Source organism: gamma proteobacterium symbiont of Scutellera amethystina, assembly GCF_059730845.1.
Map to the genome: position 1 here is coordinate 1,027,500 of NZ_AP035935.1, position 230,686 is coordinate 1,258,185.

General features: G+C 57.8%; 205 protein-coding genes, 7 tRNA genes, 3 rRNA genes, 1 other RNA gene, 1 pseudogene and 1 other annotated feature (2 of these 218 only partly in view). Of the genes and pseudogenes, 130 read left to right on the plus strand and 87 right to left on the minus strand.

Annotated elements, in window-relative coordinates:
- Positions 1-15: the final stretch of a murein hydrolase activator NlpD gene (gene nlpD / locus AC6I79_RS04610; protein ID WP_058771487.1), read on the plus strand. The gene continues 1,107 nt to the left of window position 1, outside the view; the window shows 15 of its 1,122 coding nt (coding positions 1,108-1,122); its start codon lies beyond the left edge, outside the window; it ends in the stop codon at positions 13-15.
- A 51-nt stretch (positions 16-66) separates the two neighbouring features.
- Positions 67-1,059 (plus strand): RNA polymerase sigma factor RpoS, encoded by a 993-nt coding sequence (gene rpoS, locus AC6I79_RS04615; RefSeq protein ID WP_021507339.1) that lies wholly within the window; start codon positions 67-69, stop codon positions 1,057-1,059.
- Positions 1,060-1,149: 90 nt separating this feature from the next.
- On the opposite strand, the gene mutS is transcribed toward rpoS, so the two are convergent.
- Positions 1,150-3,693 (minus strand): DNA mismatch repair protein MutS, encoded by a 2,544-nt coding sequence (gene mutS / locus AC6I79_RS04620; RefSeq protein WP_159377983.1) that lies wholly within the window; start codon positions 3,691-3,693, stop codon positions 1,150-1,152.
- A 471-nt stretch (positions 3,694-4,164) separates the two neighbouring features.
- On the opposite strand from mutS, the gene mltB reads away from it, so the two are divergent.
- From mltB to luxS, 17 genes are all read left to right on the plus strand, one after another.
- Positions 4,165-5,247 carry a lytic murein transglycosylase B gene (gene mltB / locus AC6I79_RS04625; protein ID WP_031279678.1) on the plus strand — a complete coding sequence of 361 codons (1,083 nt, stop codon included), beginning with the start codon at positions 4,165-4,167 and terminating at the stop codon, positions 5,245-5,247.
- Between the two features lie 86 nt (positions 5,248-5,333).
- Positions 5,334-5,669, plus strand: coding sequence for a zinc ribbon domain-containing protein YjdM (locus AC6I79_RS04630; protein WP_021507336.1), 336 nt, complete (start codon positions 5,334-5,336; stop codon positions 5,667-5,669).
- A 213-nt stretch (positions 5,670-5,882) separates the two neighbouring features.
- On the plus strand, positions 5,883-6,659 hold the full coding sequence (tam, locus tag AC6I79_RS04635) for a trans-aconitate 2-methyltransferase (protein WP_021507335.1): 777 nt from the start codon (positions 5,883-5,885) through the stop codon (positions 6,657-6,659).
- Between the two features lie 102 nt (positions 6,660-6,761).
- Complete coding sequence (gene pncC, locus AC6I79_RS04640; protein ID WP_010616727.1) at positions 6,762-7,256, plus strand: nicotinamide-nucleotide amidase; 495 nt, start codon at positions 6,762-6,764, stop codon at positions 7,254-7,256.
- A gap of 93 nt (positions 7,257-7,349) precedes the next feature.
- On the plus strand, positions 7,350-8,420 hold the full coding sequence (gene recA, locus AC6I79_RS04645; protein WP_021507334.1) for a recombinase RecA: 1,071 nt from the start codon (positions 7,350-7,352) through the stop codon (positions 8,418-8,420).
- A gap of 107 nt (positions 8,421-8,527) precedes the next feature.
- Complete coding sequence (locus AC6I79_RS04650) at positions 8,528-9,043, plus strand: regulatory protein RecX (protein WP_031279677.1); 516 nt, start codon at positions 8,528-8,530, stop codon at positions 9,041-9,043.
- 135 nt (positions 9,044-9,178) lie between these two features.
- Positions 9,179-11,806 (plus strand): alanine--tRNA ligase, encoded by a 2,628-nt coding sequence (gene alaS / locus AC6I79_RS04655; protein WP_498027597.1) that lies wholly within the window; start codon positions 9,179-9,181, stop codon positions 11,804-11,806.
- 249 nt (positions 11,807-12,055) lie between these two features.
- Positions 12,056-12,241, plus strand: coding sequence for a carbon storage regulator CsrA (gene csrA / locus AC6I79_RS04660; protein WP_021314278.1), 186 nt, complete (start codon positions 12,056-12,058; stop codon positions 12,239-12,241).
- 307 nt (positions 12,242-12,548) lie between these two features.
- Positions 12,549-12,641: transfer RNA gene (locus AC6I79_RS04665), tRNA-Ser, on the plus strand.
- Positions 12,642-12,650: 9 nt separating this feature from the next.
- Positions 12,651-12,727: transfer RNA gene (locus AC6I79_RS04670), tRNA-Arg, on the plus strand.
- A 233-nt stretch (positions 12,728-12,960) separates the two neighbouring features.
- A tRNA-Arg gene (locus AC6I79_RS04675) sits at positions 12,961-13,037 on the plus strand.
- Positions 13,038-13,229: 192 nt separating this feature from the next.
- Positions 13,230-13,306 (plus strand) — tRNA-Arg (locus AC6I79_RS04680).
- Between the two features lie 189 nt (positions 13,307-13,495).
- A tRNA-Arg gene (locus tag AC6I79_RS04685) sits at positions 13,496-13,572 on the plus strand.
- Between the two features lie 403 nt (positions 13,573-13,975).
- Complete coding sequence (gene yqaB, locus AC6I79_RS04690) at positions 13,976-14,542, plus strand: fructose-1-phosphate/6-phosphogluconate phosphatase (RefSeq protein WP_021507331.1); 567 nt, start codon at positions 13,976-13,978, stop codon at positions 14,540-14,542.
- Positions 14,539-14,967, plus strand: coding sequence for a YqaA family protein (locus AC6I79_RS04695; RefSeq protein ID WP_021507330.1), 429 nt, complete (start codon positions 14,539-14,541; stop codon positions 14,965-14,967). The genes yqaB and AC6I79_RS04695 overlap by 4 nt, the downstream gene beginning before the upstream one ends.
- A gap of 31 nt (positions 14,968-14,998) precedes the next feature.
- On the plus strand, positions 14,999-16,603 hold the full coding sequence (gene gshA, locus AC6I79_RS04700) for a glutamate--cysteine ligase (RefSeq protein ID WP_021507329.1): 1,605 nt from the start codon (positions 14,999-15,001) through the stop codon (positions 16,601-16,603).
- Between the two features lie 150 nt (positions 16,604-16,753).
- Positions 16,754-17,269 (plus strand): S-ribosylhomocysteine lyase, encoded by a 516-nt coding sequence (luxS, locus tag AC6I79_RS04705; RefSeq protein WP_010617126.1) that lies wholly within the window; start codon positions 16,754-16,756, stop codon positions 17,267-17,269.
- Positions 17,270-17,326: 57 nt separating this feature from the next.
- Here the strand turns inward: luxS and AC6I79_RS04710 are convergent, their stop codons facing one another.
- Complete coding sequence (locus AC6I79_RS04710; protein WP_021507328.1) at positions 17,327-18,613, minus strand: HlyC/CorC family transporter; 1,287 nt, start codon at positions 18,611-18,613, stop codon at positions 17,327-17,329.
- 13 nt (positions 18,614-18,626) lie between these two features.
- Positions 18,627-19,421 carry a cytochrome C assembly family protein gene (locus AC6I79_RS04715; protein ID WP_010617128.1) on the minus strand — a complete coding sequence of 265 codons (795 nt, stop codon included), beginning with the start codon at positions 19,419-19,421 and terminating at the stop codon, positions 18,627-18,629.
- A 166-nt stretch (positions 19,422-19,587) separates the two neighbouring features.
- On the opposite strand from AC6I79_RS04715, the gene ffh reads away from it, so the two are divergent.
- The 5 genes from ffh to rplS all read left to right on the plus strand — a co-directional run bounded on the left by ffh (position 19,588) and on the right by rplS (position 23,100).
- On the plus strand, positions 19,588-20,949 hold the full coding sequence (ffh, locus tag AC6I79_RS04720; RefSeq protein WP_021507327.1) for a signal recognition particle protein: 1,362 nt from the start codon (positions 19,588-19,590) through the stop codon (positions 20,947-20,949).
- Positions 20,950-21,091: 142 nt separating this feature from the next.
- The gene (gene rpsP, locus AC6I79_RS04725) at positions 21,092-21,340 is read left to right on the plus strand and encodes a 30S ribosomal protein S16 (protein ID WP_007893313.1); all 249 of its coding nucleotides are present in this window, start codon (positions 21,092-21,094) and stop codon (positions 21,338-21,340) included.
- Positions 21,341-21,358: 18 nt separating this feature from the next.
- Complete coding sequence (gene rimM / locus AC6I79_RS04730) at positions 21,359-21,907, plus strand: ribosome maturation factor RimM (protein ID WP_021507326.1); 549 nt, start codon at positions 21,359-21,361, stop codon at positions 21,905-21,907.
- A gap of 35 nt (positions 21,908-21,942) precedes the next feature.
- Positions 21,943-22,707, plus strand: coding sequence for a tRNA (guanosine(37)-N1)-methyltransferase TrmD (gene trmD, locus AC6I79_RS04735; RefSeq protein WP_021507325.1), 765 nt, complete (start codon positions 21,943-21,945; stop codon positions 22,705-22,707).
- 42 nt (positions 22,708-22,749) lie between these two features.
- Positions 22,750-23,100: a 50S ribosomal protein L19 gene (rplS, locus tag AC6I79_RS04740; protein ID WP_021507324.1), complete on the plus strand. Its 351-nt coding sequence runs from the start codon at positions 22,750-22,752 to the stop codon at positions 23,098-23,100.
- Between the two features lie 57 nt (positions 23,101-23,157).
- Here the strand turns inward: rplS and AC6I79_RS04745 are convergent, their stop codons facing one another.
- Positions 23,158-23,679: a GNAT family N-acetyltransferase gene (locus AC6I79_RS04745; protein ID WP_021507323.1), complete on the minus strand. Its 522-nt coding sequence runs from the start codon at positions 23,677-23,679 to the stop codon at positions 23,158-23,160.
- A gap of 303 nt (positions 23,680-23,982) precedes the next feature.
- Between AC6I79_RS04745 and AC6I79_RS04750 the strand changes: the two genes are divergently transcribed.
- On the plus strand, positions 23,983-25,062 hold the full coding sequence (locus tag AC6I79_RS04750; protein ID WP_021507322.1) for a 3-deoxy-7-phosphoheptulonate synthase: 1,080 nt from the start codon (positions 23,983-23,985) through the stop codon (positions 25,060-25,062).
- Between the two features lie 6 nt (positions 25,063-25,068).
- Positions 25,069-26,190, plus strand: coding sequence for a bifunctional chorismate mutase/prephenate dehydrogenase (gene tyrA, locus AC6I79_RS04755; protein WP_021507321.1), 1,122 nt, complete (start codon positions 25,069-25,071; stop codon positions 26,188-26,190).
- 33 nt (positions 26,191-26,223) lie between these two features.
- Here the strand turns inward: tyrA and pheA are convergent, their stop codons facing one another.
- The 3 genes from pheA to raiA form a co-directional block, all read right to left on the minus strand.
- Positions 26,224-27,387, minus strand: a complete 1,164-nt coding sequence (gene pheA / locus AC6I79_RS04760; protein WP_021507320.1) for a bifunctional chorismate mutase/prephenate dehydratase — start codon at positions 27,385-27,387, stop codon at positions 26,224-26,226.
- A gap of 22 nt (positions 27,388-27,409) precedes the next feature.
- Positions 27,410-27,534 (minus strand) — a sequence feature (Phe leader region).
- Complete coding sequence (pheL, locus tag AC6I79_RS04765) at positions 27,486-27,533, minus strand: pheA operon leader peptide PheL (protein WP_121497579.1); 48 nt, start codon at positions 27,531-27,533, stop codon at positions 27,486-27,488. It overlaps the preceding feature by 48 nt.
- Before the next feature lie 97 nt (positions 27,535-27,631).
- Positions 27,632-27,958, minus strand: a complete 327-nt coding sequence (gene raiA, locus AC6I79_RS04770; protein ID WP_021507319.1) for a ribosome-associated translation inhibitor RaiA — start codon at positions 27,956-27,958, stop codon at positions 27,632-27,634.
- Positions 27,959-28,022: 64 nt separating this feature from the next.
- Between raiA and AC6I79_RS04775 the strand changes: the two genes are divergently transcribed.
- Positions 28,023-28,214: a hypothetical protein gene (locus AC6I79_RS04775; RefSeq protein ID WP_021507318.1), complete on the plus strand. Its 192-nt coding sequence runs from the start codon at positions 28,023-28,025 to the stop codon at positions 28,212-28,214.
- Positions 28,215-28,225: 11 nt separating this feature from the next.
- Here the strand turns inward: AC6I79_RS04775 and bamD are convergent, their stop codons facing one another.
- Complete coding sequence (bamD, locus tag AC6I79_RS04780) at positions 28,226-28,966, minus strand: outer membrane protein assembly factor BamD (RefSeq protein WP_058759616.1); 741 nt, start codon at positions 28,964-28,966, stop codon at positions 28,226-28,228.
- A 129-nt stretch (positions 28,967-29,095) separates the two neighbouring features.
- On the opposite strand from bamD, the gene rluD reads away from it, so the two are divergent.
- From rluD to AC6I79_RS04825, 9 genes are all read left to right on the plus strand, one after another.
- Positions 29,096-30,076: a 23S rRNA pseudouridine(1911/1915/1917) synthase RluD gene (gene rluD, locus AC6I79_RS04785; protein ID WP_021507316.1), complete on the plus strand. Its 981-nt coding sequence runs from the start codon at positions 29,096-29,098 to the stop codon at positions 30,074-30,076.
- Positions 30,073-30,801, plus strand: a complete 729-nt coding sequence (yfiH, locus tag AC6I79_RS04790) for a purine nucleoside phosphorylase YfiH (RefSeq protein WP_021507315.1) — start codon at positions 30,073-30,075, stop codon at positions 30,799-30,801. The genes rluD and yfiH overlap by 4 nt, the downstream gene beginning before the upstream one ends.
- A 125-nt stretch (positions 30,802-30,926) precedes the next feature.
- Positions 30,927-33,500 carry an ATP-dependent chaperone ClpB gene (clpB, locus tag AC6I79_RS04795; RefSeq protein ID WP_021507314.1) on the plus strand — a complete coding sequence of 858 codons (2,574 nt, stop codon included), beginning with the start codon at positions 30,927-30,929 and terminating at the stop codon, positions 33,498-33,500.
- A 474-nt stretch (positions 33,501-33,974) separates the two neighbouring features.
- Positions 33,975-35,516, plus strand: a 16S ribosomal RNA gene (locus tag AC6I79_RS04800).
- 74 nt (positions 35,517-35,590) lie between these two features.
- Positions 35,591-35,667 (plus strand) — tRNA-Ile (locus AC6I79_RS04805).
- Positions 35,668-35,816: 149 nt separating this feature from the next.
- Positions 35,817-35,892, plus strand: a tRNA-Ala gene (locus tag AC6I79_RS04810).
- A gap of 198 nt (positions 35,893-36,090) precedes the next feature.
- Positions 36,091-38,994, plus strand: a 23S ribosomal RNA gene (locus AC6I79_RS04815).
- Positions 38,995-39,193: 199 nt separating this feature from the next.
- Positions 39,194-39,309, plus strand: a 5S ribosomal RNA gene (gene rrf, locus AC6I79_RS04820).
- Together the 16S, 23S and 5S rRNA genes with 2 tRNA genes alongside form the textbook arrangement of a ribosomal RNA operon.
- A 211-nt stretch (positions 39,310-39,520) precedes the next feature.
- Complete coding sequence (locus AC6I79_RS04825; protein ID WP_211725403.1) at positions 39,521-40,822, plus strand: MFS family transporter; 1,302 nt, start codon at positions 39,521-39,523, stop codon at positions 40,820-40,822.
- Here the strand turns inward: AC6I79_RS04825 and AC6I79_RS04830 are convergent, their stop codons facing one another.
- From AC6I79_RS04830 to trxC, 5 genes are all read right to left on the minus strand, one after another.
- Positions 40,823-41,143 carry a YfiM family lipoprotein gene (locus AC6I79_RS04830; RefSeq protein WP_211725402.1) on the minus strand — a complete coding sequence of 107 codons (321 nt, stop codon included), beginning with the start codon at positions 41,141-41,143 and terminating at the stop codon, positions 40,823-40,825.
- A 3-nt stretch (positions 41,144-41,146) separates the two neighbouring features.
- A complete protein-coding gene (pssA, locus tag AC6I79_RS04835; protein WP_176428114.1) occupies positions 41,147-42,505 on the minus strand; it encodes a CDP-diacylglycerol--serine O-phosphatidyltransferase in 1,359 nt (452 codons plus the stop codon).
- An 83-nt stretch (positions 42,506-42,588) separates the two neighbouring features.
- On the minus strand, positions 42,589-45,276 hold the full coding sequence (locus tag AC6I79_RS04840) for a bifunctional acetate--CoA ligase family protein/GNAT family N-acetyltransferase (protein ID WP_394521733.1): 2,688 nt from the start codon (positions 45,274-45,276) through the stop codon (positions 42,589-42,591).
- Between the two features lie 86 nt (positions 45,277-45,362).
- Positions 45,363-46,055 carry a tRNA-uridine aminocarboxypropyltransferase gene (locus AC6I79_RS04845; RefSeq protein ID WP_394521455.1) on the minus strand — a complete coding sequence of 231 codons (693 nt, stop codon included), beginning with the start codon at positions 46,053-46,055 and terminating at the stop codon, positions 45,363-45,365.
- 76 nt (positions 46,056-46,131) lie between these two features.
- A complete protein-coding gene (gene trxC / locus AC6I79_RS04850; RefSeq protein ID WP_021313847.1) occupies positions 46,132-46,551 on the minus strand; it encodes a thioredoxin TrxC in 420 nt (139 codons plus the stop codon).
- A 156-nt stretch (positions 46,552-46,707) separates the two neighbouring features.
- Between trxC and AC6I79_RS04855 the strand changes: the two genes are divergently transcribed.
- The gene (locus AC6I79_RS04855; RefSeq protein ID WP_021506463.1) at positions 46,708-47,850 is read left to right on the plus strand and encodes a tRNA/rRNA methyltransferase; all 1,143 of its coding nucleotides are present in this window, start codon (positions 46,708-46,710) and stop codon (positions 47,848-47,850) included.
- Positions 47,851-47,892: 42 nt separating this feature from the next.
- Here the strand turns inward: AC6I79_RS04855 and emrB are convergent, their stop codons facing one another.
- The 11 genes from emrB to AC6I79_RS04910 all read right to left on the minus strand — a co-directional run bounded on the left by emrB (position 47,893) and on the right by AC6I79_RS04910 (position 60,441).
- Complete coding sequence (gene emrB, locus AC6I79_RS04860; protein ID WP_021506464.1) at positions 47,893-49,428, minus strand: multidrug efflux MFS transporter permease subunit EmrB; 1,536 nt, start codon at positions 49,426-49,428, stop codon at positions 47,893-47,895.
- A gap of 17 nt (positions 49,429-49,445) precedes the next feature.
- Positions 49,446-50,618, minus strand: coding sequence for a multidrug efflux MFS transporter periplasmic adaptor subunit EmrA (gene emrA, locus AC6I79_RS04865; protein WP_058770894.1), 1,173 nt, complete (start codon positions 50,616-50,618; stop codon positions 49,446-49,448).
- 149 nt (positions 50,619-50,767) lie between these two features.
- Positions 50,768-51,298, minus strand: coding sequence for a transcriptional repressor MprA (gene mprA / locus AC6I79_RS04870; protein ID WP_021506466.1), 531 nt, complete (start codon positions 51,296-51,298; stop codon positions 50,768-50,770).
- 713 nt (positions 51,299-52,011) lie between these two features.
- Entirely contained in the window at positions 52,012-53,007 is a 996-nt protein-coding gene (proX, locus tag AC6I79_RS04875) for a glycine betaine/L-proline ABC transporter substrate-binding protein ProX (protein ID WP_021506467.1), read from the minus strand.
- A 63-nt stretch (positions 53,008-53,070) separates the two neighbouring features.
- Positions 53,071-54,249, minus strand: a complete 1,179-nt coding sequence (gene proW, locus AC6I79_RS04880; protein ID WP_498027598.1) for a glycine betaine/L-proline ABC transporter permease ProW — start codon at positions 54,247-54,249, stop codon at positions 53,071-53,073.
- A complete protein-coding gene (proV, locus tag AC6I79_RS04885; protein WP_021506469.1) occupies positions 54,246-55,442 on the minus strand; it encodes a glycine betaine/L-proline ABC transporter ATP-binding protein ProV in 1,197 nt (398 codons plus the stop codon). The genes proW and proV overlap by 4 nt, the downstream gene beginning before the upstream one ends.
- A 601-nt stretch (positions 55,443-56,043) precedes the next feature.
- Complete coding sequence (gene nrdF, locus AC6I79_RS04890; RefSeq protein WP_498027599.1) at positions 56,044-57,003, minus strand: class 1b ribonucleoside-diphosphate reductase subunit beta; 960 nt, start codon at positions 57,001-57,003, stop codon at positions 56,044-56,046.
- Between the two features lie 8 nt (positions 57,004-57,011).
- On the minus strand, positions 57,012-59,150 hold the full coding sequence (gene nrdE / locus AC6I79_RS04895) for a class 1b ribonucleoside-diphosphate reductase subunit alpha (protein ID WP_021506471.1): 2,139 nt from the start codon (positions 59,148-59,150) through the stop codon (positions 57,012-57,014).
- Entirely contained in the window at positions 59,129-59,533 is a 405-nt protein-coding gene (nrdI, locus tag AC6I79_RS04900; RefSeq protein ID WP_021506472.1) for a class Ib ribonucleoside-diphosphate reductase assembly flavoprotein NrdI, read from the minus strand. The genes nrdE and nrdI overlap by 22 nt, the downstream gene beginning before the upstream one ends.
- Positions 59,534-59,537: 4 nt before the next feature.
- The gene (gene nrdH / locus AC6I79_RS04905) at positions 59,538-59,780 is read right to left on the minus strand and encodes a glutaredoxin-like protein NrdH (RefSeq protein WP_021506473.1); all 243 of its coding nucleotides are present in this window, start codon (positions 59,778-59,780) and stop codon (positions 59,538-59,540) included.
- A gap of 343 nt (positions 59,781-60,123) precedes the next feature.
- Positions 60,124-60,441 carry a DUF883 family protein gene (locus tag AC6I79_RS04910; RefSeq protein WP_021506474.1) on the minus strand — a complete coding sequence of 106 codons (318 nt, stop codon included), beginning with the start codon at positions 60,439-60,441 and terminating at the stop codon, positions 60,124-60,126.
- A 149-nt stretch (positions 60,442-60,590) separates the two neighbouring features.
- Here AC6I79_RS04910 and AC6I79_RS04915 point away from each other — a divergent pair, with 149 nt between their 5' ends.
- The 4 genes from AC6I79_RS04915 (at position 60,591) to AC6I79_RS04930 (ending at position 63,922) form a co-directional block, all read left to right on the plus strand.
- Positions 60,591-60,929: a DUF2002 family protein gene (locus tag AC6I79_RS04915; RefSeq protein WP_021506475.1), complete on the plus strand. Its 339-nt coding sequence runs from the start codon at positions 60,591-60,593 to the stop codon at positions 60,927-60,929.
- Between the two features lie 133 nt (positions 60,930-61,062).
- Positions 61,063-62,478 (plus strand): S-methylmethionine permease, encoded by a 1,416-nt coding sequence (gene mmuP / locus AC6I79_RS04920; protein WP_058776476.1) that lies wholly within the window; start codon positions 61,063-61,065, stop codon positions 62,476-62,478.
- Positions 62,468-63,400, plus strand: a complete 933-nt coding sequence (mmuM, locus tag AC6I79_RS04925) for a homocysteine S-methyltransferase (protein WP_104188767.1) — start codon at positions 62,468-62,470, stop codon at positions 63,398-63,400. The genes mmuP and mmuM overlap by 11 nt, the downstream gene beginning before the upstream one ends.
- A gap of 99 nt (positions 63,401-63,499) precedes the next feature.
- A complete protein-coding gene (locus AC6I79_RS04930) occupies positions 63,500-63,922 on the plus strand; it encodes a hypothetical protein (RefSeq protein WP_498027600.1) in 423 nt (140 codons plus the stop codon).
- Between the two features lie 87 nt (positions 63,923-64,009).
- On the opposite strand, the gene speG is transcribed toward AC6I79_RS04930, so the two are convergent.
- The 6 genes from speG to AC6I79_RS04960 form a co-directional block, all read right to left on the minus strand.
- Complete coding sequence (gene speG, locus AC6I79_RS04935) at positions 64,010-64,555, minus strand: spermidine N1-acetyltransferase (RefSeq protein WP_021506478.1); 546 nt, start codon at positions 64,553-64,555, stop codon at positions 64,010-64,012.
- An 84-nt stretch (positions 64,556-64,639) separates the two neighbouring features.
- Positions 64,640-65,305: an ABC transporter ATP-binding protein gene (locus tag AC6I79_RS04940; RefSeq protein WP_498027601.1), complete on the minus strand. Its 666-nt coding sequence runs from the start codon at positions 65,303-65,305 to the stop codon at positions 64,640-64,642.
- A complete protein-coding gene (locus tag AC6I79_RS04945; RefSeq protein WP_264442134.1) occupies positions 65,298-66,131 on the minus strand; it encodes an ABC transporter ATP-binding protein in 834 nt (277 codons plus the stop codon). The genes AC6I79_RS04940 and AC6I79_RS04945 overlap by 8 nt, the downstream gene beginning before the upstream one ends.
- Positions 66,121-66,978 carry an ABC transporter permease gene (locus tag AC6I79_RS04950; RefSeq protein WP_031279350.1) on the minus strand — a complete coding sequence of 286 codons (858 nt, stop codon included), beginning with the start codon at positions 66,976-66,978 and terminating at the stop codon, positions 66,121-66,123. Before AC6I79_RS04950 ends, AC6I79_RS04945 begins: the two co-directional genes overlap by 11 nt.
- On the minus strand, positions 66,975-68,027 hold the full coding sequence (locus AC6I79_RS04955) for an ABC transporter permease (RefSeq protein ID WP_058758250.1): 1,053 nt from the start codon (positions 68,025-68,027) through the stop codon (positions 66,975-66,977). The genes AC6I79_RS04950 and AC6I79_RS04955 overlap by 4 nt, the downstream gene beginning before the upstream one ends.
- Positions 68,027-69,595 (minus strand): ABC transporter substrate-binding protein, encoded by a 1,569-nt coding sequence (locus tag AC6I79_RS04960; RefSeq protein ID WP_278426630.1) that lies wholly within the window; start codon positions 69,593-69,595, stop codon positions 68,027-68,029. The genes AC6I79_RS04955 and AC6I79_RS04960 overlap by 1 nt, the downstream gene beginning before the upstream one ends.
- 750 nt (positions 69,596-70,345) lie before the next feature.
- On the opposite strand from AC6I79_RS04960, the gene mgtA reads away from it, so the two are divergent.
- Complete coding sequence (mgtA, locus tag AC6I79_RS04965) at positions 70,346-73,069, plus strand: magnesium-translocating P-type ATPase (protein WP_498027602.1); 2,724 nt, start codon at positions 70,346-70,348, stop codon at positions 73,067-73,069.
- 159 nt (positions 73,070-73,228) lie between these two features.
- On the plus strand, positions 73,229-73,906 hold the full coding sequence (locus AC6I79_RS04970) for an SDR family oxidoreductase (protein ID WP_058776469.1): 678 nt from the start codon (positions 73,229-73,231) through the stop codon (positions 73,904-73,906).
- Between the two features lie 37 nt (positions 73,907-73,943).
- Here the strand turns inward: AC6I79_RS04970 and AC6I79_RS04975 are convergent, their stop codons facing one another.
- From AC6I79_RS04975 to AC6I79_RS04990, 4 genes are all read right to left on the minus strand, one after another.
- A complete protein-coding gene (locus AC6I79_RS04975) occupies positions 73,944-74,600 on the minus strand; it encodes an epoxyqueuosine reductase QueH (RefSeq protein ID WP_031279356.1) in 657 nt (218 codons plus the stop codon).
- 210 nt (positions 74,601-74,810) lie between these two features.
- Positions 74,811-74,996: a YegP family protein gene (locus AC6I79_RS04980; protein WP_498027603.1), complete on the minus strand. Its 186-nt coding sequence runs from the start codon at positions 74,994-74,996 to the stop codon at positions 74,811-74,813.
- Positions 74,997-75,186: 190 nt separating this feature from the next.
- On the minus strand, positions 75,187-75,540 hold the full coding sequence (locus AC6I79_RS04985) for a KPN_00521 family repetitive protein (RefSeq protein WP_159378635.1): 354 nt from the start codon (positions 75,538-75,540) through the stop codon (positions 75,187-75,189).
- Positions 75,541-75,823: 283 nt separating this feature from the next.
- Positions 75,824-76,735, minus strand: a complete 912-nt coding sequence (locus tag AC6I79_RS04990; protein ID WP_498027732.1) for an AraC family transcriptional regulator — start codon at positions 76,733-76,735, stop codon at positions 75,824-75,826.
- A 230-nt stretch (positions 76,736-76,965) separates the two neighbouring features.
- Here AC6I79_RS04990 and AC6I79_RS04995 point away from each other — a divergent pair, with 230 nt between their 5' ends.
- Complete coding sequence (locus AC6I79_RS04995) at positions 76,966-77,721, plus strand: SDR family NAD(P)-dependent oxidoreductase (protein ID WP_159378634.1); 756 nt, start codon at positions 76,966-76,968, stop codon at positions 77,719-77,721.
- A gap of 960 nt (positions 77,722-78,681) precedes the next feature.
- Here the strand turns inward: AC6I79_RS04995 and AC6I79_RS05000 are convergent.
- The 4 genes and pseudogenes from AC6I79_RS05000 to smpB all read right to left on the minus strand — a co-directional run bounded on the left by AC6I79_RS05000 (position 78,682) and on the right by smpB (position 82,759).
- Positions 78,682-80,475 carry a GmrSD restriction endonuclease domain-containing protein gene (locus AC6I79_RS05000; protein WP_159378633.1) on the minus strand — a complete coding sequence of 598 codons (1,794 nt, stop codon included), beginning with the start codon at positions 80,473-80,475 and terminating at the stop codon, positions 78,682-78,684.
- A gap of 2 nt (positions 80,476-80,477) precedes the next feature.
- A pseudogene (locus AC6I79_RS05005) lies at positions 80,478-81,674 on the minus strand (integrase domain-containing protein).
- A 194-nt stretch (positions 81,675-81,868) separates the two neighbouring features.
- Positions 81,869-82,233, minus strand: a transfer-messenger RNA (tmRNA) gene (gene ssrA / locus AC6I79_RS05010).
- A 43-nt stretch (positions 82,234-82,276) separates the two neighbouring features.
- Positions 82,277-82,759, minus strand: coding sequence for an SsrA-binding protein SmpB (smpB, locus tag AC6I79_RS05015; RefSeq protein ID WP_021506506.1), 483 nt, complete (start codon positions 82,757-82,759; stop codon positions 82,277-82,279).
- 159 nt (positions 82,760-82,918) lie between these two features.
- Here smpB and AC6I79_RS05020 point away from each other — a divergent pair, with 159 nt between their 5' ends.
- Positions 82,919-83,353 carry a type II toxin-antitoxin system RatA family toxin gene (locus AC6I79_RS05020; RefSeq protein WP_021506507.1) on the plus strand — a complete coding sequence of 145 codons (435 nt, stop codon included), beginning with the start codon at positions 82,919-82,921 and terminating at the stop codon, positions 83,351-83,353.
- Positions 83,346-83,636, plus strand: a complete 291-nt coding sequence (locus tag AC6I79_RS05025; protein ID WP_021506508.1) for an RnfH family protein — start codon at positions 83,346-83,348, stop codon at positions 83,634-83,636. Before AC6I79_RS05020 ends, AC6I79_RS05025 begins: the two co-directional genes overlap by 8 nt.
- A gap of 50 nt (positions 83,637-83,686) precedes the next feature.
- Here the strand turns inward: AC6I79_RS05025 and bamE are convergent, their stop codons facing one another.
- The 3 genes from bamE to nadK form a co-directional block, all read right to left on the minus strand.
- Positions 83,687-84,034, minus strand: coding sequence for an outer membrane protein assembly factor BamE (bamE, locus tag AC6I79_RS05030; protein ID WP_021506509.1), 348 nt, complete (start codon positions 84,032-84,034; stop codon positions 83,687-83,689).
- 184 nt (positions 84,035-84,218) lie between these two features.
- A complete protein-coding gene (gene recN / locus AC6I79_RS05035; RefSeq protein ID WP_058775634.1) occupies positions 84,219-85,880 on the minus strand; it encodes a DNA repair protein RecN in 1,662 nt (553 codons plus the stop codon).
- 85 nt (positions 85,881-85,965) lie between these two features.
- Positions 85,966-86,844: an NAD(+) kinase gene (nadK, locus tag AC6I79_RS05040; protein ID WP_498027604.1), complete on the minus strand. Its 879-nt coding sequence runs from the start codon at positions 86,842-86,844 to the stop codon at positions 85,966-85,968.
- Between the two features lie 122 nt (positions 86,845-86,966).
- On the opposite strand from nadK, the gene grpE reads away from it, so the two are divergent.
- Entirely contained in the window at positions 86,967-87,545 is a 579-nt protein-coding gene (gene grpE / locus AC6I79_RS05045; protein WP_031279366.1) for a nucleotide exchange factor GrpE, read from the plus strand.
- A 45-nt stretch (positions 87,546-87,590) separates the two neighbouring features.
- Here the strand turns inward: grpE and ung are convergent, their stop codons facing one another.
- Positions 87,591-88,268 carry a uracil-DNA glycosylase gene (gene ung, locus AC6I79_RS05050; protein WP_058781713.1) on the minus strand — a complete coding sequence of 226 codons (678 nt, stop codon included), beginning with the start codon at positions 88,266-88,268 and terminating at the stop codon, positions 87,591-87,593.
- A gap of 263 nt (positions 88,269-88,531) precedes the next feature.
- Here ung and grcA point away from each other — a divergent pair, with 263 nt between their 5' ends.
- A complete protein-coding gene (gene grcA, locus AC6I79_RS05055) occupies positions 88,532-88,915 on the plus strand; it encodes an autonomous glycyl radical cofactor GrcA (RefSeq protein ID WP_021506514.1) in 384 nt (127 codons plus the stop codon).
- A 186-nt stretch (positions 88,916-89,101) separates the two neighbouring features.
- Here the strand turns inward: grcA and srmB are convergent, their stop codons facing one another.
- Positions 89,102-90,430, minus strand: a complete 1,329-nt coding sequence (gene srmB / locus AC6I79_RS05060) for an ATP-dependent RNA helicase SrmB (protein WP_021506515.1) — start codon at positions 90,428-90,430, stop codon at positions 89,102-89,104.
- Between the two features lie 137 nt (positions 90,431-90,567).
- Here srmB and trmN point away from each other — a divergent pair, with 137 nt between their 5' ends.
- Positions 90,568-91,317: a tRNA(1)(Val) (adenine(37)-N(6))-methyltransferase TrmN gene (gene trmN, locus AC6I79_RS05065; RefSeq protein WP_159378630.1), complete on the plus strand. Its 750-nt coding sequence runs from the start codon at positions 90,568-90,570 to the stop codon at positions 91,315-91,317.
- On the opposite strand, the gene nadB is transcribed toward trmN, so the two are convergent.
- Complete coding sequence (gene nadB, locus AC6I79_RS05070) at positions 91,314-92,921, minus strand: L-aspartate oxidase (protein ID WP_498027733.1); 1,608 nt, start codon at positions 92,919-92,921, stop codon at positions 91,314-91,316. The genes trmN and nadB overlap by 4 nt on opposite strands.
- A 442-nt stretch (positions 92,922-93,363) precedes the next feature.
- On the opposite strand from nadB, the gene rpoE reads away from it, so the two are divergent.
- The 11 genes from rpoE (at position 93,364) to acpS (ending at position 102,705) form a co-directional block, all read left to right on the plus strand.
- Positions 93,364-93,942, plus strand: a complete 579-nt coding sequence (gene rpoE, locus AC6I79_RS05075; protein WP_010617748.1) for an RNA polymerase sigma factor RpoE — start codon at positions 93,364-93,366, stop codon at positions 93,940-93,942.
- Positions 93,943-93,969: 27 nt separating this feature from the next.
- Positions 93,970-94,626 carry an anti-sigma-E factor RseA gene (gene rseA / locus AC6I79_RS05080; protein ID WP_021506518.1) on the plus strand — a complete coding sequence of 219 codons (657 nt, stop codon included), beginning with the start codon at positions 93,970-93,972 and terminating at the stop codon, positions 94,624-94,626.
- On the plus strand, positions 94,626-95,582 hold the full coding sequence (gene rseB / locus AC6I79_RS05085) for a sigma-E factor regulatory protein RseB (protein ID WP_031279374.1): 957 nt from the start codon (positions 94,626-94,628) through the stop codon (positions 95,580-95,582). Before rseA ends, rseB begins: the two co-directional genes overlap by 1 nt.
- Positions 95,579-96,043, plus strand: a complete 465-nt coding sequence (gene rseC, locus AC6I79_RS05090) for a SoxR-reducing system protein RseC (protein ID WP_021506520.1) — start codon at positions 95,579-95,581, stop codon at positions 96,041-96,043. The genes rseB and rseC overlap by 4 nt, the downstream gene beginning before the upstream one ends.
- 218 nt (positions 96,044-96,261) lie before the next feature.
- Entirely contained in the window at positions 96,262-98,061 is a 1,800-nt protein-coding gene (gene lepA / locus AC6I79_RS05095; protein ID WP_058758277.1) for a translation elongation factor 4, read from the plus strand.
- A gap of 9 nt (positions 98,062-98,070) precedes the next feature.
- The gene (lepB, locus tag AC6I79_RS05100) at positions 98,071-99,042 is read left to right on the plus strand and encodes a signal peptidase I (protein WP_021506522.1); all 972 of its coding nucleotides are present in this window, start codon (positions 98,071-98,073) and stop codon (positions 99,040-99,042) included.
- 118 nt (positions 99,043-99,160) lie between these two features.
- The gene (gene rnc, locus AC6I79_RS05105) at positions 99,161-99,841 is read left to right on the plus strand and encodes a ribonuclease III (protein ID WP_021506523.1); all 681 of its coding nucleotides are present in this window, start codon (positions 99,161-99,163) and stop codon (positions 99,839-99,841) included.
- Positions 99,842-99,889: 48 nt separating this feature from the next.
- Entirely contained in the window at positions 99,890-100,792 is a 903-nt protein-coding gene (era, locus tag AC6I79_RS05110; protein ID WP_058758278.1) for a GTPase Era, read from the plus strand.
- Between the two features lie 3 nt (positions 100,793-100,795).
- Positions 100,796-101,533, plus strand: a complete 738-nt coding sequence (gene recO / locus AC6I79_RS05115) for a DNA repair protein RecO (RefSeq protein WP_058775641.1) — start codon at positions 100,796-100,798, stop codon at positions 101,531-101,533.
- Positions 101,534-101,593: 60 nt separating this feature from the next.
- Entirely contained in the window at positions 101,594-102,325 is a 732-nt protein-coding gene (gene pdxJ / locus AC6I79_RS05120; protein WP_021506526.1) for a pyridoxine 5'-phosphate synthase, read from the plus strand.
- On the plus strand, positions 102,325-102,705 hold the full coding sequence (gene acpS, locus AC6I79_RS05125) for a holo-ACP synthase (protein ID WP_010617758.1): 381 nt from the start codon (positions 102,325-102,327) through the stop codon (positions 102,703-102,705). Before pdxJ ends, acpS begins: the two co-directional genes overlap by 1 nt.
- On the opposite strand, the gene AC6I79_RS05130 is transcribed toward acpS, so the two are convergent.
- From AC6I79_RS05130 to AC6I79_RS05150, 5 genes are all read right to left on the minus strand, one after another.
- Complete coding sequence (locus tag AC6I79_RS05130; protein ID WP_010617759.1) at positions 102,702-102,950, minus strand: YfhL family 4Fe-4S dicluster ferredoxin; 249 nt, start codon at positions 102,948-102,950, stop codon at positions 102,702-102,704. The two genes, acpS and AC6I79_RS05130, sit on opposite strands and share 4 nt — an antisense overlap.
- Before the next feature lie 296 nt (positions 102,951-103,246).
- Positions 103,247-104,668, minus strand: a complete 1,422-nt coding sequence (locus tag AC6I79_RS05135) for a glucosyltransferase domain-containing protein (protein WP_282954688.1) — start codon at positions 104,666-104,668, stop codon at positions 103,247-103,249.
- A complete protein-coding gene (locus AC6I79_RS05140) occupies positions 104,665-105,576 on the minus strand; it encodes a glycosyltransferase family 2 protein (RefSeq protein WP_021506529.1) in 912 nt (303 codons plus the stop codon). The genes AC6I79_RS05135 and AC6I79_RS05140 overlap by 4 nt, the downstream gene beginning before the upstream one ends.
- Entirely contained in the window at positions 105,573-105,935 is a 363-nt protein-coding gene (locus AC6I79_RS05145) for a GtrA family protein (RefSeq protein ID WP_031279382.1), read from the minus strand. The genes AC6I79_RS05140 and AC6I79_RS05145 overlap by 4 nt, the downstream gene beginning before the upstream one ends.
- A gap of 182 nt (positions 105,936-106,117) precedes the next feature.
- On the minus strand, positions 106,118-106,957 hold the full coding sequence (locus AC6I79_RS05150) for a MurR/RpiR family transcriptional regulator (protein WP_021506531.1): 840 nt from the start codon (positions 106,955-106,957) through the stop codon (positions 106,118-106,120).
- A gap of 216 nt (positions 106,958-107,173) precedes the next feature.
- Between AC6I79_RS05150 and yfhb the strand changes: the two genes are divergently transcribed.
- The gene (yfhb, locus tag AC6I79_RS05155) at positions 107,174-107,812 is read left to right on the plus strand and encodes a phosphatidylglycerophosphatase C (protein ID WP_010618503.1); all 639 of its coding nucleotides are present in this window, start codon (positions 107,174-107,176) and stop codon (positions 107,810-107,812) included.
- A 57-nt stretch (positions 107,813-107,869) separates the two neighbouring features.
- Complete coding sequence (gene tadA / locus AC6I79_RS05160; RefSeq protein ID WP_071813580.1) at positions 107,870-108,364, plus strand: tRNA adenosine(34) deaminase TadA; 495 nt, start codon at positions 107,870-107,872, stop codon at positions 108,362-108,364.
- Here the strand turns inward: tadA and mltF are convergent.
- Complete coding sequence (gene mltF / locus AC6I79_RS05165) at positions 108,361-109,818, minus strand: membrane-bound lytic murein transglycosylase MltF (protein WP_021506534.1); 1,458 nt, start codon at positions 109,816-109,818, stop codon at positions 108,361-108,363. The two genes, tadA and mltF, sit on opposite strands and share 4 nt — an antisense overlap.
- A 270-nt stretch (positions 109,819-110,088) precedes the next feature.
- Here mltF and purL point away from each other — a divergent pair, with 270 nt between their 5' ends.
- From purL to glnB, 5 genes are all read left to right on the plus strand, one after another.
- Complete coding sequence (gene purL, locus AC6I79_RS05170) at positions 110,089-113,979, plus strand: phosphoribosylformylglycinamidine synthase (protein WP_058775645.1); 3,891 nt, start codon at positions 110,089-110,091, stop codon at positions 113,977-113,979.
- A gap of 643 nt (positions 113,980-114,622) precedes the next feature.
- Complete coding sequence (locus tag AC6I79_RS05175; RefSeq protein ID WP_125309208.1) at positions 114,623-116,050, plus strand: sensor histidine kinase; 1,428 nt, start codon at positions 114,623-114,625, stop codon at positions 116,048-116,050.
- Positions 116,051-116,053: 3 nt separating this feature from the next.
- Positions 116,054-116,725, plus strand: a complete 672-nt coding sequence (gene qseG, locus AC6I79_RS05180; protein ID WP_021506537.1) for a two-component system QseEF-associated lipoprotein QseG — start codon at positions 116,054-116,056, stop codon at positions 116,723-116,725.
- A 2-nt stretch (positions 116,726-116,727) separates the two neighbouring features.
- Positions 116,728-118,059: a two-component system response regulator GlrR gene (glrR, locus tag AC6I79_RS05185; RefSeq protein WP_125309206.1), complete on the plus strand. Its 1,332-nt coding sequence runs from the start codon at positions 116,728-116,730 to the stop codon at positions 118,057-118,059.
- Between the two features lie 77 nt (positions 118,060-118,136).
- Complete coding sequence (gene glnB / locus AC6I79_RS05190) at positions 118,137-118,475, plus strand: nitrogen regulatory protein P-II (protein WP_007886217.1); 339 nt, start codon at positions 118,137-118,139, stop codon at positions 118,473-118,475.
- A 51-nt stretch (positions 118,476-118,526) separates the two neighbouring features.
- Here glnB and hmpA read toward each other — a convergent pair whose 3' ends face one another.
- The gene (gene hmpA, locus AC6I79_RS05195) at positions 118,527-119,711 is read right to left on the minus strand and encodes an NO-inducible flavohemoprotein (RefSeq protein ID WP_125309204.1); all 1,185 of its coding nucleotides are present in this window, start codon (positions 119,709-119,711) and stop codon (positions 118,527-118,529) included.
- A gap of 337 nt (positions 119,712-120,048) precedes the next feature.
- Here hmpA and glyA point away from each other — a divergent pair, with 337 nt between their 5' ends.
- The gene (gene glyA, locus AC6I79_RS05200; protein ID WP_021506540.1) at positions 120,049-121,302 is read left to right on the plus strand and encodes a serine hydroxymethyltransferase; all 1,254 of its coding nucleotides are present in this window, start codon (positions 120,049-120,051) and stop codon (positions 121,300-121,302) included.
- 124 nt (positions 121,303-121,426) lie between these two features.
- Positions 121,427-122,563 (plus strand): 3-phenylpropionate MFS transporter, encoded by a 1,137-nt coding sequence (locus tag AC6I79_RS05205; protein WP_159378625.1) that lies wholly within the window; start codon positions 121,427-121,429, stop codon positions 122,561-122,563.
- Here the strand turns inward: AC6I79_RS05205 and csiE are convergent.
- Positions 122,560-123,828, minus strand: coding sequence for a stationary phase inducible protein CsiE (csiE, locus tag AC6I79_RS05210; RefSeq protein ID WP_058770857.1), 1,269 nt, complete (start codon positions 123,826-123,828; stop codon positions 122,560-122,562). The two genes, AC6I79_RS05205 and csiE, sit on opposite strands and share 4 nt — an antisense overlap.
- A 158-nt stretch (positions 123,829-123,986) precedes the next feature.
- Here csiE and AC6I79_RS05215 point away from each other — a divergent pair, with 158 nt between their 5' ends.
- The 3 genes from AC6I79_RS05215 to AC6I79_RS05225 all read left to right on the plus strand — a co-directional run bounded on the left by AC6I79_RS05215 (position 123,987) and on the right by AC6I79_RS05225 (position 126,795).
- Positions 123,987-124,613: a DUF1007 family protein gene (locus AC6I79_RS05215; RefSeq protein WP_058758288.1), complete on the plus strand. Its 627-nt coding sequence runs from the start codon at positions 123,987-123,989 to the stop codon at positions 124,611-124,613.
- Positions 124,604-125,581 carry a nickel/cobalt transporter gene (locus AC6I79_RS05220; RefSeq protein ID WP_159378624.1) on the plus strand — a complete coding sequence of 326 codons (978 nt, stop codon included), beginning with the start codon at positions 124,604-124,606 and terminating at the stop codon, positions 125,579-125,581. Before AC6I79_RS05215 ends, AC6I79_RS05220 begins: the two co-directional genes overlap by 10 nt.
- Before the next feature lie 200 nt (positions 125,582-125,781).
- A complete protein-coding gene (locus AC6I79_RS05225; protein ID WP_059009926.1) occupies positions 125,782-126,795 on the plus strand; it encodes a hypothetical protein in 1,014 nt (337 codons plus the stop codon).
- A gap of 35 nt (positions 126,796-126,830) precedes the next feature.
- On the opposite strand, the gene suhB is transcribed toward AC6I79_RS05225, so the two are convergent.
- Entirely contained in the window at positions 126,831-127,634 is an 804-nt protein-coding gene (gene suhB / locus AC6I79_RS05230; RefSeq protein ID WP_058758291.1) for an inositol-1-monophosphatase, read from the minus strand.
- Positions 127,635-127,756: 122 nt separating this feature from the next.
- Between suhB and trmJ the strand changes: the two genes are divergently transcribed.
- The 5 genes from trmJ to sseB all read left to right on the plus strand — a co-directional run bounded on the left by trmJ (position 127,757) and on the right by sseB (position 132,556).
- Positions 127,757-128,500, plus strand: coding sequence for a tRNA (cytosine(32)/uridine(32)-2'-O)-methyltransferase TrmJ (trmJ, locus tag AC6I79_RS05235; protein ID WP_031279390.1), 744 nt, complete (start codon positions 127,757-127,759; stop codon positions 128,498-128,500).
- A gap of 135 nt (positions 128,501-128,635) precedes the next feature.
- A complete protein-coding gene (iscR, locus tag AC6I79_RS05240) occupies positions 128,636-129,133 on the plus strand; it encodes a Fe-S cluster assembly transcriptional regulator IscR (protein ID WP_031279392.1) in 498 nt (165 codons plus the stop codon).
- Positions 129,134-129,222: 89 nt separating this feature from the next.
- On the plus strand, positions 129,223-130,392 hold the full coding sequence (locus AC6I79_RS05245) for an IscS subfamily cysteine desulfurase (RefSeq protein WP_498027605.1): 1,170 nt from the start codon (positions 129,223-129,225) through the stop codon (positions 130,390-130,392).
- Between the two features lie 57 nt (positions 130,393-130,449).
- Positions 130,450-131,736: an aminopeptidase PepB gene (gene pepB, locus AC6I79_RS05250; RefSeq protein ID WP_058758293.1), complete on the plus strand. Its 1,287-nt coding sequence runs from the start codon at positions 130,450-130,452 to the stop codon at positions 131,734-131,736.
- A gap of 52 nt (positions 131,737-131,788) precedes the next feature.
- Entirely contained in the window at positions 131,789-132,556 is a 768-nt protein-coding gene (gene sseB / locus AC6I79_RS05255) for an enhanced serine sensitivity protein SseB (RefSeq protein ID WP_058758294.1), read from the plus strand.
- A 193-nt stretch (positions 132,557-132,749) separates the two neighbouring features.
- On the opposite strand, the gene sseA is transcribed toward sseB, so the two are convergent.
- Complete coding sequence (gene sseA / locus AC6I79_RS05260) at positions 132,750-133,589, minus strand: 3-mercaptopyruvate sulfurtransferase (RefSeq protein WP_238561648.1); 840 nt, start codon at positions 133,587-133,589, stop codon at positions 132,750-132,752.
- Between the two features lie 146 nt (positions 133,590-133,735).
- Between sseA and AC6I79_RS05265 the strand changes: the two genes are divergently transcribed.
- From AC6I79_RS05265 to AC6I79_RS05325, 13 genes are all read left to right on the plus strand, one after another.
- Positions 133,736-138,616 carry an alpha-2-macroglobulin family protein gene (locus AC6I79_RS05265; RefSeq protein WP_498027606.1) on the plus strand — a complete coding sequence of 1,627 codons (4,881 nt, stop codon included), beginning with the start codon at positions 133,736-133,738 and terminating at the stop codon, positions 138,614-138,616.
- A gap of 6 nt (positions 138,617-138,622) precedes the next feature.
- On the plus strand, positions 138,623-140,941 hold the full coding sequence (gene pbpC, locus AC6I79_RS05270) for a peptidoglycan glycosyltransferase PbpC (protein ID WP_498027607.1): 2,319 nt from the start codon (positions 138,623-138,625) through the stop codon (positions 140,939-140,941).
- 169 nt (positions 140,942-141,110) lie between these two features.
- Positions 141,111-141,542 carry a nucleoside-diphosphate kinase gene (gene ndk / locus AC6I79_RS05275; RefSeq protein ID WP_021506555.1) on the plus strand — a complete coding sequence of 144 codons (432 nt, stop codon included), beginning with the start codon at positions 141,111-141,113 and terminating at the stop codon, positions 141,540-141,542.
- Between the two features lie 187 nt (positions 141,543-141,729).
- Entirely contained in the window at positions 141,730-142,899 is a 1,170-nt protein-coding gene (gene rlmN, locus AC6I79_RS05280) for a dual-specificity RNA methyltransferase RlmN (protein WP_325971206.1), read from the plus strand.
- A 75-nt stretch (positions 142,900-142,974) separates the two neighbouring features.
- The gene (gene pilW / locus AC6I79_RS05285) at positions 142,975-143,709 is read left to right on the plus strand and encodes a type IV pilus biogenesis/stability protein PilW (RefSeq protein ID WP_159378620.1); all 735 of its coding nucleotides are present in this window, start codon (positions 142,975-142,977) and stop codon (positions 143,707-143,709) included.
- Positions 143,699-144,721: a cytoskeleton protein RodZ gene (gene rodZ, locus AC6I79_RS05290; protein WP_150058768.1), complete on the plus strand. Its 1,023-nt coding sequence runs from the start codon at positions 143,699-143,701 to the stop codon at positions 144,719-144,721. The genes pilW and rodZ overlap by 11 nt, the downstream gene beginning before the upstream one ends.
- Positions 144,722-144,759: 38 nt before the next feature.
- On the plus strand, positions 144,760-145,881 hold the full coding sequence (gene ispG / locus AC6I79_RS05295; RefSeq protein WP_021506559.1) for a flavodoxin-dependent (E)-4-hydroxy-3-methylbut-2-enyl-diphosphate synthase: 1,122 nt from the start codon (positions 144,760-144,762) through the stop codon (positions 145,879-145,881).
- 105 nt (positions 145,882-145,986) lie between these two features.
- Entirely contained in the window at positions 145,987-147,261 is a 1,275-nt protein-coding gene (gene hisS / locus AC6I79_RS05300) for a histidine--tRNA ligase (RefSeq protein WP_058770848.1), read from the plus strand.
- Positions 147,262-147,300: 39 nt separating this feature from the next.
- The gene (locus tag AC6I79_RS05305; RefSeq protein ID WP_021506561.1) at positions 147,301-147,918 is read left to right on the plus strand and encodes a YfgM family protein; all 618 of its coding nucleotides are present in this window, start codon (positions 147,301-147,303) and stop codon (positions 147,916-147,918) included.
- Between the two features lie 19 nt (positions 147,919-147,937).
- Positions 147,938-149,119 carry an outer membrane protein assembly factor BamB gene (gene bamB, locus AC6I79_RS05310; protein ID WP_021506562.1) on the plus strand — a complete coding sequence of 394 codons (1,182 nt, stop codon included), beginning with the start codon at positions 147,938-147,940 and terminating at the stop codon, positions 149,117-149,119.
- A 176-nt stretch (positions 149,120-149,295) separates the two neighbouring features.
- The gene (der, locus tag AC6I79_RS05315; RefSeq protein ID WP_498027608.1) at positions 149,296-150,786 is read left to right on the plus strand and encodes a ribosome biogenesis GTPase Der; all 1,491 of its coding nucleotides are present in this window, start codon (positions 149,296-149,298) and stop codon (positions 150,784-150,786) included.
- An 84-nt stretch (positions 150,787-150,870) separates the two neighbouring features.
- Positions 150,871-151,098 (plus strand): zinc ribbon domain-containing protein, encoded by a 228-nt coding sequence (locus tag AC6I79_RS05320; protein ID WP_132464726.1) that lies wholly within the window; start codon positions 150,871-150,873, stop codon positions 151,096-151,098.
- Between the two features lie 329 nt (positions 151,099-151,427).
- Entirely contained in the window at positions 151,428-153,866 is a 2,439-nt protein-coding gene (locus tag AC6I79_RS05325) for a glucose/quinate/shikimate family membrane-bound PQQ-dependent dehydrogenase (protein WP_498027609.1), read from the plus strand.
- An 86-nt stretch (positions 153,867-153,952) separates the two neighbouring features.
- On the opposite strand, the gene AC6I79_RS05330 is transcribed toward AC6I79_RS05325, so the two are convergent.
- The 4 genes from AC6I79_RS05330 to xseA all read right to left on the minus strand — a co-directional run bounded on the left by AC6I79_RS05330 (position 153,953) and on the right by xseA (position 157,070).
- Complete coding sequence (locus AC6I79_RS05330; protein WP_071813581.1) at positions 153,953-154,135, minus strand: con-10 family general stress protein; 183 nt, start codon at positions 154,133-154,135, stop codon at positions 153,953-153,955.
- 102 nt (positions 154,136-154,237) lie between these two features.
- Positions 154,238-154,567: a protealysin inhibitor emfourin gene (locus AC6I79_RS05335; protein WP_021314501.1), complete on the minus strand. Its 330-nt coding sequence runs from the start codon at positions 154,565-154,567 to the stop codon at positions 154,238-154,240.
- Complete coding sequence (locus tag AC6I79_RS05340) at positions 154,564-155,577, minus strand: M4 family metallopeptidase (RefSeq protein WP_021506566.1); 1,014 nt, start codon at positions 155,575-155,577, stop codon at positions 154,564-154,566. Before AC6I79_RS05340 ends, AC6I79_RS05335 begins: the two co-directional genes overlap by 4 nt.
- 125 nt (positions 155,578-155,702) lie before the next feature.
- On the minus strand, positions 155,703-157,070 hold the full coding sequence (gene xseA, locus AC6I79_RS05345) for an exodeoxyribonuclease VII large subunit (protein WP_058781809.1): 1,368 nt from the start codon (positions 157,068-157,070) through the stop codon (positions 155,703-155,705).
- Positions 157,071-157,238: 168 nt separating this feature from the next.
- Here xseA and guaB point away from each other — a divergent pair, with 168 nt between their 5' ends.
- Positions 157,239-158,705 (plus strand): IMP dehydrogenase, encoded by a 1,467-nt coding sequence (gene guaB, locus AC6I79_RS05350; RefSeq protein ID WP_021506568.1) that lies wholly within the window; start codon positions 157,239-157,241, stop codon positions 158,703-158,705.
- 72 nt (positions 158,706-158,777) lie between these two features.
- Positions 158,778-160,358, plus strand: a complete 1,581-nt coding sequence (gene guaA, locus AC6I79_RS05355; protein ID WP_021506569.1) for a glutamine-hydrolyzing GMP synthase — start codon at positions 158,778-158,780, stop codon at positions 160,356-160,358.
- Positions 160,359-160,471: 113 nt separating this feature from the next.
- On the opposite strand, the gene AC6I79_RS05360 is transcribed toward guaA, so the two are convergent.
- Positions 160,472-161,383 carry a LysR family transcriptional regulator gene (locus AC6I79_RS05360; RefSeq protein WP_336697876.1) on the minus strand — a complete coding sequence of 304 codons (912 nt, stop codon included), beginning with the start codon at positions 161,381-161,383 and terminating at the stop codon, positions 160,472-160,474.
- A gap of 95 nt (positions 161,384-161,478) precedes the next feature.
- On the opposite strand from AC6I79_RS05360, the gene AC6I79_RS05365 reads away from it, so the two are divergent.
- The 3 genes from AC6I79_RS05365 (at position 161,479) to AC6I79_RS05375 (ending at position 163,357) form a co-directional block, all read left to right on the plus strand.
- On the plus strand, positions 161,479-161,922 hold the full coding sequence (locus AC6I79_RS05365) for an ester cyclase (protein WP_336697877.1): 444 nt from the start codon (positions 161,479-161,481) through the stop codon (positions 161,920-161,922).
- Positions 161,923-161,942: 20 nt separating this feature from the next.
- The gene (locus tag AC6I79_RS05370) at positions 161,943-162,863 is read left to right on the plus strand and encodes an NADP-dependent oxidoreductase (RefSeq protein WP_336697879.1); all 921 of its coding nucleotides are present in this window, start codon (positions 161,943-161,945) and stop codon (positions 162,861-162,863) included.
- 125 nt (positions 162,864-162,988) lie between these two features.
- Positions 162,989-163,357: a hypothetical protein gene (locus tag AC6I79_RS05375; protein ID WP_141496592.1), complete on the plus strand. Its 369-nt coding sequence runs from the start codon at positions 162,989-162,991 to the stop codon at positions 163,355-163,357.
- Between the two features lie 6 nt (positions 163,358-163,363).
- On the opposite strand, the gene AC6I79_RS05380 is transcribed toward AC6I79_RS05375, so the two are convergent.
- Positions 163,364-164,272 (minus strand): LysR family transcriptional regulator, encoded by a 909-nt coding sequence (locus AC6I79_RS05380; RefSeq protein ID WP_104094087.1) that lies wholly within the window; start codon positions 164,270-164,272, stop codon positions 163,364-163,366.
- 139 nt (positions 164,273-164,411) lie between these two features.
- Between AC6I79_RS05380 and AC6I79_RS05385 the strand changes: the two genes are divergently transcribed.
- The 4 genes from AC6I79_RS05385 to AC6I79_RS05400 all read left to right on the plus strand — a co-directional run bounded on the left by AC6I79_RS05385 (position 164,412) and on the right by AC6I79_RS05400 (position 168,644).
- Positions 164,412-165,728, plus strand: coding sequence for an amidohydrolase family protein (locus AC6I79_RS05385; RefSeq protein ID WP_477529497.1), 1,317 nt, complete (start codon positions 164,412-164,414; stop codon positions 165,726-165,728).
- A gap of 53 nt (positions 165,729-165,781) precedes the next feature.
- Positions 165,782-166,969, plus strand: a complete 1,188-nt coding sequence (locus AC6I79_RS05390; RefSeq protein ID WP_249219516.1) for an arabinose transporter — start codon at positions 165,782-165,784, stop codon at positions 166,967-166,969.
- A 10-nt stretch (positions 166,970-166,979) separates the two neighbouring features.
- Complete coding sequence (locus AC6I79_RS05395) at positions 166,980-167,744, plus strand: SDR family oxidoreductase (protein WP_498008070.1); 765 nt, start codon at positions 166,980-166,982, stop codon at positions 167,742-167,744.
- Between the two features lie 123 nt (positions 167,745-167,867).
- Positions 167,868-168,644, plus strand: coding sequence for a DUF3750 domain-containing protein (locus AC6I79_RS05400; protein ID WP_021506578.1), 777 nt, complete (start codon positions 167,868-167,870; stop codon positions 168,642-168,644).
- A gap of 54 nt (positions 168,645-168,698) precedes the next feature.
- Here the strand turns inward: AC6I79_RS05400 and AC6I79_RS05405 are convergent, their stop codons facing one another.
- From AC6I79_RS05405 to ppk1, 6 genes are all read right to left on the minus strand, one after another.
- Complete coding sequence (locus tag AC6I79_RS05405; protein ID WP_010617609.1) at positions 168,699-168,878, minus strand: GDFGVC terminal motif YodC-like protein; 180 nt, start codon at positions 168,876-168,878, stop codon at positions 168,699-168,701.
- A 47-nt stretch (positions 168,879-168,925) separates the two neighbouring features.
- Entirely contained in the window at positions 168,926-170,362 is a 1,437-nt protein-coding gene (gene mgtE, locus AC6I79_RS05410) for a magnesium transporter (protein ID WP_021506579.1), read from the minus strand.
- Positions 170,363-170,486: 124 nt separating this feature from the next.
- Entirely contained in the window at positions 170,487-170,672 is a 186-nt protein-coding gene (locus tag AC6I79_RS05415; RefSeq protein ID WP_022548292.1) for a YfgG family protein, read from the minus strand.
- A gap of 584 nt (positions 170,673-171,256) precedes the next feature.
- Positions 171,257-171,856, minus strand: coding sequence for a tellurite resistance methyltransferase TehB (gene tehB, locus AC6I79_RS05420; RefSeq protein ID WP_159378615.1), 600 nt, complete (start codon positions 171,854-171,856; stop codon positions 171,257-171,259).
- 27 nt (positions 171,857-171,883) lie between these two features.
- The gene (gene ppx, locus AC6I79_RS05425) at positions 171,884-173,407 is read right to left on the minus strand and encodes an exopolyphosphatase (RefSeq protein ID WP_021506582.1); all 1,524 of its coding nucleotides are present in this window, start codon (positions 173,405-173,407) and stop codon (positions 171,884-171,886) included.
- A gap of 5 nt (positions 173,408-173,412) precedes the next feature.
- Positions 173,413-175,473, minus strand: coding sequence for a polyphosphate kinase 1 (gene ppk1, locus AC6I79_RS05430; RefSeq protein WP_021506583.1), 2,061 nt, complete (start codon positions 175,471-175,473; stop codon positions 173,413-173,415).
- 183 nt (positions 175,474-175,656) lie between these two features.
- Here ppk1 and AC6I79_RS05435 point away from each other — a divergent pair, with 183 nt between their 5' ends.
- Genes AC6I79_RS05435 through pstB form a run of 3 tightly spaced genes read left to right on the plus strand, consistent with a single transcriptional unit; the run spans position 175,657 to position 180,125 of the window.
- On the plus strand, positions 175,657-177,750 hold the full coding sequence (locus tag AC6I79_RS05435; RefSeq protein ID WP_498027610.1) for an ABC transporter permease subunit: 2,094 nt from the start codon (positions 175,657-175,659) through the stop codon (positions 177,748-177,750).
- Complete coding sequence (gene pstA / locus AC6I79_RS05440) at positions 177,747-179,345, plus strand: phosphate ABC transporter permease PstA (RefSeq protein WP_059011377.1); 1,599 nt, start codon at positions 177,747-177,749, stop codon at positions 179,343-179,345. The genes AC6I79_RS05435 and pstA overlap by 4 nt, the downstream gene beginning before the upstream one ends.
- Positions 179,346-179,357: 12 nt before the next feature.
- Positions 179,358-180,125, plus strand: coding sequence for a phosphate ABC transporter ATP-binding protein PstB (pstB, locus tag AC6I79_RS05445; protein WP_021506586.1), 768 nt, complete (start codon positions 179,358-179,360; stop codon positions 180,123-180,125).
- Positions 180,126-180,259: 134 nt separating this feature from the next.
- Here pstB and purN read toward each other — a convergent pair whose 3' ends face one another.
- Complete coding sequence (gene purN, locus AC6I79_RS05450) at positions 180,260-180,898, minus strand: phosphoribosylglycinamide formyltransferase (RefSeq protein ID WP_021506587.1); 639 nt, start codon at positions 180,896-180,898, stop codon at positions 180,260-180,262.
- Entirely contained in the window at positions 180,895-181,935 is a 1,041-nt protein-coding gene (purM, locus tag AC6I79_RS05455) for a phosphoribosylformylglycinamidine cyclo-ligase (protein WP_275028242.1), read from the minus strand. Before purM ends, purN begins: the two co-directional genes overlap by 4 nt.
- 240 nt (positions 181,936-182,175) lie before the next feature.
- Between purM and upp the strand changes: the two genes are divergently transcribed.
- From upp to hda, 3 genes are all read left to right on the plus strand, one after another.
- Positions 182,176-182,802, plus strand: a complete 627-nt coding sequence (gene upp / locus AC6I79_RS05460; protein ID WP_010617600.1) for a uracil phosphoribosyltransferase — start codon at positions 182,176-182,178, stop codon at positions 182,800-182,802.
- Positions 182,803-183,020: 218 nt separating this feature from the next.
- Positions 183,021-184,304, plus strand: a complete 1,284-nt coding sequence (gene uraA / locus AC6I79_RS05465; RefSeq protein WP_031279414.1) for a uracil permease — start codon at positions 183,021-183,023, stop codon at positions 184,302-184,304.
- A gap of 92 nt (positions 184,305-184,396) precedes the next feature.
- Entirely contained in the window at positions 184,397-185,098 is a 702-nt protein-coding gene (gene hda, locus AC6I79_RS05470) for a DnaA inactivator Hda (RefSeq protein WP_031279417.1), read from the plus strand.
- On the opposite strand, the gene arsC is transcribed toward hda, so the two are convergent.
- Together arsC and bepA are read right to left on the minus strand one after the other, a co-directional pair.
- Positions 185,095-185,442, minus strand: coding sequence for an arsenate reductase (glutaredoxin) (gene arsC, locus AC6I79_RS05475; protein WP_278708716.1), 348 nt, complete (start codon positions 185,440-185,442; stop codon positions 185,095-185,097). The two genes, hda and arsC, sit on opposite strands and share 4 nt — an antisense overlap.
- Before the next feature lie 148 nt (positions 185,443-185,590).
- On the minus strand, positions 185,591-187,054 hold the full coding sequence (gene bepA, locus AC6I79_RS05480) for a beta-barrel assembly-enhancing protease (protein WP_498027611.1): 1,464 nt from the start codon (positions 187,052-187,054) through the stop codon (positions 185,591-185,593).
- A gap of 697 nt (positions 187,055-187,751) precedes the next feature.
- Between bepA and AC6I79_RS05485 the strand changes: the two genes are divergently transcribed.
- The 9 genes from AC6I79_RS05485 (at position 187,752) to AC6I79_RS05525 (ending at position 196,403) form a co-directional block, all read left to right on the plus strand.
- Positions 187,752-188,357 (plus strand): DsrE family protein, encoded by a 606-nt coding sequence (locus tag AC6I79_RS05485; protein WP_058770833.1) that lies wholly within the window; start codon positions 187,752-187,754, stop codon positions 188,355-188,357.
- A 27-nt stretch (positions 188,358-188,384) separates the two neighbouring features.
- The gene (locus tag AC6I79_RS05490; protein ID WP_021506594.1) at positions 188,385-188,993 is read left to right on the plus strand and encodes a DsrE family protein; all 609 of its coding nucleotides are present in this window, start codon (positions 188,385-188,387) and stop codon (positions 188,991-188,993) included.
- Positions 188,994-189,117: 124 nt separating this feature from the next.
- The gene (locus AC6I79_RS05495; protein ID WP_498027612.1) at positions 189,118-190,140 is read left to right on the plus strand and encodes a substrate-binding domain-containing protein; all 1,023 of its coding nucleotides are present in this window, start codon (positions 189,118-189,120) and stop codon (positions 190,138-190,140) included.
- Positions 190,141-190,150: 10 nt separating this feature from the next.
- Complete coding sequence (locus AC6I79_RS05500) at positions 190,151-191,149, plus strand: ABC transporter substrate-binding protein (RefSeq protein ID WP_238562008.1); 999 nt, start codon at positions 190,151-190,153, stop codon at positions 191,147-191,149.
- Positions 191,149-192,006: an ABC transporter permease gene (locus tag AC6I79_RS05505; RefSeq protein WP_021506597.1), complete on the plus strand. Its 858-nt coding sequence runs from the start codon at positions 191,149-191,151 to the stop codon at positions 192,004-192,006. Before AC6I79_RS05500 ends, AC6I79_RS05505 begins: the two co-directional genes overlap by 1 nt.
- Positions 192,003-192,815, plus strand: a complete 813-nt coding sequence (locus AC6I79_RS05510) for an ABC transporter permease (protein WP_498027613.1) — start codon at positions 192,003-192,005, stop codon at positions 192,813-192,815. Before AC6I79_RS05505 ends, AC6I79_RS05510 begins: the two co-directional genes overlap by 4 nt.
- Complete coding sequence (locus tag AC6I79_RS05515) at positions 192,812-193,798, plus strand: ABC transporter ATP-binding protein (RefSeq protein WP_238561664.1); 987 nt, start codon at positions 192,812-192,814, stop codon at positions 193,796-193,798. The genes AC6I79_RS05510 and AC6I79_RS05515 overlap by 4 nt, the downstream gene beginning before the upstream one ends.
- Positions 193,799-193,822: 24 nt before the next feature.
- Positions 193,823-194,641, plus strand: a complete 819-nt coding sequence (locus AC6I79_RS05520; RefSeq protein WP_211075318.1) for a phosphodiesterase — start codon at positions 193,823-193,825, stop codon at positions 194,639-194,641.
- Positions 194,642-194,807: 166 nt separating this feature from the next.
- Positions 194,808-196,403, plus strand: coding sequence for a sensor domain-containing diguanylate cyclase (locus AC6I79_RS05525; RefSeq protein ID WP_021506601.1), 1,596 nt, complete (start codon positions 194,808-194,810; stop codon positions 196,401-196,403).
- Between the two features lie 57 nt (positions 196,404-196,460).
- Here the strand turns inward: AC6I79_RS05525 and bcp are convergent, their stop codons facing one another.
- Both bcp and AC6I79_RS05535 read right to left on the minus strand, forming a co-directional pair.
- Positions 196,461-196,928 (minus strand): thioredoxin-dependent thiol peroxidase, encoded by a 468-nt coding sequence (gene bcp, locus AC6I79_RS05530; RefSeq protein ID WP_021506602.1) that lies wholly within the window; start codon positions 196,926-196,928, stop codon positions 196,461-196,463.
- Between the two features lie 142 nt (positions 196,929-197,070).
- Entirely contained in the window at positions 197,071-197,637 is a 567-nt protein-coding gene (locus AC6I79_RS05535) for a glycine cleavage system transcriptional repressor (RefSeq protein WP_498027614.1), read from the minus strand.
- A gap of 143 nt (positions 197,638-197,780) precedes the next feature.
- On the opposite strand from AC6I79_RS05535, the gene dapA reads away from it, so the two are divergent.
- The 6 genes from dapA (at position 197,781) to ypfH (ending at position 204,378) form a co-directional block, all read left to right on the plus strand.
- Complete coding sequence (dapA, locus tag AC6I79_RS05540) at positions 197,781-198,659, plus strand: 4-hydroxy-tetrahydrodipicolinate synthase (RefSeq protein ID WP_059011706.1); 879 nt, start codon at positions 197,781-197,783, stop codon at positions 198,657-198,659.
- Between the two features lie 14 nt (positions 198,660-198,673).
- On the plus strand, positions 198,674-199,705 hold the full coding sequence (bamC, locus tag AC6I79_RS05545; RefSeq protein WP_059011704.1) for an outer membrane protein assembly factor BamC: 1,032 nt from the start codon (positions 198,674-198,676) through the stop codon (positions 199,703-199,705).
- Between the two features lie 144 nt (positions 199,706-199,849).
- On the plus strand, positions 199,850-200,563 hold the full coding sequence (purC, locus tag AC6I79_RS05550; protein WP_031279423.1) for a phosphoribosylaminoimidazolesuccinocarboxamide synthase: 714 nt from the start codon (positions 199,850-199,852) through the stop codon (positions 200,561-200,563).
- A 206-nt stretch (positions 200,564-200,769) separates the two neighbouring features.
- Complete coding sequence (gene ypfJ / locus AC6I79_RS05555; protein WP_498027615.1) at positions 200,770-201,633, plus strand: KPN_02809 family neutral zinc metallopeptidase; 864 nt, start codon at positions 200,770-200,772, stop codon at positions 201,631-201,633.
- The gene (locus AC6I79_RS05560) at positions 201,633-203,609 is read left to right on the plus strand and encodes a tRNA(Met) cytidine acetyltransferase TmcA (protein ID WP_498027616.1); all 1,977 of its coding nucleotides are present in this window, start codon (positions 201,633-201,635) and stop codon (positions 203,607-203,609) included. Before ypfJ ends, AC6I79_RS05560 begins: the two co-directional genes overlap by 1 nt.
- 73 nt (positions 203,610-203,682) lie before the next feature.
- Entirely contained in the window at positions 203,683-204,378 is a 696-nt protein-coding gene (gene ypfH, locus AC6I79_RS05565) for an esterase (protein WP_021508041.1), read from the plus strand.
- Positions 204,379-204,445: 67 nt separating this feature from the next.
- Here ypfH and AC6I79_RS05570 read toward each other — a convergent pair whose 3' ends face one another.
- The 3 genes from AC6I79_RS05570 to AC6I79_RS05580 are packed head-to-tail and all read right to left on the minus strand — an operon-like array spanning position 204,446 to position 206,155.
- Positions 204,446-204,634, minus strand: coding sequence for a YpfN family protein (locus AC6I79_RS05570; RefSeq protein ID WP_021508042.1), 189 nt, complete (start codon positions 204,632-204,634; stop codon positions 204,446-204,448).
- 23 nt (positions 204,635-204,657) lie between these two features.
- Positions 204,658-205,785 (minus strand): succinyl-diaminopimelate desuccinylase, encoded by a 1,128-nt coding sequence (gene dapE / locus AC6I79_RS05575; RefSeq protein WP_010617581.1) that lies wholly within the window; start codon positions 205,783-205,785, stop codon positions 204,658-204,660.
- Between the two features lies 1 nt (position 205,786).
- A complete protein-coding gene (locus AC6I79_RS05580) occupies positions 205,787-206,155 on the minus strand; it encodes an ArsC family reductase (protein WP_021508043.1) in 369 nt (122 codons plus the stop codon).
- A gap of 394 nt (positions 206,156-206,549) precedes the next feature.
- Between AC6I79_RS05580 and ypfM the strand changes: the two genes are divergently transcribed.
- Positions 206,550-206,609: a protein YpfM gene (ypfM, locus tag AC6I79_RS05585; protein WP_104085366.1), complete on the plus strand. Its 60-nt coding sequence runs from the start codon at positions 206,550-206,552 to the stop codon at positions 206,607-206,609.
- Between the two features lie 108 nt (positions 206,610-206,717).
- Here the strand turns inward: ypfM and acrD are convergent, their stop codons facing one another.
- From acrD to narQ, 3 genes are all read right to left on the minus strand, one after another.
- A complete protein-coding gene (gene acrD, locus AC6I79_RS05590; RefSeq protein ID WP_498027617.1) occupies positions 206,718-209,834 on the minus strand; it encodes a multidrug efflux RND transporter permease AcrD in 3,117 nt (1,038 codons plus the stop codon).
- Positions 209,835-210,029: 195 nt separating this feature from the next.
- Positions 210,030-210,662 carry a response regulator gene (locus AC6I79_RS05595; RefSeq protein ID WP_031279800.1) on the minus strand — a complete coding sequence of 211 codons (633 nt, stop codon included), beginning with the start codon at positions 210,660-210,662 and terminating at the stop codon, positions 210,030-210,032.
- Positions 210,663-210,703: 41 nt separating this feature from the next.
- Positions 210,704-212,392, minus strand: coding sequence for a nitrate/nitrite two-component system sensor histidine kinase NarQ (gene narQ, locus AC6I79_RS05600; RefSeq protein ID WP_058758332.1), 1,689 nt, complete (start codon positions 212,390-212,392; stop codon positions 210,704-210,706).
- A gap of 239 nt (positions 212,393-212,631) precedes the next feature.
- Here narQ and AC6I79_RS05605 point away from each other — a divergent pair, with 239 nt between their 5' ends.
- The 8 genes from AC6I79_RS05605 to nudK all read left to right on the plus strand — a co-directional run bounded on the left by AC6I79_RS05605 (position 212,632) and on the right by nudK (position 220,904).
- Entirely contained in the window at positions 212,632-212,904 is a 273-nt protein-coding gene (locus AC6I79_RS05605) for a YdgH/BhsA/McbA family protein (protein WP_058770823.1), read from the plus strand.
- Between the two features lie 290 nt (positions 212,905-213,194).
- Positions 213,195-214,697, plus strand: a complete 1,503-nt coding sequence (ansP, locus tag AC6I79_RS05610) for an L-asparagine permease (protein WP_498027618.1) — start codon at positions 213,195-213,197, stop codon at positions 214,695-214,697.
- Between the two features lie 163 nt (positions 214,698-214,860).
- The gene (napF, locus tag AC6I79_RS05615) at positions 214,861-215,331 is read left to right on the plus strand and encodes a ferredoxin-type protein NapF (protein WP_282954667.1); all 471 of its coding nucleotides are present in this window, start codon (positions 214,861-214,863) and stop codon (positions 215,329-215,331) included.
- Positions 215,321-215,599: a chaperone NapD gene (locus tag AC6I79_RS05620; protein WP_021508051.1), complete on the plus strand. Its 279-nt coding sequence runs from the start codon at positions 215,321-215,323 to the stop codon at positions 215,597-215,599. The genes napF and AC6I79_RS05620 overlap by 11 nt, the downstream gene beginning before the upstream one ends.
- Positions 215,596-218,082: a nitrate reductase catalytic subunit NapA gene (napA, locus tag AC6I79_RS05625; RefSeq protein ID WP_498027619.1), complete on the plus strand. Its 2,487-nt coding sequence runs from the start codon at positions 215,596-215,598 to the stop codon at positions 218,080-218,082. The genes AC6I79_RS05620 and napA overlap by 4 nt, the downstream gene beginning before the upstream one ends.
- An 11-nt stretch (positions 218,083-218,093) precedes the next feature.
- Positions 218,094-218,525, plus strand: a complete 432-nt coding sequence (gene napB / locus AC6I79_RS05630; protein ID WP_260640729.1) for a nitrate reductase cytochrome c-type subunit — start codon at positions 218,094-218,096, stop codon at positions 218,523-218,525.
- Between the two features lie 7 nt (positions 218,526-218,532).
- Positions 218,533-219,117 (plus strand): cytochrome c-type protein NapC, encoded by a 585-nt coding sequence (napC, locus tag AC6I79_RS05635; protein WP_058758337.1) that lies wholly within the window; start codon positions 218,533-218,535, stop codon positions 219,115-219,117.
- A gap of 1,208 nt (positions 219,118-220,325) precedes the next feature.
- Positions 220,326-220,904, plus strand: coding sequence for a GDP-mannose pyrophosphatase NudK (gene nudK / locus AC6I79_RS05640; RefSeq protein WP_021508055.1), 579 nt, complete (start codon positions 220,326-220,328; stop codon positions 220,902-220,904).
- Positions 220,905-220,975: 71 nt separating this feature from the next.
- On the opposite strand, the gene rbsK is transcribed toward nudK, so the two are convergent.
- Genes rbsK through AC6I79_RS05680 form a run of 8 tightly spaced genes read right to left on the minus strand, consistent with a single transcriptional unit; the run spans position 220,976 to position 228,914 of the window.
- The gene (gene rbsK / locus AC6I79_RS05645; RefSeq protein ID WP_278708110.1) at positions 220,976-221,950 is read right to left on the minus strand and encodes a ribokinase; all 975 of its coding nucleotides are present in this window, start codon (positions 221,948-221,950) and stop codon (positions 220,976-220,978) included.
- A complete protein-coding gene (gene alsK / locus AC6I79_RS05650; protein ID WP_498027620.1) occupies positions 221,947-222,843 on the minus strand; it encodes an allose kinase in 897 nt (298 codons plus the stop codon). The genes rbsK and alsK overlap by 4 nt, the downstream gene beginning before the upstream one ends.
- Positions 222,840-223,532, minus strand: coding sequence for a D-allulose 6-phosphate 3-epimerase (gene alsE / locus AC6I79_RS05655; RefSeq protein ID WP_481658063.1), 693 nt, complete (start codon positions 223,530-223,532; stop codon positions 222,840-222,842). The genes alsK and alsE overlap by 4 nt, the downstream gene beginning before the upstream one ends.
- Positions 223,532-224,581: an ABC transporter permease gene (locus tag AC6I79_RS05660; protein WP_021508059.1), complete on the minus strand. Its 1,050-nt coding sequence runs from the start codon at positions 224,579-224,581 to the stop codon at positions 223,532-223,534. Before AC6I79_RS05660 ends, alsE begins: the two co-directional genes overlap by 1 nt.
- 17 nt (positions 224,582-224,598) lie before the next feature.
- Positions 224,599-225,588 (minus strand): ABC transporter permease, encoded by a 990-nt coding sequence (locus AC6I79_RS05665; RefSeq protein ID WP_021508060.1) that lies wholly within the window; start codon positions 225,586-225,588, stop codon positions 224,599-224,601.
- Complete coding sequence (locus tag AC6I79_RS05670; protein ID WP_498027621.1) at positions 225,581-227,086, minus strand: sugar ABC transporter ATP-binding protein; 1,506 nt, start codon at positions 227,084-227,086, stop codon at positions 225,581-225,583. Before AC6I79_RS05670 ends, AC6I79_RS05665 begins: the two co-directional genes overlap by 8 nt.
- Before the next feature lies 1 nt (position 227,087).
- Complete coding sequence (locus tag AC6I79_RS05675; protein WP_058758342.1) at positions 227,088-228,071, minus strand: substrate-binding domain-containing protein; 984 nt, start codon at positions 228,069-228,071, stop codon at positions 227,088-227,090.
- 12 nt (positions 228,072-228,083) lie between these two features.
- Positions 228,084-228,914 (minus strand): DeoR/GlpR family DNA-binding transcription regulator, encoded by an 831-nt coding sequence (locus AC6I79_RS05680; RefSeq protein ID WP_021508063.1) that lies wholly within the window; start codon positions 228,912-228,914, stop codon positions 228,084-228,086.
- Positions 228,915-229,406: 492 nt separating this feature from the next.
- On the opposite strand from AC6I79_RS05680, the gene AC6I79_RS05685 reads away from it, so the two are divergent.
- On the plus strand, positions 229,407-230,456 hold the full coding sequence (locus AC6I79_RS05685; protein WP_031279805.1) for a DUF1176 domain-containing protein: 1,050 nt from the start codon (positions 229,407-229,409) through the stop codon (positions 230,454-230,456).
- 192 nt (positions 230,457-230,648) lie between these two features.
- Here AC6I79_RS05685 and ampH read toward each other — a convergent pair whose 3' ends face one another.
- On the minus strand, positions 230,649-230,686 hold the final stretch of the coding sequence (gene ampH, locus AC6I79_RS05690; RefSeq protein WP_031279806.1) for a D-alanyl-D-alanine-carboxypeptidase/endopeptidase AmpH. 1,132 nt of this gene lie beyond the right edge of the window; only the last 38 of its 1,170 coding nucleotides appear in the window; the start codon falls outside the window, past its right edge — the gene reads right to left on this strand; its stop codon occupies positions 230,649-230,651.

The following is a 230,686-nucleotide window of genomic DNA, read 5'->3' on the forward strand; positions in this document are numbered from 1 at the left end:
TTACCGCAGCGATAATCCGGCAGAACCTTAGGTGTTCTGCCCTTGGATCACGGGTAGGAGCCGCTTATGAGCCAGAATACGCTGAAAGTTAATGAGTTACACGATGATGCGGAATTCGAGGAGAACGGAGCTGAGGTTTTTGATGAGAAGGCTCTCGTTGAGAACGAACCTGGTGATAATGAAGTAGCTGAAGAAGAGTTGCTGTCACAGGGTGCGACGCAACGCGTTCTGGATGCGACGCAGCTTTACCTCGGCGAGATTGGTTATTCACCACTGTTAACGGCGGAAGAAGAGGTGTTCTTCGCCCGTCGCGCATTACGCGGTGACATTCCTTCTCGTCGTCGCATGATCGAAAGTAACTTACGCCTGGTGGTAAAGATTGCCCGTCGTTATAGCAATCGTGGTCTGGCGCTGCTGGATCTGATTGAAGAGGGTAATCTCGGCCTGATTCGCGCCGTAGAGAAGTTTGACCCGGAACGCGGGTTCCGCTTCTCAACTTATGCCACCTGGTGGATTCGTCAGACCATTGAACGGGCTATCATGAACCAAACCCGTACCATTCGTCTGCCGATTCACATTGTTAAAGAGCTGAACGTTTACCTGCGTACCGCGCGTGAACTGTCGCACAAGCTGGACCATGAGCCGAGTGCGGAAGAGATCGCCGAGCAGCTGGACAAGCCAGTTGATGACGTAAGCCGTATGTTGCGTCTCAACGAGCGCATTACGTCGGTTGATACGCCGTTAGGCGGTGATTCCGAGAAAGCGCTGCTGGATATCCTGGCCGATGAGAAAGACAACGGTCCGGAAGACACCACGCAGGACGATGATATGAAACAGAGCATCGTTAAGTGGTTGTTTGAACTCAATGCCAAGCAGCGTGAAGTGCTGGCGCGTCGTTTCGGCCTGTTAGGCTATGAAGCGGCAACGCTGGAAGATGTGGGCCGCGAAATCGGTTTGACCCGTGAGCGTGTCCGTCAGATTCAGGTTGAAGGTCTGCGTCGTCTGCGCGAAATTCTGCAGACGCAGGGTCTGAATATCGAAGCACTGTTCCGCGAATAAGCCGTAGCTGGCAATAAAAACGGTGACCATAAGGTCACCGTTTTTTTATGCCTGTCATTCAGGCCGGCGCGCCGTGCACGCGCCGGCAGGTTACATCAGGGTTTTCAGACGGTAAATCCACTCCAGCGCCTGTTTGGGCGTCAGGCTGTCCGGGTCGAGCGCTTCCAGCGCTTCCACTGCCGGCGAAGTTTCAGCCACCAGCAGCGGCAGCTGTGAGCCCTCCACCGTTGAGCCGGCAGAACTGCCCGACAGCGCTTCCAGCTCTTTTAGCTTGTGGCGCGCACGCTTTATCACCTCTTTCGGCACACCGGCCAGCGCCGCCACGGCCAGGCCGTAGCTCTTGCTCGCGGCGCCATCCTGCACGCTGTGCATAAAGGCAATGGTGTCACCGTGTTCTACCGCATCAAGATGCACATTCACCACGCCTTCCATTTTCTCCGGCAGGGTCGTGAGCTCGAAGTAGTGGGTGGCAAACAGCGTCATGGCTTTGATGCGATTCGCCAGGCTTTCGGCACAGGCCCAGGCGAGCGACAGGCCATCATAAGTGGACGTCCCGCGGCCGATTTCGTCCATCAGCACCAGGCTGTTTTCGGTGGCGTTATGCAGAATGTTGGCGGTCTCGGTCATCTCGACCATAAAGGTAGAGCGACCGGAGGCGAGATCGTCGGCGGCACCGACACGGGTAAAGATGCGATCGATAGGGCCGATCACTGTCTCTTCCGCTGGCACATAGCTGCCGATCCAGGCCATCAGTGCAATCAGGGCCGTCTGCCGCATATAAGTACTCTTACCGCCCATGTTGGGGCCGGTAATGATCAGCATGCGACGCTGCATCGAAAGCGACAGCGGGTTGGCAATGAACGGCTCTTTCAGCACCTGTTCCACCACCGGATGGCGACCGGCGGTGATGCGAATCCCGGCTTTCTCCTGCAGCACCGGGCGGCAATAGTTGAGCGTCCAGGCGCGTTCGGCCAGGTTGGCCAGTACGTCCAGTTCTGCCAGCGCCGCGGCGCTCTGCTGCAGCGCTTCGAGGTGCGGCAGCAGGCGATCGAACAGCTCGTCATACAGGCTCTTTTCCAGCGCCAGCGCTTTGCCTTTCGACGTGAGAACCTTGTCTTCGTACTCTTTCAGTTCGGGAATGATATAGCGCTCAGCATTTTTCAGCGTCTGGCGGCGGACGTAATGGATAGGCACCAGATGGCTCTGTCCGCGGCTGACCTGAATGTAATAGCCGTGCACAGCGTTGAAGCCAACCTTCAGCGTATCCAGCCCCAGTTTTTCGCGCTCGCGAATCTCCAGGCGGTCAAGATAGTCGCTGGCGCCGTCGGCCAGCGCGCGCCACTCGTCCAGCTCGGCGTTATAGCCGGGCGCGATAACACCACCGTCGCGCACCAGCACTGGCGGCGATTCGATAATGGCGCTTTCCAGCAGTTCGCGCAGTTCGCTGAAATCCCCCATCCGGTCGCGCAGCACATTCAGATGAGGCGCGGCCACGCCCGCTAACTGGGTATTGAGTTCTGGCAATTGCTGGAAGGCATGACGCATGCGCGCCAGATCGCGCGGACGCGCGGTGCGCAGCGCCAGACGTGCCAGAATACGCTCCAGATCGCCCACCTGGCGCAGCACCGGTTGCAGTTCTTCGCTCAGCGACTGCAGTTCGGCAATTGATTCCTGGCGGCGCGTGATGGTGGCCACGTCGCGCAGCGGCATATGCAGCCAGCGCTTCAGCATGCGGCTGCCCATCGGCGTGACGGTTTTATCCAGCACCGCCGCGAGCGTATTTTCGCTGCCGCCCGCCAGATTCTGGGTGATTTCCAGATTGCGCCGGGTAGCCGCATCCATGATGACGCTGTCCTGCTGGCGCTCCATACTCAGCGAGCGGATGTGCGGCAGCGAGGTGCGCTGCGTATCTTTGACATACTGCAGCAGACAGCCCGCCGCGCGCAGCGCCAGATGCGCCTGCTCGACGCCAAAGCCGCTGAGATCGCGCGTGCCAAACTGCAGGTTTAACTGCTGACGTGCGGTGTCGATTTCGAATTCCCACAGCGGACGCCGCCGCAGCCCGCGGCGCTGATCGATCAGCGTCATGGCCTGCAAATCCTCCGGATAGAGCAACTCTGCCGGATTGGTACGCTGCAGTTCGGCCGCCATGGTCTCGATATCGCCCGGCTCGCTGAGGCGGAAACGCCCGGAGCTGATATCCAGCGTGGCGTAGCCAAAACCGCGCTGGCTCTGGAAGATGGCTGCCAGCAGGTTATCCTGGCGCTCCTGCAGTAACGCTTCATCACTGATGGTGCCGGGCGTTACTATGCGCACCACTTTACGCTCAACCGGCCCTTTGCTGAGTGCCGGATCGCCAATCTGCTCGCAGATCGCCACCGATTCGCCCAGCTGAACCAGCTTCGCCAGGTAGCCTTCAACGGCATGATAGGGCACGCCGGCCATCGGGATCGGTTCCCCGGCGGACGCACCGCGTTTGGTCAGCGAGATCTCCAGCAGCTGCGATGCGCGTCTGGCATCGTCGTAGAACAGCTCATAGAAATCGCCCATGCGATAAAACAGCAGGATGTCAGGATGATCGGCCTTCAGGCGCAGGTATTGCTGCATCATGGGGGTGTGGCCACTGAAGTCCATTTGCTCTGCTCCTTTCATCTCATTCTCACTCAGGATTCACTCTTTTGATTTCCGCTGGCTGGACAGGGGCAGCCGGGGATGGATGGTTATCACACTGGCGGATAACGAAAGGGCAGATGTTAGCATTTTTGCGCAGCCCGCTTCATCCGCCAGCCGATGTTTCTGGCTGGCGACCATATCAAATTGCGACAGGCGGTAAAAAGCAAATTTTACGCGGCGGGGAAAACTGTGGAGCCAGCACGCAAATTCGGCGCTTAGCGCGGCCGGGCACTGCCGCTGCCGCGCTACAGGTGAGTGTCAGTTCGGTCAGTGCACCCCTTACCTCTGCGGCGTTTTCATTACCTGAGCAGAGATATGGCTGGTCATAACTGCAGAATCACAACGGGCGTAAATTTACGACATTGCTCTGTAAGTCGCTTCGTTGAACGATTACCATGAGCATTCGTGTTTCATCTGGCTTATGGATATCCGATGCGTTTTAAGGTTGCTCTTCTTCCGCTTATTTGTTTGCTTGCTGCCTGCAGCAGTAAGCCTGCCCCCCAGCAGCAATCCGCCGTTGTGCCTGCACCGAAAGGGGGGTTTTTACTGGAACCTTCTCACGCCATTCAGCCGATGTTTGGCGACTTTGCCGGTAATCCGGCGGCAGAACAATTTATCGATCAGATGGTGGCGAAGCACGGTTTCAACCGCGACCAGCTGCATGCGGTCATTGGCCAGGCGAAGCGACTGGATTACGTGCTGCGCCTGATGGATCAGCAGGCGCCGAGCTATACGCCGCCGAGCGGGCCGAACGGCGCGTGGATTCGCTATCGCAATAAATTCATCACCCCGGATAACGTGCAGAACGGCGTCGCCTTCTGGAATCAATATCAGGATGCGCTGCAGCGCGCCCAGCAGGTGTATGGCGTACCGCCGGAGATCATCGTCGGGATTATCGGGGTGGAAACACGCTGGGGTCGGGTGATGGGCAAAACCCGTCTGCTGGATGCGCTGGCGACGCTCTCGTTTAGCTATCCGCGCCGTGCCGCTTACTTCAGCAGCGAGCTGGAAACCTTCCTGCTGATGGCGCGCACCGAGCAGGACGATCCGCTGGATCTGCGCGGCTCTTTCGCCGGTGCCATGGGCTACGGCCAGTTTATGCCGTCCTCCTATAAGCAGTATGCGGTCGATTTTAACGGCGACGGCCATATCAATCTGTGGGATCCGGTGGATGCCATCGGCAGCGTTGCCAACTACTTTAAAGCGCACGGCTGGCGTTCCGGTGAAAACGTCGCCGTGCCCGCCAGCGGTCAGGCACCGGCGCTGGAGAACGGTTTCAAAACCTCTTATTCAGTGAATACGCTGGCGGCCAGCGGTCTGGCACCGCAGGGTTCGCTGGACGGCAACAGCCAGGTCAGCCTGCTGCGGCTGGATCTCGGCACCAGCTATCAATACTGGTACGGTCTGCCTAATTTCTACGTGATTACGCGCTACAACCACAGCACGCACTATGCCATGGCGGTGTGGCAGCTGGGGCAGGCGGTCGCCCAGGCGCGTCAGGGCAACATGCTTTAATCCTGTCCTTATAAAGTATGAGGGTATAAGATGGCGCCCGTTTTGCGGTGCCTTCTTCATCGCATACCGACCACTGAGGAATATGTATGACGACTTTACCTGCCTGCCCGGCCTGCCAGGCAGATTACACCTGGCAGGAGGGTGAAAACCTGAACTGCCCCTCCTGCGGCCATATCTGGTCCGCCAGCGCGGATGACAGCAGCGAAGGGCTGGTAGTGCGCGATGCCAACGGTAACCTGCTGGCAGATGGCGATAGCGTAACCGTAGTGAAAGATCTCAAGGTGAAAGGCAGCTCTTCCACCCTGAAAATCGGCACTAAAGTGAAAAGCATCCGTCTGGTTGAAGGTGACCACAATATCGATTGCAAAATCGACGGCTTCGGTCCGATGAAACTCAAATCTGAGTTTGTGAAAAAGAACTAATTGCAGGACGGCCATGCGCCGTCCTGTTGTTTTCCCCCTCAGGTTGGGCTGGTAACCACAGCTTCGCCAGCGCGCGATATCGCCATGTCCTAGCCTGCTGTCTCTGATTCCGCTGCGCCACTCACACTTTTCCGGCAACCGCACTTTTCTCTTCGCGCCTCGCGCAGCAAAACAGGTAGTGTGTGACTCTTCCACACAGACAGGAGCGTTGCTATGCAAGACTGGAATCCCCAGCTGTATCGTCAGTTTGAATCTGAGCGTACGCGTCCGGCACAGGAGTTGCTGGCGCGTATTCCCGTCAACGAGGTGCGCTTTGCTACGGACCTGGGATGTGGCCCGGGCAACAGCACGGAACTGCTGGCGCACGCCTGGCCGCAGGCACACATCACCGGTATCGACAGCTCTGAGGCGATGCTGGAACAGGCGCGGCAACGCCTGCCGGACTGTGACTTTCGTCAGGCCGATATCCGCAGCTGGCAGCCTGAGCAGCCGCAACAGGTCATTTATGCCAACGCGTCGCTGCAATGGCTGACCGACCACGAAACCTTGTTGCCGCATCTGGTAAACCAGCTGGCACCGGGCGGTGCACTGGGGGTGCAAATGCCGGATAACCTGCAGGAGCCGTCGCATCGTCTGATGCGTGAGGTGGCCGCCAGCTCACGCTGGCAGGCGCATATTTCGCCTCAGGCGGCAGAGCGCAAACGCCTGCTGAGCAGCGATCGCTACTATGATTTATTAAGCGATGCAGGCTGTCAGGTCGATATCTGGCGCACCACTTACTATCATCCGATGGCTGATGCGCAGGCGATTATCAGCTGGTTGCGTGCCACCGGGCTGCGTCCGTTCCTTGCCGCGCTGGATGAGGCGCAGCAGGCGGACTTTTTAGACGACTATCATCAGGCGCTGCTGCCCGCTTACCCGACGCGCAGTAATGGACAGGTTTTGCTGGCCTTTCCGCGTTTATTTATGGTGGCGGTGAAAATGCGCTGAGCTCACCGGAACGCAGCGCGCAAAATGCGACGGCGGCGGTTGAAAAGGGCTTGTCGCCGCACCATTTACTGCTAACGTGAAGCGCCACAACAGGAGAAGGCGATGAACGACGAACAACTTCAGCAGCTCAGCCGCCGTATTGGCGAACAGCTCAGGCATCGTCAGGCGACGGTGACGGCGGCGGAGTCCTGTACCGGCGGCTGGATTGCCAAGGTATTTACCGACATTAGCGGCAGTTCGGCGTGGTTTGAGCGCGGCTTTGTTACCTACAGCAATGAGGCCAAGCAGCAGATGGTTGGCGTGCAGGCGGCGACGCTGGCGCAGCACGGTGCCGTCAGTGAGCAAACGGTACGCGAAATGGTGACCGGCGCCTGTGCCGCGGCCGGCGCTGGCTACGGTATTGCGGTGAGCGGCATCGCCGGACCGGATGGCGGCACGGCAGAAAAGCCGGTCGGTACCGTCTGGTTTGCGCTGGCGGGTCCGGAGGGCCGCGTGCTGGCACAGCGCCAGCAGTTTACCGGCGATCGCGATGCTGTCCGGCGTCAGTCAGTCAGCTGGGCGCTGCAGGCGCTGCTGGATGAATTTCTGACAAATTAAACTTGATACTGTATGACTATACAGTATAATTAGCGGCAACAGAACGAGCAGGCATACACGGTGCCCGCTCACCCGGCATGATTAGGAGTGGAAATGGCGATTGACGAGAACAAACAGAAGGCTTTAGCTGCCGCGCTGGGCCAGATTGAGAAACAATTTGGTAAAGGCTCCATCATGCGCCTGGGTGAAGACCGCTCGATGGATGTTGAAACCATCTCTACCGGCTCCCTGTCGCTGGACATCGCGCTGGGCGCGGGTGGCCTGCCAATGGGCCGTATCGTTGAGATTTACGGACCTGAGTCCTCCGGTAAAACCACGCTGACCCTGCAGGTCATTGCTGCTGCGCAGCGTAAAGGCAAAACCTGTGCCTTTATCGATGCCGAGCACGCGCTGGATCCGGTATACGCCAAGAAACTGGGCGTCGACATTGATAACCTGCTGTGTTCGCAGCCGGATACCGGTGAGCAGGCGCTGGAGATCTGTGATGCGCTGGCCCGTTCGGGTGCGGTAGACGTGATCATCGTTGACTCCGTGGCGGCGCTGACGCCGAAAGCGGAAATCGAAGGTGAAATCGGTGATTCGCACATGGGTCTGGCTGCGCGTATGATGAGCCAGGCGATGCGTAAACTGGCGGGTAACCTTAAGCAGTCCAACACGCTGCTGATCTTCATCAACCAGATTCGTATGAAGATTGGTGTGATGTTCGGTAACCCGGAAACTACCACCGGTGGTAACGCCCTGAAGTTCTACGCCTCCGTGCGTCTGGATATCCGCCGTATCGGCGCCATTAAAGAGGGCGACGAAGTGGTGGGGAGCGAAACCCGCGTTAAAGTGGTGAAGAACAAAGTGGCAGCACCGTTTAAGCAGGCTGAGTTCCAGATCATGTACGGTGAAGGCATCAACACCTTCGGCGAGCTGGTTGACCTCGGCGTGAAGCACAAACTGGTGGAAAAAGCCGGTGCGTGGTACAGCTACAACGGCGATAAAATCGGCCAGGGTAAAGCGAACGCTACCAACTTCCTCAAAGAGAATCCGGCGATTGCCAATGAGCTCGACGTTAAGCTGCGTGACATGCTGCTGACCGGTGCGACGGCGGAAGCGGCGACAGCGGATAGCGCGGCTGATAAATACGAAGAAGCCAGCGAAACCAACGAAGATTTCTAACCATACCCACGGGAGCAGCAATGCTCCCGTTTTGCTTTTTCCCGCCCGTGCTTTTCCTCTCTGCCTTCTTGCTTTACCCTGCGCAACAGTCACAACAAGGTAATCCTATGTCATCGACCTCATCACAGGCTCCGGAGCCAACCTTTTCCCGGGTACTCGATCGTGCCATGCGTATTTTGTCGCAGCGCGACCATAGCCGCGACGAGCTGAAACGCAAACTGCAGCTGAACAATCAGCGTGCGGCCTGGCTGCAGCAACAGGAGAGCCAGCCGATACCGGAAGCGCTGCTGGAGAAAGTGCTCGACTGGTGTCAGGAGAATGGCTGGCTCAACGACCAGCGTTTTACCGAACGCTTTATTCAGAGTCGCGCGCGCAAAGGCTATGGTCCACAGCGGGTGCGCATGGAGCTGCAGCAAAAAGGCATCGACCGCGGTGAGATCAACCAGGCGCTGTTCGATAGCGAGGTTGACTGGAGCCAGTGCGCGGCCGAGGTCGCTAAACGTAAATTCGGCGAACCGCTGCCGCAAAGCTGGGCGGAAAAAAGCAAAGTCCAGCGCTTTCTGATGTCGAAAGGCTTTATGATGGAAGACATTCAGGCGATTTTCAGAAATATTGACGACTGAAAGGCGATGGGATTTTACTTCCCATTGAAGAAAATTTATCTTATTCCCACTTTTTGTTCCTCAGTCAGTGGCGGGCCGGGCGCATGCGGTTTGCCAGCGAAAGGGAACGTTCGTTAGCGTGATTCCAGGAATTTTATGAGCAAGAGCACTGCTGAGATCCGTCAAGCGTTTCTCGACTTTTTTCATAGCAAGGGACATCAGGTTGTAGCCAGCAGCTCCCTCGTACCAAACAACGATCCGACGTTGCTGTTTACTAACGCCGGCATGGTGCAATTTAAAGACGTTTTCCTAGGTCAGGACAAGCGCGATTATTCGCGTGCCACCACGTCGCAGCGCTGCGTGCGTGCCGGCGGTAAGCACAATGACCTGGAAAACGTCGGCTACACCGCGCGTCACCACACCTTCTTTGAAATGCTGGGCAACTTCAGCTTTGGCGACTACTTCAAGAAAGAAGCCATTGCCTACGCCTGGGAACTGCTGACGGGCGAGCAGTGGTTTAAGCTGCCGAAAGAGCGTCTGTGGGTAACCGTATACGAAACCGATGACGAAGCCTTTGAAATCTGGGCCAATGATATCGGCGTACCGAGCGAACGTATTATCCGCATTGGCGATAATAAAGGCGGTGCTTACGCCTCTGACAACTTCTGGCAGATGGGTGACACCGGCCCTTGCGGTCCGTGCACCGAAATCTTCTACGATCACGGCGACCACATCTGGGGCGGCCCTCCGGGCAGTCCGGAAGAGGATGGCGATCGCTATATCGAAATCTGGAACATCGTGTTCATGCAGTTCAACCGTCAGGCCGACGGCACCATGCAGCCACTGCCGAAACCGTCGGTGGATACCGGTATGGGCCTTGAGCGTATCGCCGCGGTACTGCAGCATGTGAACTCCAACTATGAAATCGATCTGTTCGCGAAGTTGATTAACGCGGTGGCGCAGGTAACCGGCGCCACCGATCTGAACAACAAATCACTGCGCGTGATCGCCGACCACATCCGTTCATGCGCCTTCCTGATTGCCGATGGTGTCATCCCGTCGAATGAAAACCGTGGCTATGTGCTGCGTCGCATCATTCGTCGCGCGGTGCGTCATGGCAACATGCTGGGCGCGAAAGAAGCCTTCTTCTACAAACTGGTGGCTCCGCTGATCGAGGTGATGGGCGCAGCAGGTGAGGACCTCAAACGTCAGCAGAAGCACGTTGAGAACGCCCTGAAAAATGAAGAAGAGCAGTTTGCTAAAACGCTGGAGCGTGGCCTGGCACTGCTGGACGACGAGCTGGCGAAGCTAAAAGGCGACACCCTCGACGGCGAAACGGTTTTCCGTCTGTATGACACCTTCGGCTTCCCGGCGGACCTGACTGCTGACGTATGCCGTGAGCGCAATCTGAAGATTGACGAAGCGGGCTTTGAAGCGGCGATGGAGCAGCAGCGTCAGCGTGCGCGTGAAGCCAGCGGCTTCGGTACCGATTACAACACGGTTATCCGCTTTGATACGCCGACTCAATTCAAAGGTTACGACCACCTCTCGCTCGAGGCGACGGTGCAGGCGCTGTTTGTGGACGGCCAGCAGGTTGAGCAGGTGGCTGCAGGGCAGGATGCGGTGGTGATTCTGGATCAGACCCCGTTCTACGGTGAGTCTGGCGGCCAGGTGGGCGATACCGGCACCCTGACCGGGCAAAATGCTGAATTTAGCGTGCAGGATACGCAAAAATATGGCAAAGCCTTTGGTCATATCGGTAAGCTACGCCAGGGTCAGCTGCGGGTGGGCGATCGCCTGCAGGCGCAGGTCGATGAAGTGCGTCGTTCGCGCATCATCCTTAACCACTCCGCGACGCATCTGATGCACGAAGCGTTGCGCGAAGTGCTGGGCGATCACGTTGGCCAGAAAGGCTCGCTTAACAACGACAAGTACCTGCGTTTTGACTTCTCACACGGCGAAGCCATGAAGCCGCAGCAGATTCGTGCGGTTGAGGATATCGTTAACGCCCAGATTCGCCGCAACCTGCCTATCACCACTAACGTGATGGACCTGGAAGAGGCGAAAGCGCTGGGCGCCACCGCGCTGTTCGGTGAAAAGTACGATCAGCGTGTGCGCGTGGTCAGCATGGGCGAGTACTCCATTGAGCTGTGTGGCGGTACGCACGCGGCCCGTACCGGTGACATCGGCCTGTTCCGCATTCAGGGCGAAGCCGGCACGGCGGCGGGTATTCGCCGTATCGAAGCGGTGACCGGTGAAGCCGCGATTGCACAACTGCATGCGCAGAGCGATCAGCTAACCGACATTGCTCAGGTGGTGAAAGCCAACCACAGTAATCTGAACGAGAAAGTGCGCGGACTGGTAGAAAACGTGCGTGCGCTGGAGAAAGAGCTGCAACAGCTACGCGATCAGCAAGCGGCGCAGGAAAGCGCTTCACTGAGTAGCAAAGCGGTTGAGGTGAAGGGCGCGAAACTGCTGGTAAGCGAACTCAGCAATGTCGAGCCAAAAATGCTGCGCACGATGGTGGACGATCTGAAAAATCAGCTTGGTTCTGCTGTCATCGTACTGGCAACCGTTGCAGAAGGTAAGGTGTCGCTGATTGCTGGCGTCACCAAAGATCTGACCGATCGGGTGAAGGCCGGTGAGCTGATTGGCGAACTGGCTGCGCAGGTCGGCGGTAAAGGCGGCGGGCGTCCGGACCTGGCGCAGGCTGGCGGAACCGACGCCCAGGCACTTTCTGGCGCGCTGGCTGGCGTGCCGGAGTGGGTGAGTAACCGGCTGTAACGAAATAAAATTAAGCATCGTGAAGAGCGCCAGGAACATCTGTTTCGGCGCTTTTTAACGCGGTGTGCACCAGGTAATGACAAAGTCCGGTTGATGTAGTGTATTTCGGCTAAACTAACTATCAGCAGAATGTATTGGCATGGCAGAACACAATGGTGTATTTGTCATAGGCATTGTTCAGCGTTATATGATGGATATGGCCGGGAGACCGAACAGGCCCGACTCTTTTAATCTTTCAAGGAGCAAAGAATGCTTATTCTAACTCGTCGAGTTGGTGAAACCCTCATGATTGGTGATGAGGTAACTGTAACGGTGCTGGGTGTTAAGGGTAACCAGGTCCGCATAGGCGTAAACGCGCCAAAAGAAGTGTCGGTTCACCGTGAAGAAATCTATCAGCGCATCCAGGCTGAAAAAACACAGAGTACACCTCAATAACGTATTCAGTGCCTCGCTGTGTGGCGAGGCGCTACCGCTTCTCTTCCTCCCGTCGTTATTTTTATCCGTTCACGCTCTGCTGTTTTTTCCGCGAATTATGTCGGCTGCCGCACGCTTTTACTGTTGATAAATCACTCTTTTTGTCGGCAAAATATGCGGATTGCACGTCATTTGCGCAATCAAACCTGAATCGGTAAAAAGTCGGGAAAAATTGTTTGACTTATAAGTCCGGGAAAGTAATATGTGCGCCACGCAGTGCCGATGAGCGGAAACAAAGTTCAAAAGCACGGTTCGCAAGAACGCGTAAGGTGAGGTGGCCGAGAGGCTGAAGGCGCTCCCCTGCTAAGGGAGTATGCGGTCAAAAGCTGCATCCGGGGTTCGAATCCCCGCCTCACCGCCATTTTCCGATGCATCCATAGCTCAGCTGGATAGAGTACTCGGCTACGAACCGAGCGGTCGGAGGTTCGAATCCTCCTGGATGCACCATCTTTTTCAGGATGGAAAGTGCCTCAGTGTGTCATGAAGCGATAAGCTTTCAGGGCGTACTAAGGAGGATAACGTTGCTTCAGCAACGGCCCGCAGGGTGAGGCGCAAGCCGAATAATCCTCCTGGATGCACCATTTTCGGATATGGTATTTACTTCAGAGTAGTAAGAGTGAACGAGTAGTTCCTTTCATGGTGAGTTGTTAGCACCCTGCGTTGTACAAGAATCATTTAATGCATCCATAGCTCAGCTGGATAGAGTACTCGGCTACGAACCGAGCGGTCGGAGGTTCGAATCCTCCTGGATGCACCATCTTCTCCGAGATGGAAAGTGCCTCAGTGTGTCATGATGCGATAATCGTTCAGGACGTGCTAAGGAGGATAACGTTGCTTTAGCAACGGCCCGTAGGGTGAGGCGCAAGCCGAATAATCCTCCTGGATGCACCATTCTTTGTATCATTCCCAGGTTGATTTCAGTCAGTCCATCGTAAGAAAATCTCTCAATGCATCCATAGCTCAGCTGGATAGAGTACTCGGCTACGAACCGAGCGGTCGGAGGTTCGAATCCTCCTGGATGCACCATCTTCTCCGAGATGGAAAGTGCCTCAGTGTGTCATGATGCGATAATCGTTCAGGACGTGCTAAGGAGGATAACGTTGCTTCAGCAACGGCCCGAAGGGTGAGGCGCCAGCCGAATAATCCTCCTGGATGCACCATTCTCTATGTTATTCTCAAGTCTATTCAGTATGTTCATCGAAAGAAAATCTCATTGCATCCATAGCTCAGCTGGATAGAGTACTCGGCTACGAACCGAGCGGTCGGAGGTTCGAATCCTCCTGGATGCACCATCTTCTGCAAGATGGAAAGTGCCTCAGTGTGTCATGATGCGATAATCGTTCAGGACGTACTAAGGAGGATAACGTTGCTTCAGCAACGGCCCGCAGGGTGAGGCGCCAGCCGAATCATCCTCCTGGATGCACCATCAAATAAAAAGCAAACTGCCCTTGTGCGCTGTTCCGCTTCATTCTGACCCGATTCAACATCCGCATTCCGAAAGATTTTCTCACGCGCCGTCTCCATCAAAAAATCACTGCATTTACCGCCATTTATCGCCGGTCGCGCGCTCTGACCTTATTCTGAAAACGAAAATTGCTAATGCTTTCAAAGCATTTGCGGTTAAGCCTGCCTGGCGACAACCTGAGCGCATTACGCTAAAGTAATGGCTCATTTTGTGGTGTTAATGGAGTCACAATGTACGACCACTATGACGCCCTGATTTTCGATATGGACGGCACCATTCTTGATACCGAGCCGACACATCGAAAAGCCTGGCAGCAGGTGCTGAGCCGCTATGGTTTCACCATGGACGAAGCAAAGATGGTGGCATTCAACGGGGCACCCACCTGGCAACTGGCCCGCTACATTCTGGAACAGAATCAGGCGCAGCACGATCCGCATCAGCTGGCGGCAGAGAAAACGGCGGCATTGAAAGCGATACTGCTCGAAGACATACGTCCGCTGCCGCTGATGCAGGTGGTCAAAGCCTATCACGGTCGCCGTCCGATGGCGGTTGGCACCGGCAGCGAACACAGCTTAGCCAAAGCGCTGCTGGAAGCGCTCAACGTTTATCATCTGTTTGATGCGGTAGTCGGGGCGGACGATGTCCAGCGTCATAAGCCGCAGCCTGATACCTTCTTACGCTGTGCAGAGCTGATGGGCGTTGCGCCTGCGCGCTGCGTGGTATTCGAGGATGCTGACTTTGGCGTGCAGGCAGCTAAAGCGGCGGGCATGGATGTGGTTGATGTCCGTTTACTGTGAATGAATTTCTGACGTATGGATCGTTATTCGGCAGTAGCTTTCTGAGTGCAACGCTGCTTCCGGGCAGCTCAGAAGCGGTGCTGATTGCGTTATTGATCGCCCAGAAAGGGTCGGTCTATGGATTGTTACTGGCTGCATCAGTGGGAAACACGCTGGGCGGCCTGACCAACATTCTTCTTGGTCGCCTGATGCCAGCAACAGGGCAGGGGCGATGGCACGACACAGCAATGACGTGGCTACAACGATGGGGACCCGCAGCGCTGCTGTTTAGCTGGCTGCCAGTGGTGGGCGATTTACTCTGCGTGCTCGCAGGGTGGTTGCGCTTCTCCTGGCTGCCCTGCGTGCTGTTTCTCGCCCTGGGTAAAACGCTGCGTTATATCGTTATCGCGACCGCCACTTTACAAGGTATGCAATGGTGGCATTGATTCGCACAGATTCGAGGCTACGGTTAACATTATGCTGAACAAAAATAAATTATTCACACAGCGGGAGGTTAATGTGATCCCGGACGTATCAAAAGCGCTCTCCTGGCTGGAAGCGCATCCCGACGCGTTAAAGGGTATCGGCCGTGGCATTGAGCGTGAAACACTCCGCGTCCAGCCGAATGGTCATCTGGCTACCACTGGCCACCCTGAATCGCTGGGTTCAGCGCTGAAGCACGACTGGATTACCACCGATTTTGCTGAAACGCTGCTGGAGTTCATCACCCCGGTGGATCAGAACATCGATCGCTCCCTGGCGTTTCTGCGCGACATCCACCGTCACGTGGCGCGCGAGCTGGGCGACGAGCGCATGTGGCCGTTCAGTATGCCGGGCTATGTTGAAGATGTGGACAACATTGAGCTGGCGCAGTACGGCAGCTCCAATATCGGCAAAATGAAAACCCTGTATCGTCAGGGGCTGAAAAACCGCTACAGCGCGCTGATGCAGATTATTTCTGGCGTGCACTATAACTTCTCGCTGCCACTGTCGTTCTGGCAGGAGTGGGCGGATGTCAAAGACGCGGAGAGCGGCAAAGAGACCATCTCGGCGGGCTATCTGCGCCTGATTCGCAACTACTATCGCTACGGCTGGGTGATTCCTTATCTGTTTGGCGCTTCGCCAGCCATCTGCTCTTCCTTCCTGCAGGGACGGGAAAGTAAGCTGCCGTTCGAAACCAACGGCGAAGGAACATTGTGGCTGCCGTATGCCACTTCGCTGCGCCTGAGTGATTTGGGCTACACCAATAAATCACAAAGCGGGCTGGGTATTACTTTCAACTCGCTGGAAGGGTATGTCGCTGCGCTGAAAGCGGCGATCAAAACGCCGTCTGCCGAATATGCGGCGATGGGCACCAAAGACGCGGAAGGCAACTGGCTGCAGCTCAATACCAACGTGCTGCAAATCGAGAACGAACTGTACGCACCGATTCGTCCGAAACGCGTGACCCGCTCGGGTGAGGCGCCGTCCGATGCGCTGCTGCGCGGCGGCATTGAGTACATTGAAGTGCGTTCGCTGGACATCAACCCGTTCTCTGCCATCGGTGTGGATGCCGATCAGGCGCGCTTCCTCGATCTGTTCCTGATTTGGTGTACGCTGGCCGATGCGCCGGAGATGAGCGCAGATGAGCTGCTGTGCAGCCGGAAAAACTGGAACCGCGTGGTGCTGGAAGGGCGCAAGCCAGGTCAGGTGATCGGCGTGGGCTGCAGTGATACGGAACATCTGCTGGTTGATGTCGGTAAAGCGCTGTTTGCCGATCTGCGCCGGGTGGCTGAAGTGCTGGATAGCAACGACGGCAGCACGCAATATCAACAGGTTTGCGATCAACTGGTAGCGTCGTTTGACGATCCTGAGCTAACCTATTCGGCGCGCATTCTGCAAGCCATTAAAGAGCAGGGTTTGACCGGAGCCGGCGTAGCGCTGGCCGAGCAGTATCGTCATCTGCTGTGCGAAGAGCCGCTGGAAATTCTCACCGAAGCCGATTTTAGCCGTCAGGCGCAGGAGTCGGTGCTGAAACAGCAGCAGCTGGAGCAGAGTGATACACTGGATTTTGCCAGCTATCTGGCAGGTCGCGAAGGCTAGAAAAGAAAATGGCCACATCACTGTGGCCTAAATTAACATCTCTGTTGTCAGGGATGATGATAACAAATGCGCGTCTTTCATATATTCAGACGTTGGGCGAACAGAAAAGTTTCATCGTTTTAAAAAAAATCTCAAAACAGGAGGTGACGTATGCCACTACTGGATAGTTTTACTGTTGATCACACCATCATGGGCGCGCCAGCGGTACGCGTGGCGAAGACCATGAACACTCCGCATGGCGATACCATCACCGTTTTCGATCTGCGTTTCTGCCGTCCGAACATCGACATCCTGACCGAACGCGGCATCCACACGCTGGAGCACCTGTTCGCGGGCTTCATGCGTAACCACCTCAACGGTGACGGCGTGGAAATCGTCGATATCTCACCGATGGGCTGCCGCACCGGCTTCTACATGAGCCTGATTGGTACGCCAGACGAGCAGCGCGTGGCAAAAGCGTGGAAAGGCGCGATGGAAGATGTGCTGAAGGTAAAAGATCAGAACCAGATTCCGGAACTGAACGAATACCAGTGCGGCAGCTACAAGCTGCACTCGCTGGACGAAGCGCAGCAGATTGCGCGCAACGTGCTGGCGCACGACATTGGCGTTAACCGCAATGAAGATCTGAAGCTGCCGGCAGAAAAGCTGAAAGAGCTGCAACTCTAGTTGCCGCTTCTGCCATAAAAAACGCCGCGATTATCGCGGCGTTTTGTTTTTGTCGTCTCAGGAACCGATGGACGCTTTCAGCGGCTGATGCGGCGTAATGCGCACCTGCTTCACCATGTTGTCCTGCACATCAAGAATATCAATGTCGTAATGGCCAACCTGTACTTGCGTGTCCATCTGCGGGATCTCTTCCAGCGCTTCCAGCAGCATACCGTTGATGGTGCGCGCTTCCTCTTCCGGCAGCGTCCAGTTGAACGCCTTATTGATTTCCCGCACGTTGGCGCTGCCTTCAATCAGCACCGAACCGTCGTTTTGCGGCATCACTTCTTCGGCCAGTGACGGTGACATAGAGGTGGTGAAGTCGCCGACGATCTCTTCCAGAATATCTTCGATGGTAACCAGTCCTTTGATGTCGCCGTACTCATCGATCACCAGCCCTACTTTCTTCTTATTGCGCTGGAATTTTACCAGCTGCACGTTAAGAGGCGTACCTTCCGGCACGTAGTAGATTTCATCGGCAGCGCGCAGCAGTCGCTCTTTATTGAACTCTTTTTTCTCGGCCATCATGCGCCACGCTTCGCGCACGCGCAGCATGCCGACGCTATCGTCCAGTGAGTCGCGGAACAGCACAATACGGCCATGCGGTGAGTTGCTTAGCTGACGCTCGATCGACTTCCACTCATCGTTGATATTGATGCCGACGATCTCATTGCGCGGCACCATGATGTCGTCAACGTTGACCTTCTCAAGGTCCAGTACCGACAGCAGCATGTCCTGGTTGCGGCGCGACATCAGCGAGCGGGATTCATACACGATGGTGCGCAGCTCTTCTTTGCTGAGGGCGGAGTTAATCGACCCTTCGGTCTTAATGCCCACCATGCGCATCAGAATGCGGGTAATGGTATTGAGCAGCCACACCAGCGGCAGCATCACGTACTGCAGCGGCGCCAGCAGAAAACTGCTGGGATACGCGACTTTTTCCGGATAAAGCGCCGCGACGGTTTTAGGCAGCACTTCGGCAAACACCAGCACCACGAAGGTCAGCACGCCAGTGGCGATGGCTACGCCGGCATCGCCGTACAGGCGCATACCGACAATGGTGCCGAGCGCCGAGGCGAGGATATTCACGAGGTTGTTGCCAATCAGCACCAGACTGATTAGCCGGTCGGGGCGACGCAGCAGTTTCTCAACGCGACGCGCGCTGCGGTTGCCGCTTTTGGCTTTGTGGCGCAGTTTGTAGCGGTTGAGCGTCATCATGCCGGTCTCTGAACCCGAGAAGTAGGCTGAGACCAGCACCATAATGATCAGCGTGATAATGAGCGTGGTGGTTGAAACATGTTCCAACGCAAAAATTCCTTTAGTGAGAGGTGAGCAGGTGCTGCAGAACGCGGCTGCCGAAATAGGCCATGGTCAGCAGCAGCGCACCGCCGCAGTTGAACCACACCACACGGCGACCGCGCCAGCCTTCATGATAGTGGCCCCACAGCAGCACGATGTAGACAAACCAGGCGATAATCGACAGCACCGCTTTATCAATGTTTTCCGGGCTGAACAGGTTATTCATAAAGAACAGGCCGGTGCACAACACCAGCGTCAGCAATACCACGCCAATCTGCGTGATGTGGAACATCTTACGCTCGATGCTGAGCAGCGGCGGCATATCCTGGGTGAACGTCAGCTTTTTGTTCTTTAACTGATAGTCGATCCACGCCAGCTGCAGCGCATACAGCGCCGCGATGATCAGCGTGGCATAGGCAAACAGCGACAGACCGATGTGCACCATCATGCCAGGCGTGGTCTCAAGATGGGTGATAAAGGCGTTTGGCACAAAGGTGGCGAAGGCCAGATTGATCAGCGCAAAACTGTAAACAATCGGCAGCAGCAGCCAGCCGCGATTGCGCGACGCAACGATAGTCATGATGGCACAGATCAGCAAACTGACCAGCGAACCAATATTCAGCAGGCTAAGGTTTTGTCCATTATCGACGGCAAATATGCGTTGCTGCAGCGCTACCGCATGGGCAATCAGCGCCACGCAGGCGGATAACACGGCAAAACGCCGCCAGCCGCTGTTGCGTTTCAGCAGGCTCGGAATGATCAATGCAAGACTGAGAGAGTAGGCGAACAGCGCCACGATCGCGAAAACGAACATAGATCCTTTCAGGTGTCGGTCAGATAAGGAAAAAAGCAGTATAGCGCCAGCGGCAGCAGGCTCCAAACGATCTCACGGTCAATTGCAGAGATCGGCCTGGCTTCGTGTTATAATCCGCCGCATTGTGTCGCCCTGGCGGCCTCGCTACGCTATTAAGTGAGAGAGCATGTTTGATAATTTAACCGATCGTTTGTCGCAAACCCTGCGCAATATCAGTGGCCGCGGAAGGCTGACCGAAGACAACATCAAAGATACGCTGCGCGAAGTGCGTATGGCGCTGCTGGAGGCCGACGTTGCGCTGCCGGTAGTGCGCGATTTCATTAACCGCGTGAAAGAAGCCGCGGTGGGGCAGGATGTAAACAAAAGCCTGACGCCGGGTCAGGAGTTTATCAAAATCGTGCGCAACGAACTGGTTGCGGCGATGGGGGCCGAAAATAACGCGCTGAACCTTAATGCTCAGCCGCCGGCCGTGGTGCTGATGGCGGGCCTGCAGGGTGCCGGTAAAACCACCAGCGTCGGTAAGCTTGGTAAATTCCTGCGCGAAAAGCATAAGAAAAAGGTGCTGGTGGTGTCTGCGGACGTCTACCGCCCGGCGGCGATCAAACAGCTGGAAACCCTGGCGCAGCAGGTTGGCGTGGATTTCTGTCCGTCCGACCTCAGCCAGAAGCCGGTGGATATCGTTAACAATGCGCTGAAAGAAGCCCGTCTGCAGTTCTACGATGTGCTGCTGGTGGATACCGCCGGTCGTCTGCACGTTGACGAAGCGATGATGGATGAGATCAAACAGGTGCACGCCGCGATCAATCCGGTTGAAACGCTGTTTGTCGTCGATGCCATGACCGGCCAGGATGCCGCCAATACCGCGAAAGCGTTCAACGAAGCGCTGCCGCTCACCGGTGTGATCCTGACCAAAGTTGACGGCGATGCGCGCGGCGGTGCGGCGCTGTCGATTCGTCACATCACTGGCAAGCCAATCAAATTCATGGGGATGGGCGAGAAGACCGATGCGCTGGAAGCGTTCTATCCGGACCGTATTGCATCGCGCATTCTCGGCATGGGCGACGTGCTGTCGCTGATTGAAGATATCGAGAGCAAAGTTGACCGCGAGCAGGCGGAAAAGCTGGCGAAGAAGCTGAAAACCGGCGACGGTTTCGATCTCAACGACTTCCTGGAGCAGCTTAAGCAGATGCGCAACATGGGCGGCATGGCCAGCCTGATGGGCAAACTGCCGGGCATGGGCCAGCTGCCGGATAACGTTAAATCGCAGATGGATGACAAAGTGCTGGTGCGCATGGAAGCCATCATCAATTCGATGACGCGCAAAGAGCGTGAGAAGCCAGAGATCATCAAAGGTTCGCGCAAGCGCCGTATCGCTACCGGTTCCGGTATGCAGGTGCAGGACGTCAACCGGCTGCTGAAGCAGTTTGATGATATGCAGCGCATGATGAAGAAAATGAAGAAGGGCGGCATGGCCAAAATGATGCGTGGCATGAAAGGCATGATGCCGCCAGGATTCCCCGGCCGCTAAGGCGACACAGCCCGAACCAGAAAAGTGAGACACTCAGGTTGCTTTTTGCGCCAAAATGAGTAAAATTTTCGGGCTTTTTATATTGCACCCGGGCCCCGTTCCTCGATGGGGCCCGGTTGTTTTATTAACTAAAGAGGATGTTATGGTAACCATTCGTTTGGCACGTCACGGCGCTAAAAAGCGTCCGTTCTATCAGGTCGTCGTCACTGACAGCCGCAATGCTCGCAACGGTCGTTTCATCGAGCGCGTAGGTTTCTTCAACCCGATCGCTTCTGGTCAGGCTGAAGGTCTGCGTCTGGATCTGGACCGTATTGAGCACTGGGTTGGCCAGGGCGCAACGCTTTCTGATCGCGTTAACGCGCTGATCAAAGAAGCAAAAAAAGCAGCTTAATCTGTCACGGTGGTGAGCATGAGCAGTAAACCTGCCGCACAGCCTCCCGTTAACCCAATCATTCTGGGCAAAATGGGTGCCGCTTACGGAATTCGGGGTTGGCTCAAAGTGTTTTCCTCCACTGAAGACGCTGAAAGCATCTTCGACTATCAACCCTGGTTTATCCAGCGCGCCGGTCAATGGCAGCAGGTAGAGCTTGAGGGTTGGAAGCACCACAATCAGGACCTGATCATCAAAGTCAAAGGCATTGACGATCGGGACGCTGCAGCACAGTTGACCAATTGCGAAATTACGGTTGACTCCACGCAGCTGCCGGCGCTGGAAGAGGGCGATTACTACTGGAAAGACCTGATGGGTTGCAAAGTGGTAAACCTCGACGGCTACGAGATGGGCAAAGTCATTGATTTGATGGAGACCGGCTCAAACGACGTTCTCGTCGTAAAGGCAAACCTGAAAGATGCATTCGGTGTACAGGAGCGGTTAATACCGTTTCTTGATGAACAGGTTATCAAGAAAGTCGATCTCGCTACTGGCACCATTGAAGTAGACTGGGATCCTGGTTTTTGATCTCCGGACAATCCGGTAACGTAACGGCGAACGCGATGTGGATTGGTGTTATTAGCCTGTTTCCTGAGATGTTTCGCGCTATTACCGAGTACGGGGTAACTGGCCGGGCAGTAAAGAATGGCCTGCTCAACATAGAGAGCTGGAGTCCACGTGACTTCACGCATGACCGGCACCGTACCGTGGACGATCGTCCTTACGGCGGCGGACCGGGTATGTTGATGATGGTGCAACCCTTACGGGATGCTATCCACGCAGCGAAAGCGGCGGCGGGAGAAGGCGCTAAGGTGATTTATCTTTCACCTCAGGGTCGCAAACTTGACCAGCAAGGCGTTTGCGAACTGGCGACCAGCCAGAAGTTAATTCTGGTTTGCGGTCGTTATGAAGGGATAGATGAGCGTGTGATTCACACTGAGATTGATGAAGAATGGTCAATCGGTGATTACGTGCTCAGTGGCGGTGAGCTGCCAGCGATGACGTTAATTGACTCGGTCGCCCGGTTTATTCCTGGCGTGCTGGGGAAACAGGCGTCAGCCGATGAGGATTCGTTCTCGGAAGGTCTGCTGGATTGCCCGCACTATACCCGACCTGAAGTGTTAGAAGGGATGGAGGTTCCGCCAGTTCTGCTGTCGGGCAACCATGCCGATATTCGCCGCTGGCGCCTGAAACAGTCGCTGGGCCGTACCTGGCTAAGAAGACCTGAACTTCTGGAAAACCTGGCTCTGACTGAAGAGCAAGCAAGGTTGCTAAGTGAGTTCCAGCGGGAACATCAGCAGCAACAAAACGATGAGGTGGAAGAGTAATCTTCCCTGACTATCAGTTTACCCAGGATAAGAGATTTAATTATGAGCAACATTATCAAGCAACTTGAACAAGAGCAGATGAAACAGGACGTACCTTCCTTCCGTCCGGGTGATTCCGTGGAAGTGAAAGTATGGGTCGTTGAAGGTTCTAAGAAACGTCTGCAGGCATTCGAGGGCGTGGTTATCGCTATTCGTAACCGCGGTCTGCACTCTGCATTCACTGTTCGCAAGATTTCTAACGGCGAAGGCGTTGAGCGTGTCTTCCAGACTCACTCTCCGGTAATTGACAGCATTACTGTCAAACGTCGTGGTGCTGTGCGTAAAGCCAAACTGTACTACCTGCGTGAGCGTACCGGTAAGTCAGCTCGTATCAAAGAGCGTCTTGGCGCGTAAGCGACATCCCAAAGTTAATAGCAAACAAGGGGTTGGCCATAAGGCCAGCCCCTTTTTTTATGGGCGTCTGAGGTGATAGATCGCCGTGTTGACCGGCCCGCTCTCCAGCACAATCAACCCGTAGCGGTAATCCACAAACGAGAAGCCGCTGCGCAGGGCCACGGCGCGGCTGGCGTGATTCTCTTCTGCAGCAAGAATCTCCAGCACAGTTATGTGTGGCTGGGCGAACGCCAGATTCACCAGCTGTGCCACTGCCCGGCGGGCAACGCCCTGTTGCTGCGCCTCGCTGCGAACCCAGTAGCCCAGCGCACTGAACTCACCGGGCTGACGCGCATAACGTAAGCCAGCACCGCCCAGCAACCGATCGTTGCCATCAACAATCGCGAACTCTTCAGCTTCACCCTTTTGACGCTGCAGATGGGTGAAGTTGATCCAGCTCACGGCTTCATCAACGCTGTAATCCGCATGTGCCCATACCATCCACGGCAGCAGGCTGTTCAGAGACTGATTAACGGCATGCGTAAACGCTTCGGCATCCTGCAGAATAAAAGGACGCAGCGCGACTTCAGGGATGGACATAAAGCGATCCTGAATTAATCAAATGGATAACAGCATGTTAGCGATATCGTAAGGAAAAAACATCTGGCCTGGTCAGATGGGTGTAATTATAACTTTACATTTTTGTTTGATGGAACTTACAGGCTTTAAGGTTGTTAACTTAATGATTTATATATTTTAATTAACTTTTATTTTGTAGTTTAAAAGAGAGTGGTAATAAAAGTGTACATGCATGGATTGCATGATTTACATGCTGTGGTAAAGTAAGCGTCATCCTCAGTGAGGATCGTAAAACCGCATAACGAGTGAAAAAGGATCGCCATCATGCAAAAAGACGCGCTGAACAATGTGCATATCGCCGACGAACAGATTTTAATCACGCCACAGGAACTGAAAGCGAAGTTCCCGCTGACTGCGGCGCAGGAAGCGCAAATTGCCGCTTCCCGCCAGACCATCGCGGATATCATCGCGGGTCGCGATCCGCGTCTGCTGGTGGTGTGCGGTCCCTGCTCGATTCACGATACCGAAGCCGCACTGGATTACGCTCGTCAGTTACAAACACTCTCAGCACAGTTGAAGGATCAGCTGTATATCGTTATGCGCGTCTATTTTGAAAAACCCCGTACCACCGTCGGCTGGAAAGGGTTAATCAACGATCCTTACATGAACAACTCGTTTGATATGGAAGCCGGCCTGCACATTGCGCGTCAGCTGCTGGTCAATCTTGTGGAGATGGGCCTGCCGCTGGCCACCGAAGCACTCGACCCCAATAGCCCGCAATACCTCGGCGATCTGTTTAGCTGGTCGGCGATTGGGGCGCGTACCACAGAATCGCAGACGCACCGTGAAATGGCGTCTGGCCTGTCGATGCCGGTAGGCTTTAAAAACGGCACCGATGGCAGCCTCGGCACCGCAATCAACGCCATGCGCGCCGCTGCGATGCCGCACCGCTTCGTCGGCATTAACCAGGCCGGTCAGGTGTGCCTGCTGCAAACTCAGGGCAACCCGGATGGTCACGTGATTCTGCGCGGTGGCAAAGCGCCAAACTACGGCCCGGAAGATGTCGCGCAGTGTGAAAAAGAGATGCTGAAAGCGGGACTGCGTCCGGCCTTAATGATAGATTGCAGCCATGGCAATTCTAACAAAGACTATCGCCGTCAGCCTGGCGTAGCCGAATCGGCTATCGCGCAGATTAAAGATGGAAACCGCTCCATCATTGGCCTGATGCTGGAAAGTAATATTCACGAAGGCAACCAGTCTTCTGAGCAACCGCGTAGCGAGATGAAGTACGGGGTTTCCGTCACTGATGCCTGCATCAACTGGGAAACCACTGAAACTTTGCTGCGTGAAATCCATCGGGATCTGCAGGGAGTGCTGTCGGCGCGTCTGTCACACGAGGTGTAATGAGTCATGGTGGCTGAACTGACCGCGCTGCGCGATCAAATTGATGAAGTAGATAAAGCCCTGCTGGGGCTGCTGGCGAAACGACTGGCGCTGGTGGCCGAAGTCGGCGAAGTCAAAAGCCGCTACGGTTTACCGATTTATGTGCCTGAGCGCGAGGCCAGTATGCTGGCGTCGCGTCGTCAGGAAGCGGAAGCGCTCGGCGTGTCGCCGGACCTGATCGAAGATGTACTGCGTCGTCTGATGCGTGAATCCTATGCGCATGAAAATGACAAAGGCTTCAAAACGCTGTGTCCTGAACTGCGTCCGGTGGTGATTGTCGGCGGCGGCGGTCAGATGGGACGTCTGTTCGAGAAGATGCTGACGCTCTCCGGCTATCAGGTGCGTATTCTTGATAAAGATGACTGGCCGCGCGCGGATGAACTGCTGCACGATGCGGGCATGGTGATCATCAGCGTGCCGATCCACCTGACCGAACAGATCATTGCCGATCTGCCAGCGCTGCCTGATGACTGCATTCTGGTGGATCTGGCGTCGGTGAAGAACCGTCCGCTGCAGGCGATGCTGGCGGCGCACAGCGGCCCGGTACTGGGACTGCATCCGATGTTCGGTCCGGACAGCGGCAGCCTGGCGAAGCAGGTGGTGGTATGGTGCGATGGCCGTCAGCCGGAAGCCTATCAGTGGTTCCTGGAACAGATTCAGGTGTGGGGCGCGCGCTTACACCGCATCAGTGCGGTTGAGCACGATCAGAACATGGCGTTCATTCAGGCGCTGCGCCACTTCGCCACGTTTGCTTACGGTTTGCATCTGGCGGAAGAGAACGTCAATCTGGATCAACTGCTGGCGCTGTCCTCGCCTATCTATCGCCTCGAACTGGCGATGGTAGGACGGCTGTTTGCGCAGGACCCGCAGCTGTACGCCGACATTATCATGTCGTCGGAAAGTAATCTGGCGCTGATTAAACGCTACTATCAGCGTTTTGGTGAAGCCATCACGCTGCTGGAGCAGGGCGATAAACAGGCGTTCATCAACAGCTTTGAGCGTGTGGAACACTGGTTTGGTGACTACGCGAAACGCTTCCTTGTCGAGAGCCGCAGCATGCTGCGCTCCGCCAACGACAGTCGCCAGTAATGATTAAGGCATCCGCGAGGATGCCTTTTTGTTTTACAGACGCGGTTCTACCGGTACCACGTTCTCACCGGGATAGCAGCCCAGCACCTTCAGTGAACGCGTGAGCGCACGCAGTTCTTCCAGCGCCTGCTGCATATTCTCCGACTGCAGATTGCCCTGCACATCAATGTAAAACATCTCTTCCCACGGGTTACCGTTGATTGGCCGGTTTTCCAGCTTGCTCATGATCAGATTGTGATTACGCAACACCAGCAGTGCTTCAACCAGCGCGCCGGCCTGCTGGCCCGTCGCCATAATCAGCGTGGTTTTGGCCGGCACCTGGCTGGAGACTTCAATCGGTTTACGCGCGAGCACAATGAAGCGGGTATGGTTCTGCTGCTGATTCGCCAGGTTGCGCTCCAGCACCTGCAGACCATACAGCTCACCGCCGGCTTCGCTGCCCAGCGCGGCCACGTGCGGCGAGTTCATCGCGGCTACTTTTTCCATCGCCGCCGCCGTACTTTCGGTGTATTCGATTTTCCACTGCGGGAAGCGGTTGATGAACTGGCTGCACTGCTGGAACGGCTGCGGATGGCTATACACGGTTTCAATCTGCTGCAAATCGGTATTACCGCTAACCAGCACGCAGTGTTCGATAGGAATCGTCAGCTCGCCGACGATCGACAGCGACGTTTGCTGCAGCAAATCATATACGTCATTGATCGAGCCGGAACTGGTGTTTTCAATCGGCATCACCGCGTAATCCGCCTGACCGCTTTCAACCTGCTGAATGATGTCGTGGAATTTCAGACACCCCATTTCCACCATCGAATCGAAGTGGCGCGTGGCGTATTTACGGGCGGCAAGGTGCGAATAGGAGCCTTTTGGGCCGAGGAAGGCGATGCGCGGCGCGTGCGCATGTGGATGATTCAGGTTTTTCTGCAGCAGCGCCTGCTGGGTCAGCACCGAATCCTCAATCACTAACTGGAACAGGCGCGTGATGTAGTGCGCATCCAGCTGATGTTTTTTACCCAGCGCGATGAGATTTTCCAGCAGGGCGCGTTCGCGCTCGACGTCACGAATCGGGCGATGGGTGGCCAGCTTGGCCTGCGCTACCTCAACGGCCAGCGCGCGCCGTTCAGCCAGCAGCGTTAACAGCCTGGCATCGACAGCGCTGATCTTATCGCGTAACGCCAGCAGCGGATTCTCGGGATTCATAGGGCTCACCTGTAAAATGTCCAATAAAAAAGCCTCCCGGTTGGGAGGCTTTGTTGTTCGTCTTCGCATTCATTTTCACACGACGAATCGCCTCCCAATCAGGGGAAGGTAAAAAAGAATGCGAAGAAGAACGGCAGTAGTTTCATGATCAATTCCGGCAATAAAGTGAACTGAGAGTAACCGCACAGCTTAAAAGCTGTCAATAAAAAACGCGCCCGCAGGCGCGTTGCTGAAAAGCGATAAATTACCCGGCAGGGGTGAAATCTTTAACACTGCTGGTGGCGCGCCGTGCTTCAGGCTTGTGCTGTGCTTTATTTAGCTGGCGCTCCAGCTTGGCGATCAAGTCATTGATGGCCGTATACATATCATCGTGTTTCGCGCTGGCGACCAGCGTGCCGTTTGGCGTGTTAATGGTGGCATCGGCCACAAATTCTTTCGGCTCTTTCGATAACACAATGTGCGGATTTATCAGGTGGGTTTGCCATTTTTCCAGCTTGGCGAGACGGTCTTCGACATGGTTGCGGATTGCCGCAGTGATTTCCATTTGTTTGCTGGTAATGTTCAGAATCATAGTTAAACCTCTCTGTCATTTCCGTCTGGGTAGGACCAGCATACCGCGCAAATCAGGAAAATGTGTGATCTGGATCACATTGGAATGTCACTTTTTGTCAATGCCAGCGAATTGTGAGAAAGGCCGGGAAAAGGGCGAAAAAAGCTTGATGCACAGCGGGGACAGGGGCAAGATTGATGAGTTAACCGTAGCGGAAAAACCCGTTGCAGACGGTTTTCTGACCAAAAAAAAGCAGCCACAGCGGCTGCTTTTTTAATGGCACGAAAATCAGGACGCGCTATTCGCCGCAATGATTTTCGCGACTTTGTCGGCTTCCGTCGTCAGCTGCAGCTGGCGATAGGCATTTTCCATCAACGGCAGCGCGTCACGCGTGGCCTGGGTGTCCGGATAATCGCGCATCATACCTTCAACCCGATTAACAACGGCGACATAGGCACCGCGCTTGGTATAGAATTGCGCCACGGAGAGCTCATACTTCGCCAGGCGATCTTTCAGGAACGTCAGACGTTTCTGCGCATCTGCCGCGTACTGGCTGTTCGGATAGCCGCGCAGTAGCTGAGAGAAGTCACGGAATGCATCACGCGCATGGGTAGGATCGCGGTCGGAACGATCGATCCCGAAGAAGCCCTGCAGCGCGGAATCATCCAGTGCCATGTCCGTCAGGCCCTTCATATAGATCACGTAATCAATGTTAGGGTGCGTCGGGTTCAGGCGCATAAAGCGGGAAATGGCGGCTTGCGCCAGTGGCAGATCGGCATTTTTGTAGTACGCGTAGATCAAATCCAGCTGCACTTGCTGCGAGTAAGGACCAAACGGATAACGGTTATCCAGCGCTTCCAGTTGCTTAATCGCCGCTTTAAAGTTACCGTCCTGCAGCTTTTGCTGCGCTGTGGCGTAAATTTCAGACGGCGGGCTGTCCGGGACCGGGTCCGATGAGCCGGAACAGCCCACCAGTGCCAGGCTCAGGCTCAGTGTGGCAGCAGCCACCAGATGTTTCATACGCGTCATGACGAAATGATTATCCTCAAAGTGTTATGGCGGAAGCTGTCCGTATAGCTCCCGGTAATGACCAGTACGATAGCACATTATATTAAACGGCATCGCCGTGAAAACCCAACGTTAACGAAGAAGCTGTATATGGCACAACAAGTTCAACTCACCGCAACGGTGTCCGAAGCACAGCTTGGACAACGCTTAGATCAGACTTTGGCGGAATTGTTCCCTGATTATTCACGTTCCCGCATAAAAGAGTGGATCCTTGAGCGTCGGGTCAGCGTCAACGGCACCATCATCGATAAACCGAAAGAGAAAGTACTCGGCGGTGAGCGGGTGGCGATTGATGCCGAGATCGAAGAGGAGCAGCGCTGGGAAGCGCAAAATATTCCGCTGGATATTGTTTATGAAGATGACCACATCCTGGTGATCAACAAACCGCGCGACTTAGTGGTCCACCCTGGCGCCGGTAATCCGGACGGCACGGTACTGAATGCGCTGCTTTATCACTATCCGGCGATTGCCGACGTGCCGCGCGCCGGCATCGTGCACCGTCTGGATAAAGACACCACCGGACTAATGGTGGTGGCCAAAACGGTACCGGCGCAGACGCATCTGGTTGAAACGCTGCAGCTGCGTGAAATCACCCGTGAATATGAAGCGGTGGCGATTGGCACCATGACCGCCGGCGGTACGGTGAATGAGCCGATGGCGCGTCACTCTACCAAGCGTACCCACATGGCGGTGCATCCGATGGGTAAACCGGCCACCACGCACTATCGCATCATGGAGCATTTCCGCGCCCATACGCGCTTACGCCTGCGCCTGGAAACCGGCCGTACTCACCAGATTCGCGTGCACATGGCGCACATTAATCATCCGCTGGTGGGCGATCCGCTGTACGGTGGTCGTCCGCGTCCGCCAAAGGGCGCTTCTGAGGCTTTTATCAGTACGCTGCGCGGTTTTGACCGCCAGGCGCTGCACGCCACTATGCTGCGTCTTTATCATCCGATCACCGGGATTGAGATGGAGTGGCACGCGCCATTGCCGCAGGACATGGTTGATCTGATTGAGGCACTGAAAGCCGATACCGACGAGTTCCGCGATCAGCTGGACTGGCTATGAGTGACTGGATCGTGCCGCAGTGGCCAGCGCCGGCGCGCGTGCAGGCTTATTCGACCACGCGGCACGGCGGCGTTAGCACTGCGCCATGGGATTCCCTCAACCTTGGCGCGCACGTCGGGGACGAGGCGGATTGCGTGATGCACAATCGTCAGCGCGTGGTCGGGCAACTGGCGCTACCGGCGATGCCGCAGTGGCTGGAGCAGGTACACGGCCAGACGGTGGCGCGTCTGCCGGCGGCTGCGTCCCTGCCGCGAGCCGATGCGGCGATAACGCGGGAAAGCGGCGTGGTGTGTGCAGTGATGACCGCCGACTGTCTGCCGGTGCTGTTTTGCAGCCATGATGGCAGCGAAGTTGCCGCGGCACATGCCGGCTGGCGCGGGTTGTGTCATGGGGTGCTGGAGCAGACGCTGGCACAGTTTCACTGCCCGGCGAGCGAGATTCATGCCTGGCTCGGTCCGGCGATTGGTCCGCAGGCATTTGAAGTGGGGGCCGAGGTGCGCAGTGCGTTCCTGGCGCAGGATGCCGCTGCCGATGCGGCTTTTCGCCCGGCCGGCGAGAAATATTTTGCCGATATCTGGCTGCTGGCAACCCAGCGTCTGCAGGCCGCTGGCGTGCGATCTGTCACGGCTGATGCGCGCTGCACCTATCAGGAAAGCGCCGATTTTTTCTCCTTCCGACGCGACGGAATCACCGGGCGTATGGCAACTTTGATTTGGCTGAGATAACCTTACGCCGCAAGACGATCCAGTAAGCGTATTTTTTGCTCACAACTCAGGTCATTAACCTTGAAAATTTGAGGGATGACCTCATTTAATCTCCAGTAGCATTTTGACCTGTAATGGGAGGAATCATGCGTCTGGATCGTCTTACCAACAAATTCCAGTTGGCCCTGGCCGATGCACAGTCCCTTGCTCTGGGACACGATAATCAATTCATCGAACCCCTGCACCTGATGAGCGCGCTGCTCAACCAGGAGGGTGGATCGGTACGTCCGCTGCTCAGCGCGGCGGGAGCGGATGTCGCTAACCTGCGTACCAGCATTGAACAAGCCATCAATCGTTTGCCGCAGGTCGAAGGGACCGACGGCGACGTTCAGCCATCAGCGGATTTGGTCCGGGTACTGAATCTGTGTGACAAGCTGGCGCAAAAGCGCGGCGACAACTTTATTTCATCTGAATTATTTGTTCTGGCGGCCCTCGAATCGCGCGGCTCGCTGGCGGATTTACTGAAGTCTGCCGGTGCCACGGCGGACAAACTCGCTAAGGCCATCGAGCAACTGCGGGGAGGGGAAAACGTGAACGATCAGGGGGCTGAAGATCAGCGCCAGGCTTTGAAAAAATACACCATCGATCTGACGGAGCGCGCTGAGCTCGGCAAGTTAGATCCGGTTATCGGGCGTGACGAAGAGATTCGCCGCACCATTCAGGTATTGCAGCGTCGTACCAAAAACAACCCGGTGCTCATCGGTGAGCCGGGCGTCGGTAAAACCGCCATCGTTGAAGGGCTGGCACAGCGCATCATTAACGGCGAAGTGCCGGAAGGGCTGAAAGGCCGGCGCGTACTGGCGCTGGATATGGGCGCGCTGGTGGCCGGCGCGAAATATCGCGGCGAGTTTGAAGAGCGCCTGAAAGGCGTACTGAACGACCTCGCCAAGCAGGAAGGCAACGTCATTCTGTTTATCGATGAGCTGCATACCATGGTCGGCGCCGGTAAAGCCGACGGCGCGATGGATGCCGGCAACATGCTGAAGCCGGCGCTGGCGCGCGGTGAACTGCACTGCGTGGGTGCCACCACGCTGGATGAATATCGCCAGTACATTGAGAAAGATGCCGCGCTGGAGCGCCGCTTCCAGAAAGTGTTCGTCGCCGAACCGAGCGTGGAAGACACCATCGCCATTCTGCGTGGCCTGAAAGAGCGTTATGAGCTGCATCACCATGTGCAAATTACCGATCCGGCGATTGTGGCTGCGGCAACGTTGTCGCACCGCTATATTGCCGATCGCCAGTTGCCGGATAAAGCCATCGACCTGATTGATGAAGCGGCGTCGAGTATTCGTTTGCAGATTGACTCCAAGCCGGAACCGCTCGATCGTCTCGAACGGCGCATCATCCAGCTCAAACTGGAGCAGCAGGCGCTGAAGAAAGAATCGGATGACGCCAGCGTTAAGCGTCTGGAGATGCTGGAAAGCGAGCTGGATCAGAAAGAGCGCGAATATGCTGAGCTCGAAGAAGAGTGGAAAGCGGAAAAAGCCTCGCTGACCGGTACGCAAAACATCAAAGCCGAGCTGGAGCAGGCGCGTCTGGCTATGGAGCAGGCACGGCGTGTGGGTGACCTTGGCCAGATGTCGGAACTGCAGTACGGCAAAATTCCGGAGCTGGAAAAACAGCTGGCAAGCGCCACGCAGGCTGAAGGTAAAACCATGAAGCTGTTACGCAACCGCGTAACGGATGTCGAGATCGCCGATGTGCTGGCGCGCTGGACCGGTATTCCGGTGGCCCGCATGATGGAAGGCGAGCGCGATAAACTGTTGCGGATGGAGCAGGAGCTGCATGCCCGGGTTATCGGCCAGGACGAAGCGGTTGAAGCGGTATCGAACGCCATTCGCCGTAGCCGCGCCGGTTTGTCTGACCCGAACCGGCCGATCGGATCGTTCCTGTTCCTTGGACCGACCGGTGTCGGTAAAACCGAGTTGTGCAAGGCGCTGGCTAATTTCCTGTTCGATAGCGATGACGCGATGGTGCGTATCGACATGTCGGAATTCATGGAGAAACATTCGGTGTCGCGTCTGGTCGGGGCACCTCCAGGCTACGTTGGTTATGAAGAGGGCGGTTACCTGACAGAGGCGGTGCGTCGTCGCCCTTACTCGGTGATTTTGCTGGATGAGGTGGAAAAAGCGCATCCGGATGTGTTCAACATTCTGCTGCAGGTGCTGGATGATGGGCGTCTGACCGATGGTCAGGGGCGCACCGTGGACTTCCGCAATACCGTGGTGATTATGACATCTAACCTCGGTTCGGATCTGATTCAGGAACGTTTCGGCGCGCTTGATTACGCGGAAATGAAAGATGTGGTGATGACGGTCGTCGGACACCATTTCCGTCCAGAGTTTATCAACCGTATTGATGAGGTGGTGGTATTCCATCCGCTGGGTGAAAAACATATTGCCTCGATTGCGCAGATTCAGCTGCAGCGGCTGTATCAGCGTCTGGAAGAGCGCGGTTATCAGCTGCACATTTCCGACGCGGCGCTGAAACTGCTGGGCGAAAATGGTTACGATCCGGTTTACGGCGCGCGGCCATTGAAACGGGCTATTCAGCAGCAGATTGAAAACCCGCTGGCGCAGAAGATTTTGTCTGGCGCGCTGGTTCCGGGAAAAACCATCGAAATGGATGTGCAGGACGATGCCATCGTCGCACATCAATAACGCAACGTGACAAAAACGGGCCTCAGGGCCCGTTTTTTTATGCTGTTTCGCAAGAATTAGCTGGTTTTTGCAACGTGTTGCCTGGAAAGTGAGCGGTCGCGCAAAAACTGCAAATTAGCGCTTGTCAGGCGAAACGAAGTCCCTATAATGCGCCACCACTGAGACGGCAAAGCGGCAACGCAGACGGCTCAGCAGGGCGTGAAGTGATTCACCCCGCCGGAGAAAAACGCTGAAAAAAGTGTTTGACTCTGAAGGAGGAAAGCGTAATATACGCCACCTCGCGACAGCAGGCCGAACGCCGCGTCGCACCGCTCTTTAACAATTTATCAGACAATCTGTGTGGGCACTCGCAGGATTGATATCACAAGCCTACGGGCTTTAAAAAATATCAAGTCTTTGCTGAGTGAACACGTAATTCATTACGAAGTTTAATTCACAGAGCATCGCTGCACTCGTTGCAGCAAATCAAACTTTAAATTGAAGAGTTTGATCATGGCTCAGATTGAACGCTGGCGGCAGGCCTAACACATGCAAGTCGAACGGCAGCACAGAAGAGCTTGCTCTTTGGGTGGCGAGTGGCGGACGGGTGAGTAATGTCTGGGAAACTGCCCGATGGAGGGGGATAACTACTGGAAACGGTAGCTAATACCGCATAACGTCGCAAGACCAAAGTGGGGGACCTTCGGGCCTCACACCATCGGATGTGCCCAGATGGGATTAGCTAGTAGGTGGGGTAATGGCTCACCTAGGCGACGATCCCTAGCTGGTCTGAGAGGATGACCAGCCACACTGGAACTGAGACACGGTCCAGACTCCTACGGGAGGCAGCAGTGGGGAATATTGCACAATGGGCGCAAGCCTGATGCAGCCATGCCGCGTGTATGAAGAAGGCCTTCGGGTTGTAAAGTACTTTCAGCGGGGAGGAAGGCGGTGAGGTTAATAACCTTGCCGATTGACGTTACCCGCAGAAGAAGCACCGGCTAACTCCGTGCCAGCAGCCGCGGTAATACGGAGGGTGCAAGCGTTAATCGGAATTACTGGGCGTAAAGCGCACGCAGGCGGTCTGTTAAGTCAGATGTGAAATCCCCGGGCTTAACCTGGGAACTGCATTTGAAACTGGCAGGCTTGAGTCTCGTAGAGGGGGGTAGAATTCCAGGTGTAGCGGTGAAATGCGTAGAGATCTGGAGGAATACCGGTGGCGAAGGCGGCCCCCTGGACGAAGACTGACGCTCAGGTGCGAAAGCGTGGGGAGCAAACAGGATTAGATACCCTGGTAGTCCACGCCGTAAACGATGTCGACTTGGAGGTTGTGCCCTTGAGGCGTGGCTTCCGGAGCTAACGCGTTAAGTCGACCGCCTGGGGAGTACGGCCGCAAGGTTAAAACTCAAATGAATTGACGGGGGCCCGCACAAGCGGTGGAGCATGTGGTTTAATTCGATGCAACGCGAAGAACCTTACCTGGCCTTGACATCCAGAGAACTTAGCAGAGATGCTTTGGTGCCTTCGGGAACTCTGAGACAGGTGCTGCATGGCTGTCGTCAGCTCGTGTTGTGAAATGTTGGGTTAAGTCCCGCAACGAGCGCAACCCTTATCCTTTGTTGCCAGCGGCTCGGCCGGGAACTCAAAGGAGACTGCCGGTGATAAACCGGAGGAAGGTGGGGATGACGTCAAGTCATCATGGCCCTTACGGCCAGGGCTACACACGTGCTACAATGGCGCATACAAAGAGAAGCGACCTCGCGAGAGCAAGCGGACCTCATAAAGTGCGTCGTAGTCCGGATTGGAGTCTGCAACTCGACTCCATGAAGTCGGAATCGCTAGTAATCGTAGATCAGAATGCTACGGTGAATACGTTCCCGGGCCTTGTACACACCGCCCGTCACACCATGGGAGTGGGTTGCAAAAGAAGTAGGTAGCTTAACCTTCGGGAGGGCGCTTACCACTTTGTGATTCATGACTGGGGTGAAGTCGTAACAAGGTAACCGTAGGGGAACCTGCGGTTGGATCACCTCCTTACCTGAAGATACTTTCCCGCGAAGTGCTCACACAGATTGTCTGATAGAAAAGTAACGAGCAGAAAAAACCTCTACAGGCTTGTAGCTCAGGTGGTTAGAGCGCACCCCTGATAAGGGTGAGGTCGGTGGTTCAAGTCCACTCAGGCCTACCAGATTTCTTCTCATGCTGCGTTATGTTTCCGGCTCGCATAGTTCACTATGCTTCGCGAAAACATGCCTTGCCTGAGACGAAATCACATTTCCCGTGTGAGAAACGTGACTCCTGGTGAGTGGATGTAGATGGTCTCTGCAGTGACTGTATGGGGCTATAGCTCAGCTGGGAGAGCGCCTGCCTTGCACGCAGGAGGTCAGCGGTTCGATCCCGCTTAGCTCCACCATTACAGTACTGAAACTTACTTCAGAGTATACCGGCGACGGTGTGCTGCGAAGTATTTGCTCTTTAACAATCCGGAACAAGCTGAAAATTTGAAACGACGCGTCGCGTTCATTCTCCGTAATAAGAATGAAATGGCGATGCGTTCGAGTCTCTCAAATGCTTGCAGTCCGCAGCGTTGCAAAACGCCTGTGGGTTGTGAGGTTAAGCGACTAAGCGTACACGGTGGATGCCCTGGCAGTCAGAGGCGATGAAGGACGTGCTAATCTGCGAAAAGCGACGGTAAGGTGATATGAACCGCTACAGCCGTCGATGTCCGAATGGGGAAACCCGGTGCACTCTGTGCATCATCGTTTGATGAATACATAGTCAAACGAGGCGAACCGGGGGAACTGAAACATCTAAGTACCCCGAGGAAAAGAAATCAACCGAGATTCCCCCAGTAGCGGCGAGCGAACGGGGAGCAGCCCAGGACCTGAATCAGCTTGTGCATCAGTGGAAGCGTCTGGAAAGTCGCGCGATACCGGGTGACAGCCCCGTACACGAAGATGCACAGGTTGTGAGTCCGACGAGTAGGGCGGGACACGTGGTATCCTGTCTGAACATGGGGGGACCATCCTCCAAGGCTAAATACTCCTGACTGACCGATAGTGAACCAGTACCGTGAGGGAAAGGCGAAAAGAACCCCGGCGAGGGGAGTGAAACAGAACCTGAAACCGTGTACGTACAAGCAGTGGGAGCACCTTCGGGTGTGACTGCGTACCTTTTGTATAATGGGTCAGCGACTTATATTCTGTAGCAAGGTTAACCGCATAGGGGAGCCGAAGGGAAACCGAGTCTTAATTGGGCGTTAAGTTGCAGGGTATAGACCCGAAACCCGGTGATCTAGCCATGGGCAGGTTGAAGGTTGGGTAACACTAACTGGAGGACCGAACCGACTAATGTTGAAAAATTAGCGGATGACTTGTGGCTGGGGGTGAAAGGCCAATCAAACCGGGAGATAGCTGGTTCTCCCCGAAAGCTATTTAGGTAGCGCCTCGTGAACTCATCTCCGGGGGTAGAGCACTGTTTCGGCTAGGGGGCCATCCCGGCTTACCAACCCGATGCAAACTGCGAATACCGGAGAATGTTATCACGGGAGACACACGGCGGGTGCTAACGTCCGTCGTGAAGAGGGAAACAACCCAGACCGCCAGCTAAGGTCCCAAAGTCATGGTTAAGTGGGAAACGATGTGGGAAGGCACAGACAGCCAGGATGTTGGCTTAGAAGCAGCCATCATTTAAAGAAAGCGTAATAGCTCACTGGTCGAGTCGGCCTGCGCGGAAGATGTAACGGGGCTAAACCATGCACCGAAGCTGCGGCAGCGACACTATGTGTTGTTGGGTAGGGGAGCGTTCTGTAAGCCGCTGAAGGTGTGCTGTGAGGCATGCTGGAGGTATCAGAAGTGCGAATGCTGACATAAGTAACGATAAAGCGGGTGAAAAGCCCGCTCGCCGGAAGACCAAGGGTTCCTGTCCAACGTTAATCGGGGCAGGGTGAGTCGACCCCTAAGGCGAGGCTGAAAAGCGTAGTCGATGGGAAACAGGTTAATATTCCTGTACTTGGTGTTACTGCGAAGGGGGGACGGAGAAGGCTAGGTTATCCGGGCGACGGTTGTCCCGGTTTAAGCGTGCAGGTGTGAAGACCAGGCAAATCCGGTCTTCTTTAACACTGAGGCGTGATGACGAGCCGCTACGGCGGTGAAGTAACTGATGCCCTGCTTCCAGGAAAAGCCTCTAAGCTCCAGGTAACACGAAATCGTACCCCAAACCGACACAGGTGGTCAGGTAGAGAATACCAAGGCGCTTGAGAGAACTCGGGTGAAGGAACTAGGCAAAATGGTGCCGTAACTTCGGGAGAAGGCACGCTGGCGCGTAGGTGAAGGGACTTGCTCCCGGAGCCGAGGCCAGTCGAAGATACCAGCTGGCTGCAACTGTTTATTAAAAACACAGCACTGTGCAAACACGAAAGTGGACGTATACGGTGTGACGCCTGCCCGGTGCCGGAAGGTTAATTGATGGGGTTATCCGCAAGGAGAAGCTCTTGATCGAAGCCCCGGTAAACGGCGGCCGTAACTATAACGGTCCTAAGGTAGCGAAATTCCTTGTCGGGTAAGTTCCGACCTGCACGAATGGCGTAATGATGGCCAGGCTGTCTCCACCCGAGACTCAGTGAAATTGAAATCGCTGTGAAGATGCAGTGTACCCGCGGCAAGACGGAAAGACCCCGTGAACCTTTACTATAGCTTGACACTGAACATTGAGCCTTGATGTGTAGGATAGGTGGGAGGCTTTGAAGCGTGGACGCCAGTCTGCGTGGAGCCAACCTTGAAATACCACCCTTTAATGTTTGATGTTCTAACGTAGGCCCGTAATCCGGGCTGCGGACAGTGTCTGGTGGGTAGTTTGACTGGGGCGGTCTCCTCCCAAAGCGTAACGGAGGAGCACGAAGGTTGGCTAATCCTGGTCGGACATCAGGAGGTTAGTGCAATGGCATAAGCCAGCTTGACTGCGAGAGTGACGGCTCGAGCAGGTGCGAAAGCAGGTCATAGTGATCCGGTGGTTCTGAATGGAAGGGCCATCGCTCAACGGATAAAAGGTACTCCGGGGATAACAGGCTGATACCGCCCAAGAGTTCATATCGACGGCGGTGTTTGGCACCTCGATGTCGGCTCATCACATCCTGGGGCTGAAGTAGGTCCCAAGGGTACGGCTGTTCGCCGTTTAAAGTGGTACGCGAGCTGGGTTTAGAACGTCGTGAGACAGTTCGGTCCCTATCTGCCGTGGGCGCTGGAGAATTGAGGGGGGTTGCTCCTAGTACGAGAGGACCGGAGTGAACGCACCGCTGGTGTTCGGGTTGTCATGCCAATGGCACTGCCCGGTAGCTAAGTGCGGAAGAGATAAGTGCTGAAAGCATCTAAGCACGAAACTTGCCCCGAGATGAGTTCTCCCTGACCCTTTAAGGGTCCTGAAGGGACGTTGAAGACGACGACGTTGATAGGCCGGGTGTGTAAGCGCAGCGATGCGTTGAGCTAACCGGTACTAATGACCCGTGAGGCTTAACCTTACAACGCCAGAGGCGTTTTGGTCTGAGAGACCGAAGAAGAATTTTCAGCTTTGTTCACCGGATTACGTCCAGTGGATTTTGTGCTGTGACAAGGCGGCACGCGAGACGACGTGAAGGAGCATACACGAGTATGTGACTGAGCGGCGCGAGCGGGGCAACGCAGTCAGAGCGCGAAAGACGCGGACGAAAACAGAATTTGCCTGGCGGCAACAGCGCGGTGGTCCCACCTGACCCCATGCCGAACTCAGAAGTGAAACGCCGTAGCGCCGATGGTAGTGTGGGGCCTCCCCATGCGAGAGTAGGGAACTGCCAGGCATCAAATAAGTAAAAAAGCCCCGAACGAGAGTCCGGGGCTTTTTTACGTCTGGCGATCGCCAAATCCACTTCACCCCTTGCAAAATCTCTCCCTAAAACTCCAGCTCTGTCACATTTTGTCATCCTGAACGGGCTCTGATTCCCCCGCGCTGCTCTCAGATGCTTTACTCATTGCTTTAGCGATGTTCTTCGCAAGGAAATGAGGTAAAAGATGACCGACTTACAACAAAAATCGGCCCAGCCGGAAGCGGCAGCCGTCAGTAAACAACGCATCTGGGCCATTGTCGGCGCGTCGTCCGGCAATCTGGTCGAATGGTTTGATTTTTACGTCTACTCGTTCTTTTCGCTCTATTTTGCCCATGTATTTTTCCCGGCCGGCGACACCACTACCCAGCTGCTGCAAACGGCCGGCGTGTTTGCGGCGGGCTTCTTAATGCGTCCTATCGGTGGCTGGCTATTCGGCTACATCGCGGACCGTCACGGCCGAAAAAGTTCGATGCTGATCTCGGTATGCATGATGTGTTTTGGTTCGCTGGTCATCGCCTGTTTACCCGGCTACGGCGAAATCGGCATTGCGGCGCCGGTGATTTTGCTGCTGGCGCGCATGTTTCAGGGCTTATCGGTGGGCGGTGAATATGGTACCAGCGCTACCTACATGAGTGAGGTGGCACTGGAAGGGCACAAAGGCTTCTACGCGTCGTTCCAGTACGTCACCCTGATTGGCGGTCAGCTGTTAGCCGTGCTGACAGTCGTGGTACTGCAACAAATCCTCAGTGATGAAGCGCTGCGCAGCTGGGGCTGGCGTATCCCGTTCTTTCTTGGCGCGGTTCTGGCAGTGGTCGCTCTGTGGTTGCGTCGCTCACTGAATGAAACCTCCGAGAAAAAGCACCGGGAACATCGCGATGCCGGCAGTATTTTGGGCCTGCTGCGTAACCACTCACGTGCCTTCCTGATGGTGCTTGGCTTTACCGCTGGCGGATCGCTAAGCTTCTATACCTTCACAACCTACATGCAAAAATATCTGGTGAACACGGCGGGTATGGATGCGCGCAGCGCCAGTGCGTTGATGACCGGCGCGCTGCTGGTATTCATGCTGATTCAGCCAATTGTGGGCGCGCTGTCAGATAAGATTGGCCGGCGGGCATCAATGATGATCTTTGGCGCTGGCGCAGCTATCTGTACCGTGCCGATTTTGATGTTGCTGCAGAATGTGCAAAGTAGCGGGCTGGCGTTCGTGCTGGTGATGCTGGCGCTGATTATTACCAGTTTCTACACCGCCATCAGTGGCATCCTTAAAGCGGAGATGTTCCCGCCGGAAGTGCGTGCACTGGGCGTGGGGCTTTCCTATGCGGTAGCTAACGCTATCTTTGGCGGTTCGGCCGAATACGTGGCGCTGTTGCTGAAGAAGCACGGCATCGAAACCACCTTCTTCTGGTATGTCTCGGCAATGGGTGCGCTGGCATTTCTGGTATCGCTGATGCTGCACCGCAAAGGCAAGGGGATTGCGCTGTGATTACTGGCTCAGGTTCCACAGGGCAATGCCGCTGGCCGCACCGGCGACATCCCAGCTGAGATCTTTCCAGCTCCAGCCGCTCCCGGCAGGGCGGCTGTCCCAGGCTTCTTTGGCCACGCCGAAGCTTAGCGAAAAGAGCAGGCCGAAGCGCAGATTTTGCCCGCGGCTCTGATGTTGATGCTGAGCGATCTCACTGCCGGCGGCAGCCAGGGCGGCAGAGGAGAAAAAGTGTTGCGCCTTATCCTGGCCGGTCCAGTTGTCCTGCGCCACATGCGCACATCCGCTACACAGTAATACCGCACAGAGGATGAGCGCACGCATCGGCTACAGCAGACGGCTAATAAGGCGATCGATACGGATGCGACGCAGACGGCGAATCAGCTTACGCACCTTTGCCGGATAATCAGAGATGCTCTCCAGCTCGCGGAAATGTTTCACCACCGTGGTGTGCTGACGGATCAGCGCCAGTTCCTTATCGCGCTGCTCTGCCAGCTGGTTGAGCGGATCGTGAATCAGCACCGCATTTTCCAGGTCGAGTCGCCAGGCGCGCGGATTGAGGTTATTACCGGTGATCATCATCCACTCGTCATCAACCCAGATGCCTTTCAGGTGATAGCTGTTGTCGCCATCTTTCCACAAACGTACCGTCAGCTGGCCGTTATTGACGTAATACTGCAACCGGCTGAGGAAGCGACGCAGGTTGATTTCATACAGATAGGGCAGCGCACCGATAATCTTGAACGGCTCGTGTGGCGGAATGTAGAAATCGTTGGCGGTTTTATCGCCGACGATGATCTCGACCTCTTTGCCCTGACGCAGCAGCTGGATCAGATTGCGCACCAGAATGGCTGGCAGGTTAAAGTACGGCGTGCACAGCGTGAGCTTACGCTCGGCGCAGGGCATTAAATGGAAGATGGTTTTATTCAGCAGGCTACGTTTACCCAGCCCGACCAGCGGCGTGACGGCCAGTGATTCGTTGCCGGCATCACCGGTAAACTGATAGTTGAAGCTGCGCAGCTCCTGACGAAACTGGCGGGTTTCATTCTTGATTTCCGGGCTGGAGGGACGTTCGGCCTGGTCGAGACGGTTAACGGCCTCAGAATGTTTGAGATTCTCGCCAATCCACTGAAACATGGTGTCCGCCAGCTGCGGATTACGGATCAGCTGATAACGGTCATAACGGTATTTGTCATGCTGATGCAGATAAACATCGTTCAGGCTGGCACCGCTGTAGAGCAGCGTATCGTCAATGATAAAGCCTTTCAGATGCAGCACACCAAGCGCTTCACGGGTATTCACCGGAATGCCATACACCGGAATCGCGATATCGGGATGCTGCGCCGCCATTTCGCAATACCAGTCGGCGTTCGTCAGGCCGCGCGCGGCACCGATACGGCCGCGCTGCGCACGATGCCAGTCCACCAGAATGCTGACATCCAGTTCCGGGCGCGCCTGACGCGCTGCATACAGCGCCTGCATGATGCTGCGTCCGCCGTCATCATTTTCCAGATACAGGGCGGCGATGCAGATACGTTTTTCTGCCGTGGCGATTTTCGTCAGCAGGGTTTCACGAAACTCGGCGGGCGAGTAAAGCGTGGTCACATCCGACACGGACTGTGACAGTTTAGGCAGCTGTGCGAGGTGTTGTTGGTGTTTATTGCGTTTGAATTTAGACAACATCACAGTGCACTTCTTCTCTGTTCATTGTATGGCCTTTTGCCATCAAATCATGATCCTAACGGTAAATAATAACATCAACCGGCCGGTTAAGGAGGATTTTTACCTTTCTCTACAGCCAGGCCGCCGGTGTCAGCCAGCGGTAAATTCAGGCTGACAATGCCATCATCCAGTTGAATATTCACACGAAAATTGAGTTTTCGCGCCAGGGTAATCATGCCGGTATTGTGCGGCATGGTGATACCGTTCAATTGTTGCAGGCCATGATCGCGCGTATAGCGGATCATCTTTTCCAGCAGCCGCCGGCCCATGCCCAAACCCTTCAGGTCGGAACGCACCAATACCGAAAATTCTGCGTCGATATTGTCAGCATCGGAGATCGCGCGCGTCACGCCGATAATCTCATCGGCACCGTTATGCTGGCGTACTGCGACAATCGCCATCTCCCGGTCGTAATCGATCTGCGTCATGTTCGCCAAATCGTCGTGGGTAAACTCATTGATCTCACTGAAGTAGCGATAGTAAAGGTCTTCTTTGGTGACCTGGGCGATGAAGGCACGTAGCTGCGGTTCATCCTCCGGCAGAATCGGCCGAAACAGGCAGCGCTGGCCATCTTTAAGCTGCACCTGCTCTTCCAGATGGTGCGGATAGGGACGAATCGCCAGCCGCGCCTCACTGTCGCCATGAAACGGAGCCAGCTGCAGCGTCACGTCCAGCAGGGTAAAGGTATTGGCGGATGCCAGCAGCGGATGAATATCCAGCCGCTGAATCTCCGGACAGTCCACCACCAGGTTTGATACCTGCACCAGCAGCTGACTCAGACCGGTGATGTCCAGCGGTCGCAGTGCACTGCGGCTGCGCACTTTGCCGCTCTTCAGTGCCTGGATCACCAGATAACGCGCCAGTGTCATATTCAGCGGCGGCAACGCCACGGCGGCCTGCTTGTCAGGCTGCCACTCCACACCGCCTTCGCCCAGCATGATGATTGGGCCAAACAGCGGGTCATGCTCAACCACCACCCGCAACTCCTGTGCACCGGCGCGGTTCGCCATACTTTGCACCAGCAGACCGTCAATGCGCGCCTGCGGATGCGTTTCACGCACGCGATCGAAGATGGCATCTGCTGCCTGTTCAACTTCTGCCGCGCTGCGCAGATAGAGCATCACGCCCTGTACATCCGACTTATGTGCAATATCCGGCGAGCGCAGCTTGAGCGCCACCGGATAACCAATCTGGTCGGCAATCTTAGCGGCAGACTGGCTGTCGCTGGTGATCCAGGTTGGCAGCGTCGCCAGCCCGTAAGCCTGCAGTATGGGCTGCACCTCGTGCGTATCCAGCGTGGTAATGCCGCTATCCAGTGCCTGTTGCAGCAGCTGATGTGCCTCGGCGCTGTTTTGCGTCAGGCCCAGCGGCAGCGCTGGCGTTTCGCGTAGCTGTTTCTGGTTACGCCGATACTCAACCTGGTGCATAAATGCCGTCACTGTGCCTTCTGGCGTGCGCCAGGTCGGAATGCCGGCCTGGGTGAATGCGCGGCGGGCTTCCTGCGAAGAGTGTTCGCCGCACCAGTTGGTCAGCAGCGTCACCTGCTTACCCCGCGGATGCGCGGCCACCGCCGCAATAATCTGCGCAGCGGTTTCACTGGCCGGAGAGACGGCGCTGGGTGAATGGATGATCATCAGCGCATCCAGTTCATGGCTGTCGAGCAGCTGTGTTACGCAGGCCACGTACAGCGCGGGCGTTGCATGATCTTTCAAATCCAGCGGATTACCGCGCCCGATGCCCTCCGGCAGCAGGGCCGCCAGCGCCTGCAGCGTGGGCTCATCCAGCGTCGCCAGCTTGCCGTTACGCGCATAGAGTTCATCCAGCGCCAGCGCTGCCGGGGCGGCGCCGTTGCTGATAATCATCAGGCGCTCACCGCGCAGCGGGCGCATATGGCTGAGCGATTCCACGGCGGAAAACAGCTCATGCGTGTCCTGCACGCGCAGCAGACCGGCGCGCTGAATGGCGGCATCCCAGGCGGCATCCAGCCCGCTGGCGGTGCCGATCATCGCCTGTGCCTGATGGCTGCGACCGCTTTTGATCACCAGAATGGGTTTATTACGCGCTGCGCTACGCGAGGCAGAAACGAAGCGCCGGGCATCGCTCAGATGTTCCAGGTAGAGCAAAATGGCGCTGGTTTTGCCATCGCGTGCAAGAAAATCCAGCAGGTCGTCGACATCAATATCCAGGCTATCGCCCAGTGCGATAAACCACGAAAAGCCCAGGTTGCGCTGTTGCGCCCAGTCGAGAATGGTGTTGGAAACCGCCGCCGATTGCGAAATAAAGGCGATACGTCCTTTCGCAATCGGTACCGGTGAGAAGCTGGCATTCAGCCCCTGCCAGGGGGCTAACAGGCCCAGACTGTTGGGGCCCAGCAGGCGCATCTGCCACTGGCTGGCACAGGCTTTCAGCGCCTCCAGCTGGCTGGCCGGCGCGGATAGAATAATGCAGGCTTTACAGCCTTTTTCTCCCAGCTGCTGTAACAGTTCCAGATTGCGTCTGGCGTGGGTGCAGATAATCGCCAGGTCGGGGGCGAAGGGCAGGCTGGCTACGTCCGGCCAGGCCAGCACGCCGCTGACCGCCTTGTATTTGGGCGTGACCGGCAACACCGGACCGCCAAAGCCGCCCGCCAGCAGGTTGCGCATCATCAGATAGCCAGCGCGGCCCGGTTTTACCGACGCACCCAGCACCGCAATTGATTTCGGTCGTAACAGCGCTTCCAGTCCACGTTGGCTCATCATTCGCTCCTGCTCTCGGGATTGGCATGATTGTAAACGCTTTTGCGCCGGTTGCCGATTTGTCGATGTCAGGCTGCGAGCCAGCTTCAGAAATTATCTGCTTGCGCGTGTATCGGATGGTGGGGTTTACCGGCCAGATAGGCCTGACGGAAGCGTTCAAAGTGTTGCTGCAACGCCTGCGCCGCCGGGATATCACCTGCCTGTTCCAGCAGCGCGGCGGCCACTTCGGCGGTGCAGTGCTGGCCTGGCGCATGGGCTTCGCGCAGCGTGTAGCGCGACGGTGTCGCCACATTCAGTGACATCACCGGAAAGCTATCCAGCCACGGACTTTTGCGAAACATTTTGCGCGCTTCGGTCCAGGTGCCGTCGAGCATAATAAATAGCGGGGGCTTGCCGCCGGTGGGTGGCGTGGTCAGCACCTGGCGATCGGCATCGGCATAGGCACCGGGAAACACCACCATCGGCTGATAATCCGCCGTCTGCACCGCCGCCAGCAGCGCGGCGTCGGGCTCGGTGCGCGACCAGCCAAAGGCCTGGGTTTCCGGCAGAATGTCGGCAATCAGCCGACCGGTATTACTGGGTTTCATTGGTTCAGTATCAAACATCACCAGGCAAAACCGGCTGCGCGCCTGTTGCGGCTGCAGGGTCGCGCACAGACAGTTTTTATGCGGCAGCAGGCAGCGCTGACAGCGCAGCACGCGGTTGCCTCGGGCGAGAAACGGGCGCGTGGCACGCGCTAAACGCTGCGCACGCAGGCGCAGAACGGCATTTTCAGACATAGCATCGCGGACAGGGAAAAACGCCAGTGTAATAGAAGGGCAAAAACAAGGCCAGCGCGTGGCTGGCCCTGGGGGATCAGAGTGATTCGTCGAGCCATTCGTTGAATGGCGCTTTCGGCATCGCACCGTTCAGCATGTCCACCATCTCACCGTTTTTGAACAGCATAATGGTTGGGATGCTGCGGATGCGAAAACGCGTGCTGAGTGCAGGTTCCGCCTCAGTGTTCACTTTCACGAAGCGCACTTTGCCGCGCCGCTCGTCGGCGACGTCTTTAAACACCGGCGCGAAGTTCACGCACGGGCCGCACCATGGCGCCCAGAAGTCGACCACGACCGGCAGATCGTCCTGCAGGTATTTATCCAGCGTGGCCGCCGTGGCATTCACCACTTCACCGCTAAACAGCGCATCGCCGCAGCGACCGCATTTGGCTCCGTCGGCCAGACGTTCTTCTGGAACGCGGTTAGTTGCCTGACAGGAGGCACATACAGTATTCATCGTCACCTCAAACCGGACCTGTAAATCTTAGGATTGGTGAACATTATGAAAAGGTTGAATGCTATGCTCAATCTGGATTAAGCAATAGGTTCAATAGTTGATAGCTAAGCGCCGACACATCAGGTAATCTTCGCGCTCTCAATGCTGGAGGAACAGATGAACGACGAATTTAAAGGCAAAAGCGGCAAGGTAAAAGTGATGTACGTACGTGATGAGGAGGGCGGTCAGAAGCCAAATCCCCGTACCGGCAAAGGCGGCCGTCCTGCTGCGCGCCAGGAAGAGAATCGTCGCTCTGGTCCTCGCAGCACTCGTAATAATGAAGAGAGCGGTCGTCCGCGCACCGCCCGTGGCGATGATGCCGGGCGTTCGCGTGGTCCACGTGATGATGCTGGCCGTTCGCGCGGTCCGCGTGACGATAGCGCGCGCGGTCGTCGCAGCGATCGGGACGATCGCGGCTTCAGTGATTCACCTTGGCGCACCGTGTCACGTCCGCCTGTCGCCGCTGAAGCGGATGCGGGTGACGAAGCGGCCAGCAGCAAGCCGGTTATCGACCCGGAACTGATTCGCCGTCAGCGTCAGGAAGAGACGCGCGTATACGGCGAAAACGCCTGCCAGGCGCTGTTCCAGAGCCGTCCCGAAAGCATCGTCCGTGCGTGGTTTGTGCAAAGCGTCACGCCGCGCTTCCGCGAAACCCTGCGCTGGCTAGCGGCAAACCGCAAAGCCTATCACGTGGTGGACGACGCCGAGCTGGCGAAAGCGTCCGGGACTGAACACCACGGCGGCGTGTGCTTCATTATTAAGAAGCGCATGGGCATGCCGGTGGCGGAATGGCTGCAGCAGGCGCAGAGCAAAGACTGCGTACTGGCGCTGGAAGATGTCAGCAACCCGCACAACCTTGGCGGTATCATGCGCAGCTGCGCGCACTTTGGCGTCAAAGGTTTGCTGGTCAATGATGCCTCGCTGCTGGAGTCGGGTGCCGCAGTTCGCACGGCTGAAGGTGGTGCAGAGCACGTCCAGGCGATCAGCGGCGAAAGCTTTGCTGCGGGTCTGGAAGCATTCCGCAAAGCCGGTTACACCATCGTGACCACATCCAGCCACGCCGGTACGCCACTGGCGCAGGCGGCGCTGCCAGCCAAAATGGTACTGGTGCTGGGTCAGGAGCGTGAAGGTCTGTCAGACAGCGCATTCCAGCAGGGCGATATCAGCCTGTCGATTGGCGGTACCGGCAACGTTGAAAGCCTCAACGTCTCGGTCGCGACCGGTATCCTGCTCGCCGAGTGGTGGCGTCAGAACGCATAAATAAAAAAACGGGCCGCTGTGGCCCGTTTTTGTTTCTGTCACTCAGTGCGCGCCACCGCCGCCACCGCCTGCGCCAAACGGCGGACGGGCAAACCACACCAGAACCAGCAGGACCAAAAACACCCCCGCCGATGCCCAGAAGATCTCGTTAGCCGAGATAATCAGGCCCTGATTAGTAATTTGCTGGGCGATATAAGCCGACGCCTGCTGCTGCGTCATGCCCATGCTTTGCAGCTGGTCATACATTTGCTGCGAATTCGGATTGAATGGATTAACCGATTCCGACAGGTAGCTGTGATGCATCGATTCGCGGTCTGTCCACATGGTGGTGGTGATCGACGTTCCGATTGAACCCGCCAGCGTACGCACAAAGTTTGACAGGCTGGAGGCCGCCGCCATACGCTCTGGCGGCAAGCCGGACAGCGTAATGGTGGTCAGCGGCATAAAGAAGCAGGCCACCGCGAACCCCTGGATAAACTGCGGCCACGCGGAGGCACCGAAATCCATCCCCGGCTCAAACGTATACGCACGCCAGTAGAAGCACACCGCGTACATGATAAAACTGAAGGTTACCAGCCGCCGCATATCGAGCTTATGGGCGAAGCGACCAATGATCGGCGACAGAATCACCGGAATGATCCCCACCGGCGCCGATGCCAGCCCGGCCCAGGTGGCGGTATAGCCGTATACCTCCTGGAGCAGCTGCGGTAGCAGGACGATCGAGCCGAAGTACAGCATGTAAGCCAGACTGATCGACAGACAGCCGATGGTGAAATTTCGCTTCTTAAACAGCGACAAATCGACAATCGGGTGATCGTCGGTCAGCTCCCACACCAGCAGCACGGCCAGCGACACCACCGCGACCACCGTGAGCACGATGATTTCGGTTGAGCCAAACCAGTCGAGTTCTTTACCGCGGTCAAGCATCACCTGCAGAGAACCAATCCCCACCACCAGCAGCACCAGACCGACCATATCGATCGGGCGGATCTCAGTTTTGGTTTCGCGCCCACGCAGGGTTTGCAGCGTGAGCATCACCACCACCACGCCAATTGGCACGTTGATGAAGAAGATCCAGCCCCAGTGATAGTTATCGCTGATCCAGCCACCGAGAATCGGACCGCAGATCGGCGCAACGATTACCGTCATCGCCCACAGCGACAGCGCCACGCTGCGCTTGGCCGGCGGGTAGTTGTTCAGCAGCAAACTTTGCGACAGCGGAATCAGCGGACCGGCCACCACGCCCTGAATCACGCGGAAGAAGATCAGCATCTCCAGGCTTTCGGACATGCCGCACGCCCAGGAGGCCAGCGCGAACAGAATGGTCGACCAGGTGAACAGCTTCACTTCACCGACGCGTTTTGCCAGCCAGCCGGTGATCGGGATCGAGATGGCATTCGCCACCCCGAACGAGGTGATCACCCAGGTGCCCTGCGAGTTGGACGCCCCGAGGTTACCGGCGATGGTTGGGATCGCCACGTTAGCGATGGTGGAGTCGAGTACCTGCATGAACGTCGCCAGCGACAGGGCGATGGTCATCAGAACTAACGGCGCACCTTCAAGCGGCTTTTGTGCCATAACAGCCTCCCGCGAGGTTATTGCGCGTTGGCACGGACAATGTCAGCGATCAGCTGGTTAACCGGCGCAAGGTCGATTGCCAGCGCGTTACTTTCATACGCGGCCTGGGTGCGGACATTGCTGGCCAGCGCGGCGCCATCTTTGTTCTGGGTATCTACTTTCACCAGCGTGGACAGGCCGATACGCAGCGGATGTTGCGCCACTTGCTGCGGATCGAGTTCGATACGCACCGGCAGACGCTGTACCACTTTGATCCAGTTACCGGTGGCGTTCTGCGCTGGCAGCAGCGAGAAGGCGCTACCGGTGCCCATATCCAGACCAACCACCTTGCCGTGATACTCCACATCATCGCCGTAGATATCACTGATGACCGTGGCGGGCTGACCGATGCGCACGCCTGCCAGCTGCGTCTCTTTAAAGTTGGCGTCAACCCACAGGTTGGTGGCCGGCACCACCGCCAGCAGCGGTGTGCTGGTGGAGATCTGTGAACCGACCTGCACGCTGCGACGCGAGACATAGCCGTCCATCGGACTGCGGATGTCGGTGCGCTGCAGCGCCAGCCAGGCATCGCGCAGCTCAGCAGCGCTCTGTTTTACCGCCGGCTGATTTTCGAGGTCGGTATTCAGGATCATCGCCTGGTTCGCGTTGTACTGCTGAATCGCCACGTCCAGCTGGGCTTTCGCCGTGGCCACGGCATCACGCGCGTGCTGCAGCTCTTCGCGGCCAATCAGATTGGCGGCACCGAGCGGCTCGCGACGTTTCAGGTCGGATTCGGCCTGATCCAGCGCGGTCTGTTGCAGTTTGATGGTGGCCTGATACTGTTTGCCGTTGATCATCAGCTGGTGCGTCTGGCGCACGCTGGTGGCCAGCGCGGTCTGCGCTTTCTCGAATGCCTGCTGCGCATCGGTTTTATCCAGCGACACCAGAATGTCACCTTTTTTCACCCGATCCGTATCCTCGAACCACACTTTATTCACGCTGCCGGAAACCTGGGCCATCACCTGCACCTGGTTGCCTGCCACGTAGGCGTCATCGGTTTCCTGGAAGTGGCGCAGCACCAGATACCAGTAAGCCAGATAACCCACACCAATCACGATAAACACGATAGCCAGCAGGATCAGCGCACCTTTGCGCTTCTTCTTTTTGTTCGCGGGCTGTTGCGGGCTTTGAGCTTCCGCTGTCGCACTCATGTCGTTCTCCACGTTTGCCATTTAGTCGGGATGTGTTGATCCATCAACACGGTCGCCCGAGTCGAAAAAGCCAGCGTTTGCAACGCTGGCCGGATAAAAGGGGATTAAAATAGCGATTTCGGTGGGTGATTGTGTCGCAGTTCTTGCTATTAACGCGACAGGGAAGCGATAACCTGATCTTCGTCCATTTTATCGAGACGGTTAAGCAACTTACGCGTGATGGCTTCCAGCTGCTCTTGCTCGGTATCGGTCAGCGAGGACCACAGATACTGCAGGCTCTGATGCTGTGGTGGCAGCAGCTGACGTAAGAATTCGTTACCTTTTTCCGTCAGGTGCAGGTGCAGGCAACGGCGATCGTTGTCGCTCTCACGACGCTCGATCCAGCCGCGCTTTTCCAGTTCATCAGCGATGCGCGTCGCGTTGGTGCGGGAAGAACCCAGCGCCGAGCTCAGCTCAGAAGGCTGAATGCTCTGGTTTTCCTGCGCGTCCAGCGTAATCAGCGCCATGAATAAAGTTTCGTTAATTCCCTGCGCCTTCAACATTTTGTTGCGATTATCCAGCAGTTTACCCTGCATGTGCATGCACAGACGGGTCAGGATGATCTCCTGCAGCGGAAAATCTTTGTGGCGATTAGCACGGATGTTTAGCATCTGCTCAATGGGAGTAAACGAGCTTTCCATTAAAAACCTCTTAGTTGCAACAAATATAATAATGAGGGTGACAGATTAAGCGTAGTCATATTTTCCGCCTGTGATTGTTTGCACCGTCACACTGTCAGCACCTGGCGTTCCAGGTCGGTCCATAACCCTGGGCTCTGCGCCCTGACTAGCCGCTTTGCAGACAAAGCCGCCATCGTCATCAATTCGCTAAGCGAAACCTTCAGTGGATTGAATAATTTCGCGAGTAAAAATAACTTAGGTGAATAACTGTGTGGCTAACCATAACAAAGCCAATCATTAATGAACAGTATCGCTCACCACTTTGCATTGATCTTTACGTTTTCTAAACACTTTTCCCGGCCGGCTTTGCCGGAGTAAATCAATGGGTTAATCGATAAGGCACCGGTTAATCCGGGTAACGCGCCAGCATCAGCGGCGTGATGAATTCCGTTCGTCGTCTGCGGTATAACCGGCACGTGGCAGGGTGAATGCCAGCGATAACGCAGACTCATCCTGGCGCGGCCGACCCGATGCGGGCGGTGGAAAGGAGACATAGCTGGTGGGAAAAGCGGGTAAATAATCATATGTGGGTAATAGTAACCCAAAAAATTATTTCAATGTTGTGTTAATTAACAGGACGTACCAGTGCGCTATAGCGTACGCTTCGCTTACTGACAGGGCGGGAGGGCGGAAAATGGCGGCACCATGTGGCTGAGACGGGGTGCCGCGTGGGCTTATTTCGCCGCCGCCATGGCGTCGCTAACCCATTTATCAAATTCCGCCTGATGAGCTTTGATCCAGCCGTCAACGTGGCCGTTGATGTCCGCTTCTGAGGCGTGACCGGCATGCATCGCGGCGTTCTCGGCATTGATGTCGCCAATCGGCAGCTTCATTTCTGCAAACAGTTTTGCCGCCGCCGGATTCTTCTCTGCCCAGGCTTTGTTGGCCACGATATGCATGGTGTTCACCGGGAAGCCATAGTTGGCGCCGTTGGCCAGTCTGGTATCCACTTTGCTCTGCGCGCCTGGCAGTGAGGAGAACGGCACCTGCAGCCACACCACATCTTTACCCGGCTTCAGCACGTCGCTGACCCAGTATGGCGTCCAGGTGTAATAGAGAATCGGTTTACCCTGTTTGAAGCGTGTAATGGTGTCGGCAATCATCGCCGAGTAGTTACCCTGGTTGTGCACCACGGTGTCGCTCAGTTTGTAGGCCTCGATCTGATGGTTAATCACCGCCTCACAGCCCCAGCCTGGCGTACAGCCGGTCAGGTCTGCTTTGCCATCGCCATTGGTATCAAACAGTCTGGCCAGCTTTGGATCTTTCAGCTGCTCGATGTTGGTGATGTGGTACTGATCGGCGGTTTTCTTGTCGATCAGATAACCCTGGGCGGCACCGCTGACGTAGGTGCCCTGGCGATAAAATTTATTATCACCGCCGGCGGCTTTATACATGTCGTCATGCAGCGGTTGCCAGTTGGTGGCGATAAACGTGGCATCACCGCCGGCAATGGTGGTGTAAGCCACGTTGTAATCTACTTCACTCGGCTTCTCAACGGTGTAGCCCAGCTTCTCCAGCGCGCGGCTCACCAGCAGCGTCTGGAAGGTCTCTTCGGAAATGGTACTCTGAGCCGGTTTAACGGTAATGCCTTTGCCCGGAAGGTCGGCGGCGGACACGTGCGTCGCGGCAACCGTGGTCAGGACGGCGGCGAATAGAGCTGTCTTGCGCATAGTCATTCCTTATTTTACGTGTGACGTCGGAGACGGGCGACCGCAGCGGGCCGCCCAAAGAAATCAGGCTTTTTTACTGAATGGACGCAGCAACAAACCCAGCGGCCCGCTGCTGTACCAGTGGCGGCTGCCACGGCTGCGGCTGTCGCGACCTACCGACTGCGTCAGGCGGTCAAGAATGATGGCGAGGATGACGATACCGACGCCGCCCACGCTGGCGAGACCCATATCGAGACGGCCGATACCGCGCAGCACCATCTGGCCCAGACCGCCAACGGCAATCATCGAGGCGATGACCACCATCGACAGCGCCAGCATCAGCGTCTGATTGACGCCAGCCATAATGGTCGGCATCGCCAGCGGCAGCTGGACCTTGAACAGCATCTGGCGCGGGCTGGCACCGAAAGATTCACTGGCTTCGATCAGGTCAGCCGGCACCTGCTTAATACCGAGTATGGTGAGACGCACCACCGGCGGCAGGGCAAAGATAATCGTCACCACCACGCCCGGCACGTTGCCGATACCAAACAGCATGACGATGGGCACCAGATAGACGAACGCCGGCGTGGTTTGCATTGCATCCAGCAGGGGCCGTACGATGCGCGCCGCGCGCTCACTGCGCGCCAGCCAGATGCCAAGCGGCAGGCCGATCAGTACGCAGAACAGCAGGGCGGTGAGCACCAGCGCCAGCGTCACCATCGCCTGGGACCAGGCACCGATCATGCCAATCAGCACCAGCGATATCAGCGTGGCGAGGCCCATCGCCGGGCTGGCAATCTGCCAGGCAATCAGTGCGAACACGATGATCGCTACCGGCGCAGGCAGACCCATCAGCAGTTGCTGGAAAGCGCTGAGGATATAATCCACCGGCACGCGAATGCCCTGAAACAGCGGACGGAAATGGGTAACCACCCAGTCGATGCCTTCGGTGACCCAGCGAACCAGCGGAATCAGCGTGGTGTGGAACGGATCCAGCAGGCTGAAGTGCTCCGGCGCTGCGGCCGGTGCGCTGCTCAGCCAGTCGCTGCTGCTGACGGCATCGTGTCCACCACTGCTGGCGGCATCCGATGTACTGCCGGCGGCATTGCCCCAGGCATCGGCGGCGCTGGCGCTGCTGTCAGTCGGTGTGCTGCTGCCTGTCGTGGACCACGGATCGCTGCTGGCTGCGGCGGCGTTGCTGGTGGCGGTTGGTGCGCTGGTCTGGCTGGCGCTTTCCCATGGATTGGCGTTTTGTGCACTCATGGCTGGGCTCCTTCACGATCTAAAGCGCGTAACAGCGTGCTTTTGGAAATGATACCGACGTACTGCTGATCTTCGCCGATCACCGGCACCGCACAGGGTGCCTGCGCGACGTGAGAGAGCAAATCGTTGAGCGAGGTATCGGCAGGAACCGCCAGCGGTGCGTCGAGCAGGGCGTTATCCAGCCCTTCACCGGCGGCGAGTGCCGCTTTCAGCGAGTCAGTGGAGACGACGCCGATGAATTTCTGTTTCTCCAGCACGTAGCCATATTCGCGGTCTTCATCCTGCAGCAGTTTGATCGCCGAACGCGGACCGAAACCGGCGGCCTTACGAATCAGCGCGCCGGCGCTGCGGCGGGCGATATCTTTGGCGCTGAAGACGTGACTGATATCCACGCCGCGGAAGAAGGTGCGCACATAATCGTTGGCCGGATTATTGAGGATTTCATCCGGCGTGCCGACCTGCACCACTTCGCCGCCCTGCATGATGGCGATGCGGTCGCCAATACGCATCGCTTCATCCAGATCGTGGGAAATAAACACGATGGTGCGCTGATGTTTCGCCTGCAGTTTTACCAGTTCATCCTGCATTTCCGTGCGAATTAATGGATCAAGTGCGGAAAAGGCTTCGTCCATTAGCAATATATCCGGATTAATCGCCAGTGCGCGGGCTAATCCAACACGCTGACGCATTCCGCCGGAGAGTTCATCGGGCCAGGCGTGAGCATAATTTTCCAGTCCGACCTGACGCAGCGCGTCGAGCGCTTTTTCCTGCCGCTCCTGCAGCGCCACGCCAGCTAATTCCATGCCGAACGCGGTATTATTTAGCACCGTCATGTGCGGCATCAGTGCGAATGACTGGAATACCATGCTGATTTTATTTCTGCGCACATCACGCAATTCTGCGTCGGATATTTTGGCAATATCTACGCCATCAATAATCACCTGGCCGCGTGTCGGCTCGATCAGACGATTGAGAAGGCGAACCATAGTGGACTTGCCGGAGCCGGACAGCCCCATGATGACAAAGATCTCGCCTTCTTCAATGGCCAGACTGGCATTTTTGACGCCGAGTGAGAGGCCGGTTTTCGCCAGAATACTCTCTTTACTCTCGCCTTTTTCAATCAGCTTAAATGCCTTTTCGGGATGATCGCCAAATACCTTATATAAATTCTTTACTTCGAGTTTAATTGCCATGCAGTAATGAAATTCCTGGTTAAATGTCTGACTATTTCTTGTTGTACCCTGCGTAAATTTAAGCGCCTATACCGTAGCATAGTGAGATTATCTGACAACCCTTGACGGAAATATCTGGCGTGACACGTATGGCGCGATAGTGGCTAATTCCAGTGCCTGCAAGGGATGAGACGGGATAAATTTTTTCTGAATTTTTTGTGAAATTAAACCGGTTCCGGCCAGAATTATCACTGGAAGGCGGATAAATCACGCTTAGTCAGGCGAAATATTCCGGCGATGAATGGCGCTAAATAGGTAAAATAATCACGCGCGGAATTAACCTTATTTCAGGGGAACGGCGGGAATGCAGGAGAGGAAAATGAATGAGCTGAACGTGGTGGAATCGGCATGAAATTAACCTGGTCGGCATCAATGCCGACCCACAGATGCATCAATATTACCGCTGGGGCGCGTTCCGGTCGGCATCAATGCCGACCCTACAGATGCATCAACCTAACCGCTGGGTGCATTTCAGGCGACATGATTAACCCAACCGTAGGGTGCGCATTCATGCGCACCGCTTACGGTGCAATGCGCACCCTTTACCGCGCACCGCACGCGACTAAAAATTCCAGTCCTCGTCCTCGGTTTCAACCGCTTTACCCATCACATAGGACGAACCGGAACCCGAAAAGAAATCGTGGTTTTCATCGGCGTTGGGCGACAGCGCCGACAGAATCGCCGGATTTACCGCCGTCAGCTCCGCCGGGAACAGCGCTTCGTAACCCAGGTTCATCAGCGCCTTGTTGGCATTGTAATGCAGGAAGGTTTTCACCTCTTCGGCCCAGCCCACGTCGGCATACAGCGCTTCGGTGTACACCACCTCGTTTTCATACAGCGCCAGCAGTAAATCGATGGCGAACTGCTGCAGCTCAGAGCGGCGCGCGTCGTCAACGGTTTCCAGCGCTTTCTGGTACTTATAGCCGATGTAATAACCGTGCACCGCTTCATCACGGATAATCAGCCGAATCAGATCGGCGGTGTTGGTCAGCTTGCCGCGGCTTGACCAGTACATCGGCAGCCAGAAGCCGGAGTAAAACAGGAACGACTCCAGAAACACGCTGGCGATTTTCTTCTTCAGCGGATCGCTGGCGCGGTAGTGATCCAGCACGATTTTCGCCTTGTTCTGCAGGGCGGCATTCTCCTCACTCCAGCGGTAGGCGGCATCCACGTCGGCGGTGTTACACAGCGTGGAGAAGATCGAACTGTAAGAGCGCGCATGTACCGCTTCCATAAAGCTGATGTTCGACAGCACCGCCTCTTCGTGCGGCGTCAGCGCATCTTCCATCAGTCCCGGTGCGCCAATGACGTTCTGAATGGTGTCGAGCAGCGTCAGACCGGTAAACACCCGAATCGTCAGCTGCTGCTGCTGCGGGTCGAGCGACTGCCATGCCGGCAGATCGTTGGACAACGGCACCTTCTCCGGCAGCCAGAAGTTGCTGGTAAGACGGTTCCACACTTCGAGATCTTTCTCGTCCTGGATGCGGTTCCAGTTAATCGCCTGAATCTGTTTAAGTTGCATAGTCATCATCACAGTGCACAGGAAACGCAGCCCTGTACCTCCGTGCCTTGTAGCGCCATCTGACGCAGTCGAATGTAATAGAGGGTTTTGATGCCTTTCTTCCAGGCGTAGATCTGCGCTTTGTTGATATCGCGCGTCGTGACGTCATCGCGGAAAAACAGCGTCAGCGACAGGCCCTGATCGACGTGCCGGGTGGCTTCGGCGTAAGTATCAATAATCGCTTCGGGACCAATCTGGTAGGCATCCTGATACAGCTCAAGGTTGTCATTGGTCATAAACGGAGCCGGGTAATAGACGCGGCCGGTCTTGCCCTCTTTACGGATCTCAATGCGCGACACAATCGGGTGGATGCTCGACGTGGCGTGGTTGATGTAAGAGATGGAACCGGTCGGCGGAATCGCCTGCAGGTTCTGGTTATACAAACCGTGCTGCATTACCGACGCACGCAGCGCCTGCCAGTCCGCCTGGTCGGGCAGGGCGATGCCGGCATCGGCAAAAATCTGCGCCACCCGGGCAGTGCGCGGCTGCCAGCTGTGTTGGGTATATTTATCGAAATAGGCACCGCTGGCGTACTGCGACTGCGCAAAGCCGTCAAAGCTCGTGCCGCGCTCCTGCGCCAGCAGGTTGGAGGTGCGCAGGGCGTGATACGTCACGCAGTAGAAATAGAGGTTGGTGAAATCCAGCGCCTCTGGCGAACCGTAAGCCATACCCTCACGCGCCAGATAGCCGTGCAGGTTCATCTGCCCGAGACCGATAGCGTGCGAACGGCGATTGCCTTCCGCCACCGACGGCACGGAGGTGATGTCACTCATCTCGGAAACCGCCGTCAGCGCGCGCACCGCCACTTCCACGGTTTGCGCCAGATTACGCGAATCCATGGCGTGGGCGATATTCAGGGAGCCGAGGTTACAGGAGATATCTTTGCCGACGCGGCGATAGCTCAGGTCGTCGTGATACTCGCTGGCGCTGTTAACCTGCAGGATCTCCGAACACAGGTTACTCATGTTGATGCGACCGGCAATCGGGTTGCTGCGGTTCACGCTGTCCTCATACATGATGTAGGGATAGCCGGACTCAAACTGAATTTCCGCCAGCGTCTGGAAGAAGTCGCGCGGCTTGATGAAGGTTTTACGGATGCGATCGTCGGCCAGCATCGCCTCGTAGTGCTCGCTGATACTGATATCAGCAAACGCCTTGCCGTAAATACGCTCAACGTCGTAAGGCGAAAACAGCGCCATATCGCGGTTCTCTTTGGCCAGCTGGAAGGTGATATCCGGAATCACCACGCCGAGCGACAGCGTTTTAATGCGGATCTTCTCGTCAGCGTTTTCACGTTTGGTATCGAGGAAGCGCAGGATATCCGGATGGTGCGCATTCAGCCACACCGCGCCCGCGCCCTGACGCGCACCAAGCTGATTGGCGTAGGAGAATGCATCTTCCAGCATCTTCATCACCGGAATTACGCCGGACGACTGATTTTCAATGCGCTTGATCGGCGCGCCGGATTCACGCAGGTTGGAGAGCAGAAACGCCACGCCGCCACCGCGCTTCGACAGCTGCAGCGCCGAATTCACCGCGCGGCCAATCGACTCCATATTGTCTTCAATGCGCAGCAGGAAGCAGGAGACCAGCTCGCCGCGCTGCTGTTTACCGCAGTTTAGGAACGTGGGCGTAGCCGGCTGGAAGCGACCGCTCAGCATCTCGGCCAGCAGTTCCCGCGCCAGCGTTTCATTGCCGCGTGCCAGCGTCAGCGCCACCATGCAGGCGCGCTGCTCAAAGGTTTCCAGATAGCGTTTGCCGTCGAAGGTTTTTAGCGTGTAGCTGGTATAAAACTTCCACGCACCGAGGAAGGTGTGAAAACGGAAGCCCCAGGCATCAGCCTCTTCGTGCAGCTGGCACAGGAAGGCGAAATCGTACTGGTTCAGCACCCCGGCTTCATAATAGCCTTCGGCCACCAGATAGCGCAGACGCTCGCCGTGCGAGTCGAATGGCACGCTGTTGGGCTGGACGTGCTGCAGGAAAAACTGGCGTGTGGCTTCATGATCTTTGCTGAACTGGATGCGGCCATCGGCGTCATATAGGTTCAGCATCGCGTTGAGCGCGTGGTAGTCCAGCTGTGTGCTGTTCAGGGTGTCTGTCGTTGCCAAAATTGGGTCACTCCCGCTTTAACATGGGCAATATCGTCGGCGGTTCCCATCAGTTCAAAGCGGTAGAGATAGGGAACCTGACATTTCTGCGCAATGATGTCGCCCGCCAGGCAGAAGCCCGCGCCAAAGTTGCGATTGCCCGCAGCAATCACACCGCGAATACCGCGCCGGTTGGCGTCATCATTAAGGAACTGAATCACCTGTTTCGGCACTGCCCCACGCGCGCTGCCGCCGCCGTAGCTCGGCACCACTAAAATGTAGGGCTGGTCGATGTGCAGGCGCTGCGTGGCGTCGAGCGGAATACGCCGCGCAGGCAGGCCGAGACGGGTGATAAACCGGTGCGTGTTTTCCGACTGGCTGGAAAAATAGACCAGTGGAAACATCGCTTTATCCCCCGACGGCAGCGAGCTGGCGCAGGCCGGCGATTTTGTCGGGACGGAAGCCGCTCCAGTGGTCGTTGTGCGTCATCACCACGGGCACCTGGCGATAGCCAAGCGATTTGAGCTGGTCGATGGCTTCCGGTTGGCTATCGAGGTTAATCAGCTGGTAGTCGATGCCACTGCGATCCATGGCATTTTTGGTGGCGTCACACTGGACACACTGGCTTTTAGTGTAAATAATAATGCGCATGATTCGTATTTCCCTCTGGTTGTGGTCAGGTTGCGAGATACGAAGCAAAAACCCTTTTGCTGCGAACGTCGTCCCTGCTGACATCTGGTAGCGAGTTGATGTGTTGAATACTAGATGTAGTGGTATTGGTGGTCAAGCCCACCAGATATAGGGTTTTGTGATTTAAGCAGTCGGATTAGGGCGAATGCCAGCGATGGTGCGCCCTGGCGCAGGGAAAAAATTTTTGTAAAGGGTTTTGCGGCAATTTTAACCAGCCTGACAGCAGCCGCATCGGCGCGCTAATGCGGAGTGACGCGCAAAAAAAAGCCCCGCATACGCGAGGCTCCTGATGATTTTTAGCGATTTAGCGGCGTGACATCAGCAGCGCGCCCAGCACCAGACCCACGGCGGCACCGACACCCACGCCGTACCACGGTTTGTCATGCACGTAGGCATCCACCTGATAACCCGCATCGCGCGCGGCCTGAGTCACGCGGTTGCCACTGCCGTTAAGTTTAGCGCGCGTCTGTTTCAGCAGGGCCTGCGCCTGGCTGCGTGCGCTATCCACTTCATCTTTGGCTTCGCTGCCGTAAGATTTCAGTAAGGCTTCCAGCGAATCGGCCAGTTCGTTTACATCCTGATTGATATCAATGTCATCGTTTTTGCTGGTTCGATTAAACATTTTTCGCTCCCTTTGACTTAAAACGTAATACTAAGTGTAGACGAAACGTGACTAAACGCAGCCGTGTGCCAGGCTTTAGGGAAATTCCGAATGTCCTGTGCTGTCGTGCTGATGTAAGGTTGCGGGGCTGTGAGAAGAGAGGAGCAAGCATGTATTTACGTCCGGATGAGGTAGCGCGCGTACTGGAAAAAGCAGGATTCGAAATGGACGTCCTGACACCCAAAACTTATGGTTATCGCCGTGGCGAAAACTACGTCTATGTGAATCGCGAAGCCCGCATGGGGCGCACAGCGTTGATCATTCATCCCACCCTGAAAGAAAAAAGTCAGCATTTCGCTGAACCCGCATCAGAGATGAAAACCTGCGACCACTACACGCAGTTCCCTCTCTACCTGATGGGGGATTCGCAGGAGCATTACGGTATTCCCCACGGTTTTAGCTCGCGCATGGCGTTGGAGCGTTATCTGCAGGGCGTCTTCGGCGCCTGACTGGTGTGCCCCGTCGCGGCGGGGCCGCACACGCTTTCCCAATCCTTACCCTTTCCCACGTTGCAAATTGCCGCGCGGATGCGTATAACTCTGTGTCCATATAGAAGTTTAGACGTCCATATGGATATAAAGAATGCAAACTGAACCGACGCCTTCGCAGGCAAACTTCAAGCGCAGCATGAAGGTGCGGCATCTGGTGATGCTGTCGCTCGGCGGCGTGATTGGCACCGGGCTGTTTTTCAACACCGGCTACATCATCTCCACCACCGGCGCAGCGGGCACGCTGCTGGCCTATCTGATTGGTGCGCTGGTGGTATGGCTGGTAATGGTGTGCCTTGGCGAACTGGCGGTGGCGATGCCGGAAACCGGTGCGTTTCACGTCTACGCCGCGCGCTACCTCAGTCCGGCGACCGGCTACACCGTGGCCTGGCTCTACTGGCTCACCTGGACGGTGGCGCTCGGCTCCAGCCTGACCGCCGCCGGTTTCTGCATGCAGTACTGGTTCCCGACGGTGCCGGTGTGGCTGTGGTGCCTGGTGTTCTGTGTCGCCATTTATCTGCTGAATAGTGTCTCGACGCGCTTCTTTGCCGAAGGAGAGTTCTGGTTCTCCATCATTAAAGTGATCACCATCATTGCCTTTATCGTGCTGGGCGCGGCGGCGATGCTGGGGTTCATCCCGATGAAAGACGGCAGCGCGGCGCCGGGATTACATAACCTGACCGCTTCCGGCTGGCTGCCGCACGGTACGCTGCCGATTCTGATGACCATGGTGGCGGTGAATTTTGCCTTCTCCGGGACCGAGCTGATCGGCATTGCGGCGGGTGAAACCGAGCAGCCGCAGAAAGCGCTGCCGCTGGCGATTCGCACCACCGTGGCGCGCCTGATCATCTTCTTTATCGGCACGGTGTTTGTGCTGGCCGCGCTGATCCCGATGGATCAGGCGGGCATCGTTAAAAGTCCGTTCGTACTGGTGTTCGAAAAGATCGGCATCCCGTACGCGGCGGATATTTTCAACTTCGTGATCCTCACCGCGATCCTGTCAGCGGCGAATTCCGGACTGTACGCCTCAGGACGGATGCTGTGGTCGCTGGCCAATGAAAACACGCTGCCGCGCTGCTTTGCCCGGGTCAACCGGCGCGGCATTCCGCAGCTGGCCATCACCGTGAGTATGCTCGGCGGCCTGCTGGCGCTGTTTTCCAGCGTGATCGCCCCGGATACGGTGTTTGTGGCACTGTCAGCGATTTCCGGCTTTGCCGTGGTGGCGGTGTGGCTGAGCATTTGCGCCTCACACTACATGTTCCGTCGTCGCTATCTGCAGGCGGGCAATGCGCCGCAGCAGCTGGCGTACCGCGCGCCGTTCTATCCGCTGGTGCCGATCCTGGGATTTACCCTGTGTCTGCTGGCATGCATCGGGCTGGCCTTTGACCCGTCACAGCGCATCGCGCTATGGTGCGGCATTCCTTTTGTACTGTTCTGCTACGCTGCTTATTATCTGACGCAAAAACGCCAACACGCTTTCAACGCTAAGGAGACCGATGATGTCGCGTAACCCCATCGCTGCGGCCCTGACCCACACTGATACCCTGATTCTGGATGGCGCGCTGGCGACAGAGCTGGAGGCGCGCGGCTGTAATCTGGCCGATACGCTGTGGTCAGCCAAAGTGCTGATGGAAAATCCCGAGCTGATTTATCAGGTGCACTATGACTACTTCGCCGCCGGCGCTAATGTGGCGATCACCGCCAGCTATCAGGCGACGCCGCTGGGCTTCGCCGCCCGTGGACTGGATAGCGGCCAGGCCAGCGCGCTGATCCGCCAGAGCGTGGCGCTGGCCCAGCGGGCGCGCGACGATTATCGTGCCACCACAGGCAGCCAGGCACCGCTGCTGGTGGCCGGATCGGTCGGTCCTTATGGCGCTTATCTGGCCAACGGCGCCGAGTATCGCGGCGACTACGCCTTGCCGGCTGCCGAAATGAAAGATTTCCACCGTCCGCGCGTGGCGGCGCTGCTGGAGGCGGGCGTGGATTTGCTGGCGTGTGAAACGCTGCCGTCGTTTGGTGAAATTCAGGCGCTGATTAGCCTGCTGGCGGAGTTTCCGCACAGCAGCGCGTGGTTCTCCTTCACGCTGCGCGATGCGCAACACCTGAGTGACGGCACGCCGCTGAGCAAGGTGGCGGAAGTCATCAATGCCGCGCCGCAGGTGGTCGCTGTCGGCCTTAACTGCGTGGCGCTGGAGAGCGTGACGCCGGCGCTGCAAACGCTACAGGCGCTGACGGACAAGCCGCTGCTGGTCTATCCTAACTCCGGCGAGCAGTATGATGCGGTCAGCAAAAGCTGGCACTCGGCGCCGTCTGGCTGCACGCTGCACGATAAGTTCCCCGAGTGGCAACAGGCGGGCGCACGGCTGATTGGCGGTTGCTGTCGCACCACGCCACAGGATATCGCGGCGATTGCCGCCTGTTGTCAACCGTAATAAAGCGCAGAAAAGCGCCACTGATAGCGCGATTGAGGCGAGTGAAAAGGTCGAGAGGGCAGTTTAGACTGTCCTTTCTGATTCTGAAGCGGACCTGCTATGAACCTGCGACATCTTCTTCCCGCCTGTGCGCTGCTGCTGAGCGGCTGTGCCACCATTGTCGGCACCGAAACGCAACCGGTAAAAATTGACTCTGTGCCGCAGGGCGCGCGTTTCACCGTGCAGGATGAAACCGGCCGCGCGGTGGCGCAGGGCTATACGCCGCAGACGGTAGATCTGGCGAAATCCAATGGCGCCTATTTCGGTAAGAAACATTATCAGGTGATGCTGGAGAGTCCGGGCTACGTGCCGCTGACGCTGCCCATCGAAGCAAGTGCCAACCTGTGGTACGTGCTGGGCAATATTCCGCTGCTCGGTTTCCCCGGCTGGCTGGTGGTCGATCCGTTTTATGGCGGCATGTATGACCTGAAGCCAGCGCACCCGCAGCCGCATCTTAACGTGGTCGGCGCGCGCGGCGGATAATTTGCACGGATGCGTAGCGGCGCGATTTATCGCGCTTAGTTAAATACGCGCAATAAATTGCGCCGCTACGGTTCGTGCCGAGGGTTATTATTGCGCGGTAGGCTTCACCATCGCATTACCGGATTTATGCTGTGCCAGGTACTGCTGCTGGAAAATGCACATGCGGATGGTGTTGCGGTACTCGCCGTTGATGAAAAACTCGTGCTTCAGCACGCCTTCCACCTCGAAACCGAGCTTGGTGTAGATATGAATCGCCTTCTCGTTCTCCTGATCGACAATCAGATACAGCTTGTAGAGATTGAGCACCGAAAAGCCGTAATCCATCGCCAGCTTTGCCGCCCTGCTGGCTAAGCCCTTGCCCTGATGCGCCGGGTCGATGATGATCTGAAACTCCGCCCGGCGATGCACGTGGTTGATCTCCACCAGCTCGACCAGCCCGGCTTTTTGCCCATCGTGTTCCACCACAAAGCGCCGCTCGGTCTGATCGTGGATGTGCTTATCATACAGGTCAGAAAGCTCCACAAACGCTTCGTACGGCTCTTCAAACCAGTAGCGCATTACGCTGGCATTGTTATCCAGCTGATGGACAAAGTGCAGATCTTCCCGCTCCAGCGGACGTAATTTTACCGTCATACGGTGTTCCTTTAGATGACTGAATGGCTGTTAGGCAGCGGCGCAATTTACCCGCAGGATCAACCGCGCCGCGTTGCGCTCATGCTAACCAACAATCCGGCCCTGCGCCATGCGCGCGGCGCGATCGCACATATGATCGATCACGTCAGGATCGTGGCTGACCAGCACCATCGTCAGGCCATCATTCTGTTTCAGATCGTTAAGCAGATTCAGGATCTCGGCCTGCACAGACATGTCCAGCGCTGACGTCGGCTCATCCAGCAGCAGGATTTTGGGCTCTAGCAGCAGGGCGCGCACGATGGCCACGCGCTGACGCTGTCCGCCGGACAGCTGATGCGGATAGCGATCCGCCAGCGCCGGATCCAGCCCGACATGGCGGAAGCCCGCGTTGATGCGATCGTCGATGTTATCGCGTCGCAGCAGCTTAAGCGGTTCCGCCAGCGTGCGGCGCAGCCGATGGCGCGGATGCAGCGAAGCGTAGGGATCCTGAAACACCATCTGCACATCGCGCCGCAGCTGGCCGGTAAAGGGTTTGCCCGGCTGCACGGCGGTATTCGCCAGCGTCATCTGGCCGCGCCAGTGCGGATTCAGTCCGGCCATTACCCACAGCAGCGAGGATTTACCGCAGCCGGAAGGCCCCACCAGACCGAAACACTCGCCGGCCGCCACCTGCAGGTTCACATCGTGCACCACGGTGCGCAGTTCATAACCCTGTTTATGCGAGACGTTCAGGTTGGCTAATTCAATCATGCATCTTCTCCAGCGCCGCGCGATCCAGCACCGGCAGGCGTTCGCCGTGCGTCGCTTTACCCGGACGGCAGGCCCACAGCGTGCGGGTATAAGGATGGCTGGCGTCCGACAGCTGCGCCGCCGGCAGCGTGTCCAGCAGGCGGCCTTTGTACATCACCATCACCCGCTGACAGTGCTCGGAGACCTGTTGCAGATCGTGACTGATCAGCAGCAGGCCCATATTGCGCTGCTCCACCAGGCGACGAATCAGCGCCAGCACCTGATCGCGCATGGCGTGATCGAGCGCCGAGGTGGGCTCATCGGCAATCAGCAGATCGGGATCGGTAATCAGCGCGATCGCCAGCATCACGCGCTGGCCCATGCCGCCGGAGAGCTGATGCGGATAGCGCTTCATCAGCTGGCGCGGATCGGGCAGGCCCACCGCGTCCAGCATCTCGCACACTTTCTCTTTGCGCTCGGCGCGGCTCAGCTTGCGGTGCAGCACCAGCGGCTCTTCAACCTGCCAGCCAATGGTGCGCGTCGGGTTGAGCGCGTATTTCGGGTCCTGCATGACCATCGCCACTTTGCCGCCGCGCACGCCGATCCAGTCGCGCTCGCGCAGGTGCAGGGCGTCTGCGCCCGCCACCTGCAGCCGGTCAGCCTGCAGCTGCAGCGCGGGCGACAGCAGGCCCATCAGCGCACGCGCGGTCAGGGATTTGCCCGAGCCGGATTCACCGACCAGCGCCACGCGTTCGCGGCCAAGGGTAAAGCTGATGTTATCCACCAGCAGCGCGTCGTGGCTGCGAATCGTCAGCCCCTGCGCATCAATTAACAGATCATTTGGCATGGCGGGTATCCAGTCGGTCACGCAGGCCGTCGCCTGTCAGGTTAAACGCCAGGCTGGCGAACAGAATGGCTGCGCCGGGCGCTGCCGCCACCCACCATTGGTCGAAAATCACTTTACTGCCTTCTGCTACCATCGAGCCCCATTCGGCGGTTGGCGGCTGCACGCCCATGCCGAGGAAGCCCAGCCCGGCGGCAGAAAGAATAATCCCGCCGAGGCTCAGCGCGGCACGCACCACGGCGGTCGGCAGGCAGAGCGGCAGAATGTGGCCAAACATCAGGCGCAGGCCGGTAATGCCCTGCATGCGCGCGGCGGCGAGGTAATCGCTGCGGCGCAATGCCAGGGTTTCCGCGCGTGCCTGCCGGGCAAACGGCGGCCAGCTGGTGAGCGCCAGCGCCAGTGCGCCGTTCATCAGGCCCGGACCCAGCATTGCCACCAGCGCCAGCGCAATCACCAGGTTGGGCAGCGACAGAAAAATATCGGTGATGCGCATCAGCACGCGTTCGGTCCAGCCGCCGACGTAGCCGGCGGTGATGCCGACTAACAGGCCAACCGGGATGGTCAGCACCAGGATCAGCGACACCAGCAGCAGCGTCGGACGTGCGCCGTAAATCACGCGCGACAATAAATCGCGCCCGAAGCCGTCGGTGCCGAACCAGTGCAGCGCCGACGGTGCCAGCAGACGCTGTTCAATCACCTGCGCGTTAGGATCAAACGGCGCCAGCAGCGGCGCCAGCAGCGCCATGGCCACCAGCACGATCACCAGCGTCAGGCCGATGGTCAGCGAAGTGATACGCGCCCGGCGCCGGCGCGGGCGCACGGTTTCCAGTTCATGAAGTTGTTGAGTCATCGGGTTCTCGGATCGGTTAACCAGGTGAGGGCGTCGGCCACGGCATTGAGCAGGATAAAGCAGCTGCCAATCAGCAACGTAGCGCCGAGAATCGCCGGAACATCGGCGGAAAACAGCGCGTTGGTCATGTAGCGACCGACGCCCGGCCAGGCGAATACGGTTTCCGTCAGCACGGAACCTTCCAGCAGCGTGGCGTAGGAGAGGGCGATCACGGTGATCAGCGTGCCCAGCACGTTGGGGAAAATATGACGCAGCAGAATGCGCGCCCGGCCAGCGCCTTTCGCGCGCGCCAGCACCACATACTCTTTGCTGCTCTCTTCCAGCAGCGCCGCGCGCAGCAGACGCGTAATGCCTGCCATCGCCAGCAGGCCGAGAATCACCACCGGCAGCCACAGATGGGCAATCGCGTTGCGAAACATTTCCGCATCGCCGGAGAGCCAGCTATCAATCAGTACAAAGCCGGTCTTTGGTTCGAGGGTATAGATCCAGATATCATCCAGCTGGCCCGGACCGGCGGACCAGTGCAGCACGGCGTAGAACAGCAGCAGGCCCAGCAGGCCGAGCCAGAACACCGGCACCGAGTAGCCCAGCAGCGAGATAAAGCGCGCCACGTTATCGATGACGCTGCCCGGTTTCCACGCCGCCAGCAGTGCGAGTGTCACGCCGAACACTGCAGCGAAAATCATCGAACAGGTCGCCAGCTCAAGCGTGGCGGGGAAGGTGCGCATCAGGTCGGCGCTGACCGGCTGATTGGTGAGATGCGACAGGCCGAGATTGCCCTGCGCCAGCTGGCTGATATAACGCCAGAACTGTACCAGTACCGGCTGATCCAGCCCAAGGTCGTGACGCACCTGAGTATAGGTGGCTTCGCTGGCGTGATCGCCGGCGATTTGCTGCACCGGGTCGACTGGCGACAGGTGCGACAGCATGAAAGTAAACGCTAACAAACCCACCAGCGTCACCAGCAGCGACAGCAGGCTGGTGACGAGGCGGCTGAAGCGCTGCCAGAGTGGCCGGGCGAACCCGGCCGATGACGCTGACGCTGCCATTACTTCGAAACCTGCGCGTAATACACCATGTCCGGGTTGATCCCCTGCACATAGCCCTGCAGATTGTCGCGCAGCGCAATCAGGTTACGCGCCTGCAGGCCAATCACATACGGCGAGTTCTTCAGCACTTCACGCTGCATCGCCTGATAAAGCGCAACGCGCTTATTGCTGTCGGCTTCGGCCGTCGCCGCCAGCGTCTGTTTGCTCAGCTCCGGGATGTGCCAGTCTGAACGGTAAGCAATGGTTTTGCTGCCATCTTCCGGGTTGTAAGCGAAGGACGCGGCGTTGGTGTTCGGGTCGAAATAATCCGCGCCCCAGGCGTTGAGCGTAGCTTCATACTGATGCGCCTTCACGCGGGTAGACACTTCAGAGCTTAAGCCCGGCTGCACTTCCACCTTCACGCCGCCTTTGGCGAAGCTGCCCTGCAGTGCCTGCGCGATATCAAGGTACGGGGGCTGATTGCTGGTGGAGAGCTTAAAGCTGACGTTGGTCAGACCGGCCTTCTGCAGAATCGCTTTGGCTTTCTCCGGATCGTAGCTGTAAGGCGTGTCGTTCAGCGCACCGGGGAAACCCTTCGGCAGGAAGGTCTGATGCACTTCAAACTGGCCTTTCAGCAGGTCATTGGCGATACCTTTGTAGTCGAACAGGTAACGTGCCGCTTCCCACAGCGCCGGGTTCTTCAGTACCGGATTGGCACCGACATTGAACTGAATGTAGTAGAGCGACGCCATCGGAATCGCTTCGGTCTTCACGCCGGCTTTGCCCTTCAGCGCAGCGATCTGGTCAGCACCGAGGTTACGCGCGATATCGACATCGCCCTGTTCCAGCAGCAGACGGCGCGCTGCCGGCTCCGGCACGTTTTTGATCAGAATGTTTTTCAGCTTCGGTGCACCGGCCGGTGAGGTCGGGTTGGCGCTGAGCAGTATCGCTTCATGCAGCACCACTTTGCGAATCTGGAACGGGCCGCTGCCGGCTGAGTGGGTGCCGAGCCACGCATGGCCGAAATCACCGTTTTTGGCGTTGGCCTGCGCGGTTTTTTCATCAACGATCGAGGAGACCGGCGCGGACAGCAGGCTCAGCACGTAGGCCGGGCTGACGTTGGCGCTCCAGCTAATCTGTACGTGGTCTTCATCGACCTTCTTCAGGAAGCTGTCAACGTTGTCTTTGTTCCAGCCGAGCTGGGTCAGAATAAAGGACGGATCGAGGTTGAGTTTCACCACGCGGCCCAGCGAGAAGATGACATCTTCCGGGCGCAGCGGATTACCGCTGGCAAACTTCGCGTCTTTGCGCAGCGCAAACGTCAGGCTGCGGTTATCGCTGCCCGGCTGCCACGACGTGGCCAGCGTTGGCTTAAGATCGGTTGGATTGGCCGGATCGGACTGCACCAGGCGCTGATAAATGTTAGTGAACGCTTGCACCGTGGTCAGTTCAAAGCCCTGGGCCGGATCAAAGCTGTCCGCATCATCCGTAGACTGCGCAATCACCAGCGTATCTTTCGGCGTGGCGGCCTGCGCGGAGAAGGCGGCTACCAGCGACAGCGCCAGCAGTGAGGGAATAATTTTTTTCATGTTGTTTCCTTGCCTTAAAAAAGTAACGCGAGTTTACGAGAGCGCTACAGTGAAGAATAGTCAATTTATGGCTATGCATATGCCGTAAGGTTCTAAGCGGTGCGCTTCAGTTATAAGCAAGAGGGCGTAATGCGATCGGATTAATCTGGCGCACCTTATATCCGCACGCTTTATCAACCAAATCGCAACGAAAATTAAATCAACCTGAACCCCGGAATAATTAACTTTACTTCGCTTTTCGCCCTCCTATAATAGCCGCAACTTCACACAGGAGAATTCAGTTGGACAGTCACCCTTATCGATGGCAATACAAGGCAAGCTGACGCGCGAATTCTTTTGTCGCTGCTTGCCAACATGGCGGGCAGCAATCCTCACCTGTTTCTGATGATTGTTCCCTGATAATGACACCACAGCGGGCTGATGCCCGTGGGAATAGCATCATGTACATGATTTTAAACGCACTTTTTCCTCCGCCTCGATGCGCGCGCTGATCTTCAGCGTGCTGAGCTTCCCTGCGCGTTAAGCCGCTTCAGGCTGCTGCTGCGCGCAGCGTTATCCAGGATTATGTTATTTCACTCGTTATTCAGCGAGCGACTTTCTTCGCCCATTATTTCCGGGAGGTAATATGGAAATTCCCGACAGGTTATTTTTAATTTAATCCGGTCACGCCGTGACAATTAATTTTTCGACTTGTGCGCCTGGCGCGCAGGGATCGTTATTGCCGTAAAAAAATAAACGAGGAGTGTCATCATGACTGACATGAAACTCAACCAGGAAAAAAAAGCCTGGAACACCGTGCGTCCGGCACGTCAGAAAACCACACGCTATCTGATTGAAGACGAAGCCGCTTTTACCGCCGACGAAACGCTGCTGCGCCTGCGCAGCGATGCGCTGGGGCTGGTCGAACGCGAAGCGGAAGCGCGGCTGCAGATTTATGGTCGCAATCAGGTGGAGCATGATAAAGCGCCACCGGCGCTGGTTCAGCTGATCCAGGCTTTTAATAATCCGTTCATTTATGTGCTGCTGGCGCTGGCGCTGGTGAGCTTTTTCACCGACTACTGGATGCCGCTGCGCCATGGCGAGGAGACCGATCTGACCGGTGTCATCATCATTGTGACGATGGTAACGCTCAGCGGTTTGCTGCGCTTCTGGCAGGAGTTTCGCACCAACAAAGCGGCACAGGCGCTGAAATCGATGGTACGCACCACCGCCACCGTGCTGCGCCGGGAATCGGTACAGCAGGCGCCGCAGAAACAGGAAGTGGATATCACCAGCCTGGTGCCTGGCGATATCATCTATCTCTCGGCGGGCGATCTGGTACCCGCCGATGTGCGGCTGCTCGACTCACGCGATCTGTTTATCAGCCAGGCGATTCTGACCGGCGAATCGCTGCCGGTGGAGAAATATGATGTCACCGGCCACGTAGCCAGCAAGCAGGCCAGCGCCAGCGACAAAGATGCATCGCTGCTGGAACTGGGCAGCGTATGCCTGATGGGCACTAATGTCTCCAGTGGCAGCGCCAAAGCGGTGGTGGTGGCGACCGGCGGGGAAACTTACTTCGGCAGCCTGGCGAAATCGATTGTTGGTAACCGCACACAAACCGCTTTCGATCGCGGCGTCAACAGCGTCAGCTGGCTGCTGATTCGCTTCATGCTGGTGATGGTGCCGGTGGTGCTGCTGATTAACGGCCTGACCAAAGGCGACTGGCTGGATGCTTCGCTGTTCGCGCTGGCGGTGGCGGTGGGACTGACGCCGGAAATGCTGCCGATGATTGTCAGCTCGAATCTGGCCAAAGGGGCGATTGCCATGTCGCGCCGAAAAGTGATCGTCAAACGCCTGAACGCGATCCAGAACCTCGGCGCCATGGACATTTTGTGTACCGACAAAACCGGCACGCTGACGCAGGACAACATTATCCTCGAGCACCATCTCGATTGTGCCGGGGTAGAGAACTCGCGCGTCCTGATGCTGAGCTGGCTCAACAGCCATTACCAGAGCGGCACGCCTAACCTGATGGATCGCGCCATCCTGCGCTACGGCAAAGGACGCATCAGCGCGGACATGAGCGACTACTACAGCAAAGTGGATGAGCTGCCGTTTGATTTTGTGCGTCGTCGCGTTTCAGTGGTGGTGCGTGACCGCCGCCTCAACCAGCAGATGCTGATCTGTAAGGGCGCGGTCGAGGAGATGCTGAGCATTGCCAGCGCCGAACGCGAAGGCAAACTGATTCAGCAGCTCAATGAAACCCGTCGCGCGGAGCTGCTGGCGCTGGCGCATCAGTACAATCAGCAGGGCTTTCGCGTGCTGCTGGTGGCCAGCCGTGCGCTGGCGGAGCCGGGCCTGCAACAGGCGCTGAGCGTCGCGGATGAGCAGGGGCTGACCATCGAAGGGCTGCTGACCTTCCTCGATCCGCCGAAGGAGAGTGCGGCGAAGGCGATTACCGCGCTGAACGAGAACGGCGTAACGGTCAAAGTGCTGACCGGCGATAATCCGGTAGTGACGGCGCGCATCTGCCAGCAGGTGGGCATCGACTGTGGCGAGATCCTCACCGGCGAGGCGATTGCGGCGATGAGCGATGAACAACTGGCGCAGGCCGCGGCGCGCAGCTCGGTGTTTGCCAAACTGACGCCGCTGCAGAAGTCACGCATTCTGCGTGCGCTGCAGCAGCAGGGCCATACGGTGGGTTTTCTCGGTGACGGCATTAATGATGCGCCGGCGCTGCGTGACGCCGATGTGGGGATCTCGGTCGACAGCGCGGCGGACATCGCCAAAGAGTCTTCTGACATCATCCTGCTGGAAAAGGATTTAATGGTGCTGGAAGAGGGCGTGATGAAGGGGCGCGAGACGTTCGGCAACATCATCAAGTACCTGAACATGACCGCCAGTTCGAACTTCGGCAATGTGTTCTCGGTGCTGGTGGCGAGCGCATTCATTCCGTTCCTGCCGATGCTGGCGATTCATCTGCTGATTCAGAACCTGATGTACGATCTGTCACAGCTGGCGCTGCCGTGGGACAAAATGGATCGCGAGTTCCTGCGCAAACCACGCAAATGGGACGCGCGCAACATCAAACGCTTTATGCTGTGGATTGGGCCAACGTCGTCAATTTTTGACATCACCACCTTTGCGCTGATGTGGTACGTGTTCGCGGCGAATTCCCCAGCGATGCAGTCACTGTTCCAGTCCGGCTGGTTTGTTGAAGGGCTGCTGTCGCAGACGCTGGTGGTGCACATGCTGCGCACGCGCAAAATTCCGTTTATCCAGAGCCGCGCGGCGCTGCCGGTGCTGCTGACCACCGCCTGCGTAATGATTGCCGGCATTCTGCTGCCGTTCTCGCCGCTCGGCGCGATGGTCGGCCTGGTGCCGCTGCCATGGAGCTATTTCCCCTGGCTGCTGGCCACGCTGCTCGGCTACTGCCTGGTGGCGCAGGGCATGAAAACGCTGTACATCAAGCGCTTTGGCCAGTGGTTCTGAGTGCAGGAGGCGCGATGAAGCAACGCAACCTGGATAAAACGGTGTGCCACCTGCTGATAATTATGGTGGTCATCGTCGTGCTAACGTTAGTGTTCCGGTAAGGACAACAGGGCAGGGTATCCTGCCCTTTTTCGTGGCACACCAACCAGCGAGAGACAGATGAGCCAACAACAGCGAGCATTGATTATTGGGGCGTCAAAAGGCATTGGCCTGGCCGTGGTGCAGCAACTACTGCAGGCGGGCTGGCAGGTGACCGCCACCTACCGTTCCACGGCGGTTTCGTTTCAGCATCCGCAGCTGCAGTGGCTGGCGCTGGATATCACCGATGGCGCGCAGCGTGACGCGCTGGTCCGGCAGCTCGGCGACGCACCCTTTGATTGCATCCTGATTAACGCCGGGATTCTCGGTCCGCACGCATCGCAGCTACGCGACGTGGACGATGCGCAGCTCAGCGAGCTGTTCTTTACCAATGCGGTGGCGCCGGTGCGCCTGGCGGAGAGCCTGCTGCCGCTGCTGCGCGACAAACAGAGCGTGCTGGGCCTGACCACGTCGCGTCTCGCCAGCCTCAACGAGAACCGTGACGCGGCGATGCCGTTCTACTCAGCCAGCAAAGCGGCGCTGAATATGCTGAGCCGCGCGCTGGCGACGCAGATGCACCAGCAGGGCAGCACCTTGCTGTCATTACATCCGGGCTGGGTAAAAACCGACATGGGCGGTGAGGGCGCGGATATCAGCGTCACCGAGAGTGCGCAGGGCATGGTCACGCAGTTGCAGCAGTTTAGCGGGCGTGGCGGCCATCATTACGTGGATTACCGCGGCCAGCTGCTGAACTGGTAATGCTTAGCCTGCTGGTTAGCGCCAGCAGGTTTTTTTCTTACTCGTCCGGCGAATAGTACTGCACGCCGATTTCGATACGTTCGCGACCGCTTGCTACGCGGTGGCGGTTGGTATCGCGCAGCGAATAGATGCAGCCGCAATACTCCTGCTGATAGAAGCGCTCGCGCTTGCTGATCTCGATCATGCGCGACGAACCGCCACCTTTACGCCAGTTAAACTCCCAGTACAGCATATCCGGATAGCGCGCCGCCGCGCGTACGCCGCAGTCGTTGATTTGCTGCATATTCTTCCAGCGCGAAATGCCGAGTGAACTGGTGATCACCGGGAAGCCGTGTTCATGCGCGTACAGCGCGGTGCGCTCGAAGCGCATGTCGAAACACATGGTGCAGCGCACGCCGCGCTCCGGCTCCCACTCCATGCCACGCGCGCGCTCGAACCAGTTGTCTTTGTCGTAATCGGCATCAACAAAAGGCACGCCAAACTGCTCGGCAAAGCGGATGTTCTCCTCTTTGCGCAGCTCGTACTCTTTCAGCGGATGGATGTTCGGGTTGTAGAAGAAGATGGTGTAATCGATGCCGGAAGCCAGCATCGCTTCCATCACTTCTCCCGAGCAGGGAGCGCAGCAGGAGTGCAGCAGCACTTTATTATGGCCATTCGGCAAGGGCAGCGGCTGGCGTTGAAATGTATCGGACATAAAGTTAATTAATGGTTAAGGGCGATGCGGCAAGTGTAGGGGCAAAGGCCGGCCGATGCAAAGCGCCGGTGGCGTTTTAGAGGGGGCTGTGGTACTGCGTGGTACCCGCTTGCCGGAGATGCTTAGCGGCGCGATTGATCGCGTAATACATTGCGCCGCTTGCAGGGGCAATGACCCACCTTCGCGCATCACTGCGCAGGCTGCGCGAAGTCAGGTCTCGTCGTGAATAGTGGTTGACGCACCGTTCTGCTGCACCGAGCGGATGCCATTTTCCGCCGCCTGTTTTGAGCTGTACATCTCGCTGGTGGCGATGGTTTCGCCGTTGCTGGCTTTAAGCACAAACCAGTATTTCTGCGACGATGCTGTATCACTTTTTCTCAGTGCGTAATATCCCATGTGCTTTCTCCTTGTGCCGGCACCCGATGGCCGGTTCGCTTACTATTCGCGCAGCCTGCTCATTAATCAATCACTGATTAGGAATTTGCCCGAATCCAGGAGCGGGATCGCAGCGTTTTGTATCAATCCGGTTGCTGGCAGGCACAAAAAAGGCCGCATTGCGGCCTTTAGGGGATAATAGTTAGCGCTATTACTCAGATACTTTCTTCTTCAGATCGCTGGCACCTTCTTTGGTTTTGTTCCAGCCTTTCTGCGCGCCTTCTTTGGTGGCGTCCCAACCTTTTTCAGTACCTTCTTTGGTGCTGTTCCAGGCTTTCTGCGAGTTTTCGCTCGCTTTGCTGGTCAGGCTATCGCTTTTGCCTTCGGCAGCATGTTTAGCTTTAAGCTGCTGCTCTTCACCCTGATGCTGCGACTGATGCAGTTTCTCTTTCGCCGTGTTGGCGCCCGCTTTGGCGTCAGCGACGGTTTCATCGGTTGCGTGTGTGGCGGCAAACGCCGTAGAAGTCAGAAGAATGGCGGATAACGCAATAATCGTCTTTTTCATAATATATTCCCTCATTAAGCATCATAAGTGTTATGAGCGTAGTTAAGAGTGGCACAGAGCGCAACGCAGGGCATTAGGAATAAACTGTAAGTGAATATACCGTTTCTGTGGGAATTTCTGGCATAAATGCGCAGCAGGGAGAGACGCTTTCGCGAGCTGTCGATCGTAACGGTTGATTGAAGGTAAAGCAGTCAGCGTCGGCGTCGTTCGGGTGAGCAGATGCAATCGGCTGGGTTCGTCATCTGCCGGAATATATGTCCCGGCAGCGACAGACTCGAATAATTTATTGCCTCATAGGCTCACCGGACAGGACTGAACGCTCGAGTGCGCGGGTTTCCCGAATATTTCGGGCTGGCGGTGAACCAAACAGCCGTGAATATTCACGGGTAAACTGCGTCACGCTCTCATATCCCACCGCATTAGCGGCAATACCGATCGCTGTCCCCTCCGTCAGCATCAGTCTCCGCGCTTCAAGCAGGCGCAGCTGTTTCTGGAATTGCAGCGGGGTGAGCGTGGTGACATGGCGGAAATGCGTATGAAATACCGAGAGGCTCATACCGGCGGCGTCAGCAAGGGTTTTCATGCGCAGCGGTTGTGCATAATTGGCCCGAATGATCGCGACTGCCCGCGCAATCCGCCGGGCATGGCTGTCAGTGCTGCCGAGGGCGCGCAGCGCGCTGCCGTGCCGTCCTGACAGTAGCCAGTAATGTAACTCCCGCACCAACTGGCTGCCCAGCACGGCGAGCGCGCGCGGTCTGCTGAGCATGTTCAGCAGGCGCAAAGTGGCTTCTGCCACATCTTCTTCGATCTGATCAATGCTTACGGGCAAATCCGTGGCAGCCTCCAGCCCGACCATGTTTGCCATCAGTTCACTAATCACCGCCGCATCCAGTTCCACGACCAGAGAATAATAAGGGGTGTCGGCACTGGCGCTGATAACCTGACTCACGGTTGGCACGTCCATGGTGATCAGTAAGGATTCCCCCGCGCCAAAATCAAAACGATCGCTGCCCATGGTCACGCGTTTGCTGCCTTGCAGCACCATTGCGATTAGCGGTTTAGTGATAGCGAATTGCAACGCGGTAGGCGCGGTCTCGCGCAGAATGAACACCCCATCAACTGGCGTTGCAGCAACGCCCGCTCCGTTGTGGTGTTCATCAGCGTAGTGTCGTGCCGCCTGCAGCAAAGCCGCCATCCTCCCGGCAGAGTCAAATTCATTGTCTCCTGCAGGGCGTTCCTCATACGAGTGATCACGCTTTTTCATATTATCAGGCAATTAATAAAAAATTTCAGATGCGACCATTCTAGTAAATACGGCATCGAATAAAAATATAAAAATAATCAGGCAATAATTAAAAATTATTGGGCAACCCTGGAAGTTTGTCGATTGTTAGAATCACTCTCCCACTATTGAGGAGATATTTCATGACAACCCTTTCTCTTGTAACTGGCGCCAGCCGGGGTCTTGGCCGTAATACCGCACTGAGCATTGCCCGCCATGGTGGTGATGTCATCGTGACTTATCGTACTGGTAAAGAGGCGGCGGATGCCGTGGTGAATGAAATCCAGGCGCTTGGCCGTAAGGCAGTTGCGCTGCAACTGGACACCAGCAACGTATCTTCCTTCCCGGGTTTCGTCGCCGCCGTGGGCAATATCCTGAAAGGTGACTGGGGACGCGAAACGTTCGACTATCTGATCAACAACGCCGGACATGGGGAAATGGCCGACTTCACCGCAACCACGGAAGAGCAGTTCGACGCGTTATTTAACGTACACGTCAAAGGGGTGTTTTTTCTGACGCAGTCGCTGCTGCCGTTGCTGGTCGATGGCGGACGCATCGTCAATTTCTCTTCGGGGCTGACCCGCGTGTCGTTCCCGGGTTTCTCGGCCTACTCGGCTGCCAAGGGCGCCGTTGAAATACTCTCCGTGTATATGGCGAAAGAACTGGGCAGCCGTGGCATCACCGTGAATACCGTGGCTCCGGGAGCGATTGAGACCGATTTCCTGGGGGGCGCGGTGCGTGACATCCCTGATTACAACCAGGCGTTTGCTGGCATGACCGCGCTGGGTCGCGTGGGCCTGCCTGATGACATTGGTCCGATGATTGCCAGCCTGCTTGGGCCGGACAACCGCTGGGTCACCGGTCAGCGCATTGAAGTCTCCGGTGGGCAGTCAATTTAGTTGCTCCACGATGGATTCCGCCCGGTGCGGAATCCATCCTGTTCCCCTGATACAATGAGAGGTATTTGATGCCTAAAATGATCATTCATGCGCCAGCAGGTACATTTGATGCGGCTGAGCGTCAACAGGTTGCCAGAGATCTGACGCAGTTGGGACTTGATTGCGAGGCGCTGCCAGACTCCCCTCTGGTTCGTAGTACGGTATGGATCTACTAAAAGTACCGAGCGCCACCGGAACCGGTCAGGAAACGGCAGACGCTGGGCCGTTATGGTTCTGCATTCCGCCAGGTTCATTAATCCCCCATGGCCGCTGCACAACCAGCGGCTTTTTTAAGTCTGTACTCTGTCTTTCTGAAGCCTTTTTCAGGCCAGCCGCTTTGTAAAGAGTGATGCATGCATAGCCTGCATGGATTTGCATGAAAAAACATGCACCGCTTTCCACCTTTCAGACCATGCCGGGCGCGGCCCGGCTCGAATTATGCACATGCATTAAAAGCGATGCATAAAGCGGGCAGGCGAGGAGGGGGTAGCATTGCGCGCGGGGAGGGCTAATAATGTAGTTATTAATTTAGTCTGAGAGTTTCGCGTATACTTCGACTGGTGAAGTTATTGATAAGTATGGGGTTATAATAGCTAATGTGTATGTTGTTATAATATGTGCTTTCCTTTTTTGGCTATTTAATGAGTATGTAAAATAGTTTTTGCTTTGATGGATTTTATTTGTAAGTATTTTCGTTAGTTTCTATATGTTACCCATTGGATTGCATTTTTAGGTAGTGGGGTAAATATTTAAAATTATAATGCTTGCAAGTTTAGTTCTTATATTAATTAATATCATCATTGCGTCGTTGATATTTTTCGCGAGAAGTGTTCTCATGTCTTTGATAATGATTGTCATATGTGATGTTTTTATCCGAGCAAAGGTCGGCATAGATTTTGAATAGCCTATGCCGACCTTTCATTAGTTGTATGGGTAGCGTTTGCTTTGCTCCATAAACTCAGTATAGAACTCGTAAATTTTATCTTTAGGGATAGGCGTAGGATCTACGTTAGACATCTTTCTTATATAAACCTCCCCATTGTACTCAATGGGTTTGCTTTCCCTTCTTATTTTGAAGAGGATTATTTCTTTGTCATAATAAGTAAATGGAAGTACGTTTCTTTGTATTAATCTTTTAGTTTCTTCGCTTATTGGTTCTTTTTCCAATGTCTGATGGATTTTTAAAAGATACTTGTCTAGGTTTGTGTGGTGTTTTTCCGCTTCGTCATTAATACCCGTTATGTAATAACCGGCGTATTGCTTCGGCTCTTTATTATAAGCATTTTTATGGTTGTCTGCCGCTGTTTTGTTATCTGCGACGCCCAATATAATATAATTGTCTCCTGCATGAGAGTTAGCCATGGCAGTGAGTGTTTTAACTATCTTTGAGAGTGTTTTATTATTAAATTGAGTATTGCCATCAAAAGAGTGGAGACCTGCTTTAAAGTCATATCCAACTCCCTCCGTTCTGGATTGAGTTAAGATGTTTTCAAGGTTGTCAACCCAGGACTGAATTGTAGGATCAACTCCTTCTCGAGGAGAGAAGTTTTTAGACATAATTCCTTTTATGGAAAGAACTAGTCTGGCTCTTTCTTTATTTGTCCATTTTTTGTCTTGGGATAATATGCCCATGTGGTTGGATGCGATGTCTTTAAGTGAACTGGCTAGTTTACGGTAGTTTGTAACCTTCTTGTTTTCTTCAAGCAATAATTCAAATAATGAAATGAATATAACTTGGAAGGCATGTTGCACCTTAAATGGCGTGCCTTTATATATGTGCGCAGAAAAATAATTAGTAAAATCATTTACAATCTTCACTAATTCATCGTAGACAAAACAAACTTGCCTATATAATAGGTCTGCATCTTTTTTCGCAACCAAATCATTGAAATGTTCTGCTAAATTCACATCGCTATATATTTCATCAAGGAATGATGATGAAGTTTGTGACCGTCTTTTATCTAAAATATATGCAACGATATGAGCTATAACCTCTTCATCTCTAGACGCAAGAATGTTGTCAGTAGTTAATATGTGAGTTTTAGCCCAAAATGTTTTGGAAATCTTGATGCCATAATCTAAATTTTCGTTAGTTAGACTTATTATTCTTATTTTATCAAGATTAATGATCTCTGTGGCGGTGACATCTCCCCTGATATATATCGAAATTTTTCTTATTAGATTTGCAAAATCAGAAATACATCCAGCCTGCCTTACTTCGTGGCGCGAAAGTCTGATACCACCGGTGTTTATTCTTCGAAAAGTCTCATCGATAGCGGTGGTTGATGTATATTCGGAAATTGATAGAGGTAATGGGTAATTAAGGAATGATCGGCAAGCCTCATATTCTAAGATAGGGTGTTTCTGTGTTAAGATACCTTCTTCAAGTTGTTTGTTTGTTTCTGCAATTACCGACAGATCAAAATATTTTCCTGCTACAGAAAACCTGCCTTCTATAAAGGATGTAATTGCTTCAAGTCGCTGCATCCCATCTAGAATTTCGAAGGATTTGCTTGCAGCACCAGTCTTAACGGAAACACCTAAAAACAATGGGACAGGGAATTGATTTAATAAGGAATCAATGAATTTGATTTTATCATCAAGAGTCCAAACTAACTTTCTTTGGTATCTTCTATTAACAATGTAGCGACCAAGTTTGTAGTCACTGTAAACACTTTGTATAGGCTCACCACGAATATTTGTATTGTTTTGCATGATTAATCCTTGAGTTTTCGAACAGAGTTTTCCCACCATTTCATTAAAGCTTTGCGGCCTTCAAGATAAGTAGTGCGGTTATATGCTCTCCGTACTTCATTTCTATCAGAATGAGCCAATGCTGCCTCGATGATGTCAGCGTTAAAGCCAGCTTCGTTCATCGCTGTACTAGCTATTGAACGCAATCCGTGTGCTACTAATTTACCATCATACCCAACTCGTTTTAAAGCTGCATTAGCAGTTTGGCTATTCATCGATTGCTTTGGATCATTCCTGCTCGGAAAAATATATTCTCTATGAGCACTGATTGGCGTCATCACTTCCAGAATCTCTAATGCCTGACGAGATAAAGGTACAATGTGCTCACGCTTCGCCTTCATCCGCTCGGCTGGAATAATCTAGAGTTTTGCATCGAGGTCGATCTCTGTCCAACGAGCACCGGAGGCCTCAGAAGGGCGCACGAGGGTCAGGAGCTGCCATTCAATTAGGCAGCGGGTCGAAACAGAGAGATTCGACATTACCAAAGTGCGCATGAGTTTTGGTAATTCTTCTGGACGCAACGTCGGCATGTTTTGCTTTCTGGGCTTCTCAAAGGCCATCCCAACACCTGATGCTGGATTTGCATCAATCAGGCCAGTGTTTACGGCATAAATTATTATCTCGTTAATGCGTTGCACCAGTCGACGTACAGTCTCAAGCGCCCCACGAGCTTTGATTGGCTCAAGAGCTTCAACCAGAGTCCGGGCTTTGATTTACTGAACGGGGATTTCACCGATGGCAGGGAATACATCTTTCTCCAGTGAGCGCCAAATGTCTTTTGCGTAATCAGGGGTAACGCTTTTGCTTTTGAGCTGGAACTAGTTAGCGGCGACCGTTGAAAAAATACTGTTCAGTGCGATTTGCTGCTGTTCTTCTGCAACTTCAGCTTGAATTTGCGGGTCGATTCCGTTGGCTAATAATGCAAGGTAATCCGCGCGTAACCCTCGGGCATCAGCAAGCGAAAGGGCAGGGAATGCTCCGAGCCCCATCATTGTTCGCTGCTTTGTTGCCGGACGTTGATAACGGAAACGCCAGAGCTTTTTCCCGCTGGTTTTCACTATCAGGAAAAGCCCATCGCCATCATGCAGCGTTAGATCCTTCTCTAATGCTCAAGCGCGCAGAACTTCGATATTGGTCAGGGGGCGTGTTGTCCGTGCCACTGTGGCCGCTCCTGCATGAATTGGTATACGGAATTGGCATACATTCTAGCGTATACCAATTCGTATACCAATTATCACCGGATTCAGGCAGATCGTCTCGGAAGATTACAGACACAAAAAAGCCCGCAGGGCTTGCGCCGTGCGGGCTCTTAGGACTTCATCGGATGACTCTGGTAATCACCGATGGAGAATTTTGGTGGAGCTGGCGGGAGTTGAACCCGCGTCCGAAATTCCTACATCCTCGGTACTACATGCTTAGTCTGGTCTTTACATTCGCTTGCCAGCTGCGGACAGACACGCCACTAACAAACTAGCCTGATTAGTTTTAACGCTTCAACCCCAGGCAGGGCATCCACGCGATCTCTTTTAGGTTTGACCTCTCTTGATCCCCGTCCTAAGAGCGGAGGCTAGGGAGAGAGGGCTCTAAGCAGGTTATTAAGCTGCTAAAGCGTAGTTTTCGTCGTTTGCGACTATTTTTTTGCGGTTTTTTAGCGAGGCCTACCGCACCTCGGCATGCACCTTGGGTTTCGCGAATCCCGTCGAATCCAGAATCAGCCCCAAGACTTCTTACTCTAGCAAAAAATTATAAAAGATTCCAGTGGTTAACGGCTGGCATTCTTCATAATTCGTGCTTTGTCCATCTTCCACTCGCGATCTTTAATGTCCGCGCGCTTGTCGTGTTCTTTCTTACCGCGTGCCACCCCAATCTTCAGTTTGGCCCAGGCGTTTTTCCAGTACAGCGACAGCGCGACCACAGTGTAACCTTCGCGGTTAACGCGGCCGTACAGGGAATCCAGTTCACGCTGGTTCAACAGCAGTTTGCGGTTGCGCGTGGGATCGCACACCACGTGGCTTGATGCCACCGCCAGCGGCTGAAAAGTGGAACCGAACAGATAGGCTTCGCCATCGCGCAACAAAATATAGCTGTCGCTGATGTTGGCTTTACCGGCGCGCAGTGATTTGACTTCCCATCCTTGCAACGCCATGCCGGCCTCGAACTCCTCTTCAATGAAGTATTCATGGCGAGCGCGTTTGTTGAGGGCAATAGTGGCTGAACCGGGTTTGTGAGCTTTTTTCTTTGTCATAGTGCGGCGTAGTCTACATCACTCAGTCTGTGGGCGCATCCCCTGTCCTGCGGGGCGGTAAAAAACACACTATTTTAGCACAGCTGGCAAAGGCGTGAATTTTTGTTTAGTAGCTTAAAATGGTATAATTCAACGGTTTTGTGACCAACAGGAACCATTATGGCCCAGATTAGCCGTTCAGCGCTGGTCCCGTATAGCGCTGAGCAGATGTACCGGCTCGTGAATGATGTGGATGCTTATCCTGAATTTCTTCCGGGCTGTACCGGCAGCCGCGTGCTGGATAACAGCGGTAACCAGATGACCGCCGCGGTGGATGTCTCTAAAGCCGGCATCAGTAAAACCTTTACCACGCGTAACACCCTGACCGATAACCAGAGCATTCATATGCAGCTGGTCGATGGGCCGTTCCGCAAGCTGACCGGTGGCTGGAAATTTATCTCGCTCGGCGACGATGCCTGCAAGGTTGAGCTCAGCCTCGACTTTGAATTCACTAACATGCTGGTCGAAATGGCGTTTGGACGCATCTTCAAAGAGCTGGCCAATAGCATGGTGCAGGCGTTTACCCAGCGCGCCAAAGAGGTTTACCGTGGCTGACATCAGCGTTGAAGTGGTGTACGCGCTGCCGGATAAACAGTATCTGCGTGAGGTTAGCCTGGAAGAGGGCGCCACGGTTGAGCAGGCGATTCAGGCATCCGGGCTGCTGACGCTGCGCAAAGATATCGATCTAAGCAGCAATAAGGTCGGCATTTTCAGCCGTCCGGTCAAGCTGAGCGATACGCTGCAGGATGGCGATCGGGTCGAGATTTATCGCCCGCTGATTGCCGATCCAAAAGAGATGCGCCGGCAGCGGGCAGAGCGCGCGGCAACGAAAAAGTAAATTACAGGCATTAAAAAAGGCGCTCAGGCGCCTTTTTTGTTGCGGCTCACTCAGTCTTCAGTGCCGGTGAGGCGCGGTTTGTTGTCGATGTTCGTCAGCGTACCGTTGCTGTCGAAGGTCAGCGTCAGCGTCTGCTGCTTCACGCTCTCATGACCTGGCTCCTGACGGAACACGTAATACCAGACGTTACTGCCAAACGGGTCGTGCATCATCGGCGTACCGAGCGTGTAGGCAACCTGCTGCTGCGTCATGCCGGTGTGAATCTTCGAAACGTCGTTGGCGACCAGGTAATTCCCCTGATTGATATCCGGACGATACACAACGCGCTCAAGGGTGGAACATCCGGCGGTCATCATCAACATTACCACTGCCGCGGCAGTCAGCGTTTTACAGCGCATCTATACATTCCTTTTCTGGGGCCAAACGCCTTTCATCAGGCAGTTTTGTTGCCATCAAATTCTGAACTCTGCATACGGCAGGCTTTATTATGGCGATATGACTGCCGATGATAATAAACCTTTGAGCTATTGGAAACCTCTACAGAGCAAGCATATGACCACCAGGCCGCAAAAAAGTGCGGTGTCAGGCTGCTAAAAGTTCTTTTGCGTTCGCCAGTGTGTTGCGTGTGACTTCGCTGCCGCCAAGCAGGCGCGCCAGTTCCTGCAGACGCGCACGCTTATCCAGCGGCTGCATGTGGGTTTCGGTCATCGCACCGTCGGTCTCTTTGCTGACGAAGAAGTGCTGATGACCACAGCCCGCCACCTGCGGCAGGTGAGTTACGCACATTACCTGAGTCGATTCGCCCAACTGGCGCAGCATCTGGCCAACGACAGCGGCCGTCGGACCGCTGATACCGACGTCAACCTCATCGAAAATCATCGCCGGAGTTTCCATTTTCTGTGCGGTAATCACCTGAATCGCCAGCGCAATACGTGACAGTTCACCCCCTGAGGCCACTTTACCCAGCGGCTGCAGCGGCTGGCCCGGGTTGGTGGTAACACGGAAATCAATACGGCTGGCACCTTCGGCCGTCAGCTGATCGGCATTGAATTCCAGCATGATGGCAAACTCACCGTGCGGCATGGCGAGGGTGCGCATGCTTTGCGTGATCAGCTGGCTCAGCTCCTGCGCCGAGGCAACGCGTTGTTGATGCAGGGCTTCAGCACAGGCCAGCGCGGCCTGATGATGAGCCACGACATCGCTCTGCAGGCTTTCCTGATCGCTCTCCTGCTGCGACAGCTGTTCCGCTTCATCCAGCAGCTGCTGATACAGCACCGGCAGCGCTTCCGGTGAAACATGGTGCTTACGCGCCAGCGCAATCTGCCGCGACAAACGCTGCTCCAGCTCGTACAGGCGATTAGGATCGAGGTCGAGCCGTTCACAGTAGTGGCGCAGCTCATCGCTGGCTTCACTCAGCTGAATCGCGGCTTCTTCCAGCAGGTTAAATACGCCGCTGACTTTATCGTCCAGCGAGACCAGCTCACTCAGCATATTACGCGCGCTGTAGAGCAGGCTTTGCAGGTTGGTGTCATCGCTGTCGGCAAGAATTTGCAGCGCCTGCTGGCTGGTGGACAGCAGCTGACCGCTGTTCGCCAGGCGCTTGTACTCTTCATCAATCTGCTCAAACTCGCCTGGCTGCGGCGCAAATTCGTTGAGTTCTTTCAGCTGATACTGCAGCAGTTCACGGCGGGCTTCACGCTCCTGCGACAGCTGCTGATGCTGTGCCAGCGCGCGGCAGCTGTGGTGCCAGCGCTGATAGTGCTGACGCATCTCCGCCAGCCGATCGTCGTGCGCGGCGTAGGCATCCAGCAGGTGTTTCTGGTGATCGGTTTTAAGCAGCAGCTGATGCGCATGCTGACCGTGGATTTGAATCAGTAACTGACCGAGTTCGCGCAGCTGCGACAGCGGAACAGAGGTGCCGTTGATAAAGCCACGTGAGCGGCCATCGGCACTGATCACGCGGCGCAACAGACATTCGTTGCCGTCGTCGAGCTGGTTCTCCGCCAGCCAGCGCTGGGCAGACGGCGACGCTTTCAGCTGGAAGCGCGCGCAGATATCCGCGCGGCTGGCCCCCTGACGCACCATGTCTGCTTCAGCACGGCCGCCAAGGCACAGGCCCAGCGCATCAATCGCGATGGATTTTCCTGCGCCGGTTTCGCCGGTGATCGCCGTCATGCCACGATGAAAGTCGATCTCCAGTTCACGAACGATTGCAAAATTACTGATGGTCAGTTGTGCCAGCATACAATCACCTGTATGTAAAAACAGATATGGTTTTTCATACAGTATAAACTGGTTTTTTATCCAGTAAAGTAACCGGCAGGCCTTTTCAGAATAATTTTTTTGACCATCCGAGTTTTGAGCTTAAGGTATTAAAATAATTATAATTTTTTGGATGAATTAAATTGAGGTGATTGGCGCTGCGGCGAATCAGCACATCTTCCCCTTCCTGAATTGGCAGGGCGATCTGGCTGTCACAGCTGATCTCCAGGTCGCTGCGCAGCGAGGAAAAACGCAGGCGAATGGTGCTGCTACTGTTGATCACCAGCGGACGCGCCGACAGCGTGTGCGGGAACATCGGCACCAGTGCAATCGCATCAAGTGACGGCGTTAAAATCGGCCCGCCCGCCGAAAGCGAATAGGCGGTTGAACCGGTTGGCGTGGATATAATCAGCCCGTCCGAGCGCTGGGAAAAGGCGAACACTTCGTCGATATAGACTTCAAATTCAATCATGTGCGCCACTTTGCCTGGATGCAGCACCACTTCATTGATGGCGCTGCCGATGCGCGGCGAACACTCTTCTTTGCATACCTGCGCTTCCAGCAAAAAGCGGCTTTCCACGAAATAATCGCCCTGCAGCACGTCATCCAGCTGCTGCTGCGCGTTATCCGGATCGAGATCCGTGAGGAAGCCGAGATTGCCGCGGTTGATGCCAATCACCTTGATGTCGTAACGTGCCAGCACGCGCGCGGCGCCCAGCATGTTGCCATCGCCGCCGACCACCACCGCCAGATCGGCATACTGGCCGATGTCCGCCAGGCTGCCGGTACGCACATCCTGCAGGTTCAGCTCGCGGGCGATTTGCTGTTCCACGATCACGTCATAGCCTTTGTCAGTCAGCCAGCACCAGAGCATTTCATGGGTGGTTAACGCAGTGGGGTGGCGTGGATGGCCGACAATCCCAATGCAGTTAAAGTGTTTGTTCATTTAGCGGGTGTTCCTCATAAGCCAAAACGGCCAGGCAATGTGATGGGTTCACTTGAAACCGTCAAACTGATCCCCATAATAAGCCAACCAGCGAGATGAATGTGCAAAACGCGGAGAAATTCATGAGTAGTAAAGAACAGAACACCCCAAACGAGCAAGTCTCAGACGAAATTCAACAGGAACAACAGCAGCCGGAAGCGGAGACAGCAACTGAGGTGGATCCGCGTGATGAGCGTATCGCCCAGCTGGAAGCGGAATTAGCGCAGGCGCAGGGTGGCGTGCGTGACGCCCAGCTGCGCGCGCAGGCTGAGATTGAAAACATCCGTCGCCGTGCCGAAATGGACGTGGAAAAAGCGCACAAGTTTGCGCTGGAAAAGTTTGCCAACGAACTGCTGCCGGTGATTGATAGCCTGGAGCGCGCGCTGGAAGTGGCGGATAAAGAGAACACCGAGCTGGCTTCGATGATTGAAGGCATCGAGCTGACGCTGAAATCACTGCTGGGTGCGGTGCGTAAGTTCGGCGTGGAAGTGGTGGGCGAAACTAATGTGCCGTTCAACCCGGATGTGCATCAGGCGATGTCGATGATGGAGTCTGAAGAAGTGGCGCCAAACCACGTGCTGATGGTGATGCAGCGCGGTTACACCCTCAACGGTCGCCTGCTGCGTCCGGCGATGGTTGCGGTATCGAAAGCCAAAGGCTAAGCCGCTCCCGTGCAACAACGGCCGCTGATGCGGCCGTTTGTGTTTTCAGGGCAGCACCGGCGTCCAGTCAATGGGCGTCTGGCCGGCCTGGCTCAGCAGCGCATTAGCTTTGGAAAAATGCTGACAGCCAAAAAAGCCGCGATGGGCCGAAAGCGGCGAAGGATGCGGTGCTTTCAATACGTGATGACGCTGCGCATCAATGATGCTGCCTTTCTTCTGCGCGTGCGCTCCCCACAGCAGGAAAATCACCCCTTCGCGATGGGAGTTGATGGCGCTGATCACGTTATCGGTAAAGGTTTCCCAGCCGAAACGCGCGTGCGAATGCGCTTTGCCGGCTTCCACGGTTAACACCGTATTCAGCAGCAGCACACCCTGTTTCGCCCAGCTTTCAAGAAAGCCGTGCTGCGGACGCTGAAAGCCAGGAATATCCTGTTCCAGCTCTTTGTACATATTCAGCAGCGACGGCGGAATGGCCACGCCCGGCAATACCGAAAACGCCAGGCCATGCGCCTGATTCGGGCCGTGGTACGGATCCTGGCCGAGGATCACCACTTTAATATCGCCCAGTTCGGTGAGACGGAACGCGTTGAACACGTCCTTTTGCGGCGGATAGACCGTCACGCCCGCTGCTCGCTCTTCGGCTACCGCTTTCAGCGTTTCCACGAAGTAAGGTTTTTCTTTCTCTTCAGCCAGCACATCGTGCCAGGTCAGCTTCTCAGCCATCATTGACTCCCTGCAAATTGATGCCTTTAGCTTAGCGTGTCCGGCGGGGCAGCAGAAGGGTAAAAATAAGTTGAACAATTACAGAAAAAGTTAATGACAAAAATTGTTATAAATCAATTTATTAGAGTGGGGGCAAAAATTGTGGCCGGACGAAATTGATACAGGTCAAAACGAGCCGGTCAGCGCGGTGATATACCAGAGCATCACATAACCCGAAGAACCGCGCTGTGCTCCTGCCGCAGCGCTAAGCCCTGGAGGCCTCTATGATTACCGGTATTCAAATTACTCAGGCACAAAATCCGCAGCTGCTGAACTCGTTCTGGCTGCTGGACAATGAGAAAGCCGAAGCCCGCTGCCTGTGCGCAAAAGGCGATTTCACGGAAGATCAGGTTGTTGCAGTCAGCGACCTTGGCGAGATTGCTTACCGTGAAATTCCACTGGAGCAGAAACCGCAGGTACGCGTTGAAGGCGGTCAGCACCTCAACGTTAACGTGCTGCGCCGTGAAACGCTGGAAGATGCGGTGAAGCATCCGGAAAAATATCCGCAGCTGACCATTCGCGTGTCGGGCTATGCGGTGCGCTTTAACGCGCTGACGCCAGAACAGCAGCGTGACGTTATCACCCGTACCTTTACCGAAAGCCTGTAATTGATCGGCTGACGAAAACGCATACAGCAATACAAGCCGCGCCGGTGCTTACTGGCGCGGCTTTTTTTATTTCCTGAAGAGCGAAGAGGGCAGGTTGAGAGATTTTACGCCGCGAAAGTGCTTTTTCAGCAGGCCAGAAAGCAAAAAATCGCCTCAGGGAGGCGATTTAATTGCCGCGATGCTGTTTTATTCCGCACCGCTCTCCGGTGTGCTGCTGCCGCTTGGCTTGCGGCGTTTACCGATATTTTTAGTATCGCGGTGACGTTTCTTCACGCGCGGTTTCTCTTCTTCTTTCGCTTTCTTCTCTTTGCGCTTCTCAAGCGCCTTTTTCGACGGTTTACCGGTGACTTTAGCACTCGGTGCACGCGTTTCCGGACGCAGCTCATCGATTACGCGCGATTTCAGTGGCTCGTTGACGTAGCGGCTGATTTTACCCAGCAGCGGATGGTCATGTGCTTCTACCAGCGAGATTGCGGTACCTTTGCGTCCGGCGCGGCCGGTACGGCCAATGCGGTGCAAATAGACATCGGCGGTGCGCGGTAAGTCATAGTTGATGACGTGGGTGACGTTATCAATGTCGATACCGCGCGCGGCGACATCGGTCGCGACCAGCACGTTAACGCGACCGTCATTCAGGCGTTTGATCGCTTCGTTACGGTTAGCCTGTACCATTTCGCCTTCGAGGTAGCTACTGCGCAGGCCGGCTTCGTGCATCCAGGTCACCAGCTCATGCAGGCGCTCACGTTTACGCACGAACACGATGGCGCGCTTCACTTCCGGCTGCTTCAGCAGATGCACCAGCAGTTTGGTTTTGTGCTCAAGGTTGTCGGCGCGGTAATACCACTGCTGAATCTTCTTGCGTTCGCTTTTGCTTGGATCGGCTTCAATCGCTACCGGATCGTTCAGCAGGCGCTCGGCGAAATCTTTGATGTTGTCGCCTTCCAGCGTGGCCGAGAACAGCAGCGTCTGTTTGCGCCAGCGCGTTTCACCGGCAATGGTCTCGATATCCTGCGCAAAGCCCATGTCCAGCATGCGGTCGGCTTCGTCCAGAATCAGCGTTTCTACCGCGCGGCAGTCAAAGTTCTCTTCTTTGATGTACTGCAGCAGACGGCCGGTGGTCGCGACCACGATGTCCTGATTTTCACTGAACACTTCCGCGTGGTTCATATAGGCCACGCCGCCGGTGATGGTGGCGATATCGAGATGGGTATGTTTGGCCAGCTCGCGCGCCTGGTCGGCAACCTGCATCGCCAGTTCACGCGTCGGCGTGAGGATCAGAATGCGCGGCGGCCCTGATTTTTTACGCGGAAAATCGAGCAGGTGCTGTAAAGCGGGCAGCAGGTAGGCTGCGGTTTTCCCCGTTCCGGTTGGTGCCGAACCCAGAACGTCACGGCCTTCCAGCGCGGCAGGAATGGCCTCAGCCTGAATGGCAGTCGGGCGCGTGAAGCCTTTATCCTGCAGGGCTTCCAGCAGGCTTTCGTCGAGTTCGAGTTCGGAGAATGTGGTTACGGTCATGGTCTACCTCAGTTTGGGGCGCTGATTATAGACAGTTCAGCCACAATCTTCATCTGTTTGTGTTGCACAGGTGAAGGTGAATTCACTTCGCGACCACGTTACACTTCCGGCAGGAGCAAATTCAATGGTCGTTAAGCATGTCTCAGCTGCAACCGCCAGCGCGGGCGATGTTAAGAAAAGATGGGTTCACGTTTAAGCAATTTTTTGTCGCGCACGATCGCTGTGCCATGAAGGTCGGCACCGATGGGGTGCTGCTCGGTGCCTGGGCGCCGGTGGCAGGCGTACGGCGCATACTGGATATTGGCTGCGGCAGCGGCCTGATTGCGCTGATGCTGGCGCAGCGCACGCCGGATGACGTCAGTATTGATGCCGTCGAACTGGAGCGCAGCGCCGCCGCGCAGGCGCAGGAGAACGTCGCCGCGTCGCCGTGGGCGCATCGCATCGCGGTGCATGCGCAGGACATCGTCAGCTGGAGTGAGCAGGCAGAAAAACGCTACTCGCTGATTGTCAGCAATCCGCCGTTTTTCACCCCGGGTATGGCCTCGGCCAGCGTCGAGCGCGATACCGCGCGCAGCACGGCAACGCTTGATCATCCCACCCTGCTGCGCTGTGCGGCACAGCTGATTGAAGAAGAGGGGCTGTTTTGCGTGGTGCTGCCCGCGGATGCTGGCGAAAACCTGATTGCACTGGCGCGCGCCGAAGGCTGGCATCTGCGTTATCGCTATGATGTGGCACCTTACGCGCAGCGACCGCCGAACCGGCTGGTGCTGGGCTTTTCACCCGCCGCAGGCGAACTCGTGCAGGAGCGTCTCGCCATTCGTGATGAAGATAAAAGCTACTCGGCGGACTGGCTGAGCCTGGTAACCGATTTCTATCTGTTCCGCTAGGCTACCGGCTGCAGCACCGTAGGCTGTGCCTCGGGCAGCGTATGCGGATAGTCGCGGGTGAAGTGCAGCCCGCGGCTCTCTTTGCGCGCCAGCGCACAGCGCACCATTAGCTCTGCCACCTGTACCAGATTGCGCAGCTCCAGCAGATTGTTGGAGAGGCGAAAATGCGCATAGTATTCATCTATCTCCTGCTGTAGCAGCGTAATGCGGCGCAGAGCGCGCTCCAGCCGCTTGGTGGTACGCACGATGCCCATGTAGTCCCACATTAACAGCCGCAGCTCATGCCAGTTGTGCTGAATCACCACCCGTTCATCGGCATCGTCGACGCGGCTTTCATCCCACGCCGGCAGGTGATCGACGGCGTGCATCTGCGGCAGACGGCGCACTATATCTTCGGCCGCCGACCAGCCATACACCAGACACTCCAGCAGCGAGTTTGATGCCATGCGGTTAGCGCCATGCAGGCCGGTGTAGCTGACCTCACCAATCGCATACAGCCCGTCGACGTCGGTGCGACCATGCTGATCCACCATCACGCCGCCACAGGTGTAATGCGCGGCGGGCACAATCGGAATCGGCTGCTGTGTCAGATCGAGGCCAAACGTCAGCAGCTTGTCATAAATCATCGGAAAGTGGGCACGCACAAAGCTGGCCGGCTGATGGCTGATGTCGAGATACATGCAGTCGACGCCCAGGCGCTTCATTTCGTGATCGATAGCGCGCGCCACGATATCGCGCGGTGCCAGTTCGGCGCGCGCATCGAAATCCGGCATAAAGCGCGAACCGTCCGGGCGCAGTAGCCAGGCACCTTCGCCGCGCAGCGCTTCGGTCAGCAAAAAGTTTTGCGCCTGCGGATGAAACAGGCAGGTAGGGTGAAACTGATTGAACTCCAGATTGGCCACCCGGCAGCCGGCGCGCCACGCCATCGCGATGCCGTCGCCGGAAGCGACATCCGGATTAGTGGTGTACTGATACACCTTCGCCGCACCGCCGGTGGCCAGCACCACGCTGCGGGCGCGGCAGGTTTCAACCTGTTCGCGATTGCGATTCCAGATCCATGCGCCCACCACGCGCCGCGTTCCGGGCAGGCCAATTTTATCAGAGAGGATTAAGTCCACCGCGTTGGCGCGTTCAATAACGCGAATATTGGGATGGCTGAGCGCCTGGCTGACCAGCGTGGTTTCGACCGCGCGCCCGGTGGCGTCGGCGCTGTGTAAAATACGGCGATGGCTGTGACCGCCTTCGCGCGTCAGGTGATAGCGCGCCTTGCCGTTATCCTGTGGCTCGCGATCAAACGCCACGCCGTTATCGATCAGCCACTGTACGCACGGGCGCGCATTGCTGGCGATAAAATTCACCGTCTCACGATCGCACAGGCCTGCGCCGGCAATCAGCGTATCTTCGACGTGTGATTCAATGCTGTCGTTTTCATCAAACACCGCCGCAATCCCGCCCTGTGCATACAGCGTGGAGCCTTCGCTAATCTGCGCTTTACTCAGCACCGTTACCTTATAGTGCGGTGCCAGCCGCAGCGCCAGAGATAAACCGGCCGCGCCGCTGCCAACAATCAGTACATCACAGCTATGATCGGGAATGGGGTTCATGATGTTTAATTTACTAAACAAAAGGTCCCCCGAGCATAAGCCCGGACGCCGCTGGTGTGAAGTATTTTGAACAAAAAACGCGGGAAAATTCGACGCAATAATCAGATTGTAATGCGATTTCAGTAAGTTATGTCTGAAAATAAGCGATTAGTGTTTTTTATACCAAACACGCTGAAAATTCAGGGAATAAAGGTGAAAAATGCGGCGTCATAGGGTACTCTGCCAGCGATTATCGGTGCCGCCAACGACACCACCAGTGCGGTAAGTCGCTACACTGAAAGACCATCAACAACAACGATGTCAGGGCACCGGTACAGAAAATATCAGGTCGTGGTGAACTTCAGGCCAGAACGGGACTCTAAGCGCATGCTTGCTCACAATAAATGAGATGTGCTGGCAGTTCACTTACGCATAAAAGAGATTTGGGGAGACATTACCTCGGATGAGCGAGCAGTTAACGGATCAGGTTCTCGTTGAGCGGGTTCAGAAAGGAGATCAAAAGTCATTTAATTTACTGGTGATCCGATACCAGCATAAAGTGGCGAGCCTGGTTTCACGTTATGTCCCGTCAGGCGATGTGCCTGATGTGGTTCAGGAATCTTTCATTAAAGCGTATCGCGCACTGGAGTCGTTCCGGGGTGATAGCGCCTTTTACACGTGGCTGTACCGCATTGCGGTCAACACCGCGAAGAATTATCTGGTGGCTCAGGGGCGCCGGCCGCCGTCCAGCGATGTGGACGCGATTGACGCGGAAAATTTCGAAAGTGCGGGTGCGCTAAAAGAAATTTCGAACCCTGAGAACTTAATGTTGTCAGACGAACTGAAACAAATTGTTTTTCGGACGATTGAGGCGTTGCCTGAAGATCTGCGTATGGCCATCACCCTGCGGGAACTGGATGGTCTGAGTTACGAAGAGATCGCCGCCATCATGGATTGTCCGGTAGGTACCGTACGTTCACGTATCTTCCGGGCCCGGGAAGCCATTGATAATAAAGTTCAACCGCTTATCCAACGTCAGTGATAACGGCTACTGGAAGGGTACCAAAACATGCAGAAAGAAAAACTTTCCGCTTTAATGGATGGTGAAACTTTAGATAACGAGCTGCTGGCGTCGTTATCGAAGGATGCAGATCTACAAAAAAGCTGGGAGAGCTACCATCTGATCCGCGACACCCTGCGGGGCGATGTGGGCGAAGTGCTGCATTTTGATATCTCCGCACGCGTTGCTGCCGCCATCGAAAACGAGCCGGTGCGCAAAGTGACTTCGTTGATCCCGGAAGCACAGCCGGAGCCGTCGCGCTGGCAGAAAATGCCGTTCTGGCGTCGCGGTGGCGGCTGGGTTGCTCAGGTCACGCAGATCGGTGTGGCGGCCTGTGTGTCGCTGGCGGTGATCGTCGGTGTGCAGCACTACAACAGCTCACCAGCGGGTAGTGCGACGGAAACGTCGGATGCGCCAGCCTTTAATACCTTACCGATGATGGGTAAAGCGTCACCGGTCAGCCTGGGCGTGCCGTCTGATGCTTTTGACACCAACAGCTCAAATCAGCAGGTGCAGGAGCAGCGTCGCCGCGTGAATGCCATGCTGCAGGATTACGAACTGCAACGCCGTCTGCATGCCGATCAGGTGCAGTTTGAAAGCAATGCGCCGCAACAGGCGCAGGCTAACGTTCCCGGAACTCAGTCGTTAGGAACTCAACAGCAGTAATGAAGCAGCTTTGGTGTGCCGTTAGCCTGCTGGCAGGCAGCCTGCTTTGGTCATCTACCGCCCCGGCGCAGACATCTGCGTCCGGGGCGTTGTTACAGCAGATGGAGCAGGCCAGCCAGAACCTCAACTACGAATTCGCCTATATCAATGTCTCACGTCTGGGCATTGAATCCCTGCGTTACCGCCATGCGGTTATCGACAATCGCGTATTCGCCCAGCTATTACAGATGGACGGACCGCGCCGTGAGGTGATCCAGCGCGGCAACGACATCAGCTATTTCGAACCGGGTCTCGATCCGTTCTCGCTGCCGGGCAACCACATTATTGATGCGCTGCCGGCGCTGATGTTCGCTGACTTCTCGCGCCTCGGCGATGCCTACGATTTTATTCCGGTAGGGCGTTCCCGCATGGCCGATCAGATGTGCGAAGTGGTGCGCATCGTGTCGCGAGACGGCACGCGTTACAGCTACGTGGTGTGGCTGGACGTCGATACCAAATTGCCGCTGCGGATTGATTTGCTGGATCGCGACGGTGAGACGCTGGAGCAGTTCCGCGTCATCAGTTTTGCCGTCGATGAAGGCGTGCGCAATCTGATGCAGGGGCTGGAAAAAGCCAATCTGCCGCCGTCGCTGTCGTTACCGGCGGGCGACAAAGTGCAGCTCAGCTGGCAACCGGGCTGGCTGCCGGCCGGTATGAAGCTGATTTCGCAAAGCCGGCGTGATATTCCGGCGATGAACAAAACCGTAGAATCCCGTCTGTACAGCGATGGCCTGTTCAGCTTCGCTATTAACATCACGCCTGCCGATAAAAGCAGTTCGCCACAGTCATTGCGCACTGGGCGTCGTACGGTGCAGACCGAAGTGCGCGATAATCGTGAAATTACCGTGGTGGGCGAATTGCCGCCGACCACTGCCAAACGTATCGCGGACAGTATAGATTCAGGTGCCACAAAATGATGAGAGAATGGGCCACCGTGGTGGCATGGAAAGAGGGCGTCGCTACTCTGCATTCGGAAGCGAAAACCTCCTGCAACAGTTGTTCAGCGCGCAAAGGCTGCGGCAGCCATGCGCTCAACCAGCTGGGACCGAAAAATGCCCATGTGATGACCATCGCCAGTCCGGAGCCGCTACAGCCGGGCCAGCGCATTGAGCTGGGCATTCGCGAAAGCAGCCTGCTCGGTTCTGCGCTGCTGGTGTATATGACGCCGCTGTTCGGTCTGTTCCTGGTCGCGGGCCTGTTCCAGATGCTGTTCCACAGCGACCTGGCGGCGGCCTGCGGTGCGCTGCTGGGTGGCGTTGGCGGCTTTATTGTTGCCAAAGGGGTTTCCAGCCGGTTTGGCGATCGCGAAGCGTTCCAGCCGGTGATTCTCAGCGTTGCGCTCCCGCCTGATGCGCTACGGGTGGAAAACCACAGTTGATCCCCGTTCAGGCCGCGTATTGCGCGGCCTTTTCATTTCGTCTTAATCGCTGAATTCTGTTGCGATTCCCCGCAGTTCCATTCTTTAACGCGCGGCGTTAACAGTGTAATATGCGTCGTCATTAATGAGGCTGACAGGGTTCCGGGTAAAGCTCACTTGCCTGAATGTGTCTGTGCTCACGTTTTCAACTGATTTTCTACGTGAAGATATTCATATAAATGAAGCACATACGAAATTTCTCCATTATCGCTCACATTGACCACGGCAAATCAACGCTCTCTGACCGTTTGATTCAGATTTGCGGTGGCCTGAGCGATCGTGAGATGGCGGCGCAGGTTCTGGATTCGATGGATCTGGAGCGCGAGCGCGGCATCACCATTAAAGCGCAGAGCGTTACGCTCGATTACCACGCGCCAAACGGTGAAACTTACCAGCTCAATTTTATCGACACCCCAGGCCATGTTGACTTCTCTTATGAAGTTTCCCGCTCGCTGGCGGCCTGTGAAGGGGCATTGCTGGTGGTTGATGCAGGTCAGGGCGTTGAAGCGCAGACCCTGGCGAACTGCTACACCGCCATGGAAATGGATCTGGAAGTGGTACCGGTACTGAACAAGATCGACCTGCCTGCGGCCGACCCGGAGCGCGTGGCGGAAGAGATTGAAGATATCGTCGGCATTGACGCCGCGGATGCGGTGCGTTGCTCGGCGAAAACCGGCGTCGGCGTACCGGATGTGCTGGAGCGTCTGGTGCGGGATATTCCGCCGCCGGAAGGTGATGCGGAAGGTCCGCTGCAGGCGCTGATCATCGACTCATGGTTTGATAACTACCTCGGTGTGGTGTCGCTGATCCGTATTAAAAACGGCACGCTGCGTAAAGGCGATAAAGTGAAGGTAATGAGTACTGGCCAGGTGTACAACGCTGACCGTCTCGGTATTTTCACGCCAAAACAAATTGACCGTACCGAGCTGAAGTGTGGCGAGGTAGGCTGGCTGGTGTGCGCCATCAAAGACATCCTCGGCGCCCCGGTGGGCGATACCCTGACGCTGCAGCGCAACCCTGCGGATAAAGCGCTGCCGGGCTTCAAAAAAGTGAAGCCGCAGGTGTATGCCGGTCTGTTCCCGGTAAGCTCTGACGACTACGAAGCTTTCCGTGATGCCTTAGGCAAGCTGAGCCTGAATGACGCCTCGCTGTTCTATGAGCCAGAGAGTTCCACCGCGCTGGGCTTTGGCTTCCGCTGTGGCTTCCTCGGCCTGCTGCACATGGAGATCATCCAGGAGCGTCTGGAGCGTGAATACGATCTCGACCTGATCACCACCGCGCCAACGGTTGTGTACGAAGTGGAAACCACTGACGGAGAAGTGGTGTACGTCGACAGCCCATCGAAGCTGCCGCCGCTGAATAATATTGCTGAACTGCGCGAACCGATCGCTGAGTGTCATATGCTGCTGCCGCAGGAGTTTCTGGGCAACGTCATTACGCTGTGTATCGAAAAACGCGGTGTGCAGACTAACATGGTTTACCACGGCAAACAGGTTGCGCTGACCTATGAGATTCCGATGGCGGAAGTGGTACTCGACTTCTTCGACCGTCTGAAATCAACGTCGCGCGGCTATGCGTCGCTGGACTATAACTTCAAACGTTTCCAGACCTCTGACATGGTGCGCGTCGACGTCCTGATTAACTCAGAACGCGTTGATGCGCTGGCGCTGATTACGCACCGTGATAACTCACAGTATCGTGGCCGCGAGCTGGTGGAGAAGATGAAAGATCTGATCCCGCGCCAGCAGTTCGATATTGCGATTCAGGCTGCAATCGGCAACCACATTATCGCTCGCTCAACAGTGAAACAGCTGCGTAAAAACGTCCTGGCGAAATGCTATGGCGGTGACGTCAGCCGTAAGAAAAAGCTGTTGCAGAAGCAGAAAGAAGGTAAGAAGCGAATGAAGCAGGTCGGCAACGTTGAGCTGCCGCAGGAAGCATTCCTTGCCATTCTGCATGTCGGTAAAGACAGCAAATAAGGAACTTTAATGGCTAACATGTTCGCCCTGATTCTGGTGATTGCCACTCTGTTAACCGGCATCATCTGGTGTATCGATCGCTTTAAGTGGGCCCCGGCGCGCCGGGCAAAGCAGGCGGCGGCACAGGCTCAGGCAGGTAATTCGCTCGACAGCAAAACGCTGGCCAAAGTGGCCGCGCAGCCGGGCTGGGTTGAAACCGCAGCGTCGGTGTTCCCGGTGCTGGCGGTGGTACTGATCGTGCGCTCGTTTATCTTCGAACCGTTTCAGATCCCTTCTGGCTCGATGATGCCGACGCTGCTGATTGGCGACTTCATCCTGGTGGAGAAATTTGCTTACGGCATCAAAGATCCGATCACGCAAACCACGCTGATCCCGACCGGCCATCCGCAGCGCGGAGATGTCGCGGTGTTCAAATACCCGAAAGATCCGAGCGTGGATTACATCAAGCGCGTGATCGGTCTGCCGGGCGACAAAGTGGTGTTTGATCCTTACAGCAAAACGCTGACCATCAACCCAGGCTGCGGCACGGGCAAGTGTGACACGGCGCTGCCGGTGACCTATACCAACATTGAGCCGAGCGATTTCATCCAGACCTTCAGCGGCTTTGATGGTAACGAAACCGGCAACGGTTTCTACCAGGTGCCGCAGGGCGAAACGCTGCGGGGCGGCCTGCGTCTTGGCACGCGCAAAGAGACGCTGGGCAACGTCACGCACGATATCCTGCTGGTGAACGAAGCGCAGAGCCAGGCGAGCATGTATTATCAGCAGCCGGGTCAGCCGCAGGCCACGTGGATTGTGCCGCAGGGGCAATACTTCATGATGGGCGATAACCGTGATAACAGCGCCGACAGCCGCTACTGGGGCTTTGTGCCCGAGAAGAATCTGGTCGGCAAAGCGGTTGCTATCTGGATGAGCTTTGAGAAACAGGAAGGACAGTGGCCGACCGGCGTGCGACTGAGTCGCATTGGCGGTATTCACTGATTTAAAAACGGTTGGCTTCCTGCGAGTCAGGGAGCCACTGCACACCAAACAGAACGTGCTGGAACTTCAGCCCTGTTTGGTATGCAGAGTCACAGACGCACAGAACAACTGGAATCGCATGAACCCCATCCTCATTAACAAGCTGCAGCGCAAACTGGGCTACACTTTTACTCATCCGGAATTACTGCAGCAGGCTCTGACTCACCGCAGCGCCAGCAGCAAACATAACGAGCGTCTTGAATTTCTTGGCGATTCTATCCTCAGCTATGTGATTGCCAACGCGCTGTATCACCGCTTCCCGCGCGTGGACGAAGGCGACATGAGCCGCATGCGTGCAACGCTGGTACGCGGCAACACGCTGGCCGAAATGGCGCGCGAGTTTGAGCTGGGCGAATGTCTGCGTCTGGGGCCGGGCGAGCTGAAAAGCGGTGGGTTCCGCCGGGAATCCATCCTCGCGGATACCGTAGAGGCGCTGATAGGCGGCATCTTCCTCGACAGCAATATTCAGACGGTCGAGAAGCTGATTCTCGACTGGTATCAGAATCGCCTTGAGCAGATCAGCCCGGGCGATAAGCAAAAAGATCCGAAAACGCGCCTGCAGGAGTATCTGCAGGGCCGTCATCTGCCGCTGCCGTCTTATCTGGTGGTGCAGGTGCGTGGCGAAGCGCACGATCAGGAATTCACCATTCACTGTCAGGTGAGTGGGATGGCTGAACCGGTGGTGGGCGTGGGCTCCAGCCGCCGTAAAGCAGAGCAGGCCGCTGCCGAACAGGCATTGATCAAACTTGGCCTCGAATAAATTGTCATTTCGCAGCTTCAGCAGTGAGGCTGCCCAATCAGGACCCGAATGAGCGAACTCGAAACATACAGCGGCTTTATCGCGATTGTCGGCCGGCCTAACGTCGGCAAATCCACCTTACTGAACCAGCTGCTGGGGCAGAAGGTGTCGATCACCTCGCGCAAACCGCAAACCACGCGCCACCGCATCATGGGTATTCATACCGAAGGCGCTTACCAGGCGATCTACGTGGATACACCCGGGCTGCACATGGAAGAGAAGCGGGCGATCAACCGCCTGATGAACCGTGCTGCCAGCAGCTCCATCGGCGATGTTGAGCTGGTGATTTTTGTCGTGGAAGGTACGCGCTGGACGCCTGACGATGAGATGGTGCTGAACAAGCTGCGTGACGGCAAAGTGCCGGTAGTGCTGGCGGTAAACAAAGTCGACAACATCCAGGATAAAAGCATCCTGCTGCCGCACCTGCAGTTCCTCAGCCAGCAGATGAACTTCCTCGAGATCGTGCCGATCTCCGCCGAAACCGGTAAAAACGTGGATGCCATTGCGGAGATCGCCCGCAAGCGCCTGCCGCTGTCGGATCACCACTTCCCGGAGGACTACATCACCGATCGCTCGCAGCGTTTCATGGCTTCAGAAATCATCCGTGAAAAACTGATGCGCTTCCTCGGCGCCGAGTTACCGTATTCGGTTACCGTGGAGATTGAGCAGTTCGTCTCTAACGAGCGCGGCGGCTATGACATCAACGGTTTGATTCTGGTTGAGCGCGAAGGGCAGAAGAAGATGGTGATTGGCAACAAGGGTGCCAAAATCAAAACCATCGGTATCGAAGCGCGTAAAGACATGGAAGAGATGTTCGAGGCGAAAGTCCATCTCGAGCTGTGGGTTAAAGTGAAATCGGGCTGGGCGGATGACGAACGTGCGCTGCGCAGCCTGGGTTATACAGACGACTAATTGATGGAAGGCTGGCAACGCGCCTTTGTGCTGCATAGTCGCCCTTACAGCGAAACCAGCCTGCTGCTCGATCTGTTCAGCGAAAGTCAGGGACGCGTCCGCGTCCTTGCCAAGGGCGCACGCTCGCGCCGTTCCCAGCTTAAAGGCGCACTGCAACCCTTCACACCGCTACTGGTGCGCTGGGGTGGCCGTGGCGAAGTCAAAACCCTGCGTAACGCCGAAGCGGTGTCGCTGGCGCTGCCGCTCAGCGGCATCACGCTCTACTGCGGCCTGTATGTTAACGAGCTGCTGTCGCGGGTGCTGGAGCAGGAAATTCCCTTCTCCGAACTGTTCTTCGATTATCTCTCATGTATCCAGACGCTGGCGGCGGCCAACGGTTCGCCCGAGCCAGCGCTGCGCCGTTTTGAGCTGGCACTGCTTGGCCACCTGGGCTACGGCGTCGACTTTCTGCACTGCGCCGGCAGCGGCGAGGCGGTTGACGACAGCATGACCTACAGCTATCGCGAAGAGAAGGGCTTTATCGCCAGTCTGGTGGTCAATCAGCGCAGTTTCACTGGCCGCCAGCTGCGCGCGCTGTGGGAGCGCGAATTTCCCGATGCCGATACGCTGCGTGCCGCCAAACGCTTCACGCGCATGGCGCTGAAACCTTATCTGGGCGGTAAGCCGCTGAAGAGTCAGGAGCTGTTCCGTCAGTTTGTGCCGAAAAAACGACCGAACGTGGCAAACGACGAGCGCGGGTGATGCACCTGACAGGCTCTGCGCGTTACACTGCAAACATACTGAACACATTTAAGGATTGTCATGGCTGAGTTGCTGTTAGGGGTCAACATCGATCACATCGCCACCGTACGTAACGCACGTGGCACAAATTATCCCGATCCGGTACAGGCCGCGTTTGTCGCGGAGCAGGCGGGCGCAGACGGCATTACCGTACATCTGCGTGAAGATCGCCGTCACATCACCGACCGCGACGTGCGGATTCTGCGCGACACCATTCATACCCGCATGAATCTTGAGATGGCAGTCACCGACGAAATGGTGGGCATCGCCTGCGACATCAAACCGCATTTTGTCTGCCTGGTGCCGGAAAAGCGTCAGGAAGTGACCACCGAAGGCGGCCTTGATGTGGCCGGTCAGCAGGACAAAGTCAACGCGGCAGTCAAACAGCTGAGCGAGGCGGGCATTCTGGTGTCGCTGTTTATCGATGCCGATCAGCGCCAGATTGAAGCGGCGGTCGCCAGCGGTGCGCCTTACATTGAAATTCACACTGGCGCCTATGCTGAAGCAGCGGAAGGGCTGGCACGCGATGCCGAACTGGCGCGTATCGCCAGCGCTGCGACCTTTGCTGCCAGCCGCGGCCTGAAGGTCAATGCTGGCCACGGTTTGACGTATCACAACGTTCAGCCGATTGCTGCGCTGCCGGAAATGCATGAGCTGAACATTGGTCACGCGATTATTGGTCGTGCGCTGTTCAGCGGTCTTGCAGCGGCGGTCAGCGACATGAAGGCGCTGATGCGGGAAGCGCGTCGCTAATGGCCATTCTGGGGCTGGGCAGCGATATCGTCGAGATCGAGCGTATCGCCGGCGTGATTGAACGCTCCGGCGATCGTCTGGCGCGCCGCGTGCTGAGCGAAGCTGAGTGGCAGCAGTATCAGGCGCATCAGCAGCCGGTGCGCTTCCTCGCCAAACGTTTTGCGGTGAAAGAGGCGGCGGCAAAAGCCTTCGGCACCGGCATTCGCGGCGGCTTAGCGTTCAATCAGTTTGAAGTGTACAACGATGCGCTGGGGAAGCCTGGCCTGCGCTTCTTTGAACAGGCCAAAGTGATTGCCAGCCAGCTGGGCGTGCAGCATGTGCACGTCACGCTGGCCGACGAGCGCCACTATGCCTGCGCCACGGTGATTATCGAAGATTAAGCGTGCAGCAGCACAAATTTCTCCCACAGCGCGTCGCGACTTTCCACGTGCTGCGGGTCTGAAAGAATAGTGTTATCAATCGGGCAGACGCTCTGACAGGTCGGCTCATCATAATGACCCACGCACTCGGTGCAGCGGTCAGCGTCGATCTGATAGATCGATTCACCCATGCTAATCGCCTGGTTCGGGCACTCAGGCTCGCACATGTCGCAGTTAATGCAGCGCTCAGTAATTATCAGTGCCATTGCATAAGCTCATCAGTTGCTTGTTTTCATTGCATGTTTCATGGTTAATTCCGCTCTCTGGCGCAAAACGCCTGCTGAAATAGCGCTTTGCAGTGTGATTGTTCAATCGATGCAGGCGTAAACCAGCGGGGCGTTCCGCTGAGCGGCACGCATATTATCACGCCGGGTGGCGTTCAAAAAATGACTTAGCGTAGTATTCAGCCGCCAGCCGATCTGATGTCGCGCCATAGCCAGAAAACCACGCAACGGTAAGCAGAGCCGTTGCGCGGTTAGCGAAATAGTGGCGGCGCTGGCCTTTATTTTACCGGTGCCAGCACGTGGGTGGCATCCAGCGTCAGACAGTCACCTGGACATTGATCGCTGCCGTAGATAACGGGCGCCTTTGGCAAGGAAAACTTCATCGCGTGCTCTTTTTTAATCGCGTCGGCCATACCGGCAAAGGACCATGGCATACCCAGCGAAAGCGAACCGAACTCATCGTATTTTTTGGATTTTGCGACAGCAGGTAAGTTGTCACTATCGATACGATAATAAAGCTGGCCAGAATATTCTGCAGGCACGTTCTCTATGATTGCGTTGCTTAACAACTGATACTCGCGCTGCTGAGGCGTAGAAAAGCCCTTCTGAATATTCAGCATGCATGAGAGCACTGCAATAACGAGGCAAACGATACTGGCAGACGTGGTTATCTTCAGCTTATTAAAGATCACGAATAAGCCAGCAATGAAGGCTGAGGTAGTGATTAACGACAGCGCGATAACCGTGCGATAGGCTGCCCAGTCCTCACTCACCAAAAGATTAGGAATGCCCGCCGCCAGCAGGAAAAACAGGAACAGAAAAGCTTTACGCGGTTTGAAATCGGGTGCCTTCACAATGCCCACGATGATCAGTGAGCAGGAGATGATAATACTGACAATCGAGCGCCCGGTATCAAAGTTGCACAGCGCATTTCTGAGCGGCTCAGCGATAAACCAGGTGATTTTTTTCAGCGGCGCTAAGGTGATATTGGTTCTGGCCAGTACTTCATTGAACAGCACGAGCGGCAGAACTTTCGCCAGTACCAGTGCCATCACCATGCCAAATCCCAGCATCAACATCAGCTTGATCACCGCGCTGCGCTGATAATTATTCCGGGTCATGCCCAGATCGAGCAGGGCAAAGAATAAAAAGCTCATGGCTGCGGGTTGGTAAATCGCAAAGGAAAGCGTCAGGCAAATAGCCGACAGTAGCACCCGGCCCAGGCCTTTGTTTTCCGCCAGCGTTGAGTAACTGATGCCCGCCAGCAGCACGGACAGGACATAAGGAAAGCAGACTGTCCAGCCGACAAAAACCTGAAATGAAGGCAGCAAACAAATCAACGTGGCAAACGTCAGACGCTGGACCGCGCTGGCGAAAATGCTGCGACGCTCTAGGAAACGGATGATGTACCCGCCCAGTAAAATCAGGCTTAATAATGAGAGTACACGGAGCCAGGTCAAATCCTGCACGTCATCGATCAGGAAAGCGAAGAAGTAGCGGATGGCACCATAAAAAGGTCGGCCCGATAAGATATCCCATTTGAAAATACTGAATGCATCGGTAGTGGATGCGTATAAATAGAACCAGTCGTCGGAAAATCCGTATGTTGATAAATAAACCGGGCTATAACCGATGAGTAAAGCGATGGCCAGTATCAGATACATGGCGGAGGGATGACGCTCAAAAACTGTTTTTTTCATTTCCTGCTCTTAATCACGTAGCGTGGTCTTTGTTTGGACTCAATGTAGATTCGGCCAATATATTCGCCCAGAACACCGATGCCGATAAGTTGCACTCCACCCAAAAACAGAATGGAAACCAGCAACGAAGGGTAACCCGCCACCGGATTGCCCCAGAGCAGTTTATCGATGATCATCCAGAATCCATAAAGAAAGGAGAGTAACGCGACGCTACCGCCGATGTAACTCCAGATGCGTAAGGGGAAGGTGGAAAAACTGGTTAATCCTTCTAATGCCAGATTCCACAATTTCCAGCCATTAAATTTCGACACCCCTGTGACGCGTTCAGCCCGATCATATTCCACAATCGCTGTTTTACCGCCAACCCAGGATAAAATGCCCTTCATGAACAGATTCCTTTCCGGCAGGCTTTTTATATGTTCTACCGTCTCGCGCGACAGCAGACGAAAATCGCCAACGTTTTCCTCTATTTTCGGCGAGCTGATTTGGTTGTGAAAGTGATAAAACCACTCGGCTGTTTTACGTTTGACATGCCCATCGGCGCTGCGATCTTTCCGTTTAGCCAGAACCACATCGGCACCCGCTTGCCAGCGTTCAACCAGTTGATGGATAACGGCGATGGGATCCTGCAGATCAACATCAATCGGGATAACCGCGTCACCGGTGGCATGCTCTAGTCCGGCAAACAACGCGGGTTCTTTGCCGAAATTGCGGGTAAATGACAGCGCAATGACCAGCGGATCCGAGATGGCCAGAGCATTGATGATGTTTTCGCTGCCATCGCTACTGCCGTCATTGATAAAAACAATTTCCACCTGATAGCCGGCTAATTCATGACGAACCGCCTGATAAAAGAGCGGAATGGTTTCCTCTTCATTGAAGACGGGCACGACGAGAGACAATTTCATTTTACTTCCCTGAAAACGATGTAATTAGAGTAGATGAAGCCGCAACCCAGGCTAATAAAGGAAAAGAGTATCAGGGTAATCACCGGGGAAAGCGTGCAGGCGTCGGCCATCCAGCCAACCAGCGCCGCCATGCCTCCCATAAAGCTGACATAAAGCAGGTAACGCAAGGGCGTGGCTGCAGAAGAGAAGGTCCAGCGGGCATTAGCAAAAAAAGAAAACGTCACCGCAACGCAGAATGCACCAAAGTTTGCCATAGCCTGGCCTGACTCGAACAGCTTGAGAATAAGCGCAAACACCGTCCAGTGAATCGCGGTGTTGATAACGCCAATTCCTGCATAACGGGAAATAAGTTTCAGCATGACGAGAGAGATGAGTAAATTTGCCCTGATCATATACATCGGAAATTATCCTGCAAGCCCGATGCTGAAAATGCGTTTAATCGGGCCGAAACAAGGATAACGACAGGCAACAAAAGCATTGCCCCGCCCGATGATCAATTTCGGGCTAAGGCAGGGTGGGGAATACCCTGATCATGGGGCAATCAGACCAGCTTTTTCACTAGCTCCTCGCTGTGACGAATATGGCTGGAGGCGCGTTCCGGATCGTTCTGCACCAGCGCCATAAACAGCAGATCGGTCAGCGCCAGCTGGGCGCTGGTGGAGGAGATGGCCGCGCTGCGCGTGCTCTGCTCCTCGGCGACGGTGTACAGGCAGACCGTCGCGCACTGCTGCAGCGAATTCGGGGTAAAGCCGGTGAACGCCAGCACATCGGCGCCAATGGCTGCGGCTTCCTGTGCCGCGAGGTTGATCTCGCGACGTTCGCCGGTGTAGGAGATTGCCAGCAGCACATCGCCGGGTGCCATCGCCTGAACGCTGGCCAGCAGCGCGTGCATGTCCTGCTCGGCGACGGCGTTGATGCCAATCTTCATCAGCTTCCACGAAAAATCTTTCGCCACCAGCCCGGAAGCGCCAATGCCGACCAGCAGAATGCGGTTGGCGTTTTTCAGCAGCTGCAGCGTTTCCGTGAGTTTCTCTTCGCTGTTGATATCCAGCGTGGCGCGAATCGCCGAAATTTTTTCCGTCAGCAGCTTTTCGCCGACAACTTTAAGCGGATCGTCACTCAGAATGTGGTTGTGCACGGTGATGGCATCGCGGTCGGCCAGCGACTCACTCAGCGCCAGCTTCAGCGCCGGAAAGCCTTTGTAACCCAGTTTCTGGGCGAACTTCACCACGCTCGACTGGCTGACGCCTGACTCTTCCGCCAGTTTTTGTGAACTCAGATGCCGTGCCCGATCAGGCTGCGACAGCAAAAAATCCGCCAGCCGACGCTCGTTCAGCGCCAGGCGTGGGTAGAGCTGGCGAATTCGCAGCAATGAACTCATGTCCGATCCTTAATCCATAGTCCCGCACACAGCTTAGCCGCTCGCGGAAGGAAATGTCTGGCCAGGAATGTCAGATGACATCGCGCCGACGCAGAGAATAAACTATTCAAATGGCATTGTAGCCACTGGAATTAAAAATGACAGCTTTCGCCCCGGCGCGCGATGCTGGCTACACTGTAGAGCAGGTATCGCCGCGTTTAGAAAAAGGAGTCGGGTTTGACAAAGGGTTCGCATCGCCGCGTGGTATTTTTTGACCTGGACGGCACGCTGCATCAGCAGGACATGTTTGGCACATTTATGCGTTATCTGCTGCGCCGCCAGCCGCTCAATCTGGTGCTGGTGGTGCCGCTGCTGCCGGTCATCGGCATGGGTATGCTGATAAAGGGCCGCGCCGCGCGCTGGCCGATGAGCCTGTTGCTGTGGGCTATCACCTTTGGCCATCGTGAGGCCACGCTGCGCCAGCGTGAGGCCGAATTTGCCCGCTGGTTTCGCGAGCGCGTTACCGCGTTTCCGGTGGTGCAGCAGCGGCTGACTGACTACCTCAGCAGTGAAGACGCCGATGTCTGGCTGATTACCGGCTCGCCGCAGTCGCTGGTGGAGCAGGTCTATTTTGATTCCGCGTTTCTGCCGCGCGTGAAACTGATCGCCAGCCAGATGAAGCCGGGCCGTGGTGGCCGGGTATTAGCCATGCGCTGTCTCGGCCATGAAAAAGTGGCGCAGCTCGAGGAAAAAATCGGTACGCCGCTGCAGCTTTACAGCGGCTACAGCGACAGCAAGCAGGATAACCCGCTGCTGTTTTTCTGCCAGCACCGCTGGCGCGTGACGCCGCGCGGTGAACTGCAACAGCTGGAGTGAATCGCAGCTGGATTCCGTCTATAATGCGCCGCCTTGTTAATCCGCAGGAGTTGCCCGTTGAACCCACAAACTGATGAATACTGGATGCGCCACGCGCTTGAACTGGCGCGGCGTGCGTGGGAGCAGGGCGAAGTGCCGGTCGGTGCGGTACTGGTGCAGGGTGACAGAGTGATTGGCGAGGGCTGGAACCGGCCGATTAGCCAGTGCGATCCCACCGCGCATGCCGAGATTATGGCGCTGCGTCAGGGCGGCAAAGTGATTGATAATTACCGGCTGCTCGACACCACCTTATACGTGACGCTGGAGCCGTGCGTGATGTGTGCGGGTGCCATGGTGCACAGCCGGATTACCCGTCTGGTCTATGGCGCGAAGGATGAGAAAACTGGCGCCGCCGGTTCGCTGCTGGATGTGATCGGCCATCCGGGCATGAATCATCAGATTGAGATTGCGCATGGCGTGCTGGCCGAGGAGTGCGCCACGCTGCTGAGCGACTTTTTCCGCATGCGCCGGGAACAGAAACGTGCGCAGCGGCAGGCGCTGCGCGCCGATTAGTTCATCGCAATCTTCGGTTCGACAGCCGGATAACCGGCACCGAGTTCCGCTTCCAGCGCCGACTGCTGCGCCAGCCGTTTCTCCTGCTCCTGCAGATAGCCTACCAGGCTGATCTGATACTTACGGATGTTCTCAACGTAGTTATAAGCTTCGTGGCCGCGCGCATAGCCGTAAGTGGTCTGCGCGTAATAGCGCTTCTGGCTCAGCATCGGCAGGCGCAGCTTAACGTCGGCCCAGCTGTCCGGATTGCCGCCCTGTTTAAGCGTCAGCCGGCGTGCATCCAGCATATGTGCGTAGCCCATGTTATAGGCCGCCAGCGCAAACCAGATGCGTTCATCTTCCGGAATGGTCTCCGGCACTTTTTCCATCATGCGCCGCAGGTATTCGCTGCCACCGCGAATGCTCTGTTCCGGATCGAGACGATCGTTCACGTCGAGGCTGTCAGCGGTATTGCGCGTAAGCATCATCATGCCACGCACGCCGGTGGGCGAGGTCGCCTGCGGATTCCAGTGCGACTCCTGGTAGGAAATCGCCGCCAGCAGGCGCCAGTCGATACTGGACGCGTACTTCTCAAACAGCGGCTTGATATCCGGCAGCGTGTTATCAATTGCGCGCAGGAAGGTGCGGGTATCGACATAATCAAAGGTGCCGACGTGGCCGAGATACTTCTCTTCCAGCCGCGCCATGGTGCCTTCTTCCCCCATCTGACTGTAGAAGTCGAGCATGGCGGCGTTCAGGCTATCGTCATCGTTACGCGGCAGATACCAGGTCACCGGCTCTTCATCGGTAATATCAAACGCCACCGCCAGCTGTGGATGGATGCGCTGCAGCAGGCCGATGGTCACCGAATCCCCCACGGTATAGTCAAGCTTGCCGTCGGCAACCGCTTCCAGCAGCGCTTTCTGGCCCATATCGGTGGAAATGGCCCAGTCGAGATCGGGGTAGCTGTCCGCTTTGGCGGAACGTAACGTTGACAGATAGGCTGAACCGGACTGCACAATCAGCCGGCCTTTCAGATCACCAAGGTTTTTGGGCCGCGGCTTGTCGATGCGATACACCAGCTGCTGCGACACGGAATAGTAGCTCGGGCCACTCTGATAACGGCTGAGGCGCTCGCTGTTGTAGATCAGCCCGGCGGCCAGCAGGTCGGCTTTGCCGTCGTCGAGATCGTCAAACAGGTCGCCGAGGTTGGGCCGCACCGTGACTTCCAGCTTCACGCCAAGATAATCGGCGAAACGCTTCGCCAGCTCGTAGTCCATGCCGGCTGGTGCGTTATTGATGGTGTAGTAAGTCAGCGGCGAGTTGACGGTACTGATGCGCAACACTCCCCGCGATTTGATCTGTGATAACGCGTCTTTTCCGCCCCCGTACCAGGGGATGGACGGCCACAGCGCCAGCGCAAGCAGCACGGTGATCAGACCGATAAACAGATAATTTAATTTCAGGCGTTTCAAATAGTTGTCTCGTAATGGCTCACAGGCCTCTGTCTTTTAAAGGCAGTATTTATGTTGTTTTGCACTCCCAGAGCGAGGGGCATTTTGCGCAACAAAGCGCAACAGGGCAACTTATATAGCAAGATTTGCGCAAAATTCAGGCAAATCCTGAGGCTCAGTTTTTCTGCGCAAACGGTTTCGTAACCCGTGCCATTTCTCTATAATACCGCCCGTTTTCCCTGTTGCGCCCCATGAAGCGTCGCCCGGCGCTTCGAAGACGAGAGATCTTTAATGATGGAAATTCTGCGTGGTTCGCCCGCTCTGTCGGCATTTCGTGTAAACAAACTGCTGACCCGCTTTCAGGACGCTCATCTGCCGGTGAGTGATATTTACGCCGAGTACGTCCATTTCGCCGATGTCAGCGCACCGCTCAGCGCGGAACAGCAAGCCCGCCTGCAGCGTCTGCTGAAATACGGTCCTTCTCTCGCCGAACATGCGCCACAAGGGCGTCTGTTGCTGGTGACGCCGCGTCCCGGCACCATTTCTCCCTGGTCATCGAAAGCCACCGATATCGCCCACAACTGCGACCTGCCACAGGTATTGCGCCTGGAGCGCGGTCTGGCCTTCTATGTACAGGCACCGCAGCTGACTGACGCGCAGTGGCAGCAGCTGGCCAGCCTGCTGCACGACCGCATGATGGAAACCGTGTTCACGGAGCTCAGCGCGGCAGAACAGCTGTTCGCGCATCATGAGCCGCAGCCGCTGAAAAGCGTAGACGTGCTGGGCGGAGGGCGCGAGGCGCTGGAGCAGGCTAACCGCACGCTCGGCCTGGCGCTGGCCGATGACGAAATTGATTACCTGCTCGATGCCTTCACCAGACTGGGCCGCAATCCGAACGACATCGAGCTCTATATGTTCGCTCAGGCGAACTCCGAGCACTGTCGTCACAAGATTTTCAACGCCGACTGGATTATCGACGGCGAAAAACAGCCAAAGTCGCTGTTTAAAATGATTAAAAACACCTTTGAGCAGCATCCGGAACACGTCCTGTCGGCGTATAAAGACAATGCCGCGGTGATGGAAGGCTCCGAGGTCGGGCGTTTCTACGCGGATGCGCAGCAGGGCGAATATGAGTTCCATCAGGAAGCCGCGCATATCCTGATGAAGGTGGAAACCCACAACCACCCGACGGCCATTTCACCATGGCCGGGCGCCGCCACCGGTTCCGGCGGGGAAATCCGTGACGAAGGTGCCACCGGACGCGGCGCGAAGCCGAAAGCGGGTCTGGTCGGCTTCTCGGTTTCCAACCTGCGTATTCCCGGCTTTGAACAGCCGTGGGAAGAGGATTTCGGCAAGCCGGATCGCATTGTTACCGCGCTGGATATCATGACCGAAGGCCCGTTAGGCGGCGCCGCGTTTAACAACGAATTTGGTCGCCCGGCGCTGAACGGCTATTTCCGTACTTATGAAGAGCAGGTCAACAGCCACAATGGCGTTGAGCTGCGCGGCTATCACAAGCCGATCATGCTGGCCGGCGGCATTGGTAACATCCGCGCCGATCACGTGCAGAAGGGTGAGATCGTGGTTGGCGCGAAGCTGATCGTGCTGGGCGGTCCGGCGATGAATATCGGCCTTGGCGGCGGTGCGGCGTCCTCGATGGCGTCCGGCCAGTCGGATGCCGATCTCGACTTCGCCTCGGTGCAGCGTGACAACCCGGAGATGGAGCGTCGCTGTCAGGAAGTGATTGACCGCTGCTGGCAGCTGGGCGAAGCCAACCCGATTCTGTTTATTCACGACGTTGGTGCCGGTGGCCTGTCTAACGCCATGCCGGAGCTGGTGAGCGACGGTGGCCGCGGCGGCAACTTCAACCTGCGCGACATCCTCAGCGATGAACCAGGCATGAGCCCGCTGGAAGTGTGGTGTAACGAGTCGCAGGAGCGTTATGTGCTGGCGGTTGCGCCGGACAAACTGGCGCTGTTCGACGAGCTGTGCCAGCGCGAACGTGCGCCGTATGCGGTGATTGGTGAAGCGACCGAAGAGCAGCACCTGAACCTTGCCGACAGCCATTTCGATAACAAACCGATCGACATGCCGCTCGACGTGCTGCTGGGCAAAACGCCAAAAATGACGCGCGACGTGGCCAGCCAGCAGGCGAAAGGTGATGCGCTGGTGCGGGACGGCATTACCATTGCCGATGCGGTAAACCGCGTGCTGCACCTGCCAACCGTGGCGGAAAAAACCTTCCTGGTGACCATCGGTGACCGCAGCGTAACCGGCATGGTGGCGCGCGATCAGATGGTCGGGCCGTGGCAGATCCCGGTGGCGAACTGCGCCGTGACCACTGCCAGCCTTGACAGCTACCACGGTGAAGCGTTTGCCATGGGCGAACGTGCGCCGGTAGCGCTGCTTGATTTCGCTGCGTCCGGCCGCCTGGCAGTAGGCGAGGCGCTGACCAACCTGGCCGCGACCGCGATCGGTTCGCTGAAGCGCGTGAAGCTGTCGGCAAACTGGATGGCTGCAGCCGGTCACCCGGGCGAAGACGCAGGCCTGTACGCCGCGGTGAAAGCGGTGGGCGAAGAGCTGTGCCCGGCGCTGGGGATCACCATTCCGGTGGGTAAAGACTCCATGTCGATGAAAACCCGCTGGCAGCAGGGCACTGAACAGCGCGAAATGACTTCGCCGCTGTCGCTGGTCATTACGGCTTTTGCACGCGTTGAAGATGTGCGTCGCACCGTGACGCCACAGCTGCAGCCGGAAGGCGACAACCTGCTGCTGCTGGTGGACCTCGGCAACGGTGCTAACACCCTCGGCGCCACGGCGCTGTCGCAGGTGTATCGCCAGCTGGGCGACAAACCGGCCGACGTACGCGATGCCGCGCAGCTGGCCGGCTTCTTCAATGCGATTCAGACGCTGGTCAGCGAGCAGAAACTGCTGGCTTACCACGACCGCTCGGATGGCGGTCTGCTGGTCACGCTGGCTGAGATGGCCTTCACCGGCCACTGCGGTATTGAGGCGGATATCGCCGCGCTGGGCAGCGATGCGCTGGCAGCACTGTTTACGGAAGAGTTGGGCGCAGTACTGCAGATTAACGCTGCCGACCGCGCGGCCGTGGAAAAAGTATTTGCCGATCACGGTCTGAGCAGCAATGTTCACGTCATCGGTAAAGCGTTGCCGGGTGACCGTTTTGTTATCCGCTCCGGCGACAGCGCGGTATACAGCGAAAGCCGTACCACCCTGCGTACCTGGTGGGCTGAAACCACCTGGCAGATGCAGCGCCTGCGCGATAACCCGGCCTGTGCCGATCAGGAACATGAAGCGAAGAAAGACGATAACGATCCTGGCCTGAACGTGCAGCTGACCTTCCGTCCGGAAGAGGATGTGGCGGCACCGATGATCGCCACTGGCGCGCGTCCGCGCGTTGCCGTGCTGCGCGAGCAGGGCGTAAACTCGCACGTTGAGATGGCCGCTGCCTTCCACCGCGCAGGCTTTACCGCGGTTGACGTGCACATGAGCGATCTGCTGGCGGGCCGTCGTGGTCTGGAGGAATTCCACGCACTGGTCGCCTGTGGCGGCTTCTCCTACGGCGACGTGCTGGGTGCGGGCGAAGGCTGGGCGAAATCGATTCTGTTCAACAGCCGCGTGCGTGACGAGTTTGAAAACTTCTTCCATCGTCCGCAGACGCTGGCGCTGGGCGTGTGTAACGGCTGCCAGATGATGTCGAATCTGCGTGAACTGATTCCGGGCAGCGAGCTGTGGCCGCGCTTTGTGCGTAACCAGTCCGAGCGCTTTGAAGCACGCTTCAGCCTGGTGGAAGTGGCCGCCAGCCCGTCACTGCTGCTGGACGGCATGGTCGGTTCTCGCATGCCGATTGCCGTCTCGCACGGTGAAGGTTTTGTTGAAGTACGTGACGGTGCGCATCTGGCTGAGCTGGAAGCGAAAGGGCTGGTGGCGCTGCGCTTCGTCGATAACTTCGGTAAAGTCACCGAGACCTATCCGGCGAACCCGAACGGCTCACCGAACGGCATCACCGCCGTGACTAACGAAAGCGGGCGCGTCACCATTATGATGCCGCATCCGGAGCGCGTGTTCCGTACCGTCAGCAATTCGTGGCATCCGGCGGAGTGGGGCGAAGACAGCCCGTGGATGCGCATTTTCCGCAACGCGCGCAAGCAGCTGGGTTAAACCTGAATCCTGTCTCTTACCGGTGCCCATTCACGGGCACCGTGCAAAGGCCGCTCAACGCGGCCTTTTATATTTTTTTTGTCGCGTGGGCACCGCTGTCGATCCGCTGTGATTCCCTGACCTCTGAGGCATGTCGGAAAATGACGACAATCCCATGACTGAACTGTCGCTAAAAGGTGACATTTAAATCTTTGTTTTTTATGGGTGCGAAGTTAGTGCGTTAAAGCCGTTGCTAATCGGCGACACTTTTTCCAGACCAGCCGGTCCGAAAGCGTCGTTAATTCCCTCTCTGAGCTGGCAGTGTGCTGATTAACAAGGCTATTTATTTTCTGGCACGATAGTTGCTATAATCATTACGTTGCTCATTCTCCTGTCTATGATTGCCCCGCACTGCGGTTGAGCTCATAAAATACCGAATGACGCACCAAACGGAGCCTGCCGTCCACCCAACCGATAATCGCTTGCTTTGCAACGTTATCAAGCACCGGACGCAACGTTGAGTTAGGCTCCACCTATTTTGCAGGCGATGCTGCGGCGTCGCTCTCACGGCAGGCCAAAAGGCCTGCCGTTTTCGTTTTCAGCCTTTCTAACCTTGCCGGACTTCGCTAGCATGCCTGCAACTCACCTCAAAGGAAGCACGGTTGTGAAGAGATGGCGTCTGTTTCCCCGATCCCTGCGGCAACTGGTTCTAATGGCCTTTCTGCTGGTGCTGCTGCCGCTGCTGGTGCTGGCATGGCAGGCGTGGGAAAGCCTTTCAGCATTGAGTAATCAGGCGGCGGACACCAACCGCAACACCTTCACCGACGTGCGTCGCAGCGAGGCGATGGCGCGCACGGCGCTGGAGCTGGAGCGTAGCTATCGCCAGTATTGCGTGCTGGGCGATGCCAGTCTGGCACGCCTGTATCAAACGCAGTGGAGTCGCTATGGCCAGATGCTCAGCAGCCATGCCGCCAGCCTGCCCGATTTGCCAACGTTCAAAATATTGCAGAGCGCGCTGCCGCAGCTGGAAAAGCTGCAGTGTGATAACGGCAATCTGCTGGCACCGGCGGCGAGCGCGCTGGAGGCGTTCTCCGCCGCCAACACCCGCATGGTGCAGGCCACGCGTGAAGTGGTGTTTTCACGCGGCCTGCAGCTGCAGCGCGAAATTGCCGATCGCGGCCAGTTTTTTGGCTGGCAGGCGCTGATACTGTTTTTGATCAGTCTGGTGCTGGTACTGCTGTTCACCGGCATGATTATCGGCCCGGTTAAGCGCGTCGAACGCATGATCAACCGGCTGGGTGAGGGCAAAACGCTGGGCAATAGCGTCAGCTTTCGCGGGCCGCGCGAAATTCGCTCGCTGGGACAGCGCATCGTCTGGCTCAGCGAACGTCTTAGCTGGCTGGAGGCACAGCGGCATGAGTTTCTGCGCCACCTGTCGCACGAACTCAAAACGCCGCTGGCCAGCCTGCGCGAAGGCACCGAACTGCTGGCCGACCAGGTTGCCGGCCCGCTCAATGCGGAGCAGCAGGAAGTTGTCGCCATTCTCGATACCAGCAGCCGTCATCTGCAGCGGCTGATTGAACAGCTGCTCGACTACAATCGCCGGCTGGCGGACAGCCCAATGCGGCTGGAACCGGTGGCTATCGACGCTATCATTGATAGCGTCGTCAGGGTGCACTCACTGCCCGCCAGCGCGCGCCAGATGCATACGCATATCGATCTGCAGGCCCGCTATTGTCTGGCGGAACCGACGCTGTTGCAGCGAGTGATTGATAACCTCTACTCGAACGCCGTGAACTACGGTAGCGAATCCGGTAACATCTGGCTGCAGAGCCAGCAGAAGGGCAACCAGGTGTGGATTGAGGTGGCGAACACCGGCACGCCGATTCCGGCTGAAGAGCAGGCGATGATCTTTGAGCCCTTTTATCAGGGGAGCCAGCAGCGCAAAGGGCCGGTGAAAGGCAGCGGGCTGGGATTAAGCATCGCCAAAGATTGCCTGCGCAGGATGCAGGGTGATTTGCAGTTGGTCACGCGCACGGACGCGGACGTCTGTTTTCGTATCATTTTGACTACCAGCGCCGGGAATGCCTGATTAATGAAACTCACATCCAGCCGATTTCTCGTCGGCGCACTGATTGCCATCGGCCTGAGCGCCTGTCAGGCGCCGCCCCAGAGCAGTACGCCGCGCGGTGCGGTGAACCTGCCGGAGCCGGACGTGCGCCTGGCGGATTATCTGGCCACCGATTGCCAGAATGTCTGGCAGATTGAAGCACCGGCGGCCATGAGCAATCCACTTTACTGGCAGCGCGCTATCGACTGCGGTGAGCGGCTGTCGGCGGCCGAAGCGCGGGCGGAAGCGCGGCGCTGGCCGGTACAGAACTGGGCGCGCGCCTTTAAGCAGGGCATCCTGCTGGCGAACGGCAACGTGACGCCGGTGGAGCGCCGTCAGTACGTTGATACGCTCGACAGCTATAGCGCGGATTATCCGGCGGCGGTGCGTCCATTGCTGCAGCTGTGGCGCAGTAACCAGGCCGCGCAGCTGGAGCTGAGCGAGGCGCGCGGCCGCTACGCCGCGCTGCAGCAAAGCAATGACGCCGAACTGGATCGCCTGCGTCAGCAGCAAACGCAACTGCGGCAAACGCTGGACGATACCCAGCGTAAACTGCAGCGACTGACTGACATCGAGCGTCAGCTGTCATCGCGCAAAGCGCCGGACAGCGGCGACAGCACACACGGTGCCAGCGATGCCCAAAGCGAGGAGCAGTAATCATGAAACAGGCCGCACGCTTACTGCTGGTGGATGACGATCCGGGCTTACTCAAGCTGCTCGGTATGCGTCTCAGCAGTGAAGGCTATCAGGTAGCGACCGCGGCCAGCGGGCCGGAAGCCCTGCGTCATCTGCAGAAAGAGAAAGTCGATTTGGTGATCAGCGATCTGCGCATGGATGAAATGGATGGCCTGGCGCTGTTTGCTGAAATCCAGAAGCGCCATACCGGACTGCCGGTCATCATCCTGACCGCGCACGGCTCGATTCCGGACGCGGTAGCCGCCACGCAGCAGGGCGTGTTCAGCTTTCTGACCAAACCGGTCGATCGCGATGCGCTATACAAAGCGATTGACGAAGCGCTGGCGCAGCGCGCGCCGGTCAGCGACGACGGCTGGCGCGAAGCGATCGTCACGCGTAATCCGCTGATGCTGCGGCTGCTGGAGCAGGCGCACATGGTGGCGCAATCTGACGTCAGTATATTGATTAACGGCCAGAGCGGCACCGGCAAAGAGGTGCTGGCGCAGGCGATTCATGCTGCCAGCCCTCGCGCCGGCAAACCTTTCATTGCCATCAACTGCGGCGCGCTGCCGGAACAGCTGCTGGAGTCGGAGCTGTTTGGCCACGCCAAAGGCGCCTTCACCGGTGCCGTAAGTGCGCGCGAAGGGCTGTTTCAGGCGGCGGAAGGCGGCACGCTGTTTCTCGATGAGATTGGCGACATGCCGCAGGCGCTGCAGGTAAAACTTCTCCGCGTGCTGCAGGAGCGCAAAGTGCGCCCGCTGGGCAGCAACCGCGATCTCGACATCAACGTGCGCATCATCTCTGCCACGCACCGCGATCTGCCGAAGGCGATGGAGAAGAAAAGCTTCCGCGAAGATCTCTACTATCGTCTCAACGTGGTGAATCTCAGGATCCCGGCACTGCACGAACGCGCCGAAGACATCCCGCTGCTGGCCAACCATCTGCTGCGCCAGTCGGCCGATCGCCACAAACCGTTTGTGCGCAGCTTCTCGGTCGATGCGATGAAACGGCTGGTGAGTGCCAGCTGGCCGGGAAATGTGCGCCAGCTGGTCAACGTGATTGAGCAGTGCGTGGCGCTTACTACGTCGCCGGTAATTAGTGACGCGCTGGTAGAGCAGGCGCTGGCTGGCGAGAACACGGCGCTACCGACCTTTGTCGAAGCACGCAACCAGTTTGAGCTTAACTATCTGCGCAAGCTGCTGCAGATGACCAAAGGTAATGTGACGCATGCGGCGCGTCTGGCTGGACGCAACCGTACCGAGTTTTATAAGCTGCTGTCGCGCCACGAACTGGACGCCAGCGAATTTAAAGAGTAGCTTGCTGCGGCAGCGTCAGGAACACTTATACTCATAGTTACCCGTCCATCATGGAGGGAGCGAAAAAAGGATCTGTGATGAAAAAGATCGATGCAATTATCAAACCATTCAAACTCGATGATGTGCGTGAAGCCTTAGCGGAAGTGGGCATCACCGGGATGACGGTTAGCGAAGTGAAAGGCTTCGGACGTCAGAAAGGCCACACCGAGCTGTATCGCGGTGCCGAATACATGGTCGATTTTCTGCCAAAAGTGAAAATCGAGATGGTGGTGGGCGATGATATCGTCGATACCTGCGTAGAAACCATCATGAAAACCGCGCAGACCGGTAAAATCGGCGACGGCAAAATCTTTGTCTTTGACGTGGCGCGCGTCGTGCGTATTCGTACCGGCGAGGAAGACGAAGAGGCCATCTGAGCCCTTCGCTCCTCACCAGACACAAAGCCTGCCGCGTGCAGGCTTTTTCATTTACAGCACTTTGTGCGGACCGAACACTTCGTAGTGGATACGGTCGGCGCTGATGCCGGCATCAGTCAGCTGGCGCGCAACAAACTGCATGAACGCCAGCGGGCCGCAAATCCAGAACTCACCCTCGGGCTGGGTCAGTGCGGTTGAGACGGTGGCTAAATCCATCAGACCCTGCGCGTCGTAACGTCCCGCGTCGTCAGCTTGCGGCTGGCGATACCAGACGTGGCGGCTAAAGCGCGGCAGTTGCGCGCCCAGCGCCGCGACCTCATCAGCAAACGCGTGCTGCGCGCCGTTTTCGGCGGCGTGCAGCCAGCATACCGCGGCCGAATGCTGCTGCTCCGCCAGGCTGGCCAGCATGGCTAACAGCGGCGTTTGCCCGACGCCTGCTGAGATCAGCGTCACCGGCGTCTGCGCTGCTGCCTGCAGGAAGAAATCCCCGGCCGGCGCGGCGCACTGCACGATATCGCCGACCTTCGCATGCTGATGCAGCCAGCCGGAGACGCTGCCCTGCGCTTCGTGCTTCACTGCAATGCGATAGGCTTTGCCATCCGGCAGATGCGTCAGCGAATACTGCCGGTGCTGAATATAGTCGCTGTCCGCCGGGCGCAGACTGAGGGTCAGATACTGACCGGGCAGGAAGTCCGCCACCGTCTCTCCATCATTCGGCACCAGCTCAATGCTTTTAATTACCGAGCTCTGCGCGGTAATCGCACGGATGCGGAAATCGCGCGCGCCGCGCCAGCCGCCGACCTTTTCTTCCGACGCACGGTAAATCGCTGCTTCACGCTGGATAAACACCTCAGCCAGCACGCCATAGGCTTTGCCCCACGCCGCCAGTACTTCATCGCCTGGATTGAGCAGCTCTTTAATCGTCGCCAGCAGGTTTTCCCCGACAATCGCGTACTGCGCCGGCTGAATATTCAGGCTGGCATGCTTCTGCGCAATTTTCTCCACCGCCGGCAGCAGCACCGCAAGATTTTCCAGGTTGCTGCCGTACGCGCAGATCGCGTTAAACAGCGCTTCACGCTGATTGCCGCTGCGCTGGTTGTTCATGTTAAACACGTTCTTCAGCTCGGGATGCTGCGTCAGCATCCGCTGATAAAAGTGACCGGTCAGCTGCGGGCCGAGTTGAGCAATCGCGGGCAGGGTAGATTTCACGGTGGCGATGGTTTGTGCGTCAAGCATGGGCTGATCCTCAGAGTAATTTTAAACATGCATTTTAAATGCATGTTATGCCTGTTGCCGCGCACTGTAAATCCCCCGTTTTGTCTGGGGTGACGAGTGACAATCTGCAGGCGGGCGCGCAAAGCTGAAAAATTTTCCCGCTGCTGATGAACAAATATCCGGTTTTCTTCCCCGTCTAAAAAGCGTAAAAATCCCGTGCCAGCGCCTTGCCAATCGTTTGCGTAAAAAGAGGGGATTGGCGCTACCGTCCCCTGGCAAAACCGTTTACACTGTTGGCCTTCGCCCCTTAGCCGGGGCTTAAACTGCCGTTAAAAAGTTGCTGAGTCAGGAGATGCGGATGTTAAAGCGTGATATGAACATTGCCGATTATGATGCCGAGTTGTGGCAGGCTATGGAGCAGGAGAAGGTGCGTCAGGAAGAGCACATTGAACTGATTGCTTCGGAAAACTACACCAGCCCACGCGTTATGCAGGCGCAAGGTTCACAGCTCACCAACAAATATGCCGAAGGCTATCCGGGCAAACGCTACTACGGCGGATGTGAATATGTGGATATCGTTGAGCAGCTGGCGATCGATCGCGCCAAAGCGCTGTTCGGCGCGGATTACGCTAACGTGCAGCCGCACTCCGGCTCCCAGGCTAACTTCGCGGTGTACACCGCGCTGCTGCAGCCGGGCGACACCATTCTGGGCATGAACCTGGCACACGGTGGTCACCTGACCCACGGTTCGCCGGTCAACCTGTCCGGTAAGCTGTACAACGTTATCCCTTACGGCATCGATGAAACCGGCAAAATCAATTACGAAGAGCTGGCCGAACTGGCGCAGACTCACAAGCCAAAAATGATCGTGGGCGGCTTCTCTGCTTACTCTGGCGTGTGCGACTGGGCCAAAATGCGTGAAATCGCCGACAGCATCGGCGCATGGCTGTTTGTTGATATGGCCCACGTTGCCGGTCTGATCGCTGCTGATGTGTACCCGAACCCGGTACCACACGCGCACATCGTGACCTCGACCACGCACAAAACGCTGGCCGGTCCGCGTGGTGGCCTGATCCTGGCGAAAAACGGCGACGAAGAGCTGTACAAAAAACTGAACTCCGCGGTGTTCCCGGGTGGTCAGGGCGGCCCGCTGATGCACGTTATCGCCGGTAAAGCCGTCGCGTTCAAAGAAGCCATGGAGCCGGAGTTCAAGGCTTATCAGCAGCAGGTCGCGAAGAACGCCAAAGCGATGGTGGAAGTGCTGCTGGAGCGCGGTTACAACATCGTCTCAGGCGGTACTTACAACCACCTGTTCCTGATCGATCTGGTGAGCAAAGGTCTGACCGGTAAAGAGGCGGATGCCGCTCTGGGCCGCGCCAACATCACCGTGAACAAAAACAGCGTACCTAACGATCCGAAGAGCCCGTTTGTGACCTCCGGTGTGCGTATCGGTACGCCAGCAGTGACCCGTCGCGGTTTCAAAGAAGCGGAAGTGCGCGAACTGGCGGGCTGGATCGCTGACGTTCTCGACAATATCAACGACGAAGCCACTATCGAGCGCACCAAACAGAAAGTGCTGGATATCTGTGCCCGTCTGCCGGTTTATGCCTGATTAGCGCTAAACCCGCAGTATGAAGAAGGATGGCGCAAGCCATCCTTTTTTTATTCCCTTTCGCAGGCGGCTTTGAGAAAGTAACGGCCATTCCGCGCACGGCGGAGCGTCAACAGGAGGAAACATGACCATCGGATCGGCCAGGTGGCTGGGACTGAGCTACTTCACCTACTTTTTCTGCTATGGCATCTATCTGCCGTTCTGGAGCGTGTGGCTGAAAGGCAACGGGCTGGATGCGGAAAAAATTGGCCTGCTGCTCGGCTGTGGCATGGTGGCGCGCTTTGCCGGCAGCCTGTTGATTGCTTCGCAGGTGAAAAATCCAGCACAGCTGATTGTTGCGCTGCGCCTGCTGGCGCTGGTGACCTGTCTGTTCGCGCTCGGTTTCTGGCTGGGCGGTCAGTGGCTGTGGCTGCTGCTGGTGATGATTGGTTTTAACCTGTTCTTCTCACCGCTGGTGCCGCTGAGTGATGCGCTGGCGGCCATCTGGACACAGCAAATCGGGCTGGCCTATGGTCCGGTACGGCTGTGGGGCTCGCTGGCGTTTGTTATCAGCTCGGCGCTTACCGGTATGCTGGTCAGCGCCTGGTCATCGCAGGTGATTCTGCTGCTGCTGAGCGTCGGTGCGCTGGCGATGCTGTCCGGCATGCTGCTGCCGCCACAAACCCGACCGCAGGGTGAGCTACGCCAGGGCGTGAGCGGTGGCTGGGCGGCATGGCGCGACCTGCTGCGCGAGAACAGCGTCTGGCGTTTCATGCTGTGCGTAACGCTGATGCAGGGCGCGCATGCCGCGTATTACAGCTTCAGCGCCATCTGGTGGCAGGAAGCGGGCTACTCCGCGTCAGTCGTGGGCTACCTGTGGTCGCTGGGCGTGGTGGCCGAAATCGTAATTTTTGCCCTGAGTAACCGGCTATTTCGCCGCTGGAGCGCGCGCGATCTGCTGCTGCTGTCCGGCGTGTGCGCACTGGTGCGCTGGACGCTGCTGGGTGCCAGCACAGCGCTACCGCTGTTGATTGTGGCGCAGATTCTGCACTGCGGCAGCTTTACCGTCTGCCATCTGGCGGCGATGCGCTTTATTGCTGCGCGCAAAGGCGCAGAAGTGATTCGTCTGCAGTCGCTCTATTCGGCTCTGGCAATGGGCGGCGGCATCGCGGTGATGACGATGGTTTGCGGCGTGCTGTTTACTCACCTGCACGGCCAGCTGTTCTGGGTGATGGCGCTGGTGGCGCTGCCGGCGCTGTTCCTGCGGCCACGCGCAGCTTAAGACTCCAGCAGCTGACGAATGCGCTGCTGCTGGTGATCGCTCAGCGGCAGCTCAGCGTGGATCAGCGGCGGCGAGTAGAGCGGCAGGGCGGTGGCGTAGGGCGTTACCACCAGTGCCACATCGCGCGGTGCGCCTTCACGCTGAAAGTGCAGCATATCCTGATAGGTAATATTGATTGGCAGCAGCATCATTTCCCGCAGCTGCTGCTCCAGCAGCTGTTCCAGCGCCGCGTCAGCGCCGGTCAGTAACAGCACCTGTTTCTCCTGTAGCGCGCTCTCCTGCATCAGCCAGCCTCCAAACTGCACCGCCACCAGGCTCACTTCTTCCGCGCTAAACTGCGTGCCGAAATCGCTGCTGAAGTGCTGCAGCGCGCGCGCCGTGGTACGCAGCAGGCGCGGATAGAGACGCGCCACGTCCAGCGCCACGCTGTTATCAATGCCGATGGCAAAGTGGCTGCGATCCAGCGCCTGCGCCAGGTGAGTATAGAGCTGCAGCTTCAGCTGCTGCTGATTTTTGATGCGCGTCTGCGCCAGTTGCTCAAAGCGGGCAATCAGCGCTTCCACCGCGGCCATCAGCTTGTGTGCCTGACTGTCCGCCAGCTGGCTGCCGTCTGGCGCGTGAATCAGGCTGAACAGCAGCGTCCAGAAATCGGTTTCGCTGACGTCCGGTGCCAGATGGCAACGTTTCTGCCAGTGATGGATCACGTCATCCGCTGCGCTACGTTCAATCTTCGCCGCCAGCCAGGCGCGCTGGCGCTCGCTGAACAGCGCCGTCTGACGCTGACACAGCGCATATTTCATGAAGATTTGCAGAAACAGCCGGTCGCGCGGCGTGAAATCGCGCGCCAGCCGCAGGCTGCAGTGCTGGATCAGCGCCTGCAGATTGGTTTCATCCCACAGCGCTTTCTCGATTTTCAGCACCTTCAGCCGCTGGCGCAGTGCCGGCGCAAAATGGGTGCAGACGAAATCCTGCGACAGGCGCAGCGCGCGGCGCAGCCAGTGCAGCAGGCACAGACGCCGGTCCAGTTCCGTGCCATGAATGCGAAAGCTGCCATCCACCATCTGGTGTAATTCCAGCTGGTGAAAGCGCTGTATCTCATCTCCGACATCCGCGATATCCTGTCGGGCGACAACAGGGTCCACGCCATTCAACTGGCAGAGCTTTTCAAGCGTTAACGCGGGAGCAGGCAGAAACAGCAGCAACAGCAGATGGCAACGACGCTGGGCGCGGCTGAAGAGGGGAGCAGTAGAATGCGCTGAACTCATCAATCGTGTTATCCGCAGGTCATTTTTCAGCTAAGAATAGCCAACTCCACGCGCTGACCCTGGCCTTTGTCATGACTTTTGTTCAGAGCTTCAGGGCGGGTCACAGTTTTTTCTGGCCCGGTATCCTTCTGACTTTAAAATTTGTTACTTTATAACATATGAAAATTGCGCTCGTTAGCTTTACGCTGTTGTTCAGCGGCGCCGTGTGGGCGCATCCACACAGCTTTATTGATATGCAGACCGAACTGATCGGTAAGGACGATCATCTCAGCGCGATGAAGATGGTATGGACCATGGATGAAATCACCTCCGCCGATCTGCTGTACGATGCCGGCAACGCCAAACCCGGCGAGGTGGTGTGGAAAAAGCTGGCGGCACAGGTAATGGCCAATGTGCTGGGCCAGCACTATTTTACCGAAGTGTGGCAGGATAAAAATCGGGTGAAATTTCTCAACCTGCCGCAGGAGTATCAGCTGTCGCGCAAGGGCAACAAAGCAGTGCTGGAGTTCATTGTGCCGTTCGGCGAACCGCAGTCGTTAAGCGCCAGGCAGTACCGCATCCAGACCTTCGATCCCAGTTACTTTGTTGATATGTATTATGACAATCCGCAAGCCATCACCATGGATGAGACCGTGAAAGCCCATTGCCAGTTTGACTTACACACGCCCAAACCGGATGACTCGCTAAAACAGTACGCGCTGTCGCTGGATAAAGCTGACGCACCGCCCGAGGATATGGATCTCGGCCAGCAGTTTGCCCAGACGGTAACCCTGACATGTCGTTGATTTCACTGCCTGGCGCTTCCCGTCGCTGGTGGCCACTGTGGCTGCTGGCTGCGCTGCTGATTAGCGCGGGCGCGTTGCTGTGGCTGCACTGGCCGCAGATTCTGCTGCAAAGCGTACTGTGGCAGAAGGTTCTGCACCGTGAGATGACGCAGCTCCTGCAACAGGTGGCGCAGCAGCCGCAGCAGGCCGGTGTCACGCTGATGTTGTTCAGCCTTGCCTATGGCGTGCTGCATGCGCTGGGGCCGGGCCACGGCAAAGTGGTGATCAGCACTTTTCTCGCTACCCATCCGGCGCAGCTGAAAACCAGCATGAAGCTGACGCTGCTGGCGGCGCTGTTGCAGGGCGCGGTGGCAATTGCTCTGGTGACGCTGATGCTGGTGGTGCTGCAAACCTCCTCGCGCCAGCTGCATCTCACCAGTTACTGGCTGGAGAAAGGCAGCTATTTGCTGGTGATGGCGCTCGGCGTCTGGGTTGGCTGGCGCGCGCTACAGGGGTTACGCCGCGCGTTCCGTCCGGCAACCGGGCTCCAGATTCGCGCGGTACGGCCGCATCATCAGCACCATGCTGACTGCGGCTGCGGTCATGCCCACCTGCCGAGCGCGCAACAGCTGGCCGGTGCGGTGAGCGGCAGAACCCAGGCGCTGGTGGTGCTGTCGATGGGGCTGCGGCCCTGTTCCGGTGCCATCATGATGCTGTTGTTTGCCAAAGTGATTGGCGTATATGGCTGGGGCGTGGCCTCGGCGCTGACCATGGCGCTGGGCACCGCGCTCACCGTGTCGCTGCTGGGTTTGCTGGTGCAGCGCTCGCGCGTGCTGGCGGTGCGCCTCGGCAGGGTCAGCAGCAGAGGGGCAGCGGAATGGTTGTTGCCGGCCGTGATGCTGGCTGGCAGCCTGCTGTTGCTGCTGGCCGGCTTTATTTTATGGCACAGTGCTACGCCCGGCTTCGGTGGCGGTCTGCGTCCTTTTTAATTAATACGCTTTAAAAAATAAGCGCAGCATGTTCACTGAATATGCTGCGTTTTTTTCTGCCCGTTACGCATAGTTAAATTTCTGTTGCCTGGCGATCTGGTGAAAAGAGTTTTCTCTGTCTACGCTAGATAATATCAAAAAGACAGGGTGTGCTCTTATATGCGTTACTCTTTATCGTCAATGTTTGCGAGGAAATAAATATGCCTGAAACCTGGACTAATAATGGCAGCACGGAAACGGTAGTGGAAACGCATGGCGGTGTTCCGTTAAAACGCATTTCCTGGAGTGCCGTATTTGCAGGGGTGATTGCGGCCTTAATCATTCATATTCTGCTGGGGCTGCTGGGGACAGCGATCGGGGCCACGACTATCGATCCGCAGCAGGAACAAAATCCGCTGGAGCACCTTGGCACTGGTGCGCTGATCTGGACCGGCGTCAGCATGCTGATTGCGCTGGCGGTCGGTAGCTACGTTGCCGGGCGGCTGGCACAGCGCGAAGGTGCGCTGCACGGGCTGCTGATGTTTGGCGTCAGCACATTGATTACGCTGTGGCTGGCGATCTCACTTGCCAGCGGTATTATCGGTGGCGCCTTTAATATTTTAGGCTCCGGTTTTAACGCCCTGGGTAACGGTATTTCTGCGGTAGCACCTTCGGTAACCAATATGGCGAAAGAGAAGCTGCAGGAAAATAATATCAACCTTGATGATCTGCAAAATGAATTGCAGACCACGCTGCGCCAGACGGGCAAACCGGAATTGCAGCCGGAAAATTTACAGCAGGATGTAAATAGCGAAGCGAATAATGCGCAAAACCAGGCGAAACAGACGGCACAGAATCCACAGAATGCCGACAATGATATTGCCAATTGGATCCGTGGTGTACTGAGTCGTCATGCCGATACGCTGCAAGCTGCAGACCGTGATGCGCTGAAAAACATTATTAAAGCGCGGACCGGAAAAAGCGATCAGGAAGCGGAACAGATCGTCAATCAGACTGAGCAGAGCTATCAACAGGCGATGCAGAAATATCAGCAGCTGAAGCAGGAAGCGGAGCAGAAAGCGCGTGAAGCCGCAGAGAAAGCCGCGGCGGCAACGGCGAAAGCCAGCTGGTTTGCCTTCTTCATGATGCTGATCGAGGCGGTGCTGGCGGCGGTCCTCGGCGGTGTCGGTCGGCGTACCCAGCCGCGCACCGTGTTAACCCACGAGCGTCGGTAATAAAAAAGGCGGCTGATTCAGCCGCTTTTTTTTGCTTAGCGCTTCAGCGCTTCGCTCAGTTCTTCGCGCATGCTGGCCAGCATCGCCTTCACCACACGCGGGTTACCGGCCACCAGGTTGCCAGACAGCATATAGCCGTGGTTACCGGTGAAATCGGTCACCAGACCGCCCGCTTCACGCACCAGCAGTTCACCGGCAGCGAAATCCCATGGCTTCAGGCCAATCTCAAAGAAACCGTCAACGCGACCTGCGGCCACATAGGCCAAATCCAGCGCAGCAGAGCCGGTACGGCGGAAATCAGCGCACTGGGTAAACAGTTTTGCCACGATGTTGATGAACGGCGTGGCGTGCTGCTTCAGCTTGAACGGGAAGCCGGTAGCCAGAATGGTGCCGTCGAGGTCACGCGCCGTGCTGCCGCGCAGGCGATAGCCGTTAAGCTGCGCACCCTGACCGCGTACCGCGGTGAACAGTTCGTTACGCATTGGATCGTAAACCACCGCCACTTCGGTGCGGCCTTTGATGCGCACGGCGATTGAAACAGCAAAGTGGGGCAGACGTTTGATGAAGTTGGTGGTGCCATCCAGGGGATCGATTACCCATTGAACATCCTGATCGTCGCCCGCCAGCTCACCGCTTTCTTCGGTGATGATGGTGTGTTGCGGGTAGGATTTGCGAATCACTTCGACAATCAGACGTTCTGCGTCGCGGTCAACATTGGTAACGAAGTCGTTGCTGCCTTTCTGGCTGGCTTCGACGGCGTCCGGGGTTTCATAATTCTTGGCAATTAAATTTCCGGCCTTGCGCGCTGCGCGCACGGCGATGTTGAGCATCGGATGCATCGGTATCTCTCACTGGATGTTAAAGAACGGGGTGAAAACGGCGCGGAGTATATCAGGGTGTTCAGCAAATGTCCTGCTTTTATGTTAGGATGCGCGCCATCATTTCCTTATCGCTATCTATTATGCTGCAAAATATCCGAATCGTACTGGTAGAAACCTCGCACACCGGCAACATGGGTTCCGTTGCCCGCGCCATGAAAACCATGGGCTTAAGCAACCTGTATCTGGTCAATCCGCTGGTGAAACCGGACTCGCAGGCTATTTCACTGGCTGCCGGTGCCAGCGATGTGATCGGTGAGGCGAAGATCGTCGATACGCTGGATGAGGCGATTGCCGGCTGTAGCCTGGTGGTGGGCACCAGCGCACGCTCGCGCTCGCTGCCGTGGCCAATGCTTGACTCGCGTGAATGCGGCATCAAAAGCGTGGAAGAGGGCCAGCAGGCGCCGGTGGCGCTGGTGTTTGGTCGCGAGCGCGTGGGCCTGACCAACGAAGAGCTGCAGAAGTGCCACTATCATGTCGCCATTCAGGCCAACCCGGAGTACAGCTCGCTCAACCTGGCGATGGCGGTGCAGATTATTGCCTATGAAGTGCGCATGGCGTGGCTGGACGCGCAGGAGAAAGCCAGTCCGCAGCCGCAGTATGAAGCCTCACCGTATCCGCTGGTTGACGATCTGGAGCGCTTCTATCAGCACATCGAGCAGATGATGCTGAACAGCGGTTTTATCCGCCAGGGCACACCGAGCCAGGTGATGAGCAAACTGCGTCGCCTCTATACCCGTGCGCGTCCGGAGCGCGACGAACTCAACATTCTGCGCGGCATGCTGTCGTCGTTTGAAAAACCCAAAAACGACAAGGGTAATAGTTGAGTAAAACACCAGGTTAAATAGTTGAGCGAAATACTCGGTTAAATAGTTGACCAAAATACTCGGGAATGTCAGACTGGCCTCCATTCTTCAGATAACCCGCCGACTCGCTGGCGGACGCTTACGAGGTTGTATGCTATGAGACTGACATCCAAAGGACGTTATGCCGTAACCGCTATGCTGGACGTTGCCCTGCACTCGCACGAGGGCCCGGTACCGCTGGCCGATATTTCAGAGCGTCAGGGCATTTCGCTCTCCTATCTGGAGCAGTTATTCTCGCGTCTGCGTAAGCACGGTCTGGTGGCCAGCGTGCGGGGTCCGGGCGGCGGTTATCTGTTAGGCAAAGACGCCGGCGCGATTGCGGTCGGCGCGGTGATTACCGCGGTGGACGAATCCGTTGACGCCACCAAATGCCAGGGTAAAGAGGGTTGCCAGGGCGGCGAGCGCTGCCTGACCCACGTTCTGTGGCGCGACCTGAGCGAGCGCATCAGCGATTTCCTCAACAACATCACGCTGGCGGAACTGGTGAATAACCAGGAGATCCTCGACGTGGCCGATCGCCAGAACAGCGTTGATAACCGTCGCTTCCAGCAGCATCGCGTGCAGGAAACCATCAACGTCAATCTGCGCGCCTGATCCTCTCCCGTTCAGCCTCTGCTGTTAACCCAGGAGAGGCTGAATCGTGCTATAAAGACGTATGATTTTTTATACGGAGTTTTAGCGCAATGAAATTACCGATCTACCTGGATTACGCAGCGACAACGCCTGCGGATCCGCGTGTCGCCAGCAAAATGATGCAGTTCCTCACTTTGGATGGCACCTTCGGTAACCCCGCTTCCCGTTCCCACCGTTTTGGCTGGCAGGCTGAAGAGGCCGTTGACGTGGCGCGCAACCAGGTTGCCGAACTGATCAACGCCGATCCACGCGAAATCGTGTTTACCTCCGGTGCCACCGAGGCCGATAACCTGGCGCTCAAAGGCACGGCGCAGCAGCATCAGTCGCGCGGTAAACACATCATCACCAGTCAGACCGAACATAAAGCGGTGCTCGACAGCTGTGCTCAGCTGGCGCGCGAAGGCTTTGAGGTCACCTTTCTGCAGCCCGGTGCGGACGGCATCGTCACGCCTGCGATGCTGGAAGCGGCACTTCGCGACGACACCGTGCTGGTGTCGCTGATGCACGTCAATAATGAAACCGGCGTGATTCAGGACATCGCCGCGCTGGGCGCGCTGTGTCACGCGCGCGACATCCTGTTCCACGTGGACGCCACGCAAAGCGTGGGCAAGCTGCCGCTCGACGTCAGCACGCTGCCGGTGGATTTGATGTCGTTCTCAGCGCACAAGCTGTACGGGCCGAAAGGCATCGGCGCGCTGTGGGTGCGGCGTAAACCAAAACTGCAGATCGACGCGCAGATGCACGGCGGTGGTCACGAGCGCGGCATGCGTTCGGGGACCTTGCCGGTGCATCAGATTGTCGGCATGGGCGAAGCCTATCGCATCGCGCGCGAAGAGATGGCGGACGAGAGCGCGCGCCTGGCTACGCTGCGCCATCGTCTGTGGCAGGGCATCAGCACGCTAAGCGACGTACAGCTCAACGGTTCACTCGAACAGGGCGCGCCGAATATCCTCAATATCAGTTTTGCCCACGTCGATGGCGAATCGCTGATCATGGCGCTGAAAGATCTGGCGCTGTCGTCGGGATCCGCCTGTACTTCTGCCAGCCTTGAACCTTCCTACGTTCTGCGCGCCATGGGCGTGGATCAGCAGCTGGCTTACAGCTCGCTGCGCTTTTCGCTGGGTCGCTTTACCACGCAGGAAGAGATCGATTATGCCATAGGGGTGGTACATAAGGCGGTAACGCGCTTACGGGCGCTGACGCCGGCCACTTCCCGCTAAATTTTCGCCCTGCGCCGGTCAGTGCGCAGGGATAACAAACGCAAACGGAGCCACGCGATGACAACACAACCCATGACGATTACGCTCAGCTCCCAGGCCGCCGACGCGCGCTGGGGCGAGAAAGCCTTGCTGAGCAGCAATGAAAGTGGCATGACCGTTCACCTGACCGGTGCCGATGCGCTGATGAGCATTCAACGTGCCGGACGCAAGCTGGACGGTCAGGGCATCCGCCACGTCGCGCTGAGCGGCGAAGGCTGGGATCTGGAGAAATGCTGGGCGTTCTGGCAGGGTTTCCGCAGCCCGAAAGGCCAGCGTCAGGTCGAATGGCCGACGCTGAGTGAGGCCGATCAGGCCGAATTCGATCGTCGCCTGAAGATCGTTGACTGGGTGCGCGACACCATCAACCTGCCCGCGGAAGATCTCAGTCCGGAGCAGCTGGCGCACAGCGCCATCGATCTGATCAGCGAAGTAGGCGGTGACGCGGTGAGCTATCGCATCATCAAAGGTGAGGATCTGCGTGAGCAGGGCTATGCCGGAATTCATACCGTAGGCCGCGGCTCGACGCGTCCGCCGGTGCTGCTGACGCTGGACTTCAACCCCGGCGGCGACGACAGCACACCGGTGTACGCCTGCCTGGTGGGCAAAGGCATCACCTTTGATACCGGTGGTTATAGCCTGAAGCAGAGCGCGTTTATGGATTCGATGAAATCCGACATGGGCGGCGCAGCAACGGTGACCGGTGCGCTGGCGCTGGCGATTGCGCGCGGCCTGGATAAACGCGTGAAGCTGTTCCTGTGCTGCGCCGATAACATGGTAAGCGGCAACGCGTTCCGCCTTGGCGACATCATCCGCTATCGCAACGGGAAATCGGTGGAAGTGATGAACACCGACGCCGAAGGGCGTCTGGTGCTGGCCGATGGACTGATCGACGCCAGCGAACAGCGTCCGCAGCTGCTGATTGATGCGGCCACGCTGACCGGTGCCGCGAAAACCGCGCTGGGCAACGATTACCATGCGCTGTTTACCTTTGACGACGTGCTGGCGGAGTCGCTGCTGGGCAGCGCCACCAGCGAGAATGAAGCCTTCTGGCGTCTGCCGCTGGCCGAATTCCACCGCAACCACCTGCCGTCCAACTTTGCCGATCTAAATAACATCGCCAGCGCGGCACATGCAGCGGGCGCCAGCAGCGCGGCAGCGTTCCTCTCATGGTTCGTCAGCAACTATCAGCAGGGCTGGCTGCACATTGACTGCTCCGCGACCTATCGCAAAAGCGCGGTCGATCAGTGGTCCGCCGGTGCGACAGGCCTTGGCGTGCGGACCATTGCCAATCTGTTACTGAAATAATCCCGACAACGGCAGGCTGCAACCTGCCGTCTTTTTTGGAAGCCTATCCCTTATGAGTAACCGTCTTGAAGAGGTGCTGAAGCTGGCGGCCACCGAGCCTGCGCACCGTCCGGAATTTTTCCAGCTATTGCTGGAGGCCGATGTCTGGGTGCCGGGCGAAAGTCCCGCGGAGCAGTTTGATGCCACCTCGCCGGTAGAATTACAGCACTGGGAGAAAGAGGGCGGCGGCAGCGTGATCCCTTTCTTTACCTCAGAAGCAGCGATGAGCGAAGCCATCCAGGGTGAGCAGCCGTACCTGCGTTTACCGACGCGCACGCTGTTTGAAATGACGCTGGGCGAAACGCTGTTCCTCAATCCAAAACTGCCGGCCGGCAAAGAGTTTTCACCCGGTGAGATCGCGCATCTGCTGGGCGAAGAGGGCAGTGCGCTGAGCCAGCAAACGGTGCTGGAGGGCGGTCATGCGCTGCTTCTTTCAGAAGTGGCCGAGCCGCCAGCGCAGATGATCGATTCGCTGACCCAGCTGTTTGCGAAATACAAACAGGTGCGTCGCGCCTACGTTGCCAGCATTCGTGAGCGTGCCGATGAACAGGCGAATCTGTTGATTGGGATTGAAGCCGACAGCGATATTGATGCGATTATTCAGGCGGCCGGCAGCGTGGCGACCGATACGCTGCCCGATGACGCGCCAATTGATATCTGTGAAGTGGTCAGCAACGAGCAGGGTGTCAGCCATTTCTTCACCGCGCACATTACGCCGTTTTATGAGCGCCGCTGGGGCAGTTTCCTGCGCGATTTCAAAGGCAGCCAGCGGATTATCTAGTGCCGGTGCGCATCAGTGCGCCGGTAAATCGCACCGATGCTACCAGGTGCGCATAAATGCGCACCCTACACGTAGGGTCGCCGTTCACGGCGACCGGATAAATGTGTGTAACATCCGACAACGCGCACCTTACGGCGACCTGATAAATGTGCACAACATCCGACAACGCGCACCTTACGGCGACCGGATACACTTATTTCTCAATCGGTAAATCGTCGCGGCTGCCCCATTCTCCCCACGAACCGTCGTACAGCGTCACATCACGCACGCCCAGTGCGGTCAGCGCCAGAATCACCACCACCGCCGTCACGCCGGAGCCGCAGCTGGCGACAATCGGCTGATCCAGCTTAATCCCTGCCTTTGCAAACAGATCGCGCAGCTCGGCGGCCGGTTTCAGCTCACCGTTGGCCACCAGATTGTTCCACGGCATATTCAGACTGTGCGGGATATGGCCGCGCAGCAGGCCGGGACGCGGCTCATCCACTTCGGCATTGAAACGGTTGGCCGCGCGCGCATCGACAATCTGCGCGCCGCCCTCGTGGCTGATCAGCAGGACATCGGTCAGGCGCTTCACCTGGCTGCTGTCGTACTGCGCGTCGAACTCGCCCTCAGGCAAATCAACCGGACCGGTAGCCAGGCTGAAGCCAGCGGCTTTCCAGCCCTGCAGGCCGCCCGCCAGAATCGACACCTGCTTACAGCCAAAGGCGCGCAGCATCCACCAGGCGCGCGGCGCGGAAAACAGATTGCCTTCGTCGTACACCACCAGATGCTTATCCTGGCTGATGCCCAGCTCGCGCATCGCCACGGCAAAGGTCTCTGCGCGCGGCATCATATGCGGATACGGGCTGGTGTGATCGGACAGCGCTTCGATGTTGAAAAAAGGCGCATCCGGCAGATGCCCGGCCAGATACTCCGCCGTGATATCGCGCACCGCTTCCTGACCTGGCGGCAGCATGCGGGCATCCAGCACCTGCAAACGCTCTTCGTGGTAATGTTCATTCAACCAATCAGCGGACACAAACATGGCTGTCATAGCAACCTCTTCTCCATCAGCGGCAAAGGCCCAGTGTCCGGGAATGTGAAGGCTATCTCAAGGGTAACATTGCTAAAGTTGGCGGCTTGATGTGAAATTGCGCAGCACAACACGTTTAACCTTTTGGGGCTGGTGAGGGAATTACCATGGCAAGATGTGTAAAACGACTGCTGTTCAGCGTGCTGATCGGCGGCGCATTACTGGGCGGCGCGCAGCCGTCGCTGCAGGCGGCTGATACGCCTGCGCCGCAGGCCGCGACACGCGCTCTCGCGGTGATCGACCTTTCCGAGCTGCAGCTGGACGGCGCGGCGGCGCTGGTACTGACCTTCAACCGCGCGCTCGACGGTCAGCAGGATTTCAACCACTGGATCAGCCTCACCGACGACAGCAGCGGTAAGGTCGACGGAGGCTGGGAGCTGGCGCAGAACGGCAAAGTGCTGCGCTTCCGCCATCCGCAGCCAGCGCGCAAGCTCACCGTCACCGTCAATGCCGGCCTGAAGGCCGCGGATGGCAGTGCCTTAGCCAGCCCATTCAGCCAGACACTCACCACGCGCGACATCCAGCCGATGGTCGGTTTCGCCAGTCGTGGCTCGCTGCTGCCGCTGCGCCTGGCGCAGGGACTGCCGGTGCTGGCGCTCAACGTTAACCAGATCGATGTTGATTTCTTCCGGGTGAAAAATGCCACGCTGGCGGATTTTCTCGCCCAGTGGAATTACGGCAATAATTTGTCGTACTGGGAATCGCGCGATCTGCTGAAAAACGCCGATCTGGTTTACAGCGGCCGCTTCGATCTCAACCCGGCACGCAATACGCGGGAAAAAATGCAGCTGCCGCTCGGCGACGTCGCGGCGCTGAAACAGCCGGGTGTCTATCTGGCGGTGATGAAACAGGCCGGCACCTACAACTACACGCAACCGGCGACACTGTTCACCCTGAGCGACATTGGTCTGTCGCTGCACCGTTTTCCCACCCAACTGGAACTGTTTACACAAAGCCTCGCCAGTGGCGATCCGCTGGCGGATGTCAGCGTGCAGCTACTGGATGAGAAAGGCCAACAGCTGGCGACTGGCAGCAGCGACAGCGAGGGTCATCTGCGTTTAGCGGCTAACGCCAAAGGCAAGCTGCTGCTGGCGACCAGTAAAGGCCAGACTTCGCTCATCGACCTTAACCGCCCGGCGCTGGATCTCGCCGAATTCCCGATTGATGGCCCGCAAGGCTACGACAAACAGTTCTTCATTTTTGGCCCGCGCGATCTCTATCGCCCCGGCGAAACGGTCATCGTTAATGCGCTGCTGCGCGATGCCGATGGCAAACCACTGCCGCCGCAGCCGGTGAAAGCTGAAGTGGTGCAGCCGAATGGTGAAGTGGCACAAACCTTCGTCTGGCAGCCAGAGAACGGCGTTTATCAACAACGTTTTGCCTTACCGGCCTCGGCGATGACCGGTAAATGGACGCTGCGTATTAACAGCGGCGACAACCAGCCGCGCACCTGGCCGTTCAATGTAGAAGATTTCCTGCCCGAACGGATGGCGCTGTCGCTTAAAAGCAACACTCAGCCACTGTCGCCAGATGCCGACGTCACCTTTGATATCGAAGGTCGCTATTTGTATGGCGCACCAGCGGCAGGCAATGAATTACAGGGCCAGCTGTTCCTGCGTCCGGCGCGTGAAGCGGTCGCTGCGTTGCCAGGTTATCAGTTTGGCGACATCACTGAGGAACTGAAACGTAGCCTTGATGATGTGGATGAAAAGCTGGACGACAGCGGCAGGCTGCAGCTTAAGGTCGAAAGCAGCTGGGCGGAGAGCCACTCTCCGCTCAACCTGATTTTGCAGGCCAGCCTGCTGGAGACCGGCGGTCGTCCGGTAACGCGGCGCGCCACGCAAGCGATCTGGCCTGCGCCAGCGCTGCCGGGCATACGTCCGTTGTTTAACAGCGAATCAGTGTACGACTATCGCACCGATCGTTATAACGACGAGCCAACCGTGCCGGAAAACAGCCTCGCCGAATTTGACGTGGTGTACGCCAATGCGCAGGGCGAAAAGCTGGCGGCGCAGGACCTTGATGTGCGTTTGATCCACGAACGTCGCGACTACTTCTGGAGCTTCTCTGACAGCGAAGGCTGGCAGTCACGCTTTGACCAGAAAGATCTGCAGGAAGAGCAGCAGCGCATCAGCATTGCGGCGGGCGGCAGCCAGAAAGTCAGTTTCCCGGTAGAGTGGGGCACCTATCGTCTTGAAGTGCATGCCGGTGACAACATCGTCAGCAGCGTGCGTTTCCAGGCAGGTTACTGGTGGCAGGACAACACCAACGGCACCGGCGCGCTGCGTCCGGATCAGGTCAAACTGAAGATCGACAAAGCCGCCTATCAACCCGGCGACACCGCGCGTGTCACGGTGGAATCCCCGGCGGCCGGCAAAGGCTATCTGCTGGTGGAGTCGAGCAGCGGCACCTTGTGGTGGCAACCGCTGGATGTGCCGGCGGGCGGCGCAACCATTGATGTGCCAGTCAGTGCGGAGTGGAAACGCCACGATCTGTATCTCAGCGCGATTGTGGTGCGCGACGGCGACAAAGCGAACGGCACCACGCCAAAACGCGCGGTCGGCTTGTTGCATCTGCCGATGGCAACCGCCGCGCGCCGCCTGACGCTGGCGCTTGAGGCACCGGACAGGATTCGGCCGGAACAAACCGTGCAAGTCAAGGTTAAAGCCCGCCGCGAGGGCGGTGCGCTGCCGCAGCAGGTGCAGGTATTGTTGTCGGCGGTGGACAGCGGCGTGCTGAGCATTACCGACTATGCCACCCCCGATCCGTGGAACGGCTTCTTTGGCCGCAAGCGCTACAACGCCGATCAATATGACGTATTCGGGCAGTTGATTGAGGGCGGCGGCAAACTGGCGGCGCTGCGTTTTGGCGGTGACGGGGATGATGCCGATGCACTGTCGCGCGGCGGCAAAAAGCCGGTCACCGAGGCGCAGATTGTAGCGCAGCAGCTGCAGCCGGTGACGCTGGATGCCAGCGGCGAGGGCACGGTGGAACTGCCGGTACCGGCCTTCAACGGCGAGCTGCGGCTGATGGCGCAGGTGTGGAGCGAAGACAGTTTCGGCGCGGCGGATCGTAAAATGGTGGTCGCCGCACCGCTGGTAAGCGAACTGGCGACGCCGCGCTTTCTTGCCAGCGGCGATCAATCAACACTGGCGCTGGATTTGACCAACCTCACCGATCAACCTCAAACGTTGAACGTCGCGGTTAACGCCAGCGGCTTGATTGCACTCAACGGCCAAATCCCGGCCAGGGTGCAGCTGGCGAAAGGGGCGCGGACCACGCTGGCGATCCCGGTTAAAGCGCAGGACGGTTTTGGTGAGGGCGACGTGCAGGTGACCGTTTCGGGGCTGAGCCTGCCGAACGAGACGCTGGCACCGAGCGTGCGCCGCTGGAAGATTGGCGTGCGTCCGGCTTATCCGGCGCAAACCCTGAGTTTCGATAACGTAATGAACAGCGGGCAGCGCTGGCAGGTGATGGCGAGTGCTTTCAACGGCCTGCAGGCCAGCACGCTGAGTGGCCAGCTGTCGCTGAGTTCTCAGCCGCCGCTGAATATCGCCAGCTACATCAGCCAGCTTTACGCTTATCCCTATGGCTGTCTGGAGCAGACCGCCAGCGGCATCTGGCCTTCACTCTTCACTAATCACGCCCAGCTCAGCGCGATGGGCATCAAAACCAGCAGTGATGAGGCGCGCCGCGCGGCAATTGACACCGGCATTGCGCGCCTGGCCGGCATGCAGCGCGGTAACGGCAGCTTTGGCCTGTGGAGCAAAGAGAGCAGCGAGGAGTTCTGGCTCACCGCTTACGTCACTGACTTCCTGCTGCGCGCCAGCGAAGCGGGTTACAGCGTGCCGGAGGGCGTGATTAATCGCGCCGACCAGCGCCTGCTGCGTTATTTGCAGGATCCGGCGCAAATCGAAACCAGCTGGAGCAGCGATGCCGATGCGCTGCGTTTTAGCGTGCAGGCCTACGCGGGGCTGGTACTGGCGCGTCAGCAGCAGGCGCCGCTCGGCGCGCTGCGGGCGCTGTATGACCAACGCGCCCAGGCGAAGTCCGGACTGGCGCTGGTGCAGCTTGGCGTGGCGCTGCAGCAGATGGGCGATACGCAGCGCGCGCAGCTGGCGCTGATGCAGGGCATCGCGCTGCAACGCCAGCCTGACATGTGGCTGGGCGATTACGGCAGTCCGTTGCGTGACCGCGCGCTAACGCTGGCGCTGCTGACGGAAAATCAGCTGCTGCCGGCGCAGCAGGGGCCATTGCTGATTGAACTGGCGCAAACGCTGCACGGGCAGCGCTGGTTCTCTACCCAGGAGAACAATGCGCTGTTCCTCGCCGCGCGGACGCTGCAGCAGCATCAGGGTGAGACCTGGCAGGCCACGCTGCAGGACCAGCCGCTGCGCAGCGATCGGCCGCTGAGTCTCGGGCTGAGCGCGCAGCAGTTGCAGCAGGGCCTGACGGTGACCAGCGACACACCGTCGCCGCTGTACGGCACGCTCAATGTGGTCGGCTATCCGCGCACTGCGCCGTCACCGGTCAGCAACGTGCTTAGCATCAGTCGCGAATACTTCACGCTGGACGGCAAACCGGCCGATCTCAATAACCTTAAGAGCGGTGAGCTGCTGGTGGTGCGGCTGAAGGTGGGCGCCAGCCAGCGCGTCAGCGATGCGCTGGTGGTGGATCTGCTGCCGGCCGGGCTGGAGCTGGAAAATCAAAACCTGAGCGACAGCAGCGCCAGCCTGGGCGACAGTGCCGATGCGCTGAAAGAGAGCATGATGGACATGCAGCAGGCCAACATTAAACATCTTGAGTTCCGCGACGACCGCTTTGTCGCCGCGCTGGCGCTGGATGGCTACACGCCCGGCACGCTGCTGTATCTGGCGCGCGCGGTGACGCCGGGCAGTTATCGTCTGCCGCCACCGCAGGTGGAGTCGATGTATGTGCCCGCGTGGCGCGCCATCGGCACCACGCCGGAAAAACTTCATGTGCGTTAAGCGCCCGTGACGCAGCGCCACCGACGCCTGTGCGGGCTGGCGCTGCTGTTACTGCTGCTGGTGGGCGCAGTATGGCTGCTGGACCGGTTCGATCCGCTGCCGCTGCGCCAGTTACAGCCGGCGCGGGTGGTGGTAGCGGAAGATGGCACGCCGCTGTGGCGCTTTGCCGATCGACAGGGTGTGTGGCGCTATCCGGTGACGCTGGACGAGGTGTCACCGGCCTATATCGAGGCGCTGCTGACCTACGAAGACCGCTGGTTCTGGCACCATCCCGGCATTAATCCGCTGGCGATAGTGCGCGCCGTCGGGCAAAACCTGCTGCAGCACGGCATTGTCTCCGGCGGTAGCACGCTGACCATGCAGGTGGCGCGGCTGATTGATCCGCAGCCGCGTACCCTGCGTGGCAAAGTGGTGCAGGCGTGGCGCGCGCTGCAGCTGGAGTGGCACCTGTCGAAGCGCGAGATCCTCACGCTGTATCTCAACCGCGCGCCGTTTGGCGGCACGGTTGAGGGCATCGGCGCTGCCAGCTGGATGTGGCTGGGCAAACCGGCCTCGCAGCTTACCCGCGGCGAGGCGGCGCTGCTGGCGGTGCTGCCGCAGGCACCCAGCCGTTTGCGTCCGGACCGCTGGCCGCAGCGCGCTGAAGCTGCCCGCAATAAAGTGCTGGATCGCCTGGCGCAGTATCAGGTGTGGCCAGCGCAGACCGTCGCCGAAATCAAACAGGAGCCGGTATGGCTGCCGCCGCGCCAGCTGCCGCAGCTGGCACCGCTGCTGGCGCGCCGGCTGCTGTCGCTGTCGCCCGACAGCAAAATTACCTCCACGCTGGATGTGTCGCTGCAGCGTGAACTGGAGAACCTCGCTGCGTCGCTGCAAACCCGGCTGCCGCCGCGCACCTCGCTGGCACTGCTGGTTGTCGACCACAGCAGCATGAAGGTGCGCGGCTACGTCGGCTCGGTGTCTTTCAATGACGACAGCCGCTTTGGCCATGTGGATATGATTGCCAGCGTGCGTTCGCCGGGATCGCTGCTCAAGCCGTTTGTCTACGGCATGGCGCTGGATGATGGCCTGATTCATGGCGAATCGCTGCTGCAGGATGTGCCACGCCGCTTTGGCGACTATCGTCCCGGCAATTTCGACAGCGGCTTTCACGGCCCGGTCAGCGCCAGCGAAGCGCTGCAGCGTTCGCTCAATCTGCCGGCGGTGCAGCTGCTGGAGGCGCTTGGTCCGAAAAACGTCGCCGCGCGGCTGCGCAACGTCGGCCTGAATCTGCGCTTTCCGGCGGGCGGTGAACCGAATCTGTCGCTGGTGCTGGGCGGCACCGGCGCGCGGCTGGACGACATTGTCGCCGCCTACAGCGCCTTTGCCCGCCACGGTAATGCTGCACAGCTGCGCTGGCTGCCACAGCAGCCGCTGCTGCAGCGCCCGTTACTGTCGCCCGGCGCGGCGTGGATTGTGCGCCGCATTCTCGCCGGTGAGGCACAGCCTGCCGCCAGCGGGGCGGTCGCCGATATCGTGCCGCTGGCGTGGAAAACCGGCACCAGCTACGGTTATCGCGATGCCTGGAGCGTCGGTATCACGCCGCGCTATCTGATTGGCGTCTGGGTGGGCAGGCCGGATGCCACACCGGTTGCCGGCCAGTTCGGTTACGCGTCGGCGGTGCCGGTGATGCAGCAGGTTAATCACCTGCTGGCGGGACACCTGCCGGCGCGCGGCGTGCGCGGCGATCCGCGCCCGGCGACGGTCAGCGCCGTCAGTATCTGCTGGCCCGGCGGTCAGCCGTTGCCCGCCGGCGACGAGAACTGCCGGCAGCGGCGTTACAGCTGGGTGCTGAATCAGACCGTGCCGCCAACGCTGCTGGCGCCGGGTCAGGAGGGCGTCAATGGCTTACGCCAGCGCTTCTGGCAAAACAGCAAAGGGCTGCGCGTGGCGGCGGATTGTCCGGATGCGCAAAGCCGGGAACGCGTGATGTGGCCGCTGCCGCTCGAGCCATGGCTGCCACCGGGCGAACGGCGGGCGCAGCGCCTGCCGCCAGTGGATGCGACCTGCCCGCCGCTGAATCAGGGGGACAGCGCGCCGCTGCTGGTGACCGGCGTGATCAATGGCCAGCGCGTGCAGCCGCTGCCTGGTAAGGCCGTATTGCTGCTGCCGGTGGCGGTGCAGGGCGGGCAGGGTACGCAGCGCTGGTGGTTTTTAAACGGGCAGCCGGTGGAGCTTGCTGCGGGAAAAAGCAGCGCCTCGCTGGTGCTGCGCGAGCCCGGTCGTTATCAGCTGGTGGTGATGGATGAGGCCGGGCAGCTGGCTTCGGTGTCGTTCACGCGTGGCTAAACGCAGCGCTATGGCATATTTTTTGCGTGTTTGCCCCGACAGAAATCAATTATTTTCAATAATTCCTCTCTTCACTCATAGGCAAGGCGCGCCGATCTCCCTATAATCGGCGCGTTTTCTTACCGGGAGCGGGTTCCCGGTTTCTTCAGGATGCTAATCAGAGGTAATCATGGCAATCGAACGCACTTTCTCCATCATCAAACCAAACGCCGTCGCTAAGAACGTGATTGGTGCTATCTACAACCGTTTCGAAAGCGCTGGCTTCAAAATCGTTGGTGCGAAAATGCTGCACCTGACCAAAGAGCAGGCTGAAGGCTTCTACGCGGAGCACAAAGGCCGTCCATTCTTTGATGGTCTGGTTGAGTTCATGACTTCTGGCCCGGTTGTGGTATCTGTTCTGGAAGGCGAAAACGCTATCCAGCGTCACCGCGATCTGATGGGTGCAACTAACCCTGACAACGCGCTGGCCGGTACGCTGCGTGCTGACTATGCAGACAGCTTCACCGAAAACGCCACCCACGGTTCTGACTCTGCAGAATCTGCGGCACGCGAAATCGCTTACTTCTTCGCAGAAAACGAAGTCTGCCCACGTACCCGCTAAGTGCGCGGTAGCGGATGCGGACAGGCGTCTTTACACCTTGTAACCGGTGGCTGAGACGTTCCCCTGGCATCACGCAGCAGATGTAGTACAATTATGCGCCCTTGTTGAGCCTCGCTCAGCGAGGGCGCTGTTTTTTTCCTATTCTTAACCAGAGCCGTAACGTGTAATAACGAGGCCAGAGAACATTATGTCCGAACAGATTGTGACGCCGTCGTCCGCTTCCCCCGTGGTTGTTTCCCCAAAAAACGAAAAAATTAACCTGCTGGATCTTAACCGTCAGCAGATGCGCGAATTCTTTGTCGACATGGGCGAAAAACCGTTCCGTGCCGATCAGGTCATGAAGTGGATGTACCACTACTGCTGCGATGATTTCGAGCAGATGACTGACATCAACAAAGTGCTGCGCGGCAAGCTGATGCAGCGCGCTGAAATTCGTGCGCCGGAAGTGGCGGAAGAGATGCGCTCCAGCGATGGCACCATTAAGTGGGCGATTCGCGTCGGCGATCAGCTGGTGGAAACCGTGTATATCCCGGAAGCCGACCGCGCCACGCTGTGCGTCTCCTCGCAGGTAGGCTGTGCGCTGGAGTGTAAATTCTGTTCGACCGCGCAGCAGGGCTTTAACCGCAACCTGCGCGTGTCTGAAATCATTGGTCAGGTATGGCGCGCGGCAAAAATTATCGGTGCCGCTAAAGTGACCGGCCAGCGTCCGATCACTAACGTGGTCATGATGGGCATGGGCGAGCCGCTGCTCAACCTCACCAACGTGGTGCCGGCGATGGAGATCATGCTGGATGACTTCGGTTTCGGTCTCTCCAAACGTCGCGTGACGCTGTCGACCTCGGGCGTAGTGCCGGCGCTGGATAAGCTCGGCGATATGATCGACGTGGCACTGGCGATTTCGCTGCACGCTCCGAATGACACCATTCGTGACGACATCGTGCCAATCAACAAAAAGTACAACATCGAGTCCTTCCTGGCGGCGGTGAAGCGCTACATTGGCAAATCCAACGCCAACCAGGGCCGCGTGACGATTGAGTACGTGATGCTGGATCACGTCAACGACAGCACCGAGCATGCGCACGAGCTGGCGGCGCTGCTGAAAGAGACGCCGTGCAAGATCAACCTGATTCCGTGGAACCCCTTCCCGGGCGCGCCGTATGGCCGCAGCTCGAACAGCCGTATCGACCGCTTCTCCAAAGTGCTGATGGAGTACGGTTTCACTACCATCGTGCGTAAAACGCGCGGCGACGACATTGATGCCGCCTGTGGTCAGCTGGCCGGCGATGTTATCGACCGCACCAAGCGTACGCTGCGTAAAAAAATGGCCGGTGAAGCCATCTCTGTGAAGGCGCTCTGAAAGATCGCGCCCGCTGCTACGCATCGGGCATCAGGCGTGGCAGTCTCTGCGCTGAACTGACAGGGAGAGACTGAGATGCGTAAAGGATTACCCGCCGCGCTGCTGGTCGGCTTTGTTGTAACCGGGTGTGTCGAAGCACCGGCGCGGCACGGCGCGGCCGATATCCGGCTGCAGCTGGGATTGCACTATCTGGCGGTGAAGGATTATGCCGCGGCGCAGCGCAATTTGCTGCGCGCGCAGCAGGCCGCGCCGCGCGATTACCGGGTGCCGCTGGCGCTTGCGCGCGTCGCGCAGGCACAGCAGAATAACGCCCGGACGCGCCATTACTACCAGCGCGCGCAGCAGTTAGCGCCGCTGAATGGTTATGTGGCTAACAATTACGGTGCGTTTCTCTGCGGTTTGAGGCAGTATGACGAAGCGCATCAACAGTTTAAGCTGGCAACTGAAGCGCAGCACAGCGATGCCGCTCAGGATGCCCTGCTGTTTTCGGGCTATTGTTACCTGCAGGCGGGAGAGGATCGCGCCGCGCGCCAGCAGTTCGATCTCGCGCTGGATGCCGCACCGGAGCAGGGCAGTATGCTGCTGACGGAAGTGGAACGACGGCTTGAACAGCAGCAGTGGGCTTCAGTGCCGCTGCTTTTAGAAGTTTACCATCAGCATTTGCCGGCAACGGCAGAGAGTCTGGGGTTACAGATACGTTTCGCCGCGCAACAGGGAAACGCTGCTGACGTTACACGTTATGGCGACCGGTTGGCGCGAAGTTTTCCACAATCGATACAGTACCAGCGTTATTTAGCTAATGAATACTGAAGCCACTCAAGAGAATTCTGCAGTACATTCCACAGGTGAACGCCTGCGTCTGGCCCGTGAGCAGATGGGGCTGACCCAGCAAAACGTCGCTGAGCGCCTGTGCCTGAAACTTTCTACCGTGCGTGATATTGAAGAGGATAAATCCCCGGCGGATTTGGCCTCGACCTTCCTGCGCGGCTACATTCGCTCTTATGCGCGTCTGGTGCATGTACCTGAAGATGACCTGCTGCCGATGATGGCGAAGCAGGCTCCGGTGCGTGCGGCGAAAATTGAGCCGATGCAGAGCTTCTCACTGGGTAAGCGTCGTAAAAAGCGTGACGGCTGGTTGATGATCTTCACCTGGCTGGTGATTTTCGTGGTGGTCGGCCTGACCGGCGCCTGGTGGTGGCAGAACCATAAAGCCTCGCAGGCGGATCTGGTGTCGATGGCTGACCAGAACGGCAGCAGCAGCGACAACAGCCAGTCGATTCCGCTGGGTGACAACAGCACGGACAGCACTACCGACAGCGACACTAACGCGGCCGGTACGCCGATTGACACCGGTGCCGGTGCGGTCAGCACGCCAGACAACGCTGGCAGTACCAGCAGTGCGCCAGCAGCGACCAGCAGCAACACGGCAACCAGCAGCGACAACGCGGTGGTGTCGCCGAGCCAGGCGCCGATTGACAACGCACCGCCAGCGGCCACCTCACCGGCGCCGGCCAACAGCGTGCCGGCAGGCTCAATGCCAACCGGTACCGCTGCCGTCAGCCAGCCCGCGGGCGATCCTAACGCCGTGGTGATGAACTTCAAAGCTGACTGCTGGCTGGAAGTCACCGATGCGACCGGTAAGAAGCTGTTCAGCGGATTGCAACGTAGCGGCGGTAAACTCAGCCTGTCCGGCACTGCTCCGTATCGTCTGAAAATTGGCGCTCCGGGTGCGGTTGACGTGCAATATCAGAATCAGCCCGTTGATTTAAGTCGTTTTATCCGTAATAACCAGGTTGCCCGTCTGACGCTGGGTGCGCAATAACGCGCAGCGCGCTTTCCGGGTAATTGTGGAGAGAGAATATGCATAACGAAGCACCCATTATCCGTCGCAAATCTACACGTATTTACGTCGGCAAGGTGCCGGTTGGCGATGGCGCGCCTATCGCCGTTCAGTCAATGACCAACACCCGTACCACGGACGTCGAAGCCACGGTGAATCAGATCCGTCAGCTGGAGCGCGTCGGCGTGGATATCGTGCGTGTGTCCGTGCCCACCATGGATGCGGCGGAAGCCTTCAAACTGATTAAGCAGCAGGTCAACGTGCCGCTGGTAGCGGACATTCACTTTGACTACCGCATCGCTCTGAAAGTGGCCGAGTACGGCGTCGATTGCCTGCGCATTAACCCGGGCAACATCGGTAACAACGAGCGTATTCGCCAGGTAGTGGATTGCGCCCGTGACCACAATATTCCGATCCGTATCGGCGTTAACGCCGGTTCGCTGGAAAAAGATCTGCAGGAAAAATACGGTGAGCCAACGCCGCAGGCGCTGCTCGAATCTGCGATGCGTCATGTTGATCACCTCGATCGCCTCAACTTTGACCAGTTCAAAGTGAGCGTCAAAGCCTCCGATGTGTTCCTGGCGGTGGAATCTTACCGTCTGCTGGCAAAAGCCATCGATCAGCCGTTGCACCTTGGCATCACCGAAGCTGGTGGCGCGCGTGCGGGAGCGGTGAAATCAGCGATCGGCCTTGGTCTGCTGCTGGCGGAAGGGATTGGCGATACGCTGCGTATTTCGCTGGCCGCTGACCCGGTTGAAGAGGTTAAAGTCGGCTACGACATCCTGAAATCACTGCGCATCCGCTCACGCGGCATCAACTTCATCGCCTGCCCGACCTGTTCGCGCCAGGAGTTTGACGTCATTGGCACGGTGAACGCGCTGGAAGAGCGGCTGGAAGACATCATCACGCCGATGGACGTCTCGATCATTGGCTGCGTGGTGAACGGTCCCGGCGAAGCCACGGTCTCGACGCTCGGCGTCACCGGCGGCAACAAGAAAAGCGGTTTCTACGAAGATGGCGTGCGTCAGCGCGATCGCCTCGACAACAATGACATGATTGATCAGCTGGAAGCGCGCATCCGTGCGAAAGCCACCATGCTGGACGAGAGCCGCCGCATCAACGTGCAGCAGCTGGAAAAATAAAGGACGGTGTGCGCCCGGCGCACGCCAGTTGTGATTGAACCTGTGCGGTTTCATCCTCATAAGGTATGATGCCGGACAGGTTTTTTTGTATTAAGAGATTCTAACGTGGCGAAGAATATTCAAGCGATTCGCGGGATGAACGATTACCTGCCGGCAGATACCGCCATCTGGCAGCGTATTGAGGGCACCCTGAAGCAGGTGCTGGCCAGCTACGGCTACAGTGAAATCCGTCTGCCAATCGTCGAGCAAACCCCACTGTTCAGCCGCGCGATCGGTGAAGTCACCGACGTGGTTGAAAAAGAGATGTATACCTTTGAAGACCGCAACGGCGAGAGCCTGACGCTGCGTCCGGAAGGCACCGCAGGCTGCGTGCGCGCCGGTATCGAACATGGTCTGCTGTACAATCAGGAGCAGCGCCTGTGGTACATCGGTCCGATGTTCCGCTACGAGCGTCCGCAGAAGGGGCGCTATCGCCAGTTCCACCAGATGGGTGTGGAAGTGTTTGGCTTGCAGGGGCCGGACGTGGACGCCGAGCTGATCATGCTGACCCATCGCTGGTGGAAAGCGCTGGGTATTGCTGACCACGTTGAGCTGGAACTGAACTCCATCGGTTCACTGGAAGCACGCGCCAACTACCGCAGCGCGCTGGTGGCCTTCCTCGAACAGCATAAAGAGGTGCTGGACGAAGATTGCAAACGCCGCATGTATACCAATCCGCTGCGCGTGCTGGACAGCAAAAATCCGGATATTCAGACGCTGCTGAACGACGCGCCGACGCTGGGTGAATTCCTCGACGAGGAGTCACGTGAACACTTCAGCGGCCTGTGCGCGCTGCTCGACGATGCCGGCATCAAATATCGCATCAATCAGCGCCTGGTGCGCGGCCTCGACTACTACAACCGCACCGTGTTCGAATGGGTGACCAGCAGCCTCGGCTCGCAGGGCACCGTGTGCGGCGGCGGTCGCTATGATGGTCTGGTGGAGCAACTGGGCGGCCGCGCGACACCGGCGGTCGGTTTTGCCATGGGGCTCGAGCGTCTGGTGCTGCTGGTGCAGGCGGTGAATCCGGAATTTGAACCGACGCGCATTGTTGATGTCTATGTTATCGCTTCGGGGCAGGGCGTGCAGTCCGCCGCGATGCAACTGGCGGAAAAACTGCGTGATGCCGACCCGGCGCTGAAGCTGATGACCAACTTCGGCGGCGGTAACTTCAAGAAGCAGTTTGCCCGTGCAGACAAGTGGGGCGCACGCATTGCGCTGGTGCTGGGCGAAGACGAAGTGAAAGCGGGCCAGGTGGTGATTAAAGACCTGCGCACCGGCGATCAGCAGACGCTGGCGCAGAGCGACGCCGCCGCGACGCTGCACACGCTGCTGCAGTAAGCGCAGCACTGCAACAGGCATTTTAAGGAGAGGGATTGCGTGGAAGTTTACAGCAACGAAAACGAACAGGTTGATGCGCTGCGTCGCTTCTTTGCCAATAATGGCAAAGCGCTGGCGGTCGGGGTTATCGTCGGTATCGCTGCACTGGGTGGCTGGCGTTTCTGGAGCAGCCATCAGGAAGGAGCGGACAAAGCCGCGTCGGCGCAGTATCAGCAACTGACCAGTGCCATGCAGGCAGACAAGCCGCAGACGCTGGAAGCGGTCGCCAGCTTCGCCAGCGAGAACAACAACACCTACGGTGCGCTGGCCGCGCTGGATCTGGCTAAACAGTACGTTGCCGCCAATCAGTTAGACAAAGCCATCACGCTGTTACAGAGCGGGCTGAAAGACACCAAAGATGCCAATCTGCAGGCGGTGATCAACCTGCGTCTGGCACGCATTCAACTGCAGCAAAATCAGGCCGATGCCGCCCTTACTACCCTGAACAATGTAAAGGGTGATGGCTGGACAGCCATTGTGGCGGACATTCGTGGCGAAGCACTGCTGAGCAAAGGCGATAAGCAGGGCGCCCGCGATGCCTGGAGCAAAGGTGCGGAATCGCAGGCTTCTCCTGCGCTGAAGCAGATGCTGCAGATGAAGATGAATAACTTAAGTTAAGCCAGTCAAGAGAGCGCACATGGAATTACGTAAATACCTGCTGCCAGGGCTGATGTCAGTCACTCTGCTCAGCGGTTGCTCGCTGTTCAGCGGCGAAGAAGATGTAGTGAAAATGGCCCCGCTGCCGAAGGTTGAAAACCAGTTCACGCCGGAAACCGCGTGGAGCACCTCGGTCGGTGACGGCGTGGGTGATTTCTACTCCAATCTGCATCCCGCCTGGCAGGACGGCACCGTGTATGCCGCCGACCGCTTCGGTATCGTGAAAGCGCTCGACGCCAGCAACGGCAAAGAGAAGTGGAAAGTGAACCTCTCTGAGAAGACCGGCTTCTTCTCGAAAAACATTTCGGCACTGCTGTCTGGCGGTATCACGGCCAATGGCGATCGCCTCTACATCGGTAGCGAGCGGGGACAGGTATTTGCCCTGAACAGCAGCGACGGCAACATTGCCTGGCAGACCAAAGTGGCTGGCGAAGCGCTGTCGCGTCCGGTGGTCAGCGATGGTCTGGTACTGATTCACACCAGCAACGGTATGCTGCAGGGGCTCGATCAGAGCAGCGGCGCGGTGAAATGGAGCGTGAATCTGGATATGCCAGCGCTGTCGCTGCGCGGTGAATCGGCGCCGGCAGTAGCGTTCGGCGGCGCGATTGTTGGCGGCGATAATGGTCGCGTCAGCGCGGTGATCATGAACCAGGGTCAGCTGATCTGGCAGCAGCGTATCTCCCAGCCAAGCGGCGCGACCGAGATCGATCGTCTTAACGATGTCGACACCACGCCGGTGATCGTCAATGGCGTGGTTTATGCGCTGGCCTACAACGGTAACCTGACGGCGCTGGATCTGCGTTCCGGTCAGATTCTGTGGAAGCGTGAAATCGGCGGCGTCAAAGATCTGATCGTCGATGCCGGTCGCATCTATCTGGTGGATCAGGATGACCGCGTGATTGCGCTCAACGCCGATGGCGGCGTGGCGATCTGGCGTCAGAGCGATCTGCTGCACCGTAACCTGACGTCGCCGGTGCTGTTCAACGGTTACCTGGTGGTCGCCGATAGCGAAGGCTATGTGCACTGGATCAACACCCTGGACGGCCGCTTCGTGGCGCAGCAGAAACTGGACAGCGATGGCTTCCAGACCGAGCCGGTCGTGGCTGGTGACAAGCTGCTGATCCAGGCGAAAGGCGGTGAGGTCTACGCCATCACCCGTTAAGGCGATGGCCCGACGGGCAGCGTTTCGCACGCATTGATACGGCTCCTGATTCGTCAGGGGCCGTTCTGTTTTTAGTCAGGCATGATATTCTTGGCGCCTGCGGCCTGAACCTGACGGCAAATGCCGTTATAATCACGCCATTCGGGCGATTTATTTTTAAAACTGAGGCAAGTGTTATGGTACCTGTGGTCGCGCTGGTTGGGCGTCCCAATGTGGGGAAATCCACGCTGTTTAACCGCTTAACGCGCACACGTGATGCGTTAGTGGCCGATTTCCCTGGACTGACTCGCGATCGCAAATATGGTCGCGCCGAAGTGGAAGGGCGCGAATTTATTGTTATCGATACCGGCGGTATTGATGGCACCGAGGAAGGCGTGGAAAACCGCATGGCGGAGCAGTCGCTGCTGGCGATTGAAGAGGCCGATGTGGTGCTGTTTTTAGTTGATGCGCGTGCTGGCGTCATGCCGGCGGATCAGCAGATCGCCAATCATCTGCGTTCGCGCGATAAAGCGACGTTCCTCGTTGCCAACAAAACTGACGGTCTCGATCCGGATGCTGCGGTGCTGGATTTTTACGCGCTCGGCCTGGGTGAGATTCACCCGATTGCCGCGTCGCACGGTCGTGGCGTCACCAGCCTGCTGGAAACCGCGTTGCTGCCGTGGATGGATGACATCGCGCCGCGGGAAGTCAGCGAAGAGGACGAAAACGAAGCTTACTGGGCCGCGTTAGCCGCCGAAGAGAACGGTGAAGCGCTGGAGGAAGAAGAGGAAGAAGCCTTCGATCCGATCGGTCTGCCGATCAAACTGGCGATTGTCGGGCGTCCGAACGTAGGTAAGTCAACGCTCACCAACCGTATCCTCGGTGAAGACCGTGTGGTGGTGTACGACATGCCGGGCACCACGCGCGACAGCATCTACATTCCGATGGAGCGTGATGACCGCGAGTACATCCTGATTGATACCGCGGGCGTGCGTAAGCGCGGCAAAATCACTGATACGGTGGAAAAATTCTCCGTCATCAAAACGCTGCAGGCGATTGAAGATGCCAACGTGGTGATGCTGGTGATTGACGCGCGCGCGGGCATTTCCGATCAGGACCTGTCGCTGCTCGGCTTTATCCTGAATAGTGGGCGCTCACTGGTGATTGTGGTCAACAAGTGGGATGGCCTGTCGCAGGAGATTAAAGATGAAGTGAAAGAGACGCTGGACTTCCGTCTCGGCTTTATCGACTTCGCGCGCGTGCACTTTATCTCGGCACTGCACGGCAGCGGCGTGGGCAACCTGTTTGAATCCGTGACCGAAGCGTATGACTGCTCGACCAAACGCGTAAATACCTCCATGCTGACGCGTATCATGAACATGGCTGCTGACGACCATCAGCCGCCGCTGGTGCGTGGTCGCCGCGTGAAACTCAAATACGCGCATGCCGGTGGTTATAACCCGCCGATTGTGGTGATTCACGGTAATCAGGTGAAGGATCTGCCGGATTCCTACAAGCGTTACCTGATGAACTACTTCCGCCGCTCGCTGAACGTGATGGGAACGCCGATTCGCATCCAGTTTAAAGAGGGCGATAACCCGTATGCGGGCAAACGTAACCTGCTGACGCCAACCCAGCAGCGTAAGCGTAAGCGTCTGATATCGCATCTGAAGAAAAACAAACGCTAAACATGATGAGGGCCCGGATGGGCCCTCTTTTTTTGGCGTAACATCCGGTTTATCACGATCCTCAGCCACGATTCCGGAGTCATCATGCTCACCCCATGCCCTCACTGTCAGCAACCGCTCACTTACAGCGAACAGCGCTTCGATTGCCCGCACTGCCAGCGTCATTTCACCGCGCTGGCCTGCTGTCCCGACTGCCAGCAGCCGCTGCAGGTGCTGAAGGCGTGCGGTGCCATAGATTATTTCTGTACCCACGGTCACGGCCTGATCTCCAGCAGACGCGTGCATTATCGCCCGGAAGACGTCAGGGAATGAGGGTTTGCGATAGCGCGAAGTGGCACTGGCTGCTCGCTTCGCGCTGCGTTTGTAGCAAAAATGCTATTGCCCAGTAACTACCGCGTTATGGATGTTCACTTTTAATTGTACCGGATGGTACAATCCTGCCCGCCTTGTCGCGAATGCCAGCGGATGTTGATCCTGCGGCCTCGCTCACAAGCGCTGCATAACGGGCGTAGCTCCCGTACCAACAGATATAAAATAAAGCGTAACGGATAACTTCCTGTCCCTGCTCAGCCAGGAGGACATTGACCGGCTGCTCCCGCATTCCGGCCGCCACGCGTTATTTTTTCAGGAGAGTTTGTGTTATGGCAGAAAATTCCGCTCGTCCCGGTAAAGGGTTGAGTCTCTGGTCCGTGTTATTCGGGCTGGTCCTGCTGGCGATCGGCCTGTTCTTCGCGATCGGCGGCGGTAAACTGGTGGCCCTGGGCGGCAGCTGGTACTTCCTCATTGCCGGTATCGTCATGTTACTGTCGGCGATTCAGTTCTTTCGCCGTAAATCCTCGGCGGTTACGCTGTTTATTCTGGTCTTCGCCGGCACGCTGATCTGGGCGCTGTACGATGCTGGCTGGCAGTTCTGGCCGCTGGTGTCGCGCCTGATGGTGCCGGCCGGCCTGATGGTGCTGGCGTTTATTACCTGGCCGGCGCTGCGTAAGCGTGAAGGCAAGGCCTCGCTGGCGAAGCTTTCGTATGCGCTGTCAGCAGTGATTGCCGTTGGTATGATGGTCACCTTTGTCCAGATGTTCCAGCCGCATCCGACTGTGGCTTTCACCGGCAAGCAGCTGCCGTTGATCCCGGTAGATAAAAGCAAACCGCAGCAGGACTGGAGCAGCTACGGCCGTACGCCGCAGGGTGACCGTTTTGCCGCTATCGACCAGATTACCCGCGACAACGTGAAAGACTTGCAGGTTGCCTGGACGTTCCATACCGGCGACACGCCGATCAGCCCGACCGGTAACGGTGCAGAAGATCAGGAAACGCCACTGCAGGTGGGTAACACCCTGTATCTGTGTACGCCGCACAACAACGTGATTGCGGTGGAAGCTGACAGCGGTAAGCAGATCTGGAAGCGCGAAATCAATGCGCAGGCGCAGGTGTGGAACCGCTGCCGTGGTCTGGCGTACTTTGATGCCACCAAACCGGTACAGCAGCCAACGCAGCCGGGCTCCACGCCGGTGCCAGCGGTAACGCTGGCGGCGGGCGATAGCTGCCAGCGTCGCATCCTGATGAACACCATCGATGCACGTCTGATTGCCATCAATGCCGATAACGGCGAGCTGTGTGAAAACTTCGGCAACCACGGTGTGGTCGATCTGAAGCAAGGTCTTGGCAGCGCGCCGGACCCGCAATATCAGCTGACCTCGCCGCCGCAGGTGGCGGGCACCACGGTCGTGGTAGGCGGTCGCGTTGCGGATAACGTCCAGACAGACATGCCTGGCGGCGTTCTGCGTGGCTTCGACGTCATCACCGGCCAGATGCGCTGGGCGTTTGACCCGGGCAATGAAGATCCGAATGCTGTGCTGATGCCGGGTCAGGATTACACCCGCAGCACGCCAAACTCATGGGCGCCAATCTCTTACGATCCGGCGATGAACACCGTGTTCCTGCCGATGGGCAGCTCGTCGGTGGACCTGTGGGGTGCCAACCGTACCGCGCTGGACCACAAATATGGTGCGTCGGTGCTGGCGCTGGATGCCACCACCGGTAAAGAGAAGTGGGTGTATCAGACGGTCCACAATGACCTGTGGGACTTCGACCTGCCAATGCAGCCGAGCCTGGTGGACTTCCCGATGAAGGACGGCACCACCAAACCTGCGGTGGTGATCGGCGGGAAAACCGGCATGATCTGGGTGCTGGATCGCCTGACCGGCAAGCCTTTGACCAAAGTTGAAGAGCTGCCGATGCCGCAGGGCCATATCCCGAACGAGCAGTACACCAAAACTCAGCCGCACTCGGTAGAAATGCCAAATATTGGCAATCAGAAACTGACCGAATCAGACATGTGGGGCGCCACGCCGTTTGACCAGCTGGCTTGCCGTATTGCCTTTAAAGGCATGCGTTATGACGGCCTGTTCACCGTGCCGGACACCGATGTTTCGCTCAGCTTCCCGGGCTCGCTCGGTGGCATGAACTGGGGCAGCATCTCGTTCGATCCGAACAACCAGTACATGTTCGTCAACGATATGCGCCTTGGCCTGTGGGTGCAGATGATTCCGCAGGACACCACCAAATCGGCTGCCAGCAACGGCGGTGAAGCCATCAACACCGGCATGGGTGCGGTACCGCTGAAAGGCACGCCGTACGCAGTTAACAAAAACCGCTTCATGTCGCCGCTGGGCATTCCATGCCAGGCACCGCCGTTCGGTACGCTGTCGGCCATCGACATGAAGACCCGTCAGATTGTGTGGCAGGTGCCGGTGGGTACGGTGCAGGATACCGGTCCGTTTGGTATCAAAATGCATGCGCAGATGCCGGTCGGTATGCCGACGCTGGGCGGTACGCTGGCAACCCAGGGCGGTCTGGTATTTATTGCCGGCACCCAGGATTACTACCTGCGCGCCTTCGACAGCTCAACCGGTAAAGAAGTGTGGAAAGCACGTCTGCCGGTGGGCAGCCAGGGCGGACCAATCAGCTATGTTTCGCCGAAAACCGGCAAACAGTACATCCTGATCTCCGCAGGCGGTGCGCGTCAGTCACCGGATCGCGGTGATTACGTGATTGCTTACGCGCTGCCCGACAGCAAGTAAGCCGCAGTAAAAGAAAGGCCGACATCATGATGTCGGCCTTTTTTATTAACCTTCCGTGGCGTACTCCTTCCTGTAAGGATCCTTACTTACTTCTGCTTAGAGGGGCGACGGCTTTTTTGACCTCCTTTTCTTCCAGCTTCCCTGGCTCTCTCAGGATCGTTCCTGAAATTGCCCCCACTGACTTTGCCGCCCGCGCTACCGGCTTCCCTGGCGCGCTCCGGGTCCTCTGCAAAGTTCCCGGCACCGCCTCGTTGCTTGGTTTGTGTCATAGCAGAGACCTCATCTAAGGGTGTTTTCTTTGATGTGGACTAGCTAGCCACGTTATCCAGTATAGTCAGTCAGTTACGGCGATGCTGTGGGAACTGTCTAAGTTATTCTTCGCCATCGCGCCACAGCGCCTGCAATTCAGGAGGCGCAACGTTTTCCGGAATCAGGATCACAATCGTTCCGGCTTCGCGGTGGGTCGCGTAACTAATCTGGATGCGGAAATAGCGCTGGTCGCCGCGCCCGATGCTGGCGGCCTGTTCCTCCGGCTCACCGAGCGGCAGCGCCTGCTCCAGCACGTTGCACACGCGCTGCTTCTGCGGTTCCGGCAGCTGCGCCAGCGCAAATCGCCGCTCGCTGCGCAGGCCGGGGATAAATGCAATGCCGCCTTCACGCGCCAGCTCAATGATGGCGTCATCGGTCAGCTGAATATTCACCTTACACCTACCTCGTGCCACGCGGATTGGATCGCCTGTGCCACCGTATTATCAAAACGTTTTGCGGCATGCTGTACGGTAAAGCGCGCAAAGGTGCTGAAATCGGCATCCTGCGGCAATTCCTTATCGCACAGCGTGTCGTACCATGCCTGACCGGCCCGTTCCCAGGCAAAGCCGCCTAGCGCGGTCGCTGCCAGATAGAAGGCGCGATTGGGTATGCCGGAGTTAAGATGCACGCCGCCGTTGTCTTCGCGCGTGTCGATATAGTGATCCATATCGGCAGGCTGCGGATCTTTGCCGAGCAGCGGATCATCATAGGCGGTACCGGGCGCGGACATCGAGCGCAGGCCGCTGCCCTTAATACCCGCCGCCAGCAGCCCTTCGCCGATGATCCAGTCGGCCTGATCGGCGCTTTGCTTAAGGTGATACTGCTTCACCAGCGAGCCGAACACATCGGACATCGATTCGTTGAGCGCACCCGCCTGCTGGAAGTAAATCAGCCCGGCTTCGGTTTCGGTCACGCCGTGCGTCAGCTCGTGCGCGACCACATCAATGGCAATGGTAAAGCGATTGAAGATCTCACCGTCGCCGTCGCCAAATACCATCTGCTGGCCATTCCAGAAGGCGTTCTGGTACTCCTTGCCGTAATGCACGGTGCCATCCAGTTTCAGGCCTTTATTGTCCAGCGAGTTGCGCTGGTAGATCTGCCAGTAGAAATCATAGGTGATGCCGAGATAGTTCCACGCTTCGTCGGCGGCAACGTCACCGTTACCGGGCTGGCCTTCCTCACGGATCAGGGTGCCGGGCAGATTTTGCGTATTACCCGCGTCGTAGATAGCACGCAAAACACTGCCGGGCTGCGCGGTGCTGGCTGCGCTGGCGGTGTGAGGATGTTCCGCCATCAGCTGTTGCACGTGGGTGAGAGTGCGCCGCGCGTAATCCTGCTGTGCGCCGGAACAGTTATCGATGATGTTTCGCAGAATATACGGAGGAATAACGCTGTAAGGCATGTCGGACTCCCTGACGGATGGGTATGTCAGAAAGTATAGACCCGCTTATCAATCGCGCGCCGCTGCGTCTGCAGCCCGCGCGATTTACGGGGGGTTATCAACCATTTATGCGGCTGAAAAGATTATCACGCCTTACGGCTGCGCGCCTTCTGTGGTTGTAACGCCGTCACCTGACTCTCCACCCAGCCATCATCCAGCCGGGTACGCAGCAGATCGCCGGTATGCAGCTGACGGGTCTTTTTCACCACCTGGCCCTGAGCATCGGTGGTGACGCTAAAGCCACGCGCCAGTGTCGCCAGCGGACTTACGCCTTCCAGCTGTGCTGCCAGCGTACCAAAACGCTGCCGGCTGTGATTGAGCTGTTTTTCCATGCCCTGCTGCAACCGGTAGTGCCACTGCTGTAACTGCTGCTGAGCGCGCAGAATACGTCCCTGCGGCTGCTGGGATTGCAGGCGCTGCAGCAGGCGGTCCTGCTGGCGATGCGCCAGGCGCAGCCGCTGGTCGACCGCTTCCTGCAGACGACGCTGCAGCTGAATCAGCGTGGTTTGCTGGCGTGCCAGGCGCAGCTGCGGATGCTGTTGTTGCAGACGATGCTGCAGCCGGGTGAAGCGGCGCTGCTGCTGCGCCACGTAATAGTCCATCGCCATCTCCATGCGCTGCTGCTGAGACTGCAAACGGCGCAGCAGCTCGATCTGGTTGCGGCTCACCAGCTCGGCAGCGGCAGAAGGCGTCGGCGCGCGCAGATCGGCAACAAAGTCGGCGATGGTGACATCGGTTTCATGCCCAACGGCGCTGACGATTGGCAGGCGGCTGGCGAAAATCGCCCGCGCCACGCGCTCGTCGTTGAAGCTCCACAGATCTTCCAGTGAACCGCCGCCGCGCCCGACGATCAGCACGTCGCACTCGTCACGCTGGTTGGCCAGCTCGATGGCGCGCACGATGGCGGCGGGCGCATCAACGCCTTGCACTGCGGTCGGATAGATCACCACCGGCAGCGAGGGATCGCGGCGATGCAGCACGCGCAGCACATCGTGCAATGCCGCGCCGGTGGCAGAGGTGATCACGCCCACCTGGCGCGCCGGCTCCGGCAGCGGCTGTTTAAACTGCTGGTCGAACAGCCCCTCCGCCGCCAGCCGGGCTTTCAGCTGCTCAAACTGTTGCTGCAGCAGCCCTTCACCGGCCGGATGCATGCTTTCGATAATCAACTGATAGTCGCCGCGCGGCTCATACAGCGTGATGCTGGCACGCACCAGCACCTGCTGACCGTGCTGCGGGCGAAAGCTGACGCGTCGATTGCTGTTGCGGAACATGGCACAGCGCACCTGCGCGCCATCGTCCTTCAGGGTGAAGTACCAGTGACCGGAAGCGGGCTGAGTGAAATTGGAAATTTCAGCGCTGAGCCACACCAGGCCCATCTCATTTTCCAGCAGTTGACGCACCGTGGTGTTCAGGCGGCTGACAGTAAAAATATTGGCGGTTGGCGGTAGCGACATGTGATGAGGATCAAATTTCAAATCAGAGGGTTAATTAACCGATACTACATGCCTGCCCCGGAGGATCAAGACTTTTTCCGAAAAAACACTGGAGGCAACCGATTTCGGCCTGTATAATGCCGCGGCAATATTTTATCTGTTTTAAACGCCCCAGGTGGAGATATTGCAATGTTAAGAATCGCGAAAGAAGCCCTCACATTTGACGACGTCCTGCTCGTTCCCGCTCACTCCACTGTTTTACCCAACACGGCCGATCTCAGCACCCAGCTGACCAAAAACATCCGTCTCAACATTCCTATGCTGTCTGCAGCGATGGACACCGTAACCGAAGCCGGTCTGGCGATTGCGCTGGCGCAGGAAGGCGGTCTGGGCTTTATCCACAAAAACATGTCGATTGAGCGCCAGGCGGATGAAGTTCGCAAGGTGAAAAAACACGAAAGCGGCGTCGTAACGGAGCCACAGACCGTGCTGCCAACCACCACGCTGGCCGAGGTGAAAGAGCTGACCGAACGTAACGGCTTCGCCGGTTACCCAGTGGTCAACGCCGACAACGAGCTGGTGGGCATCATTACCGGTCGTGACGTGCGCTTCGTGACCGATATGACGCTGCCGGTGACCGCGGTCATGACGCCGAAAGAGCGCCTGGTGACGGTGAAAGAGGGTGAAGCGCGTGAAGTCGTGCTGCAGAAAATGCACGAAAAACGCGTCGAGAAAGCGCTGGTTGTTGACGACAGCTTCCACCTGCTGGGCATGATTACCGTTAAAGATTTCCAGAAAGCCGAGCGTAAACCTAACGCCTGTAAAGATGCGCAGGGTCGTCTGCGCGTCGGTGCCGCAGTGGGTGCCGGTGCCGGCAACGAAGAGCGCGTTGATGCGCTGGTCGCTGCGGGCGTTGACGTGCTGCTGATCGACTCCTCGCACGGCCACTCTGAAGGCGTGCTGCAGCGTATCCGTGAAACCCGCGCAAAATATCCGGACCTCGAAATCATCGGCGGCAACGTGGCGACCGGTGCAGGCGCACTGGCGCTGGCTAACGCGGGCGTGAGCGCGGTGAAAGTGGGCATCGGCCCGGGCTCCATCTGTACTACCCGTATCGTTACCGGCGTTGGCGTACCGCAGATCACGGCAGTATCCGACGCGGTTGAAGCGCTGGAAGGTACCGGTATTCCGGTCATCGCTGACGGCGGTATCCGTTTCTCTGGCGACATCGCCAAAGCCATCGCCGCGGGTGCGTCGGCGGTAATGGTTGGCTCCATGCTGGCCGGTACCGAAGAATCGCCGGGCGAAATCGAGCTCTACCAGGGCCGTGCGTTCAAATCCTACCGCGGTATGGGTTCACTGGGCGCGATGTCCAAAGGCTCGTCTGACCGTTACTTCCAGAGCGATAACGCCGCCGACAAACTGGTGCCGGAAGGTATCGAAGGGCGCGTTGCCTATAAAGGCCGCCTGAAAGAGATCGTGCACCAGCAGATGGGCGGCCTGCGCTCCTGCATGGGCCTGACCGGTTGCCCGACCATCGACGATCTGCGCACCAAAGCCGAGTTCGTGCGCATCAGCGGCGCCGGGATCAACGAAAGCCACGTGCACGATGTGACCATTACCAAAGAGTCACCGAACTACCGCATGGGTTCATAATCCCGTAAGATTTCCCGCCCGGCTCCAGCCGGGCGCTTTTATTATTAAGTCCATCCCAATGGAAACGCCTCAATGACGACTGAAAATATTCATAAACATCGTATTTTGATCCTCGATTTTGGTTCTCAGTATACGCAGCTGGTCGCGCGCCGCGTGCGTGAGCTGGGCGTCTACTGCGAACTCTGGGCGTGGGATGTCACCGAAGAGCAAATCCGCCAGTTCAACCCGAACGGCATCATCCTGTCCGGTGGTCCGGAAAGCACCACCGAGCACAACAGCCCGCGCGCGCCGGAATATGTGTTCAACGCTGGTGTGCCGGTGCTGGGCGTGTGCTACGGCATGCAGACCATGGCGATGCAGCTGGGCGGTAAGGTTGAAGGCTCGAACGAGCGTGAATTTGGTTACGCGCAGGTTGAAGTGACAACCCCGAGCGCGCTGGTGCGTGATATCGAAGATGCCATCAGCGCGGCGGGCAAACCGCTGCTCGACGTGTGGATGAGCCACGGTGACAAAGTCACGGCGATCCCGGCAGACTTCGTGACGGTTGCCAGTACCGAAAGCTGCCCGTTTGCCATCATGGCCAACGAAGAGAAGCGTTTCTACGGCGTGCAGTTCCACCCGGAAGTGACGCACACCCGTCAGGGCCTGCGCATGCTGGAGCGTTTTGTGCGCGACATCTGCGGCTGTGAAGCGCTGTGGACGCCAGCCAAAATCATCGAAGATGCGGTAGAGCGCATCCGTGAACAGGTAGGTGAAGACCGCGTGATTCTCGGCCTGTCCGGCGGCGTGGACTCGTCCGTGACCGCGATGCTGCTGCACCGCGCGATTGGTGAGCGCCTGACCTGTGTGTTCGTCGATAACGGACTGCTGCGTCTGAATGAAGCTGAGCAGGTGATGGACATGTTCGGCGACCACTTTGGTCTGAACATCGTGCATGTTGCGGCAGAAGGGCGCTTCCTCGACGCGCTGGCGGGCGAGAACGATCCGGAAGCCAAACGTAAAATCATCGGCCGCGTGTTCGTGGAAGTGTTCGACGAAGAAGCACTGAAGCTGACCGACGTGAAGTGGCTGGCGCAGGGCACCATCTATCCGGACGTGATTGAGTCGGCGGCTTCAGCTACCGGTAAAGCGCACGTGATCAAATCGCACCACAACGTGGGCGGTCTGCCGAAAGAGATGAAGATGGGCCTGGTTGAGCCGCTGAAAGAGCTGTTCAAAGATGAAGTGCGTAAAATCGGTCTGGAACTCGGCCTGCCTTACGACATGCTGTACCGCCATCCCTTCCCGGGCCCGGGTCTGGGCGTGCGCGTACTGGGTGAAGTGAAGAAAGAGTACTGCGACCTGCTGCGCCGTGCCGATGCCATCTTTATCGAAGAGCTGCGTAAAGCCGATCTGTACAACAAAGTCAGCCAGGCCTTTACCGTGTTCCTGCCGGTGCGCTCCGTTGGCGTGATGGGCGATGGCCGTAAATACGATTGGGTGGTTTCCCTGCGTGCTGTCGAAACCATCGACTTCATGACGGCCCACTGGGCGCACCTGCCGTACGACTTCCTCGGCCGCGTCTCCAACCGCATCATCAACGAAGTGAACGGCATCTCACGCGTGGTTTATGACATTTCAGGTAAACCGCCTGCGACGATTGAGTGGGAGTAACGCCCGCACTGGCAACCGCCAGCACCTGAAGCCTCAAAGCCCGCGTAACTGCGGGCTTTTTTATCCTGCCATCTTTCGCATCGCCCGATCCGCGCAGAATTCAGATACAGCGCCTACAGCCGTGCCGCCTGTTGTTCAATAAATTCCCTGAACCACTGCTGGGCGGGATGCGCGTCGCTGCGCCGGTGCCAGATCAGGTTGAACACCATTTCGGGCAACGACAGCGGTGGAGGGAACAGCACCAGCTGGCGACTGGCCTGCGCATGCAGTGCCACGCGCTTCATCACGGTCGCCGTCATGTGGGTTTGCGCCACGATAGACGGCACCGTAAACATCTGCTGGACCGTCAGCCCCAGCCGGCGCTTTTTACCCTGCTGCGCCAACACCTGATCAACCAGGCCGTACAGTTCACCTTCCGGCGAGACCAGAATATGCGGCAGCGCCAGGTAGCTCTCCATATCCATGCCGCGTCTGGCCGCCGGATGGTTGCTGGCGACGATGGTGACAAATTCGTCGCGCAATACCGGCCGGGAGATGATGCGGCTATCGCTGTGCGTAGGCATGATGCCGATGGCGACATCAATCGCGCCGGCATCTAACAAATCGACCGCGTGATCGCGGTTGGTAAACGCCTGCACATTCAATGACACGCCGGGGGCGACGTCCTGTAGCGCCTGCATTAACGAAGGCAGCAACACGAAAGCCGGATACTCCGACACGCCCAGTTTGAAGTTTATTTGCGCTTTTTCCGCTGCAAATGCGGGCTTTGCCACCAGCGTCGCTTCGAGCTGGCGCAACGCCCCGGCGATGGGGCCGGACAGATCGCGCGCACGCGCGGTTGGCAGTAAACCCTCCGCGCTGCGCATGAACAGCGGGTCACCGAACAGGGTGCGTAACCGTGACAAAGCGGCACTCATCGCCGGCTGGCTGACGCCCACCTGGGTTGCCGCCCGCGTGACGTTGCGCTCGTTCATCAGCGCGTCAAAAGCCACTAACAGATTGAGATCGATGCCATGAAAATCCATACGGCAAATAATCACTCATATTGAATATTTGTTGGACGAATTGTAGGGCGCTGCGCAAAATTCCACAACCAACCCCCACCTGAAAGTGAATAACGATGAATCCAGCAGCAGAATACGTACAACGGCTAAAAATTGAACGACAGGCGGTAGAGACGCTCTATCAGGCCTTCAGCGACAACAACCCCGATCTGGTCGATAGCGTGCTGGCACCGTCATGGGAAGACATTCCGCTGGCGCCAGGACAAGTTGCCGGACCGGAAGGCATCAAGCCGATCATTCGCATGCTGGCGCAGGCTTTTCCGGACGTGCAGATCGTGGTGCATGACATGATTCAGGAGCCGGGCCGCATCGCGGCGCGGACGGAAATCAGCGGCACCCATCTCGGCGAAATTTTCGGTATCGCGCCGACCGGCAAGAAAGTCAGCTTCCGTCTGCATGAGTTCCATGCGCTGGAGGACGGCCGTCTGATCACCACCTGGCACATGGAGGATTGGTTTGGCCTGTTCCTCCAGCTTGGCCAGTTTCCGCCACAAGCCTGAATCAGACCGGAGAGTTGATAATGAAAGCAGCATTGATTGATACGTTTGGCACCGCCGATGTGCTGACGATTGGCGAACGTCAATTACGCGCCGCCAGTCCGGATGAGGTGACGGTGCAGGTTGAAGCGGCGAGCGTTAATCCGCTGGATGTGAAAATCATCTCAGGGCACATGCAGCAGGTTTTCCCGGTGGATCTGCCTTACGTGCCGGGCATGGATTTCTGCGGCGTGATTACGGCAGCTGGCGAGCACGTGAGCCATTTAAACGTGGGCGATCGCGTATTCGGGCGCACGCCACCGGGTGCAGGCGGGGCTTTTGCACAAAGCCTGGTGATCGCCGCCGATGACGTATGCCTTGTCCCGGCAGCGATGAGCGCCGAACAGGCCGCGGCGCTGCCTACCGCGTTTGGCTCCGCGCAGCAGGCATTGTTCGATGTGGGTCAGCTGCAGCGCGGCGAGCGCGTGCTGATTCACGCCGCAGCGGGTGGCGTCGGCAGCATGGCCGTCCAGCTGGCGCATCAGGCGGGCGCTTATGTCATCGCCACGGCGTCGGCGAAAAACCACGCGCTGGTGACCAGTCTGGGTGCCGATGAAGTGATTGACTACCGCACGCAGGACTTTGCAGCAACGCGCGATATCGACCTGGTGATAGACAGCGTCGGCGGCGAAACGCTGAGCCGCTCCTGGTCCGTGCTGCGCGCCGGCGGGCGCATTGCCACGCTGGTGGAGTTCGGCATCACGCCTGCCAGCGGCCAGCACGGCGAGTTTGTCTTCTTCGCCAGCGCGACGCCGTATCTTGCCCGGGCGAGCAGCCTGTTCCAGGCCGGGCAGTTACAGGTCATCACCGACGCTATCTTTTCGCTGGATGATGCGCGCTCCGCGCTAGAAAAGGTGGCGACCGGCCATGCGCGCGGCAAAGTGATTATCCGCGCCAACCCTTAACGCCCGGCGTCATGTCGCAGTAAAAACGCGCCCGCTACCCCGCGGGCGTTTGTTTACCGGTCTGTCGCAGGGGATAAGGATGTGTTAATAATCTGGCGTTAACGGCAGAGGCTTCAGGAGGAAACGTGCTGTTTAATTTCAGAGCCGCGGGCAAGCGCGCACCACCTGGCAAACGCCCGCTGACATCCATCATCATTCTCTATCTTGTGATGCTGTGCGGTACGGCTTTTCTCGCGTTTCTGCCGCTAATCTGCGCGATGGGCGCCGGATATGTCGCCAGTCTGGCGGGATGCCAGCTGGACGAAGGCAACGTGCATCCCTGTTACATCCTGGGAGAAGATCGCGGCCAGTTGCTGTATGAATTAGGCGTCATGGGCTGGTTCCTGCTCGGCACCATTCCCCTGGGTGGGATACTGTTTTTACTCGCGACCCTCACCTTCATCGTTCAGCTGGTGGGCTATTACCGGCAAACACGCGCTGAGGGTAATCGGTAATTTGCGTCAGTGCTGTTCCGCACAAATCTCCAGGCAAAACCCGAGAAATGCTTCCACCGCCGCTGGGGCCAGACGGCGCGAAGGCCGGGTGATAAACAGCGGATAGGTTTCGTCAGGCCAGTCGGGAAAAAGTTCGACCAGTTCACCGCTGGCGATCAGATGTTGCACGCTCAGCGCCAGCACCTGGGCCACGCCGGCACCGCCGACGCACGCCTGTACCATTAAATCCGGATCGGTGGTGGTCAGATGGCCGTGGGTGGCGACCGTCAGCCGCTGCGTGCCACGATGAAACTCCCAGCTAAAGGGCTTATTGCTGCGCGGATCGATGTATTGCAGACAATTGTGCTCAGTCAGCTGCTGCGGCTGCGTCGGGCGACCACAGCGTACCAGATAGTCCGGGGCGGCCACCGTCAGGACGCGCGTTTGTAACAGCAGGCGTGAGGTCATAGTGGACGGCGGCTGCGGCCCGAAACGCACCGCAACATCAATACCTTCTGCCACCAGATCGCCCACATCGGGCTGCTGCAAAATCGTCAGTTCCAGATGCGGATAACGGGCACGCAGCAGCGGCAGCTTTGCCGCCAGCACATAGCGGGAAAACAGCGGATTGAGGCTCACGCGCAGCGTACCGCGCACCGTCACGGCGGCGCCGGAGACGTAGTTTGCTGCTTCTTCAATCCCTTCCAGATGTGGCGCCGCCCGCTCATACAGGCTGGCACCTTCGCTGGTGAGATGCAGGGTGCGGGTGGTGCGATCCAGCAGACGCACGCCGAGACGCTGTTCCAGTCGCGAAATCGCCCGGCTGACGCCCGAGGCGGACAACCCCAGCACTTCGCCGGCGCGGCTGAAGCTGCCGGCTTCAACCACGGCTGCCAGCACGCTCATGCCGGATAATAGTCGGCCATCAAAACTCATCCTGTTCTCCATCTTTGATTTTTAGCAAAGATCATTTGCCTGAGCCTACCTTTATCAAAAATGCGCTGCAACTTATTGTGTGCTCCGAAACGCGACCGGCACTGACCGCCGGATTCTGATCCCTTTTGAGGAGAATGTTATGACTGTACGGCGCACCCTTTTTAAAGGCGGCACTATCCTGACGCTGGACGCCAGCGTGCCCGACCTCGTCTGTGGCGATGTGCTGATTGAGGACGATCGTATTGCCGCCGTGGGGGAAAACCTTTCCGCCGACGATGCGCAGGTGATTGATGCCTGCGGCCATATCGTGATGCCGGGCCTGGTGGATGCGCATCACCATATGTGGCTCGGCGCGATGCGCCGCCTGATGCCCAACGTTGATGACCTGTTTGTCTATATCGATGTGGTGGCAGAAACGCTCGGCGCGCATTACCGTCCGCTGGATATGTACCTCAGCACCCGGCTGACGGCGCTGGCATGCCTGGATGCCGGCATCACCACGGTGATTGATGCCTGCCACAGTTCACGCAGTCCGGCGCATACCGATGCGGCGCTTGACGCGCTGCAGGAGAGCGGGATTCGTGCACTGCACATGGTTGGCGCAGCAATGGATAAGCAGGCTTCCAGCGATCATCTGCCGGGCGATCTGGCCCGTCTCGCCAGCCGCTGGAACCACGCCGGCAGTCGCGTGCAGGTTGGCCTGTTTGGCCAGCTCAACCTGGCGTGGTGGCGCGTGGCGCGCGAGCTGGATATGCGCATTCTCACCGAGTTTATTGGTGACCTGGCGCAGCTGCCGGCGGAGTTTGCCGAACCCGGCTTGCTGGGTCCGCACAACATTTTCAACCACTGTACGCGCGTACCGGCGCACACCTGGCAGCAGCTGGCGGACGCGGGCGTCAACATTACCGTGAATCCGCGTTCGGATGCGCTGTTTGGTTTCGACGACGACAGCTTTGCCTGGCAGCAGGCGGTCGATCGCGGAATGACGCCGGCGCTCGGTATCGATCTCGATACCGCCTTCGGCAGCGATCTGTTCGGTGAAATGCAGGCGCTGTTTAACCAGCAGCGCTCAGCGATGCGCTATCGCCGCTTCCGGGGCGAAAGCGACGTACCGGCACCGATTAGCGTGGAAGCCGTACTGCAGTCGGCCACGATTAACGGCGCGCGTGCGGCCGGGCTGGAGCAGCAAACGGGCACGCTGACGCCAGGTAAACAGGCCGACGTTATTATGCTGCGCACCGATGGTATCGGCGTTTTCCCGCTGACCAGCGTGACGGCAACGGTGGTGCAGGCGGTGCAACGCGCCGATGTTGATACCGTGATGGTGGCGGGTGAACTGCGTAAACGTCATGGTCAGTTGCTCAACGTCGATGTGGCACAGCTGAACGCGGAAATTACCGCCTCGCGCGACTATCTGCTGAATGCCAGCGGCTATCACCATCCTTTGTTTGCCTGATTTTCCGCAGCGCGGCGGCCTGCCGCGCTGTCTGTTCATTTATGGAGGCTGTTATGTCTGCATTAAGCGCGCAGGCTGAAGCTGCGCATTTGTCGCGACCGGCGACCGGCGTGATTGCCGCGCTGTTTTGCGGTTATCTGGCGGTCGGCTTGCCGCTGCCGGTAATCCCGCTGTTTATCCATCAGCATCTCGGTTTCAGCAACCTGTGGGTCGGGCTGGTGATCGGGATACAGTTTGTTGCCACCGTGCTGACGCGCGGTTACGCCGGTCAACTGACCGATCGCGTCGGCGGTAAGCGCTCGGCGCTGCAGGGCGCGGCGGTGTGCGCGCTGGCTGGCGTGCTGTACTGGCTGGCCGCGCTGCCGGGCTTTTCACCGGCGGTCAGTCTGGCGCTGGTGATTGCCGGACGGCTGGCGGCGGGTATGGGCGAAAGCCAGTTCGTCACCGGCTGCGTGGCCTGGTCAATCGCCTCGGTCGGGCCACAGCGTGCCGGTCTGTCGATGTCCTGGACCGGTATCGCCATGTTTGCCGCGCTGTCGCTCGGTGCCCCTGCCGGCATGATGCTGTATCAGCATGTCGGCTTAGCGGCGGCAATGCTGGCCTGCATCGCGGCTCCGCTGCTGGCGGCGCTCATCGCCACGGCTGCCAGCGGTTATCGCGTGGTCGGGGGAACACGTTTGCCGTTCTATCGGGTGATTGGCCGCATCTGGCGTGAAGGCTGTGGCCTGATGCTGCAGGGCGTCGGACTGGCCGGCCTGACGGCCTTCGCCTCGCTCTACTTCGCCGCGCGCCACTGGCAGCTGGCCGGCTGGGTGATGACCTCGTTTGGCGTTGGTTTTATCGCCGTGCGCCTGGTGCTGGGACATCTGCCGGATCGCATTGGTGGCTACCGCGTGGCGGCTTATTCACTGCTGGTGGAGGCGCTGGGGCAGATGCTGCTGTGGTTTGCGCCTGACGAAACCCTGGCGCTCACCGGCGCGCTGATTACCGGTCTTGGCTGTGCGCTGATCTTTCCCGCCCTCGGCGTGGAAGCGCTGAAGCGCGTGCCGCCGGCCAGTCGCGGCAGCGCCATGGGCGCGTTCGTTGCTTTTCTCGACATCGCTTATGGTATTTCCGGACCGATTGCCGGTGCCATCGCCAGCCACTTCAGCTATGCCGCCGTCTATCTGTTTGGTGCGGCCTGTGCGCTGCTCGGTGCGCTGCTGGCGCTGACATCGCGCGCCGCTTCACTTCACGCTTAAGGAGTTTTCCATGTCACGTATTTTTATTTCCGGTTCATCCACCGGCCTCGGGCTGATGGCGGCTGAACTGCTGGTTGAGCAGGGCCATCAGGTGGTGCTGCACGGACGCAACGCCGCGCGTGCCCGCGCCGCGCAGGAGGCGCTACCGCAGGCTGAAGCCGTGGTCAGCGGCGACGTGATAACCATCGCCGGCGCCCGCAGTGTGGCGCAGCAGGTTAATGCGCTCGGCAGATTTGATGCGGTGATCCACAACGTGGCGGTTGGCTATCGCGAGCCTTATCAGTTAACCGCAGATGGCCTGCCGCATCTGTTCGCCATCAACACGCTGGCACCCTATATTCTTACCGCGCTGATTGAACGGCCGCAGCGGCTGATTTACCTCAGCTCCGGCATGCATCATCATGCCGAAGCTAACCTGGATGATATTTTTTGGCAGCGGCGGCGCTGGCACGCTTCGCAGGCTTATGCTGAGAGTAAACTGCATGATGCCATACTGGCGTTTGCCATCGCCCGGCGCTGGCCGCAGGTATACAGCAACGCGCTGGAGCCAGGCTGGGTGCCGACCAAAATGGGCGGTGCCGGGGCACCCGACGATCTTGATCAGGCGCATCGTACCCAGGTGTGGTTAGCCACCGCCGATGAGGCGCGCGTCAGCGGAGAGTATTTTTATCACCGTCAGGCGCTGGCGGCTAATCCGCAGGCGCGCAATCCACGGCTGCAGCAGCAGTTGCTGGCGATATGCGCCGATATCAGTGGTATCGCCCTGCCTGACTAAGGAAAAATCAGCTGACCGGGCACCGCAACGCATTTTTTGTCCACCGCATAGTTGGTGAATACAGACGCTGCCGTTTCGGCGCATCATGGCGGGAGCGTTTTTTCACCACCGGGATGTTCATGCATGTTGCCTGTTAAAGCTGTTTTACTCTCTTTTCTCTGTGTGGTGTTACTGTCGCTGGCGGCCAGCCTGGCGCAGGCGACGCGCAGCGGTGAGTTCACCACCGAACGCGGTGGCTGGGCGACGGCGCGGCGTGATTCGGCCGGGCTGGCACCGGATCCGCAGCGCTTCGCCAGTGAGGCGATTGTGCAGGTGTATGCCGCGCCGACCTACGGCTGGAAAGGCGCGGTGGCCGTGCATCCGTGGATTATCTTTAAGCGCGCCGGAGAAACCCGCTACAACCGTTATGAGGTGATCAGCTGGGGCAGCGGCGATAAAGTGCGGCGCAACAGTAATCTGCCGGACGGCTACTGGTACGGTGCGCGTCCGCGTTTGCTGGTGTCACATCGCGGTGCGGCTGCGCAGGCGATGATCCCGCAGATTGAAGCGGCGATTCAATCCTATCCGTGGCCCAACACCTATCATGCGTGGCCGGGCCCCAACAGCAACACCTTCCTCGCTCACATTGGCCGTGAAGTGCCGGCGCTGAAGCTTGATTTGCCCGCCAATGCTATCGGTAAGGATTTCCGTTCGCTGCTGCATCCGCTTGGCCTGCCGCCATCCGGGCGCGGCGTGCAGCTGTCGCTGCTCGGCGTGCTGGGCGTCACGCTGGGTGCGGAAGAGGGCGTGGAGGTGAATCTGCTGGGACTCAATCTGGGGCTGGATTTCACCCCGCTGCGTCTGCGGCTGCCGTTTATCGGCGGGGTGGGGCAGGATAATTTACAGAAGGATAAGCCCTGAGACAGCGCCGCGCCGCGACAGCATCTGCTCGCGGGCGGCGCGGGCTCGCAGCCGTTAACAGACGCCGAAATCACCGTCTTCATGATAGAGATTGACGCTGTCGGCCTTCACCTCGATCTCTTTTTTGATCGGATCGTCAACGCGGGCGCACCACAGCGTATCGCCCGCAACGCGCAGCACCTGCATTTTTGGACCACCGGTTTTCGCCTGCACAAAATCATCCACGTTAAACATCACTGCTCTCCAGCTGATTAGGGATCAACGCTGATTGTAGCTGCGCTTTAGTGGCCGTGCAGCAGAAACAGCGTGGCCAGACCGAGGAAGATAAAGAAGCCGCCGGTATCGGTGATGGCGGTGATCAGCACGCTGGAGCCGACCGCCGGGTCGCGTTTGAGTTTGGTCATAATCAGCGGAATCAGCACGCCCATTAGCGCCGCCAGCAGCAGATTCAGCACCATCGCCAGCATCATCACGCCGCCCAGTTGCAGATTGTCGTACATCAGCCAGGTCACGCCGCCCATGATGCCGCCCCAGAACAGGCCGTTAAGCAGCGCCACGCCGAGTTCGCGCGCGATCAGAAACGAAAAGTTGCCGGGTTCAACCTGATGCAGCGCCAGCGCTCGCACGATCATGGTGATGGTCTGATTGCCGGTATTACCGCCAATGCCGGCGACAATCGGCATCAGCGTGGCCAGCGCCACCAGCTGCGAAATGGTGTCCTCAAACAGACCAATGACGCGCGAGGCGATAAACGCCGTACACAGGTTGACGGCCAGCCAGGTCCAGCGCTTTCTTACCGCTTTGCGCACCGGTGCAAACACGTCCTCGCCCTGGCTGATGCCGCCCATCTTACGGATGTTGCTTTCGTTCTCTTCGTTCACCAGGTCAATGACATCTTCCACGGTGATACGGCCAATCAGCTTGCCTTTGGCATCGGTTACCGCAGCAGAAATCAGGTTATAGCGTTCGAAGGCGCTGGCGGCCTCTTCCGCTTTATCATCCAGCTGGAAAGTGGTGGGGCGCGCGTTCATCACCTCAGCCACCAGCGTTTTAGGTTTGTTGAGCAGGATATCGGTCAGCGCCAGTTCACCCAGCAGCTGATTGTGTTCGTCGGTGATAAAGATTTTATCGGTGCCGTCCGGCATGCTTTTGCGCTTGCGCAGAAAGCGTTGCACCGTCGCCAGCGTCACGTCTGAGCGCACGGTCAGGATATTGAAGTCCATCACCTGGCCGACGCGATCGCGATCCAGCTCAATCACGTCCAGCAGCCGGGCGCGCAGGCTGGGATCGAGCGTGGTGAGCAGGCGGCCGGTGAGATCGCGCGGCAGATAACGCGCCAGATAGACCTGATCGTCAATATCCAGCGGCTCGATGGCGCGCAGGATTTCGCGGTCGGTCATCTCTTCCGTCAGGCTGGCCCATACGGTTTCGGAGGCCTCCACCAGCACGCGACCGCGCTGCTCGTAGGGCACCAGCCGCCACAGTGCCAGACGCTCCTCTTCCGGCAGCGCTTCGAGAATGTCCGCCAGGTCGGCGGCGTGCAGCTGCGGCAGTTCATGCTCCAGCTGCTGACGCCAGCCGGTGATTTTGCGCAGTTCGGCGGCATTGAGATCGACGGATTTATCCAGCAGCACATCGACTAAATCGTGCTCGCTGAGCAGAAGGTGCAGAATTCGCTGGCGGGTTTCTGATAGTTGTTGTGCGTGCGAAGCAGACATAACGCGTCCTTTGTGTCTGTAAAGTCAGGTCAAAGTGTAGCGCGTTGCGGGTAAAGTGGGCGTAACAAGCAGCATTGCCGCGGCGGACAATGTGATGGCAGAGCGACGATGACCCGCAAATTCCTTAGCGCGTCTCGCTGGTGCTCAGTGTGACCGGTTCAGGTGCGGCTTTCTTTTGCTGATGATGCTCGATGGCACCGGGGATAATGAAAATCAGACGGCCAACCAAAATAAAGAAACTGATCAGCAAAACGATGCGGGTCATGGTACCGGTTTTGGGACGTCTTCGTGCAGAGATGGCGCTATTCACGCGGGGTGGTTCCTGTCAAAGCCCGGCTGGGCGGTGGCAACATTTAGTCACAACCCGACCGGGAGGTCAACCGTTGCGTGAAAAATGAGCAGAAAAGGTTAAGGTTGCTTTGATCGATATCAGCCGCCGGGCGAAGCGTGCGTCATCGACTCTGCAGGGGCGACATTTATGACGACCAAAACCCGCATGATGTGACTCATGCCAGTTAACCTTTGAATTTATTCAAAAAAGAGGCACTTTTCGTAGCGGCGCAATTTATTGCGCGATGAATCGCGCCGCTACGATAGGGTGCGGCTTGCGTTTTCGTCACCGAACGGCATTACGCCATTGATGACGACCAGAACCCGCATGATGTAACGCTTGCCAGTTAACCTTTGAATTTATTTAAAAAAAGAGGCACATTTCGTAGCGGCGCAATTTATTGCGCGATAAATCGCGCCGCTACGATAGGGTGCGGGTTGCGTTTTCGTCACCGAACGGCATCACGCCATTTATGGCGACCAGAACCCGCATACTTTCACCAACCGCACTAATCCGTTGTAGGGTCGCCATTGATGGCGACCGGACCATCATGATGCCAGCCATCAGTAGCTGGCTTTCTGCGCCAGCAGGGTAGCGAAGCGATACTTAATGCGCTGGCCGTGTTCATCGCGGCGATGCAGTTCACCGACCTCTTCGTTGTACTTCACGATGTGCCAGTTACGGTAATAATGGCTCAGCTCGCCCGATTTAAAGGTAAACGGGAAGTTTTGCGTGTTGGGATAATCGTCGGTGTTCATCGCCGCCACAATCAGGTTGTAACCGTACTTGCGCGTGCTGGCCTGCATATCGGCGATCAGCTGCGGGATGGTCGCCGGCTGCAGGAACATCATCACCACGGTGGAAAACACAAACTGATAATCACCGTTGAAGCGCACCTGATTCAGGTCGCACTGTTCGGTATGTATCTGCTGCAGCTGCTCTTCCGCGATGATGCTGTTAAGGCGTTCCAGACTCTGCGGATTATTATCCCATGCGGTCACCGCAAAACCGTGCTGATTAAGCAGCAGGCTGTTGCGGCCCTGGCCACAACCGAGGTCCAGCGCGTTACCCACTGCCAGTTTTGGCAGCGCGGCCAGCACTTCGGAGTGGGGCGGCGTCAGGCCGTATTTCTCCGCAAAATAGTTATCGGGGCGTGTTGTCATAGTGCGATTGCGGGCCTGAAGCCCGCGTTACTCCTCTTCCAGCATCAGTTTCCAGCCGGTGACGTCATTCCAGTAAGCCTGCTCCCGCTCCAGATCCAGCTGAACCAGCGTGTTCTGGCTGAGGAAACCGGCCGGGAAGGTCAGCGTCCAGTGACCATCGTCGGTGCTCAGCTTCAGCGTGTCGGGGCGCGTGGTGGCCTGACGCTGATTGTTCAGCAGGGTGCCGAGCCGCAGCAGGAAGATCATCGGCAGGAACTGTTTCTTTTTAAATAAGGTGAAACGCGGCATCTCATCCTGCTTCACCGCTTTACGGTGGAAGCGTACCAGCGTGGCCAGCAGCATCTGTTGATCCTGATTAAAGCCCGGCATATTGGAGTTTTGCAGGATGTAGGCCGAATGACGCTGCATACCGCTGTGGTTGATGGTCAGCCCGACTTCATGCAGCAGCGCTGCCCACTTCATCAGCGCCGTCAGCTGGGGGTTGGCCAGCTTCGGGTTCTGCTCCAGCCACTGGCTGTACAGTTGTTCGGTGGTTTCCAGCACGCGGCGTGCCTGGTCGCTGTCGATGGCGTAATGATTTGCCAGGCTCTGCGCGGTACGGCTGCGGATATCCTGATGACGGAAGCGGCCCTCCATCTCATACAGCACGCCTTCACGCAGCGCGCCATCCGACAGGCGCAGCTCGCGAATGGCCAGCGCGTCAAACACGCCACACAGAATCGCCAGCCCCGGTACAAACACTGCCTTGCGCTCATCCGACAGGCCCGGCAGGCTCAGGGCAGCAAAGGATTTGTGCTTCAGCACTTCGCTCACCAGCATGTCGAGGTTTTCCGGCGTCACGCGCTTCTCTTTCTCGCCCATCGCCAGCAGCACTTCGCAGGCCGCTTTGATACTGCCGGACGCGCCCAGCGCATACTGCCAGCCCTGCAGACGGTACTGCCACGCCAGCGTTTCCAGCTTTTGCGCGGCGGCCAGCCGGGCGCGGCGGAAATTCTCCTGGCTGATCTCGCCTTTCGGGAAGTAGAGGTTGGCGAAGCTGACGCAGCCCATGCGACGACTTTCCACCAGCTGTGGCTCAAAATCTTCACCGATCACCAGCTCGGTTGAACCGCCGCCGATATCAATCACCAGCTTGCGGCCTTTCTCCGGCTGCGTGTGCTCAACGCCCATAAAGATCAGGCGCGCCTCTTCATTGCCGGAAATCACCTCAATCGGATACGGGATGACCTCCGCGGCGCGCTGCAGAAACTCTTCCGCGTTGGACGCGATGCGCAGCGTGTGCGTACCGACGATGGTGACGTTGGCGGCGCTGAACCCCTGCAGGCGCTCGGCAAACAGCGCCAGGCAGCTCAGCCCGCGCTCCATCGCTTCTTCGCTCAGGCGATTTTGCGCATCCAGCCCGTCGGCGAGGTGCACGCGCTGTTTCAGGCGTCCCAGCACCTGCATGGCGCCATCCACCACACGGGCAATCACCATGTGGAAGCTGTTCGAGCCGAGATCGATGGCGGCGAATTCCTGCGGTTTCGGCGTACTTTTATGGGAGATTGGCATAGGCGTTATTCGGGTTGTTCCAGTTTCTTGATGTAATCGTAAATCGCCAGCTGCGAGCGCACCTTCTTGCGATTGCCGCGCGGAACATAACGGTTACTCAATTCTTTGTCTACGATGCGGGCTTTTACCGTATCACTTAACAGAATGGCAATGATATCCAGTATGCGCTGTTTCAGGCGCGGATCGAGCACCGACACCGCCACTTCGATACGATAATCGATGTTGCGCGTCATCCAGTCCGCCGACGACAGGAATACTTTTTTATCGCCGCCGCTTTCAAAAATATAGACGCGGTCGTGCTCAAGGTAGCGGTCAACGATACTGGTGATGCGAATATTTTCACTGATGCCCGGCAAATCGGGGATCAGCGAGCACATGCCGCGCACCAGCAGGTTGATCTTCACGCCAGCCGATGAGGCGGCATACAGCCGATCCACCAGACCATTGTCCACCAGGTTGTTGATTTTCAGCGTAATGCCGGAAGGATTGCCCTGCTGCGCGTTGGCAATCTCGTTATCAATCAGCTGATACAGCATGGCGCGCGAGTTTTGCGGCGACACCATCAGGTGTTCGAACGTTACCGGGCGATACGGGTTTTCGATAAAGTTAAATACGCGCCGGACTTCGTTGGTGATGCGCGCATCGGCGGTCAGCAGCGAGTAGTCAGTGTAAATACGCGCGGTTTTTTCGTTGAAGTTGCCGGTACCAATGTGGGCGTAACGCACCACTTCCTCACCCTCGCGGCGGGAGATCAGGAAGAGCTTGGCGTGAATCTTCAGGCCGGGCGCTGAGAAGATCACATGCACGCCCGCTTCGGTCAGCCGCTTCGCCCAGCGAATGTTGGCTTCTTCATCAAAGCGCGCCTGCAGCTCGACCACCACCGTGACCTTTTTACCGTTGTAGGCGGCGTGGATCATCGCATCCATAATGCGCGAATTCTTGGCCACGCGGTAAATGTTGATCTTGATGGCCAGCACGTTCGGGTCAAACGACGCCTGACGCAGCAGCTCCAGCACGTGCTCAAAGGTGTGGTACGGATAGTAAAGCAGCACATCGCGGTTGCGGATGGCATCAAAGCCGTTGCGGAAGCCATCAAAACCGATATGACGAATCTGCGGCAGCGGACGATTTTCCAGATTGGCTTTACCCACGTTCGGGAAGCCGATGAAATCTTTGAAGTTATGATAACGGCCGCCCGGCACAATCGAGTCGTAGCTGGAGATCGACAGCTTATGGCGCAGCATTTCCACCATCGCATCGGGCATATCGCGCTGATAGACAAAGCGCACCGGCTCGGCGGTCAGGCGCTGTTTCAGGCTGGAGGACATCAGTTCCAGCAGGCTGGATTCCATCTCCGTGACCAGGTCGTACTCGGCGTCGCGCGTCATTTTCATTGAGTAGGCGTTCAGCGCGTCGTAATCAAAGAAGCCTTTGAAAATCTCATCAAGGCAGTAGCGCAGAATGTTATCCAGCAGAATCATTGGCTTGCGACGGCGCGGCGATTCTGCCGGCAGATTCACAAAGCGCGGCACTTTATCGGACGGGATCTCCAGCAGGGCGTAACGGATTTCTTCGCCGCGGATAATCTCCACCGCCAGATAGGTGTAGTCGTCTTTCAGGAACTCAATCAGGTCGGTGTCGTGGTTGATCAGAATTGGCGTGACGTGCTGGCGCAGCTGATGCTTGAAGTAGTAGCGCAGCCACTCCTGCTGATTGGGTGACAGCTGGCGCTCGTTGATCAGGAAAATCTGGTTGCGCGCCATCTCCAGCAGCAGGTCGTTATACAGCGCATCGAACTCCTGATCCGATTTCTGTACCCGCAACTGAATCTTTTTCAGCAAATGGCGCAGGGTGGTGGGCGTCCCCTGTTCTTCGCCAATCAGAATGCGGCGCTTGAGATCGGCAAAGCGCACTTTATAAAACTCTTCCAGGTTGTTGGAATAGATGCCGAGAAAACGCATGCGCTCAATGAGCGGGTTGCTTTTATCAGCGGCTTCCTGCAGCACGCGTTCGTTAAAGGTTAACCAGCTTAGTTCTTTTTCTATATACAGCTTTTCCTGACCCATTCTGACTCCGTGATGCTGTTGCTGGACGGAATGTCCGGCGGAATAAACGCAAAATTGCGGTTCCGCTCAGTGTCCTCCACCATTATGGCGAGAGTATGGCAGCCTTGTCCAACCTCAACAGTTGTCTTATCAATCAGCTACGGGCAACATAGCGGCATAACTTCAAGGGTAACTCTGGCCTGCATGAGCATAAATCGTATTCCTGTCCACTTTAGTGACCGTCGTCGACGCGCCATCGATCAGTTCGTGCGCCGCATCGTCACGGCCTGCGGTGTGGGAATTTTACTGCTGATGCTGCTGCTGTTCTTCTGGCTGATCTGGGTGGTGATGCCGCTGTTCAGCGCGCCGGGCATGCAGCCGACGCTCAGTCAGCAGCTGTGGGACAAAGCCCCGGCGCTGGCGCTGGGCAGCGAAGGCCAGCTCGGCTGGCGCATCAGCCGCAACGAAGCGCGCTTTATTCCGCTCGACGGTCAGCCAGCGGGCGACGCGCTGGCGCTGAACGGCCAGCCGCAGGCGGCGGTGACCAGCAGCGACGGCAGCAGCGTATTGCTCAATATGCAGGGCGATCTGTTGCTGATGCAACCGCTCATCCACCGCCAGCACGGTGAATGGTATTTCCCGCTGGGCGATCGGCCGCTGCATCTGCCGCAGGGCGCGGTCAGCCAGATGGCGCTGGCGGTGCCGGGCGATCACCAGTGGCGCATCGCCGCACAAACGCCGGCCGGTATCAGCCTGCTGACCTTTGCCGGCCAGAAACGCGTCGACCAGATTGTATTGCCCGGTGAGCAGGCCGACCTGATGCGGTTGTCGCCGGACGGCACGCTGCTGTACACCAGTACCGGACGGCTGTTGCGGGTGTGGCAGATTACGCCGCAGGGCGCGCAGCTGCGGGAAACCCAGACGCTGACTCAGCAACCGCGCAGCCTGCAACTGCTGGCGGGCGGGCGCAGCTTACTGATTCAGGATGCGCGTGGCATTCAGCAGTGGTTTGCCATCACCGGCGACCACGGGCCACGGCTGCAGCAGATTCACACCTTCACGCACAGCGCGGGTGTGCTCGGCATCGTGCCTGAGGCGCAGCGGCGCGTTTTTGCCAGCTTTGACGCGCAGGGCGTGGTGCGCCTGTTCGCCAGCAAGCAGGCGGGCCCGATTGTCACGCGCCAGCTGGCCGCGGGTATCAGTGCACTGGCGTTGTCTCCGCGCGGCGATAGCCTGATCGTCGAACGTGCCGGACAGTGGCAGCAATTCGCGCTGGATAATCCGTGGCCCGATTTCAGCTGGCGCAATCTGTGGCAGAAAATCTGGTATGAAAACTATCCGCAGCCGGACTGGGTATGGCAGTCCACCGCCGCCGGCGACAGCTATCAGGCCAAATTCAGCCTGATGCCGCTGGTGATCGGCACGCTGAAAGCAGCGTCGCTGGCGCTGCTGTTTGCTACGCCGCTGGCGCTGGCGGCGGCGATGTATACCGCATGGTTTATGTCGCCGGGCCTGCGCCGCTGGGTCAAGCCGGGCATTGAAATGATGGGCGCGCTGCCGAGCGTGGTGATTGGCCTGATCGCTGGCGTGTGGCTGGCGCCGCACATCAGCCGCGCGCTGCCTGGCGTGATGCTGCTGCCGCTGGTGCTGGCCGCCACGCTGCTGGTGTGCGGCGTGCTAAGTCCGCGTTTGCCGGCGCGCTGGCGGCGGCCCGGTTTTGAAGTGCTGCTGCTGATGCCGCTGCTGTTACTGGTGACGTTACTGACGCTGTGGCTGCCGACACTGTGGTGGCCGCAGATGGGCGAACAGCTGGCGCACTATGAGCAGCGTAACCTGCTGGTGGCGGCGCTGGCGATGGGCTTCGCGCTGGTGCCGCTGATCTTTACCCTGGCGGAAGATGCGTTGTTTAGCGTGCCGGTGGCGCTGGGGCAGGGCTCGCTGGCGCTGGGCGCGACACCGTGGCAAACCCTGACGCGCGTGGTGCTGCCGGGCGCGTCGGCAGGCATTTTTGCTGCGCTGATGATCGGCTTTGGCCGTGCGGTGGGGGAAACCATGATTGTGCTGATGGCCACCGGCAACACCCCGGTGAGCGAAGGCGGACTGTTTGCCGGGCTGCGCGCGCTGTCGGCCAATATCGCCATTGAAATGCCGGAAGCCGCGGCGGGTAGCGCCCATTACCGCATCCTGTTTCTCAGTGCGTTGCTGCTGCTGATATTCACGCTGGCGATCAACACCGTGGCGGAACTGATTCGTCAGCGGCTGCGCCAGCGCTACAGTCAGCATGAGGGGCAGGCATGAGCGCGCTGCGTCAAAACGATCGCTGGCGCTGGCTGACTGCCGGTGCGGTCGCCGTCTGCCTGCTGGCATTTACCTTATTAATCGGCCTGCTGGGCTGGCAGGGCGTCAGGGCGTTCTGGCCGCAGCCGGTCGATCAGTATCAGTTCCAGCCGCCGCAGGGGGCACCGCTGATGGTGCTGGGTGAAACGCTGGATCGCCAGCAGCAGGGCGATCGCTGGCGCTATGTAGTGAAAACCGGCAACCGCGATTTTGCCGCGCCGGATTTCCGCGTCATCGTCAGTCAGGGCGAAGCGCAAACCCGACGCCCGGCAGAGGCGCTGGTGCTACAGCGACGCAGTGGCGGCAATGCCTACGGCTGGCTGGTGGAGCTGCGTGAAGACAACGAGGTGCTGACCGCGCGCGACCGCGATGCACTGCTGCAGCAGCGGCTGAAGCAGGTGCATGAGCAGCTGCGCCAGGCGAGCAACATCCGGCGTATCGAGATGGCGCGCCTTAACGCGCAGCTGGAGAGTCTGCAACAGCAGGCTGACGAGCAGCGGCGCGGTGGTCACTTCAGCCTGCAGGATCAGTCAGAACTGGATGCCAACAGCGCGGCGCTGCATAAACGCTTCGGCGCGCTGGCGCAGCAGCTGGCGCATCTGCAGCATGAAAGCCAGCGCGATACGCTGGTGCTGCGCGACGTGCAGGGCGACGATCATCTGATTCCGCTGGCGCAGGTGGTGGCCGCCTGGTATCCAAACAGCCTGAGCCTCGGGCAGAAAATCGGGCATTTCCTCAGTCAGATCTGGCAGTTTGTCAGTGACTCGCCCACCTCGGGCGGCAGTGAAAATGGCGCGCTGCCGGCGATTTTCGGCACTGTTTTGATGGTGCTGCTGATGTCAGTGATTGTCATGCCGCTGGGCGTGGTGGCCGCCGTCTGGCTGCACGAATACGCCGGGCGCAACGCACTCACCCGGCTGGTGCGCATTGCGGTGGTGAATCTGGCTGGCGTGCCGTCGATTGTGTATGGCGTGTTTGGCCTCGGCTTTTTTGTCTGGCTGATTGGCGGCACCCTCGATCAGCTGTTCTTCTCCCGCTCGCTGCCCAATCCTACCTTCGGCACTCCCGGCCTGCTGTGGGCGGCGCTGACGCTGGCGCTGCTGACGCTGCCGGTAGTGATTGTCGCCACCGAAGAGGGGCTGTCGCGTATTCCGGACAATCTGCGTCAGGGCTCGCTGGCGCTGGGCGCAACCCAGGCGGAAACCCTGTGGCGCGTGGTGCTGCCGCTGGCGGTACCGGCAATGCTCACCGGCCTGATTCTGGCGGTGGCGCGCGCCGCCGGCGAAACCGCACCGCTGATGCTGGTGGGCGTGGTCAAAATGGTGCCTGAGCTGCCGGTCGATGCGGTGTTTCCTTACCTGCATCTTGACCGTAAATTTATGCATCTCGGTTTTCAGATTTACGATCTGGCCTTCCAGAGCCCGAACATCGACGCCGACCGACCGCTGGTGTATGCCACGGCACTGCTGCTGGTGGCGATCATTCTGTCGCTTAACCTGCTGGCGATGGTGCTGCGCCATCGGCTGCGCGAGCGCTACCGGTTAATGACGCACTAAAAAGGTTTACACATGACGCCCGATTACGCTATTGCGCTAACCGTTAATCAGCTGTCGCTGTGGTACGGCGAACGCCAGGCGCTGAATAACATTGATTTGCAGATCCCGAAGCACCGCATCACGGCGCTGATTGGTCCCTCCGGCTGCGGTAAATCGACGCTGCTGCGCTGCTTCAATCGCATGAACGACGTCATTGATGGCTGCCGCATCGAAGGCGAGATTCTGCTCGATAGCCACGCGGTGATGCAGGCGAACCAGGACCTGCCGGCGCTGCGGCGGCGCATCGGCATGGTGTTCCAGCGCCCGAATCCGTTCCCCAAGTCGATCTATGAGAATGTGGTTTACGGTCTGCGCTTGCAGGGCGTGCGCGATCGTCGCGTGCTGAATGAGGCCTGTGAGCGTGCGCTGCGGGCGGCGGCGCTGTGGGGCGAAGTGAAAGATCAGCTGGGGCAGAATGCGCTGACGCTGTCGAGCGGTCAGCAGCAGCGTCTGGTGATTGCGCGCGCCATCGCCATCGAGCCGGAAGTGCTGCTGCTGGATGAACCCACCTCGGCGCTGGATCCGATCTCGACGCTGGTGATTGAAGAGTTGATGACCACGCTGAAGCAGCATTTCACGCTAGTGCTGGTGACGCACAACATGCAGCAGGCCGCGCGCGTATCCGATTACACCGCGTTTATGCATAACGGGCAGCTGGTGGAGTTTGACGAAACCGACCGGATTTTCACCGCACCGCAGGCGCGGCGTACCGAGGATTATATTACCGGCCGGTTTGGGTAAGTATTGTTAGGTTAGCGCGAAGAATCGCGCCGCTACGAAATGTGCAATAAATCAGGCAGTAATAAAACCCGGCACAGCCCCGTAGCGGCGCAATTTATTGCGCAATTCCTGCAAGCGCACGGCGCCAAGGTCAATCAATCGTGCGCATAACCTTCCGGCGGCAGCGGTTCGCCATCTAACCACGCTTTTCCCGCGCGCATCTGCAAGCGTCCTTCGACAAACCAGCTGATCACCAGCGGATAAATCGCGTGCTCCTGATGCTGCACGCGGGCGCTGATCTCAGCTTCGTCATCGTCAGCAAATACCGGCACGCGCGCCTGCAGAATGATCGGTCCACCGTCCAGCTCGTCAGTCACAAAATGCACCGACGTACCGTGTTCCGCGTCCCCGTTCGCCAGCGCCTGGCGATGCGTATGCAAACCGGGATATTTCGGCAGCAGCGACGGATGAATATTCAGCAGACGATCGTGATAGTGCGCGACAAACGCCGGGCTCAGAATGCGCATATAACCGGCCAGCACCACCAGATCCGGCGCATAAGCGTCGATCTGCTGCATCAGCTGGCGGTCAAAGGCGTCGCGATCGGCGAAATCCTGCGCGGACAGCGCGTGAGCAGGCACGCTGGCCTGCTGCGCCCGCGTCAGACCATAGGCCGAGGCTTTATTACTGAAAACGGCAGCCACGCTGCCGTTGATACGCCCGCTCTCGCAGGCGTCGAGGATGGACTGAAGATTGCTGCCGTTGCCGGAGATCAGTACAACCAGTTTCTTCATGGGTTAATAACCACACGCTCTTCGGCATCAGACGCGTTAATCACGCCAATTTTCCACGCCTGCTCGCCAGCCGCGGTCATCAGCTGTACCGCTTTGTCGGCATCGGCCGGGCTCAGCGCAATCACCATGCCCACGCCGCAGTTAAAGGTGCGGTACATCTCGTGACGGCTGACGTTACCGGCCTGCTGCAGCCAGCTGAATACCGCCGGCCACTGCCAGCTTTTCTCGTCAATCACCGCCTGGGTGTTATCCGGCAGGACGCGCGGAATGTTTTCCCAGAAGCCGCCGCCGGTCAGGTGAGCAATGGCATGCACGTCCACCTGCTCAATCAGGCTGAGGATATTTTTCACGTAGATGCGGGTCGGGGCCAGCAGGTGATCGGCCAGCGGTTTGCCTTCCAGCTGTTTGGTGGTGGGATCGGTCTGGCTGACTTCAAGAATTTTACGCACCAGCGAATAGCCGTTAGAGTGCGGACCGCTGGAGCCCAGCGCGATCAGCACGTCGCCATCCTGCACTTTGCTGCCGTCAATGATCCCGGACTTTTCCACCACGCCGACGCAGAAACCGGCCACGTCGTAATCTTCGCCGTGATACATGCCCGGCATCTCAGCGGTTTCACCGCCGACCAGCGCACAGCCCGACTGCAGACAGCCTTCGGCGATACCGGTGATCACCGCGGAGGCGGTATCCACATCCAGCTTGCCGGTGGCGTAATAGTCGAGGAAGAACAGCGGCTCAGCGCCCTGTACCACCAGATCGTTCACGCACATCGCGACCAGATCGATGCCGATACTGTCGTGGCGTTTGAGATCCATCGCCAGACGCAGCTTGGTGCCGACGCCATCAGTTCCGGAGACCAGCACCGGCTCGCGGTATTTCTGCGGCAGCGCACACAGCGCGCCAAAGCCACCCAGTCCACCCATCACTTCCGGGCGGCGGGTTTTCTTTACTACGCCTTTAATACGGTCAACCAGATCGTTACCAGCATCAATATCAACACCGGCGTCTTTGTAGCTGAGAGAGGTTTTGTCGGTCACTGCGGAATCCCCACGCGATTGCGGTTGGTGGCAAAAATTAAGCGCGGCAATTCTACCAGCGCAGGCAAACGTTTGCGAGTCCCATCTCAGGGCACCTTTGCAGCGTGCTGATTTTTCGCTAATCCTTATTCTCAGGCGATTTGTGCACGTTACCTGACCAATCACCGGTGGCGCGGCGGTAAAAAGGCGGTATAATCCGGCGATTTTTTTTTAGCTCAACTCAATTCCGGGAGAATAATCATGAAGATCGTGGAAGTCAGACACCCGCTGGTCAAACATAAACTGGGCCTGATGCGTGAGCATGATATCAGCACCAAGCGCTTCCGCGAGCTGGCCTCGGAAGTGGGCAGCTTACTGACCTATGAAGCCACCGCCGATCTCGAAACCGAGCGCGTGACCATTGAAGGCTGGAACGGTCCGGTCGACGTCGATCAAATCAAAGGCAAAAAAATTACCGTCGTCCCGATTCTGCGTGCTGGCCTTGGCATGATGGAAGGTGTGCTGGAACACGTACCGAGCGCGCGCATCAGCGTGGTGGGCGTTTACCGTGACGAAGAGACGCTGGAGCCGGTGCCTTACTTCCAGAAGCTGGTGTCAAACATCGAAGAGCGTATGGCGCTGGTGGTTGACCCGATGCTGGCGACCGGCGGCTCGATGATCGCCACCATCGATCTGCTGAAGAAAGCCGGCTGCAACAGCATTAAAGTGCTGGTGCTGGTGGCCGCGCCGGAAGGCATTGCCGCGCTGGAGAAAGCGCATCCGGACGTTGAGCTGTACACCGCGTCAATCGATCAGGGCCTGAACGAGAAGGGGTACATTATCCCGGGCCTCGGCGACGCCGGCGACAAGATTTTCGGAACCAAATAAATAAACCAGCCGGCCAGAGAGTCGGCTTTTTTTTGGCAAAAATAGCGTTCAGTCAGACACCGTATCGACAGGATGCACATTTTGTAGCGGCGCGATTTATCGCGCTGATGCCGGGCAAGCTATGGTGCCCATCCGGACAAGGCGCAATGAATTGCGCCACTACGATAAGGTGCGGTGTTGACGAACGAGCATAAAAATAAACGTATAGGGGATAAATGATGACTCGCAGAGCCATTGGCGTTAGTGAACGCCCGCCACTGTTGCAAACCATTCCGCTCAGCCTGCAGCACCTGTTCGCCATGTTCGGCGCCACCGTGCTGGTGCCGATTCTGTTCCACATCAACCCGGCGACCGTGTTGCTGTTCAACGGCGTCGGCACGCTGCTGTATCTATTTATCTGTAAAGGCAAAATCCCGGCCTATCTTGGCTCCAGCTTTGCCTTTATCTCGCCGGTGTTGCTGCTGCTGCCGCTCGGTTATGAAGTGGCGCTCGGCGGCTTTATCCTGTGCGGCGCGCTGTTCTGCATTGTGGCGCTGATTGTGAAGAAGGCCGGCACCGGCTGGCTTGATGTCATGTTCCCACCGGCGGCGATGGGGGCCATCGTGGCGGTTATCGGTCTCGAACTGGCTGGCGTGGCGGCGAATATGGCCGGGCTGCTGCCCGCTGACGGCACCACAGCGGACAGTAAAACCATCATTATTTCGCTGGTGACGCTGGCGGTGACGGTGTTTGGCTCGGTGCTGTTCCGGGGTTTCTTCGCCATTATCCCAATCCTGATTGGCGTGCTGGTCGGCTACGCGCTGTCGTCGGCAATGGGTATCGTTGACTGGAGCGCAGTGGAAAACGCGCCGTGGTTTGCGCTGCCGACCTTCTACACGCCGCGCTTTGAGTGGGCCGCGATGCTGACCATCCTGCCCGCAGCGCTGGTGGTGATTGCCGAGCACGTGGGCCATTTAGTGGTGACGGCTAACATCGTGAAAAAGGATCTGATTCGCGATCCGGGTCTGCATCGCTCGATGTTCGCCAACGGCCTGTCGACCATGATCTCCGGCTTCTTTGGTTCCACGCCGAATACCACCTACGGTGAAAACATTGGCGTCATGGCGATCACCCGCGTTTACAGCACCTGGGTGATCGGCGGTGCGGCGATCTTCGCCATTCTGCTCTCCTGCGTCGGTAAACTGGCAGCCGCCATCCAGGCGATCCCGGTGCCGGTGATGGGCGGGGTGTCGCTGCTGCTGTATGGCGTGATCGGCGCTTCCGGTATTCGCGTGCTGATTGAATCCAAAGTCGACTACAACAAAGCGCAGAATTTGATCCTCACCTCGGTGATCCTGATCATTGGCGTCAGCGGCGCGAAAGTGCACGTGGGCGCCGCCGAGCTGAAGGGCATGGCACTGGCCACCATCGTCGGCGTTGGCCTGGCGCTGATTTTCCGCGTAATCAGTCTGTTACGTCCGGAAGAAGTGGTGCTGGACGCGGAAGAAAAACGCGAGCTCTAAAGGATCCTGCGGGCAGGGAAGCCCGGTTCATCTCTGCGGAGGATCGTGATAAACTTGCCCGGTTTTCTGCCCGCTCATCCGTTGAGGTACTTCTGAACACGCCGGCACAGCTTTCACTGCCACTCTATCTACCCGATGATGAAACCTTCGCCAGTTTCTGGCCGGGGGAAAATCCGTCACTGCTGGCGGCGCTGCAGGGCGCGCTGGCGCAACAGCACGGCAGCTATCTTTACTTCTGGTCGCGCGAAGGCGGTGGCCGCAGCCATTTGCTGCACGCAGCCTGCGCCGAAATGTCCGCGCGCGGCGAAGCGGTGGGTTATGTGCCGCTCGATAAGCGCACCTGGTTCGTGCCGGAAGTGCTGGAAGGCATGGAGAATCTGGCGCTGGTGTGCATTGATAATATTGAGTGCATCGCCGGCGAAGCCGAGTGGGAGATGGCGATCTTCGATCTCTACAACCGCATTCTGGAAACCGGCAAAACCCGCCTGCTGATCACCGGTGATCGTCCCCCGCGTCAGCTCAATCTGGGCCTGCCGGATCTGGCGTCACGTCTCGACTGGGGACAAATTTACCGCTTACAGCCGCTGTCCGACGAGGACAAACTGCAGGCAATGCAGCTGCGTGCCGGCCTGCGCGGCTTTGAGTTGCCGGAAGACGTTGGGCGTTTCCTGCTGAAACGCCTCGACCGCGAAATGCGCACGCTGTTTGACACGCTTGATCGTCTCGATCGCGCCTCGATCAGCGCACAGCGCAAGCTGACCATTCCCTTCGTGAAAGAGGCGCTGGGGCTTTAGAGAATCTCCAGCACCGCTTCCGGCGGACGACCAATGCGGGCGCGGTCGCCCTGAATCACAATCGGCCGCTCGATCAGTTTTGGATGCTCCGCCATCGCCTGTAACAGCTGTTTTTCGCTGAGATCGTTACTGGCCAACCCCAGCGTTTTATAGATTTCCTCGCCGCGGCGCATCAGCTCGCGCGCGCTGTGCATGCCCAGCTGTTGCAGCAGCGTTTTTAGCGTATCGATGTCCGGCGGCGTGTCGAGATACAGCACCACCTGCGGTTCAATGCCCTGTTGCTGCAGTAGCGCGAGGGTTTCGCGGCTCTTGCTGCAGCGCGGATTGTGATAAATACGGACCATGTTTTTTATCCTGCGTAATCCATTGTTGCCGGGTGCGCATGAATGCGCACCCTACGAATAACTGCTGGTGCGCATCAATATGCACCCTACGAATAACCATTGGTGCGCACCGAAATCCTGCCGGTCATCCACCCGCGTAACCGGCTATTTACCCTTTTGCATACTGCTTAAAACGCCGCTGTAATTCGCGGAACTGGTCGATGCGCGCATCGTAACGCGCCTGCTTCAGGCTGCCGAGCGGCACCTGGGCACTGGCGCTGCTCAGGGTGGTGATGGCCTGATCGAGCTGGCCGTTCAGCGCCAGACTCTCAGCCCGTGCCGAAAGCTCCTCATCGCGCAGCCCCTGCGCGGCTGAAGCCTGCGCCAGTAAATCCCATGCGTTGAGATCGTCAGGGTGCGCAAAGGTGTAGCGGTTCAGGATGCGGCTGGCGTTGACCGGCTGCTTCGCCTCGACGTAGGCGTTCGCCAGGTTAAGCTGCAGCACCGGACTGGTCTGGCTGCCGCGGGCGGCGTTCAGCATGCTGATGGCCTGCTGCGGCTGGTTCAGACCGATGTCGATATCGGTCATGATATCAAGGAACCACAGGTTATCCGGCTGCTTCGCCAGCAGCGGCGCGATGATCTTTTTCGCGTTGGCAAAATCTTTCGCCTGCAGGAACTGCACCGCTTTGCCGTACTGCGCCGCCTGCTGTTCCCGCGTGTTGCCTTTGGCGTACTCATTCAGCAAATCGTCAGTCAGCTGATTGCGGCCGGTGGCGTACATACCCAGCGCGCGCACCTTCGCCATATAGAAATCCTGCGACGACTGCACCACTACCGGGCGCATCTGGTTGGCGCGGTTACGCGCGTCGGCCAGGCGGCTATCAGGCAGCGGGTGCGTCAGCAGAATTTCCGGTGGTTTTGACGAGAAGCGGCTTTGATCGGCCAGCTTTTGCAGAAACGCGGGCATCGCCTGCGGATCGAAACCGGCGCGCTGCAGCACCTGAATGCCGATGCGATCTGCTTCCTGTTCATTGCCCTGGGTAAAGCTGATAATCCCCTGCTGCGTACCGGCCAGCGTACCGGTCAGTGCCGCCATCCCGGCCTGCGGGCTGGCCAGCGCCAGCAGGATTGAACCCAGCGCACCGACCCAGGTGAGCGGGGCGCTGCGCTTTTGCTCTTCCATGGCGCGCGCCAGATGGCGCTGCGTCACGTGCGAAATTTCGTGCGCCATCACCGACGCCAGCTGGCTTTCGTTATCGGTATAGCGGAACAGCGACGAGTGCAGCACCACATTGCCGCCAAAGAAGGCGAAAGCGTTGAGCTCGTCATTCTGAATCAGGAAAAAGTGAAACGGCGTGCGCACTGAATGGGCGTGTGCCACCAGCCGCTGACCGAGTTCATTGATGTACTGATTAAGCAGCGGATCGTTGATCAGTGGCGCGCTGGCGCGCAGCTGGCGCACGTAGAAGTCGCCAATCTGCAGCTCCTGATTAATGGAAAGCGTGGAGCCTGCCGTGGTGCCCATGTCGGGCAAATTGTCGCTCAGATCGGCGCGGACACCGACCGCAGGCGTGAGCAGCAGCGCAGGAATAAGGGCCGCCAGCACTGATTTTTTCAACCGGTTAAACATGCCTTGATCCTGTAAAAGTCTCCTGCCATTGGACAGGAAAGTCATGCCAATGTTCTGTGGCGGCGTTTCCTTTTCTGCCGCGGCTCTATCTTAACCACAGTGAGGATACAAGCAAATGCCGCCGTCACATTGACGTGATGGCAAAGAATGGCTGACTGACGCGAAATTTGTAGCAAAAAATTGAATAGCGAAAAGGCAAAAGAAAAAGGCGCAGCGCCCTGATGAAATTAAAGTTACGTAAAGTTGCTCAAAATAATTGAATCTGGCATGGTTTTTTCCAGGTTTACTCTGAAAAACACGCCTGAAAACCCACGGTTGGCCCGCTTTATCCATCAGTGATTTTTATCGTGCTGCTCTGGCCGTGCATCACCAGCCCAGAAATGAATGGTCAGGTTTTGCTCACTGGTCAACTGGCGGCGCGCGATGACAGTATTAACCCGCACGATGAGGCGCTGTCATCTGCCATGCATCCCTCTGCCTGGTGACTGCCGGTATTTCCGGCCAGCTATTTTTCAACTCGTCCGCACGGCTCAATCAACAGCCTTATTCAATCAGCTGGCGCGATGATTTCTGCTGGCAGCCAAACGCCGGACAGCCCGCCAGTACAGGCGTTTTGCCCGCCGCGCGCTGTGGTATAGATAAAGCACTTTTTCAAACGGACTGTGAATTAACGCGCAGTGCATGCCGGAGAGTTTCTATGCGTTCTGTTGTTTCCTATGCTCTGATTGCCATCGTGGGTGGGATGGTTGGTGCCGCCGTAATCAAAAGCGATGACCTGTATCAGCGTATCGCGGGCCATTTTTCCGCTGAACCTGCCGATCCGGACGGGTTCTGGAGCACGCCGGCGGTCGCGGGCTACGGCAAAATTCATTATGAAGCCGACGCCGCGTTTAAACCGGCGGTGGGGCTGAGCAACAAAGTGGTGTTCCAGCTGACCCGCAATGAAGGCGATATCAAACGGCCTAACCTCGGGCTGGAGCGTGTGGCGCGCGTGGTCAATCTGTACATCGCCGCTGGCGTACCGGCCGAACAGCTGCAGTTTGTGGTGTCGATGACCGGCGATGCCACGCCCGCCACGCTGGATAACACGCATTTTAAGCAGTTTTACGGCGTCGATAACCCTAACCTCGCGCTGATTGGCGCGCTGAACAAGCTGGGCGTCAAAGTCTCGGTGTGCGATCAGTCGGTGGCGTTCCATCACTATCCGCGCGACTGGATCGACCGGTCGGTGATTCATGCATTGTCCAGCCCGACCACGGTGTCGACGCTGGAAAATCAGGGCTATGCCTTTTTACAGATGTAATCGCGTCTTTGGTTAAGGAGAAGTGTCATGCGTCCAGCATCCTATATTGTTATCGCCGCGCTGGCGGGCTTTGTCGGCGGAAATGTGCTGCAGCTGCCGGAACTGGTGGATAAAGTCAGCGGCAAATTCGCTGACCAGAAAACCGAACCGGCGGATTTCTGGAGCACGCCGGCGATTGCCGGTTACGGTAAAATTCACTTTGTTAACACGCCGGATTACAACCCGGCCAACACGCCCGGGCTGAGCAATAAGATTGTGTTTCAGATCAACCGCAGCGAAGGGGATATCCATCAGCCGAACCTCGGCCTTGAGCGCGTGGCACGCGTCACCAACCTCTATTACGCGGCCGGCGTACCGCTGAATCAGCTCAACTTTGTGGTGTCGATCAACAGCGATGCGGTGCCGGCCGCGCTCAATAACGATCAGTTCCGTAAAGCGTACGGCAGCGATAACCCTAACCTGAAGTTGATTGATGAGCTGAAGAAAGCCGGGGTGAAAGTGACCATTTGCGACCAGTCGGTGGCCTTCCATCAGCTGGAGCGCGACTGGATTGACACCCGCGTCACCCATACGCTCTCCAGCGGCACCACTGTCGCGTCGCTGCAAAATGAAGGGTACGCCTTCCTGATGCTGTAATCCTGCCGACAGCAGTGCAGGCTGCTGTCATTTTTTCGTCATCCCTTCGCGATGTCACTGTCACAGTTCGCCGTTAGTTTAGGCGCCAATGAGATCGATCTCATCGGCACTTAACGAGGCGAACATGTCCGACTTACTCACGGTGGCAAAGCTGGCAGGCGTTTCACGCGCCACGGCCGCGCGCGCCTTTTCCGATCCCCATCTGCTGCGGCGCGACACGCTGGAGAGAGTGCTGGCGGCGTCGGAGCAGCTCGGCTTTCGTCCTAACCACATCGCGCGCCAGCTACGCACGCAGCACTCTACCACCTTCGGCGTGCTGCTGCCCTCGCTGCTTAACCCGATCTTCTCCTGCCAGTTACAGGCGATGGAGCGCCAGGCGCGCGACGCCGGCTATGGCCTGCTGGTGGCCACCAGCGATTACCAGCCCGAGCGCGAAGCTGCCATCGTTGAACATATGCTGCGCCAGCGCGTGGCGGGTCTGGTCCTGACGGTGGCCGATGCGGATAACTGCGCGGTGCTCAGCACGCTGCAGGCGGCTGGCCTGCCGTTTGTGCTGGCGCATAACGTGCCGCAGCACAGCCACTGGCCGGCGGTGTGCGTGGATAACCGCCAGGCAATGCGCGAAGCCACCGCACAGCTGCTGGCGCTCGGCCATCGCCACATTGCCATGGTCGCCGGACCGATACTGCAGTCAGACCGTGCACGCCTGCGCTATCAGGGCTATTGCGACGCCATGCAGCACGCGGGCCTGACGGCGCTGCCGGTGATTGAGATGGCCAGCCACACCCAATCCGACTTTACGCTGCTGGCCCCGATGCTCGGCGGTGCCACCCCGCTCAGCGCCGTGATCTGCACCAACGACCTGCTGGCCATTAGCCTGATTGGCGCGGCGGCGCGCGCGGGCGTGCCTGTGCCACAGCAGCTGGCGGTGATGGGCTTTGACGGGATTGCGATGGGGGCACAAATGGCCCCGTCGCTGGCCAGCGTAGCGCAGCCCGCCGAACGGCTCGGCGCCTGCGCTATCGATATGTTGTTGCATAACGTCAGCCGCGGCACCCGCGTGCTGCCACATCAGTTGCGGAGCGGTGAAAGTGTTGCTGCCCCCGCGTTTATTGCCACCACCAGGGAACCTCATGATGTTGCATAAAAAAGTAAAAATGTATGCCGGAGCCATCGCACTGAGTGCCGGCGCGTTGTTCACCGGCCTGACGCAGGCGGCGGAAACCGCCATCTGTTACAACTGTCCGCCCGAGTGGGCCGACTGGGGCACGCAGCTCAAAGCGATTGCCAGAGACACCGGCATTCAGGTGCCGCAGGACAACAAAAACTCCGGCCAGGCGCTGGCGCAGCTGGTGGCGGAGCAGGGCAATCCGGTGGCCGACGTGGTCTATTACGGCGTCAGCTTCGGCATTCAGGCCGACAGCGCCGGCGTGGTCGCCAGTTACAAACCGGCGCACTGGGATGACATTCCTGCCGGCATGAAAGACAGCAACGGCAAATGGGTGGCGCTGCACTCGGGCACCATGGGCTTTATGGTCAATGTCGATGCGCTGGGCGGCGCGCCGGTACCGCAATCGTGGGACGACCTGCTGAAGCCGGAATACAAAGGCATGATTGGTTATCTCGACCCAGCCAGCGCCTTTGTCGGTTACGTGGCGGCGGTGGCAGTCAATCAGGCGAAGGGCGGCAACATGCAGGACTTCACGCCGGCGCTGAACTGGTTCAAAAAGCTGCAGGCGAATCAGCCTATCGTGCCTAAGCAGACCGCGTATGCGCGCCTGATTTCCGGCGAGATCCCGATTCTGCTCGACTATGACTTCAATGCTTACCGCGCCCGCTACAAAGATCACGCTAACGTCGCCTTTGTTATTCCCAAAGAGGGCACGGTAACGGTGCCGTACGTCATTAGCCTGGTGAAGAATGCACCGCACGCGGCGAACGGCAAAAAAGTGATCGACTATGTGCTGTCGGACAAAGGGCAGGCCATCTGGGCCAGCGCGTTCCTGCGCCCGGTGCGCACCGGCGCCATGAGCGCAGAAGCGAAGAAATATTTCCTGCCGGACAGCGACTATGCGCGTGCGCAAACCGTTGACTATCAGCAGATGGCGGCAGCGCAGAAAGCTTTCTCGGCGCGCTATCTGAGTGAGATTCGCTGATGGCGATGACGGACACCCTGGCGGCTTCGTGCCGCCGGACACCGCGCCTGGCCGGCAGCCGCTGGCTATGGCTGACGCTGCCGGCGCTGCTGTTCTTCTGCGCCTTCTGGCTGCTGCCGTTTGTCCGGCTGCTGCAGATGGCGATGCAGGACGACCGCAGCACCCGGCACAGCGGCTACTGGACGGTACTGACCCAGCCGCACTACCTGCTCAGCCTGCTGAACACCGTGCTGCTGTCGCTCGCCGTCACGCTGGTGACGCTGGCCATCGCCGCGACAGTCGGCTGCTTTCTGGCACGCCAGCGCTTCAGCGGACGCAGCACGCTGCTGGCGCTGCTGACGTTTCCGCTGGCCTTTCCGGGCGTGGTGGTGGGATTTCTGGTGGTGATGCTGGCGGGCCGTCAGGGACTGCTGGCGCAAATCAGCCTGGCGCTGTTTCACGAGCGCTGGATGCTGGCCTATTCGTTTACCGGCCTGTTTATTGGCTATCTCTATTTTTCACTGCCGCGCGCCATCATCACGCTGGTGGCGGCGAGTGAAAAACTCGACCGCTCTCTCGAAGAGGCGGCGCGTTCGCTGGGCGCCAGTCAGTGGCGCATCACCTGGGATGTGATTGTGCCGGGGCTGCAGCCGGCGCTACTCTCCACCGGCGCGCTCTGTTTTGCCACCAGCATGGGTGCCTTCGGTACCGCGTTTACCCTGGGCACCGATCTGGCGGTGCTGCCGCTGACCATTTACGGCGAATTCACCAACTACGCCAATTTCGCCACCGCCGCCGCGCTGTCGGTGGTGATGGGCGGCGTCGCCTGGCTGGCACTGATGCTGGCGCGCCGACTGGCCCATCAGGAGGTGACATGAGACGTCGCGGCCTGTTCAGCCTGCAACTGCTGGTCACCCTACTCACCGCGCTGTTCATGATCGTGCCGGTGGTGCTGTCGATGCTGGCCGGCGTGACCAACAACTATTTTACCGGCCTGCGCAGCGGCCTGACGCTGAAGTGGGTGACGCAGGTGTGGCAGCTTTACGCCGACACCTTCTGGCTGTCACTGCTGATTGCGCTGGCCTGCCTGCTGATCACGCTGCTGATCGGCGTGCCGGCAGCGTGGGGGCTGTTAAAAGCGCCGCGGCGCTGGGCGGCGCGCATCGAAGAGTGCCTGATGCTGCCGGTCGCGCTGCCGGGCCTCGCCACCGCGCTGGGCATCATCCTGCTGTACGGCCAGTTCTCCGGCCTGCGCGATAGCTGGCTGTTCATTCTGATCGGTCACGTGCTGTTTACCTTGCCGGTTATGCTGCGCCCGGTGCTGGCGGTGATGCAGGCGGTGGAGATGCCGCGACTGGAAGAGGCAGCGGCCAGTCTCGGTTCCAGCCTGTGGCAGCGCTTTTTTACCGTGGTGGTGCCCAACTGTCGCAACGGCATTCTCGCCGGGGCGTTTATGGTGATCACCCTGTCGGTGGGTGAGTTCAACATCACCTGGATGCTGCATACGCCGCTGACAAAAACGCTGCCGGTGGGGCTGGCAGACAGCTATGCCTCAATGCGACTGGAAGTGGGATCGGCCTACACGCTGATCTTTATTCTGCTGATTCTGCCGCTGCTGCTGATGCTCAACGCGGTCAATCACTGGCTCAACCGTACGCTCACGCGTGCTAATAAGGAGGCGGCATGAACCCTGCGGCCGTAACCGTTACGCTGCGCCACTGTGCGCGGCACTTTAATCACCAGCTGGCGCTGCAGCCGCTCGATCTGACGGTGCAGCCTGGCGAAACCCTGGTGCTGCTCGGTCCGTCCGGCTGTGGCAAAACCACCACGCTGCGCATCATCAGTGGCCTGGAGCGCTGTGACGACGGCGGCGGAGTGTGGTTCGACGATCGTAACGTGACAGCGCTGCCGATTGAGAAACGCAACGTGGGCATGGTGTTCCAGAACTACGCGCTGTTTCCCCATCTCAACGTAGCGCAGAACGTCGCTTACGGCCTGAAAGTGCAGGGCGTGGGGCGCGCCGAACGCGACGCGCGCGTGCAGGAGATGCTGGCCCTGGTGGATCTCAGCGCGCTGGCGCAGCGCAGCATCGACAAGCTGTCGGGCGGTCAAAAGCAGCGCGTAGCGCTGGCTCGTGCGCTGGCGGCGCGTCCGAAGGTGCTGCTGTTTGATGAGCCGCTGGCGGCGCTGGATGCGCGCCTGCGCGATCGGCTGCGGCTGGAGATTGGCGCGCTGCTGAAACAGCTGGCGATCACCGCCGTCTACGTCACGCACGATCAGCAGGAAGCGATGGCGTTGGGCGATCGCATTGCGGTGATGGAGCAGGGACGTCTGGTGCAGATCGATACGCCGCAAAATATTTACCAGCGCCCGGCGTCACAGTTTGTGGCGGATTTTGTCGGCGCGATTAACTGTGTCGGGGTCGATGCGCGTGGCAATCCGCAGCATTTCTGCCGCCCGGAGGATGTGCTGCTGGCGGCGGACCAGCGCTACGCACGCCCTGGTTTTATCCTCGGCACCACCTTTCTCGGCGCTGCGCAGCGGCTGAGTATTGATATCGGGCTGGCGGCGCCGATCCAGGTTGATCGCCACGCGCGCGAAGCCTGGCACGCCGGCCAGCCGGTAAGCTGGACGCTGGCGCAGGATGCCGCGCTGCACTTTTCTGCCTGATAAGGAGCTGTTGTGACTGACGCAATGACGCTGATTGCGCAAATCAGCGATTTACACATCAAGGCCCATGGCCGTCTCTCCTATAAAAAAGTGGATACGCACGCTGCGCTGCTGCGGGTGATCGACACGCTGAATCAGCTGGTGCCGCGACCGGATACGGTGGTGATTACCGGCGACCTGGTGGATTTTGGCACTGCGGAAGAGTACCAGACGCTGCGCGAGGCGCTGCGCCATCTGCAGCTGCCGTTCCTGCTGATGCCGGGCAATCACGACGATCGCCAGCAGCTGCGCGCCGCGTTTCCGGAGCATCACTACCTGCAGCACGGCGAAACGCTCAACTGGCAGATGCGTGTGAATCATCTGCAGCTGCTGGCGCTCGACTCCAGCGTACCGCATCAGCCGTGGGGCTACGTCGATGACGCACAGCTGCAGTGGCTGGCAGAGCAGCTGGCGCGTGAGCCTGATTTGCCGACGCTGGTGCTGCTGCATCATCCGCCGTTCCTGAGCGGCATTGGCCATATGGATCGGCAGCCGCTGCGCAATCCGGCGGCGCTGGCTGCCATTATTGGTCAGCATCCCCAGGTGGAACGGGTGCTGAGTGGTCACCTGCACCGCTCGGTGCAGGCGCGTTTTGCCGGCACGCTGGCCTGCGTGGCGCCCGGTGTGTCGCATCAGGTGGCACTGGATTTGCGTGACCACGGTCCGGCGAACTTTGTGCTGGAACCGCCCGGTTTTCTGCTGCATCGCTGGCAGCCGCAGCAGGGGATGACTACGCATCTGTGCGCAATCGGCGATTATCCAGGACCGTGGCCGTTTTACGATGCGCAGGGTTTAATTGATTAGCACCAGTAATAGCACAATAAAAAAGCGTTCCTGAGGGTCTGCGTCGTAGTCAATTTGGCTCAGAGGTGTACAATTGTCTGTTACCTCACCAGGGTAAACACCTCCAATTATAACAAGATAGTCAGGCACGCTAACTTATGAAGCTACTCACCAGGGCGGTTGCGCCATGTTAACGCGCATCCGGCCAAAAACTGATCTGCGCACGCTGATTGCGCTGCTGGCGATCACCAGTATCGTCATTACACTGGCTAATACGCTGTACGCCACCTGGCGCGTACAGCGCATGGTGCTGATCGAAAGCACCCTCGAAGCCAATCGCGCTTACGCCACCAAGCTGGCGGCCACCACCGAAGTGTTTTTCCAGCTGGCGCAGTCGCAGCTGCACTACAGCGCCAATCAGCTGGGTAAAGATTTCGACAATCCCGAACTGCTGCAGCAGGAAGTGAACCGACTGCGCGAGCAGACCAGCAGCTTTAACTCGGTGGCGATTGTCGACAGCAACGGCGTGATTAAAGCCATTTCGCCGGAATCGCTGATGCTGAAAGGCATGCAGCTCACCAGCCAGTCTTCGCGCGAAGCGCTGGCGCAGCGCCAGCCGATGGTCAGCCGGCCCACCATTTCTGCTACCAATAACCTGCTGGTGTTTGTTTCCTGGCCGGTGTGGAGCACCGATGGGCGCTATCTTGGCTACGTTGGCGGCACTATTTATCTGAAGAAAAAAAGCATTCTCAACGTGCTGCTCGGCGAGCAGTACTATCGTGACGGCACCCATGTTTACGTACTGGATCGCGAAAACCGCGTGCTGTATCACCAGAACAATCAGCTGATTGGCAAAAACGTGCCGGGCATCGTCAGCGATCGTCAGCGCCAGGAGCACAGCAATGGCGAAGTTCAGCTGACGGAAGAGGGTACGGCGAAGCTGGCGGGCTACGCTGTGGTGCCCACCACCGGCTGGATGGTGGTGGCGCTCAAACCGACAAACGTCACGCTGGCGCCGCTCTCCGGGCTGCTGCTCCAGGTGCTGAAGAATTCGGTGCCGTTTGCGCTGCTGACGCTGCTGGTGGCGGTGATTCTGGCCCGGCTGATCGCCTTGCCGCTGTGGCAGCTGGCGCGTAAAGCCAGCCAGATGGATACCCAGGGCGTTTCCGGGGAAATTGGCGTGATCCGCGCCTGGTACTTTGAAGCGGCGCAGGTGAAGCGCGCGCTGCTCACCGGCATTGGTCTGGTGCAGGATAAAATCGGCCGGCTCAAGTCAGAGGTGCAGAGCGATCCCATGACCAGCCTGCTCAATCGCCGTGGCCTGAGCGCGGTGCTCGACTATTTCGATACCATGCAGCAGCCGTTTGCCGTGCTGGCGCTGGATATTGACCACTTCAAACGGGTGAATGATAACTTCGGGCATGATGTTGGCGACGAGGTGATCAAACAGGTGGCGCGCACGTTGCGCCAGAGCGCGCGTCAGACCGACGTGGTGTGCCGAAACGGCGGCGAAGAGTTTCTGATGCTGCTTCCCGCCACCGCCCCTGATGAAGCGCGGGTGATTGCCGAGCGCGTGCGCACCAGCATTGCCGGCGGCTGGATTGATCCGGTCGGGCAGATCACGATTTCGATTGGTATCGCCAGCTGGCAGCCGACGCACGGCAGTCAGGAACAGATTCTGAAGCAGGCCGATGATGCGCTGTATCAGGCGAAAAACGCCGGACGTAACTGCGTGGTGATCGCCGGGCAGGAGGCGCTGGCCAGCACGGTTTCGCGCTATTAATCGCGCAGCGTCACAGCAGGATAAAAAAACGGGTGCCTGGCTGGCACCCGCGGGTAATCAGGCTGATTTCAGGTAATCGAGCACGATATCGTGGTGGTTCGAGGTTTTAAAATCGTCGAACACCTTCTCCACTTTGCCATCGCCGCCAATCAGGAAGCTGATGCGGTGAATGCCGTCGTAGGTTTTCCCCATAAAGGTTTTCTCACCCCAGACGCCAAACTGCTCGCAAACCTGATGATCTTCATCCGACAGCAGGGTGAAGTTGAGCAATTCTTTCTCGACAAAGCGAGACAGTTTTTCCGGCTTGTCGGTGCTGATGCCCAGCACTTCCACGCCCGCCTTCTTTAAATCATCCATGTTATCGCGCAGACCACAGGCCTGCGTGGTGCAGCCCGGCGTCATGGCTTTCGGGTAGAAATAGACCAGAACGCGCTGTCCCTGGAAGTCGGCCAAATTTACTTGTTCGCCATCCTGATCGGGCAAGCTAAATTTCGGTGCGGTGTCACCGGCTTTCAGTGGATTCATCACAACTCTCCATTTTTTTCTTCATGCTGTGGGTAATACACCATCAGCGGCAAAAGCGCCAGGTGGAGTTTACCTCAGGGTTATTTCACTACACGGTATGCCAGCGCGGCAGAGTGTGTGGCGGAATAACCCGGAGCCTGATTCAGACGGCGCTGTGCGCGTCGTCGGTGACACTATAGAGGCGAATTGAACCTTGTGCATGCAGTTCTTCGCACAGCCGATGGAAAGCCTGCTCAAACGGTGCGCTGGCATGATTCGCCGGGCTGTGCGCGGTCATCTGAATATAGAGCACCGGCGACGCGTCGTCCTGGGCGGGCGTAATGCGCGACACCAGCTCGGCGATGTTCATCTGATGTTTATCGAACAGATCGGTGAAGCGTTCGATGATATGCGGTGAATCCGGCACTTCTACCTGTACCCAGACGGTAGCAGGCATCGGCGGCGTGACGCGCGCGTTGGTGCGCTTCATCACGATCAGCAGCTCCAGCTCGGCACCCTTCATCGGCAGGGTCGATTCAATCAGGGTAATGGCGTTCCAGCTGCCGGAGAGCAGCATAATAAAGGTGAACTCGTCGCCCAGCATCGCCAGGCGGCTGTCTTCAATATTGCAACCGCAGCTGCTGACGTGGCGGGTAATGGTATTGACGATACCCGGACGATCAACGCCCAGAGCGGTGATCACCAGATGGTGCGGCTGTGACTGCGGCAAAATGGCGTTTCCTGTACGTTCGCTAATAACCATAAGGTAAACATAAAAAAAACTGCTGACAAGCGCGGTAATGGCGTGGCTCGCTTGCTTTTCTTTCGGCGGAAAACGTAACATGAGGCACTTGTTTGTCGAGGGGATAGCCCATGTTCACCGGAAGTATTGTTGCGCTCATTACGCCTTTGAATGAAAAAGGTGATGTCTGCCGCGCAAGTCTGAAAAAACTGATTGATTATCATGTCGCCAGCGGTACGGCGGCGATTGTTTCTGTTGGCACCACCGGCGAATCCGCGACCCTCAGCCATGAAGAGCATGGCGATGTGGTGATGCAAACCCTGGAGCTGGCCGATGGCCGCATTCCCGTGATTGCCGGGACCGGCGCGAATGCCACCGCCGAAGGGATCTCTCTGACAAAACGCTTTACCGGCACCGGCGTAGTCGGCTGCCTCACCGTGACCCCGTACTACAACCGTCCGACGCAGGAAGGTCTGTACCAGCACTTCAAAGCGATCGCCGAAAGCACCGATCTGCCACAGATGCTGTATAACGTCCCGTCACGTACCGGCTGTGACATGCTGCCGGAAACCGTTGCCCGCCTGGCTGAAATCAAAAATATTATCGGAATCAAAGAGGCCACCGGGAACTTATCGCGTATTTCGCAGATCCAACAGCTGGTTGGAGATGAGTTCATTATTGTCAGCGGTGATGACGCGACAGCGCTGGACTCCATGCAACTGGGCGGCAAAGGCGTTATTTCGGTCACGGCTAACATTGCAGCACGTGAAATGGTTGAACTCTGTGCGCTGGCACAAGAGGGCAAATTTGCCGAAGCGCGTCGCCTGAATCAGCGTCTGATGCACCTGCACCAGACGCTTTTCTGTGAACCGAATCCTATCCCGGTGAAATGGGCCGCGAAACAGCTAGGATTAATCGCCGATGACACGCTGCGCTTGCCGATGACGCCGCTGACCGAAGCCGGTCAGGCGAAAACCACGCAGGCGCTGATCCAGGCGGGTCTGCGATAATTTAGGGAGAATCAATGAGTTATTCAGTTAAGCGCTCGACGCTGGCAACCGTGGTGGGCCTCTCCACCCTGATGCTGCTAACAGCTTGTTCCAGCGATCAGCGTTATAAGCGCCAGGTCAGCGGTGATGAATCTTACCTGCAGGCGCCTGAACTGCATGATTTAAAAGCCCCGGCGGGCATGATTCTGCCGCTGCAGAATGGTGATTACGATGTGCCGCACAGCGTGGCGAAAGGCGCGCTGGGTAAAGAGCTCGACATCCGTCCGCCGGCGCAGCCGCTGGCGCTGATGAACGGCACCCGCGCGCAGTTCACCGGTAACACCGGCGTGCTGGCGGTTGACAGCAACCGTGGCTCCATCTGGTCGCAGGTGGTGAACGTGGTGCAGTCGTACAAATTCCCGGTTGCCCAGCGTGATGATGCGGCGCAGCAGCTCACCACCGACTGGGTGCAGTGGAACCGTGCTGACGAAGATAACCAGTATCGCGGCCGTTACCAGATCAGCGTGCAGAACCAGGGCTATCAGCAGGTGCTGACCGTACGTCTGCTGGAACTGCAGCAGCAGGGCCAGACGGTCACCACGCCGGTCCAGGTTCAGCGCTATACCGGTCAGATGCTGAATGACATCAGCACCGGTCTGGATAAGATCGATACCGCCAGCCAGGATGCGGCTGCCGGACGTGCCAGCGGACAGATTGATGTCCAGAGCGGCGCGGACGACACCGGTCTGCCACTGCTGGTGCTGCGCTCACCGTTTAACGTCACCTGGCAGCGTCTGCCGGCGGCGCTGAAGCGTATGGGCATGGAAGTTACCGATGACAACCGCTCGCAGGGCAGTCTGAAAGTGACCTACAAGCAGCCGGGCAGCAGCGCGTTTGACGCCATCGGCGCGAAAGATCCGGAACTGCCAAACGGCGACTACAAGTTGCAGGTGGGCGATCTCGATAACCGCAGCAGCCTGCAGTTCATCGATCCGAAAGGACACGTACTCACCCAGGCGCAGAATGATGCGCTGGTGGCGGTCCTGCAGGGCGCGCTGAACAAATAAATGCAATAAAGGCCGGAGATTCTCCGGCCTTTTTGTTTTGGTTTTGGCATAATAGCGCCCGGCGAGGTAAACGATTGCGTCAGGCAGTCATCGCGCGGTGAAACACCGCTGAACACGGGTTCTTTCATGTTTGGAGTTAACAAGATGCAAAAGCGAGCTGAGTTGTATCGCGGTAAAGCGAAAACCGTATACAGCACCGACAATCCGGATCTGCTGGTACTTGAATTCCGCAACGATACGTCAGCAGGAGACGGTGCACGAATCGAGCAGTTTGATCGTAAAGGCATGGTGAACAACAAGTTCAACCATTTCATCATGACCAAACTGCAGGAAGCGGGCATTCCGACCCAGATGGAAGCGCTGCTTTCTGATAACGAAGCGCTGGTGAAAAAGCTGGAGATGGTGCCGGTAGAGTGCGTGGTGCGCAACCGGGCGGCCGGATCGCTGGTGAAACGTCTGGGCGTGGAAGAGGGCATGCTGCTCAATCCACCGCTGTTTGATCTCTTCCTGAAAGATGACGCCAAACACGACCCGATGGTCAACGAATCGTACTGCGAAACCTTTGGCTGGGTGAGCAAGGCCAACCTGGCGCGCATGCAGGAGCTGACCTTCAAAGCCAACGAAGTGCTGAGCAAACTGTTTGATGATGCCGGCCTGATTCTGGTGGACTTCAAGCTGGAGTTTGGTTTGTTCAAAGGTGAAGTGACGCTGGGCGACGAATTCTCGCCAGACGGCGCGCGTCTGTGGGACAAAGAGACCATGGACAAGATGGACAAAGACCGTTTCCGTCAGAGCCTCGGCGGCCTGATCGAAGCGTACGAAGAAGTGGCACACCGTCTGGGTGTCAAACTGGACTAAGCTTCTGCCGGTGTGCGTCACGGTAGTTCGGACGCAAACCTTTCAGCGCATGAAGGTCGCCCTTGCTGGCGGCCTTTTTTATTGTCTGTTTACGGCCTTCACGCTGCGCCCTGCGCGCAATCTCGCTCCGCTGGCATCGCATTGCTGGTACTAACCTCTGCCGCCAACTAAAATCATGCAAAAGTCATTGATAACAGGAGCAGGCCATGCGCTGGCAAGGGCGTCGTGAAAGCGACAATGTGGAAGATCGTCGCGGCGATTCGCCGGGTTTTAGTTCTGGCGGACGCCAGATTCGTCTGCCGCGCGGCAAGGGCGGCATTATTCTGCTGATTGTGGTCGCGGTCGCTGGCTATTACGGCTACGACCTCACCGCGCTGCTGGAAGGCGGCGTGCCGGTGTCGCAACAGCAGCAGCGTCAGGTCAATTCGGCGCAGGATAACGAGGCGGCCAAATTCACCTCGGTAATCCTCGCCACCACCGAAGATACCTGGGGCAAACTGTTCCAGCAGATGGGCAAACAATATGCGCCGCCAAAGCTGGTGATGTATCGCGGTGCGACGCGCACTAACTGCGGTACCGGCCAGTCGGCAATGGGGCCGTTCTACTGCCCGGCCGATCAGACGGTGTATATCGATCTCTCTTTCTATGACGACATGAAAACCAAACTCGGAGCCGGGGGGGATTTTGCCCAGGGTTACGTCATCGCCCACGAAGTGGGGCATCACGTGCAGAAACTGCTGGGTATCGAACCGAAAGTGCGCCAGATGCAGCAGGGCGCCACGCAGGCGCAGGTGAACCAGCTGTCGGTGAAGATGGAGCTGCAGGCGGACTGCTTTGCTGGCGTCTGGGGTCACTATATGCAGCAGGAGAACATTCTTGAGGTGGGCGATTTACAGGAAGCGCTGAACGCCGCCGAGGCGATTGGCGACGATCGTTTGCAGCAGCAAAGTCAGGGGCGCGTAGTGCCGGACAGCTTCACTCACGGCACCTCACAGCAGCGCTACACCTGGTTCAAACGCGGTTTTGACAGCGGCAATCCGGGCCAGTGCAACACCTTCGCCAGTAACTGATGTTGCACGCTGAACTGACGGCGGCGATGCAGCAAGCCGGTATCCGCCGTCTGTGCGTGATAGCCGGTGAAGCTGGCTGGGCGCGCCAGGAGGCGGCCACATGGCAGGCCGCACTGCCCGGTGACTGGTTAACGGTCAGCGACAGCGATGACTTCCCGCCGCGCGTCGCGCCTGCAGCGCTGCGTACCCTGCTGGGCCGGGAATTCCGGCATGCCATTTTCGATGCGCGCCACGGCTTTCATGCGGAAGCGTTCGCCGCGCTGGCCGGGACGCTGCGGGCCGGCAGCTGGCTGCTGTTACTGACGCCTGACTGGAACGCCTGGCCGGTGCAGCCCGATCGTGACAGCCTGCGCTGGGCCGATGTCGACCAGCCCATCGCCACGCCGCATTTCATCCACCACCTGCAACAGCATATCCTGCAGGATGCGCAGGTGATGCTGCTGCGTCAGCATCAGACGCCACGCCTGCCGTCACCGCAGCTCTTCGCACCGTGGCAGTGTCGCGCCCCCGAGCAGCAGGCGCAGATTGTCCGCCAGCTGTGCACCATGCCACCCGGTGTCGCGGTGATCATCGCCCCGCGCGGTCGCGGCAAATCGGCGCTGGCGGGGATGCTTGCGCGCCAGACGCAAAGCGCGCTGGTGACGGCGCCGGCCAAAGCCGCGACGGAGGTGCTGGCGCAGTTCGCCGCTGAGCAATTTAGCTTTATGGCCCCGGATGCGATTCTCGCTCAGCCGCAGGAGGCTCAGCCGCTGGCAGAATGGCTGATTGTGGATGAGGCCGCGGCCATCCCCGCGCCGCTGTTACAGCAGCTGGTGCAGCGTTTTCCGCGCGTTCTGCTGACCACCACGGTGCAGGGCTACGAAGGTACCGGGCGCGGTTTCATGCTGCGCTTCTGCGCCACGCTGCCGCAGGTGCGCTACTTCCAGCTGGATGAGCCGCTGCGCTGGTCGGCGCAGGATCCGCTGGAGCAGTGGCTGAGTGCGGCGCTGCTGTTTGCTGAGGCCGAAGCCTGCGACGCACCCGCGCAGACAGCGATTTTTGCCGCCACGCCCGCGCAGCACGCCGGCGCCTTACAGGCTGGCTATCGTCTGCTGGCGAGCGCCCACTATCGCACCTCGCCGCTCGATCTGCGACGTATGCTGGATGCGCCCGGCATGCATTTCTGGCTGGCCGGGCAGCCGCAGCAGGTCACCGGCGCGCTGTGGCTGGTGGAAGAGGGCGGACTGGATGCCGCGCTGGCGCAGGCGGTGTGGGCCGGCTTACGTCGTCCGCGCGGCAATCTGGTGGCGCAGTCATTAGCGGCACATGCCGGTTTTACTGAAGCGGCGACGTTACGTTCGCTGCGCATCAGCCGCATCGCCGTGCAGGCCGCACAGCGCCAGCGCGGCATCGGTCGCGCGCTGGTGGCGACGGCGCGGCAGCAGGCGCAGGGCGCGGATTATCTGTCGGTGAGCTTTGGCTACACCGCAGCGCTGTGGCAGTTCTGGCGTGCCTGCGGCTTTACGCTGGTGCGTATCGGTTCACAGCGCGAAGCCAGTAGCGGTTGCTATGCGGCGATGGCGATTTGTGCGCTGACGCCAGCCGGTGAAGCCCTGCAGCAGCGCGCCGCGCAGCGTCTGGCGCGCGACTGGCCGTGGCTGCAAAAGCTGATCGCGGTGCCGCTGACCCTGTCGTCCGCCGACCATCAATCCCTCAGCGCCGACGACTGGCCGCTGCTGGCCGCGTTTGCCTGGGCGCAGCGGCCCTATGAAGCCAGCTATGCGGTGCTGCAGCGGCTGGCGGGTGTCGCATCGCCACCGTTGCTGTGTGCCATACTGCAACAAAAACAAACGCTGAGTGAAGCGGCACGGCTGGCCGGCGTGAGCGGGCGTAAAGCGCTGATGCTCAGGCTGCGCGCGGAGGCGGCTGACGCACTCACCACGCTGGATGCCGCCGCCGCGCAGCACTGGCAGCAGCGCCTCGGCACATTGCAATAAATCCATTATCTCGTTCAAATTTTCCCAATATCACTTTGCCGTCAGCGGCGTATAGTGATTTGAGGAGGACGTTATGGCACTACGATATGTAATTGTTCAGCAACCGGATAACGCCGCGCAGCTGTTTCTGCTGTATCACGGCGTGAACGACAACCCCGATTCGATGGCGCAGATTGGCAGCTGGTTCGCGCAGGCGTTTCCGCAGGCGCAGGTGGTGTCGGTGGGCGCACCTTATCCGGCCAGCGCGCCGCAGGGCCGCCAGTGGTATGCCGAGATACCGGAACACGACCGCTCGCAGCAGCAGGGCGTGGATGCGGTGATGCCGTCCTTTGTCGAGTCGGTGCGTCACTGGCAGCAGCAAAGCGGCGTGCGGCCGGAAGCCACCGCGCTGGTCGGTTTTTCGCAGGGCGGCACTATGGTGCTGGAAGGCGTAAAAGCCCAGCCGGACCTGGCGGGACGCGTGGTGGCCTTTAGCGGCCGCTACGTCACGCTGCCGGAGCAGGCCAGCACGCGCAACACTATCCACCTGATTCACGGCGATTATGACGAGCAGGTGCCGATGCAGCATGCGGAAGCGGCGATGCAGCGCTTAACCGCGCTGGGTGGCGATGTGACGCTGGATATCGTTGACGATCTGCCGCACGCGATTGATGAACGCAGCATGCAGCTGGCGCTGAATCACCTGCGCTATACCGTGCCGCGCCGCTATTTTGATGAGGCGCTGAGCGGGGCGAAGCCGGGTGACGACGATGTGGTGATGATGGTGTGAGACATGCGCGCCATAAAACAAAGGTCGCCGTGCAGGGCGACCTTGTACTTTAAACGATCGGCGGCGACTACTTCTTTTTCGGCCAGTCGTCGTCATCGTCCCACTTATCGTTGAAATCGCGATGCGGTGGCAGATCCGGTTTGTTATCCATATATTTTTTATGATCGATGCGCTTCAGGTCTTTATAGACGTTCATCAGCACGCCCACCATCAGCAGAATCACAATCACCCACCAGTACTCTTTTAACCATTCCATGAGGTTTCTCCTTCAAGGTGCCATCAGGCGATCAGCTGTTCCATAATGCGCTGATACATCCGGCTCAGCAGCTGCAAATCCGAGGCTTTCACGCACTCATTGATCTTATGAATAGTGGCATTCACCGGGCCGAGCTCCACCACCTGTGCGCCCATGCGGGCAATAAAGCGCCCGTCAGAGGTGCCGCCGGTGGTTAACAGCTGCGGCTTGATCTCATTATAGTGCGCCACGGCGTTGACGACCGCATCCACCAGCTTGCCGCGTGAAGTCAGGAATGGCTGACCGGACACATTCCACTCCAGCGTATAGCGCAGCTGGTGGCGATCGAGCAGCGCCGCCACGCGATCTTTGATCATCTGATCGGTCAGTTCGGTGCTGAAGCGGAAGTTAAACTGCACGAAAAACTCGCCAGGGATCACATTGTTACTGCCGGTGCCGGCCTGCACGTTGGCGATCTGCATGCTGGTCGGCGGGAAGAATTCATTGCCCTGATCCCATTCGGTCGCCACCAGCTCGTTGAGCGCTGGCATTGCACGATGTACCGGGTTATCAGCCAGATGCGGATAAGCCACGTGGCCCTGCACGCCGTGAATGGTCAGATTGGCGGTCATCGAGCCGCGACGGCCATTCTTCACCACGTCGCCAACCACTTCGGTGCTCGACGGTTCACCGACGAGGCAGTAATCCATGCGTTCATTGCGCGCCATCAGGCGCTCAACCACTTTTACCGTACCGTTGACGGCGCTGGCTTCTTCATCGGAAGTGATGAGAAACGCCAGCCGGCCAGCATGATTGGGATGGGCAGCAACGAAGCGCTCGGCCGCCACCACCATCGCCGCCAGCGAGCCTTTCATGTCTGCAGCGCCACGGCCAAACAGCATGCCGTCACGAATCGACGGTTCAAACGGCGGGCTGATCCAGCGGTTGGCATCGCCCGGCGGCACCACATCAGTGTGCCCGGCAAAAGCCAGCGTTTCGCCCTGGCCGCGCGTGGCCCAGAAGTTAAGCGTATCGCCAATGTGCATCGGCTCGACGTGGAAACCAATCGCCTCCAGGCGCGCAATTAACATGGCCTGGCAACCGGCGTCATCCGGACTAAGCGAGGGGCGACGAATAAGCTGCTGAGCCAGCTCAATGACCGGACAGAACATGTTATGACTTCTCCTGGATAAAGGCGTGATAAACGGGTTCTTTGAAACCCACCAGCAATGTACCGTCTGGTGCCGCCAGCACCGGACGTTTGATCAGCGCCGGGTGCGCCAGCATCAGCGCTTTGGCGCTGGCCGCATCGCGGATGGCATCGCGTTCCGCTTCCGGCAACTGACGCCAGGTGGTGCCGCGCGTGTTCAGCAGCACGTCATACCCCAGCTGGTCGATAAAGGATTGCAGCAGCGCCGCATCCAGCCCGTCAGCGCGATAATCATGAAAATGAAAGTCGATGCCGGAAGTGCTCAAATAGTTGCGTGCTTTTTTTATGGTGTCGCAATTCTTAATTCCGTACATCACCCACTGCGCTGTCATCGCGTATTCCCGTCCTGTGTTAAATAAAGCGCGAGTTTACCATAGCGCGCCGTGGGCTGTGAGGTCAGACGCGTGGCAGCGCTGTTTTTCATCTCACCGCGACGCCAATAAACGACGCTAATCAGGGCCAGTAAACGCTTTCACTTACCTGCGAAATTGTCGCCTGCGGCACCATTAGCGATCTAAGAATTATCTTAGGCGGCAAAAACAGGCCTGACGGATTAAGTCCGCGCTTTTATGAGTCGCATTAACAGGTTGCTGAAATGTGCGTCAGTCCGCAGTTTCGGCAAATTCAAGCTTTCTGCGGTAGTTGCCGATAGTGATGAGAGGTGGAAACGTATTCACCTGTAGAAAAAAACGGCGTAAAATCGCCACTACAAGAAGAGAGGGTATTATGGTTGAACACGAACTGGGGAACTGGAAAGAATTTATCGAAGCGATGTTACGTAAGTAATTCGTGAAGAGAAAAGCAGGGCACTTCCCAACTTGCTGTTATTCTTACCGCACACATCAATAAAGCCGCCATTCATCATGGCGGCTTTTTATTTGTCCGGATTTAGCCTCAGTCGTGCGGCTTTGCCCGCAGCGGGAAGCGGCGGCGCACCAGCACGAAGAACAGCGGCACAAAGAAGATCGCCAGCACCGTGGCGGAGATCATGCCGCCCATCACGCCAGTACCGACCGCATGCTGGCTGCCGGAACCGGCACCGCTGCTGATCGCCATCGGCAGCACGCCGAAAATAAAGGCCAGCGACGTCATCAGAATCGGCCGCAGGCGCTGCCGCGATGCCTCCAGCGTCGACTCCAGCAGTTCACGCCCTTTGCTGTTGATCTCATTGGCGAACTCGACGATCAGGATCGCATTCTTCGCCGACAGGCCAATCACCGTCAGCAGGCCGACCTGAAAGTAGACGTCATTCTCCAGTCCGCGCAGCCAGGTGGCGACCAGCGCGCCCACCACGCCCAGCGGCACCACCAGCATCACCGAGAACGGAATCGACCAGCTCTCGTACAGCGCCGCGAGGCACAGAAACACTACCAGCAGCGAAATCGCATACAGCGCCGGTGCCTGCGAGCCGGAGAGACGTTCCTGATAGGAGGCACCGGTCCACTGGAAGCCAACGCCGAGCGGCAGCTGCGCCACCAGTTTCTCCATCTCATCCATCGCCGTGCCGCTGCTGACGCCGTTAGCCGCCTCGCCGACAATCTCCAGCGACGAATAGCCGTTATAGCGTTCAAGACGCGGTGAACCGGTCTCCCAGTGGCTGGTGGCGAAGGCGGAGAACGGCACCATGCCGCCGCTTTTGTTGCGCACATACCATTTGTTGATGTCGCCCGGCAGCATGCGGAATTCCGGTGCCGCCTGGACGTAGACTTTCTTCACGCGGCCGCGGTCGAGAAAATCATTCACATAGGTTGAGCCCCAGGCGGTGGTCAGGGTGTCGTTGATGGTATCCAGCGACACGCCGAGCGCCTGCGCTTTGCGCTGGTCGACATCAATCTGCAACTGCGGGCTGTCGTCGAGCCCGTTGTGGCGCACGCGCGACAGCGCCGGATTGCTGTCGGCCAGCGCCAGCAGCCGATCGCGCATCGCCATCAGCTCGGTGTGCCCGATGCCGCCGTGATCCTGCAACTCCATATCGAAGCCGGAGGAGCTGCCCATGCCGGTGATCGCCGGTGGACTGCTGGCGATGACGCGTGCCTCTTTGATCTTTTTAAAGGCTGCGGTGGCGCGATCGATGATGGCAAACGAGGTGCGATCGCGACCTGGCCGCTGCTCCCAGTCCTTCAGACGCACAAACAGGCGCGCCACGTTTTGTCCGTTGCCGCCCGGACCGGCACCGATGGTGGAGAACACCGACAGCACATTGTCCTTTTCGGCAGTCAGGTAATAATCCTCAACCTTTGCCACCACCTGCGAGGTTTGCTGCAGCGTCGAGCCCGGCGGCAGTTGTACCTGAGTAAGAAATACGCCGCGATCTTCCAGCGGCAGGAAGGAGGTAGGCAGACGAATAAACAGGAATGCCATCACGCCGATAATCGCCAGGTAGAGCAGCAGCCAGCGGCCGCTCTTCAGCAGAATGCGCGCCACACCGCGCTCGTAGCGTTCGGCGCTGGCATTGAAGTGACGGTTAAACCAGCCGAAAAAGCCGCGCCGGCCATGGTGCTGGCCCTGCGCCAGCGGTTTGAGCAGCGTGGAGCACAGCGCGGGCGTCAGAATCATCGCCACCAGCACCGACAGCACCATCGCCGAGACAATGGTGATGGAGAACTGGCGATAGATAGCGCCCACGGTGCCGCCAAAGAACGCCATCGGCACAAACACTGCGGACAGCACCAGCGCGATACCCACCAGCGCACCCTGAATCTGCCCCATCGATTTACGCGTGGCGGCTCGCGGCGATAATCCCTCTTCGCTCATGATGCGCTCGACGTTTTCCACCACCACGATGGCATCATCCACCAGCAGCCCGATGGCCAGCACCATGGCGAACATGGTCAGGGTGTTAATACTGAAGCCGCAGGCGTACAGCACCGCAAAGGTGCCGAGCAGCACCACCGGCACAGCAATGGTGGGAATGAGCGTGGCGCGGAAATTTTGCAGGAACAGGTACATCACCAGAAACACCAGCAGAATCGCTTCCAGCAGCGTTTTCACCACGTCCTTAATGGAGGCTTTGACGAACGGCGTGGTTTCAAACGCCACTTTGGCTTCCAGCCCGTGCGGGAAGTATTGCGCCAGTTCGGCAACACGGGCGCGCACCAGCTTGTCGGTGTTCATCTCGTTAGCGCCGGAGGCCAGCTTGATGCCGAGACCGGAGGCTGGCTGGCCGTTATAGCGGCTCAGAAAGTCATACTTTTCGGCGCCCATGGCGATGGTGGCCACGTCGCCGAGCGTCACCACTGAACCGTCGGTGTTGGTTTTCAGCGTAATCGCGCGAAACTGCGCGGGCGTCTGTAGCATCGACTGGGCGTTAACCGTGGCGTTCAGCGCCTGTTTGTCCACCGACGGCAACCCGCCGACCTGGCCGACCGCCACCTGGGTGTTCTGTGATTCGATGGCGCTGACCACATCGTCGGTAGTTAGCGCGTAGTTAATCAGCTTGTTGGGATCGAGCCAGATGCGCATCGCGTATTGCGAGCCGTAGGCATCGACCTGGCCGACGCCGTCGATGCGGCTGAGTGGATCCTGAATGTTACTGGCAACGTAATCGGCAATATCCTGTTTATCCATGCTGCCGTCGGTGGAGACAAAGGCAATCATCAGAATGTTGCTGTCGCCGGTTTTGTTTACCGTGACGCCCTGTGACTGCACCGCCGCTGGCAGTTTGCGCAGCGCGCTCTGCAGCTGATTCTGTACCTGTTGCCGCGCTTCATCCGGGTTAGTGCCGGCGGTAAAGGTGAGGGTGATCTGCGCCTGGCCGGTGTTGCTGCTGTTCGAGGACATGTACATCAGGTTATCGATCCCCGTCATATTCTGCTCGATAACCTGGGTGACGGTGTTTTCCAGCGTCTGCGCGGATGCGCCGGGATAGTTGGCGGTGATGCGCACGTTAGGCGGCGCGAGATCCGGATACTGTTCCACCGGCAGCGAGATAATGGCCAGTGTGCCACACAGGCACAGCAAAATAGCCAGCACCCAGGCAAAAATGGGGCGGTCGATAAAAAAGTTCGACATGAAACCGACACTCCTCAGCTGCGTACTTTGTACTTGTTATTAGTAAAAGCGTGCCGCACGCTGCGCTTCACGCTGGCGGAGTGCAAGGGCGATCCTGAAAACTCCGGCTGCTGCTTACTGTACGCGGGGCAAATTAGGGAATCGTGGATAAATTATGGAGAAAGTGTAAAAGTCGCAGCAGCTTTATGTGCGCACTCACACATTGCGGCTCTCCAGCCACAGCACCGTCGCCGCAACGCGGGAACGGACGTCGAGCTTACGCAGCAGGTTGCGGATGTGCACCTTTACCGTTTCTTCCGAAATATGCAGCGTGGCGGCAATCTCTTTGTTGGATAAGCCGCGTGCTACTTCCTGCAACACATCCAGTTCGCGCTCGGTCAGCTGTCTGAACGGATTGACGCTGGGCTGGCGGGTCGCCAGATATTCTGCCACCACCTCGCTGAATACGTTCTCGCCCTGTGCGCCGCGCATCACCTGCGCCAGCAGCAGTTCCGGTTCGCTGTCTTTAAGCAGATAGCCATCGGCGCCGGCATCCACCATGGCGTAAATATCGCTGCGCGCGTCGGACACTGTCAGTACCAGAATGCGTGCCGCGACGCCCTCGTGGCGCAGCGCTTTCAGCGTATCCAGCCCGGACATGCCCTTCATATTCAGATCGAGCAGAATCACATCCGGTGCCAGACGGCGCGCTTCGGCCAGTGCTTCGGTACCGTTATTCGCCTCAGCCACCACTTCCAGACGCGGTTCCAGCGCCAGCAACTGGCGGATACCGCGACGCATCAGCGGATGATCGTCAACGATCATAATAGACAGGGAAGGGTGAGCCATAGGTTCTCCAGAGTTTCAATCCATTTGCTAAGTGTAATGCGTTAAGCCAGCCGGTGCGCGGGGCGGGCGGGAAAACGCAGCGTGACGCAGGTGCCCTGCGCCTGCGGGGTAATCAGTAAGCTGCCGGCGAGACGCGCCGCGCGCTCGGCCATGATGGTCAGCCCGTAGTGGCCCGGCGGCTCTTCCACGCTGTTGATACCGCAGCCGTCATCTTCGATGGTCAGCAGGTGCTCATCATCAGCGACACGCTGATAGCGAATCTGAATCTGCTGCGCCTGCGCGTGACGAATTGCATTGAGCAGCGCCTCGCGCGCAATCTGCAGCACGTGCACCTGCTGCTGGGCATCCAGCGTTTGCAGGCCAGGCTGATAGTCAAAGGTAATCGCCGCCTGCGACTGCTCCTGCAGCGGGGCGATCATCGCCTGCATCGCCTGCACTAAATCGGCCTGTTCAATGCTCAGGCGGAAGGTGGTGAGCAGCTCGCGCAGCTGCTGATACGCCTCGGCCAGCGCGCGATCGAAATCGGCGATGATCGCCTGTGCCTGTGGCTGGCTGCTATCGACATTACGCCGCAGCAGCGTCAGCTGGATACGCAGAAAAGAGAGCGACTGCGCCAGCGAATCGTGCAGCTCGCGCGCAATGGTGGCGCGCTCTTCAATCAGCAGCATCTGCTGATACTGCTTCTGCGTCTGCCAGATCCACAGTGCACGCGCCAGCATGTTGGCCAGACTGTGCATCAGCTCATCGGCCGGCGGCGCGCGGCGGGTTTGCCAGCACAGTTCGCCGAGGCGCTGCTCCTCCTGCTGCAGCGGCAGCCGCTGCCAGCTGAGATCGTCGGCGGGCACGCCGGCCTGGAAGGCGATATCTTCGCTGGCGATTTGCAGCACCTCCAGCGCTTCACGCCGCTGCACCAGCCGCAGCAGGCCCTGGAACAGCTCAGGATTGAGCGGGCTGCCGGTGAGAATCTGCGAGCTTTCATACAGCAGCGACAGCGTGCGGTTGGCCTGGGTTAAATCTTCGGTTTTATTGCGTACCGCGCACTCCAGCAGGCGATAGTGCGAATGCAGCCGCTCCGCCATGGTGGTAAACGCCTGCGCCAGCACCCCCAGCTCGTTGGGCTGATGCACGGAAAGCGGCGGAAAACTGAAGTTGGCCTGCTCGACGTACTGACTGGCGGTGACCAGCGAATCGAGCGGACGCACCACGTTGCGGCGAATAAAGCCAATGCTCCACAGCGCCAGCGCGACAATCGCCAGAAAGCCGAACAGGCTGCTGGCGGCCACCAGATGCATTTTCAGCTCGGCATAGTGCTGCACCGCCAGCACGAAGCGGTCAATCTCACTGACGTAACCCGCCACGCGCTGCTGGTACACCTGCGCCCGCGCCGGCTGCAGCGTCTCCTGCAGTACCGGCCAGCTGTCGCGCAGATAGCGATAGCGGCTGCTGACCTCAATCGGCACCCACGGACGCTCCAGATGCTGCAGCGCCGGTGACTCCAGCGTCTGCTGATATTGCTGCATATGGTGCGCCAGCTGCTGCGGATCGCGCGTGCTGTCCCACGCCAGCCGGTAGATTTGCATGCGCAGCGAGCCGGCGACATTCACCGCTTCGGCATCGCGCAAACTGCTGGAGAGCGTCATCAGCGCCAGGCCGGTGGTTAACAGCGACAGCAGCACAATCGCGCTGAGCGCGCGGGCAATGGTGCGGGTAACGGGACGTTTCACTATCACAATAATAACCCTTACAAGAGCGGGGGATTATAAGGCAGCCGCAGCGCGGGTGCGAGCGCGAAATTGACACATCTGGTTACTTTTACCAGAGAAACTCACTGCGGTTTACGTTTCCCTGGATTACCGGCGTTTGGCTGGCGAAATATTGAACGCCTTTACCGCCCGCGCAGCCTGGTTTGCACTGGCTCGCCGATACTTTGACGCGTAACCCTTTCCCCGCACGACAACAGGAGCACCTCATGAAGACACGTTATGCCGTAATGACTGCTGCACTGCTTGCCAGCGCATCGTTTACTACCTTTGCCGCCTCGCCGTTAAGCGAGGCACAAACCCAGGACCTGCAAAGCAGCGGCACCGTTTCGGTGAGCGGCGTGCGCGGTTCGCTGGATGACGCCACCCGTCAGCTGTCGCAAAAAGCGGAAGAGATGGGCGCCAGCCACTATCGCGTCATTGGCATGCAGAATCCGGGCGATTCCAGCATGTGGAGCGGCAGCGCCGAGATTTACCGTTAATGCCCTTCATTATTCCCCTCTGGTAGTTTTTTCCTGTAGCCACCGATTACCGGCCACCCCACTGGCCGGTTTTTTTGTGCGTCGCGACGGATTATTACAAATCAACCCGTGCAGTCAGCCAGTATATTTTGCTTCGTTCATGCAGAACGGGTAGGATTCATCGCCGTAATTTCCCGGCTCGCCGCGCGGCATCGTTCCGCCGCTCAGGGGCCGGTTTTACCCCATTTCGCACTGCCCGGCGCAATCGATTGGTTACGCGGTGATTGATGGACAGGACAAACAGGAAAGCTATGAAATCTACTAAAAAAACGCCAGCCGAACAGCGTGCTGCGAGAAGGCGCTGGCTTAACTCTCACGACACGGGTTACCACAAAGCGATGGGTAACCGTCAGGTACAAATGATCGCCATTGGCGGCGCTATCGGTACCGGTCTGTTCCTCGGTGCCGGCGCGCGTCTGCAGATGGCCGGTCCGGCACTGGCACTGGTATATCTGGTGTGCGGTATCTTCTCCTTCTTTATTCTCCGTGCGTTGGGCGAGCTGGTGTTGCATCGTCCTTCCAGCGGCAGCTTTGTTTCGTACGCGCGTGAATTCCTCGGGGAAAAAGCGTCCTACGTCGCGGGCTGGATGTATTTCGTTAACTGGGCGATGACCGGTATCGTCGATATCACCGCGGTGGCGCTTTACATGCATTACTGGGGCGCGTTTGGTGATGTGCCGCAGTGGGTATTTGCGCTGGGCGCGCTGGCGATTGTCGGCACCATGAACATGATCGGCGTGAAGTGGTTCGCCGAGATGGAATTCTGGTTCGCGCTGGTGAAAGTGCTGGCCATCGTGGTGTTCCTGATTGTCGGCGTGGTGTTCCTCGGCAGCGGTAAACCGCTGGACGGCAACACCACCGGCTTCCACCTGATCACCGACAACGGCGGGCTGTTCCCGCACGGTCTGCTGCCGGCGCTGGTGCTGGTACAGGGCGTGGTATTTGCCTTCGCCTCGATTGAGCTGGTGGGCACGGCGGCGGGCGAGTGTAAAGACCCGAAAACCATGCTGCCGAAAGCCATCAACAGCGTGATCTGGCGTATCGGTCTGTTCTATGTGGGCTCCGTGGTACTGCTGGTACTGCTGCTGCCGTGGAACGCCTATCAGGCCGGACAAAGCCCGTTCGTCACCTTCTTCTCCAAACTGGGCGTGCCTTACGTTGGCAGCGTGATGAACATCGTGGTGTTGAGCGCGGCGCTGTCGAGCCTGAACTCGGGCCTGTACTCCACCGGACGTATTCTGCGTTCAATGTCGATGGGCGGCTCGGCGCCGCAGTTCATGTCGAAGATGAGTAAGCAGCAGGTGCCTTACGCCGGTATCCTGGTGACCATCGGCGTGTACGTGATCGGCGTGGTGCTCAACTACTACGTTCCGTCGCAGGTGTTTGAGATCGTCCTGAACGTGGCGTCGCTGGGGATTATCTCCTCGTGGGCGTTCATCGTGGTGTGCCAGATGCGTCTGCGCAAAGCCATCAAAGAGGGCAAAGCAGAAGATGTCAGCTTCAAGCTGCCGTGGGCGCCGGTTACCTCGTGGCTGACGCTGCTGTTCCTGGTGAGCGTGCTGGTGCTGATGGCGTTTGACTACCCGAACGGCACTTACACCATTGCTTCAATTCCGCTGATTGCCGTGCTGCTGGTGCTCGGCTGGTTTGGCGTGCGTAAGCGCGTGCAGGCGGAGGCGATGAAAGAGCACGAGCATCATCATGACGATCAGGATGATGCGGCGCCTAAACTGGCGAAAGACAACGCGCGTTAATCGCAGCGATGCTCACCTGCGGGGGCCAGTCGGCCCCCGTTTTTATTTCAATTCTCCTTCTCTTGATCCCGCATCGGGAATTACACCTTTCGGGTGATATAGCCCTTCATAACCTCAGGTTATTTTACGCACCATCTCTACATCCCCGCATTGAGGTGAGCCGATGGCGCTGTCGCGACGTGAACTCTTTACCGGGCAGCGCGTCATGCCTGCCGGCGGTATCGCGTTGCCGTGGTGGCGGGGAGAGAGCGGCTGTGACGGCTGCGCCCGCTGCGTACAAGCCTGCGAGAGCGGCATTATCCGCATCGCCGCTGGCGAAGCGCCGCAGCTCGACTTTCTGCAGGGGGAATGCACCTTTTGCGCCGCCTGTGCCGACGTCTGCCCGCAGCCGCTGTTTCAGCCGCGCGACACTGAACCTTTTAGCCGGCGCATCCGCATCGACAGCCGCTGTATCGCTTTTCTCGGCGTTAACTGTCGCAGCTGCCAGGAGAGTTGTGAGCAGCAGGCGATCCGTTTTCGCCTGATGCCCAACGGTATCGGTCAGCCGGAAACCCTTCCGCAACACTGCACCGGCTGTGGCGCCTGTATCGCGCCGTGTCCGGTCTCAGCCACAGGACTGCATCATGACGAATAACGACAGCTGGCACGTATGTGGCCTGGTGATTCAGGCACGTCCGACCGCGATCGCGGCGGTGCGGCAGGCGCTACTGAACTTTGCCGACAGCGACATCGCGGCGGAAGATGCCGCACGCGGCACGCTGGCGCTAACGCTGGGCGCGGCCGACAGCGCCACGCTGCTGAGCAACATTGAAGCCACCCGCAACATCCCGGATGTGCTGGCGGTATCGCTGGTTTATCACCAGCAAGACGAAATTGAAGAACCCTGTAAGGAAGCATCATGAACCTGAGTCGTCGTGATTTTATGAAGGCCAATGCGGCGGCTGCTGCTGCAACGGCTGCCGGTCTCACCATTCCGACCGTGACCAAAGCGGCCACCAGCCTGGCTGAGCCGATTCGCTGGGAAAAAGCGCCGTGCCGGTTTTGCGGCACCGGCTGTGGCGTGCTGGTCGGCACGCAGAATGGCCGCGTGGTCGCCTCGCAGGGCGATCCGCAGGCGGAGGTTAATCGCGGTCTGAACTGCATCAAAGGCTACTTCCTGCCGAAGATCATGTACGGCAAAGATCGTCTGACCCAGCCGCTGCTGCGCATGACCGACGGCAAATTCGATAAGAACGGCGAGTTCACCCCGGTAAGCTGGGATCAGGCGTTCGACATCATGGAAGCGAAGTTTAAGGCGGCGCTGAAAGCCAACGGCCCGGAATCGGTCGGCATGTTTGGCTCCGGCCAGTGGACCGTATGGGAAGGTTACGCTGCATCAAAGCTGATGAAAGCCGGCTTCCGCACCAATAACCTCGATCCGAACGCGCGCCACTGCATGGCGTCTGCGGTGGTGGGCTTTATGCGCACCTTCGGTATGGACGAACCGATGGGCTGCTACGATGACATCGAGCAGGCTGATGCGTTTGTGCTGTGGGGATCGAACATGGCCGAGATGCACCCGATTCTCTGGTCACGCCTGACCGCGCGTCGTCTCAGCAATGACAACGTCAAAGTGGCGGTGCTGTCGACCTATCGCCACCGCAGCTTCGAGCTGGCCGATAACGCCATCGTCTTCACGCCGCAGAGCGATCTGGCGATCCTCAACTTCATCGCTAACTACATCATTCAGAACAACAAAGTCGATAAAACCTTCCTGCAGAATCACGTCACGCTGCGTAAAGGCGTGACGGATATCGGCTACGGTTTGCGCCCGACCAATCCGCTGCAGGCGGCGGCGAAAAATCCGGACAATGGCGAGTCGACGCCGATCAGCTTCGATGAATATGCGAAATTTGTCGCGGAATACACGGTGGAAAAAGCCAGCGCCATGAGCGGCGTAGAGCAGGATCAGCTGATCGCGCTGGCGGAGCTGTACGCCGATCCGAACGTCAAGGTGGTCTCTTACTGGACCATGGGCTTTAACCAGCATACGCGCGGCGTGTGGGCGAACAACCTGTGCTACAACATCCACCTGCTGACCGGCAAAATTTCCCGTCCGGGCACCGGACCGTTCTCGCTCACCGGCCAGCCATCGGCCTGTGGCACCGCGCGTGAAGTGGGCACGTTTGCGCACCGTCTGCCAGCCGACATGGTGGTGAACAATGACAAACACCGCGCTTTAGCTGAAAAACTGTGGAAGCTGCCGCAGGGCACGGTGCCAGCCAAAGTCGGTCTGCACGCCGTGGCGCAGGATCGCGCGCTGAAAGACGGCAAGCTGAATGCCTACTGGGTGATGTGTAACAACAACATGCAGGCCGGGCCGAACCTGACGCAGGAGCGCATGCCGGGCTGGCGCGATGCACGCAACTTTGTGGTGGTATCCGACCCGTATCCGACCGTCAGCGCCCTGTCTGCCGACCTGATTCTGCCGACGGCGATGTGGGTAGAGAAAGAGGGTGCCTATGGCAACGCCGAGCGCCGTACCCAGTTCTGGCATCAGCAGGTGAAAGCGCCGGGCGAGGCAAAATCGGATCTGTGGCAGCTGGTGACCTTTGCCAAACGCTTCCGCGTTGAGGACGTGTGGCCAGAGGCGCTGATTGCTCAGCAGCCTGAGCTGAAAGGGAAAACCCTGTACGACGTGCTGTATGCCAACGGCCAGGTGAATCAGTTCCCGCTGAGCGAAGTGGCCGACGATCGGCTCAACGATGAAGCGCGTGAGTTTGGCTTCTATATTCAGAAAGGCCTGTTCGAGGAGTATGCCAGCTTTGGTCGCGGCCACGGTCACGATCTCGCGCCGTTCGATACCTATCACGAAGCGCGCGGTCTGCGCTGGCCGGTGGTGGACGGTAAAGAGACGCGCTGGCGCTACCGTGAAGGCTTCGACAGCTACGTGAAAGCCGGTGAAGGCGTGCGTTTCTATGGTAAGCCGGACGGCAAAGCCACCATTTTTGCCCTGCCGTACGAGCCGCCAGCGGAAGCGCCGGATGGCGAGTACGATCTGTGGTTCTGCACCGGTCGCGTGCTGGAGCACTGGCACACCGGCACCATGACGCGCCGCGTGCCGGAATTGCACCGCGCGGTGCCGCAGGCGCTGCTGTATATCCATCCGCTGGACGCCAAAGATCGCGGCTTCCGTCGTGGGGAGAAGGTGCGCGTGGTGTCACGTCGTGGCGAAACCCTCGCCACCGTGGAAACGCGCGGGCGTAATCAGCCGCCGCAGGGGCTGGTGTTTATGCCGTTCTTCGATGCCGGCGTGCTGGCCAACAACATCACGCTGGACGCTACCGATCCGCTGTCGAAGCAGACCGATTACAAAAAATGCGCCGTTAAGCTGGTGAAAATCTGAGGCAGGATGCAATGAAACCTTTTATCACTGTTGTAACCGTTGCCGCCCTGATGCTGGGCGGCGTGGTGTACGCTAATAACGGCGTCGATCTCAATCAGTCACCGGAAGTGACGGCAACGCAGCAGGGCACCATTCATCAGCCCAAAGAGCAGAGCCGCAAGCCGCTGAACTACGTTAATCAGCCGCCGGTGATCCCGCACAGCGTGGAGGGCTACCAGGTGACGAAGAACGTGAACCGCTGCCTGCAGTGTCACGGTACGCAGAGCTATCTGACCACCGGCGCGCCGCGCGTCAGTCCGACACACTTTACCGACCGCGATGGTGTGGTGAGCAGCACGGTTTCACCGCGTCGCTACTTCTGCCTGCAGTGTCACGTGCCACAAACCGATGCGAAGCCTGTGGTGGAAAACACTTTCAAACCGGCTGACGGCTTCGGGCAGTGAGGTGGTTATGAAACAGAAACTTTTACGCATCTGGCGCTGGTGGCGACGCCCCAGCCGTCTGGCACTCGGCACGCTGCTGATTCTTGGCTTCGCTGGCGGCATTATCTTCTGGGGTGGTTTCAACACCGCGATGGAGATGACCAACCGCGAGCAGTTCTGTATTGGCTGTCACGAAATGCGCAACAACGTCTATCAGGAATATATGCAGACGGTGCACTACAACAACCGCAGCGGCGTGCGCGCCACCTGCCCGGATTGTCACGTGCCGCACGAGTGGGGACCGAAGATGATTCGTAAGATCCAGGCGAGTAAAGAGGTGTACGCCAAGATCTTTGGCCTGATTGATACGCCGCAGAAGTTTGAAGAAACGCGTATCGAGCTGGCACAGAACGAGTGGCGCCGGATGAAGAACAACAATTCGCAGGAGTGTCGTAACTGTCACAACTTCGATTACATGGACTTCACCGCGCAGAAAACGGTCGCCGCCAAAATGCACAGCAAAGCGGTGCAGGACGGACAGACCTGTATCGACTGCCACAAAGGCATTGCCCACCATCTGCCGGATATGAAAGACCAGCCAAACGGTTTTTGATAGTGGCCCTGGCCGCGCCTGCCGGTGCGGTATCAGGGTTTTCGTGCCGACCGGTTGAGGCAGCCGCAAACCACACAACATCGTAGCGGCGCAATTTATCACGCTAAGTTAATCACTGCACAGCTGCCCGGATGCGCAATAAATTGCGCCGCTACAGTTCGTGCGGCATTTTATTTCTTCACCATCATCCTGCACACATTGTAGCGGCGCGATTTATCGCGCTAAGTTAATCACTGCACAGCTGTCCGGATGCGCAATAAATTGCGCCGCTACGATTCGTGCGGCATTTTATTTCTTCACCATCATCCTGCACACATTGTAGCGGCGCGATTTATCACGCTAAGTTAATCACTGCACAGCTGCCCGGATACGCAATAAATTGCGCCGCTACGATTCGTGCGGCATTTTATTTCTTCACCATCATCCTGCACACATCGTAGCGGCTTTTTATTTCTGCACCATCATCCTGCACACATCGTAGCGGCGCGATTTATCGCGCTAAGTTAATCACTGCACAGCTGCCCGGATGCGCAATAAATTGCGCCGCTACGATTCGTGCGGCATTTTATTTCTGCCCCCTCATCCTGCACACATCGTAGCGGCGCGATTTATCGCGCTAAGTTAATCACTGCACAGCTGTCCGGATGTGCACTGAATGGCGCCGCTACGATTCGTGCGGCATTTTATTTCTGCACCCTCATCCTGCGCACATTGTAGCGACGCGATTTATCGCGCTAAGTTAATCACTGCACAGCTGTCCGGATGCGCAACGAATGGCGCCGCTACGATCCGTGCGGCATTTTATTTCTGCACCCTCATCCTGCACACATCGTAGCGGCGCGATTTATCGCGCTAAGTTAATCACTGCACAGCTGTCCGGATGCGCAATAAATTGCGCCGCTACGATTCGTGCGGCATTTTATTTCTTCACCATCATCCTGCACACATCGTAGCGGCATTTTATTTCTGCACCATCATCCTGCGCACATTGTAGCGACGCGATTTATCGCGCTCAGTTAATCACTGCACAGCTGTCCGGATGCGCAATAAATTGCGCCGCTACGACACGTGCCATGAGCGTTGAAAAGGCGTAATACTCAACTGACAGCCTTACGCCATCGCAGGCAACCTGCTCCACAATTCAGATAGTTTTCCCTGCGGCTTCGGCCTATTATCTCAGGCTCCCTCAGCTACGCAGTGGAGCGGCTATGTCGTTAAAGATCAACATCATCAAAGATAAGTTGTTGTCTGATAATTATTTCATTCTGCGCAACTACACCTACGAACTCACCCGCAGCAACGGCGACGTGGTACGTCACAAACGTGAAGTCTACGATCGCGGCAACGGCGCCACCATCCTGCTCTACAACCGTGAAAAAAACAGCGTGGTGCTGATTCGTCAGTTCCGCATCGCGACCTATGTTAATGACAACGCCAGCGGTGAGCTGATTGAAACCTGCGCCGGACTGCTGGATAACGACACGCCGGAAGATTGCATCCGTAAAGAAGCGGTGGAAGAGACCGGCTATCAGGTCGGTAAGGTCGAAAAGCTGTTTGAGGCCTACATGTCGCCGGGCGGCGTAACGGAATTGCTGCATTTCTTCGCCGCTGAATACAGCGATGCGCAGCGCGCTAACGACGGCGGCGGCGTGGAAGATGAAGAGATCACCGTACTCGAGCTGCCGTTTCCCCAGGCGCTGGCGATGGTGAAAGAGGGCCGCATTCGCGACGGCAAAACCATTATGTTACTGCACTATGCGCAGCTGATGGGCTGGTTGCAGGCATAACCGCGGCGGTGATTCGCAGGGCCGGCACGAATGCCGACTCTGCCGATGCCGGGGCGCAATGCATTGCGCCACTACGCCATGTGCGTTATTTCCAGGGCATTTAACGGCGTCACTTCACACTCCGGATGGGCCTGGATGCGCGCCAGCGCTTCGGCGTAGGAGGGCATGGAATTGGCCGCGCCGGAACGCTCGACGCACAGCGAGGCAAACGCCGCCGCAAACAGCGCCGCCTGCGGTAACGCATCGCCGGACGCCAGGCGCGCCGCCAGTGCGCCGTTGAAGGCATCGCCGGCACCGGTGGTGTCGAGCGGCTGGGCAGGAAACAGCGGAATACGCAGCTGCTGCTCCGCGCTGGAAAGCAGGGCGCCCGCGGTGCCAAGCGTAATGATCACCTGACGCGCGCCCTTACGGTGCAGCACTTCGGCGGCGCGCTGCGCGCTGGCAAAATCGGTCACTTTTATCCCGCTCAGCTGCATCGCTTCGGTGCTGTTGGGCGTTAACAGATCCACCTTAGCCAGCAGCGCATCGCTGACTTTCTGCCACGGTGCCGGATTCAGAATGACAAACGTGCCGCCGGCACGCGCGTTGTCGATCATGCGCTGAATGGCGCTGAGGTTGTTCTCCAGCTGCACCAGCAGAATATCGGCGGCAGCCACGGTGGGCTGACAGCGCGCCACTTCGGCCGCGGTCACGGTGGTATTTGCGCCGGGATAGACCGAAATCATGTTCTCGGCATCATCGCCCGCCACGTAAATCAGCGCGTTGCCGGTGGGCTTCTCTTTACAGGTGAACAGCGTAATGGCGTCGAAACCGGTCTTCTCCAGATGGCGACGGGCAAAGGTGCCAAAATCGTCATTACCCACCTTGCCGATATAGTGCACGCGCGCCCCGGCGCGCAGCGCGGCGGTGGCCTGGTTGGCCCCTTTGCCGCCGGGCCCCATCATGCTGTTGTGCGCCGTGAGCGATTCGCCCGGCAGGGGGAAACGGTTCATCACCGCCACCACGTCGAGGTTGAACGAGCCAAACACACACACTTTTCCTTTCATTGCGCGCTCCTGAACAGCCGTTCTGCGGCGAGGCAGGCGCCGCGACAGCCGGTGTGATCGGTGGATTGACTGAAGATGATTTTCAAACCATCCCGCGTGGCCGGCGGCCGTAAATGCTGCTGGATCTGACTGCGCAGCTGCGCCAGCGGGAAATCTGCCATCGCCAGCACGCCGCCGCCCAGAATCAGGTACTCCGGATCGAGAATGTTCATCTCGGTGGCGATCAGCTGCGCCAGCCGCTGCACAAACGCCTGCAGCGCCGGGTCAGAACCGTGATGGGTAAACAGCGCCGACATCGGCGTTTGCGCCGCATTGGCCTGCGCCCAGTGGCTCAACCAGTGGCCGGAGGTCACGGTTTCCGCGCAGCCGTGGTTGCCACACGGGCAGGGCAGCGCGTTACCGGCCACCGGCACGTGGCCGAGTTCACCGGCTCCGCCATGCTGACCATGGTAGAAGCGGCCGTTGATCCACAGGCTGTTGCCCATGCCGGTGCCAGGATACAGACCTACCGCATTTTCCGGCAGCTGCTCCAGCTGCATTAAATCCCACAGCATCAGATGGTTAACGTCTTTATCCATCGCCACTGGCACGCCCAGTCGTTCACTCAGCAGCGCCGCTACCGGCTGATGATCGAGCGCCTGAATGAACGGCAGTGAAATCACCTGCTGGCGATCGCGGCTGAGAATGCCCGGCAGGCCGAGCATCACACCGCTGACCGGCTGCTGCTCCAGCGTTTCCGCAATCAGCTGCCCGAGTGCGGCCAGCGCATCGGGCTGCTGCGCCCAGCTGGCGGTGGGCACTTTACGAAAGCCGCTCCAGACGCGGCCCGCCTCCATCAACTGCAGACGGGTGCCGGTGCCGCCAATGTCGATACCGAGCCAGCGTGTTGTCATGCCGACACCTGCGCCAGGCCCTGCGCTTCATCAATGCTCTCACGCATCATGTTCCACGCGGTGGCGAGGTCTTCGTGAATGTTAAACAGGCCGGAGGTGCCGACAATCAGCACTTCGGCACCGGCACCGACCAGCGTGTTGTAGGTGCGCGTATTACAGGAACCGTCGATCTCAATCAGGTAGCGGTGGCCGTGCGCCTGTTTCAGCGCCTTCAGCTCCTGCACCTTCTGCACCATCTCCGGAATAAACGGCTGACCGGCATAGCCCGGGTCCACCGTCATCACGGTGATTTTATCCAGCAGATGAATGTAATGATGGATAAAGGAGACCGGCGTGGCCGGGTTGAGCACCACGCCCACTTTTTTGCCGTAGCTGCGAATCCGGTTAATCACGCGGAACGCATCACGATTGATAGTTTCAGCGTGCGGACAAATGTAATCTGCGCCGGCGTTGGCTACCGCTTCAATAAAGTCGGTCGGCTCTTCCACCATCAGATGCACATCGATCGCCACTTGGGTATGCGGGCGGATCTGCTCAATAAAGAACGGCGACAGGGTGATGTTTTTAACGTAGTGACCGTCCATGATGTCGATGTGCAGGAAGTCAGCGCGGGAGTCCAGCACGGCCAGCTGGTGCTTGATCTCCATCAGATTCATACACATCAACGACGGGGAGACTTGAATACGCATCATACTTCCTTTTTTTCGGTCAGAGGATTAAGCGCCGCGGCCAGTTTGCTGAGCCTGACGGCACGGTGATCGTTAAAGCGTGCTTTGAGTTGTTTGAAGGCCAGCACCACCACCAGCACGGCACCCCACATCGCCAGGCTGACGTGCTGGCTGATGTTCATCAGGTTGAAGCCGGTGGAGAGCACCTGCAGCGCAATCAGCGCCAGCACCACGCCGGTCACGCGGCCAAAACCGCCGTTGGGATCGGTGCCGCCGAGAATGATGGCCAGTACGGTCAGCAGCAGGTAGGCATCGCCGTAACCCATGCGCGCCGAGTTAAAGCGCGCCATCATGATCAGGCCGGCCAGCACGCACAGCAGGCTGGAGATGACGTACACCAGCATCACCATACGGTGGGTATTGATGCCGCTGAACCAGGTGGCGTTGATGTTGCTGCCGCCCATGTAGATGCATTTGCCGGCGCGGGTTTTGCCGAGGAACAGCGCCAGCAGCGCGGCGGCAACCAGGAATACCCACAGCGGCAGCGGCATGCCCAGCAGTGTGTCTGAGCCGAGCGACTGCACCACCGGCGGCATACCGCTCACCGCCGCACCTTTGGTCAGCCAGATGCCGATGCCGTTGAGCGTCATCATGGTGGCCAGCGTCACCAGAATCGGGTGTGCGCCGATGCGCGTTACCATCACGCCGGTGATTACGCCTATCACGGCGGCAATCACCATCGCGCCGACGATGGCGATAAACAGCCACAGCAGCTGCTGACCGGTACCGGCATCAGCGGGCAGGGCGCTCATCAGGGTCCAGGCGATGAACAGCGCCGTCAGGTTAGCGGTGGCGATGATGGCGAGGTTCAGGCCGCCGCTGAGGATGGCGATAAACATCGCCAGCGTTAACAGGCCGAGCTCCGGCAGCTGAAACGCCATGCTCATAAAGGTCGAATCAGTGAGAAAGCGGCCCGGCAGCATGACGCTGAAGGTGGCCAGCGCCAGCGCAATCAACAGCATCAGGCCGATGTTGGTGCCGTCCGGCCGCAGCGCAGAGAGAGATTTCATGATGATGGCTCCTCCCGTCAGACGAAACTGACGTCGGTTTCTTTACGTTTTTTGTAGTGGGTGACGGCAATCGCCACCATAATCGTGCCGCCAACCACAATGTTCATGAAGTAGTTGGAGACGCCGATCAGATTGAGGCCGTTTTTCAGGATGGCGATCAGGAACACGCCCATCAGCGTGCCGCTGACCGTGCCTTTGCCGCCCATCAGGCTGGCACCGCCCAGCACCGTCGCGGCCAGCACATCCAGCTCACCGCCGACCAGCGCGTTCGGCACTACTTCACCCATGCGGTACACCTGCACCAGCCCGCCAATCGCCGCCATCGCTCCGAGCCAGCCGTAGGCAAACACGTGAATCAATCCCACGCGGATGCCAATACGCCGCGCCGATTCCGCATCGCCGCCCACCGCATAAAGCTGACGGCCCAGATTGGTTTTGTTGAGCAGCAGCGCGGTGAGGGCGGCAATCACCAGCATGATCGCCAGCGGTAAGCCAATCTGAAAACTGTTGCCCTGTACGCTAAACGGCAGCACGCTGCGCAGGGTGATCCACCAGTCCGGCAGCGAGTAGAGGCTTTTGCCGCCGGTAACCCACATCAGCAGACCAAACAGCAGCGACTGCATGCTGATGGTGATGATGATCGACACCACGCGCAGCGAGGTGATCAGCAGGGCGTTGATCACGCCAAACAGCGTGCCGCAGACGATAGCCAGCAGAATGCTGAGCAGCGCGTTATCAAACTGGAACTGCACAAACAGCGAGGCGATCAGGTATTGCACCACCGACGCCACGGCGGCGAAGGAGATATCGATACCGCCGGTCACCAGCACTACAAACAGGCCGAGGGCGAAAATGCCGGTAACGGCATAGCTTTCCGCCAGATCCAGCAGGTTCTGCACCGTCAGGAACTGATCGCTGGCCAGCGAGAAGAACACCATGAAAGCCAGCAGCACCCAGGCGAGCCAGCCCTGGCTGGAGTGCGGACGTAAACGAGAGAAATCAGGCATTAATCACCTCCGCCAGCTGTTCCTGCGCCACGGTATCGGGTTGGTATTCGGCATGGATGGTGCCGTCGCGGAAGTGCAGAATGCGGTCGCAGTTGTACCAGACCTCCGGCACTTCGTCGGAAATCAGGATGATCGACAGTCCCTCTTTCGCCAGCTCGTGGATCAGCTGATAGATGCTGGCCTTGGCGCCGACATCCACGCCGACGGTCGGCGAGTCGAGGATCAGAATGCGCGGCTGGGTCAGCACCCATTTCGCCAGCACGATTTTTTGCTGGTTGCCGCCGGACAGGGTAGAGATCGCCAGGTTGGGATCGGCCACGCGCACGCCGAGCTGCTGAATCCACTGCAGGATCAGCTTGTTCTTGCGGTATTCGTCGATCAGGTGGAAACGGTTTTGCAGCTTATCGAGGATCGGCAGCACCATGTTGTCGGCCACCGACTGCTGCTGCACCAGGCCGAGCGTCAGACGATCTTCCGAAACGTAGCCGATGCCGGCTTTGATGGCGTCTTCGTGCCCGCGAAAACGCACCGGCTTGCTGTCGAGCCAGATTTTGCCGCTGTCCGGTTTGGTCATGCCAAACAGCGACAGCGCCAGTTCGGTGCGGCCGGAGCCGAGCAGGCCGCACAGGCCCAGCACTTCACCGGCGTAGAGTTTGAAATTGACGTCATGATACTGACCGGCGCGCGTCAGCTTCTCCACCTGGAGAATCGCCCGATCGGCGTTGCGCGTTGGCGCTTTTAACTGGTAGTCGAGCTTCAGGCCGGTCATCAGTTCGGTCAGGTGATGCGGCGTCATCTCTCTGGCTGGCCAGCAGCCCATCTTGCGGCCGTCGCGGATCACCGTCACGCGATCCGAAATCTCCAGCACTTCATCCAGCCGGTGACTGACAAACACCACGCAGATGTTTTTGTCTTTCAGATAGCGCACGGTGCGCAGCAGCTGATTGACCTCGGTACGCGTCAGCGACGCGGTGGGTTCGTCCATGATCACCAGTCGTGCATCGGCCACCAGCGCGCGGCAAATCGCCACCTGCTGGCGCTGGGCAATCGACAGCGCGGCGACTTTCTCATTCAGATCGAGATCGAATTTCAGCTCATCAATAATGCCGCGCGCGGTGTCGCGCAGCCGGGCCTGACGGTGCCAGCCGAGCAACCCGTTGAGGTTGTGCTCAAAGGCGATGTTCTCCGCCACGCTCAAATTGGGAAACAGCGACAGATCCTGGTAAATCACCTGGATACCAAAGTCGCGCGCCTGACGGGTGGTCAGACGCGGGAAACTCTGGCCGTCGCCGAGGGTAATGCGGCTGCCACTGTCCGGGGCGTGCACCCCGGAAATGACTTTAATTAAGGTGCTCTTGCCACAGCCGTTGGTGCCAGCGAGACAGTGCACTTCGCCGGCCAGCAGGGTCAGCGAGATATCGCTCAGTGCGCGGTTGCCACCAAATGTTTTCGACAGGTTGTCGAGCGCAATCAGCGTCTGTGGAGTGACCTCTTGCATGTTACAGCCCCATTTTCACCAGTTTTGGCAGGTTCTCTTTATCGAGACTTTCGGTGTTGTTACCGAGAATGGTGTGCGTCGCCTCGTCCACCTTCACTTTGCCCAGCCCTTCAATGGTCATGCCGTCGGTGATTGGCTCTTTCTTCTCCATCATGTCGGCGATACGCACAAATACTTCACCGGCGGTCTGCGGATTCCAGATATAACCGCCCTTGATGGCACCGCGCTGTACCAGCGACGCGCCCTGGCCCGGGCTGAAGGCGCCGATGACGCACACCTGATCGATCTTGTTGCGGTTCATGACCGCGCGGCCGGCGCCAATCGGCCCTTGTGAACCAAACGCCATAATGCCTTTCAGATCCGGGTACTTAGACATCAGCTCGTTGGTGGTGCGGATGGAGTCATCCAGCGATTCGCCGACGCCGAATTTGTCGGTCACCAGCTGCATCTTCGGATAGTGCTGTTTCTGGTAGTTGAGCGCGGCGTCGGTCCACTCCTGATGCAGTGGCACCGTCAGGCTGCCAACATACATGGCGTATTTGCCTTCTTCATGCATGCATTTCGCCAGCGCTTTCATATGGTTGATGCCGTGGGTCGGCGCATCGACCAGCTCGAAATCCCAGTTGGCGTCTTTCTGGCCGGGCGATTCGTGAGTAATCACCATGATCCCGGCTTCACGCGCGCGCTTCAGCACTGGCTCAAGCACTTTCGGGTCGTTTGGCACCACGCCGATGATGTCGACCTTCTGCGCAATCAAATCTTCAATCGCGCGCACCTGCAGCGCCGGGTCAGCGGCGGTTGGCCCGACCATCCACGCGTCGATGCCGCGTTTTGCCGCTTCACTTTTGATGCCCGCTTCCATGGCGTTGAACCACGGAATACCGCCAATTTTTACCACGATGCCCATGCGTATTTTGTCAGCGGCCTGCGCGCCAGCGGCGGCAAACAGGGCAAGCAGAGAACAGGCGATAAGATGTTTTTTCATAAAGACTCCGGATTAATTTTTTATTAGCTGCATCGAATGGCTGCGTTGCGAGCAATCAATAATATTGACGCCGTTCCACGCCAGTTCTTGTTCCAGCTCTTTGTCTTTTAATTGGTCAGTGATGAGAAAATCCACATCGCGGTAATGACAAATACGCGCGAATGAGGGGCGCAGAAATTTACTGCCGTCCAGCAGCAGATGTTTTCTTTCTGCCGCTAACAACATTTGCTGTTTTAAATGGGCGTTGTTTTCGTTACCTTCGCGTAAATAACCGTCATTTCCCAGACTGCTGCAGGAAAAAAAGATCTTATTGATCTGAAATTCCCGTAGCGGCTGCTCTGCGACGACGCCGTGGAAATCTTCATAACGGTCAGAATATTCGCCACCCAGGCAGATGGTGCGGATACTGCCGCGCGCTGCAAGGGTCTGGACGATTCTGATAGAATTGGTTAACACCGTTAATTCAATATCCGGTAGCTGTCGTGCCAGATACCAGCAGGTGGTACTACTGTCGAGTAATAAACAATCACCGGGGCTGATAAAATCGAGTGCCCGTTTGGCTATCGCCATCTTGGCCTCGACGTTTTCATTCATGCGCTGGCGAAAAGATAATTCATACTCGTTAATACCGCGTGTATTTCCCTGAATGTTGGCGGCCTGTCGTTTGGCTGGTACTGCACCACCGTGACTGCGCTGTAATACGCCACGTTTCTCCAGCTGCGTTAAATCACGGCGAATGGTTTCCTGAGAAACCTGACACAGCGTGACTAATTCAGCGACAATGACCCGACCATTTAAATTAAGCTCGTCAATAATTCGCTGCTGTCTTTCAATCGGCAACATGACTTCCCTCCGATGGCTATAAATTACTGGATGCCGGAATGTGAAAATGTGGGCTGGGCACGAGTCCGCAGCGCTCAAAAGGTCCGGCAACGTTAGGGTGATTTGTATTAAGGTTTTTATGTAAATGAGATCTCTTTATTTCAAATTTGAGTGATCGCATTCACATAAATGCGCGTTATTACGCGCGGGAATGAGAGAGACCGCGCACCGCAGTGACGCCGTGCCCGCACCTTAGCATGACCGCTTATGACCGTTTGTGTGTATTTGACCGTTTTGTGAAGGGGGTAAAAATTGTCCGACGAATCCGATTGAGCAGAAATCAGCCGCACCGGATGATGGAGCTGTTGCGCTATTCCACACAGATCGCCCATAAGGCGACGGCTTTTTCAGCAGTTAACTTCGCTTTTCAGGCCACTTCACAGTTTCGGCCTGATGACCGCGCATGCATTGCGCTATCATTTTCTTTCCAGGAATCGGGGATCGTTTTTTTTCATGTCGTATTGGATGAAGTCGCTGCTTTTATTGCCCTTTCTGCTGATCGCCAGCGTACAGGCCGAGCCGCTGCAAAAGTCGTTTTCCGACTGGCAGATCACCTGCAACAACGCAGCGTTCTGCGTGGCACGCAGTTTTCCTGGCGATAATGGCCTGGTAATGACGATTTCGCGTCACGCCGGGGTCAACGATCGGCCACTGCTGCGCATTGATTACGGCAGCGCCTATAGCGGTGCATTGCCGGGCGCGGCGCTAAAAGACAACCTGCTGCTCGACCAGCGCCGCCTCAATCCCGACCTCAAACACTGGACGGTGGAGCCGCATCATCTGGCCACCAGCAACGCCATCGCCATCGACGAATTTCTCGCCCAGACGCTGGATGCCAGCAATTTACAGCTCACCTATAAAGCCAGCGCCAGTATTCCGTTGCGCGGTATGAAAGCGGCGCTGCTGCTGATGGATGACGTACAGGGGCGGGTTAACGGTGCCAGCGCCTGGGTAAAGCGCGGTGATCGCGTCCAGTGGGATGTGCCACCGCCGCCCTCAATTCCACAGCTGCCGGCACCAATGCCCGCACCCGCGCCGCTGACGCAGCAGGAAACCACCGGCCTGATCGATTACGGAACCTGGCGCGTCAATACCGATAACTGCTCGCTCGATCCGCTGCGGCGGGAAGTCAGCGTTGCGCCACTCACCGACAGCAAAGCGCTGCTGCTGATAAGCTGCGAAACCGGCGCCTACAACGTGATCGATCTGGCGTTTGAAGTCACACGCAGCCAGCCGTATGTATCGCGCGGCATCACGCTCAACCTGCCGTTTACCCCGCCGTCGCGCACTGATAATCAGCTGGAGCTGGTGAACGCCGAGTTCGATGCCAGTAACGGCCAGCTGTATACCTTCAGCAAAGGGCGCGGTCTGGGCGACTGCGGTGTGGCCACACGCTGGCAGTTTGATGGTAATGCTTTCGTGCTGGCGGAGTATGCGGAGGAGAAGACTTGTGATGCCTGGCATAGTAGTGATGACTGGCCCACCCTCTGGGTCACTCAGTAATCCCCGTCATCCTTCGCACTGCAGGGGCGTTGGCTGCGGCTGTTCACCCCGGTCACTTACCTGAGTAAGCTCCCGGGGATGCCCATCCTTGCCGCCTTCCTGCAGCACGAATGATTTAGGGGAGGGTTCGCAGTAACTGCTCGCTATATCTCACTCTCTTACTGCAATTAATTAAAATTAATTATCAAAGATTTAGCGAATATTACCGATCATCATCGGTGAGCCCGTCT

Excerpts from the sequence above, each read along its gene's own strand:
- AC6I79_RS05485 (WP_058770833.1), top strand. The coding sequence starts at position 187,752 with ATGCGTTCTGTTGTTTCCTATGCTCTGATTGCCATCGTGGGTGGGATG.
- AC6I79_RS05675 (WP_058758342.1), bottom strand. The coding sequence starts at position 228,071 with ATGAAAAAACATCTTATCGCCTGTTCTCTGCTTGCCCTGTTTGCCGCC.
- nadB (WP_498027733.1), bottom strand. The coding sequence starts at position 92,921 with ATGAACCCCATTCCCGATCATAGCTGTGATGTACTGATTGTTGGCAGC.
- AC6I79_RS05370 (WP_336697879.1), top strand. The coding sequence starts at position 161,943 with ATGAAAGCAGCATTGATTGATACGTTTGGCACCGCCGATGTGCTGACG.
- bamB (WP_021506562.1), top strand. The coding sequence starts at position 147,938 with ATGGAATTACGTAAATACCTGCTGCCAGGGCTGATGTCAGTCACTCTG.
- AC6I79_RS04650 (WP_031279677.1), top strand. The coding sequence starts at position 8,528 with ATGTCATCGACCTCATCACAGGCTCCGGAGCCAACCTTTTCCCGGGTA.
- AC6I79_RS04745 (WP_021507323.1), bottom strand. The coding sequence starts at position 23,679 with ATGTCCATCCCTGAAGTCGCGCTGCGTCCTTTTATTCTGCAGGATGCC.
- pepB (WP_058758293.1), top strand. The coding sequence starts at position 130,450 with ATGACAACACAACCCATGACGATTACGCTCAGCTCCCAGGCCGCCGAC.
- AC6I79_RS05395 (WP_498008070.1), top strand. The coding sequence starts at position 166,980 with ATGTCACGTATTTTTATTTCCGGTTCATCCACCGGCCTCGGGCTGATG.
- AC6I79_RS05685 (WP_031279805.1), top strand. The coding sequence starts at position 229,407 with ATGTCGTATTGGATGAAGTCGCTGCTTTTATTGCCCTTTCTGCTGATC.
- napA (WP_498027619.1), top strand. The coding sequence starts at position 215,596 with ATGAACCTGAGTCGTCGTGATTTTATGAAGGCCAATGCGGCGGCTGCT.
- AC6I79_RS05390 (WP_249219516.1), top strand. The coding sequence starts at position 165,782 with ATGTCTGCATTAAGCGCGCAGGCTGAAGCTGCGCATTTGTCGCGACCG.
- ffh (WP_021507327.1), top strand. The coding sequence starts at position 19,588 with ATGTTTGATAATTTAACCGATCGTTTGTCGCAAACCCTGCGCAATATC.
- mgtA (WP_498027602.1), top strand. The coding sequence starts at position 70,346 with ATGACTGACATGAAACTCAACCAGGAAAAAAAAGCCTGGAACACCGTG.
- AC6I79_RS05245 (WP_498027605.1), top strand. The coding sequence starts at position 129,223 with ATGAAATTACCGATCTACCTGGATTACGCAGCGACAACGCCTGCGGAT.
- AC6I79_RS05400 (WP_021506578.1), top strand. The coding sequence starts at position 167,868 with ATGTTGCCTGTTAAAGCTGTTTTACTCTCTTTTCTCTGTGTGGTGTTA.
- napC (WP_058758337.1), top strand. The coding sequence starts at position 218,533 with ATGAAACAGAAACTTTTACGCATCTGGCGCTGGTGGCGACGCCCCAGC.
- AC6I79_RS05340 (WP_021506566.1), bottom strand. The coding sequence starts at position 155,577 with ATGCCTTACAGCGTTATTCCTCCGTATATTCTGCGAAACATCATCGAT.
- nudK (WP_021508055.1), top strand. The coding sequence starts at position 220,326 with ATGTCGTTAAAGATCAACATCATCAAAGATAAGTTGTTGTCTGATAAT.
- csrA (WP_021314278.1), top strand. The coding sequence starts at position 12,056 with ATGCTTATTCTAACTCGTCGAGTTGGTGAAACCCTCATGATTGGTGAT.
- AC6I79_RS05605 (WP_058770823.1), top strand. The coding sequence starts at position 212,632 with ATGAAGACACGTTATGCCGTAATGACTGCTGCACTGCTTGCCAGCGCA.
- AC6I79_RS04750 (WP_021507322.1), top strand. The coding sequence starts at position 23,983 with ATGCAAAAAGACGCGCTGAACAATGTGCATATCGCCGACGAACAGATT.
- qseG (WP_021506537.1), top strand. The coding sequence starts at position 116,054 with ATGAAACTCACATCCAGCCGATTTCTCGTCGGCGCACTGATTGCCATC.
- AC6I79_RS05205 (WP_159378625.1), top strand. The coding sequence starts at position 121,427 with ATGACCATCGGATCGGCCAGGTGGCTGGGACTGAGCTACTTCACCTAC.
- AC6I79_RS05320 (WP_132464726.1), top strand. The coding sequence starts at position 150,871 with ATGCTCACCCCATGCCCTCACTGTCAGCAACCGCTCACTTACAGCGAA.
- AC6I79_RS05665 (WP_021508060.1), bottom strand. The coding sequence starts at position 225,588 with ATGCCTGATTTCTCTCGTTTACGTCCGCACTCCAGCCAGGGCTGGCTC.
- AC6I79_RS05510 (WP_498027613.1), top strand. The coding sequence starts at position 192,003 with ATGAGACGTCGCGGCCTGTTCAGCCTGCAACTGCTGGTCACCCTACTC.
- rplS (WP_021507324.1), top strand. The coding sequence starts at position 22,750 with ATGAGCAACATTATCAAGCAACTTGAACAAGAGCAGATGAAACAGGAC.
- nrdF (WP_498027599.1), bottom strand. The coding sequence starts at position 57,003 with ATGCAACTTAAACAGATTCAGGCGATTAACTGGAACCGCATCCAGGAC.
- rlmN (WP_325971206.1), top strand. The coding sequence starts at position 141,730 with ATGTCCGAACAGATTGTGACGCCGTCGTCCGCTTCCCCCGTGGTTGTT.
- ypfJ (WP_498027615.1), top strand. The coding sequence starts at position 200,770 with ATGCGCTGGCAAGGGCGTCGTGAAAGCGACAATGTGGAAGATCGTCGC.
- purC (WP_031279423.1), top strand. The coding sequence starts at position 199,850 with ATGCAAAAGCGAGCTGAGTTGTATCGCGGTAAAGCGAAAACCGTATAC.
- bamD (WP_058759616.1), bottom strand. The coding sequence starts at position 28,966 with ATGACGCGTATGAAACATCTGGTGGCTGCTGCCACACTGAGCCTGAGC.
- rluD (WP_021507316.1), top strand. The coding sequence starts at position 29,096 with ATGGCACAACAAGTTCAACTCACCGCAACGGTGTCCGAAGCACAGCTT.
- AC6I79_RS05435 (WP_498027610.1), top strand. The coding sequence starts at position 175,657 with ATGAGCATAAATCGTATTCCTGTCCACTTTAGTGACCGTCGTCGACGC.
- AC6I79_RS05150 (WP_021506531.1), bottom strand. The coding sequence starts at position 106,957 with ATGAGTTCATTGCTGCGAATTCGCCAGCTCTACCCACGCCTGGCGCTG.
- lepB (WP_021506522.1), top strand. The coding sequence starts at position 98,071 with ATGGCTAACATGTTCGCCCTGATTCTGGTGATTGCCACTCTGTTAACC.
- glrR (WP_125309206.1), top strand. The coding sequence starts at position 116,728 with ATGAAACAGGCCGCACGCTTACTGCTGGTGGATGACGATCCGGGCTTA.
- ppx (WP_021506582.1), bottom strand. The coding sequence starts at position 173,407 with ATGCCAATCTCCCATAAAAGTACGCCGAAACCGCAGGAATTCGCCGCC.
- nadK (WP_498027604.1), bottom strand. The coding sequence starts at position 86,844 with ATGAACAAACACTTTAACTGCATTGGGATTGTCGGCCATCCACGCCAC.
- recO (WP_058775641.1), top strand. The coding sequence starts at position 100,796 with ATGGAAGGCTGGCAACGCGCCTTTGTGCTGCATAGTCGCCCTTACAGC.
- AC6I79_RS05135 (WP_282954688.1), bottom strand. The coding sequence starts at position 104,668 with ATGAAAAAAACAGTTTTTGAGCGTCATCCCTCCGCCATGTATCTGATA.
- mprA (WP_021506466.1), bottom strand. The coding sequence starts at position 51,298 with ATGGAAAGCTCGTTTACTCCCATTGAGCAGATGCTAAACATCCGTGCT.
- bamE (WP_021506509.1), bottom strand. The coding sequence starts at position 84,034 with ATGCGCTGTAAAACGCTGACTGCCGCGGCAGTGGTAATGTTGATGATG.
- alaS (WP_498027597.1), top strand. The coding sequence starts at position 9,179 with ATGAGCAAGAGCACTGCTGAGATCCGTCAAGCGTTTCTCGACTTTTTT.
- AC6I79_RS05020 (WP_021506507.1), top strand. The coding sequence starts at position 82,919 with ATGGCCCAGATTAGCCGTTCAGCGCTGGTCCCGTATAGCGCTGAGCAG.
- raiA (WP_021507319.1), bottom strand. The coding sequence starts at position 27,958 with ATGATTCTGAACATTACCAGCAAACAAATGGAAATCACTGCGGCAATC.
- pilW (WP_159378620.1), top strand. The coding sequence starts at position 142,975 with ATGCGTAAAGGATTACCCGCCGCGCTGCTGGTCGGCTTTGTTGTAACC.
- ung (WP_058781713.1), bottom strand. The coding sequence starts at position 88,268 with ATGGCTGAGAAGCTGACCTGGCACGATGTGCTGGCTGAAGAGAAAGAA.
- rodZ (WP_150058768.1), top strand. The coding sequence starts at position 143,699 with ATGAATACTGAAGCCACTCAAGAGAATTCTGCAGTACATTCCACAGGT.
- AC6I79_RS05330 (WP_071813581.1), bottom strand. The coding sequence starts at position 154,135 with ATGACACAAACCAAGCAACGAGGCGGTGCCGGGAACTTTGCAGAGGAC.
- AC6I79_RS05595 (WP_031279800.1), bottom strand. The coding sequence starts at position 210,662 with ATGGCTCACCCTTCCCTGTCTATTATGATCGTTGACGATCATCCGCTG.
- bamC (WP_059011704.1), top strand. The coding sequence starts at position 198,674 with ATGAGTTATTCAGTTAAGCGCTCGACGCTGGCAACCGTGGTGGGCCTC.
- rseB (WP_031279374.1), top strand. The coding sequence starts at position 94,626 with ATGAAGCAGCTTTGGTGTGCCGTTAGCCTGCTGGCAGGCAGCCTGCTT.
- AC6I79_RS05570 (WP_021508042.1), bottom strand. The coding sequence starts at position 204,634 with ATGGAATGGTTAAAAGAGTACTGGTGGGTGATTGTGATTCTGCTGATG.
- AC6I79_RS04980 (WP_498027603.1), bottom strand. The coding sequence starts at position 74,996 with ATGGGATATTACGCACTGAGAAAAAGTGATACAGCATCGTCGCAGAAA.
- AC6I79_RS05660 (WP_021508059.1), bottom strand. The coding sequence starts at position 224,581 with ATGAAATCTCTCTCTGCGCTGCGGCCGGACGGCACCAACATCGGCCTG.
- AC6I79_RS05220 (WP_159378624.1), top strand. The coding sequence starts at position 124,604 with ATGTCGTTGATTTCACTGCCTGGCGCTTCCCGTCGCTGGTGGCCACTG.
- nrdH (WP_021506473.1), bottom strand. The coding sequence starts at position 59,780 with ATGCGCATTATTATTTACACTAAAAGCCAGTGTGTCCAGTGTGACGCC.
- AC6I79_RS05680 (WP_021508063.1), bottom strand. The coding sequence starts at position 228,914 with ATGTTGCCGATTGAAAGACAGCAGCGAATTATTGACGAGCTTAATTTA.
- tyrA (WP_021507321.1), top strand. The coding sequence starts at position 25,069 with ATGGTGGCTGAACTGACCGCGCTGCGCGATCAAATTGATGAAGTAGAT.
- AC6I79_RS05520 (WP_211075318.1), top strand. The coding sequence starts at position 193,823 with ATGACGCTGATTGCGCAAATCAGCGATTTACACATCAAGGCCCATGGC.
- emrB (WP_021506464.1), bottom strand. The coding sequence starts at position 49,428 with ATGGCACAAAAGCCGCTTGAAGGTGCGCCGTTAGTTCTGATGACCATC.
- pdxJ (WP_021506526.1), top strand. The coding sequence starts at position 101,594 with ATGGCTGAGTTGCTGTTAGGGGTCAACATCGATCACATCGCCACCGTA.
- AC6I79_RS04855 (WP_021506463.1), top strand. The coding sequence starts at position 46,708 with ATGAACGACGAATTTAAAGGCAAAAGCGGCAAGGTAAAAGTGATGTAC.
- dapE (WP_010617581.1), bottom strand. The coding sequence starts at position 205,785 with ATGTTCTGTCCGGTCATTGAGCTGGCTCAGCAGCTTATTCGTCGCCCC.
- proV (WP_021506469.1), bottom strand. The coding sequence starts at position 55,442 with ATGGCAATTAAACTCGAAGTAAAGAATTTATATAAGGTATTTGGCGAT.
- napF (WP_282954667.1), top strand. The coding sequence starts at position 214,861 with ATGGCGCTGTCGCGACGTGAACTCTTTACCGGGCAGCGCGTCATGCCT.
- recA (WP_021507334.1), top strand. The coding sequence starts at position 7,350 with ATGGCGATTGACGAGAACAAACAGAAGGCTTTAGCTGCCGCGCTGGGC.
- suhB (WP_058758291.1), bottom strand. The coding sequence starts at position 127,634 with ATGCATCCGATGCTCAACATCGCCGTGCGCGCAGCGCGCAAGGCCGGA.
- trmN (WP_159378630.1), top strand. The coding sequence starts at position 90,568 with ATGTCTCAGCTGCAACCGCCAGCGCGGGCGATGTTAAGAAAAGATGGG.
- yfiH (WP_021507315.1), top strand. The coding sequence starts at position 30,073 with ATGAGTGACTGGATCGTGCCGCAGTGGCCAGCGCCGGCGCGCGTGCAG.
- recN (WP_058775634.1), bottom strand. The coding sequence starts at position 85,880 with ATGCTGGCACAACTGACCATCAGTAATTTTGCAATCGTTCGTGAACTG.
- alsK (WP_498027620.1), bottom strand. The coding sequence starts at position 222,843 with ATGACAACACGCTGGCTCGGTATCGACATTGGCGGCACCGGCACCCGT.
- pstB (WP_021506586.1), top strand. The coding sequence starts at position 179,358 with ATGACGCCCGATTACGCTATTGCGCTAACCGTTAATCAGCTGTCGCTG.
- rseC (WP_021506520.1), top strand. The coding sequence starts at position 95,579 with ATGATGAGAGAATGGGCCACCGTGGTGGCATGGAAAGAGGGCGTCGCT.
- AC6I79_RS05620 (WP_021508051.1), top strand. The coding sequence starts at position 215,321 with ATGACGAATAACGACAGCTGGCACGTATGTGGCCTGGTGATTCAGGCA.
- proX (WP_021506467.1), bottom strand. The coding sequence starts at position 53,007 with ATGCGCAAGACAGCTCTATTCGCCGCCGTCCTGACCACGGTTGCCGCG.
- AC6I79_RS05000 (WP_159378633.1), bottom strand. The coding sequence starts at position 80,475 with ATGCAAAACAATACAAATATTCGTGGTGAGCCTATACAAAGTGTTTAC.
- AC6I79_RS04990 (WP_498027732.1), bottom strand. The coding sequence starts at position 76,735 with ATGGCGGCTTTGCTGCAGGCGGCACGACACTACGCTGATGAACACCAC.
- AC6I79_RS05670 (WP_498027621.1), bottom strand. The coding sequence starts at position 227,086 with ATGCAAGAGGTCACTCCACAGACGCTGATTGCGCTCGACAACCTGTCG.
- alsE (WP_481658063.1), bottom strand. The coding sequence starts at position 223,532 with ATGCGTATTCAAGTCTCCCCGTCGTTGATGTGTATGAATCTGATGGAG.
- rseA (WP_021506518.1), top strand. The coding sequence starts at position 93,970 with ATGCAGAAAGAAAAACTTTCCGCTTTAATGGATGGTGAAACTTTAGAT.
- AC6I79_RS05525 (WP_021506601.1), top strand. The coding sequence starts at position 194,808 with ATGTTAACGCGCATCCGGCCAAAAACTGATCTGCGCACGCTGATTGCG.
- AC6I79_RS05380 (WP_104094087.1), bottom strand. The coding sequence starts at position 164,272 with ATGAGTTTTGATGGCCGACTATTATCCGGCATGAGCGTGCTGGCAGCC.
- AC6I79_RS05560 (WP_498027616.1), top strand. The coding sequence starts at position 201,633 with ATGTTGCACGCTGAACTGACGGCGGCGATGCAGCAAGCCGGTATCCGC.
- der (WP_498027608.1), top strand. The coding sequence starts at position 149,296 with ATGGTACCTGTGGTCGCGCTGGTTGGGCGTCCCAATGTGGGGAAATCC.
- AC6I79_RS05500 (WP_238562008.1), top strand. The coding sequence starts at position 190,151 with ATGTATGCCGGAGCCATCGCACTGAGTGCCGGCGCGTTGTTCACCGGC.
- AC6I79_RS04995 (WP_159378634.1), top strand. The coding sequence starts at position 76,966 with ATGACAACCCTTTCTCTTGTAACTGGCGCCAGCCGGGGTCTTGGCCGT.
- lepA (WP_058758277.1), top strand. The coding sequence starts at position 96,262 with ATGAAGCACATACGAAATTTCTCCATTATCGCTCACATTGACCACGGC.
- rpoE (WP_010617748.1), top strand. The coding sequence starts at position 93,364 with ATGAGCGAGCAGTTAACGGATCAGGTTCTCGTTGAGCGGGTTCAGAAA.
- pncC (WP_010616727.1), top strand. The coding sequence starts at position 6,762 with ATGAACGACGAACAACTTCAGCAGCTCAGCCGCCGTATTGGCGAACAG.
- glnB (WP_007886217.1), top strand. The coding sequence starts at position 118,137 with ATGAAAAAGATCGATGCAATTATCAAACCATTCAAACTCGATGATGTG.
- rpoS (WP_021507339.1), top strand. The coding sequence starts at position 67 with ATGAGCCAGAATACGCTGAAAGTTAATGAGTTACACGATGATGCGGAA.
- mmuP (WP_058776476.1), top strand. The coding sequence starts at position 61,063 with ATGCAAACTGAACCGACGCCTTCGCAGGCAAACTTCAAGCGCAGCATG.
- AC6I79_RS04950 (WP_031279350.1), bottom strand. The coding sequence starts at position 66,978 with ATGACTCAACAACTTCATGAACTGGAAACCGTGCGCCCGCGCCGGCGC.
- AC6I79_RS05130 (WP_010617759.1), bottom strand. The coding sequence starts at position 102,950 with ATGGCACTGATAATTACTGAGCGCTGCATTAACTGCGACATGTGCGAG.
- sseB (WP_058758294.1), top strand. The coding sequence starts at position 131,789 with ATGAGTAACCGTCTTGAAGAGGTGCTGAAGCTGGCGGCCACCGAGCCT.
- AC6I79_RS05265 (WP_498027606.1), top strand. The coding sequence starts at position 133,736 with ATGGCAAGATGTGTAAAACGACTGCTGTTCAGCGTGCTGATCGGCGGC.
- AC6I79_RS04955 (WP_058758250.1), bottom strand. The coding sequence starts at position 68,027 with ATGGCAGCGTCAGCGTCATCGGCCGGGTTCGCCCGGCCACTCTGGCAG.
- grpE (WP_031279366.1), top strand. The coding sequence starts at position 86,967 with ATGAGTAGTAAAGAACAGAACACCCCAAACGAGCAAGTCTCAGACGAA.
- AC6I79_RS05495 (WP_498027612.1), top strand. The coding sequence starts at position 189,118 with ATGTCCGACTTACTCACGGTGGCAAAGCTGGCAGGCGTTTCACGCGCC.
- dapA (WP_059011706.1), top strand. The coding sequence starts at position 197,781 with ATGTTCACCGGAAGTATTGTTGCGCTCATTACGCCTTTGAATGAAAAA.
- ypfH (WP_021508041.1), top strand. The coding sequence starts at position 203,683 with ATGGCACTACGATATGTAATTGTTCAGCAACCGGATAACGCCGCGCAG.
- acrD (WP_498027617.1), bottom strand. The coding sequence starts at position 209,834 with ATGTCGAACTTTTTTATCGACCGCCCCATTTTTGCCTGGGTGCTGGCT.
- ppk1 (WP_021506583.1), bottom strand. The coding sequence starts at position 175,473 with ATGGGTCAGGAAAAGCTGTATATAGAAAAAGAACTAAGCTGGTTAACC.
- rnc (WP_021506523.1), top strand. The coding sequence starts at position 99,161 with ATGAACCCCATCCTCATTAACAAGCTGCAGCGCAAACTGGGCTACACT.
- mmuM (WP_104188767.1), top strand. The coding sequence starts at position 62,468 with ATGTCGCGTAACCCCATCGCTGCGGCCCTGACCCACACTGATACCCTG.
- smpB (WP_021506506.1), bottom strand. The coding sequence starts at position 82,759 with ATGACAAAGAAAAAAGCTCACAAACCCGGTTCAGCCACTATTGCCCTC.
- tam (WP_021507335.1), top strand. The coding sequence starts at position 5,883 with ATGCAAGACTGGAATCCCCAGCTGTATCGTCAGTTTGAATCTGAGCGT.
- luxS (WP_010617126.1), top strand. The coding sequence starts at position 16,754 with ATGCCACTACTGGATAGTTTTACTGTTGATCACACCATCATGGGCGCG.
- csiE (WP_058770857.1), bottom strand. The coding sequence starts at position 123,828 with ATGAGTTCAGCGCATTCTACTGCTCCCCTCTTCAGCCGCGCCCAGCGT.
- AC6I79_RS04915 (WP_021506475.1), top strand. The coding sequence starts at position 60,591 with ATGTATTTACGTCCGGATGAGGTAGCGCGCGTACTGGAAAAAGCAGGA.
- mutS (WP_159377983.1), bottom strand. The coding sequence starts at position 3,693 with ATGGACTTCAGTGGCCACACCCCCATGATGCAGCAATACCTGCGCCTG.
- AC6I79_RS04715 (WP_010617128.1), bottom strand. The coding sequence starts at position 19,421 with ATGTTCGTTTTCGCGATCGTGGCGCTGTTCGCCTACTCTCTCAGTCTT.
- acpS (WP_010617758.1), top strand. The coding sequence starts at position 102,325 with ATGGCCATTCTGGGGCTGGGCAGCGATATCGTCGAGATCGAGCGTATC.
- era (WP_058758278.1), top strand. The coding sequence starts at position 99,890 with ATGAGCGAACTCGAAACATACAGCGGCTTTATCGCGATTGTCGGCCGG.
- AC6I79_RS05490 (WP_021506594.1), top strand. The coding sequence starts at position 188,385 with ATGCGTCCAGCATCCTATATTGTTATCGCCGCGCTGGCGGGCTTTGTC.
- ansP (WP_498027618.1), top strand. The coding sequence starts at position 213,195 with ATGAAATCTACTAAAAAAACGCCAGCCGAACAGCGTGCTGCGAGAAGG.
- clpB (WP_021507314.1), top strand. The coding sequence starts at position 30,927 with ATGCGTCTGGATCGTCTTACCAACAAATTCCAGTTGGCCCTGGCCGAT.
- AC6I79_RS05145 (WP_031279382.1), bottom strand. The coding sequence starts at position 105,935 with ATGCTGAAACTTATTTCCCGTTATGCAGGAATTGGCGTTATCAACACC.
- AC6I79_RS04975 (WP_031279356.1), bottom strand. The coding sequence starts at position 74,600 with ATGTCCGATACATTTCAACGCCAGCCGCTGCCCTTGCCGAATGGCCAT.
- purN (WP_021506587.1), bottom strand. The coding sequence starts at position 180,898 with ATGAAGAAACTGGTTGTACTGATCTCCGGCAACGGCAGCAATCTTCAG.
- yqaB (WP_021507331.1), top strand. The coding sequence starts at position 13,976 with ATGTACGACCACTATGACGCCCTGATTTTCGATATGGACGGCACCATT.
- pheA (WP_021507320.1), bottom strand. The coding sequence starts at position 27,387 with ATGAATCCCGAGAATCCGCTGCTGGCGTTACGCGATAAGATCAGCGCT.
- bepA (WP_498027611.1), bottom strand. The coding sequence starts at position 187,054 with ATGTTTAACCGGTTGAAAAAATCAGTGCTGGCGGCCCTTATTCCTGCG.
- glyA (WP_021506540.1), top strand. The coding sequence starts at position 120,049 with ATGTTAAAGCGTGATATGAACATTGCCGATTATGATGCCGAGTTGTGG.
- AC6I79_RS04845 (WP_394521455.1), bottom strand. The coding sequence starts at position 46,055 with ATGTCTGAAAATGCCGTTCTGCGCCTGCGTGCGCAGCGTTTAGCGCGT.
- uraA (WP_031279414.1), top strand. The coding sequence starts at position 183,021 with ATGACTCGCAGAGCCATTGGCGTTAGTGAACGCCCGCCACTGTTGCAA.
- trmJ (WP_031279390.1), top strand. The coding sequence starts at position 127,757 with ATGCTGCAAAATATCCGAATCGTACTGGTAGAAACCTCGCACACCGGC.
- speG (WP_021506478.1), bottom strand. The coding sequence starts at position 64,555 with ATGACGGTAAAATTACGTCCGCTGGAGCGGGAAGATCTGCACTTTGTC.
- ispG (WP_021506559.1), top strand. The coding sequence starts at position 144,760 with ATGCATAACGAAGCACCCATTATCCGTCGCAAATCTACACGTATTTAC.
- mltB (WP_031279678.1), top strand. The coding sequence starts at position 4,165 with ATGCGTTTTAAGGTTGCTCTTCTTCCGCTTATTTGTTTGCTTGCTGCC.
- AC6I79_RS04825 (WP_211725403.1), top strand. The coding sequence starts at position 39,521 with ATGACCGACTTACAACAAAAATCGGCCCAGCCGGAAGCGGCAGCCGTC.
- nrdI (WP_021506472.1), bottom strand. The coding sequence starts at position 59,533 with ATGTTTCCACTGGTCTATTTTTCCAGCCAGTCGGAAAACACGCACCGG.
- bcp (WP_021506602.1), bottom strand. The coding sequence starts at position 196,928 with ATGAATCCACTGAAAGCCGGTGACACCGCACCGAAATTTAGCTTGCCC.
- pstA (WP_059011377.1), top strand. The coding sequence starts at position 177,747 with ATGAGCGCGCTGCGTCAAAACGATCGCTGGCGCTGGCTGACTGCCGGT.
- AC6I79_RS05215 (WP_058758288.1), top strand. The coding sequence starts at position 123,987 with ATGAAAATTGCGCTCGTTAGCTTTACGCTGTTGTTCAGCGGCGCCGTG.
- AC6I79_RS05580 (WP_021508043.1), bottom strand. The coding sequence starts at position 206,155 with ATGACAGCGCAGTGGGTGATGTACGGAATTAAGAATTGCGACACCATA.
- rpsP (WP_007893313.1), top strand. The coding sequence starts at position 21,092 with ATGGTAACCATTCGTTTGGCACGTCACGGCGCTAAAAAGCGTCCGTTC.
- sseA (WP_238561648.1), bottom strand. The coding sequence starts at position 133,589 with ATGACAGCCATGTTTGTGTCCGCTGATTGGTTGAATGAACATTACCAC.
- AC6I79_RS05140 (WP_021506529.1), bottom strand. The coding sequence starts at position 105,576 with ATGAAATTGTCTCTCGTCGTGCCCGTCTTCAATGAAGAGGAAACCATT.
- AC6I79_RS04945 (WP_264442134.1), bottom strand. The coding sequence starts at position 66,131 with ATGCCAAATGATCTGTTAATTGATGCGCAGGGGCTGACGATTCGCAGC.
- iscR (WP_031279392.1), top strand. The coding sequence starts at position 128,636 with ATGAGACTGACATCCAAAGGACGTTATGCCGTAACCGCTATGCTGGAC.
- AC6I79_RS05225 (WP_059009926.1), top strand. The coding sequence starts at position 125,782 with ATGCCTGAAACCTGGACTAATAATGGCAGCACGGAAACGGTAGTGGAA.
- guaB (WP_021506568.1), top strand. The coding sequence starts at position 157,239 with ATGTTAAGAATCGCGAAAGAAGCCCTCACATTTGACGACGTCCTGCTC.
- rimM (WP_021507326.1), top strand. The coding sequence starts at position 21,359 with ATGAGCAGTAAACCTGCCGCACAGCCTCCCGTTAACCCAATCATTCTG.
- emrA (WP_058770894.1), bottom strand. The coding sequence starts at position 50,618 with ATGAGTGCGACAGCGGAAGCTCAAAGCCCGCAACAGCCCGCGAACAAA.
- AC6I79_RS05515 (WP_238561664.1), top strand. The coding sequence starts at position 192,812 with ATGAACCCTGCGGCCGTAACCGTTACGCTGCGCCACTGTGCGCGGCAC.
- trxC (WP_021313847.1), bottom strand. The coding sequence starts at position 46,551 with ATGAATACTGTATGTGCCTCCTGTCAGGCAACTAACCGCGTTCCAGAA.
- AC6I79_RS05505 (WP_021506597.1), top strand. The coding sequence starts at position 191,149 with ATGGCGATGACGGACACCCTGGCGGCTTCGTGCCGCCGGACACCGCGC.
- gshA (WP_021507329.1), top strand. The coding sequence starts at position 14,999 with ATGCTGAACAAAAATAAATTATTCACACAGCGGGAGGTTAATGTGATC.
- AC6I79_RS05325 (WP_498027609.1), top strand. The coding sequence starts at position 151,428 with ATGGCAGAAAATTCCGCTCGTCCCGGTAAAGGGTTGAGTCTCTGGTCC.
- AC6I79_RS04910 (WP_021506474.1), bottom strand. The coding sequence starts at position 60,441 with ATGTTTAATCGAACCAGCAAAAACGATGACATTGATATCAATCAGGAT.
- AC6I79_RS04970 (WP_058776469.1), top strand. The coding sequence starts at position 73,229 with ATGAGCCAACAACAGCGAGCATTGATTATTGGGGCGTCAAAAGGCATT.
- AC6I79_RS05365 (WP_336697877.1), top strand. The coding sequence starts at position 161,479 with ATGAATCCAGCAGCAGAATACGTACAACGGCTAAAAATTGAACGACAG.
- AC6I79_RS05385 (WP_477529497.1), top strand. The coding sequence starts at position 164,412 with ATGACTGTACGGCGCACCCTTTTTAAAGGCGGCACTATCCTGACGCTG.
- ndk (WP_021506555.1), top strand. The coding sequence starts at position 141,111 with ATGGCAATCGAACGCACTTTCTCCATCATCAAACCAAACGCCGTCGCT.
- trmD (WP_021507325.1), top strand. The coding sequence starts at position 21,943 with ATGTGGATTGGTGTTATTAGCCTGTTTCCTGAGATGTTTCGCGCTATT.
- AC6I79_RS04960 (WP_278426630.1), bottom strand. The coding sequence starts at position 69,595 with ATGAAAAAAATTATTCCCTCACTGCTGGCGCTGTCGCTGGTAGCCGCC.
- hmpA (WP_125309204.1), bottom strand. The coding sequence starts at position 119,711 with ATGCTTGACGCACAAACCATCGCCACCGTGAAATCTACCCTGCCCGCG.
- purL (WP_058775645.1), top strand. The coding sequence starts at position 110,089 with ATGATGGAAATTCTGCGTGGTTCGCCCGCTCTGTCGGCATTTCGTGTA.
- rbsK (WP_278708110.1), bottom strand. The coding sequence starts at position 221,950 with ATGAAAGGAAAAGTGTGTGTGTTTGGCTCGTTCAACCTCGACGTGGTG.
- AC6I79_RS04630 (WP_021507336.1), top strand. The coding sequence starts at position 5,334 with ATGACGACTTTACCTGCCTGCCCGGCCTGCCAGGCAGATTACACCTGG.
- AC6I79_RS04940 (WP_498027601.1), bottom strand. The coding sequence starts at position 65,305 with ATGATTGAATTAGCCAACCTGAACGTCTCGCATAAACAGGGTTATGAA.
- AC6I79_RS04830 (WP_211725402.1), bottom strand. The coding sequence starts at position 41,143 with ATGCGTGCGCTCATCCTCTGTGCGGTATTACTGTGTAGCGGATGTGCG.
- AC6I79_RS05360 (WP_336697876.1), bottom strand. The coding sequence starts at position 161,383 with ATGGATTTTCATGGCATCGATCTCAATCTGTTAGTGGCTTTTGACGCG.
- grcA (WP_021506514.1), top strand. The coding sequence starts at position 88,532 with ATGATTACCGGTATTCAAATTACTCAGGCACAAAATCCGCAGCTGCTG.
- arsC (WP_278708716.1), bottom strand. The coding sequence starts at position 185,442 with ATGGTCCGTATTTATCACAATCCGCGCTGCAGCAAGAGCCGCGAAACC.
- proW (WP_498027598.1), bottom strand. The coding sequence starts at position 54,249 with ATGAGTGCACAAAACGCCAATCCATGGGAAAGCGCCAGCCAGACCAGC.
- AC6I79_RS04840 (WP_394521733.1), bottom strand. The coding sequence starts at position 45,276 with ATGAGCCAACGTGGACTGGAAGCGCTGTTACGACCGAAATCAATTGCG.
- upp (WP_010617600.1), top strand. The coding sequence starts at position 182,176 with ATGAAGATCGTGGAAGTCAGACACCCGCTGGTCAAACATAAACTGGGC.
- mgtE (WP_021506579.1), bottom strand. The coding sequence starts at position 170,362 with ATGTCTGCTTCGCACGCACAACAACTATCAGAAACCCGCCAGCGAATT.
- napB (WP_260640729.1), top strand. The coding sequence starts at position 218,094 with ATGAAACCTTTTATCACTGTTGTAACCGTTGCCGCCCTGATGCTGGGC.
- AC6I79_RS04985 (WP_159378635.1), bottom strand. The coding sequence starts at position 75,540 with ATGAAAAAGACGATTATTGCGTTATCCGCCATTCTTCTGACTTCTACG.
- tehB (WP_159378615.1), bottom strand. The coding sequence starts at position 171,856 with ATGACAACACGCCCCGATAACTATTTTGCGGAGAAATACGGCCTGACG.
- guaA (WP_021506569.1), top strand. The coding sequence starts at position 158,778 with ATGACGACTGAAAATATTCATAAACATCGTATTTTGATCCTCGATTTT.
- AC6I79_RS04930 (WP_498027600.1), top strand. The coding sequence starts at position 63,500 with ATGAACCTGCGACATCTTCTTCCCGCCTGTGCGCTGCTGCTGAGCGGC.
- AC6I79_RS05405 (WP_010617609.1), bottom strand. The coding sequence starts at position 168,878 with ATGTTTAACGTGGATGATTTTGTGCAGGCGAAAACCGGTGGTCCAAAA.
- srmB (WP_021506515.1), bottom strand. The coding sequence starts at position 90,430 with ATGACCGTAACCACATTCTCCGAACTCGAACTCGACGAAAGCCTGCTG.
- xseA (WP_058781809.1), bottom strand. The coding sequence starts at position 157,070 with ATGTCGCTACCGCCAACCGCCAATATTTTTACTGTCAGCCGCCTGAAC.